Raw genomic sequence first — 230,686 nt, forward strand, 5'->3', positions numbered from 1 at the left:
CAGCCTGGTGATGGAGGTCGAATCCAACACGGTCGGGCCCATGGTCTCGGTCATGACGCTGCACGCCGCGAAAGGTCTGGAATTTGAGACCGTCTTCCTGCCGGGATGGGAAGAAGGCCTGTTCCCCCATCAACGCGCCATGGATGAAAGCGGCCTGGCCGGGCTGGAAGAAGAACGCCGCCTGGCCTATGTCGGGATCACCCGGGCCAAGCGCCGCTGTGAAATCAGCTTCGCCGCCAATCGCCGCATTCACGGCTCCTGGAATGCCGCCCTGCCGTCGCGCTTCATCGATGAATTGCCCCAGGACCATACCCTGATCGAGGCCGACCGCGGAGTCTATGGCGGCATTGGTGGCGGCCGCGCCGAAGACCGCGCCGCCTTCACCCAGGTTGGCTATGGCCGCAGCAGCAGCTTCGGGGGCGGCACGACTGGCGGCGGATTTGGTGGTGCGAAAGCCTCAGACTTCGATTCTGGTTCCACTTACTCGGCCCCCACCTATTCTTCTCCGGGCGGCGGCCCCGGCTGGCAACGCCTGAAACAGCGCGGCCTCAGCCAAACCCGCGCGCCGGTGATCGATGCCAGCTACAGCAGCAGCACCGACCACGATTTCGGCACCGGCGAGCGCGTCTTCCACCAAAAATTCGGCCCCGGCACCATCACCGCCATAGACGGCGACCGCTTGTCCATCGAATTTGATAAGGCAGGCAAGAAGACGGTAGTGGCGAGCTTTGTGGAGCGGGGGTGAAGGGCTAAGGGTATTTACACAAAGGACTGCATTGAAAGCATCGCTATACTTATTTAAGAGTAAATAAAATCAGCACGTTAGATAAATCTAATCTATTAAAAATTATCAATCTAAGAAAATTAAATACACTTAGTTACCTCCAAAGAGTAACTTCTGTTACTTAAAACAGATTGATAGAACTGCACATCTAAATGTCCAATTTTACAGTATTCTTTTATTTTTTGCTTTTCTTCTCCTGGCATGAGCGCACCAAAAATTACACCCTTTAATAATCGAGCCGGAAATACCTGTATCCCTGGTCCTTTTTCAAAATCTAACAAACGCCACTCTTTTTCATAAGACCAATTTTTTGCTTTAGTTAAAACAGTTTTTTCTAATCTTTCTGTTTCTTTATCTCTTAATGGATTCACTACAGGAAGCTCTTTCCGGTAGATAACTTTTTGGGCGCGAGATACAAAGAAATGTGTGTTATCATCGATAAATTCTAAACAATATCCTTTGTGAGAATCTGAATAATGAGACCACATGAGTATATCATCATTGACCTCTGAAAGACTAAATATACCAATCTTATTCATTGAATTGAAAATACCTCGTTCAACTTTCTCTTTGAAGTAAGGGTCTGTTCGAGCTTTCAATCTCAACTTACTCGCCTCGTTCCGTATCTTTGTTGGGCTCCAATTAATCGCTCGTGCTGCAACTACATTTCTAAAATAAGAATCTTGCTCTGCAGGAGTACCCTCAAACTCAAAACTTGAGCGGCAATCAAAGGGGTCATTAAACTGGTTTCGTGATGCAAAATACAATTCTCTTTTGGCAAAAATGTTTTTTGTCCAATCAATTGGAACATCATTGATTTTACGGTATTTATATAAATGTTGAATTTTGTATTGCTCCAACGATTTTACTCACCGCCAAATGTTCAATTAGAAATTTTGCATTAAAACATATTAAGACCGACAACATCATAGAATATGGCCATCAAATATTTAAGGATGAATTTTGAGCGCTCGTCCTCATGTTAGGGGTAACCTTAACAACAACGGGAGCCCTAAATGGCTGATCCTAAGAAAGTTGCTATCATTGTTACCTCGCATGCCAGTATGGGCGATACGGGGGAGAAGACCGGCGTTTGGCTGGAGGAATTTACGACGCCTTATTACCATCTGCGGGATGCAGGTCTGACGGTGGATGTGTTCTCCGTTGCGGGCGGCGACATTCCAATTGATCCGCGCAGCGTGGAAGGCGATGCCCAAAAAGAGGAAAGCGTCGCGCGCTATCTGAAGGATGAGAGACTGCAAACGACGGTGAAGACAACCCCCTCTGTCGATCAGATTGATCTGGACGGCTATGATGCGGTGTTCTTTCCAGGCGGTCACGGAACCATGTGGGATTACCCACCCAACGGCGCCATTGCGGAAGTTGTATCGCAAGGGCTGGATGCCGGGAAAATCATCGCCACAGTCTGTCATGGTCCCGCCTGTCTGGTGAATGCAAAGACCAAGGCGGGGGCCCCTGTCGTCAAAGGTCGCCGCGTGACCGGTTTTAGCAACAGCGAAGAAAAGGCCGCCGGTTTGACCGATGTCGTGCCGTTCCTGTTGGAAACGAAATTGCGGGAACTGGGGGCGATGTACGAAAGTGTCGACGACTTCCAGCCCTTCGCCATTCGCGATGGGGACCTGATCACCGGTCAGAATCCGGCCTCGGCCAAGAAGGTCGCCGACTCGCTGATTGAGGCTTTGACGCATTCAGCAAAACGCCGCGAAGTCGCGTAACTGCGCATATCGGAGTCTGATCGCGTCTCACCCGCGATTGGACTCCCTTAGCGCCGATACATCAGCAGCATTGTGCATCCGCCCTTGGACCCGGCCTCATGCATTGCGCCGATGGCGCGCTGACAGTAATGACCGGGGCCATAGCTATGCTCTGCGTCATAGAAATCGCCATCCAGGACATAGATTTCTTCCAACTGGTCATGGGCGTGATCCGGGGTATAGGCACCGGGATCGATTTTCATCAGCGCCGTGGACACGCCGGTCTGGCTGTCCTTAAAGATCGGTTTCATCCAGAAGCCGGGCGAGCCGGTTTCCTGCCAATCGTTTAAAGTCGTATCGATGCGGTGAGAGCCAGAGTGCTGGCGGTCAATGGCGGTCATCATGTTGCTCCTCTATTGGCGCTCGAGCATCATGCGTTCGCATGAGCTCACACAGGACACTCTAACCATTTGTTTCTTTAGCAAATGCGTCGTCGCAAACAATTCCGTTTGCTCGGGATTTGCGCTAGTGTAGGAAAAACGGTGGTCTGTGGGAAGAGGTCTGCAGGACACAGGATTTTGTCTTTCTCGGCTCAACATGGATACAGCACGATGACCCATTTCACATTGGTACACGGTGCCTGGCACGGCGCGTGGTGCTGGGATGCCCTGTCCAAGATCCTGATGGCACGGGGCCACACTGTGTCCTGTATTACCCAGACCGGATTGGGGGAGCGCGCGGGGGAGTTGTCGCCGGATATCACCCTGCAAACCTTTGTCGATGATGTGGTGGCGCATATTCAGACCCGGGACATTCGCGACACGGTGCTGGTCGGGCACAGCTTCGGCGGTATTGCCATTACCGGGGCTTCGGCCGCCTTACCGGACCGGATATCGGAACTGGTCTATCTAGATGCGATGGTGCCCCTGTCTGGCGTCGCGCCCCGGGAGACGGTTGCCCCGGATGTCTGGGCCGCCCGCAAGGCCGGTGCGATCATGGTGGGCGAAACCCTGTGCCTGCCCCCACCCAAGGCGATTGCCATGGGCCTGACGGACCCGACTGAGGCGGCCTATATTGAGACCCGCATGACCCCGCATCCGATCCGTACCTATGAAACGGCGATCACATTCAACGGCCTGCCGAACAATGGCGTGCCTGTCCGCTATATCCGCGTCACCGATCCGATCTACCCGCCGCTGGAATCCCATCGCCAGCGCGCTGTGGAGATGGGCTGGCCCATGCAAGACATCGCCAGCGGCCACGACTGCATGGTCAACGCGCCACAGGCCCTGGCGGATTTACTGCAGAAATAAACCCATTTTCAGAGCCCCCTGGCACAAACGCTCCAATCGCACGTGCTGCTCTGGACCCCGGATCAAGTCCGGGGTGACAAAACGGAGTGGTCGTCATACCGCCTGCGCTAATCCTGTGCTGGGGATTTTAGAAGAAGGAAACCGCAAAGGACGCTGAGGACCGCAGAGAGCGCAAAGACGACTACACCGCCGTCTTACCCGCGCAGGCTGGTATCGAGAATCGAACACACCAATTGCACCCGCTGCTCTGGAGCCCGGATCACGTCCGGGACGACCGCAACAAATGTCATGCCCCCAGCGCCCTTTGCGCCTTCTCCGCGCCCTTTGCGGTAAATCTTCAACAAACCCCGTCTCTCCCGCGCAGGCGAGTGTCCAGGGCCACACGCACCAATCGCGCTTGCCGCCCTAGGCACCGGATCAAGGTCCGGGGTGACGATGGTGCAGACAAAAGCACCCTCACCCTGAGGAGCGTAGCGTCTCGAAGGGGGGCCCTGCTGCACGCACCATCCTTACAGCACCGCCTCAGGATGAGATTGGGACGTTTTGTGGACGTGTCAGTTTCACAGGGCTAGGCAAGTCCTGCGGCGTCTTCCAGGAAGGTGACAATTTCCGGCACGCCCTTATTGTCTTTCAGATTGGTGAACAGGAAGGGACGGTCGCCGCGCATCTTTTTCGCGTCCCGATCCATTACCGACAGGTCCGCACCGACCAGCGGGGCCAGATCGATCTTGTTAATCACCAACAAGTCCGACCGAATAATCCCCGGCCCACCCTTACGCGGAATTTTATCACCGGCCGAAACATCTATTACATAAATTGTGATATCAGCAAGATCCGGCGAAAATGTCGCGGCAAGATTATCCCCCCCGGATTCGATCAGCAGCACTTCCAGTTTAGGAAATTTCGCAACCAGATCGTCCACGGCGGCTAGATTGAGGGACGCATCTTCGCGAATGGCGGTATGGGGACAACCACCGGTCTCAACACCAACAATCCGATCCGGCGACAGCGCGCCGCTGCGGGTCAGGAACTCAGCATCTTCCCGTGTGTAGATGTCGTTGGTGATGGCGGCAATGTCATAGCTGTCGCGCATCGCCTTGCACAGCCGATCCATCAGCGCCGTCTTGCCAGAGCCGACCGGACCGCCAATGCCAATGCGGACCGGGCCTGTATGGGAAACGGGTTTCGTCATGATCTAAACAACCTCGTATACTGGGTTTCGTGAAACATTGCGGCCAGATCGACCGCCACACTGGCGCTGGAAATCCTGTCGAATGGTGTTTCCATCGCCTTTTGCGCAAATTTGGTAATACATGGCTTAAGGGCCATCAAAGCCGCCACCCCATCCCGCTGACCCAAGGGAATAAGGCGCTGGCCCGCAGACACCAGATTGGCAACCGCACCATGCATCCAGGATTCAACAGCGGTTTCCAGCGGAATGCCCGCATCTGCACAGGCTGCACCAAAAGCAACGGCATGAGGAATTCCGACATCAGGCATCGTATTTTGCAATGCCGACAAGCGGGGATAGTGTGTCCCTTCCAACTGCAGCGCCTTGATAAAGGCACGGCCCTGGTTGACGGACTCGGCTGCCAGTTCCGACGCCCCCCTTAAACTAACCGCTTCCTCCAACACCAAGGCCAAGTCCATGTCATTGCCGCGATGAGCGGCACAGAGGAAGGCCGCGTCGGCCTGCAGATCACCAAATTCCAAAAGAGCCCGTATGAAGGATTCCAGGCTGGTGCGGTCGGTCACCTGGCCTGTCTCCACCAGCCATTCCAACCCATGGGAATAACTGAACGCCCCCACCGGAAAGGCGGGCGAGGTCCACAGCATAACCGTCTGCAACCAGTCCGGCGCGCGTGTCACGATCCAACCCTTACAGATTGGTGATCATGATTGTGGGGATGGCCGTGTCCGTGGTCGTGCCCGTGATCATGATGATGTCCATGCCCGGTGCTGGCGGCATCATAGGCCCCGGCCTCTGGTGTGAAGGGGGCTTCGTGACGCTTTACCGTTGCCCCAAGCCCTTCCACCATTGCCTCTATCACCGCATCGGCGCGAAAACGGATCGTGCCATCGTCCAGGATTTGTACCGGGAGATGCCGGTTGCCCAAATGCCAGGCCAGACGGGCGGTTGCCGCTGGACTGACCCCCAGAGCATCGGCCACCGGTTCCGACGCCTCCACGATTCGAATCATGCCGCCATCCTGCAGGGTCAGCCCATCGCCCTGTCGCAATGTTACGGCCTTAGGCAGATCCAGTAAGAAGGCTTCCCCCTGATCATCCTGCAGCTTGATGCGCCGCCGGTTGCGTTGATCCAGGTCCAGCGTGGCACTGACAGCATTGCCATCATCCACCCAGCTGCCTGCCATATGTCGTTGCGTTGCGCGCCGCATCACATCCTCAGAACAGGAAATAGCGTTGTGCCAGGGGCAATTCCGCCGCTGGCTCACAGGTCAACAGCTCACCATCGGCCCGAACCTCGTAGGTTTCCGGATCGACCGTGATTTCCGGCAAGGCATCGTTCAGTGCCATATCCGCCTTGGTCACGGTCCGACACCCTTTAACCGCCAAAACCTGTTTGGACAGGTTCAGGGAATGCTTAAGACCTGCATCAACCCCGGCTTGAGACATGAAAGTGACGCCCGTTGCCCCCAAGGCACCGCCCAAACTGCCAAACATCGGGCGATAATGCACCGGCTGTGGTGTTGGGATAGAGGCATTCGGGTCGCCCATAGCCGCAGCGGCAATCATACCAGAGCGCAAAACCAGATCCGGCTTAACGCCAAAAAACATCGGCTTCCAGAGCACCAGATCCGCCAGCTTTCCAACTTCGATAGACCCGACATGCTGGGACAATCCATGGGCTCTGGCGGGGTTTATGGTGTATTTGGCGATATAACGACGGGCGCGCAGGTTATCATTGTCACCCGTTTCCCCGTCCAGACTGCCGCGCTGCATCTTCATCTTATGGGCTGTTTGCCAGGTTCGTGTAATAACTTCGCCAACACGGCCCATTGCCTGACTGTCCGACGCGATGATGGAAAACGCGCCAATGTCATGCAGGATATCTTCAGCCGCGATGGTTTCCTTGCGAATCCGGCTTTCCGCGAAGGCGACATCTTCTGGAATGCGGGGGTCCAGGTGATGACAGACCATCAGCATATCCAAATGCTCATCAACTGTATTGCGAGTATAGGGCCGCGTTGGATTGGTTGAGGAGGGGATCACATTGGCCAGACCACAGACCTTGATGATATCTGGCGCATGACCACCGCCCGCCCCTTCCGTGTGGAAGGCATGGATGGTGCGTCCCTTGAACGCGGCAATCGTGTTCTCGACAAAGCCGCTTTCGTTCAGCGTGTCTGTGTGGATTGCGACCTGAACATCGGTTTCTTCCGCAACACTGAGGCAGCAATCAATCGCCGATGGGGTGGTGCCCCAATCCTCGTGCAGTTTCAATCCGATGGCTCCGGCAGCAACCATTTCGATCAGGGCATCCGGGCGGGACGCATTACCCTTGCCAAACAGTCCGACATTGACCGCCATGCCATCTGCCGCCTCCAGCATTCGGGCCATATGCCAGGGGCCGGGTGTTGCGGTTGTGGCATTGGTGCCCTCCGCCGGTCCAGTGCCGCCGCCCAGCATGGTGGTCACGCCGGACATTAGCGCGTCTTCCGCCTGCTGCGGACAGATCCAGTGAATATGGGCATCAATCCCACCGGCGGTAACAATGCGCCCCTCGCCCGCGATGATTTCTGTTCCAGGGCCGCAGATTATATCGACGGCTGGTTGCACATCGGGATTGCCCGCCTTACCGATGGCGGCGATCTTGCCGCCCTTCAATCCGATATCAGCCTTATAGACGCCGGTGTAATCCAGGATCAGGGCATTGGTGATGACGGTATCCATCGCGCCTTCTGCGCGGGTGGCTTGCGATTGGCCCATGCCGTCACGGATCACCTTTCCACCACCGAATTTGACTTCCTCGCCATAGATCGTGCGGTCACTTTCGACCTCGATGATCAAATTCGTATCGGCCAGGCGCACCTTATCGCCTGTGGTGGGGCCATACATGTCGGCATAGGCCTGTCTGTCGATTGAATATGCCATGACTTATTTCCCCCCATCCAGCGGGCCCTGAACCGCACCATTAAATCCGGTCACGATCCTCTTGCCCGCATAGGCGACCAGAGTGACGTCTCGACTTTGCCCTGGCTCGAAGCGCACGGCAGTTCCGGCTGGAATATCCAACCGAAAGCCCCGCGCTGCCGCCCGGTCGAATTTCAAGGCCGGGTTGGTTTCAGCGAAATGATAATGACTGCCAACCTGAACCGGGCGGTCCCCGCCATTTGCGACAGTCAGCGTCAAGGTTTCACGCCCATCATTCAGGGTGATTTCACCGGCGGCACAAAGGATTTCTCCTGGAATCATGATATCTCTCCTTTGCCTCAGCGGATTGGGGTGTGAACGGTGACCAGCTTGGTCCCATCGGGGAAGGTTGCCTCAACCTGGACCTCATGGATCATCTCTGCGATGCCATCCATGACTTGATCCCGGGTGATGACCGTGGCCCCATCGCGCATCAAATCGGCCACAGCGCGGCCATCGCGGGCGCCCTCAACGACATAGTCACTGATCAGGGCAATCGCCTCTGGATAGTTCAGCTTCACGCCCCGCGCCAATCGCTTGCGTGCCACTTCGGCCGCCATAGCGACCAGCAGCTTGTCTTTCTCTCTGGGTGATAAGTTCATTTGCCCCGTCTCCTCCCATCAACAATGAATCAAGGCTGGCAGCCGTGCGGGGCGGCCAAAAGCCTGGTGCCGCAAGACAGACCATACCTGCATATAGCGCGCCCGCATCGCGGCTGGATCCTTGCCTAGGAACCGCAGCAGCAGAAGCGGCCCCATCACGGTCGCCCCCGCAATCCCCCCTGGCAGGTCCATCAATAAGGGTCGAACCCTATCGCGCAATGTTTCTGGCTGTGGCGCGGCACAGATCAGGGTGGCCATCGCCGTTGCCCCGTTCAAGCCGAAGGGGCTGATCGCAACAGCCGGGTTCAGGACAAAGGCATCACGCCAAATCGTCCTGCCTGCCAATGTCAGCCTCCAGTTTTCCTGAAACTGGCACTGGCGCACGGTTTCACCCATGGCGCCGCGTCCGAAAATCACCATCTCTCCGGCCATGACATGGGCGGTTTCTGTTGCAAGATCGATCCTGGTGGACCGGACCAGACGCGCCCCTTCGAATAGAATCGTCTCCTGCGGCAGATATTCCAGGCAGCCATTCGCACCAGCCTTCAAAGTCAGCGTGACTCTGGCCGGCTCCGCATCCTGGGCTCGATATACCTTCTCTGCAGCCTGGGCCAAGCTCAATACCTGCGCATTTTCTTCGGCATTGATAGAGACGTCGATCTGATCGCCCCCGACAAGGCCGCCAGAGACCGTGGTGATCGCCGCTGTAATCACATCATTCCGTGCGGGCCTTGGAAACAGCACGCGCATGGGATGGCTGTGATACAGATCGCTCAGCCCCGTCTGATCGCGCTTTGCATCATGACGAAAGCCCAAAATGACCGCGCCCCGCGCCCGTTGCGCGGCGGGTTTTGTGGTGAGTGTTAAGGCGATATCTCCATCCATCACAACACGCTACCCCTAGAATATGTCTCAGCGCAATATGTTGCAGCGCAAAACCGTCATCCTGGGGCGTTGGGATCTGCTATAGAAGTTGAAGAGGCGGCAAACGCATGGCACTGTCCCTTCCATCATGAGGACCGTTCTACATCACACACATGCACCCAACGTTTATGCGTCCGGCCCCTTGGATAGGGCGGATCGTCTTCGTGGCGATCAAGAGGCGTTGACGCTTGCCATCAGCAGCGAGACTGCGCGCCTGTTCCCTGTATGGCGCGGTAACAATCTGGTGCAGATGGGGGACACAATACGGGGCTGGACCGTGCAGGCAACGCGCACGGATCTGATGCAGCACGCCAAGTTGTCCGTTTTTCTGGGTTTGGATTCCACCGGCGCCCCCCATTTCGCCATTGATTTGTCTGATTTTGAGGAACCGCCCGAATTTGAACCCGGTACCGCCTTCGAAGACCTTCGGAAAGTTGGTCCGATGCTGGGGGATGATGATGGGGCCATATTGGCTTATGCTCGTGGCCTGGTGCATTGGCACCGCCGTCATCTCTTCTGTGGTGTCTGCGGCCGCCCGACAGACTCCCGCAAGGGGGGGCATGAAAGACGCTGCACAAATCCAGACTGTGGCGCGCCCCATTTTCCCCGCACGGATCCCGCCGTCATCATGCTGGTGCATGATGGCGCTGACCGGATCGTGCTGGGCCGCCAGAAGGACTGGCCACCGGGCCGATGTTCTGTCCTGGCAGGCTTTGTTGAACCGGGTGAAAGCCTGGAAGACGCAGTCGCCCGTGAAGTCATGGAAGAAGTCGGCTTACCAACCACCGATATCCGCTATAATTCCAGCCAGCCCTGGCCCTTCCCATCTTCCATTATGTTGGGCTTTAGCGCCCGCGCGACAGCAGAAGAAATGACCATTGCGACCGATGAAATCGAAGAGGCCCGTTGGGTTTCCCGCGCCGAAATCGCCGCCAGCCCGGAAGACGAAACCTTCGCCCTGCCCCGCCGCGATTCCATCGCCTACCGCCTGATCCAGGACTGGATGGCCCAGGGCAACTAAGCCCCTTTCATCAGATTTCAAATGCCCGCCCTGTTCTGCCAGCCGCCCTGGACCCCGGATCACGTCCGGGATGACAATGTTGCAGACAAACACACTCTCACCCTGAGGAGCGTAGCGTCTCGAAGGGTGACCTTTCTGTAAGCACCGGACTTGCAGCGCATCCTTCGAGACGGCGCTATCGCGCCTCCTCAGGATGAGAATGGAGTAAAGGGTGAGACCGGGCCATTCGCGCAGGCGGGTATCCAGGGCCGACCGCACCAATTGCGCTCGCCGCTCTGGATCCCGAATCAAGGCCGGGATGACGACAGTGGGGAACGCAGAGGGCGCGGAGAAACGCAGAGGGCGCAAAGGCAAATTCAGGCTCGTCTCTCCCGCGAAGGCGGGAGTCCAGGGCCACAAGCACCAATCGCGCCCGCCGCCCTGGATCCCGGATCAAGTCCGGGATGACGTAAAAGTGTATGGGTCGGCCGCTCTGCGTCCTCTGCGCCTTCTCAGCGTCCTTCGCGATAAATCTTCAAAGGTGGCAAAGCTCACACACTCTTCCTCACTCCTCCGCGCGATAATCGGCCTGGCGATAAGTGCCCAGCAGTTTGATCTTGGTGGTGAAGAATTGAAGTTCCTCCATCGCCTGATCGACTGATTTATCTGCAGGATGTCCCTCAATTTCTGCATAGAATCGTGCGCGGCTGTCGTCGCCGACGCTGATATAGCTTTCCAGCTTGATCATATTCACCCCATTGGTGGCAAAGCCGCCCAGGGATTTGTACAGCGAGGCAGGCACGCTGCGCACCGTGAAGACGAAGCTGGTCAGACAGGGACCGGACCTTGGGTCTGGTTCAATGCGGGTCCGCGACATCACAATGAAGCGAGTTACATTGCCGATCCGATCTTCAATCCGGGGACGCAGGATATCCAGCCCGTAGGTTTCCGCTGCTAGAGTGGAAGCAATGGCTGCAATGGAAGGGTCATTCAGCTTCGCCACATCCTGCGCGGCCCCGGCTGTATCGGCGGCGATGACCGGCTTGATTTTGAGTTCCCGCAACGTGTTGCGGCACTGCGCCAAGGCCTGTTCGTGACTGCGCGCTTCTTTCACGGTCTCAAAGCTGCCGCCTTTCGGAACCAGAAGGCAATGATGCACCGGTTGGAAATATTCCCCGATGATGAACAGGTTCGACTCGGGCAACAGATGATGAATGTCCGCCACACGCCCGCCCAGGGAGTTTTCAATCGGGATCATCGCCAGGCCGGCACGCCCTTCCTCGACAGCGGCAAAGGCATCCTGAAATGTTGGACAGGGCAAGGGTTCCATCGCCGGAAATGCCCCGCGTGCCGCAAGATGGGAATAGGCCCCCAACACCCCCTGAAAAGCGATGACAGGATTATCCTGTGCCGGATTGACAATCGCGGTGGGAGAGGGAGTCGACATCGTTCTATGGCCTTCCTGAAAATACGAAACGGAACCCAGGGCCCCGGTAAATGCACCAGTGCCATGCTCTAAATCCAACACTGTCACCCGCAGGGCTGCGGCCAGCTTTGGCATCATGCTGCGCTTTGGCGCGGTCTTACCTGTCTCCCACAAGGCGATGGTCGACTGGGTGACGCCCAGTCGTTTCGCCAGGTCGCTCTGGCTTAACCCCGCCGCAAGACGGGCCCCTTTCACTGCCGAAGACAAGCTCATGGCGAGGCATTAAGCGTCAAAATACCTTAAGTCAATATTTTTATTAATCATAAATATGAGAAATACTAATTTTTATCATAGGCTCGCATGAAACTCATGGCCTGATTCAATAAGGCCATGCGGGCCGTATCACCGGTATCACTGTCTGGATGGTGAATGGTCGCCAACTGGCGGTACCGGGCTTTGATTTCCGCAGCTCCAGGACGGGAATTTGGCGGGAAGCCCAGGACGAAATGGGCTTCATCCTTGGTGCGCACCGCATTGGGCAGACGGTCCCCAGCCAGAACCTGAACCGCCGCGCGCAACCGATGCAGTTCAGCCTTCAATTGGGCGTGCTCGACCTCGCGGGTCGGGTGATGGCTGGGCTCCAGCACCATACGCAGGGCACCGCTGTCCAGCGCCAGGGCCAATCCCAATGCCTTACGCAACAGGACCGGATCATATCCATCCGGCAGTCGGACCTGCAGGCGGGGCTTTCGCCGCCAGGGCTTGCCCTTATCCGGGCCAGACTTCAGGGTCACCGTTTCGCGATCAGAGGCTTTTGGATCACCCGGATCTACCGCCGCCGCAATCATCGATTCAGGCAGCATCAGAATGACCGACCGCGCCAGGTCCGCCGCGTTGACGCCACGCGCTTCTGCAAGGGCAAGGATCTGATTTCGAAACCGTGTGCTGCAGGGAATGGTATAAGAGCGTTTGTGGCCTGAATTTTCATCGGGCGGGACTATATCGGTTTTGGAAACAGTCTCTTGGCTCATCACCCCTTGTCCCTAGCCTGAAACGCGCCAAATTGGCAATGATTTGCAGCGTCTCTCGACAAAGAGGCGGTTTCCTGCATGATGAACCATATCCTGAGGCCTTTTACATCAAGGTCCGAAATTTGAGAGAAGGAGGGCCAAATGGCCGTCGTTGAGATTTACACCCGCCCCATGTGCGGATTCTGCTATCGCGCCAAGAAGCTGCTGGACAGCAAAGGCGTCAGCTATTCCGAATATGACATTTGGGGCGAAGGCAATCACAAGGAAGTCATGGCCAAGCGCGCGCCGGGTGCCCAGACCGTACCCCAGGTTTTTATCGATGACGTTCTAATCGGCGGCTGTGATGATTTGATGGAAGCCGATGCCAACGGTAAACTGGACAAACTGTTAGGCACTGCGGCCTAATCATGCGCTGATGGATCTAAGCAAGGGAGACTGAGATGAAAGAGACATTGACCGTGGGTCTGGTCCAAATGACCTCGACCACATCGATTGACCAGAACATCAAGATTTCCAGTGATTTGATCCGACAGGCGGCGGCGCAAGGGTCAGAACTTGTCGCCCTGCCTGAAGTTGTGAACCTGATGCAGCGGGATCGATCACAATCGTCGAAGGTTGCAGCCCTGGACTCTGAAGATGCCTCTCTGGCGGCCTATAAGGCATTGGCGCAGGAACTTGGCATCTGGATTCATGCTGGGTCGCTGGTCATTCGCCTGGCCGATGATGATCGCTTCGCCAATCGCGGTTTTCTGATCGATCCCACCGGACTGATACAGGCGCAATACGACAAAATCCATATGTTCGATGTCGATCTGGCGAATGGTGAAAGCTATCGGGAAAGCAACGGCTTTCGCCCCGGCACCCATGCGACCCTGGCCCAGACGCCCTGGGGCGGCTATGGCATGGCGGTGTGTTATGATCTGCGCTTTCCCCATCTGTTTCGTGATCTGGCGAAGGCCGGCGCGCGCATTCTGGCGGTGCCCGCTGCCTTCACCCGCACAACAGGACAGGCCCATTGGCATACCCTGTTGCGCGCCCGGGCGATCGAGAATGGCTGTTTCGTCGTGGCACCGGCGCAATGTGGCGACCATGAGGATGGCCGCAAGACCTATGGTCATGCCCTGATCATTGATCCCTGGGGAGAGGTTCTTGCCGATGGCGGGGAAGCACCCGGTGTCGTCACGGCAACACTGAACCTGAACCGCGTTTCCGAGGTTCGGGGAATGGTGCCGTCGCTGAATAATGATCTGCCTTACGATAAACCCCAGGAAGTCGCGCTAAACGCCGCCGCGGAGTAACTATTCGCGGGGCTCTCCACAGAAGCCACGGACGGCATCGCCAATGCGGCGGATGTCAGTGCTGTCACGTGTTGCTGGATCCGCAGGGGCCCCATCTGCAATGCGAAACCCCGTAATGCTATAGGGCATGAAGGATACAACAGACCCACCCCGGCCCTGAGCGGATGGGATATTCTGTATGCAGTCCCCGGCCATTTTGATCGGTGTTCGCCAGAAACCCAACGCATAGCGACCGGCACCGTTTGGATAAGAAACCCCTGTTGGCAGGCCTTTATCTCCCTGTGTATCCAAGGCATCGGTAACCATATCGCGCGACAGGCCTGTCAGGGTTTTGCCCCCCGTACTGTGTCGCAGAACCAGGATCAAGCGCACCAATTCACCCGTCGTAGGGTATAAACCGTTCCCCAAATCGGGAACCCGATGTTCGGCCGTATCCCCAACAGTCATCTGCATTTGCAGCCGCGCAATCCCGATTGCCTTGAACAATCGATCCTGCAATATCCAGCGCAAGGAGGCCCCCGCCCCATCCTTTAACTTGACCAGTCGATCCAGCGCCAAAGACAGGACAAAACTGTCCGATGTCCGAAACCGGAATACTGTGCCCGGTGCCCAGGGGTAATATGGGAATTGCTTCGCCACCGCCAGTTTCTCATCAACCGTTCGTGCCGCGCGGATTGCCTGGGCAGAGGGATCAGAATCCGCCGCAACGAAATTCACTGTCCGTTCCGGAGCAATTTCGCCAAGCCCACTGGCCATATTGATCATATCCAGTATTCGAGTACGCCGCCATTGCGGGTGATTGGCTAATTCAGGCACCAAATCCCCGATCGTCATCACCAGAATATCATGGCCTATACGATGGGCCAGATGGGATACCGCCACAAACGCCAGAAAACTGGGCGTCATGCTGGATATGCCGTGACGCATTTGACGGCAGAAGGGATACAATCCATGCCGCGTATTACAGCCAGACAGATAAACTGTTTCATCCACGATCAATCCGCTGACCGAAACCGCACCTTTCGATCCCAACGGGCCGTTGAAACCGGAAACAGCATCAACCCCAAAGCGTGCCGCCAGATCTGCCCAATCCTTATATTGGGGCGCACTGGACATCCGATCCTCATAGGCGGCGATTCTACTTTGCGCGCCCTCCACTTTGCCTGGGATAAATTCCGTCGACAGGGTCCCCCATATATCCGCTTCACGCTCCGCAGCGGTTTCCTGAGAAAATTGCAGAACCATATTGGAAACAGGCTTTCCATTGCCATACAGAAAACTGGCCAACCCATTGCGCACAGCGCCAAATTTGCTGTCGACAATACTGACTGGCAACAATGCCCTGGACTGACCGCGATCCCCCGGCTCAGTCCATATTCTCCCAACACCAAATAACAGCGTAAACCGCCGCCGCTGATCGATGACAACAGTTTCGGGCGCGGGAACGGGAACGATGCGATCTCCATGGGTGATGAGACCCAGCGTCTTTTCCGGCAGCGTCAGCTGCGACTCTCCCAATGCGCCGATGACATTAATCAGAAGGGCGCTTTGCCGCAGGGTCAACTGACCCTGAAGCGCTTCTCCTTTCCCTATTGATCGACTCCCAGGGAGAAAATTTCTCAAGGTCATAGGGGATTTGAGCGCTTCAGGTAAAAAGAACACGTCCGGTCCCAAGGCGCGACGCGTGTCATCCCAAGAAAATTTTGACAATTTAGCATCAGAATCGAGGTCCCTGGCCGGGGAACCATAATGTTTCTGGATGCCGGTCTCTTCCGCCATGCTGCAGCGCATGAAAAATGGTAAAAAAACCGTGCTAATCAGCAGGGACGACAAAGTCAGTGAGCAAAATTTAAGCATTACAAAAATCCTCTACCACTGTGATTTTCCGCCGCAGCCTGCACATTCGCAACAAAGGATTTTTGATTAAATCGCCAGAAATCGGGAGAAATCAGAGAGAATTTCCGACCAGGCTATTTTTAGGGCGGAAAATTGCCTAATATTTGTGCGTTGCAACACGATAAGAACGCTTGATTTCGAATGTGTTATCTGTCAATTATTGCACTGCAACATGATCCGCCTAATCATGTTGTGACGTGAACACTGCAGTTTGTGCTTTAGCACTGTAAACCTGCGCTGTTACGTCCGTATTGGGCGTTTCCTCCCTAAACTTGGGCCGCGTTTCGACGCGGTCCTTTTTTTTGCAGGCATAACGCATCGCATGAGCAGCAATTTCTGAGGGAGGGGGAGCTATACCGCCCAGACCATCACCCGGTTGTGGCGTAAACCACCCAATGGCCCGCTTCTGTCAGACATGCTGTTTCACGACCGGAAACCGTATTACCGTCGACATTCACCTGTGCATCATATTCGCGACATATACGACCCTGCGCATTCAGGAAGGTACGCATGGGGGTGATGCTGCCATGGGTGCCGGTGGATTTGTTCTGCCACGTCGCCGTTTCCCCGGCGGGAGCCTGTGTCAGGCTTTGATATGCCGTCTGCTGCATGGAGGTCCTGTCATACCGGGTCAGGTTATCCGACAGCAGTTTCCCGCCATAGGCACCCGCAGCCCCTAATCCCAGTGCCCATAACAGCCGGGTATCATCATTGCCAAAATACTCATACCCGATCAAACCGCCCACAACCGCGCCGGCAACAGCACCGATTGCCAGTTTATCGTCCCGGGATAATTCTTCCTGTCCGGTCGTACACGCGACCTGAGAAAATAGAAGACTGCCAGACAGCACCAAGGCGCACAGCCGTTTCGCTATCGGTCGCTTACTGGGATGTGGCGTTAGAGTGGATGCAAAAGCCGGGACAATTGCCCCGCAGGTCGGATGGTTCTTCATTCCGTTTCTCCTGGCAAAAAGGCGGAAAATCCTTCTGGGCCGCCCCTGTTCACCATCTGACCTACCAGAATTTGCAACGAAATGCCACTGTAATTAAGATTTTAAGACTTCCCGTAGACTGGCTGCTCTACCACGGGGGGCGCAATGGCGGTAGACGTTGGCACCAGAACACGGGAAAGATCGGGTACCAGAATGCGCAACGGACGACTGCCCAGTGCAATTTCCATTGGCGCCTGACCGATCAGATCACCATCAGACTGAATGGGTTCCCCAACCGGGCCATCAATACGCACCCGCCGCGCCCGCAACAGCGTCGCATCCGGCAGTTTAGCGACACGATTGGTCAACAGGGCAAATCCATATCGAACCAACGCCCATCGACTGGTACCCTTCAACAGCACGACACTGATGCTGTCATCACCCAGCCTGGTATCAGGGGATATCACGAATGGCCCCGCATAGTGACTGGCATGGGTCACAATCGCCAGTCCCGCCTGATGGGTGTGGCCGTCAACGGTAACCGTGATCGTGGTTTCGGCGTTACGTACAATTTCCCGAACCGCCGCCATCACATAAGCCATTTTGCCAATAATGCGTTTCAGCTTGCTGTTTACTTCCGCGACCACGCGCGCGTCGGGACCTGCGCTGACCATCAACAGGAAGCCACGCGCGCCCGCCAGAGCTGGATAAATCTCAGCAACGCGCCCCTGTGACGGCATTTCTGCGGCGCGCTTCAACTTCAATCCCAGGCCTAGTTCAAAGGCAAAGACATTTGCAGTTCCCAGAGGAGCAATGGCCATCGGGATCGGGCGCCCGATCAAACCATTGGCGACCTCATTAATTGTGCCATCCCCGCCTGCGGCCACGACAACATCAACTGTGGCAACATCAAGTTCCGCTGCAATATTCGTCGCATGACCGGGCCCTTCGGTACGGCGCAAGACGACATCATGACCGCGCGCGCGCAAATGCTTCAAGAAACCACGAAGACGACCGCGCTGACGAAACCCTGCAACAGGATTATAAATAACCGCCACCCGCCTGCGAATCGGGTCCGCAACTTCCTTTTTATTTACCACTGATAAGGTTCTCCATTACGACGAAACAAGGGAAATAGAGTGTCTTAGATGTAATTTCTATTTCTTTTTTGTTAAACTTAGGTGAAAGAAAATAAGAATTACCATAATTACTTATTTTCTTCACACTACACCCGTATTCCCTGCGGATCGAAAGATTTAAAGGCGGATACGGATATGCACGGGTTTCGCGGCGTCAGTCGTTATCGCACAGTATGGATCTCTGACACCCATTTGGGAACCAGGGGATGCAAGGCGGAATTCCTTCTGGATTTTCTGCAACATACGGAGTGTGAAACACTTTACCTGGTTGGCGACATTATCGATGGATGGCGCCTGAAGAAATCCTGGTATTGGACCGCAACACAAAATGACGTTGTACAAGAAGTTCTGAGGAAAGCCCGCAAGGGCTGTCAGGTAATCTATGTTCCTGGCAATCATGATGAAGTGCTGCGCGACTACACCAACCTGTTTTTTGGGGGCGTGTTGGTCAAGGATGAAGCAATCCACAAAGGTGCCGATGGACGCAGCTATCTGATCATCCATGGGGACAAGTTCGATTCCGTTGTGAAATACGCCAAGTGGTTGGCCTATCTGGGGGATTGGGCCTATACGATCCTGCTGTCGACCAATCATTACTTCAACCAGGTGCGACGTTGGTTAAACCTGCCCTATTGGTCGCTGTCTGCATTCTTGAAGCAAAAGGTCAAGAACGCCGTCGAATTCATCAGTAAATTCGAAGAAGCCGTCGCGCATGAGGCCAAACAACGCGGCGTGGATGGTGTGATCTGTGGTCACATCCATCATGCCGAAATGCGCGAAATCAATGGAATATTGTACTGCAATGATGGCGATTGGGTCGAAAGCTGTACTGCCCTGGTGGAACATGCCAATGGCCGCATGGAAATCATCCAATGGACGGACAACACAGCACATGTCCCGGTCCTGCAGGACCATAGAATGACTGCGAAGGCACCTGTATGAACGCCGTGACATCAAAGAATATCAGCGTGACAACGGCGCAACCCGATATCTCCGCCGTGCCGGGCCAGCGGCTGGTTATTGTCAGCGATGCCTGGTTGCCACAAATCAATGGCGTGGTGCGCACATTGGATCGCACCCGACAGGAAATGGAAAAGCTGGGGCTTGAAGTGCATGTCATCGGCCCGGATCGTTTTCGGACCATCCCATGCCCGACCTATCCAGAAATCCGGCTGGCGATGAATGCCTTATGGGCCCTGCCGAAAATGCTGAAGGACCTGATGCCGGCTGCCATCCACATCGCAACCGAAGGTCCGCTGGGATCTGCGGCAAGACGCTTTTGCAAAAAGCACAAGCATCCCTTTTCCACCAGCTTTCATACCCGCTTTCCAGAATATATTCATGCCCGATGCGGCCTGCCGGTTTCCATCACCTATGCCTGGATGCGGAAATTTCATGGCGACGCATCGGTGACCATGGTCACCACGCCGACCATGCGCACCGACCTGGACAGTCGGAATTTCAAAAACCTGGAAATCTGGTCCCGGGGCGTTGATCTGGAGCTGTTCCGTCCGCGCCCGAAAGACATTCTGGATTTCCCCCGCCCAATTTTCATGAATATCGGCCGGGTTGCGGTGGAGAAGAATATTGGGGCCTTTCTGGAATTGGGTCTGCCCGGCACCAAGGTCGTCGTTGGTGGCGGCCCCCAACTGGAAGAACTGAAGGCCGCGTATCCTGACGTTAAGTTTCTGGGGCCCAAGACGGGCGAAGACCTAGCGCGCCACTATGCCGCCGCCGATGTTTTCGTCTTTCCCAGCCGAACGGATACATTTGGGTTGGTTCTGCTGGAAGCCCTGGCGTCCGGGGTGCCGGTCGCGGCCCTGCCAGTGCCAGGCCCCATCGATGTGATTGGTGACAACAGTTGTGGTGTTCTGGATGAAGACCTGCAACGCGCCGCCATGCGGGCCCTGGAAATTGATCCTGCCCTGTGCCGTCGTCATGCGGAAAAGTTCAGCTGGGAAGCATGCTCCCTGCAATTTTTGCAAAACCTAACGGCAAATCAAAAGCCAAAACCTGACCAATCATCCTAAGCCATTTTGCTTATTTGGTCGCCAGCAACTGAATCCCGGATTTACCAAAAGACCAGGTTCGCTTGTGCATCACATCCGAAAAGCCAACGCGCTTTAAGAAGGGAACAATATTTTCCCGCGTGAAGTACAGTTTATGATCGGGTGCACCCAAAAACCGGGTCACAGCACCATCAGGCGTCAGATATTCTTCCAAATCCGGCGTTGTTAGATACAGTACCCCGCCCTTGCGCAACAATTGAAACAGGCGTGCAGCAAAATCGAACGGGTCGATCGTGTGCTCGATGACTTCAGAACAATAAATTGCATCGAACTCCCCGGGCCCTGAATACGCCTCCAGTGATGTGCAATGGAACGGAATTTCTGGAAACAGTTCAGCGGATTGACGGGCAAGATTCTTGCTGATTTCAATGCCTTCCGGCAGAAGCCCGATTTCTTTCGCCATGGCACAGAACAGACCGACATTGCTGCCGACGTCCAGTACCCGACTTCCACCCGTCATGTGGCGTTTCAACCATTTAGCACGGGATTTGGATCGGCGGGCTTTGCTTTTCCACTTCGGCGTCATAACACGCATATAGTCGCCGCCAATTTCGTCCTGGATGTCATCAATTTCATCCACGGACGGCATATGCTGCAGGCAGACAAAACCGCTGTCGGGGAACCGTATCCAAGTCACTGTGCCCCCATCCGGATCAGATTGGACACAAAACTCCTCGATACGATCCGATCCGGAAATCGGACAGGTAAGCGTCACTGTTTGAGAGGTCATGGGCGATCAACTATGTAGACAAAAAGAATAACGATGGCGCAAATATTCGCGCCGATTATAAAAAGACCATCCAGCGATCCCGCCTTAATCGGCACCCAAAAAACCGCCACCAGGATCGGCAAAAGGCAAACGCTGATCGCCAGGAGTATTTTAGGAATGTTCATTCCGACTTAAGCCTGTTCCAGCATAAAATTCGACCCTATCCATTGGGTAGCACCGCATCCGCAACACCCGGCATAAACCCAGCACCAAAGCATTCCTGATGCATTGCCTTGCGTATACCGCACTATCCCCAGCCTGTCCACGTCCGCCTGATGATTTGCCACCGCTTCATTAGGATGGGTTACCGGCGTGACGCCCCGTGCGACCCATGCTATAGGGCGGATATCGTGAAAACCTTAAACCAGCGAACCGGGATCAACGGTGGCACAGAACGACTCCCAGACACAAAAAACAGGTAGATTTCGGTTTGATCCGGTCACCAAGAAACTGACCTGGCGCCTTTGGCGTGACTATATGTCCGAACATCTGCGCATGATCATCCTGGCGACCTTCTGGATGTTGTTGGTGGCTGTGGCCAGTGCCGCCCTGGCAAAGCTGATTGAACCCGCCTTGAACGAGGCCTTTATCAATCAAAGCGAAGTCTGGATCTGGTATTCTGCGCTTGGCTTTTTTATCGCATCCTTCTTCCGCGGACTGGCAAATTTTATGCAATCCGTGCTGATGCAAATGGTGGGTTTGCGGATCATTGAAAAAATGCAGAACCAGATGTTCCGATCTCTTCTGCATATCGAGATTCGATATCTTGAGCAGGAGGGAACGGCGCGCCAGTTATCGCGCTTCACGTCCGATTGCTATGTTCTGCGCGATGCCGTAACGAAGGTTTTTACCGGTTTTGGACGCGATTCAATGACGCTGGCGGCAATGATCGGGTTGATGGTTTATCAGAACTGGCAATTGTCGTTGTTTGCCCTGTTCTTCTTTCCAATCAGCATTTTCCCCATCGCCCGGATCGGTCGGCGCCTGCGCAAAGTATCCGAAGCCACCCAGGTGGAATTCGGGCAGATGACATCTGTCCTAGACGACAGTTTGAAGAATGCCCGCCAGGTCCGGGCCTATTCCATGCAGGAATACGAAGCCAAACGGGGATCCGGCGCATTCCTGACCACCTATAAGCTGCTCTTAAAGGCGGTGCGCACTCGCTCGCTCAGCTATCCCATCATGGATACGCTGGCGGGATTCACCTTGTTTAGCATCATTGCCCTGGGGGGATATCAGATCCTGGCGGGGGAACAGACCGTCGGGTCATTCATGTCCTTCTTTGTCGCGGTCTTTGTCGCCTATCAACCCTTGCGCAGCCTGGCCAGCCTGAACAATTCCCTTCAGGAAGGTCTGGGGGCGGCAAAGCGCAATTTCGACCTGATTGATCATGTGCCCGCCATTCAGGACGCGCCCGATGCGGTGGAAATGACCCCCGGCCCGGGTCGGGTTACCCTGAAGGATGTGCATTTCGCGTATGATGCGGATGCACCGGTTCTGGATGGCATAACGCTGGACATCACGGCGGGTGAAACGGTCGCATTGGTTGGGCCGTCGGGTGCTGGAAAATCTACGATCCTGAACCTGATCCCACGGTTTTACGATGTGACCGCCGGACACGTCCTGATCGATGGTCAGGACATTCGACAGGCGACCCTGACGTCTGTCATGGGACATATCGCCTTGGTCAGCCAGGAACCGGCATTATTCAACGACACGATCCGCGCCAACATTGCCTATGGCCGTTTTGGTGCCAGTGAAGACGACATCATTCAGGCGGCCAGGGACGCTGCCGCCCATGACTTCATTCTGGACCTGCCAGATGGCTATGACACGATGGTTGGCGAGCAGGGATTGCGCCTGAGTGGGGGCCAACGCCAACGTATCGCAATCGCCCGGGCGATGCTGAAGAACGCCCCGATCCTGCTGCTGGACGAAGCAACATCGGCCCTGGACGCGGAATCCGAACAAAAGGTACAGGAAGCCCTGTCCCGCCTGATGATTGGGCGCACCACGATTGTCATTGCCCACCGCCTGGCTACCATCCGGCGCGCTGATCGCATTTATGTCCTGGATAAAGGAAAAGTTGTCGAAACCGGCAGCCATGCAGAATTGATCTCACAGGACGGCCTGTATGCCCGCCTGTCGAAGATTCAGTTCCAAGACCAACCCAAAGAACAGAGTGAAGACCAGCCATCCGCCCCCAGCGTTGCCGTGGCTCAGGATTAGGGCAACCATGTCACTGATCAAGGCTCTTTCCAAACAGGCATGGGTACACAGATTGATCTGCAGTCTGCTGGCGGCCTATATCCGCTTTGTGCGACTGACGACCCAATGGACCGTGGAAGGAACCGAGGCGCGGGACCGTCTGTTTGCCGAGGGGAAGCCCTATATCATTGCATTATGGCATAATCGTATCTGCATGATGCCCTATGCCTATGCGGAAAAAGCCGATCAGTTATGTGTGGTCACGTCTGGTCATCGCGATGGTCGGCTGGTCCTGGATACGATGGAGCGTTTTGGTTTTGATGGTATTCCCATTGACAGTAAGGACGGTGCCAAAGCCACCCGCGTGATAATCAAGCGATTGAAAGCGGGGGGCCATGTCGGCATTACGCCCGATGGCCCGCGCGGTCCCGCCTTGGAGGTGAAGGAAGGCATTATCTTCATTGCCGCGATGGCGGGCGTTCCAATCGTCCCGGTCAGTTACGCTGTTAAGAAACGCCGCATGCTGAATACATGGGACCGTTTCCAGGTCCCCTTGCCGTTTAATCGGGGAATCTGCCGATGGGGAGAGGCCATCATCTTGCCTGCCAAGCCGGATGCAGAAACCCGGGAACGGTATCGCCAAATGCTTCACACAACCCTGCAGGATCTGACTGCGTCTTGCGACCGGGATATGGGGCATGTGCCATGATCGCCCGCAGCCTGTATCGCATCAGCACAGTCCTGGCGGCCCCATTTATCGCGCGTTACATGAAACAGCGCCTGGCCGAAGGAAAAGAAGACCCCCATCGCTTTTGCGAACGCCAGGGAAAGGCGACGCTGCCCCGCCCTAAAGGACCGTTGATCTGGATTCATGCCGCCAGCAATGGGGAGGCCATGTCAGCCCTGCCCTTAATCGATCTGTTATTGGAACGAGATCCCAACGGGCATGTTCTGTTGACCACCGGCACCGTGACCAGTGCCCGTCTGATGGCCGACAAACTGCCGGCCCGGGCGATGCATCAATTCGTGCCGGTCGATCGATCCGCCTGGGTCGCGTCCTTTCTGAGCCATTGGAAACCTGATGCCGGGATTTGGGTGGAATCCGAATTCTGGCCTGCCCTGATCTGGGAAATGCGGGCCGCTGGCAAGCCTGTCGCCCTGGTCAATGGTCGGGTTTCCAAACGCAGTCTGGCCCGATGGCGACGCATACCTGGCATTGCCGCCGATTTGCTGGCCGGATTTTCCCCCTGCCTGGCACAATCCCCGGCCGATGCGGATCACCTAAAGGATCTGGGCGCATATCAGGCGGAATGTGTTGGAAATCTGAAATTATCCGTTGCGGCACTGCCTGCTGATGCGGATGCCTTATCGGCTGAACAGGCTGTGCTGGATGGTCGACCTGTCTGGCTGGCAGCCAGCACCCATCCCGGGGAGGAAGACATCGTTGCGGAAGCCCACGAGAAACTGCGTGAAACCGTCCCATCCGTGGTCACAATCCTGGTTCCCCGCCATCCAAAACGGGGCGGTGAGATATCTGAGCGCCTGACCCGGCGCGGCCTTAAGGTGGCCCAGCGCAGCATGGGTCAAACGATATCGGGCGAAACCGATATTCTGGTTGCCGACACGCTGGGCGAATTGGGCCTGTTTTTCCGACTGGCGCGGGTTGCCTTTATCGGGGGCAGCCTGCAGGGCAATCATGGGGGTCACAATCCCATCGAGGCCGCCCGGCTGGGCTGTGCGCCCCTATACGGGCCAGACATGGCTAATTTCAGCACGGTTGCCGCAGATCTGGATGCCGCAAAGGGCGCCGTCACCGTAGCGAATGCAAAAGACCTGGCAGATCACGTTGCCCGACTGCTGACCGATGATCAGGCCCGCAATCAACTGGTCATTGCCGCACAACGGGTTGCACAGGAGGGGGAAGGGACCGCCCTTCGTGTGCTGGCCAGACTGGAGCCGGTTTTACCCCCCGTCACACCCCGCCCGAAAGGGGATGGGTGATGCATGCGCCGGATTTCTGGTCTCAATCTGATCCCGGCATTCTGTCACGGCTGCTGTGGCCGACATCCCTGATCTGGAGCGGCGTTAGCGCCCTGCGCCATCGATACATTTCCCCCGTCAGAATGGACATACCCGTCTATTGTATCGGAAATGTGACTCTGGGGGGCGCTGGCAAGACACCCGTTTCCCTGGATCTGGCACAGCGGTTGATCAAGCAGGGCGCGCAACCGCATTTTCTGTCCCGCGGCTATGGCGGCAGTGCTTCAGGCCCGCTGCGGGTGGATCCGGCCCATCACAGCGCTGCACAAGTCGGGGATGAACCACTGTTGCTGGCCCGGATCGCGCCCACCTGGATCGGGGCAGACCGCGTCGCATCCGCACGCATGGCCCAGAAGGCTGGTGCAACGCATTTAATCATGGACGATGGATTCCAGAATCCAGGCCTGCACAAAACGGCATCCCTGCTGGTGGTCGATGGCGCGGTTGGGTTTGGTAATGGCTGTGTCTTTCCAGCCGGCCCCTTGCGTGAACCGGTTGCGTCCGCGCTGGCCCGGACAAACGCAGTGCTTATTCTTGGGGATCAGGCCGCGCCGCATCTGAAAAGGGATCTGAGCGGATTTCCTGGTCCGATCCTGTCGGTTCATGTGGTGGCGGATCGACCTGATGCGCTGCCGATTGGGGCAAAATGCATCGCTTTTGCTGGAATTGGGCGGCCGGAGAAATTCTTTGCAACCCTTCGGGGGCTTGATCTGGACCTGCTTCTGACGCAAGAGTTCCCGGACCATCATGATTTTAGTTCACAGGATATTGAGGCACTTGAGAAACAGGCCCAAACGCTGGGGGGAACCCTGGTGACGACAGAGAAAGACGCAGTACGGCTTCCAGCAGCGTTTCGCAGCCAGGTGGTTTCGGTCCCAATCACTTTGGACTGGCCGCCCAGTGTTGATCCTTTGTCTCTTCTGACACAGGGGCGCGCGCATGCTGTTTAAGCAAGCGCAACAGCGCCGGGGCACCTTTCGCGCCGTCACCTATTACATCGAATACTGTATGGCACGTGCCGTACTGGCGCTTTTGGCGGCGCTGCCAAGAACCGTTGCCTCCGCAATAGGGGGGCGATTGTTTCGTCTGGTCGGCCCCTTTCTGAAAGCAGACAAGATCGCCCGCCGCAATCTGGCGCAGGCTTTTCCAGATTGGGATAAGGCCAAGATTGATGCGACCGTTCGGGATGTTTGGGACAATCTGGGGCGGGGGGCCGGGGAGTTTCCACACGCAAACAATCTGAATGTCCTGGATCCCGACGGCCCTATTGAAACAATTGGTCTGGAACATCTGTGGGAAGCAAAGCGCAAGGGCGCTTTTATGATGGTTTCCGCCCATATGGCGAATTGGGAGTTGGCAACAACCGTTGCAAGCCAGCATGGATGTCCTATGACCGCCATCTATCGCCCGGCGGATAATCCCTGGATGGATCGATACTTTCGCGCTATCCGCAGCGGCTTTACCGGAAAACTGCTGCCAAAAGGGCGCAGTGGCATGCGCGATGCTGTTATGACGCTGAAGGAAGGGCGACCCCTGGCCCTGTTGCTGGATCAAAAGCTGAATGAAGGGATGGCGGTCCCTTTCTTCGGGCGCGAGGCTATGACGGCAAGTGCGCCCATTGAAATGGCCCTGCGTCAGGGCGCGCCAATTCTGCCGGTACGGATTGAACGCATTGAGGATACCCGGTTTCGAGTCACCATTCACCCGCCCCTTGTTGCGCCTGATACAGACGATAGACACGCCAAAGTGCGCGCCATTCTGGTACAATATAATACGCTGCTGGAAGCTTGGATCCGCGAACGGCCCGGTCAATGGTTCTGGCTGCATAAACGCTGGCCAAATTAAGCCCCGCACCGGAGTCCTGGAATGACACAGAGCCCTTTCAAGGATCACTTTTCCAGCACGGCAATAGATTATTCCAAGTTCCGCCCCGACTATCCGCCCGCTTTATTCAATGATTTAGCGGCCCGCGCACCGCAACGTCGGCTGGCCTGGGATTGTGGATGCGGGGGTGGTCAGGCGACCAGACATCTGGCGCGCCTGTTCGACAGGGTTGTCGCAACCGATCCCAGTGCGGCACAGTTGTCGACTGCACCACAATTTCCCAATGTCACGTATGGCACAGCCCCTGCAGAGCATGCGCCCATTCTGCAGGATCACAGCGTCGATTTGATCGTTGCCGCACAAGCCGCGCATTGGTTTGACCTGCCTCGTTTTTACGGGGAAGTCCGCCGTGTCGCAGTCCCTGGTGCGGTGCTGGCGCTGATCACCTATCGTCCGACACAAATTGTCGACCCAGCCGCAAATAGGGCGCTGCAGGATTTTTACACCACAACCGTTGGCCCCTATTGGCCCGCAGACCGCCGACATGTCGAAACCGGCTATCAATCACTTGATTTTCCCTTCCCGGAAGAGCCCGGACCAGAGATGAAAATTGAGGTTCGGTGGGACCTTGAGCAATTGGTTGGCTATGCTGGAACATGGTCAGCGGTAAAAGAATATCGCGGCCAGTGTGGCGAAGACCCGCTGCCGTTCTTGCGGCAAAGCCTCGCTTCGGTATGGGGCGCGCCGGGTGACAAGAAGACGATCTTCTGGCCGCTTTCCTATCGCATCACCCGCCTGCCCTGAGATGCGCTAGAAATCTTTCGGCATCGGCCCCACGAACAGGGTTGCGTCCAGCCGATTATCAAACCAATTGATACGCCAATCCAAATGCGGCCCGGTGGCGCGGCCCGTCGCGCCGACAGTGCCTATTTCATCACCCTTTTTGACCTGTTGCCCAAGCGCGACTGAAATGCTTTTCAAATGCAGGAAGGTGGACGCCAGCCCCCGCCCATGGTCAATCATCAGTGTCCCGCCTGAGAAATACAGATCCGGTTCCACCAGGGTCACAACCCCATCCGCAGGCGCGACAACGGGACTGCCCTCCGGGGCTGCGACATCAACGCCATAATGCGGCTGTCTTGGTTCACCATTCAGTATTCTTTGGCTGCCATACACACCGGTAATTGGTCCCCGCGCCGGCCAGATCCAGCCACTGTCATACCAGGTTTCCTGGCTGTTCTGCGCCCGTGCAGCCCGAACTTTTGCCGCTTCAGCAGCGATCCGGTCCAGCACGTCCTGGGGGGGTGTTACTTTCTCTTCCGGCAATCCATCCAACCGCTGAACATCATACTCACGGGACTGGATATTCATTGGATAACGCTGTTCGGTGCCATCGGGCAGGACCACGGTCAAGACGGTATCGGCGGGTTCATCACGGTGAAAACCAATCAGAAAACGACCATCCGGCCCGACGATCACATCATGATCGTCATAGCGCACCTGACTGCCCGGCGGGACTGTCCCTTTGGCAAAGCCACCCTGGATCAGGGTACCATCCAGCGAAAGTGTTTGTTGCGCATATCCCGTTATTGGCAGGAAGAGAGCGAAAACAAAAAGAATCCGGCGAGCGAATGGAGATATCATTTAAACAACTCCGGTTGGACAGAGGTCGGGATCGGCGTTTTTGCCGGTTTCCTGGATTTTTCACCCTTGCCAGCAGGGGCGACACTTGCCCCGTCTGTGACCAGGGCAGAGACACGCGTATCTTCCTGAAACTCAATCTCAACAGCCATGCCGCTGCGCACCGCATCCCCTTTGGTGATCAATCCGCCATCAGCGCCCCGCACAATGGCATAGCCTCGTGCCAGCGTGCCCTTATAGCTGAGTGCCTCAACAGCCGATCCCGCGCGCGCCACACGGTCCTGCCAGCCAGTAAACCGACGATCCATCGCTGCCTGTATTCTGTCGCCTGCACGCATTTCCAGCGCCTTACGATCCGCCCTGGCGAAAATCGCCTGTGTCGTGCCGTAAAGACGCTGTCCCTGGTCAGAAACCTGTGCCATCGCACGGGACACCAGTTCTGCAGGGGACCGCAACCGCGCAACGCGGGTCTGCAACCGCTCTTCTGCCGCCCGCACCAAACGAGGGGTGGATTGATCCAGCCGTTCTGTCAGATCATCCAGTCGCTGCATGGCCGGTTCCATCAATCGACGGGGCTGGGGCAATCCCCGCGCCAAGCTTTCCACAAACCGAGTCCGGTTTTCGATATTCCGGGTACCGGATTGAATCATCCGATGCGTGAACCCTGCTAGATCCGCCATTAATTCCGACCGAACCGGCACAGCGATTTCCGCAGCGGCGGTTGGCGTTGGTGCACGTTTGTCGCTGGCATAATCGATTAATGTTGTATCCGTCTCATGCCCGACAGCGGAAATCAGCGGGATGTCACTGGCAGCGGCCGCGCGCACAACTATTTCCTCATTGAAGCTCCACAAATCCTCCAAAGAGCCGCCGCCCCGCGCAACGATCAGGACATCCGGGCGGGGGATTGCACCGCCAGGGGTAATGGCATTGAACCCTTCGATCGCAGCCGCCACCTGCGCTGCTGCACCGTCCCCCTGAACCAATACCGGCCACAACAAGACATGGCGCGGAAACCGGTCGGCCAACCGGTGCAGTATATCGCGGATCACCGCCCCGGTCGGCGATGTGATCACACCAATCACCTCGGGCAGGAACGGCAAGGCCCGTTTGCGGCTTGCATCGAACAGTCCTTCTTCGGCCAGGCGACGCTTGCGTTCTTCTAATAATTTCAGCAGCGCGCCCTCGCCCGCCAGTTCTATATGATCAATGACGATCTGATATTTCGACCGCCCGGGATAGGTCGTCAGGCGGCCCGTCGCGATGACTTCCATGCCGTCTTCCGGTCGAATATCCAGCTTGCCCGCACTGCCCCGCCAACAGACAGCATCGATCACTGCGTCCTGATCCTTCAGCGCCATATACAAATGGCCGGAGGCCGCCCGTTTGAAGCCCGAAATCTCCCCCCGAACCCGGACATGAGAATAGGCGTCTTCCACCGTGCGCTTAAGCGCCTGGGACAGTTCGGACACAGAAAGTTCTTGGACATTGCGCATCATAGCGCCCTTAGAATGACATGCACCGCGCCAAGATTAAATCACTTGTTTGGTGGAAATTTATGCACGCTTAAATGGTCTTTCTTTTGTGTGTTAAATTTTAACATCAATTATACAACTTTTACGTGCTTATATTATTCAATTCTCTTGCATGATATTTCAACATTTTCTAGTAGATACTTATCTTTGCAATCTAAAGGGAGAGGGTAAAATGACACTTCGCGCACAAAAGAGTGGCCTGAAAAAACTAGTTTCAAATAATGGAATTTCGATTTGGAGCTATCATTGTACCAATCATATACTTGATGTGATGATAAAACCGCGATTTTTTGCAAGGCTTTCTGATCCCTTTGAACCAGGCGATATCATCTTGGTCGACTGTCCTGGATACTATGAAATACTGCGGTTCCTGGGATACCCACCGCGTCCGGTTCATCGCCCCGGGGGCGGGGTACTACAGGTTGAAACCAAGCAGGAATCCGGCTTGATGACGTTACGAATTGTCGGGCGCGGGTTAAGACGGTTTGTCAATGCCGGGGAAAATGCTATTCCGGGATTCTTCGGGCCTGATTCCGCCAGCATGTCCCCGCAGGTGCCGGAACCAGACATACCGGCTGAAACGGATCACAGCGGTGCAATGATCGCATGATCCAAGGTCCGAAGACGGCGGTGCCAGATCGGCCCGCCGTCATCGTGTTCCATGCTGGGTCGGCGCGCCTGATCAACGTCGACGTCCAACCGCATTTAGATTGGGAGAAACCATATGCGTTGTCTTGTCATCGGCTCTGGAGGGCGTGAGCACGCATTATGTTGGGCCCTTGCGGCATCGCCTCTGTGTGACGCATTGTTCTGTGCGCCGGGCAATGCAGGTATCGCCCAGGATGCCCAATGCCGCCCGGTCGCCGTCGATGATTTTGACGGAATTGAGGCCCTGATTGCGCAAGAGGCGATTGATTTTGTCGTCGTCGGTCCCGAAGGGCCCTTAGTGGATGGTCTGGCAGATCGCCTGCGCGCGAAAGATATTGCCGTCTTCGGGCCCAGTGCCGCCGCCGCCGCACTGGAAGGATCCAAGGGGTTTAGCAAAGACATCTGTGCAAAATACAACATTCCAACCGCCGCCTATGGTCGGTTTACCGATGCGCAGGCTGCCAAGGACTATATCCGTTCCCAGGGTGCCCCGATTGTTGTAAAGGCCGATGGCCTGGCCGCCGGAAAGGGCGTCACCGTCGCAATGACCGTCCAGGAGGCATTGGATGCGGTGGATGCTGCCATGGTGAACGGCATCTTTGGTACCGCTGGGACGGAAGTGGTCGTCGAGGAATTCATGGAAGGGGAAGAACTGTCCTTCTTTGCGCTGGCGGATGGTGCAACGGCACTGCCCTTGGCATCTGCCCAGGATCATAAGCGTGTAGGCGACGGTGATACCGGGCCCAATACCGGCGGCATGGGTGCCTATTCCCCGGCACCTGTTTGTACGCCAGAGATGGAAGCCCGAATCATCCGGGAGATTCTGACCCCGACAATCGATGCAATGCGAGCAGAAGGCGCCCCCTTCCAGGGCGTGCTTTTCATCGGCTTGATGATCACAAAAACCGGTCCCCGGGTGATTGAGTATAATGTCCGGTTCGGAGATCCGGAATGCCAGGTCCTGATGATGCGCCTGCAATCAGATTTGCTGCCTGCCCTGCTGGCAACGACCAATGGCACATTGCGCAATTTTGATCTGCGTTGGCACGCGCAGTCTGCCATGACCGTTGTGCTGGCCAGTCAGGGTTATCCCGGCACCTATCAAAAAGGCACCGTGATCCGCAATATAGAGGGCGCAGCGGCCGCACCCGACGTCGTCGTGTTTCATGCCGGAACCGCGCGCAATGACGCCGGGGAGCTGATCGCAACCGGGGGCCGTGTGCTGACCGTGACGACGATGGCACCGACAATTACCGAGGCAAGAAACCGCGCCTATGCCGCAGTTGACCTGATTGAATGGCCGGAAGGGTTCTGTCGCCGCGACATCGGTCATCGCGCGCTTAATCGTGAATAAGGGATACAGGCGATGCCGGACGCCATTGCACGCAGCCTGGATAAAGTTTCAATTCTGCTGGGCCTGCCTGTCTGGATAATTCTTCTGACACTGGTCTTTTTGATCGTCATGACGATTGGAATACGACTGTTGGCGCGCAACAGTGATGATTCGGAATCCAAACTGGACTGGCGCCGGGACCCGGACGAAATGGCGGACATCTCCCCCAATCTGCGCCGGGCGCGGATGCAAATGATCGGTGCGGGCCTGGGAATGGTGGCACTGCTTTTCATTGCCCTGCTTAGCCTGCTACAAGACTGACACGCTGATCCACCCAAGTGCACAGCCCAGAAAATAGAAAGACATACCATGACCGTTGAGACCGATCCGCTTGTCCTGATTCAAGACCTTGTTGAGCGCGCCCTGAAAGCAGGCGCCGATTCAGCGGATGCGGTCGCCGGACTGTCGACCAGCATCAGCCACGCTCAGCGGCTTGGTAAAACAGAAAAACTGGAACGTCAGGAATCCCAGGACCTTGGCTTGCGGGTGCTGATTGGTAAACGCCAGGCGATAGTTTCTTCCAATGACTGGAAACCGGACGGATTGGCGCTGTTGGTGGAGCGTGCCATCGCCATGGCTAAAACCGTCCCGGAAGACAGCTTTTGTGGCATCGCAGATCCCGATCAGATCGTTGGCGACAATTATCCGAAGCTGGAAATGTTTGATCCACAGGAACCCAGCGCCGAGACCCTGATCGCCCGGGCGACGGAAACAGAAGATGCGGCCCTGGCCGTCGCCGGGATCACCAATTCTGAAGGGGCAGAGGCCTCCTGGGGCCAATCCCGCATCGCATTGGCCGCCAGCAATGGTTTTGCCGGGCGCTATCAAGGCAGCAATCACAGCATTGCCGTGTCCGTTCTGGCAGGAACCGGTACTGCCATGGAATCAGATTATGACTATTCCAGCGCAATATTCGGATCTGACCTGACCGATCCGGTAGAAATTGGCCGCAGCGCAGCAGACCGCGCCTTAAAGAAACTTGGCGCGCGCAAGCCCCCTTCGGCAAAGGTGCCGGTCGTGTTCGACCCCCGCGTTTCCGGAGGGTTGGTGCGCCACCTGACCAGTGCAATCAACGGGGCTGCGATTGCCAGGGGCACCTCCTTCCTGAAAGACAAAATGGGTCAGGCAGTCATGTCATCGGGAATTACCATTGTCGATGATCCCCACCGTGCGCGCGGCCTGGCGTCCAAACCCTTTGATGCGGAAGGTCTGGCAAACAAGCGCCGCAATCTGGTTGAAAATGGCATTCTGCAAACCTGGATTCTGGATTTGCGCGCGGCCCGGCAATTGGGGTTAACATCGACGGGGCACGCCAGTCGCGGCACCAGCAGTCCCCCATCACCATCGACCACCAATCTGCATCTGGAGACTAGCACCGTTTCCCCAACAGACTTAATATCCGATATCAAAAGCGGGTTCTATATCACCTCAGTGATGGGTATGGGCGTGAATATGGTGACCGGTGACTATAGCCGCGGGGCTTCCGGCTTCTGGATCGAAAACGGACAGATCGCCTATCCGGTGAACGAAGTCACCATTGCTGGCAATCTAATGGACATGTTCCTGGCAATGACGCCAGCGGATGATCTGGATTTCAAATACGCCACCAACGCGCCGACCATTCGCATAGACGGCATGATGGTCGCAGGAACTTGATTGATTACAGTGAGCGCCGTTCCAGATCCGTCCCCTGAACGGAGGCGATGTCATTCAGTCGTGCTGGAACCTTAAGATCAGGTTCGACCTGTATCTTGGATTCCGCTTCCGACGCCCTTTTTAACCATCGATGCGCCGCCGTCAGATCACCATGTTCAGCCTCTTCAAGCCGCGCCCATAGCCGACACAGAACTGGCGGAACAGGATCCCCCAGGATATCCGTCGCCTTCGCCAAATGGGTGCGGGCCTCCCCCCACAGGGAGGCATCCAGGGCCGCATCGGCTAAAGCGATATGACTTTCCGCCGCATCCGGTGACAGCGACAGCAAAGTCTCAAACCGTTTCACCTTTGCAATCGGGGTGGCATCACTTGCCGCCAAATTGCGGTATGCCTGTGCCAGAACCGGCGTGGGCTGTTGTTTCCAGGCGGACTCGATCAGTTTTTCCGCCTTTCGGGTATCGTTGCCCTGCTGCATCAAATCGGCAGCCAAAGCAACGGCAGCGTCATTGGACGGGTCTGCCTTCATCGCCTTTTTGACAATTTTCAGCGCGTCCCCATTCTGACCGGACTCCTTAAGGCGCGCGGCCTGACGCAGGGACAAGCGTGCCCGCAATGGTTTTGCTTCCTCGGTAGATAATGCCCCGGTTTTTTCCGCATCTTCCAGCGTCGCCAGAGCGCGATTCCAGAAACCGGCTTCCATTTGCAGGTCCAACAATTCCAACAGCACCCATTTCGCCGATGGCCGCAGCTTGCGCGCATCTTCCGCCAAAGCCAGCGCGCGTTCGGAATCTCCGTCGCGCAAGGCCTGTGTCATCAATCCCCGAATGCCCAGGAAGGACACTTCCGGATTGCCACGCATATCTTCGAAATACTTTGTCGCTGCCTGATTATCGCCGTTCAACTGGGCGGATTGGGCCTGCAACAATTTCGTCAGCGGCGCCTGGGTCAATAGATCCGTGGACCGTCGGGATTGACGCTTTGCCTCAACAGCGTCGCCGGCTGCAACAGCAACCATGCCCAGCGTCAGGGCGCGATACCCTTTCATTTCCCGAATGGCTTTGCGATGGGCGCGCCATCGACCGGGGAAGCGAAACACAGTCTGGCGAATCCGCTCTGCATAGACCAACAGCAAAACAAACAACAGCACGATCAGGGCGAAAACCCCGACTGGCATATCAACCGCCCAGCCCTGCCAGTCAAAGGATACACGTCCTGGATTCGTCGCAAAGAACACCGCCAAGGCACCAAGGACACCAATCTTGATCAGAAAGAAAAATACGCGCCACGTCATGACGGATCTCCCGATTTGGCAGGTTCGGGTTCAGGTGATGTCGCAGGGGCCGGGGCAGGGGCAGGGGCAATCGCCAGTCCCGCAGCAACGGCATCGCGCAAATCCGTCAATGCAGCCTCAGCCGCCAATCGCGCCTCAGCCTCATTCAGCCAGGCCGCGATGGTTTCAGACGTTTCCCGTCCCTGGGACAGGGCGGCGACAGCGCTGGCCAGATCCCCCCTGTTCAATGCGGCTTCTGCGCGGCTGACTGGCGGGGCATCTGCAGCTTCCCCTTTCTTCCGGATGGAAACCAGGGACCGCGCCCCCTCCATCAAAACATCCAGGACATCGCCATCGGTGCGGTTGACCTCGGACTGCATCGCGGGTGCATTCTGCTGAAAAGCAGACATCAACGCCGCACGGGTTACCACACCCCGGGTGGCATAGGGCTGCAATTCGGCAACGGCACTCTTGATAGCCGCATCACCCCTGGCCAAACCAGTCAACCGATCCAGGGCATGAGTAAACGGACGGCCCGCAGATAAAGCGGATTCTACATCGCCAACGGCCAAAGCAAGACCGGCCTGGGCTGCGCCTTCCAGAGCGGGGCGGGCTTTCAGAGCTGCGATATCTTCTGCATTCTGTGCCGCTTTCGCATCCACGCCGGCCAGACCAGCCGTGGCACGCTCTGCCTCTTTGCTGACCTGTTCCAGCATGCTTTCAATAACGCCCATACGCTCCAACAGGCGGGCGCGGGTTGTCTCATCCCGTTCGACCGATGCGGCAAGGGCATTGCGCGTTTCCGTCAGGGCATTAGCCGTTTCTTCACGGATCGCCTGCAAGGATTCTGCCGCATCACTTAATGCCTCAACATCATTTTCCAGACTGTCCAATCGGCTGGAAATGTCCCCTGGGACGACCGCGCCATCCCCCGTCGCGACCGGGCGTGACTCTACCTGTGACAATCGATCAGAAATCGAGGAGAGCGTCGCCTCTATATCAGAGGGGATATCCCCGGAAACTGCCACCGCGGGCGGCTCCACATACTGCGCCAGATGTGTATCGACATAGGGGCCCCAGACGGGCCGTGCAACAACCGCGACGAGCGCCACACCGGCGACCAACAAAGCGAGCTTTCCTGAACTGTTGGGGCCAGACTCACCTGCGCCAGAGGCGGCCGTCGGTGTTGATTGCGATGGAGCATCTGATTGTTGTTCAGCATCGGGACGATCTTCATCATCCAGTGCTTCATCAGGCGTCGCCTCTGCAGCCTGCCCCCCCGCGTCTTCAGTCCAGGGAGACATCACTGGTTCAGACACCGCCGGTTCAGACGCCTCCGGATCAGATGCGGTTGGGCGCTTTTCCGCAGGCATGGCGACACTGAGGTCAATCTGATGGGCCGAGGCGGCGGTTATGATATCGCGCCACCGGTTTTCCGGGATATGGCCCCGGTTCTTCCATCCCTGTACCGTACTGACCGCGACATCCAGCTTGTTTGCCATGGGGCGAATACCCCCAAAAGCATCAATTACGGCATCGGTATCAAAATCACTGACCGCTTCTGCGACGTCAATAGATGCATCATCCTCATTCGAATCGGTTTCAGGGGTACTGATTTCGGGGGCATTCTTTTCATCAACACCCTCGTCGCTTTTCTTGTCGTCAGCCATTGTCATCATCCTACCCAGTTGATTTCCGACCCCAAACAAGGCCTTGATCTCTGCGATCAGGGCGGGCGTATCGGGTGTTGCCGCACGCTTGATCCCCAACCATTCTATTCGCGCCGCAGCCTGCGCAACAGCGTCACTTAAGCAAACCGCCGAAACCGTACGCGCACAGGGTGCACGTCCTTCGCCTTGAAGTACAGTAACAAACGACTCCGCCGTTCGGGGAGAAAAAAATGTCACCGCAGCAATGCGCCCCGTATCCAATGCCGAGCGACAGGCTTCGCTGAACGCCTGTGTTTTTACGGATCGATATAGGGCAACACGCTTGACCGTGTAGCCCAGCGATTCCAAATCACCCTTTAAATCACCCGCCGTAACAGAGCCCGCCGCATGAAACAGGGCGCCGCCTTGAACCGGAAAGCGCGCGCGCACGGTCTCTATCAAGGCCTCCACATCGCCGCCGGATGCCTCAATATCCTCAAACCCTGCCTCGGTTGCGGCCTGGGCACTGCTGGCACCAACCGTCACGACTGGTAGGTTGCGCACCGAACTGATCCTGGCGAAGGCCCGAACGCCATTCGCGGATGTAAACAGAATCACGCGGCAATCCGTCAGATCAACCACGACATCGGAGACAGGCTCAATCCGCAGCATCGGTTCGACCAGCGCATCAAATCCCTCTGCCCGCAAGGCATCGACCAATCCAGTCGCATCCTCTACCGGTCTGGTAATCAGGATCAGGGGGCGGTCCACCTGCGCGACATCCAGATCAGTCGAAGAAACCATCACCCATCTCTTTCAACAGGGCATGCCCGGCGTCCTGCGCCAGGGTGACAGCCTGATCCACGGGCCCTGACCGTTCCACCGTCAACAGGCGCGCGCCATCTTCCCGGGCAACCAGGCCCCGAAACCGAACCGTCGACCCACTGATTTCAGCAAGACCGGCAATGGGCGTGTGGCAACTGCCATCCAGGACATCCAGAAAGGCCCGTTCCGCATGAACCCGAAGCTGGCTTTCACCATGATTCAACGGGGCGAACAATTGGGCCAAATCAGATCGCGCGCTGGCAATCGTGACCCCCACCGCACCCTGGGCACAGGCTGGCAACAGGGTTTCGACCGCCAGCGGGGCCGTTGCCAGATGCGCCATGCTCAAACGATTCAGCCCTGCCATTGCCAGCAAAGTCGCATCGGCGACGCCTTCTTCCAGCTTGCGCAGACGGGTTTGCACATTGCCCCGGAACAAGACGACTTCTAAATCCGGGCGCTTTGCCAGAATCTGAGCTTTCCGACGCAGAGAGGATGTTCCAACTTTGGATCCGGGCGGCAAGGCCTCCAGACTATCGGCCTTATGGCTTAAAAAGGCATCGCGGACATCCTCCCGCTTCAAAACACATGTCAGCGATATTCCCTCGGACAGCCAGGTTTCAACATCCTTCATCGAATGGACCGCCGCATCACACCGGCCATCCATAATGGCGCGATCCAGTTCTTTGGTGAACAACCCCTTACCCCCAACCTCCGCCAAGGCCCGATCTTGAATCTGGTCGCCAACCACCGTGATTTCAGCGATTTCGACCGTCAAACCGGGATTTGCCGCAATCAATCGATCGCGAACATCATAGGTCTGCAACAACGCCAGGGGTGAGCCCCGCGTGCCAAGGGTGACGGAAGTCGGTACAGTCTTGCTCATAAAACAAACCTCACACAGTAAACCAGGACATGGATTATCATGCCCAAATGAGACAAATGCCAAGAGAACCTGTAGCGCATCCGGACGTCATAGGCTACATCCTGACGGTGATGAAATCAGTTGCGTTCGAATTATCTGTGTGAGGAACCAAGAATGTCAGGCCATGTCGCAATTTTAGGGGGCGGTGCCTGGGGCTCTGCCCTGGCCTGTGTTGCACGCCGGGCGGGTCATCCGGTCCATGTCTGGGTCCGCGACGCCGAAACAGCGGCTTGTATTCAAGACGGGTCAAACCCCATCCGCCTGCCAGGTATCCCCCTGGCGCGCGGCATTACCGCCGGAACAGACTTGGCCTTTGCCGTGTCGGGTGCAGACTGTATCCTAATCGCGGTCCCCGCCCAGGCCCTGCGATCCGTCGCCCGGGCAGTCGCCGCCCATGTGCCTTCAGGCATGCCCATTGCGATTTGTGCAAAAGGTGTGGAACGCAAAAGCCTGAAGCGTATGTCGGAAGTCCTGGCGGAAGAAATTCCTGCTGCGCGGGCCTGTATTTTCTCTGGACCGACCTTCGCCGGAGAGGTCGCAAAGGGATTGCCCACGGCGATAACACTGGCGGCACAGGATCTTAAAGCCGCTGAAATTATCCAGACCGCCGTTGGATCCGGCAGCCTGCGCGCCTATCTGTCGGACGACCCGATAGGCGCGGAAATCGGTGGTGCCGTGAAGAACGTCGTCGCCGTTGCAGCGGGGATCGCGACCGGGCGCGGCCTGGGGGAAAATGCCCGCGCTGCCCTGGTCAGTCGGGGCCTGGCGGAAATGATGCGCCTGGCCGTGGCCGAAGGAGGACGGGCGGAAACCGTCATGGGCCTGTCCGGCGCCGGGGACTTAATCTTAACCGCGATGAGTGCAACATCCCGGAACACTTCTTTTGGCATCGCGCTGGGGGAAGGCCGGTCCGCGCAATCAACCCTGTCCCAGCGCAGCGCCGTGACCGAAGGATACTGGACAGCCCAGGCCGTTGTTGCCCTGGCAGCGCGTGCGGGCATTGAAATGCCCATCGCCCAGGCCGTCAATTCAATCCTTGGGGGCGATGTCGACATTGACGAAGCGATTGGAAAATTACTGGAACGCCCCGTCACTGTTGAATTCTGATGTTACAGCATCATGCACTCGTATGAGTTCACACATAATGGTTCTACCAAAAGCCCTATTCAGCCGGGACGCCAGGTTTATCCCCAGATACCACGTCTTCCCTGTTTTCAGGTGTTTGGGTGCGTTTGGACCGGCGGCTTAAATTGTCGCGCATTTGCAGCCAGCAGGGTGTGACAACCAGGGTCAACAATGTCGCAAAGGCGAGACCAAATACAATCGCCGTAGACAATTGCACCCACCACTGTGTTGACGGTGCCCCATGCGACACATGACGGGTTACAAAGTCAATATTGACCTGCATTGTCATAGGCAACAGTCCCAGGATCGTCGTCACCGTTGTCAGCATCACTGGCCTTAGGCGCTGTGCCCCGGTCCGCAGTATCGCATCCCGCACCGTGGCGGACGATTTCTTCAATTGATCAAATGTATCAATCAACACGATGTTGTTATTCACGACAATCCCAGCCAGGGCGATGACGCCAATTCCACTCATAACGATGCCAAAGGGCTGGGAAATAACCATCAGGCCGATCAGAACCCCAGCAGTCGACATGATGACTGCAAACAGGATCAGGAAGGCTGAAAAGAAGCTGTTGAACTGGGTCACAAGAATGATCGCCATCAGGAACAGCGCGACGGCAAAGGCCTTGACCAGGAAGTCCTGAGCCTCCTGCTGTTCTTTGTCCTCACCCTTGAATTCCACAAAGACCCCATCTTTCAGGGGGCGTGATTCAAACCACTCCCGCAAATCCTTCACAATTGTATCGGGCAACAGTCCTTCCGCCACATCTGCACGGACGAACCCAATGCGGGATCCATCAACACGGCGCAGAATACCGGTATTGGGCTGGGCCGTGCGCGTAACAAAATTCCCAGCAGGAATGCGCCCGGACTCCGTCGTCACACGCAACCGGTCCAACTGATCTATGGACCGGAACTGCTCCGGGAACCGGGCGACAATATCGACCTCTTCATCGCTGTCATCAGGGCGATAATCAGAAATCTTCAGGCCATTTGTCACCAGTTCAATAAAGCTTCCCAGAACACCGATACTGGCGCCAAACTTCGATGCCTGCGCCCGATCAACCTTGTATTCCCATTGGATACCCGGAATGGGCCTTGAATCTTCGATATCGGTCAGCCCGTCGATACTGTCCAGTTTTTCGCGAACCTGTATGACAGCTTCATCCAACAGGTCAATATTCCGGGCCGTTAATTGAATCTGGATTGGTTTCCCGACCGGAGGACCGGATTCCTCTTCACGGACCTCAACAATAATTCCAGCCAGATCGGCGGTGCGCTCGCGAATATCTGCCTTGATATCCGCCGCCGGGCGCCGCAACTCCCAGTCCTTAAATTCAATCGATATCTTACCGATGACGTCTTCTGCTTCGTCATCCCGAACCGGAAAATTGCCGCTGGATACATAAACAGATTTAAACTCGCCCGTTTCGGCTCCCAAGGCCAGAACCCGATTCTCAACCTGGCGGGTCAAGGCATCTTTCTCGTCAACAGCAAGATTGCCCCGGGCATGTACATTCACAATCATCAGTTTCGGTTCAATTTCCGGGAAGAACTCAACGCCATGGCCTTTGACCTGATAGAGTGCAACCGTCCCCACCAGCGTGCCTGCCGCTAACAACAGCACCAGCCAGGGTGCCCGCAGACAGAGGGACAGGACAGAAACGTAAACACCCGTCAAACCGCCGACCTTGCTGGGATCCATGGTCTGGTCAACATCGCTGTCGTCAAAATTTGAAGGGCCGGCCAGCGCCTGAGCCTTTTCCGGGTCCCCTTCGACACGTTCCAGCAGTCGCCCGACAACACCGCCTAACCAATACCCCAGAACAACCCCCAGCACAGCACCAACCAAACCCAGAACGGGCGCGATTGGGGTATTTGGTCCCATTATTTCAATGGCTATGTCAGAGACGATCCCAAATCCCACCACAGCCAGCGCGAGGGTCATCACCACACGCACCACCACGGCCAGATTGGCCCCAAGGACGGGTACGAAAATTAATGCCATCGCCAGCGACGCCGTTAATGTTGCAATCAACGTAATGGGCAGGAACTTCATGAACTCGCCGACTACACCGGGCCAGAACAACAGGGGAAGAAAGGCCGCCAAGGTAGTCGCCGTGGACGAGATAATGGGCCAGGCCATCCGTTTTGCCGCCATGCCGTAAGCGGTCTGCTTGGGGACGCCTTCCGTTAGTTTCCGATCCGCAAATTCTGTGACCACAATCGCGCCATCAACCAGCATCCCGACGGCGAGGATCAGCGCGAACAATACGACCACATTGACCGTCAGCCCCATAATGGAAAGGGCCATGACCCCGGCCAGAAATGATCCCGGAATAGCCAATCCAACCAACAGGCCACCACGCACACCCAGCGCGCCGACAACCACAATCATCACCAGCAAGATCGCAGATAAAACATTGTTCTGCAGATCCGTCAGCATGGTTCGGATGTCTTCGGATTTGTCATTGGAATAGCCAACGGTCAGACCGTGCGGCCAATACGGGCGTTCCTGCTCAACAATTTCCTGCACGGCGGCAATCGTCTCAATGATGTTTTCCCCCGTGCGCTTCACGACTTCCAGGCCCAGGGCCGGATTGCCATTGACCCGCGCAAAGGTGGTGGGATCCTTGAAACTGCGGCGAACCTGCGCAACATCGCGGACCCGAACGATGGCGTCCCCACTGTTCACGATAGGCAGGTCCAGAATGTCATCGGCAGATTCAAACAGACCCGGCACCTTAATGGCAAAGCGCCCGCTGCCGGTATCCAGCGCACCCGCGGCAACCAGACGATTTGACGCCCCGACCCGGGCCAAAAGATCTTCAGGTTCCAGGCCATAGCTTTCCACCAGTACAGGGTCTATCAGAACCTCGACAACCTCTTCACGCTCTCCCGTGATGTTGACTTCCAGAACGGTTTCCAGGCCTTCAAGCCGATCCTGCATGTCCCGTGCAATCCGCAACAACATGCGTTCCGGCAAATCACCCGATAAGGTGACGACCAGCACGGGAAACAGACTTAAGTTAACTTCATTGACGGTGGGATCATCTGTATCTTCCGGCAGATCGGGACGCACCAGATCCACCTTATCGCGCACATCGCTAAGCGCCGTATCAGAATCAAATCCTGCTTCGAATTCCAAAAGAACGTTGGCCCCACCTTCATATGCGGTGGAGCGCATTTCCTTTGATCCCTCAATCCCGCGCAATTCCTGTTCCATGGGGCGCACCAGCAGGCGTTCTGCATCTTCCGGCGAAATCCCCTCGTGATGCATGGAGACATAGATGATCGGGATATTGACGTCTGGATCAGATTCTTTCGGGATGGTGATATAGGATATTGCGCCGGCAACCAGAATGAATGCCAGAAGCCCCAGAACGGTCCGGGAATGTGACAGGGCGGCGCCGATAATGCTCACGAACGATCTCCCGTCGTGTCGCCGACACTGACCGCCGGGGCGGGATTGGCCGGTGAGCTGGGATCTGTTGAAAGATCATCCGCCTCTACCGCCTTCACCTTAACACCGGGCGCGACAAATGCCTGTCCAACAGTGATCAGTGTCACCTGTTGCGGCAGTCCATCGATCCACATGCCATCGGCCGTATCCTCAACAATGTCGATTGGATAGAAAATGACCCGGCTTTCCGCATCAATGGCCTTAACGCCTACCGTACCCTGATCATCCAATGTCAGCAGCGCTGGGGAGATCAGATGTGCCATAACCTGCTGCGCGGGTAACCTGACTTTTGCCGTCACACCGTCCCGCAGGACAGCATTTTCATTCTCAACTTCCAATTCCACTTCGAATGTCCGGGTAGCATTATCCGCCGTTGTCGCGATCCGGCTGACGATTCCGGTCAGGCTTTCATGTGACACCAGGTCAATCGGCGCAACGACCCCCATTTCAATGCGACTGATTTCTCGCTCGGACACCTGAATGGTTACAACGATGGGGTCAAAATCAACAATCCGCGCGATTTCATCGCCCCGCTGAACATAGTCCCCAACCTCAACTGCCCGGGATTCAATGATCCCATCGAACGGGGCTTCCAGCGTGGTGCGCGCCAAGTCCACCCGGATTTCCTCCAGTGCTGCCTTCGCAGAAGACAAGTTGGCCTCAGCTTCCGACCGGGCCGATTCTGTTTGGAACCCTTTGCCTGCCAATTTCTTTGCCGCGTCATATTCAATCGTGCGCTGGCGCACCAGGGCCTCTGCCTTGTTCAACTGGGCATACCGATCACTGGGCGCCAGTTTCACCACCAAAGCACCCTTATCCAGGCGGCTGCTGACTTCCGCCCCAATTTCTATGACACGGCCTTCTGTTTCCGCACGCAATACAGCGCGCCGATCCACTTCAGTCCGACCGGTATAGGTCAGGATCGCCCGATGCGGCACAGCTGATGAATCCTTGATACGAACCGACGGCAGCTCCTTTGGAGCAGAGTCTGCCGGAGCGTCCGCCGCGGCATTCTGCGCCTCGGTCGTGCCCTGGGCGCTGGCGAATGGGTCATTTTCCATCTGCCCTGAATAAATCCAAGCCACCGACAGGACCGCCAAAGCCACTGCTATGATCAAAGAGGGTTTCAATCGCACCTTCATCGGTCTTCCTTTGTCAGGTCCAGGAACCACAGCCAAACGCTATGGTTCCCAATTCAGGGTCACTGTTATTCCGCCGCAGATGACAGGGGAGATTTTGCGTATCCCGCCACTGCTATGAACGCCTCTCTATTGGCAACCAGATAGTCCAAGGAAGCCTGATATACGGCCATCCCAAATCCCAACACCAGACTGCGCCCCATCGTCTTTTCAAACTGCGTGCCACATTCCGCCATATGATCCAGTTTTTCCCGGTAATAGGCGATGCGGGCATCAATCACGCGGGCAATCCAGTCTGGGCTCTGCCAGTCTGCAAAAAACAATACGAAAAGCAGGTCAGATTTGATCTTATCCTCGCTGGGAATCTTTTCGCGCATCGCCGCTTCCAAATGGGACCACCCGGCATCCGTGATGTGATACACCTTCTTGGCCGGTCGCTTTTCCTGCTGATGGGCCGTGCAGGTCACAAGGCCTTCCTTGGTTAATTTCGTCAACGCGGGATAGATCGAGCCGAAACCCCCTTCTGCAAAGTGACTGAAGGGTCCCTCTTCAAAAGATTTCCGGATTTCATATCCGCTGGCATCCCCCAACATCAGGACGCCTAGACAGGTGGTTTTAATATCCATCATTCCCCGTGTGCTGAGCGCACGATTCTTTCCCAAACGCAGTATCGCCTTCGGGCAGAAGGGAAATATCCCATCTCAATTTCTATATCAAGTAAAAATATATCAAATTGATATATAGCGGATTAGGGTGTGCCTTCAGTTCTCTTTGGCTTCTTCAATCCAGGGAATTGCTGCTATGGGCACGCCCTCCTCAACCAGCTCTTGGGCTTCTTCACCGGTCGTTTCGCCATAGATCCCGCGTTGTTCGGTTTCGCCATAGTGAATTTTCCGGGCTTCTTCGGCAAAGCGGGTCCCCACATTTTCGTGGGTGCTTTCAATTTTTTCCCGGAATTCGCGTAACGTTTCCCGGGTTTTGCGCATGACTTCCGCCTGAGCCGACGATTGCGTTTTGCCTGAAGAAATATTCGGGCGGCTCAACGCCTTTTCAATCTTATGGCTGCCACAGACCGGGCATTCGATATCCTTGGCGGCATTCTGTGACTCGAAAGCGCCAGAATCCTTGAACCAGCCTTCAAATTCATGATCTTTCTGACACCGTAGCGTAAAACAAATCATCGTTTCGACCATTTCTCTATCAACGCCTCTTTGGGCAACGCCTCTTTGGGCATAAGATATGATTTGGCCCCGAACGCCACCGCTTGCAAGAAAAATTCCAACTATGGGAGCCCCCATGTCAGACCATTTAGTAACGAAACATGCCGGATTTCAGGACCCAAGCCCCTGGATTATGCGCTGGGCGGATTTGGCCCCGACGGGCATGTCCGTTCTTGACCTGGCCTGTGGGGGCGGACGTCATGGCAGGCTGTTCTTGGACCGTGGATTTCCTGTGACCTTTCTGGATCGAGATATCAGTGCGGTTTCCGATCTAACCGATCAGGCCGGGGCGACATGCCTTCAGGTTGACCTGGAAACAGGCGCGCCCTTCCCCTTAAGGGCACACAGTTTCGGGACCGTGGTTGTGACCTGCTATCTGCATCGCCCTATTCTGCCCGATATCTTAGACACGGTCGCAGCCGGTGGCATTTTGTTGTACGAAACTTTCGCCCAGGGCAACCAGGCCTATGGCCACCCGGCGCGCGAATCCTATTTGCTAGCGGAGGGTGAATTGCTGGATGCCGTGCGACAGAAATTCACGGTGCGCGCCTACGAACATGGTTATGACGCCATACCAAAGCCTGGCATTCGCCAACGCATCTGTGCAATCCGGAAATCTTAAGGTTTCAGCTTGTATCCGGTGGCCAGCAGGCGGGCCGCGATTGAATAGAGAACCAGGAACAGCCCGGCCGTCACTGCGGCGCTGAGCCAGGGATCTGATTCCAAGCGTCCGGTTGCGGACCAGCGAAAGCCATCCACCAGATAGTAAATCGGATTAATCTGAAAAACGGATCGCCAGGGTCCTTCCGGCACAGCGCTGAGCGGGAAGAACGTGCCGCTGAGAAAAATCAACGGCAGAACGACGAAGGTTTCCTTGCCAGAGAATGAATCCCATTTCTTGGAGAAGACAGCGCCAATCAGGCCCAGCATGGAAAAAATACCGCCTGCGATGCACAGAAAATACACCGCTGCCAATGGATGGACAGGCAGGCGCAGCCCGAACAAGGACATAACCAGCCAAATGAAAAGGCCTATGGAGACCGAAACCGCAATTGCTGTCGCCAGATAGGCGGTCAAAATCTCCATCGGTGTCAGGGGGGCCCCCAGGATATCCTGCAGCCCGCCGCTTTCCAATTTGTCGAACATGATGGAATAGCCTGTGGTTTCCAGCGCCCGCTGCATAACGGCAGAAATCACCAATCCGGCCCCCAGAAATTCCAGGAAATTCCATCCATCCACCGCCATACCCTGTTCCCCGGCGGCCAGGGAAAAGACCGTAGCGAACAATGCGGCCTGAATAGCGGGCCCCACCAGTGCCATACCAAACCAGCGCAATTCGCGAATTGCCTCGCGTCGCATCAGGCCAAGCAAGCCCACCCAATTGACCCGCCCGAAATGACGCGGCCGGGGAATGGCCCCAAAAATGGACGCAACACGCGCCACTGGGTCGGATGAAGGTGCAGACATGCCCGCGTTGCTTTCGTTAATTTTTCAGCTTGTAGCCGGTTGCAACCATCCGCCAGGCAATCAGCGCCAGGACCAAATTTATGCTGAACATAACCAGCATGCCCAACCATGTCGGTGCATCCGCCACGCCAATCATGCCGCTGCGAAACCCGTCGATCATATAGAAGAACGGATTGAAATACGCGATGGTGTGAAATGGCTCGGGCAGTCGCTCAATCGAATAAAAGGTGCCGCTTAAGAATGCGAATGGGGTGATGACGAAATTGGTGATCGCCGCCATATGATCGAACTTATCCGCCCAAATCCCACCGATGATCCCGATCAGGCTGAGCATCAGGGACGCGGAAACCGCGTGATAGGCGACCAGTCCCCAATTGGCGACATGAAAGGGCACGAAAATCCACATGAACAACCCGGTCGTCATCCCAACAAGCAGGCCCCGGGAAACCCCGGCCAGCGCATAGGCTGACACCATCTCTATGGAATTGATCGGCGGCATCAAGACATCGACAATGTTCCCTTGAACCTTGGATATGACCAAAGAGGAAGATGTATTGGCGAAAGAATTCTGAACCATCGCCATGACAATCAGACCGGGTGCCAGAAACACGGGGAACAGGACGCCCCGAACCATCTCAACAGCATGCCCCAGCGCCAGGGAGAAAATTGCCAGAAACAGCAAAGTCGTCACGACCGGCGCGGCAATCGTCTGGGTCGCGACATTCAGAAAACGCCGCACTTCCTTCATATACAGACTTTGCCAGCCAATCCAATTGACGCGCCCAAAGCTGCGGGGTCCCAGATGTCGGCCAGCCTTTGATGTACCGCCCTGGGATACGCCAGACTGTTCCGGCGTATTCGACGCAGCATTCGGGGTTATCTCGCGAGTCAAACTCATGGACAGGCCATCCTGTATCGGTTTCTAGGAAGTGTGCTAGAACCTAATACCCCACCCCTGAAACACAAGCCCCCTGTTGGCACAACCCCCTGAAGAGCGGGATCTAAACCGCTACAACGCCGCTTTCGTCGGCCAACAGATCGAAGGATGCGGCCATCAGGGCCTTGGTATAGGCGTCCTTGGGCTGATCAAAGATTTGTGCGGATGGGCCGGATTCTACGACCTTTCCATCGCGCATCACAATGACCGTATCGGCCATCGCACGCACGACTTTCAAATCATGGCTGATGAACAGATAGGCCAGCTTGTGTTTGCGTTGAAGGTCACGCAACAGATCGACGATCTGTGCCTGAACCGACATATCCAGGGCCGATGTCGGTTCGTCCAGAACCATGAAACGGGGCCGCAGAATCAAGGCCCGGGCGATGGCGATGCGCTGGCGCTGGCCACCGGAAAATTCATGGGGATAGCGATGGCGGCTTTCAGGGTCCAACCCGACCTCTTTCAGCACATCAACGACCATCGCATCGCGGTTTTGGGCATTTTCACCGATTTTATGAACTTCCAACCCTTCGGCGATGATTTCACCCACCGACATGCGGGGGCTTAGACTGCCATAGGGATCCTGGAACACCACCTGCATGCGGCGGCGCAGGCCCCGCAGGGCGCGGCCATCCACAGCCTCAATAGGCACCCCCTCAAAGGCAATCCCGCCTTGAGACGAAATCAGGCGCAACAGCGCCATTGCCAGGGTTGTCTTGCCCGACCCGCTTTCCCCCACAACGCCAACCGTTTGACCTTCATGGACTGTGACATCGATGCCATCTACGGCCTTGATATGGGACACGGTGCGCCGCATCAGCCCTTTCTTGATCGGGAACCAGACCTTGACCCCATCGCCTTTCAGGATCAGCGGCGCGCCTGGCGCAACGGGTTCTTTCTTCCCCGTTGGTTGGGCTGCCAACAGCGCCTGTGTGTAAGCATGCTGCGGGGACTGGAACAGGGCGGTGGTATTGCCGGTCTCCACAATCTCCCCCTGTTGCATGACGCAAACCCGGTCGGCGATGCTTCGCACGATCCCCAGATCGTGGGTGATGAACAGCATCGCCATGCCGGTTTCCTGTTGCAGGTCCTTCAACAGTTTCAGGATCTGCGCCTGGATTGTGACATCCAGCGCGGTCGTCGGTTCATCGGCGATTAACAGGTCTGGCTCATTCGCAAGCGCCATGGCGATCATCACCCGCTGGCGCTGCCCGCCTGATAATTCATGAGGATAGGCACTCAGCCGGCTTTCAGCATCGCGTATCCCAACCTTTTCCAGCAGTTCAAGCACCCGCGGGCGAGCCTTCGCCCGGTTATAGCCCTTGTGAATGATCAGTGCTTCGGAAACTTGCTTTTCCACGGTATGCAACGGATTCAGGCTGGTCATCGGTTCTTGGAAGATCATTGCGATGGCATTGCCCCGGACCTTGCGCAATTCGGGTTCCGCCGCGCCCAGCAGGTCCTTGCCCTTAAACAGAATGCGACCATTGGGATGGCTGGCGGCTGGATAGGACAGCAATTGCAGGATCGACAGCGCGGTTACAGATTTCCCGGACCCGCTTTCCCCCACCAAAGCCAGCGTTTCCCCCTTGTGAATGGAAAACCCAACATGACGCACAGCCTCTATCGTGCCACCTGGGACCTGAAACGCGACAGAAAGGTCTTCGACTGTCAAAAGCGGCTGAGCCTGAGTGTCGTCGGTAGGGGTCATGGCTGTGCCTGTTTCTATTTAGCTGTTTTAGTATCAGTTTTCCGGGGATCGAAGGCGTCGCGCACACCCTCCCCGATGAATACCAGCAAGGTCAACATGATCCCGATGGTAAAGAAGCCCGTCAAGGCCAACCAGGGCGCCTGCAGGTTTTCCTTACCCTGCTTCATAAGCTCCCCCAGGGATGCCGATCCCGGCGGCAGGCCAAATCCCAGAAAATCCAAGGCCGTCAGGGTCGTCACCGACCCCGTCGTGATGAAGGGCAAAAAGGTGATGGTCGCCACCATGGCATTGGGCAAAATATGGCGCAGCATGATGGTTCGATTGCCAACGCCCAACGCCTTTGACGCACGCACATAGTCAAGATTGCGCGCTCGCAGCGTTTCCGCCCGCACCAAGCCGACCAGCGCCGGCCAGGAAAACAGCATCATCAGCAATAACAGCCACCAGAAATTCGGCTCCACAATAGAGGCCAGGATGATCAACAGATACAGGGTCGGCAGGCTGCTCCAAATCTCAATCCCGCGCTGGCCCAACAGATCAATCAATCCACCGAAATAGCCCTGGATCAGGCCTATCGCGATCCCGATCACGGAACTGACCGCCGTCAAGGCCAGACCAAACAGAACTGAAATGCGAAAACCATAGATCAGGCGAGCAACAACATCGCGGGCTTCGTCATCGGTACCCAGCCAATGATTGGAATCCGGTGCCGTCGGCGCAGGGCCGGTCAGATCATAGGCCGGCGTATTGTTGCCATAGGGAATCAAGGGCATCAGATACCATCCCTTTTCCCGGATCAGGTCCTGCACTGCGGGATCGGTATAGACCGCCTCGGACTCAAAAAAACCGCCATAGGTGGTCTCTGGCACCTGCTGCACAATGGGGACGTAAAAGCTGCCATCATAATAGACCAGAATGGGTTTATTGTTGGCGATCACATCCGCAAATAATGAAAAGACAAAAAGCACGAGAAACAGGATCATCGACCAAAAGGCCCGCCTGTTATTCTTGAAATGATCGATACGCCTGCGGGTGATGGGCGACACCCGCATACCCAGAAAACTATAGCGGGGGATGGTGTCTGCTTGCGGGGAACCAGTGGCCTGTGACACAGATCAACCCTCCCGCTTTTCAAAGTCTATGCGGGGGTCCACCGCGACATACATCAAGTCACCGACCAGCCCCATGATCAGGCCCAGCAGGGTAAACATATACAATGTGGCGAACATGACCGGATAATCCCGGTTGATCGCCGCTTCAAAACCAAGGGCCCCCAACCCATCCAGGGAGAAAATAACCTCAATCAGCAAAGAGGAGGTAAACAGGATGGAAATGAAGGCTGCGGGAAATCCCGCAATAACGATCAGCATCGCGTTGCGGAAGACATGACCGTACAGAATGCGTCCTTCGTCCAGACCCTTCTGGCGCGCGGTGATGACATATTGCTTGTTTATTTCTTCCAGAAAAGAATTCTTGGTCAGCATTGCCAGCGTGGTGAAGGCCCCGACAATCATGGCCGTCAATGGCAGGGCCAGATGCCAGAAATAATCAACAATTTTGCCCCACAGAGTCAGGTCGTCAAAATTCTCTGAAACAAGACCCCGCAGCGGGAACCAATCAAAATACTGCCCCCCCGCGAACAGGATGATCAACAAGACGGCGAACAGGAAATTGGGGATGGCATATCCAGCGAACAGAACCGCGGATGTCCATGCATCAAACTGGCTGCCTTCCCGGATGGCCTTGCGGATCCCTAACGGAATCGCAACCAGATAGGTGATGATCGTGGTCCACAGCCCCAATGAAATTGAAACCGGCATTTTGTCCAGAATCAGATCGATCACCGTGCGATCGGTAAAGTAACTGGTGCCGAAATCAAACTGCAGATAATTCACAATCATCGTGAAAAAGCGCTCGTACCAGGGCTTGTCAAAGCCGAACTGAGCCTCCAATTGCGCCAGGAATTCCGGCGGCAAGCCCCTGGATGCGCGGGTTTGATTGTCCCCGCTGGTGGCTGCACTGTTTTCAGATCCGCCTGCCAGATCCCCAGCCCCACCAGAGACACGCTGTAGGGCACCGGGAGCATTCCCCTTCAGTTGAGAGATGATCTGATCGATCGGGCCGCCGGGTGCTGCCTGAATAACGGCAAAATTCAACAGCATGATCACGAACAGGGTCGGGATGACCAAAAGCAATCGGCGCAGGATGTACGCGTACATATGGGTTAATCCCTAATCAACGTGATCACGACCAAGCAGATCATCGCGGTTCACTTACGCCCGTTGCGTTCAAGGGCCGCATCCAGGTCCGCATCAACCCACCAGAAATTAGGGGATGTTCCCTGCATTGGCGTTTTCTCCGGAAAGCCGAACCGGTTCCAATAGGCAATTCGGTCGACCTTGCTGTGAAACATGGGAATAACATAAAAATTCCACAACAAAACACGATCCAACGCATGCGTCCGCGCCACCAGCACATCCCGGCTGGGGGATGCGATCAGCTCTTCAATCAAGGTGTCAATTGCGGGGTTCTTGATCCCGGCTGTGTTGCGACTGCCTTGTCGATCCGCCGCTGCGCTGCTCCAGAATTCACGCTGTTCATTGCCGGGTGAATGAGACTGCCCCCAGCTGCCGATGATCATATCAAAATCGAAACTATCCACCCGCGACTGATACTGGGCTGCATCGACGACACGAATGGAAACCTTGCCGCCCAGTCGTTCGACACCGCGTACCAATGACTGGGTATGGGGGGTGAACAGGTCCTGATTCAACAGTACTTCGAATTCAAATGGCGCGCCTGTAGACGTTTGCGTCAGGACACCATCCTTGATGTCCCATCCTGCTTCTTTCAGCAGTTCAAGGGCTGTGCGCAATTGCTGGCGGCTGTTCCCGGACCCATCAGTGACGGGCGGCTGATAATCTTCCGTAAACACACGTGGCGGCAACTGATCGCGCAACGGCTCCAGGACCTTCAATTCTTCCGGTCCAGGCAATCCCGTCGCTTCCAGATCAGAATTCTCAAAATAGCTGTCGGTACGGGTATACGCGCCATACATGATGGTCTTATTGACCCATTCGAAATCCCACAGATAGGTCAGTGCCTCACGTACTTTGACATCAGAGAAAATAGACTTGCGGGTATTCATGACAAAGCCCTGCATGCCGGTCCCGCGTTCATGGGTAAATTCACGCTTGATCAGGCGACCATCTTTTACCGCAGGCACATCATAGGCAGTCGCCCAGAACTTCGATGAATTCTCTGACCGCCAATCTATAGTGCCTGACTTCAGCGCCTCCAGCATAACCGTTCGGTCGCGAAAATACTCGTATCGGATGGTATCAAAATTGTTCTGCCCAACATTCACCGGCAGATCCTTGCCCCAATAATCCGGCACACGCTCTATCGCAATGGATTGACCGGGGCGCACCGCGCTAATTTTATACGGACCGGACCCCAAAGGCGGCTCCAAGGTGGTTTTATCAAACTCTCTATCTTTCCAGTAATGTTCGGGCAGAACAGGCAACTGGCCCAGGATCACCGGCATTTCCACATTCTCGCCAGGCACCATGTGAAACTGTACAGTCAAGTCATCCAGGGCTGTGACTTCTTCAACATTGGCATAGTAATAGCGATACAGCGGGCTGCCCTTCTCCCGCAGTGTATTGAATGTCCATATTACATCGCTGGCGCGAACCGGAACCCCATCATGGAACCGCGCGGCATCGCGCAATTTGAACCGGACATCGGTGATCACACCTTGTGCATCACTCTCCACCTCAATCCACTCTGCCAGCAGGCCATATTCACTGTTGGGTTCGTCCATGCTGGTCGTCATCAGGGTATCGTATATGGCGGAACTGCCCGCCCCAGGATTGCCCTTAATGATGAAGGGGTTCAGGGAATCAAATGTGTCTGGCACACCAAACACCACCGTCCCGCCCTTGGCCGCATCCGGATTTACATAGTCAAAATGCTTAAAATCTCCGGGATACTTAATCTGGCTGTGAATTGCCCAACCATGGGAACGGACGACCTCTTGTGCATGTCCGACCGACGGTCCAAAAGCATATCCAATTAGAAAAAAGGCGAAACAAGCATGTTTCAGGGTACACAGCATATATCCAAAGTCTCCCGGTGCTGCCGTTATTCAATCCGACTTAGGACATTAATGTGGCGCAGATCATCAAAAGCGCAAGCGTTGCGGCGCGAATACCTTAGAATTGCCTTGCAGTGGACACTATCAGGGCAAAAACGCCCGCAAGGCCGCGTCCCGCAACTGTGTGCCAGATGCCGCGATGACGCTGCCGTCTGAATCAATGGTTAGTGGCTGTCCGTTCCAATCTGTCATCGTCCCCCCCGCGCCGACAATCACCGGCACAAGGGCGCAGTAATCATAGGGTTTCAACCCGGTTTCAATGACCAGATCTATCGATCCAGACGCGATCAGCGCGAACGCATAGCAATCAGCACTGAATCGGGTCAAAGCCACCGCATCTTTCACTGCCAAGAAACCGTCCTCATTAGGGCCGTTCAGAAAGAAGTCGGCATCTGTCGTATAGAATATGGCCTTATCAAGATCAGATTTCTTGGATGTTTGAACAGCCGCGCCATTATAGGTCGTGGGATAGCCCAGGGCCCCGATCCAGCGTTCTTCCTGAATTGGCTGATCAATAACGCCCAATATAGGCACACCATCGACGCAACAGGCGATCAGAGTGCCAAACAACGGCATGCCGGAAATGAAGGCTTTGGTACCATCAATTGGATCCAGAACCCACACGGCAGGCCCATCCAACCGGGTGGAGCCATATTCCTCCCCCAGAATTCCGTGGTCTGGAAAGGTTCTTTCGATTTCTGCGCGCATCGCCGCTTCAATTGAGCGATCCGCGATCGTGACGGGACTGTCATCCGCCTTGGAAACAATATCCAATGGCGTGCGAAAATACTGCTGTGCAATCGGCCGGGCGATATCTGCCAATCGATGTGCAAGGGCAATCCATTCTTCAGGGCAGCGTTCCATGTTTTCGATACCAGTCACGGTTTTCCCTCATCAAAGCCGATAGCAGTCGGGTAAAAAAACGGGCGGCGAAGGATGCCTCGCCGCCCGTATGATTCTCAGCAACACCGACCGCTTACGGCAGGGGGGCTGGATTTGTACTCAAAGTCCGCAGATAGGCGATCAGATTTGCGCGATCTTCGTCTTTCCGAACACCACGGAAGCTCATCTTCGTGCCCGGCGCATAATCCGTCGGGGCATAAAGGAAATGGTTCAGCGCATCATAATCCCACTCCCCATCGAGTGCCTGGAAAGCAGCGGAGTAACTAAAATCGACGCTGGCTTTCTTGCGCATCACAACATCATAAAGATCCGGGCCGACCTTGCTGCCGGCGCCTTCTTCAAAATTGTGACAGGCGACGCATTTCTTTGCGACTTTTTCACCATCAGCAATATCGGCAGATGCCAACATTGGCAAAATGTCGCCAGGTCCTGCAGGCTCAGCCGGTTCTGCGGCCGCCGCCACCTCCGTGCCCGTTGTCGGCTCCGCGATCACAAAGGCCTGGCCTTCGACGCCTTCCGGCAATTCCACATGATACAATGACTCCGCTAAAATCCCGGAAACCATGGCCAACAGGCCAGCCGTCAGGACTGCTGCGGAAATCTTGTTGATGAAAAGCGCATCTTGTTTCATTGATGATCCCCGATAATTGCCGACATTCGCCGACCTGTATCTGCGTTTATCGTCTAACCCCACACACTTTAACCACAGTGCCCGTACAGTCTAGCCCAAACCAGTCTCGTGATGAGATTGCCAAGTCTGGGGAGCGATATATCCTGTCCGAACCCGATAATCAACGGTACCAATAAGCGGCGCGTCGTCGCAGTATTCAAATCACCCAGTTTTTGTGTTCCAGGAACCTGATTCCATGTCAAATAATCCAATTGTTCTGATCCCCGCGCGCCTGGCGTCGACCCGTCTGCCAAACAAGCCCTTGGCCGATATCGGCGGAAAGCCAATGATTGTGCAGTGCATAGAACGTGCGCTGGAAGCTGATTTGGGGCCAGTCGCCGTCGCTGCGGGTGACCCGGAAATATATGATGCGGTACAGGCGGCCGGCTATACCGCCATCCTGACCGATCCCGCCCATCCTTCAGGGTCTGACCGGATATATGAGGCGGTTTGCCGCCTTGATCCGGATGGGCAGCATGATGTTATCATAAATGTACAGGGTGACCTGCCAACATTGGATCCGGTATCGATTCGCGCCGCAATGGCTCCGATTCAGCAATCGGATGGGGTGGATATCGCGACCATCGCAGCCGTCATCGACCGGGAGGAAGAGCGATCCAATCCTAATGTTGTGAAAGTCATTGCCGGTTTCCCAGAGGTTTCAGATCTGGATTTTACAATCGCCCGGGCACTGAGCTTCACCCGTGCGACGGCCCCGTGGGGGGATGGTCCGCTGTATCACCATATTGGCTTATACGCATTTCGCCGCCCGGCCCTGGCCAGATTCGTGGGATTACCACCCGGTATTCTGGAGCAACGGGAGCGTTTGGAGCAATTGCGTGCCCTGGAGGCCGGGATGCGAATTGATGTCGCCCTGGTGAGGACGGTGCCTCTGGGCGTGGACACACCAGAGGATCTGGAACGCGCGCGGGCCATTCTGATGAAAAACAACCTGGCCCCCTGACAAAACACGTTGCTGTAACTGCCCGAATCACGGTCCTGTTGCGTCAGTTATTCCAACAAACAGATACTATGAGTTCACTGAACCGGCGGAGAGTGATGAAAAAGACGGATAAGTCACAATCCATGTTGTCTCGTAGCAGAATACCGCTAAGGGTCGCATTCGCAGGTGTCTGCCTTTCCGGGCTAGTGGGATGCGTCGGCGGGAATATGGGTATTTCCAGCGACCGGGGGCCAACCGCGGGTGTCCAAGCGGTATCGCCCAGCGACCGTACCGCCGTGGCACCAGAGGGGGAGTTGCCCCCCAACGTGTTGACAATCCCCGATCTTCCGGTCCCGCCCGGCTCTCAAGTTGTACTGACGGATACGGTTATTGTTGGCGATGATCTGTCCTGGACTGGGCAGGTTGTTTTGGTCGGCGATGCCAGCCAACCAGTCCAGATTGTCGAGTTCATGCGCCAGAACATGCCGCAATACGGCTGGGTCGAAACTGCGATCGTACGATCACGCCGCACTTCGATCACCTATGTTAAGGGGGATCGATTCGCCACTGTTCGCATTTTGCCGCTGACCAGTGGGGTTGAAGTGGATGTGGTCGTGGCCCCGGCTGGACGCACCGCGGAAAAAACAACGACCGGATCACAGGGCTTTATCTCCCAGCCCCAACCACCATCACCACAACAGCGCACAACACCCGGCCCGGTTATCCTGACCCAATAGCCACCATCGCATTGCCGCAATACAGGTTGCGCCACTGGCCCGGAGACAGGCCGTTGGTAGCGCGGAATTGTCTGGTAAAATGGCTTTGATCGGCGAATCCCGCAGCCGCAGCGACATGCGCCAATGGCAGAGCATCCCGCATCAGGTCCTTGGCAACCTCCAGGCGGCGCTGAATGAGGAACCGATACGGACTGGTGCCAAAGCGCCGCTTAAACATCCGCGCCAGGGTGAAACGGTCTAAACCACTGTCTCTTTCGACCTGTGCCATGCGGTGGGACTGTGTCGGCGCGTCACTCAGCCGGTCATGCAGCCGCTGAACAATCACCGCTTCTATTTGTGATGACTTGGAAGCACGAAACCGCCGCATATTATCGCTGTTTTGAAATAAGGCGCCCGCCAGCGCCACCATGGCATCCACCGCCGCGAAATCCTTCGCCGCCCGATCCGGAGTATCGGCAAGGGCTAACATCTCCAGCACCGCCAACCGTAGAGCGGGATCTTGCGTCACAGCCTGTTTGTTGAATGGTAACCAGTCTACACCATGCGCTGCGGCGATATCCTGAGGGGACACGACAAATGACCGGTACCCGAACGCCGTATTGTCGCCGGAACGTCCGTCATGCAATTCATCTGGATGTATGACGAAGATATCCCCTGGCATCGCGTGCCACGTTTCACGACGGTATTCGAAACTCTGGACACCAATTTCCGTGCATCCAATCGTATACGTATCATGGCGATGCGGGGAGAATGCAACGTCCTGGAAATAGGCATGCGTCCATTGTAGGCTGCCATATGCAAATCCCGTCTTAATCCAACTTTTCTCCGCTCGCGCCACGTCGCACCCGCTGCACAATTGTTCAAGACGCCCTTTCCGAAATAGGCCATGAATACTGTGCACTGCAATGGGAAATGACAAATGTTATCAGATCTGATCAGCCTGTGGCTGGCCGCCATACCGTTAATGCTCAGTCCGGGACCGGCTGTTTTGGGGGTGTCTGCCATGGCATCGGCTTATGGATTGCGGGCGGCAGTCCCCTATTGGGTGGGTATTGTTATTGGCACAGTGTCGGTTCTTCTGATCGTCGTGCTGGGCATCACCAGCGTTTTCTTCGCCATACCAGGCGTCAAACCAGCTTTGGTAGGGCTTGCCGCGATTTACATTCTCTACCTGGCCTATCGGATTGCCACAGCACCGGTTGCCAGTCTGAAACGTGACACAGAAAGTCGCCCCAAATTCACAGCCGGATTTATCATCGCTGTCGCCAACCCCAAAGCCTTCGCCGTGTTTGGGGCGTTATGCGCCAGTCACACCATCGTGCCGACACAGCCGGTACTGGATGGGGGGCTGAAATTTATCGCCTTATTGATCATGGCGGCAATCGCCAGTGGTTCCTGGCTGTTATTCGGATCCCTGCTGGCAAGATATCTGCAAAATCCAACCCTCAGCCGGGTCGTAAATATTTTCTTTGCCCTGTTATTGGTCCTGTCTGTGCTGAAAGCATTAAGCAGTTTTATCTGACTGCCCACGATGGGCGCGCCGTAGCCCCAGGCCTGCGGCAACGGCCAGGATGGCAGAGGTGGCAAAGAAATACAGGCCCGGCGCGACTTCGACTTCTGCCACCCAACTGGATTTCAGTGTCACAACGACGACAGCCAGGACCAGCACATCCAACATCGTCCATTTCCCAATCGCATCCAGAAACGCAATGCCCCGGCGTGCGGCAATGCCGGATCCTTCGGTGAACCGCCACAGGCCATAACCGATGATCAGTTTTGCCGGGGGCAGGACCAGCGTGAAAATCAAGACCAGAACGCCAATTGCCGTTTCATCCTGCTGAAACAACCCGCTGACGATCCCGATCAGGGACACATCATTCTGGAACATGAACAATTCCGTGACATGCAGGACGGGCAGCGTCACTCCAGCACCCCATAATCCCAGCGCCAGAATGAACCCAAGCCCCGTCAACCGATCCATACCTGATGCATGTTTATGTAATGGCACCGCCGTCTCCCAGCCTCATTTCGCAATTCGAAATGGAGTTCTGTTTACGGTTAGAATGCGCCTGCGACAAGAAGGGGTTTGTGAGCCTGCGGCGAGTGCGATAGAAGCGCGACATTCAAGTCGTGATTTATGAAGGATATGCCGCTATGTCGATACTGGAACCATTGCCTTTGGACATCGCCGAATCGAAAATCCTGCTGCTGGAGGGTATTTCCGAACGCGCAGTTGATCATTTCACTGGCTTTGGGTTTCGCAAGGTTGAACGGTTGACCAAGGCATTGACCGGCGATGCGCTGTCAGAGGCGCTGGCCGATGATGTACGGATTCTGGGTATTCGGTCCCGCAGTCAGGTGACGGAAGAAATCCTCAGCAAGGCGGAAAAGCTTCGGGTTGTCGGCTGTTTTTCTGTCGGGACCAATCAAATTGACCTGGATGCGGCGCAGCGGCGCGGCATCCCGGTATTCAACGCGCCGTTTTCAAACACCCGCAGCGTGGCTGAACTGACCCTGGCGGAAAGCGTCATGCTGTTGCGCCGGACCTTTCCACGCTCCACCGCCGCTCACGCCGGAACCTGGGATAAGTCCGCGACGGGCAGTATGGAATTGCGCGGCAAGACATTGGGCATCGTCGGATATGGCAATATCGGGACACAGTTGGCGGTTCTGGCCGAAGCCATGGCGATGCAGGTGATCTATTACGATCACACCGACAAGTTAAGTCACGGTAACGCCCATCCGATGGAAAGCCTGGATGCCCTGTTGGAAAAGGCCGATATCGTTTCATTGCATGTCCCGGAAACGCCCCAGACCAAGGATATGATCGGGGCGGCGCAGTTTGCGAAGATGAAGCCAGGCAGTTATTTCATCAACAATGCGCGCGGCACGGTCGTGGATCTGAATGCCCTGGCCGACGCCCTGAAATCCGGCCATCTGGCAGGCGCAGCGGTTGACGTATTTCCGGTCGAACCCCCTTCCAATGCAGAACCCTTCACCTCCCCCCTGCAGGGCCTGGATAATGTTATCCTGACCCCGCATGTTGGCGGGTCCACACTGGAAGCGCAGGAGCGGATCGGAGAGGAAGTTTCCCGGAAACTGTCAGAATATGCGAATAATGGCTCAACCGTCGGGGCGGTTAACTTCCCACAGGTTCAATTGCCGCCGCGCAAGGACGTTACCCGCTTCATTCAGGTTCAGCGCAATCTGCCGGGTGAACTGCGCCGTCTGAACGATGTTTTCGCCAATCGGAATGTGAACATCGCCGCCCAGCATTATCAGACCGAAGGGGAAATCGGTTATGTCGTGCTGGATGCGGAAGGACGGGTCGCCGATGCAATGGACATTGTTGCGGAAATCAAAACCCTGCCAGGAACCTTGCGCGCACGGGTGCTGCGGTAAAGCGCCTGCTATCCAAGTTTTTTAGAGCCGGGAAAGCTTTGCGTGAACAACCATGCCCGGAATTCGTCCGCCGGCATCGGCTTTGCGATCGCATAGCCCTGGACAAAATCGCAACCAAGGTCGCGCAGAAGCGTGACGACCTTTTCGTCTTCCGCCCCTTCTGCCACCGTCTGGATGTTGCGCGACCGACACATGGCAATTGAGGCCGATACGATTCCCTGGGATTCCTCTGATTCCAATAGATCCGTGATAAAGCACTGATCGATCTTGATCGTATTGACGTCGATCCGCTTGAACTGTTGCAGCGACGAATATCCCGTTCCAAAATCATCAATCGCTATTTTATAGCCAATTGCTCTGAGATCTTCCAGGGCACGGCTTGTCGCCTCGAAATCCTTGACCAAACCTGTTTCCGTCAGCTCAAGTTCCAACCCGTTGAACGCGCTGCCAAGGCGCTTTGGCAATGAATGGAGAATATCCAGGATCTCTTCATCCACCAGATCATCGGCGGCAAGGTTCACCGACATATCAATCGGTATCCCCACCTTTCGCCAGTGCTCCAGTTCCTGAACGGTCTGACTGAGCACCCATTTGGTGACGCCACTGATCAGGCCTGACTTTTCAGCCAAAGGAATGAACCGGTCCGGCGGCACATAGCCATGCTTGGGACTGTTCCAGCGGATCAGCGCCTCGGCGCTGTAGATCATGTTATCCTGAAGGGACTGTTTAGGCTGATAATGCATCGACAGGCATCCACCCTGATCAAGATCCTTATACAGATCATCCATCAGGGAAAGATTACTTTGGCGTTGTAATAAATCAGCCGCATCAAACGTGGCAACCCCATGAATTTCAGTTGCCGCCTTTTCACAGGCAAAAAGCGCCTTATCAAAAGGGGCCTGTTGATTCAGGTCATTGCTCTCAACCTCTGCTACCCCGATTGCCGGACGCACCGGAAGCCGCACATTGTTGATCCGGATATAGCGCGGAATGGCCTTGGCAAGAGCCGACAAGAAATCAGCGCCTTCCAGCAATGATCCGGGACGAACAACGCCAATCGCCGTGGAACTGATATGTAAGACCGTTGCCGTATCATCGAGCAATCGTTCCTGAAAATTTGTAAATACCTGAATCGCCGACGCCTTGGCCGTCATAAACCCAAAGACTGCCTGGATGTCAGAGTAATTGCGGATGCTGATGACACAGACAATATATTTTTCAGGCACTTTTTTGTAAGGTGCCGCATGGATACTGAATTTGCTGGCATATTGCAGGCCGGTCGACTCATCAATCTCTGCCAGGCCTTTGACGCGTTTGTTCTCGGCGTTCAATAGCGCCGCTACGATGCCAACAAATGTGCCAATCGAAACATAGAAGGCGCACCGTATGATCCAATTCTCGGTCGTTTGCGGCAGGCCCCGTGCCACATCCAATGGCATATACGGCCCCAGAAGTAGAGCCGCAATCAATCCCACCAGAATACCGCCTGGCATATTGAAAATCATACCCGCCAGGGCAATTGGCATCATCATCAGATAGGGCCACACAAATTGCGTTCCCCCACCGATGAAAACGACATGGGTGGAAATCCCCAAAGCCAATATGATGGATAGAATTGCGATAATCTGTCCACCAGGCCCGACATTCGGATGCATTTGAAGTCTAGCCATTGTGGAAAATGACCGTGGATGTCGAATCGTCATCTGCGTCTTTCATGAAGAAATAATCGATGTGAAAATGCAGGGTTCGATCATTCGATTTTTACTATATCAGAAATAAAAAATATTAATATTTTAATATTCATTTTACATGATCTAAAAATAACTTAAATTGCTTATGTGTTGATATTGTTCATCTTTATTTTTTACATTAACCTTTTTTTGCTAATGTTTTTATACCGAAAGCCACATATTACGGCGCTGAACATTGATAAAGTAATGTCAATGTTCAGCGCCGGTGAGAATAATCCTGTGGCCTGTATTGGCCGTTCTTCACTTTGTTGCGGAAAGGCAGCCGCGTAATCCGTCCGCTATATCCTGCATCAGGGTAAAATACAGATCTGTACCGGGCGTAAGCGCCGCCCCCAATGGGTCGAGTACTCCCGACGCGATACCGCTGTCATTTGTCACTATTGAAACCAGTTTCGATGGAAATTGAGGCTCCGAGAAAATGCACCTGGCACCGCTGGTGCTGAGTGTTTCCTGCAATGCCTGAACCCGTTCTGCACTGGGATTTGATTCCGGGTTAAGCGTCAGCATGCCAACGGCATGAAGGCCATAGTGATCCTCGAAATAATGATAGGCGTCATGAAACACAGCAAAGGGCTGGTCCGCGATGGGTGCCAGTGCAACAGACAGGGTCTTATCCAGGACCACAATCCGCGATTCCAGGCTCTTCGCATTCGCCTGGTACTGCACGGCATGGGCGGGGTCCCTTTCAGCAAGGGTTGCTGCGATGGCCTGCACCAGTGCGATGGCATTCTGCGGATCCAGCCAGATATGAGGATCTACGCCACCATGGTCATGCCCTTCTTCATGGTTATGTTCTTCCTCATGATCATGCCCTTTCTTATGATCATCATCATGGCCTGCATCATGGTTTTCGTCATGATGTGCCTCCCCAAAGTCGTGCTTGTCCCGGGGTGGCAGGACCGTAACACCGGGCGACTGCAACAGGGCGACGGAGACCGCGTTAAGACCCAATGTCTCAACAGGTTTTTTCAGGAAGGTTTCCAAACCGGGCCCCACCCAGAATATAACGTCTGCCTGCTGCAGGGCTTCCGCTTGGGATGGTTTCAAGGAATATGTATGCGGCGATCCTGCCCCCGTCACCAGCAAGCTTGGCGTTCCAACACCCTGCATAACACCAGCGACAAGGGAATGGATCGGTTTTATCGACACCACAACCGATGGCGATGTGTCTGCAACAGACACGGATGCAAGACCGCTCATCATCAGCCCAAGTAAAGCCGCTAATCCACTGATCTTGTTACCCACCCTTCGAAGCATCATAACCGCGACTCCCAGTGAAATGTTACATCATTACATGAATTGCGTTACGGTATAACGTATGATAAATAGTCAATCAAGTGGGAATACCCTGTGCCAGCGCACGAAGTGATCCAATGCCCGCTTTTGACCATCATCTGCCCTGATATGCGGAAAGAACCACATTATGCCAGGAAACAGCCATGCAATAGATGGCTTGCCAAAGCAGTCTACACCCCCTGTTTCCTCACTGTATTCCAAGGGTCAGAAAATGGCCGATATATTGGTACAGGCACAGCAGATTGGCGTTCAGCGAAATGGCCGGTGGCTGATCCGGGGCATTGATCTGACGGTGCGGAAGGGGGAAATCATCACTCTGATCGGCCCCAACGGATCGGGGAAATCCACAACGGTGAAGACGGTTCTGGGGGTGATCAAGCCCGACGAGGGATCGATCACCCGTGCGGCCAATCTGCGCATTGGCTATGTCCCCCAGCGACTGGCGATAGATTGGACCCTACCCCTGACCGTTGATCGGTTGATGTCTCTGACTGGTCGGATTTCCAGGGCCGACCGGCGGGCGGCGTTAGAAGAGGTTGGGATCGGGCATCTGGCCCAGTCAGAAGTCGGTGCCTTGTCGGGTGGTGAATTCCAACGGGCGCTGCTGGCCCGCGCCCTGGCCCGCAAACCCGATCTGTTGGTGCTGGACGAACCTGTCCAGGGTGTCGATGTCGCGGGGGAGGCAGCCTTATACACCCTGATCGATGAAATTCGCCACAAGATCGGCTGTGGCATCCTATTGATATCGCATGACCTGCACGTGGTGATGGCGGCGACCGATACCGTCCTGTGCCTGAACGGCCATATGTGTTGCAGCGGCACCCCGCAATCTGTTGCGGAAGATCCGGCATATTTGCAGCTGTTCGGGCCGCGCGCGGCGTCTATTGCTGTCTATGCCCACCATCATGATCACACCCACCTGCCAGACGGGCGCGTCCGGCAACAGGATGGCCGCATTACCGAAACCTGCCATGAACCGCACGATCATTCCCATGAAACACCGAAAAGCGGGGGGAATGGCCATGTTGGATGATTTCTTCACCCGCGCAATAATCGCAGGCATTGGCATTGCGCTTGTTGCTGGACCGTTAGGCTGTTTCGTGGTCTGGCGGCGTATGGCTTATTTTGGCGATACGCTGGCGCATTCGTCGCTTTTGGGTCTGGCGCTGTCTTACATATTATCCATCAATTCGACCCTGTCTGTCTTTCTGGTTTCTGCGCTGATCGCCCTGTCATTGTTATACCTGCAACGCCGGGCCAGCCTGTCCTCTGATTCGATCCTAGGGCTGCTGTCCCATTCGGCCCTGGCGCTGGGGCTGGTTTGCATCGCCTTTCTGACCTGGGTCAGGCTGGACCTGCAAGGCGTGCTGTTTGGGGATATTCTGGCCGTGTCGAAGACCGATATAGCGGTTATTTATGCGGGTGGAGCGGCTGTTCTGATCGCCTTGATCGTGATCTGGCGTCCCTTATTCGCGACCACGGTGAACCGTGAACTTGCAGAAGCGGAAGGGGTTGGACCGGACCGAATCAACGCCTTTTTCGTTATCCTGCTGGCCCTGACGATCGCAATCGCAATCAAGGTGATTGGCGTCTTACTGATCACCGCGCTGCTGATCATTCCAGCTGCTGCGGCCAGGCGGTTCGCCACCGGCCCAGAACAGATGGCCGTGCTGGCCGCCGGGATCGGGGCCTTGTCTGTTGTGGGTGGATTATTCGGATCGCTGGAATGGGACACACCTTCTGGCCCATCGATTGTCGTTGCGACCTTTATTGCCTTTCTGGTTAGTTTAGCACTACCCTCTGTCGCTCTTCGACAGCGCCTGCGTCGCCTCTGAAAGAAAGTCATGCTATGAACCATTCCCATCAGGACACCTCACCGCCCCGTGCGCTGACGAAAAATGAGGCATTGGTCTATGGCATCCTGAATGCAACGGATCAGCCGCTCAGCGCCTATGCCATTCTGGATCAACTGCGCGATGATGGGCTGCGCGCGCCGGTTCAGGTTTATCGTGCGCTGGACCGATTGCTGGAATTCGGCCTGGCCCATCGGCTGGAAAGCCTGAATGCCTTCGTTGCCTGCAATCACGATCACCCAGAAGAGGCAGCCCAGACTGCGTTTGCAATCTGTGAATCCTGCGGCAAGGTAACGGAATTTACCGATCCTTCCCTGGACGAGTATCTGGCACATTGGGCAAAGTCAGAAAATTTCACCCCGACTAGAACGACCCTGGAACTACGGGGCCTGTGCGCGGCCTGCCGATAGAAGTCAGTTTTAGCCAAAAAGCCGGGAGGTTGTTAGCCAGTCCGTCATGGCCTCTATCCGGTCAAGGCCCCGCATATCTTTGTGTCGCATCAGCCAGACATCGCGCGTCATTGTTTCCATGGCGGTTGGCCCCTCAACCCTGATTAGGCGCTTATCTGAACCAGCAATAATATCTGGTAAAATTGCACATACGGGCATTTCTGTGACTGTCGCAAATGCCGTTTCCAAATCATGCATCAAGATGCCGGCGGGCCGACCCTTGTATGATTTAGCGACTGTTTCAGTCCATTTGGCCTGCGGCAAATGACCCACCACCGGATCATAAGTCAACCATGGTCGATCCCCTAAAGGTAAATCGGGAAAGGCCCGTGTCGTATAAGCAGAGAAGGACATGCGCCCAATTCTTTGGGCCAATACGGCGTGCCCTCCCTCCCTTGGCTCACCAAACCGGATTGCCAGATCAATTTCTCGACGGGTCAGGCTAAGATTTTTGTTTTCCGGCATAAGACTGATTTGAATATTGGGATAGGCTTCGATGAAGCGACCGATATTCGGCACAATGATCCTGGTCAGGATGAACGGAACGGCGGTCAGTCGAATTGTTCCCCCCAGGATCGACTCCTGCCCCAGCAGCTTATCAGCCTCCTTTGCGAACCGTTCCATCCCCTCTGCTTGTTCCACCAACGCGGTCGCTGTTTCCGTCAGTCTCAATATTCCATTTCGATCCCGCAGGCATAGGGGCGTGCCTGACTTTTCTTCCAGCCCCTTCAATCTGCGGGAAATTGTTGTGGCATTGACCCCCAACAGAGAAGCCGCCGCCGAAACGGACTGCCCCCGCGCAATGGCCAGGAGGATGCGATAATCATTCCAATTTTGATCCTGCATAATTGCAGATGATAGATGCAAATTAACGCATTGAAAATGCAATTTCGCAGATTGAAGTTTAGACCTCATCAACAGGAGGATATCATGCTTCACACGATACTGTTTCAAGACAACCCAAACGCTGACCCAGACATTCGTACACGCCACATGGCCAATCACCTGGATTTTCTGATGCAGAATAAGGGCATCATTCAAGCGGCAGGCCCATTGAAGGACAAGGATGGGTCAATCACAGGTGGGCTGTGGCTTGTGGACGTCAATTCCACTGAAGATGCATGGCACCTGATTAAGTCCGACCCGTTCTGGCCGACCGGCCTGCGCGATACGATTGAGGTGAAGCAATGGGTGCAAGTCTTTGCTGAGGGCCGAAAGCTACTGTGACCCATACCATCTGCTGCCCCCTAGAATACGCGCCTTTCATCAGCTGATCACTTTATTTAAATAAGCGCTCAAAAAAAAGAATGGACGCTGATTGCCATCCTCTGTTATCCTTTAGATTGGATAATAAGAGGCGGTGTGCGTGCCGCGCGGATGGGTTATGGCAAATCAGTATGATGCGATTGTTGTAGGCGCAGGCCATAATGGCCTGACGGCGGGCTGTTATCTGGCGCGGGCTGGCCTGAAAACCCTGATCGTTGAGAAGAACGATTGGATCGGTGGCGCGGCGGTCAGCCGCGAATTGCATCCCGGCTGGACCTATTCCAACTGTTCCTATGTCTGCAGCCTGCTGCGCCCCGAAGTGGCACGCGACCTGGATCTGGGTCGCCATGGCCTGCAGGTGACCCCCTATGAGGGCGGCCTGTCCTTTATGGAGAATGGCGACTATTTCGGTTATTATGCGGACCACGATGCGCTGCGCCGGGAGATTAAGCGCCATTCGCCCCGCGATGCGGATGCCTATGACCGGTTTTCCCGCTTTGTGCTGCAGCAATGCCGCTTCATTCGCCCCCTTTTATTGCGCAGCCCGCCAGACCCTGTGCGGATGCGCCCGCGCGATATTCAGGAATTACTGTATTTGCTGAAGCGGTTCCATGATATGGGCCCGCGCCAGATGGCCGATACGCTGAGATTCTACACAGCCTCCGTCGCAGATTTCCTGGATGAGTTCTTTGAATGCGAAATCCTGAAGGCCCATCTGGCTGGCAGTGGCATTATCGGCACAGGCCTTGGCGTTTATTCGCCGGGAACGGCCTATGTCCTGCTGCATCACTATATGGGGGAAGTCGATGGCAGCATCGGTGCCTGGGGCTTCAGCCGGGGCGGCATGGGCGGCGTCAGCCAATCCCTGGCCTCTGCCTTCAAGGAAGCAGGCGGCGAAATCCGCGCGGGCAACGGCATTGAGAAATTCCTATGCCGAGAGGGCGAGGTGATCGGGGTCGCGCTGGACAATGGCGATGAGATTACGGCGAAAACCGTGGTCTCCAACATGGATGTCCGCCGCACCTTCCTAAATCATGTGGAAGACGGTACATTGAGCGATGATTTCGTCAAGGCCGTGAAGCGGTTCAAAATCCGCGGTTCTTCAGCCAAGTTGAACATCGCCCTGGATGGCATGCCGGACTTCCCGTCCCTGCCGAAGGGAACAATTCTGACCCAGGGCGACATGCATGCCAGCCAATCGCTGGACGAATTGGAACAGGCCTATGACGAATGGAAGGCAGGGCGCTGGTCCAAGGACCCCTATTTCGACATGCTGATCCCCTCCCTGATCGATCCGACGCTGGCCGCGCCGGGCAAGCATATGATGACGGTCTTTGTGCAATATGCCCCCTATGAGCTGGCGAATGGCGAAAGCTGGGATGGGCCGAACCGGGACGCCATGGCCGAATCCGTGATTTCCAAGATTGCGAAATACAGCCCCAATTTCCGGGACCTGATCGTCCATAAGGAAGTGCGCAGCCCCTGGGATATCGAACGGGAAGTCGGCCTGACAGAAGGCAATATCTTCCAGGGCGAACTGACCTTCGACCAATTGCTGTTTAACAGACCGGTGCCGGGCTATGCGCAATATCGGTCCCCGATCAAAGGACTGTATATGTGCGGATCTTCCACCCATCCCGGCGGTGGCGTTATGGCGGCCCCCGGTGCAAATGCGGCACGGGAAATCTTAAGCGACCTGGGTCGCGGGCAGCGTGCGGCATGAGCAACTATGACACCATCATCATTGGGGCAGGACATAATGGCCTGGCGGCCGCAACGCGACTGGCCCAGTCCGGACAAAAGGTTCTGGTTCTGGAGCAAGCAGCAACACCAGGTGGCGCCATTGCCCAGAGTGAATTGGAACCCGGTGTTTTCGCACCCCGCTTTGCCCATTTGCTGATGGGACTGGGCACACCGGAAATCAAGGCTTTGGGCCTGCAGGATCATGGGTGCACACCCGCTGTAAGTGACATGCCAACCATTGCCTTGTGCCCGACAGGTCGACACGTCGTGTTGCAGGGTGGCACAGTCCATTATGCCGATGGCACCCCCCATCCAGACGCCGCCCAATATCAGGCCTTAACCAAACGACTGACAAAATTTGCAGCGGGCATCGCGCAGATTTCAAGACAGGCCCCGCCAGCCCTGACCGGGGGCGGATGGCGTCAAGCGCTTGATCTGGGAAAAATCGGCCTGAACATGCGGTTGCAGGGCAAGGATGACCTGCGTGAATTCATGCGGGTCGCGTTGTCGAATGTCTATGACGCCGTTCTGGATGAAATCACGGACGGACCTTTGGCCGGTGTTCTTGGGTTTGATGCCATCCTTGGCGGTCACATGGGTCCGCGCGCGCCGGGTACGATGTTGAGCCTTCTGACCCGCATGCGGGAAGGGGCGCGGCGCAGCCTGCCAAAAGGGGGCATGGGCGCGCTGGCGGCCAGTTTCACCAATGCCGCCATCGCGGCGGGCGTTGAAATTCGCTGTAACAGCAAAGTCTTTGAAATCAGCGTGGCCAATGATCAAGTGACCGGCATTGTGCTTCAGGATGGCAGCAGGCTGGCCTGTGATCAGGTCCTGTCCAGCCTGGATCCGAAAACCACGATGCACCTGTCCCATATTCTCCATTATGATGCGGAAATGGTGCGTCGTGTCCGGCATATTCGCACCAAGGGTGCTGTCGCGAAGGTCAATCTGGCCCTTTCCAACGCCCCGAAAATTACGGGTCTGGATGAAAGCCTTGCCGCAGCACGCTGGGTGATGGCCCCGTCCATGGATGCCTTGGAACTGGGGTATAACGGCGCGAAATATGGCCGTCTACCAGACGATGTAATTTTCGAAGCCGTGGTGCCCAGCCTCAGCGATCCTTCCATCACGACTGGCGGCCATCATGTCCTGTCCGCTATCGTCCAATATGTACCCTACGAGTTGAAACAGGGCTGGGATACCAACAGCAATACCGATCTGGGCAATCGCGTTATCGCCGCCCTGGATAAGGTCGCCCCCGGACTGGCCGATAGTGTCACCGCGCGGGAAGTGATCAGCCCCCAGGATATCGAGATCGAAACCGGCGCACCGGGCGGTCATTGGCACCATGGCGAATTAATTGCCGATCAGATGCTGATGATGCGCCCCGCCCCTGGCATGGAACGCTATGCCCTGCCGGTATCGGGCCTGTTTCTGTGCGGCGCATCGGCCCATCCCGGTGGTGACGTTACGGCGCTGCCGGGCCTGAATGCCGCCGATGCGGTGCTGGCCGGTTTGAAACGGAAGGCTGCGTGATGAACAAGGTTCTTAAGAATTCAACCATGCGACAGACCCCCGTCCAGGTGCCACGCGGTTTGGTGCCAACCCCTTTCCACGCGCGTCTGGAACCTGCGAATATCACCCAGGATTGGATGGGCTGGTCCGGGTTCCTGTCTGCCCGCAAGTTTCAATCGGTGGAAAGCGAATATTTCGCGATCCGCAATCAGTCGACCCTATTTGATCTATCGCCCATGCATAAATACAGAATTGAAGGGCCCGACGCCTTAACCGTGGTCAATCGTCTGCTGACCCGGGATGTGCGCAAGCTGAAGGACAATCGTGTCGGCTATGCCGTCTGGTGTGACGAAGATGGCAGTACCATTGATGATGGAACCATCTTCCGCTTCACCGACACCCATTTCCGCCTGTGCTGTCAGGAACCGCAATATACCTGGCTGTGTGATGTCGCCTGGGGTTTTGATGTCACCCTGACCGATGAAAGCGAGACCGTGGTTGGCCTGTCGATGCAGGGGCCAACCAGCTATTCCGTTCTGAAAGCCGCCGGTTTTGAGGGCACAGAGGGCATGAAGCCTTTTGATATTCAGCATTTCGATGGTGACATCATGATTTCCCGAACCGGGTTTACAGGTGATCTGGGATACGAACTGTGGGCTGACGCAGAAAATGCGCTGCCCCTGTATGATCGACTGATGAGCGCCGGTCGGAATTTAGGGTTACGCCCGATTGGCTATGACGCACTGAATATGGCCCGCATTGAAGCCGGGTTTATGGTGACTGGTGTTGAGTTCCAATCCATTCATCATGCACTGCGCCCGACCCGGGGGCGCACCCCGTTTGATTTGGGCCTGGATTGGCTGGTGCATTTCGATAAGGGGCATTTCAATGGCCGCCGCGCCTTGCTGAAGGCTAAGGAAACTGGGCCACGTTATGCTCTGGTCGCCCTGGAAATCGATGGGAACAAGCCAGCCCATCAGGCCTTGGTCTATCACAAGGGGAAGACGGAGGCCGGCCTGATCACGTCGGCCCTATGGTCGCCGATCTGCAAACGCAATCTGGCGCTGGCCATGCTGAAGGCCCCCTTTGGCATCGATATCACGACGGATCTCAAGGTTGAGATCTATCATGACAAGGAAGGGAAGTATGACCGCGCCATGGTTCCGGCGAAAATTGCGGACCGTCCCTTCTTTAACAACCCGCGCCGCGCGGCGACACCGCCTGCCCTGTGCTAACCAGCCTTGTATTAAGTTCAATATTTTGGAGACACCCGTTATGAAGTCGCTTAGCAATTCAGCCGCAACCATCCGCGATTATGACAACACCCATTTCATGCACCCCTGGGAAGGAATGGCGGAGTTTGGCAGCGCGGATCGCACCATCTCTGCCTCTGCGGAAGGCATCTATGTCTATGACCAGAACGGGCGGAAACTGATCGACGGGCCCGGCGGCATGTGGTGTTCCCAGATCGGATATGCCAGGCAGGATATGGCCGATGCGATTGCAGATCAGGTCATGAAGCTGTCCTATAATTCGCCATGGAACACGGCCAGCGCGCCACCGGCCTTGCTGGCCAAAAAGCTGGCGGATCTGGCACCGGGCGACCTGAACACCGTGTTCTTCACCACCGGGGGTTCAACAGCCGTCGATACCGCCATCCGCTTTATGCATTTCTATAACAATCGCCTGGGTCGTCGCGACAAGAAGATCGTCCTGTCGCGGGTACGCGCCTATCATGGATCGACCTATTTGTCGGCTTCCGTCACCGGGCGCGATCAGGGCAGCAACAACCTGGATATCGAAAAAGACCGCGTGCGCCTGTTATCCGACGTGAATCCCAATCTGCGCCCCAAGGGCACATCCCTGGACGATTGGTGCGATGCCAAACTGGCGGAGATGGAAGCGCTTATCCTGGAAACCGGTCCAGACAAGATCGGTGCCTTCATTGCCGAACCGATCCTGGCATCCGGTGGCGTGATCATTCCCCCGCCCGGCTATCACAAGCGGACGCTGGAACTGTGCCATAAATACGATATTCTCTATATCTCTGACGAGGTTGTGACGGCCTTTGGGCGCTTGGGGCATTGGTTCGCGTCGAAAGATGTGTTTGATATTCAACCGGATATGATCACCTGCGCCAAAGGCATCACGTCAGGCTACCTGCCGCTTGGTGCCTGCCTGATATCCGACCGGTTGCTGGAACCGATCAGCGGTGAAGGTCATGAGAACACATTCTTCAACAACGGCTATACCTATTCAGGGCATCCCGTTTCCTGCGCCGCTGCCCTGAAGAATATCGAAATAATCGAGAACGAGAAAATTCTGGAACATGTGCGGGCGATTTCCCCCCGGTTCATGGAAAAGCTGAATGCCCTGCGCGATCTGCCCAATATCGGGGATACACGGGGAATGGGTCTTGTTGGCTGTGTCGAAGCCGCCGTAGACCCAAGTGACGATCAAACCCGCGCTGAGCGTTTGCAGGCATTTGGCAACAAGGTCGATCAGAAATGTGAAGAACTGGGCCTGATCGTGCGTCCCTTGGGCCATATGTGCGTTTTCTCGCCCCCTTTGGTTATTACTGAGGGACAAATAGACGATATGTTCGCTATCCTGTCGGAGGCGATACGTCTGGTCGCGACCGAGTTTTAAGCGCGACCACCGGTTCCTGTCGGCATTCGGTCGAAGGGAATCAATTTAGGGAATGACAAGAACAGGGAGACTAAAAATGCGATTTACCACCATCAAAGTGGCGTTGGCCGCCGCGACTGCCGCATGGATTCTAGGGGGATCTGCGCAGGCAGCTGATCCGGAACTGGTCGTGTTCGACTGGTCCGGTTATGAAGACCCGGAATTCTATAAGGGTTTCACAGAAGCAAATGGAGCAGCCCCGACTTTTGCCTTTTTTGGCGATGAGGAAGAAGCCTTCCAGAAACTGCGCGCTGGTTTCCAGGCTGATTTGGCCCATCCGTGCTCTCAAAGCGTATCGCGCTGGAAAGATGCCGGTTTGATCAAGCCAATGGATGCCAAGCGTATCGATAATTTCGCGGACCTGAATCCTGGTCTGCGCGACATGCCCGGCTTTGTCGAAGGCGATAAAGTTTGGATGCTGCCGATCGATTGGGGGAACACCGCGCTGACCTATCGCACCGACCTGATCAAAGAATCCGAAGTTCAATCCCTGAAGGCCTTCGCCAATCCGAAGTTTCAGGGCAAGGTCTCTATCGGTGACAATGTGGATGACGCCTATGCGCTGGCCTTTCTTGCGACCGGCGTGACGGATTGGACCAAGGCCACTGACGAGCAGTTTAAAGCCGCCTCTGACTTCCTGCGCGAAGTGCACAAAAATGTCCGCTTCTATTGGCAGGATGGTGCAACCCTGGCGCAAGCCATGGCTTCGGGTGAGGTTTCCCTGGCCTGGGCGTGGAATGAAACGCCGGTTCGTCTGCAGGCTGAAGGGCATCCGGCTGCGATGAAACGGGATACGGATGAAGGACTTTCCACCTGGGTCTGCGGGTATTCCATGATGGAGAATGGCGGCGGCAGTGAGGACAAGGCCTATGCATTCCTGAATGCTTGGCTGTCTTCACAGACTGCAGATTATCTGGTCAATGCCTGGGGCTATGGTCATTCCAACCAAACGGCTATGAATGCAATGGATCAGGCAACATTGGCCAGCATGGGCTATGACAATGTCGATTCCTTCCGGGATAAGACCTTGTGGCAAGCCCCGGTTCCGGCCGAATTGCGCGAAAAGATGATTGCTGAATTTGAACAGATCAAGGCTGGGTTCTAATCCATTCCTGGTTTGTGTGGTTAAATTGAAATTGCTGTGGGCGCGAAGGGATCATACCCTTTGCGCCCATAGTCTTTTGGGAGAGGACAATGCTGGATGACGATTTAAACTATGATGATCGCCACATCGCCTTTCTGGAGGCTTTGTGGGGTGAGGGATTCCTGAGCCCTGGCGGACCGGAAGAAGTGGCGCGCATTCTGGCCGGGCTGGATCTTACCGGTAAGACCATTGTGGATGTCGGCAGCGGCGCAGGCGGCATTACAATTGCCCTGGCCGGGCAATATCAGGCGGGCAAAGTCATCGGGCTGGATGTGGAAGAACCCGTCTGTGCCCATGCCAGACGTCGTGTTGCCGATGCGGGATTGACGGAGCGCGTCGAAATCCGCCAGGTCACACCGGGCCCTTTTCCCCTGCCCGATGCCTCTGTTGATATCGTTTTCAGCAAGGATTCCATCGTCCACATTCCCGACAAGCACGCCTTAGCACAGGATGCCTTTCGCGTGCTGCGCTCTGGCGGCTGGTTCGCCGCCTCGGACTGGTTGATATCCCATGACGGCGACCCCAGCCCGGAAATGGCCGCCTATATCGCACAGGAAGATTTGGGGTTCGGCATGGCCTCTCCCTCCCGCTATCGGGACGCCCTGGCTGCGGCTGGATTCGTCGACATTCAATTGACCAATCGGAATCCCTGGTATCGGGATGTCGCCAAAGAGGAACTGGCGCGTCTGGTCGGTCCCGAACGCCAAAAGTTTGAGGCGACCCTTGGCGCAGAGGACCTACAGGGTATGATCAATACCTGGGAGGCGATGCTGGTTGTTTTGGACTCTGGCGAACATTGCCCGCATCATTTCCGGGCGCGGAAACCACACTAAAGCTTGCTGACAGCCTCTACGGCGATCCACAGGCCTAGCGCTGCTGTCGCTGTTCCGGTGACCGATTGCAGGCCCCGATGTGTCCAGGTCATCGCGCGGGCCGACCAGGCCAGAGGCACGGCCATAAGGGAGGACAGCAAGGCCATTCCCACAAGAGAGCCAACGCCAAACAAAGCAATATAGGCGAAGCTAAGCGCACTGGATTGCATCCCAGCCGCGGTCACGACCAACAGAGCCGCAGATCCCGCCATGCCATGGGTCATGCCGATCAACAAGGTGCGCCAGGGCAATCCCGCCGGGTGGCCGTGATCATGTTTCGGGGCATGTACTTCCTGGGGATGTGTGTCCTGAACCGGAAGGGCATCCTTCGCATGGGAATGGGCGTGTAGGTGAACGGTGCCGTCCTGGTGACGGTGGCGATGAAAATGCAGCCGATCGCGCGCAAGCCGATAAATCACCTGCCCCCCCAACATAACCAGCATTCCCCCGACCAGAACCTCCAAAAGGGTGGAAAACCGGTCTGGCAGGGCCGCGCCGAACAGGATCGCACCGCCTGCGATGACGATCAGGGTCAGACAGTGACCAAAGCCCCAGATAACCCCGTGTCGCACGATGCGCCCAACGGAACGCTCCCGCGTGGCGATACAGGACACCGCAGCGACGTGATCGGCCTCAAGCGCGTGCTGCATGCCGATCAACAGCCCGACTGAAAGAATTCCTAACATGGATGAATGCTCCGATGGCCCCTGGTGACTGAATTCGTCAGGGGCTATGACCTTTCCCCGGAACAAGGCTTCGGGTCAAGTGCGAAGCAGTGGGATGTGAAAGTTTATGCGGGCAGAACCGCCGTTGCTTCAATTTCGACCTTTGCCCGGTCTTCAACCAAGGCAACAACCTGGACCATGGTCATGGCTGGGAAATTTTTCCCTAAAGTCTCACGATAGGCCTCGCCCACTTCTTTCAAACGGGCAAGATATTCGCGTTTGTCCGTCACAAACCATGTCAGACGCACCAGATGTTCCGGTCCCGCGCCGGCTTCCGCCAGGATCGCAACGATGTTCTTCAAGGTCTGGCGGACCTGTTCAATGAAATCATCACTTTCAAAGACCTGATCGCCGGTCCAACCGATCTGACCGCCCAGGAACAGGGTACGCCCTGCTGGTGCTTCGATGCCATTGGCATAACCAGAGGCTTTCTTCCAGGTGCTGGGATGTAATTTCTGATGCATGATCGGTTTCCTTACCCTAATTGCTGACGTCTATTCTGGTGCGTTCCAGGCCTGCGCGTAAATCATCCGGAAATGGGGTTGGCTTCATCACATTGATGTCGACATGCACCAGGACCTGTTGTCCCGACAGGCGCAACCCATCGGGTCCATGAATTTCAAACCGCGCCGTCAGGCTGGACCCACCCAGTTTTTCAATGCCATATCGAAAGGTCACAACATCGCCCAGGCGGCTGGGTTTCTTGAAGTCCGCCTGCAGGGAAACTGTTGGAATGCCGCTGTGGCGCTCCCCATGCAATTGGGCGAAAGAAACCCCCAGGAAATCCTCGAACCATTCCTCAACAACATTGTTCAACATTTCAAAATAGCGGGGATAAAAAACAATGCCCGCCGGGTCGCAATGTTCAAACAGAATTTTGCGCGTTGTCTCAAAAGCTGGCATCGGTATCCTCTTTTCTGTTGCGCAGAGTGTCGGGCTTGAGAGAAAATATTTCAAGCTTAAAATGTTTTTGCAAAGGAGTTTCAGAATGCAGTTTTTAACCGTGAATGGGTGCACCCATCATTATCGCCTGACTGTGCCGGAAACGGCCGGGGAGGATGCTCCGGTTGTCGCCTTTGCAAACTCATTGGGAACGGATTTCAGGATCTGGGACGGTGTCACTGACCGCCTGCCCCAGACCGTGCGGACCTTGTGCTATGACATGCGCGGTCACGGTTTGACGGCCCTGTCGGATGGTCCGGTCAGCATTGAGGCACTGGCAGATGATTTCATTGCCCTGTTGGATGCGCTGGACATTTCGACCGTCCATATGGTTGGTCTTTCCGTCGGGGGCATGGTCGCCCAAAGCGTTGCTGCGAAGGCCCCGAACCGCATAGCAAATCTTGTCCTGTGTGATACGGCCCATAAGATCGGCAGCCCGGATGTCTGGAATCCCCGCATCGCCGCTGTCCAGAAGGATGGCATGTCTGCCATTGCTGAAGCTGTGCTGCTGCGATGGTTTGACCCCAATTTCAAGGCGGCAAGCCCGGAGATCTATGACGGCGCCTGGGCGATGCTGACCCGTATCCCGGCACGGGGCTATATGGACCTGTGCGCCGCCATTCGCGATGCGGACCTGACGGAATCAACTGCACAGATAGAGGCGAAAACCCTATGCCTGTGCGGCAGTGCCGATCTGGCAACCCCACCGGAACTGGTCAACGCCCTGGCGGACCTGATGCCCAATGCCCGCTATGAAGTAATTAATCAGGCAGGCCATCTCCCCTGTCTGGAAAAACCCGACATGGTGGCACAGAAGATTATAGATTTTCTGAAAATCTAGGGACCCTGAACGACCTGCCCAACAGACATAGTCAATTCCTCCTCTCCCCTTTGAGGTGGGGGGAGCCGCATATTTTTCTCCTCCTCCCTTGAGGGGGGAGCCCCATATTTTACCCCTCCCCCCTTGAGGGGGGGAGCCCCATATTTTACCCCTCCCCCCTTGAGGGGGGGAGGTTGGGAGGGGGGTGCTCTCTCCTCCGCAATCCAGTCTGATGCAGGCGAAGGCCTTGCGGCCTTGTCACCCCCACCCCAACCCTCCCCCCTAAAGGGGGAGGGAGCAAACAAAGGCGTCCTCTCCCCTCAAGGGGGACTGCGAAACAGACATTACAAATTTAGATCAATCCAACCCCAGGACATCCCGCATGGAATACAAACCATAGGGCTGGCTGTGGGCCCAGCGGGCGGCGCGCAGGGCACCGGCGGCGAAGACCTGACGGCTGGAGGCTTTGTGGCCGATCTCGATACGCTCACCCTCTCCAGCAAACATCACTGTATGGTCACCGACAACATCGCCACCGCGCAAGGTGGCATAGCCAATCGTCCCTTCTTTGCGCGCGCCGGTATGACCCTGGCGGGCATAAATGGCGGCGGCATCATGATCCACGCCACGCCCTTTGGCAGCGGCCTTCCCCAGGCCCAGCGCGGTCCCGGAGGGCGCATCCACCTTGTGGCGATGGTGCATTTCCAGAACCTCGATATCATAATCGGGGCCCAGAACAGCGGCGACCTTTTCCGTCAATGCCATCAGCAAGGTCACCCCAACAGACATATTGGGGGCATAGACCACCGCAGAATGGCGCGACGCCAATTCCAAAGCCGCTTCATCTTCCTTTGAAAGCCCGGTCGTGCCGACAATATGGGCGGCATTGGCCTGGGCGCAGAGGCGGGTATGCTCTACCGTCGCAGCGGGCGTCGTGAAATCAATCACGGCATGGGCGCGGGCGATCACCGGGGCAGGATCATCCTCGATCACAACGCCCAAGGCCTTGATCCCGGCAAGACTGCCAGCGTCTTCACCGATATGGGGGGAGCCTTCACGGTCCGTCGCCCCAATGACATGACAGCCCTCGGTCGCGGTCACTTCGCGCACCAGCATCTGCCCCATGCGACCCCCGGCCCCCATGATCGCAATGTTCAGAATCCCGTCAGACATTCCAGAACCTCCCATTCCCAATAAAACCGGCTCCCTTTAGACGGAAATCCAGCCGATTGGTCAAGGGCGCACGCAGTTGGTATTACTCCGTCAGATCATCCCAGAATTCTTTGACCTTGGTGAAGAATCCGTCGGTTTCAGGGCTGGTGTTTTTGCCTTTGCCCTCGTCGCGGAATTCTTTCAGCAGTTCTTTCTGCCGTCGGGTCAGGTTCATCGGGGTTTCGACCGCCAGTTCGATATACATATCGCCGCGATTCTGGGTGTGCAGGACCGGCATGCCCTTGCCGCGCAGGCGGAAGCGCTGGGCGGTTTGTGTGCCTTCCGGCACCTTCACCTTGGCGCGGCCCCCTTCGATGGTGGGGACTTCAATTTCCCCGCCCAGGGCAGCGTCGGCCATGCTGATCGGCACACGGCAGAACAGGTTCTCACCTTCCCGCTGAAACAATTTATGGGGTTTGATTGACAGGAAGATGTACAAATCCCCCGGTGGCGCGCCGCGCAGGCCCGCCTCCCCTTCGCCGGTCAGGCGAATGCGGGTGCCTTCCTCAACCCCTTTCGGGATGTTGACGCTAAGCGACTTGTCCTTGTGCATGCGCCCGGAGCCGGAGCATTTCTTGCAGGGCTTATCAATAACCTGGCCTTGCCCCTGACAGGTCGGGCAGGTGCGTTCGATGGTAAAGAAGCCCTGGCTGGCGCGCACCTTGCCATCGCCGCCACAGGTACCACACGTGACAGGCTTGGCCCCATCTTCTGCGCCATTTCCGTCGCAGACATCACAGGTGACAGCCGTTGGAACCTTGATTTCAACCGTGCGGCCCTTGAAGGCATCTTCCAGAGCAATTTCCAGGTTAAAGCGCTGATCCGCACCGCGCGACGCGCGCTGGCCGCCACGACCGCGACCACCGCCACCGCCCATGAAATCGCCAAACATTTCTTCGAATATGTCGGTAAAACCGCCAAAGCCAGCCCCAGCCTGACCACCGCGACCGCCCATTCCGCCCTGTTCAAAGGCTTCATGGCCAAAGCGATCATAGGCCGCGCGCTTTTGTTCGTCTTTGAGGACCTCATAGGCCTCTCCGACTTCCTTGAACTTCGCTTCCGCTGCTGCATCACCGGGATTGCGATCCGGGTGATACTGCATGGCGAGCTTGCGATAGGCCTTTTTCAGCTCGTCCGCGGACGCGCCTTTCTGGACCCCAAGCGTTTGATAAAAATCAGCCTTAGACATAACCCTCTCCCCGTATAGGGTGAGGCCCCGCCGCGATCAAGCGACGGGGCCTTTTCCCGTGTGATGGTTAGGATTTGTCTTTCTTGTCGTCGTCGACTTCTTCGAAGTCGGCGTCAACGACAGTTTCTTCCTGGCTACCGGCAGAAGGCCCATCAGAGCCCATATCCCCGTCGCCGCCTTCAGCCTGGGCCGCCTTATACATGGCTTCGCCCAGCTTCATGGATGCCTGTGCAACGGCGTCAGTCTTGGCCTTGATGTCTTCGACATCATCGCCGTCCTTGGCTTCCTTCAAGGCCGCAATCGCATCTTCGATCGCCTGCTTTTCATCCCCGGACAGGGCGTCGCCATGATCGGCCAGAGCCTTTTCCGTGGTGTGAATTGCGCTGTCTGCGGCATTGCGCACTTCAACCAGGGCGCGGCGTTGCTTGTCACTGTCAGCGTTGGTTTCGGCATCCTTCACCATCTGCTCGATCTCATCATCTGAGAGACCGCCAGAGGCCTGGATGCGGATCTGCTGTTCCTTGCCCGTGCCCTTGTCTTTCGCAGACACGTTGACGATGCCGTTGGCGTCGATATCAAACGTGACTTCAATCTGGGGCATGCCACGCGGTGAGGGCGGAATACCGACCAGGTCGAACTGACCCAACAGCTTGTTATCCGCCGCCATTTCCCGTTCACCCTGGAAGACGCGGATCGTCACGGCAGACTGATTGTCTTCCGCCGTGGAGAAGACCTGCGATTTCTTGGTCGGGATCGTCGTGTTGCGGTCGATCAAACGGGTAAACACACCGCCCAGGGTTTCGATACCCAGCGACAGCGGGGTCACGTCCAGCAACAGCACGTCTTTCACGTCGCCCTGCAGAACGCCTGCCTGAATGGCCGCGCCGATGGCAACCACTTCATCGGGGTTCACGCCGCGATGCGGGTCTTTGCCGAAGATTTCCTTAACCGTTTCGATCACCTTGGGCATGCGGGTCATACCGCCAACCAGGATGACTTCATCGATCTCAGAGGCTTTCAGCCCGGCATCTTTCAACGCGGCCTTACATGGGCCAACGGTGCGCTTGACCAGGTCGCCAACCAGGCTTTCCAGCTTGGAGCGGCTGATCTTGATGTTCAGGTGCTTCGGACCAGAAGCGTCCGCCGTGATAAAGGGCAGGTTCACATCGGTCTGTGTGGACGAAGACAATTCAATCTTCGCTTTTTCAGCGGCTTCCTTCAAACGCTGCAGCGCCAGCTTGTCGGTGCGCAGGTCGATGCCTTGCTCTTTTTTGAACTCATCCGCCAGATAGTCGATGATGGATTGGTCAAAGTCTTCCCCGCCCAGGAACGTATCCCCGTTGGTGGATTTCACTTCGAACACGCCATCGCCGATTTCCAGAACCGACACGTCAAACGTCCCACCGCCCAAGTCATAGACAGCGATCGTGCCAGAACCCTTCTTTTCCAGGCCATAGGCCAGGGCAGCGGCAGTCGGCTCGTTGATGATGCGCAGCACGTCAAGGCCTGCGATCTTACCCGCATCCTTGGTCGCCTGGCGCTGGCTGTCATTAAAGTAAGCCGGGACGGTAATCACCGCCTGATCAACGGTTTCGCCCAAATAGCTTTCGGCGGTTTCCTTCATTTTCTGCAAAATCATCGCAGAGATTTGGGACGGAGCGTATTTTTCGCCACGCACTTCAACCCAGGCATCGCCGCCATCGGCTTTGATGATCTTGAAGGGGGCGTTCTTGATGTCTTTTTTGACTTCTGCATCGCTGAAGCGGCGCCCGATCAGACGTTTGATCGCATACAGCGTGCTTTCCGGGTTGGTCACAGCCTGGCGCTTAGCAGCCGGGCCGACCAGACGTTCGCCGTCTTCGGTGAACGCGACCATAGACGGCGTCGTGCGCGCGCCTTCGGCATTTTCAATAACCTTTGCATTGGACCCTTCCATCACTGCGACGCAGGAATTTGTGGTGCCCAAGTCAATACCAATTACTTTACCCATTGTTTACCTCCAGTGTTAAGCGGACATCACCAAGCCTGATTCCAGCGCTTCCTAGATGCCCCTTCAGAAATGTGATCGGATCGCCTTTAATTGTGACGCCGTGGTTAAGACTTCAAGGGGGTATATAGGGACACCGACCCGGTGCTGCAACCGCCAGAAATTGCAGATACGCCCCCCTGAAATAGATTTCGGGGGCTAATCCGGCTTTGCAACGGCACCAAAGGACTCTGCCCCATCCCATTCCCAGGGCGGCGGATCGCCATAGCTTTCCGCCATGTGATCGACAAAGGCCCGGACTTTTGGCGACAGATTCCGCCGATCCGAGTAAACCGCCAGAATATCAGATCCTTCATCGGCGTGATCCGGTAACACCCGCACCAGCCGTCCAGCGCGCAGATCCGGTCCGATCAGATAGGTTGAAAGACGCGAAATGCCAATCCCGGCCAGGGTCGCGTGATAGACGGCATCGGCGCTGTTTGCTTCGAAATTTCCCTTCACCCGATAGATCTTCGGGCCCGTAGGTGTGGTGAACTGCCAGTCATTCCATCGCGCGACCGTCGACAGGGTCAGACAATTATGCGCGGCCAGATCATCGGGAGTTTCAGGAATGCCATGCGCGGCGATATAGTCTGGCGCAGCACAGAAAACCCGGCGATTGGGGGCCAGCTTGCGCACCACCAGCGTGTCATCGTCAATCTGTTCCGTAAATCGAATGGCAACGTCGACCTGCTCTGCGACAAAATCAATCGGGCGGTCAGACAGTTCCAGCGCCACCCGCACATCCGGGTTTTTTTCCAGAAAGAGCGGCAGCAAAGGGAGTAGCTGCATTTTGCCGAATGCCACCGTGGATGCGACCCGTAATGTCCCCTGCGGATGGCTGCCCAGGGACACGATAGCCGCTTCTGCATCGGCAACTTTGGTCGATATCTCGACACAGCGGTCGTAAAAGACTTTTCCTTCTTCAGTCAAAGACATGCGCCGCGTGGATCGGTTCAGCAGGCGCACCCCCAGGCGGTCTTCCAACTGGCTGATCTGTTTGCTGATGGCAGAGGGGGTCAGGCCCTGACGACGTGCGGTCGCAGAAAACCCGCCATCTTCGACGACTTTAGCGAATAACAACATCTGCGGGGCGATATCCATCTATTTGTTCCTACAATGCACAAGGGATTTGAGGCATACCCAACTTCACAAGGTGCTTTCTTTGTACCATCTTATTGTGCAGTGCAATATGAAAATTGTGCATTGCAATACAAACCGCAACTCTCTGAGGAGCACCAAATTATGAGCACGCCAAACCCTGACTTAGACTACGAACCGATTGATTATGACGAAGTAATGCGCATGGCCCACGAAGGCCGCCGACTGCAAAGCATCGCCCTTCGGGACATGATCGTACGGGGCTTTAAAAGCCTGATGCATGTTCTGCACATTGACAATGCCCTGTCCGCCAAAGCCAGTCGTTAAAGGTTGGAGCTTGGGCTTACCGGCCCAGCAATAAGGCGGACCAGCCGTCCCGCCGCTGTTTGGCGCGCAGGCTGAAGCCTTGCATACGATACGCGCCCAGGACCATCGCTTCCTGCTGAACCAGCAGGCCTGACAGAATGATCAGTCCACCCGGTGCTGTCGCGCGGATGATGTCGCGCGACAGCAACATCAGGGGGCGCGCCAGAATATTGGCGACAATCAGGTCATAGGGGCCGCCCTGGCGGATGACCGGATGCCCTAGACCATTGGCCGTGGTCAGGCGCAAATGGGGCGGCAGGATACCATTGATCTGACCGTTTTCCCGCGCCACACGCACCGCTTCTGGATCAATGTCACTGCCGACGACGCGGGCCTGATGAAGCGTTTTACACAACGCCATCGCCAGAATCGCCGTTCCACAGCCCAAATCCAGGGCGCGACCGGGGCGGATTCCCATGCGCAGCAGGTAATCAATCATCACCAGACAGCCCCATGTTGTGGCATGGGTTCCTGTGCCAAAGGCGGTCCCGGCATTCACGACCAGGGGAACCGACCCGGCAGGAATGGGGTCTTCATGAAATTCCTGATGCACAAAAAACCGCCCGGCACGGATCGGCTGGAAGCTTTTTTGATTTTCGGCAACCCAATCGATATCGGGTAAGGGCGCAACAATGGGATCTGGATTTGTAATACCAGCCTGTTGCGCTGCCGAAATCAGTCGGGGCTCCAAATCTGCCATGGGCGGCAGGCCATCGGTATAGAATTCCAGCGACCACTTGGGGCCGCCTTCCCATTCAAAGGCGGCGGTTCCCAAGGCATAGTCTTCCACCGCTTCCTGAAAGGGGAAAACCGAAGCCTCATCGGGCAGGATCAAAATCGTTTTGTATATTGGCATAGCGTCTCCATAGCCCCGCAACAGCCTATCGGCAAGTGCTCTGGCGTGTCCGACGCTCCAATTTCAAAACATCCCGCCATTGTCCGGCCATTGGTCCATAAGGCATGATACCTGCCCCTCTTTGGCGCCCCATACACCGAAACCCATGGGCGGCATGCAGGATCAGGCTTGCCTTGTTTTCCGGGAAAATACCAGCGGTCAGACTCCACAGCCCCGCCGCGTCGCTGGCAGACACCAGGGCCGCCATCAGCGCATGACCAACCCCCTGCCCACGGGCCTTTTCCGCGATATAGATCGATACTTCGCAAATGCCCCGATAAATCGGCCGGACAGAGGTGGGGGAAAGCACGGCAAACCCCTGAATGTCACCATCGCCAGACTGCGCCACCAGCCGAGGATGCGGCAGTTTCCCAGCAGAGAACCCCGCCCAATCCCCAGGATGGTCCTGAAATGTCGCGTGGCCTGTCGCGATGCCCTGGGCGTATAAATCCAGCACCTTTGCTCCATCTGCGTCTTCCATTGGGCGAATTTTCCCGGCAAAGGGGCGATGGGGCAAGGGCCCCGCCAGGTCCTTCAAATCACAGACATTGCCGAACAAATCACCCTCGCTGGCGATCAGATCCAGGGCGCGATCATGATCGTCCATTTCCAGCGCCGCACAGCAATCCGCGACGGTCAGGCATTCATACCCCAAATCCACTGCCGCCCGCAGGGTCGATTGCACGCAACAGGACGTGGTAACGCCACACAGTATCAGATGGGTGATCCCCTGACTGTTCAGATAGGCGTGCAGATCGGTGCTATAAAAGGCGCTGAATCCCGGCTTATCGATGACGGTTTCTGTCGGTTCAGGCTGAAGATCGGCAATGAAATCATGACCCGGCTGACCCCGGATCAGAAACCGCCCCAGTGGTCCATCTGAAATTGCCCCCGGGCTCTTCATCCCATACCGGACGCGTTTCGCCGGGTGCATATCAGACAGGTCGGGCGCATAGCCTTCCCGTGTATGTATCAGGCACAGGCCTTGTGCCCTGGCCCAGTCACTCAGCCTGCGGATACGCGGTACGATGGCGCGCAACAACGCCGGATCATCGCCTAACGCCGCACACATACCGTCCGGATCGATAAAATCCCGCTGCATATCGATCACCAGAAGCGCGGTACGACCGGCTGGCAGGCTGAATTCTTGATTGCCGCGGCACGAAATTCGCAGATCTGGGGTCAGTTTTGGGGCTCCTCAACGCTGGTATCCAGCTCATCCTCAAGCTGCTGTGGTGTTTCCGCCCCTATGACATGGCGCGCAATATCATATCCAAAGCCCTGACGCCCCAAGGCGGCAAGATCTTTTTCGCGGGCTTCTTCCCGGCCATCCCGCCGCCAGGGTCCAAGCCGGCGCCGTCTGGCATATTGAACCGCCGCGCGCAGATCCAGATCAGGACCGACCTCTTCCCGCAAGGCCTCCAGGGCGACCCCAACGGTATCCCCGTCCACGCCTTTTACCGACAGGGTCTGTTGGATTGCCCTGGTGGATTTACCCTGCCGATGCAAACTGGCGGATCGTCCCAGGGCATAAGCCGTATCATCCAGCAGACCGGACGATTGATAGCGCTGGATCAAATCATCCACCGAATCCGCCAAGGCCTGACTGTCAGTGCCATGCAATTGCGCAGATCGAAGAACACGGCGCATCAGCACCCGACGAAGATTCTCCGCACTGGACGCATAGCGTTCCAGATAATGTAAGGCGATTTTTCCCAGGCGTTCCGGCGTAACCGGTTTTGGGCCGGATTGTTTTCCACCCGCGCTTTTTCGATCTTTTGCGGCTGTGTTGCGCGCTATACTGTTTTTCTCATCCATAGCGAAAGCCTATCAGAGAATCTGCAAGATCCCCAAGGATCAGATAATCAAAGATCGGTAGCCTATTATAGCAAAACCCCCGAACAACCCTATCAGGCTCATCCGGGGGTCAAACTGAAGACCAAATCTGTTACAGATGATTACGCCGCGTGGCTGGTGGCCGATGGTTCTGTTAACAGTCCATACAGCGCATCGGACCGGTCCGAACCCCGCAGTTTTTCACAAATGTCCCGATCCCGCAGCAAACGCGACACCCGGGCCAGCGCCTTCAGGTGATCCGCACCCGCTTCAATCGGGGCCAGCAGGGCAAAGATGATATCAACCGGCTGGTCATCAATTGCATCGAAATCAATGGATTTCGCCAGGCGCGCAAAGATCCCGACCGGATGTTCGATCCCCTGCAACTTGCCGTGCGGGATGGCAATTCCATGCCCTACGCCTGTCGTGCCCAAACGCTCCCGCTCCAGGAGGGTGTCAAAAATCGCCCGCTCATCCAGGCCCGTTATGGAAGCCGCCCGGCGCGCAATTTCTTGTAAGGCTTGTTTCTTTGACGTGACGTTCAGTTTTTCAATCACTGCATCGGCAGACAAAAGATCACACAATTCCATGACAGTTCGCTCTGTTTCGTTTGTTTGACCACACGACCAACTGCACAAAATAGCGCACCCGCCATGTGGGTCCATGATTGCCAGGGGTTTTAAGCACCCAACTTGCCAATTAAAAGCCCTTTTACGTCAGAACCTGTTCAATTTGCCACCCAACCGGCGCCAGACAGCAGGATTCACGTACCCAAAACAAGCACCAGACTGATTACACACCAAACTGACTACACGCCAAGCGGGTTATTCTCCAGACAAACTTGTCACCAGCCTTGCCATGCACCAGCCTGGCCATGCGCCGGACTGGCTACGCACCCGACTGGGGATCGACCCAGCCAATATTCCCATCCGGCCGGACATAGACCATATTGATCCGCCCATTCTTCGTATTTCGAAACATATACGCTGAATGGCTGGCCAAATCCATCCGCATTGTTGCTTCCCCAACGGTCATACTTTCGACCTCTGTTGGCATTTCCGCAACGATGATTGGTTCATCCTGCTCGTTCGATTCATCCTCTTTCGGCTCTGGTTCTGCCTGCAACACATATTGCAGCGCGGGCAAGGCATCTGCCGTGCTGAGGCGCCCTTTGTGATCGCGCAAACGACGTTTGTACCGGCGCAATCGTTTGGTTACGTGTTCGGTTGCTTCTTCCAATGCCCCATATGCGTCATTTCCGGCACCATGGGCATGCACCAAAACGCGCTTGGACACATGGACCTGGATATCGGCGGCAAACCGTCCGCCATCCTTGGAAATGGTGACGGTCGCATCCGTCGTGTTGTCAAAATACTTCCCAATCGCATCGGGCAGCGTGGTGTCGATATGCGTGCGCAGCGCATCGCCAATATCAACCTGTTTACCTTTGATGGAGAGTTGCATAGTGGGTCCGTTACCCTTTCACGGTTCTGATCGCGCCGTATAACCGGCGACTGATTTTGACGGCCCGCGTATCGAAGAGACCCGATACTGACTGGGCCATCCTTTGATTGAGAATGCTACTGCGAAATCACATCGCCCTGCATCTTATTTTTTTCATATTATGCATTTGGTTTGGCAGGTGCCGCTTTACAACGGGCATCCAATAACGAGAAATCAGAAAATTGAATTTTTATGTTAAGGCCCCTATTGCGGAGCCAAAAACAGATCAATCTATTGATTTAATTCAATAAATTTTAACTTACAAACTGGCACGCTTCTGTCGTCTACGTTGTACTGAAGATGCAATTTTCATCGCCTCACGGTATTTTGCTACCGTTCTTCGGGCAATATCAATTCCATCAGCATTCAGCAGTTCCACCAGCCGATCATCTGATAAAACGGCGTTTGGTAGCTCTGCATCGATCAAAGTCCGTATCCGGTGCCGCACGGTTTCCGCAGAATGCGTATCACCTGTCGTGCCCGCAATCGCGGTGGTAAAGAAATATTTCAGCTCAAACAAGCCACGTGGGGTCGACATATACTTGTTGGAGGTAACCCGACTGACCGTTGATTCGTGCATCTCAATGGCTTCTGCAATATCGCGCAGAATCAGGGGCTTCAAATGGCCCACGCCATGATGCAGAAAGGCGGATTGCTGACGGACTATTTCCGTTGAAACTTTAAGGATCGTGGTGGCGCGCTGTTGCAGGCTTTTTACCAACCAATTGGCCGTGTGGAATCGCTCGGCAACAAAATCACGGGCTTCCTTGTCGCGGGTCCCCTTCGCGACACGGGCATAATAACGCTCGTTGACCAGGACTTTCGGCAGGGAATCCTGGTTAAGCTCTATCGTCCAATCCCCATCGGGCGCGACCTTGACGATGACATCAGGGATCACCGTCTGCGATGGCTCAAAACCATATTCTGCCGCCGGTCGCGGGTTCAGGGACCGAATTTCCGCAACCATATCGGTCAGATCTTCTGAATCGACGCCACAGATTTTCAACAGTTTCGATACTTCCTGCCGTGCCAGAAGGTCCAGATTGTCCAACAGCGCCGCCATGGCAGGATCATAGCGGTTCTGATCTTCCAATTGCAGCCGCAGACATTCCTTTAGATCCCGCGCGAAAATGCCGGGCGGATCAAAGCGCTGCATTTGCAGCAGAACCGCTTCGACTTCTGTGGCATCACATCCCAGGCGCTGGGCGACATCTTCCAAATCATCTGTGAATCGCCCATTTTCATCCAGTGAATCAACAAGATATCGCCCGATCAGGCGTTCCCGTGGGGATCCAAGATCAACCTGGATCTGCTCTTCCAAATGCTCCGTCAGGGTACGACCGCGGCTGAGCGTCGCTTCCAGGTCAGGCAGGTCTTCATCTGCCCCCCGTCTGGAAAAATCAGTGCCGCCACTGGATGCGGTATAGGCCCCGCCTGGCTCAACACCAGGCCCCGCGATCTCGCCATCATAATTGTTGGAATAATCTGTATCCAGCGGGCTTTCAGCCCCAGCGCCAGGCATCGCGTCGGGGGATAGCAGATCGGCGCTATCCGTGCGCGACACATCGCCCTGCGCGACATCCTCCTGCGGCCCGCCTTCTTCACGCCCGGCGGAAAGCCCTTCGTCGCGCTCCAGCATCGGGTTTTGTTCCAACTCGGTCTCGACATAGGCAGCCAGATCCATGCTGGAAAGCTGCAACAGCTTGATCGCCTGTTGCAATTGCGGCGTCATCACCAGACTTTGGCTCTGCCGCAGGTCCAAACGTTGGGTTATCGACATTCCCCGCCCCCACAGCCCCGCTACAAGGAGAAGCGGTCCCCGAGGTAAACCCGCCGCACCTCCTGATTTGCGACGATTTCATCGGGGGTCCCCTCCATCAAGACACTGCCATCGTGCAGAATGTATGCGCGGTCCACGATATCCAGCGTTTCACGGACATTGTGATCGGTGATCAGAACCCCGATCCCCCGATCCTTCAAATGACTGACCAATTGTCGGATGTCGCGCACGGCAATCGGATCAATCCCGGCCAGCGGTTCATCCAACAGAACGAAATTCGGCTGACTGGCCAGCGCGCGGGCGATTTCCAACCGGCGGCGCTCCCCCCCGGACAAGGCAATCGCCGGTGTCCGCCGCAAGTGGCTGATCGAAAATTCCGCCATCAGCGCATCCAATGTCGCATCGCGTTTTTCGCGATTCTTTTCGATCAGTTCCAATACCGCCATGATATTCTGTTCCACCGTCAATCCGCGAAAAATCGAAGATTCCTGTGGCAGATACCCGATTCCCAATCGTGACCGGCGATACATCGGCAATTCAGTGATATCCGCGCCATCCAGCATGATCTGCCCATAATCAGCGGCGATCAGCCCAGTGACGATGTAAAAGCACGTTGTCTTCCCCGCGCCATTGGGTCCCAACAGACCGACCGCCTCCCCCCGCTGCACCCGCAGGGAGACATCCCGCAAAACCGGGCGTTTCTTGAACTGTTTGCCCAAGGATGTGACGACCAGCCCTTCATTCTTCGTGATCAGTACCGGTTTCGTGGGCCGGGGCCGGGCGGCCTCACGCTCCAGCGACACTACGGCAGATTTAGGGGCGTCCCCATCCACCCGAGCCTGAACCGGGGGAACAGTATCGCGCCGGTCCGTATCCAGGCGACGCTCTGCTGGTTTAGGCGTTTCCGTGCGTCCTGCTGCCGGATCCTCCCTAAGACGGGGGCGGGGCGGCTCCGGCAGGTCGCTGAAATCGATCGGCTTGCGGCCTTCTGTCTTCGAATCCGGCCTGATAGATGCGTCCGGCTTTGAGGAAGCCGATGCGTCGACCTGCTTTTGCTGAACGGGCGGAACGGATGTCTCTTTCCCTTCCGCAGGCGATGTCCTTTGCGGCGGCACAGAGGTATCTGAGGAAACCGGGCGGCGCAAAACAGGGGTTGCCTGAACCCGAATAACCGGGGGCTCCGGTGATTTGAGTGAGATCGCCTGGGGTCTTACCTCCTGGGGTCTTACCTCCTGGGGTCTTACCTCCTGGGGTCTTGCAGAATCCGAGGGAGCCTGTTCCCGAGCCGGCGTCTGTGCCGGGGGGGCTTTTGCATCCGGGGTCTTTGCGGGCGCGGAGCTCAGCACGCGGTGCGGCACATCTTCCCGTGACGGCAAAGGAGGCGGCTCAGTCGGGCGCAGAGGCGGCACAGATGTCGGGCGGCGAAGCGGCGGTGGCTGGCGACCAAAATTTGCGCCAACGCCAGGACGCGTGGCCGACAGATCCGATCCGTCTGCTGGACCCAAACGCGGCTGACGCAATTGCGGTTCCGGGCGATGCTCGCCAGGGTCCCGCACCTGACTGGAACTCACATGCGGCGCAAATCTGGGAAACCGGTCTTTACGATCACCCTCGCGCTGCGTTGAGCCTTCACCCTCGCCGGCTGTGTTTTCATCATCTTCGCGATCGGCCATACGGAAATCCCGCGCCTTTCTGTTCCGCCCTATTTCGCGCATTCTGAGCGCTATTGAAGGAGTCTAAACGCATTCTTGCGATTCGCCAAGTCATGACAACGAATTTGGCACTGGAATTGCATAATTACTGCCATGAAGCGATTGGCACAGACCGTTTAATGGGTGCGGATACGCCCTATTGAGTCTGCAAAATCAATCCTTTAACCTTATCTCCTGCAGATTTACCCTGCAATGTGCTGCGCCCGGTCAGCATGTTTACCACCGCGCATTCGCCATTCAATTGGTTCGATCCACGGGTTATTTTGACTTTTCCACAAATTGTCGCCTTTTCCTCTGGCACATTATACACGCCTTCCTTCCCGGTCACGATATCGGTCGGGGTAGAGATATGAACGCCACTGGTGGCGTCAATTCGGGTCACGCGGGAGGACTGCCCCTCCTCCCCCGGTTCGATAAAGGCGGTCAACACACCGGCCTTCAAGCGCCGCTCGTTCTGGATAGCCAAAGCATTGCCGCGGGCCACGATAATCCGCTTTTCCTCCCAATATTCCATGCTTTCCTCCGCGGTGATCGTGCCGCGATCGGTGACGACCTGCAGATCCTTGCCGACCAGAACCGCAACCTTTTTATCCAGGTGATAAACCGCCTTATCGCCGAATGCTTCTGATCCATCCGACTTGATAATCACATTCCCTTCCGCATCCAGACGGAAAATAACCTGGCGACCGTCCTCTTCCCGATAATAGGCAACCAGCGTGTCGGCAATGACGGTAACCGTGCCCCGCTTTGCCGTCGCATTGCCATAGGCCCGATATTGTTGAAGATCGCGCAGCCATTCGATGCCGTTATCCGCCTCGATCTCAATCGCGCCGTCCTGACTGCCCGAAATCAGCCCCTCTTGCGCCCAACCAAAGCCCGGTGAAAAAAGCAGAATGCCTGCCGCCAGCAACAGGGCGTAAAAAATTGGGGTTGTGCGGATTGCCATCAGGTCGCCTGTCTTCGTCGGGTTCATCGTATATTAATCGGTATCATAGATTATCACGCGGGCCTTGCCGGTCAGTTGAACCTGTTCGCCACGGTTCATCAACTGAAAGCCTTCCGCTTCCAGATATCCGAAAGGGCCTTGTCCCTGAACAGGATCAAAACCAAACGCATTGCCCTGCAGCAGATCAAAGGTGGCACTCTCAGAATGAAACTCGTATCCCAGATCATGAAACAAATTGACCTTGCTGAATAATTCCAGCACCTGCGTCTCACGGTTCAGCGTCCCGGTTTCTGCCGTCACCAGGGCCCAACTGCCATCGCTCAGATTGATGTCGGCGCGCGGCTCTGTGAAATCAACCATGATGGCGTCCACATTGGCCTGTTGTACCGATTTCGCCGTCACCGTATAGCGCTGTCCATCCTCACTGATCCCGGCATAGCGGGCCTGACTAACTTCCATATGCTCGGTAATCAACTGACCGGCACCAGTCAGGGAATCGGTGATGCGATGGCCTTCCTGCTTCAGATAGGGCCAGGCGACAACCAGGGCAATCAAGGCCACCGCCACCGTTGGCAGCAACACTTTCAGCCAGCCAACCATACGGCCATAAGACTGGTTCAGCGTGCGGCGACCAATCGAAACAGGAATACTGGCCCCGCGAACCGGCGGCGTACTGGGCGGTGGGGTTGTCCCGGCATTGCTGTCAGCGCTCGCCATAGCGCTCGCATCCTTTTCCAATTCGATCAGTCCTGCAGGGTCGGGGTCAGGCGACACCGGCGCGCAAAAAGTCGTGAATATGCACGATCCCAACCGGCTTTTGCGCCTCGTCCACCACGAACATCGCGGTGATTTTGCGATCATTCATGATATTCAGCGCCTCAGCGGCGATCATCGTTGATGTGATCATGATTGGCCCCGCCGTCATCACCTTCGTCACCAACTGCTCTGCCAGATTGTTCGACATGTGGCGGCGCAAATCGCCATCGGTCACGATGCCGATCAACCCCCCTGCATCGTCCACAACACCGGTGCAGCCAAAATGTTTTGACGTGATGGTCAGGACGACCTCATCCATGCGGGCCTGTTGTTGGACCAGGGGAATATTCTCGCCGCGATGCATAAGGTCTGCGACCTTCAGCAATTGCCGGCCCAATTTGCCACCGGGGTGCAATACGCGAAAATCATTGGCGGTAAAGCCCTTGCGCGCCATCAAGGATACCGCCAGGGCATCGCCCATCGCCAGGGTCATCGTGGTCGATGTGGTCGGGGCCAGCCCGATCTCTCCTGCTTCGGGATGCTGGGGCAGAATCAGGGCGACATTTGCTGCCTCCGCAAGTGTGGAACCAGCGCGACCGGTGATGCCGATCATGGGGATCTGGAATCGTTTCACATGGCCGATCAGATCGCTCAACTCGTGGGTTTCGCCGGAATTGCTGATGGCGATAACCGCATCCCGCTCTGTGATCATGCCCAAATCGCCATGGCTGGCCTCGCCCGGATGCACGAACTGCGCTGGCGTTCCGGTCGACGCGAAGGTAGCGGCAATCTTGCGCCCGATATGGCCACTTTTTCCCATGCCGCTGACAATGATGCGCCCGGCGCGGTCGCCAACAGCGGTCACCCCCATCAATATATCCAGCGCCGAAATAAAGGCGCCGTTCAACTCCTCGGCCATATCGCTCAAGGCGGCGGCTTCGGCACGCAAGACCGCGCGACCCGTCGCCAGATCAGAGGCCGCCTGATCCGGGCTCGCCTGGGCATCCGACCTTAGGGCCTGTATAGCGTTTTGCATCGGGGTTACACCGGCTGTCATGATTACACGTCACTCTTCCTATGCTGACCCTTAGTAGGCCTCATTGCCTCAAGCCAGCCATAATTTGGGCTCGCGCGGTCAGGAATGCGCGAAAATATCTGTTTCGGCCCAACCCATCAGGTCTAATTTGGCCCGCACGGGCAGAAAATCAAAGCAGGCCTGCGCCAGTTCACTGCGCCCTTCACGAACGATCATGCCATCCAGCACCTCTTTGATCTGGTGCAGATACAGCACATCCGATGCGGCATAGGCCAATTGTGCATCACTGAGATCCGGCGCAGCCCAGTCCGAACTTTGCTGCTGCTTGGACATATCGATACCCAACAGCTCTTTCGCAAGGGTGGAGAGGGAATGACGGTCCGTATAAGTCCGCACCAGTTTCGACGCAATCTTGGTGCAATAGATCGGCCCCATCGTGACACCCAGCCATTGCTGACAGATTGCCACATCGAATCGGGCGAAATGAAGAATCTTCAGGACCGACCGGTCGGCCAGCAAGCGCTTCAAATTAGGGGCATCATACGCGCCGGGTGCGAATTGCACCAGATGGCTGACCCCATCGCCGCCCGAAAGCTGGGCGACACAGAGCCGGTCCCGCAACGGATTTAACCCCTGAGTTTCCGTATCAATCGCCACAGAGGACCCAAAATCAAGATCCGCGGGCAAATCCCCTTGATGCAAATGAATGCTCACCCGATACACTCCTTAAATCATTGCCCCGGGCCAATGTCTTGGGCCTCTAAAGCGGCACCCCCAAAAGATCAAGTCCCGACTGGCCATCGAAAAACCACGCCCAATCAGGATCAATCTGCGCAAAACGCCGGATTCTAACAAGAATCGCAGTGTTACGTACAGCGTTTTGGCATGTTGGGACCAAATGACCCAAGGTTCATACCGATAGGGCAAAAATAGAGACCGCCCAGATCACAAAATGATCCGGCCAATATCTCTATTTTTAAGAAATGGTGCCCAGGAGAAGACTCGAACTTCCACGTCCTTTCGGACACAGGTACCTGAAACCTGCGCGTCTACCAATTCCGCCACCTGGGCATTTCCGATGGTGCGGGGCCGGAACATGTCCATTTGCGTGAGGCTTGTCAAGCGGATGATTTTCGGGGGTAAATTTATCTCTACAATCCGCGGAAAACATGGGTTTCCAGGGATCAGGGGTTGTCCTTCGCCAAGCGGCGGATTGCAAAAATATGACTTGGCCTGAATTTGTGTGCGACACGGGGTCCCGACACAGCGCTTTCGGAGCGCTTGGAACTGGCGCAGGCATTCGCTATAACACTGCTGACTCTGGTTTGGTGATTTCGTAAGGGGAGTATCTTCGCATGGTGGCCAAGGTTGTGACGGTTTTCGGCGGTTCCGGCTTTGTCGGGCGACAGGTGGTGCGCGAACTGGCGCGGATTGGCTGTCGCGTTCGCGTTGCTGTGCGCTTTCCAGACACCGCCAGTGACTTGAAACCCATGGGGGATGTCGGGCAAATCATCCCCATCGCCTGCAATATCCGTCAGGAGTCATCGGTGGCCAGGGCGCTGGATGGCGCGGATAGCGTTATCAATCTGGTGGGTATCTTGTACGAAAGCGGCACCCAGACCTTTGATGCCGTCCATCATCAAGGCGCCGCCCGCATTGCAAGGGTCGCCAAGGCGGCAGGGATTTCCAATTTCATTCAGATGTCTGCCCTGGGCGTGGCACCGGATTCGCCTGCGCAGTATGCGCGCAGCAAGGCGGCGGGAGAAGCGGCTGTCAGGGCAGAGATTCCGGAGGCCATCGTCGTGCGCCCCAGCGTCATTTTCGGCCCGGAAGATTCCTTCTTTAACCGATTTGCATCGATCATGCGCATCACACCCTTGCTGCCCTTAATCGGTGGGGGTGAACAGAAATTCCAGCCGGTTTATGTTGGGGATGTCGCCGACGCCATCGTCAAGGCCCTGACCGACAGCAGTGCGGCGGGGCGGACCTATGAACTGTGCGGGCCGACGGTCTATAGCTTCAAGGAATTGATGGAACTGGTCATGTCTGAAACGGGACGCCATGTCGGCCTGGTCCCGGTACCGTTTGAACTGGCCAGGATCAAGGCGTTTTTCCTGGAATTGCTGCCCGTGCCGCCGCTGACCCGCGATCAGGTGGAACTGCTGCGCAGCGACAATATCGCAACGGGCAACCTGCCGGGTCTCAAGGATTTGGGCATCGCCCCAACAGCGGCAGAGGTGATCCTGCCATCTTATCTGGACATTTATCGCAAGGGCGGGCGCTATAATCCCGCACAACCGGTCTGAACCGGATTACGCCGCGCCGCTGTAGACCCAATACAACAAACCAACGCCCATGATGATGCGGTAGATCACGAAGGGCGCAAAGCCTGACCGGCGCAGCCACGCCATCATTGCGTAAATCGATAGCAGTGCGGTGATGAAGGAGAATACGACGGCAATCACAATATCGCCGGTGAGCGCAAAACTGCCCGATTCATAGACATCCAGACCTGCAAGCAGCCCGGCCCCAAGGATAGTTGGGATGGAAATCAACATTGAAAAGCGGGCGGCGTCTTCCCGCTCCACACCCAGAAAACGGGCCGTGGTCATGGTGATACCCGACCGGCTGGTTCCCGGCAACAAAGCCAGAATCTGCGACAGGCCGATCACCAGGGACGTGACCCAGGATAAATGCTCCACCCGGCGAATCGTCATGCCGACCCGATCTGCAATGAACAATAAAATGCCAAAACCCAGTGTCGTCCACCCGATGAGCTCTACGGAGCGGAACACTGTTTCCACGTAGTCCTTCAGCAGAAATCCTGCGATAATGATGGGTATCGTCGCGACAATGACATTCAGTACCAATTTCGCAGGCGCCCCCCCGCGACCTGTTGCCACCCGCCCGACACCGACAAACATCTGCCAGACATCACGCCAGAAATACAGACACACAGCCGCCAGACTGCCAATATGCACCGCGACATCTATTTCCAACCCCTGATCCGGCCATCCCAGCACATGGCCCGTCAGAATAAGATGTCCTGAGGAACTGATTGGCAGGAATTCGGTAATTCCCTGAACAGCGGCGAGAACCAAAATATGGTGAAGAAGCACGGGAAACCCCCACAGGATTGATTAAAATGCTTATATCATTGGTCGCATTCGCTTGCATCCTTAACCTATCGCAAAATTAATACCGAAATGGTACTAAATTTTTAATGCCTCGTTACTCATCACCCTGATTTGGATGTTTTCAGACGATCAAAATTTAAAATAGGTCAATTTTATTGACTAATTTTTGAAAAACTTCTGGTCTTTCCACGCAACAAGCGATATAGATTAGAGGCATATGAGGGTCAGGCCTGTCAGACTTTAATCCGCGACCCCGTCGCGACGACAGGGAACAAGGCCAAAATGCCGGGCCCGAATTTCGAAATTTTAACCATTAGCATCTGAGTTGACCCCGTATCGGTTAGTACGTCAGCGAAAGGTGTTGCGAGAGTGTGAGGACATACCCATGACCACCGGCCGGATGCTTCAATTTGTGGATCGCGCTCAGGCCAATCCCGACAAACGCGCGATTGACCAGCGCCGTGTAGATTTTGATGAGATTTATCAAGGATATAGCGATGATGCGGCGGCCGACCAATCCGGGCGCTGCAGCCAATGCGGCGTGCCCTTTTGTCAGATCCACTGCCCATTGCATAACAACATTCCCGACTGGTTGATGCTGACCGCGGAAGGCCGCCTGCAGGAAGCCTATGAAGTTTCCAGCGCGACAAATACCTTCCCGGAAGTCTGTGGCCGCATTTGCCCGCAAGACCGCCTGTGCGAGGGCAATTGTGTGATTGAACAATCCGGCCATGGCACGGTGACCATCGGGTCCATTGAGAAATACATCACTGATACTGCCTGGGAAAAAGGCTGGGTGACGCCTATTTCCCCCCGACAGGAACGCACGGAAAGTGTTGGGATCATCGGGTCCGGTCCTGGCGGGCTGGCGGCGGCGGAACAATTGCGGCGGCGCGGATATCAGGTCACGATCTATGACCGTTATGATCGGGTTGGTGGCCTGATGATTTATGGCATTCCGAATTTCAAGCTGGAAAAGGACATTGTACAGCGCCGCACGAAATGGCTGGAAGAGTCCGGCGTCCGCTTTACCCTGAATGTTGAGATTGGCCGCGACATCAGCTTCGCCGATTTACGGGCAAAGCATGATGCCGTCCTGGTCGCGACCGGCGTTTACAAGGCGCGCGATCTTAAGGCACCGGGCGTGGGCCAGAAGAACATTATTCCGGCAATGGATTTCCTGACCGCGTCAAACCGCAATGGCCTGGGCGATACTGTCGCTGAATTCGAGGATGGCACACTGAACGCGGCGGGCAAGAATATCGTTGTTATTGGGGGGGGCGATACCGCCATGGACTGTGTCCGTACCGCCATTCGCCAGGGCGCGAAATCCGTGAAATGCCTGTATCGCCGCGACCGCGCCAATATGCCGGGCTCTCAGCGGGAAGTAGCGAATGCGGAAGAAGAAGGGGTTGAATTCGTCTGGCTGTCCCAGCCAGAAGCCTTTACCGGCGACGATGCCGTGACCGGCGTTCGGGCACAGCAGATGCGCCTGGGTCAGCCCGATGCAACCGGTCGCCGCGCACCACAAGCGATTGAAGGGGCGGTCATGACCCATGACGCCGATATCGCAATCCTGGCGCTGGGCTTTGATCCGGAAGACCTGCCGACCCTGTGGGGGGAATCCGACCTGCCCGTTACCCGTTGGGGCACCGTGAAGATCGATCACAAGACAAAGATGACCGCGCTGGAGGGTGTTTTTGCCGCCGGCGACATCGTGCGCGGTGCCAGCCTGGTCGTCTGGGCCATTCGCGATGGCCGCGATGCCGCAGCCTCCATCCACGACTATATCCAAGCCCGCGCCGTCGCGCCGGTCGCTGCAGAATAAGGAAGAATCGTCATGACCAACACGACGGATATGAATGACTGGGTTTCGCAGTATCGCGCGAACGCCGATCATCTGGCGCAGAACGGCATGTATCTGCCGGAGACGGAGACCGCCAATTGCGGCGTTGGCATGGTGGCTGCGATTGATGGCAAGCCCCGGCGCGATGTTGTGCTGCGCGCAATTGAAGCCCTGAAGGTGCTGTGGCATCGCGGGGCGGTGGATGCCGATGGCAAGACCGGCGATGGGGCGGGCATTCATGTGCAGATCCCGCAGGATTTCTTCAAAGAACATGTTCAGCGCACCGGACACAATCTGGGCAAGGGGCGACTGGCCGTTGGCATGGTGTTTCTGCCGCGCACAGATTTGAACCGCCAGGAGCGCGTACGTCAAATCGTGGAGAGTGAAATCCTGCGCATGGGGCATCGCATCTATGGCTGGCGCCAGGTGCCAGTGGATATTTCCATTATCGGGGAAAAGGCGAATGCCACCCGCCCCGAGATCGAACAGATCATGGTGGAAAATGCGCGCGATGTGAAAGTGTCACAGTTTGAAGCGGACCTGTATGTCATCCGCCGCCGGATTGAAAAGCTGTTCCTGCTGGAAAACCTGACAGAGGCTTACATCTGCTCCCTAAGCTGTCGTTCGGTGATCTATAAGGGGCTGTTCCTGGCTGAGCAGTTGACCTCCTTTTATCCGGATTTGAATGACGAGCGATTCACGTCGAATTTTGCGATCTACCACCAGCGCTATTCGACCAATACCTTCCCCAGTTGGTCCTTGGCCCAGCCGTTCCGTGTTCTGGCCCATAACGGCGAGATCAATACGATCAACGGCAACATTAACTGGATGAAAAGCCACGAAACCAAGCTGGATGACCCGCAATTGGGGCCCTATGTCGATGACATCAAACCCATCGTTCAGCCCGGCAGTTCGGATTCCGCGTCCCTGGACGGGGTATTTGAAGTGTTGGTGCGCACCCATCGCGAACTTCCGGAAGTCAAATCCCTGTTGATCCCGGAAGCCTGGGAAAAATCCAAAACCCTGAAACAGGCTCACCGTGATTTTTACGAATACGCAAATGGTGTAATGGAGCCCTGGGACGGCCCGGCGGCGATTTGTGCCTATGGCGGACGCTGGGCTTTGGCCGGGATGGATCGCAATGGTCTGCGCCCGCTGCGCTATGTTGTGACCGGCGATGGCCTGTTGGTCGTTGGGTCAGAAACCGGCATGGTCAAAGTTCAGGAAACCACTGTCCTGGAGAAAGGTCGCCTGGGTCCGGGTCAGATGATCGCGGTTGACCTGAACGAAGGACGCTTGTGCCATGACATGGAATTGAAAGACCATGTTGCGGGGCTGAGCCCATTTGGGGAATGGGTTAAGAGCATTACCAAATTATCGGAATTGGGTGGACAGGGCGCAGGAAAATGCGGCGACATGTCCAAGGAAGAGTTACGCCGCCGCATGATTACCTGTGGCTGGTCGATGGAGGATCTGGAACTGATCCTGCAGCCCATGGCAGAAACCGGCAAGGAAGCCACCGGCTCGATGGGGGATGACACGCCTATTGCGGTGCTATCAGACAGCTATCGCGGCATGCACCATTATTTCCGACAGAATTTCAGCCAGGTGACCAATCCGCCCATCGACAGCCTGCGGGAACGCAATGTGATGTCCTTGGCAACGCGGCTGGGCAATCTGGGCAATATTCTGGAAGAAGATGCCCGGCAATTGCAGATCGTCCAGTTACCCTCGCCCATCCTGTTGGATGGTGACTATCGCGCGCTGAGAACCTATCTGGGCGAAGCCGCCGTCGAAATTGATTGCACCTTCCCGATTGACAGCAATTCAAATGCCCTGGCCGATGCCGTGCATCAGGTTCAGGCACAGGCCGAAGATGCGGTGCGCGGAGGGGCGCAACATTTGATTCTGGACGATTCCGGGATTTCCGAAACACGCGCTGCGATCCCGATGATCCTGGCGGTTGGTGCCGTCCACACCCATCTGGTTCGGGCCAGCTTGCGGACATTTTCCAGCCTGATCGCCCGCACCTCCGAAGCGATAGACACCCATTCCTTCGCCGTCATGATCGGGGTCGGCACAACCGCCATCGTGCCCTATCTGGCGCAGGAGGCGATTGCAGACCGGTATCGGCGCAAGCTGTTGGGGGATCTGACGCTGGACACGGCGTTGCAGAACTTCAAGAAATCCATCGAAGACGGTCTTTTGAAGATCATGTCGAAAATGGGAATCTCCATCGTCAGTTCGTATCGGGGCGGCTATAACTTTGAAGCCATTGGTCTTAGCCGGTCCCTGGTTGCAGAATTCTTCCCCGGCCTGCCCAGCCGCATTTCCGGCGTTGGTTTGACGGGTCTGCACGCCAATGTCAGACAGCGCCATGAAACCGCCTTTGACGAGACGGTGATTGCCCTGCCCGTCGGGGGATTCTATCGCTATCGCCGGGGGGGCGAGGCTCATGCCTGGGAAGGGAACCTGATCCATACGCTGCAAACAGCCGTAGCATCGGATTCCTATGCCGTCTATCGACGCTATACCGAACAGGTCGCTAAGCTGCCCCCCATCAACCTGCGCGATTTGATGGATTTCAAATATGATGGTCCTGCCGCGCCGATTGACGAGGTGGAATCCATCACGGAAATCCGCAAGCGTCTGGTCGCCCCTGGCATTTCCCTGGGGGCCCTGTCGCCCATCGCCCATGAAACCCTGTCGATTGCCATGAACCGGATTGGCGCAAAATCCGACAGCGGAGAGGGGGGCGAAGATCCTGCGCGCTATAAGCCCAAGGAAAATGGCGACAATGCCTCTTCCGCGATCAAACAGGTGGCCTCTGGCCGGTTTGGCGTCACGGCGGAATATTTGAACAATTGCCGCGAGATCGAAATCAAGATGGCCCAGGGCGCAAAGCCTGGCGAAGGGGGCCAGTTGCCGGGATTCAAGGTCTCAGGCATCATCGCACGGCTGCGCCATTCGACCGAGGGCGTAACCCTGATCAGCCCGCCGCCACATCATGATATCTATTCCATCGAGGATTTGGCGCAGCTGATCTATGACTTAAAGCAGATCAATCCTGAAGCACGGGTCTGCGTGAAATTGGTCGCAAAGGCCGGGATCGGCACGGTTGCCGCAGGGGTCGCCAAGGCCCATGCCGATACGATCCTGATTTCCGGTCATTCCGGCGGAACCGGTGCCTCGCCCCAGACCTCCATCAAATATGCGGGCCTGCCGTGGGAAATGGGTCTGGCAGAGGCACATCAAGTGCTGACGCTGAACGGATTGCGCCACCGCGTGCGGCTGCGCACCGATGGCGGCATTCGCACCGGTCGCGATGTGGTCATCGCCGCCATTCTAGGCGCAGAAGAGTATGGTATCGGGACCGCCAGCCTTGTCGCCATGGGCTGTATCATGGTGCGGCAATGCCATTCCAATACCTGCCCGGTTGGGGTCTGTACCCAGGATGAACGCCTGATTGATAAATTCAGTGGATCGCCGGAAAAGGTCATGAACCTGTTCAGTTTCGTTGCAGAAGAGGTTCGCGAGATTCTGTCCCGCCTGGGCGCGCGATCGCTCAGCGACATTATCGGGCGCACGGAATTGCTGGCCCAGGTCAGCCGGGGCGCGGATCATCTGGATGATCTGGACCTGAACCCCCTCCTGACCCAACCGGGCATGGTGCGCGGTGTCTTCCCGACAGAGGCGGAAGGCCGCAATTCAGTGCCAGAAACATTGGATGCGCTGATGATCCAGGATGCGGAAAACCTGTTCCGCGACCGGGAGAAAATGCAGCTTCAATACAATATCCGAAACACCTATCGGGCAATCGGTACCAAGATCTCCTCCAAGATCACCCGTCAGTTCGGCATGAAAGCCCTGCGCCCGGGTCATCTGACCGTACGCATGCGCGGATCGGCCGGGCAATCCCTGGGGGCATTTGCCGTGCAGGGATTGAAGCTGGAAGTTCTGGGTGATGCCAATGACTATGTCGGCAAGGGATTAAGCGGCGGTGAAATTGTTATCCGCCCAATCACCACCAGCCCGCTGGAAAGCAACAAGAACGCGATTATCGGCAATACCTGTTTGTATGGGGCAACCGATGGTCGCCTGTTTGCGGCCGGCATGGCGGGGGATCGGTTCGCGGTACGAAATTCCGGTGCTTATACCGTTGTGGAAGGCGTCGGGTCGAATGGCTGTGAATACATGACCGGAGGCTATGTCTGTATTCTGGGCGAAGTCGGCGACAATTTCGCAGCCGGCATGACCGGTGGGATGGCCTTCATCTATGACCCGGATGACCGCCTGTCCCTGTATCTGAACCCTGAATCGGTCGATGTCTATTCGCTGGAGACAGACTATTGGGCGGATGTTTGCCGCACCATGATCCAGGACCATGTCGTCAACACCCATTCAAAATGGGCAGACGCCCTGTTGCACGACTGGGACATCACACGCCATAACATCAAACATGTCGTCCCACGGGAGATATTGAAGGCCCTGAAACACCCGTTGTTCGAAGATCAGGCCACCGCCCAACCTGCAGAATAGACAGCGGGCCTCCCATAAGGCCGGGCCTTGATCTGATAGAAGAGTCAGGGCGATATACCAGATCATAGTGCGAAGTCCCGACTTCCCCCTTTCGGGGCAGTCGGGGCGTCATCGCCGCATCCAAAGCCAGACCATTTACCATCAGGCATCATTTTCCATCGATTTTTTGGCCCAAGTCTCCTACATAGAGGTGGGGTAAAGGAATATTGAGTACAAATCTAGAGGTCCGGGGGACAACCAATGCCAATGGATTGGGACAGACTGCGCATATTTCATGCGGTGGCTGAGGCGGGAAGCTTTACCCATGCTGGCGAAAAGCTGAATCTCAGCCAATCCGCGATCTCGCGTCAGATTTCGGCGCTGGAAGAAAGCGTGCGCGTGCCCCTGTTCCACCGCCATGCCCGTGGCTTGCTGCTGACCGAGCAGGGAGAAATGCTGTATCGCACGGTGAAGGATGTCTTTCACAAGCTCAGCATGGCCGAAGCCCGGCTGGGGGAAACCAAGGACCGCCCATCCGGCCCTTTAAAAATCACCACGACCATGGCTTTCGGCTCAACCTGGTTGACGCCCCATATCCGTGAATTCATCGACCTGTTCCCAGAAGTCGAAGTGACCCTGTTGCTGTCGGACGAAGAGCTGGATCTGGGGATGCGTCAGGCCGATGTGGCGATCCGCATGTCCCCGCCCCGCCAGCCCGATCTGATCCAGCGACCGCTGATGAGCGTGCGGCACCTGATCTATGGCAGTCCTGAATATTTTGAACGGCGGGAACGACCAAAGACGCCGGTGGATCTGGATCATCATGACCTGATCGTGTTTGGGGAGGAAGCGCCTCAGCCATCGAAATCCATCAACTGGTTGCTGGATATCGGTGCCAGGCCGGAAACGCCGCGCCGACCGATCCTGCGGGTGAACAACGTGTATGGCATCTATCGCGCGGTTCAATCTGGTTTGGGGCTGGCCGCCTTACCGGAATTCATGCAGCCTGAACAGTTGAAGCTGGAGCCGGTCCTGCCTGAAATCGAAGGGCCGGTGACACAGGCCTATTTCGTCTATCCGGAAGAATTGCGCCATTCCAAACGCATCACCGTGTTTCGGGACTTCCTGCTGCGGAAAGTCGCGGAACACAATTTCTGATCTTTAATATTCCGGTAACGCATCATGACAGCGGATATTTCCTTTGGTGTCGATTTCGGCACGACCAACACTGTTGTCATCCGGGCGCACCGTGACGGGACCGTTTCCACCGTGCCGCTGGAGAAATCTGGCGAGACGGCAACAGATGTCCACCCATCCGTTCTGGCCTTTGAGCCGGTTGAAGTGGATGGACGCGCACAGATTGACTATGAGACGGGTCATAAGGCAATTGAGCTGGCAGCGGAATATCCCGACGACGTGCGTTATATCCAATCGTTCAAAAGCCATGTCGCCAGCGCGGCGTTCAAACACACCAATATTTTCACCAAGCGGTTCAGTTTTTCCGACCTGATGGTCAGCTTCTTCCAGAACACGACTCTATTGAAAGCAATTGCAGCAGCTGAGGGAGAAAAGGAAATCGTCCTGGGGCGCCCAGTGACCTTTTACGGGCCGTTTCCAGATGAAGCCCTGGCCCTGACGCGATATCGGGAAGCATTTGATCGACTGGGGCTTAGCAAGGTCCGTATCGCCCTGGAGCCCGTTGGAGGCGCTTTTTCTTACTTCCGGGAGCTTCAGCAATCTGTCACGGTTTTGATTGCAGATTTCGGTGGCGGGACGTCGGATTTCCTGATCACACGATTTGAACATACGACGGACGCCATTCAGGCCGATCCGATTGCCCATGCCGGGATCGGGATTGCAGGGGACAGTTTTGACTATCGCATTATCCAGAATGTCCTGTTGAAGCATCTGGGCAGCGAGTCACAGTGCCTTGTGAATGGCAAAACGCTGCCTGTGCCGCGCAAATATTACACGTCCTTTTCCAAATGGCATTTATTGACCAGTTTACGAACGCCCGTCTCGTTACGGGAATTGGATGATATAAAACGCAGCTCTACAGCCCCGGATCAGATCCAGAACTTGATCGATGTGATTGAAATGAACCGCGGGCTTGCCTGTTTCCAGGCCGTGTCCAAAGCGAAGGCGACATTGTCCAGCCAGGACACCGCCGACCTGTCGATTGATCTGGGGAATGTTGAGGTGACCGAAACGCTGGATCGCTCCGCTTTTGAAGACTGGATCGCCCCGGACCTGGCCCAGATTTCACAAACCGTGGAATCGTTACTGCAACAGGCCGACATGACCCCCGCCCAAATTGACCGTGTCTTCATGACCGGGGGCAGTTCGCTGATCCCGGCGGTGCGGAAAATCTTTACTGACAAATTTGGCACAGATCAGGTCGTCAGCGGCGATGAATTCGGCTCCGTCGCCCAGGGTCTGGCCCTGCTGGGGCTGGATCCGGATATTGACCGTTGGACTGATTAACTGTCGCCACCGGCCCCGATAGCCGTCGTCGCGCCACGTTCAGCCAATGCCGCAATCTCCCCCTCATCACAGCCCAGAACATCGCGCAGTATTTCATCCGTATGCTGACCCAGCGTCGGCGGCGCCATGCGATACTGTATCGGCGTTTCCGAGAATTTAACCGGGTTGGCGATCAGCGGGACTGTGCCGGATTGCGCCTGGGGGTGCGGCACGTCGATTTTCATGTTTCGCGCGACGACCTGCTCATCCTCAAACACCTGGGCGATGTTTTTCACTGGCCCACAGGGCACGCCCCGCGCGGCCAGCCCTTCAATCCATACATCCGTGGACTTCTGCCTGGTATAGGCAGGCATTGCGGCATACAGGGCGACCCTGTTGGCAACCCGCAGTGAATTCGTCGTAAAGCGTGGATCCTCTGCCAGATCCTGTGCACCAGCAAAGTCACACCATTTCTGGAACTGACTGTCATTCCCCACCGCCAGAATAAAATGACCATCGGACGATTCCATAACCGCATAGGGCACGATATTGGGATGTTCATTGCCTTGTCGCATGGGAACCTGACCCGACAGCAGATAATTCACCCCTTCATTCACCAGCCAGGCGACCTGTGTGTCCAGCAGGGCGCAATCGATCTGTTGACCCTGGCCGGTGCGATCCCGGTGCCTTAACGCTGCCAAAATAGCGGTCGTCGCATACATACCGCACATGACATCGGCAATCCCGACACCGACCTTCATCGGTTCCCCCTCCCGGGGGCCGGTGATGGACATCAGCCCACCCAAGCCTTGCGCCAGAAAGTCATAGCCGGCGCGTTTCGCATAGGGGCCGGTCTGGCCAAACCCAGTGATCGAGCAGAAGACAAGCCCGGGAAATTCACCCTTCAGATCCTCGTAAGACAGGCCATATTTCTTTAACCCGCCCACCTTATAGTTTTCGACCAGAACATCGCATTTTGCCACCAGACGGCGGATCAGTTTCTGCCCTTCCGGGCTGGCCAGATTAACAGTGATGGACCGCTTGTTGCGGTTAGAGCTCAGATAATACGCGCTCTCGCGGGTGGGTTTCCCATCTGCCCCTGTTACATAAGGGGGGCCCCATTTGCGCGTGTCATCTCCTGCATCCGGCCTTTCAACCTTTATCACATCTGCGCCCAGATCGCCCAGATATTGCGTCGCTGTCGGCCCCGCCAGAATGCGGCTGAGATCCAGAATCCGAACACCGTCCAGCGGCATCATCGGGGTATCACCAGTCATGGTTTCACGCTCTCTTTCCACAATCGCATGCTTTGATATCCAGGCATTTCATAGCGTAAGGTTTGAACCGCGACTGTCTTGCGATCCGCCCGGCTTGGCAAGACCCAGGAAACCTTCACCTGATTCCGATTCACGACCGGCGTTTGGCCGCCTGTACTGTGGTTTCCAATCGATTGAGAAATTGAGAACGATCCGCTTTGTTAAACGGACGCGGTCCTCCCGTAATCGCACCGGTTTCTCTGAGGCCCTGCATAAGCTCTCGCTGTGCCAGGGCCATTCCTATGCCATCCTGCGTGAAGACATCCCCATTGGGCTTCAGCGCAAAGGCCTGCTGTGCCAGGCAGCGTGCTGCCAATGGAATATCATTGGTCACACAAATATCTGCTGGCTGAATGTTTTCGGCGATCCAATCATCGGCGGCATCTGCCCCGCTGGCGACGATGACATCCTGTACCATCGGATCACGAGAGGGGCGCAAGCCGCCATCACTGACCATATAGGTCTTCAGGCCATGCCTGGTGGCGACTTTCAATGCCTCATCTTTCACAGGACAGGCATCCGCATCAATAAAAAGCGCAACCATCCAAGCCTCTCTTATCCTTTGAGCATGTATCCGACGCAAGAATAGAGGGGCGGCGTAACAAGGCCAAGGGCCCAGCGATGGATCGCATGGAACACCCGGAAATGGTGGAGCTAGTTTTCAATAAAAGATACCATCACAGACATGTCTGTCTGTTCAATCTTCCATGTCTGTCTGTTCAATCTTCACGCCAATCTTATGCCCGCGACATGGTCCGGACCAATTGTTTAACCGCCATGCGCATATTTTCATTTTCAATGCGTTGAATGTCGCGGGCGATGCGCATCGCTTCCGGATCCACCAGTGTTTTTTGCGCTGCATCCACGGTTGATTCCACCCCATCGAAAACATCCGCAATTGAAACTTTCAAGGCATCGCAAATCTGTATCAAGCGACTGGCCCCCATGCGATTCACACCTTTTTCGTATTTCTGTACCTGTTGAAAGCTGACGCCCAACTTTTCCCCCAAATCAGTCTGAGACAGTCCCGCACGCGTCCTTAACTCCCGAACCCGATTGCCAACTGCTACGTCAACTGGATGTGCCATCTAGTAATTCCTTTACCGACCAAATTATCGGCAACACAATTAGCGAATCCCTCACGTTATTCAACTTGATTGATTTTCAAAAGTTCTAGTAAAACGCGATTTTTGTGGTATCGAGGTAATTTTAAAATGACAGATATACAACTATAGTAGCATTATAGTGAACATTGCTTTATCAACAATTCAACACCCCAAGTAAGTGCCGGAATGAAACTTTCATACGTCTTTAACGATCATGCAGAAAGATTATATAAAAATTGACTGATATACGCTTTATTTCCGATCTAAATGCTATCGTCTTAGTTCATAACGGTAAATCCACCGTCCAATCGAAAGAAGGGTCGAACGAAAACCAGGATAGCGCTCAGGGTAACACTGTCCCACAGGTTGCACCGCTTCGCCTTTCGGTCGAACGCAATCGGGAAACCACGGCGGAAGATCTGGAACACTGGGGCCTTGCTGGAATGCTCGCGCCTGAGGATTTAGCAACGATTGGGGCGCGTTGCTTAAATGCAGCACTGTCGATAGATTCTGAAGATATCAGCACCGCATCGCAGGCTTTAGAGATTCTGGTGGCCCAACAATTGGCCCGGGTTGATGCCGATGACCCCGTCAAACTGGTAGAAGAAGCGATCCGATATGTCCTGCGCCAAGAGCGCTGGCAGTTTGGTATCGACCTTACGCCAAAGGAAGACGGCACCCGTTTGTCGTTGACCAATCCCAACGGCACCCCCGTGCCGCTGGCGGTGCATGTTTCTAATCGCGGCAAGACGCCCAGCTTCTGGGTCATGCAAGACAATCGCCTGGTTCAGGGCGGCCATGCCTATAAAATCCCCATCCAGGCCGCCACCGCCCTGAAACAGGCCGTCGCGGATTACATCACCCAACACGATATCGGCACGATCCGACCGTTTGGGTGATAACTGATCATTAGATACTTAGCTGGACGAGATACAGGCAGAGAAGTGACATAGATCATAAGGCCACCATAGATCAATAAGGCGGTCCGTCAGTCAGCATGTCTTGATATAGTTTACCAAGAGATTGGAGCCAATGAATGTATCCTCAGAGTTGATAAGGAAAAACCACGCCAGAGGTTCATAAAGGTTTCGTTGCAAAAAACAGTGAATACCTCATGACAATTCTACTTTTGTGTGTTTTAAGAAAATTGAATGGTTTAGGTTGATACTTGACGCAATGAGGCATCGCGATGAGTGGGACTAACAAACCGAAACTGCGAGTATCCGCGCGCTACCTAGGGCCTGTTTTTTCATTGGATCAAGAGCTTTCCGATCGTGAACAGAATCTAATATTTGCACGCAATGGGACAGGTAAATCTTTTCTCTCCCGCGCTTTGCGTTATCTCGATCAAAACGGACAACTTGAGAATATTGAGAACGCTTCAAAGAACTTGGTGTCCGACGAGTCTACAGATGGAAAAGGAAAGTTCACAATTTCCCATGGGGGTATAGCGCTTGGTGAGTTAAGTCTCGATCAGCACTCTAATACTGTAACCGCGAGTGCTTCCGACACAGTCTTCCATGTCTTCTCCGAGGATTTCGTTCACGAAGAACTACGTCAGAAGGGCTATGCGCCCAGCGGAGAAATCGATAACACTATTGCCCTGGATAGTGAGATTATAAAGACGAAGGATGCTGAAGAAGCCTTAAAAAAGGCCGTCAGCGACGAAGCTGAAGCGGCAAAAAAGCTGAACGATGCGTTCAACAGTTCCAAAGATACGGAGTTGGTAGACAAGACAGGAATCAATCGCAGGCTAGGCGAATTTAAGTCCCTCGATGTAGCGCTTTACCTGCCAGACAGCGTGGCAAAGCCGGACACTCCAAACCCCACACTTTCTGAGATCATCCAGGGACTTGACGCAATCAAGTCCCTGCCAGCCGAGCCGTTGTATCCAGAAGTGATGAGTCTTCTAAAGGCGGATGACATAGACTTCCCCGCTATGACCGAGTCACTTGAAAAGGAGACATCACCCTCAAGTGTTTCGGAAGCGGTAAAATCCCGAATCGACGCTCATCGCGAGTTCTTTGAAAAGGGAGTTAAGTTTCTTGAGCAATCAGGAGACGAGAAATGCCCGTTCTGTAAGCAAGGCGTTTCATCAGGTGATCCGAAGGCGGTGATCGATACCTATATCCAGTATTTTGAGGCCGAGGAGCAAAAGCACAAAGCGGAACTTCGAGGATACTGGAAAGCGCTGCATGAGACGGAAAGCGAAGTTCAGCAAATTTCACCGAAGTTCGCAGCACAGAAGACCCGTTATGATACTCTCAAGCGCCTTTTGCCCTCGAAAAAAGACACAGACCTTGCCCTTGGCGAACAAGAAATAAAGAACGCCTGCGCAGCCATATCGGATTGGAAGGAGACTGTTGAGTGCAAGGCGAAAGCTCTTTCGGAGAATACAGCGGCCCCAGCCTCAGACATCAAGAAGAGCTTGGAAGACCTCAACCGCGTGATCGAGCAGAACAACGCTTTGATCAGCGACCTCTCAACAGCGATACGACGCTCGGACGATGAGCGAAAGAAGCTGCAACGCGATGCTTGCGGTGCGTTCTCAATAGGTTTTGCACGGGACAACTGGGCGGATATTGAGGCTTTGCGAGGCCGTCGCAAGACGGTACGGGAGCGCCAAGCAGCATTGGACGAACTGGCAAAGGATGCGCCAAAGACGGACGGGCGCGAACGTGTTGCCGATACTTTCGAAATGCTGCTCAAGGTCTTCTTCGGCGATAGGTACCTTTTTGACAAAGTCAATTTCGTTCTACGTCGAGGTGATCACGAAATGGTCCGTGGCCCAAACCGCACACTCAGTGATGGAGAAAAGACAGCCATAGCGTTTTGCTATTTCATTGCATGTGTCCACAAGAAGGTGAAATCAGTCTCAGAGTACCAGAAGCTATTCTTGGTATTTGATGATCCGGTAACATCTATGTCTTACGACTATATCTACACAATAGCGCAAACGCTGAAGAATCTTAGCATCTCGAAATCTGGAGAAATTTCCGTGAATGCCGGAAAAATTGATGGGAATACGCGTTCCAGACCAAGACTATTAATTCTAACGCATAGCAGTTATTTCTTTAACATCTGCTTTTCAAACAGAATCATAAAATCGGAAGCGGCGTTTTCGTTGCAGAGACACGAAGCCACACACCAGCTAAAGAGCTTCAAGCGATATGTTGCCCCCTTCCAAGACCAGTTAAGAGATATCATCTCGGTTTCAGAAGGGAGAGACGCTGATCACACTACCGCTAATGCAATTCGCTCAGTCCTTGAGGCTGTCGGACGATTCTGTCGGCCCGATAAGCCAGAGCTGACAGACTTCATCTCATTTGTTGCCGCGGAAGATGGCATTGAGCTAAAGAGCACTTTAATAAACAGCTTTAGCCACGGTACTTTTTACGATGAAGTACCGTCCCATGAAGATATTCTCCAAGCATGCAAAGACACATTAGCTGTGGTGGAGCGGTATGCGTTTGGACAAATCGAGATTATTCGCAGGGCTGCGTGATCCGCCAATTAACCAAGCATAAACTAAGATAAAATTAGTGACTGATTTGTGAGATAGACGAACAAAACACTCTTATTGACCTTCAACGGCATCAAACAACAAATTCCGGCCTTTATCCAACAATTCTCAGTAAGTGCATCGAGGTCCGTCCCGTCAAATCCATACTGGGCCAGTCTTATTGTTCGAATAACCGATTCGGTTCTCACATTTGTGGGCAAACAGTTATGTTATTCGATTTGATTGTCTAAGATCTGTCCATAAAAATCCCACGCAAAAAACCAGGGTTTTCCAAATCTTAGAAAAAGCTTACTTTTCGGTAAGAAAAGATGGTGCGCCGGTTCGAACTTAGTTCGAACCTACCATCTAAACAAAGGGCATCATTTTTGAAAAAAATGGTGCCGCCTGCGTGACTCGAACACGCGACCCCCGCATTACGAATGCGATGCTCTACCAACTGAGCTAAGGCGGCTTGTCTGGGCGGGTGAACCGTCAGACACGGGGGCCTTGTATCCGTAGTCTGTGCGTTTTGCAAGTCTGCGGTGAGCCTAGCGCATCAAATCCTGAATGGTTTTGGGCAGCGCAAAGGACGCCGCATGGAGTTCGGGCGTCACATAGCGTGTTTCGATCCGGGAAGCCTGATATCGGCGGGTCAGTTCCGACACGGAAACCTGGCGCAATTGCGCATTGTCGCTGGCCCAGCCAAAGGCCATATCGCCGCCCTGATAGGTGGGAACAGCGGCCCGATAGAAATGCACATCGGCAAAGCTTTTACCCAGGCGCTGAAAGGAATTAGTGATTTCTTCCGGCTGCACGAATGGCACCCCATTCTGGGTCACCACAACACCACCGGGCGTCAGGCATCGTTTGCAATCGGCATAGAATTCCGCCGTGAACAGGACGGCACCGGGACCGATCGGATCCGTGGAATCGACAATTATGACATCAAACCGCCGCTCCGTTTCCTTCACGAATTGTGCGCCATCGGCGATGATCAGATCCAGGCGGGGATTATCAAAAGCCCCTGCAGAATGGTTGGGCAGATGGTCCTTACAAAAATCCACGACGGCCCCATCAATTTCGACCATCGTGACCAACATGTTGGAATGCTTCAGGACCTCACGCGCCATACCGCCATCGCCGCCGCCAATGATCAAAACCGTCCTAGCCGCGCCATGGGCCAGAATCGGGACATGGGCCATCATTTCGTGATAGACGAATTCGTCGCCTTCCGTTGTTTGCACCACGCCATCCAGGCACATCACCCGACCAAAGCGTGCATTGTCGAAGATCACCAGATCCTGCAGATCCGACGTGTCCCGGTACAGGACGCGATCCATGGACAGGCCCTGGCGAAATTCCGGATGAAGCGTCTCGTCAAACCAATCGGTCATTGAGCTTCCCTTGTAAATAGATGCACCAACGCGGACCCGCCAAGGCCCGCGTTTGGATGCAGTGTAGAAGATGGCGCAGGCTTAAGAAACCCGACCGCGATGCAGATCCTGAACCGTGACATTCTGCGTAGCAAAGCCCCGTTTGAGCACGGCGATGGCTTCATGAGGACGGCTGTCGCCGCACATAAAGACATCCAGCGCCGCATAGCCCATTTCCGGCCATGTATGGATCGAGATATGGCTTTCCGCCAGAACCAGAACACCAGACACGCCTTCAGGATTGAAGCGATGCAGATGGCAATGCAGCAGGGTCGCCCCGGCCACGGTCACGCATTCTTTTAAAGTGGCTTCGATATGATCGATATCATCCAGATTAGCGGCGTCCCAGACGTCGATAATCAGATGGGTTCCCGCGAAGCACATACCATCGCGTTGGATAAAATGATCCAGTCTTCCTTCCTGAGAGGGAAAAGGGATTACGGTTGCATTCGTCTGTACGCTCTTGTCCTCGTGGGATTCGCTTTGGAACACGTCCGCGGCCGTCCCCAGTCGGGAAAGAGCGATGTCGTCACGCGGCATCGGCGTCTCTCCTACCAGTAGATGTTCCGCCCCGACCCGTTCCAGGGAACGACCCTCTTGCGACTGCGTCATGCAGCCGTCGTGATCGGGATTGGTGCCTGTATGCCCGTTATACAGGTCGCTGCATAGAGTAAATCAAACGGTGTGACATGAGCAGAGAAGAACTCAGCTATGCAGAAAATGCATTCCTAACGAAAGCGCATAAATAATTGAGATATTATAGGAATTTTATCCTGAGGTAGGGAGGTTCCATGCGACCCCTCAATACATCCGCCCGCCATTTGGAACAGGCTTGCCGGGTTGCAACAAGACGACTTCCCCCGCCTCGTCCGGCGCCCCTAGAATAAGGGCTTCGGACATAAATTTACCGATTTGCTTGGGTGGAAAATTCACAACGCCCAGAACCTGTCGGCCTGGCAAACTGTCCACATCATAATGCCTGGTGATTTGTGCAGAGCTCTTTCGCTCCCCAATATCTGGTCCAAAATCCACCCACAGCTTGATTGCGGGACGGCGGGCCTCCGGATAGGGTTCAGCCCGAAGAATGGTGCCGACCCGGATATCGACCTTCAGAAAATCTTCAAAACTCAATTCGGTGTCCGTCACGTCCGTTTTCCTCTTTTCGGCTTCAAGGCGGTATTCGGGAGTAGGATACGGACACCCTTATAAAAAATAAAGCCATGACGAAAGAACGCCCCGACCCTTACGGATCGAGGCGTTCAAAACCAGCAACCTGCAAACAGGCGCAGAACTTACTTAGAAATCTTGGACATCGTAGCTTTCAGCTCGTCCATGCTTTCAACAAACCGTTTGTTGACGATGTCGAAAGCTTCAGCCTGCGACTTGGCCATCATTTCTGACAGTTCGCGCATATTTGTGATGCTATTTTCAATCGTATTCTTGACCTGATCGATTGACGCAGCCGTGTCCGGCGTGCTGACGCCTTTGCTCTGCAGTTCCTGCAGGGCCGCATTGGCTTCATCCATGGTGTTTTTCATGATTTCGCTTTGACGCTTGATCACGGCCTGTACACCTTCCGCTGCCGTCTTGTTGGCAACGGTCAAGGCTTCCATGTTCTTGCGCTGACTGTCGGTGATACCGCTCATATTCGGCGCTTCAAAACCCTGGAACATCTTGGCGAAATCGCCCTTCAGGAAAGGGTTCTTCTCAGGATCCAGAAAAGGATTGGTTTTCGGGTCCATGAAGGGGTTGTTCATTGGATCAAAACCGGACTTTGGAGACTTGGACATGGGTGTTCCTCCTAATGTGCTCGACAAACTTTGGCGGGTCGCCAAACTTGAACAGAGCAGTGGGTCAGCCCAGTGCTCTCACTGAAATATCGTCTTGCTGCACCGCAACAATTGCATGACAAATGAGGGTTCGGGCCGCAAAGGTCAAGAGAAAATTGTGCAGTGCAACATAAAATATCGGGCGTATGGAAGAAACATCTTCTACTTCAAAGGCATATCCCCTTGCGTCCTAATGTCTCAGTCGGATACGGCATCCAGTAAAACATAGGTTCGAATGGCGCTGGACAGGTTGCCGGTGCGCTGTCGATCAATTTCCGTCACCAGTTGATTGACCGACTGTCCATGCGACGACGCAATATCGCGCAATGATTCCCAGAATACATTCTCCAATGAAATGCTGGTTCGATGACCAGATATCACAACAGAGCGCTTCTTTATTTCGGCTGGATCCTCAGTGCCCTGCACCAGTGTCCTTCTGGCCAATGCCCTATGAGTATTCATCATCATTTTACAGTCACCTCGATTAATCCCGAAAGTAGCGCATATACGGTGCAAAGAGTCTTGAACGCCCCTTTAAGCTAGTCAGCACTTCTTAAGGAATGATTACCGAATGCCAGTTTTGATAGGTTACATTCTGAATACATTAATTAACAAATATCAAATATGTCACAGGAATACAGGACCACGCCTGCACTACTAGAGGTCTTTGAGGCGGAGAGTCTAAAGCCCGCTGAAAAAATCTGAGATGGAATTTGCAAGCTCTGTAAGTGCTTGCATATGCGTTCGACCTGACATTTTGCGCGGTTTCAAATCATGATCGCCGTCTTCCACCCAATGCAGAATGGCGCGCGCCGGCAGGCGATAGGAGGGAACTTCCGATGCACCGCCAAAGGGGTCCCTCGTTCCCTGGACCATTAAAATTGGAACCGCGTCCAATGCCGGAAAATGATCAACCCGCAATCTGTCAGGCTTGCCGGGCGGATGAAATGGATACCCTAACGTGACGATTGCCCCAATCTGCAATGGCGCATCCGGTTCCGCCGCCAACAGGGTGGCCATCCGGCCCCCCATGGATTTCCCACCGATGGCAAGCCGCTGAGCTGGATGGTTCGCGGCAACAGCAGTCAAGGCGTCTCGCCAGGCCGCAATCAGTTTCGGCGCACGATCCGGCGGTCGACGTCCCCCTTCAAGGCGGCGGGTCCGCATATAGGGAAATTCAAATCGACTGACCGCAATGCCCTGTTGCGCCACAGCCTGGGCAATCGCTGTCATCACGGGGCTGTCCATCGGGGCCCCGGCCCCATGAGCCAATATTAATCGCCAGGGAGCATCCGCAGGGCCGTCTTCCAGAAAAAGGGGCGGTTCGATGGGCGGCATAGGACATCTCAAGCCGGTCAATCCGGCATCATATCCTTGAAGAAATCATTGCCCTTGTCGTCAATGACGATAAAGGCCGGGAAATTTTCGACCTCAATGCGCCAGATCGCCTCCATGCCCAGCTCTTCATATTCAACAACTTCCACTTTGCGAATACAATCCTGGGCCAGGCGGGCGGCTGGCCCGCCAATGGACCCCAGATAAAACCCGCCATGGGCGGCACAGGCCTTGCGCACGATTGGGGACCGGTTGCCCTTTGCCAGCATGATCATGGATCCGCCTGCGGCCTGGAACTGATCGACAAAACTGTCCATCCGCCCGGCCGTGGTCGGCCCAAAGGAACCAGACGCATAGCCCGTGGGTGTTTTCGCCGGTCCGGCATAGTAAATCGGGTGATTCTTGAAATAGTCCGGCAACGCCTCACCCGCATCCAGCCTGGCGCGCAGCTTGCTGTGGGCGGCATCCCGCGCCACGATGATGGTTCCTGTCAGGGACAGGCGCGTTTTGATTGGATATTGTGACAGCTTGGCCAGCATGTCCGGCATTGGCATCGATAAATCGATTTCAACAACATCCCCGGAGAAACTGTCATCCGAAATTTCCGGCAGGAACCGCGCGGGATCCCGCTCTAACGCTTCCAGAAACACACCATCCTTGGTTATCTTACCCAGTGCCTGACGGTCTGCGGAACAGGATACACCAATGCCAATGGGCAGGCTGGCACCATGACGCGGCAAGCGGATCACACGGACATCATGACAGAAATACTTACCCCCGAACTGCGCCCCGATCCCCATATTGCGGCTTAATTCGTGCACAACCGCTTCCATTTCCAGGTCGCGGAAGCCATGCCCTTCTTCGCCGCCCTGTGTGGGCAGTCCATCAAGATAACGGCAACTGGCCAGCTTCACAGTCTTCAGGTTAAATTCCGCCGATGTCCCACCAATCACAACCGCCAAGTGATAGGGCGGACAGGCAGCCGTTCCCAAGGTGCGGATCTTTTCATCCAGGAATTTGATCAGACGCTCGCGTTCCAACAGCGACGGCGTGCCCTGGAACAGGAATGTCTTGTTCGCAGACCCCCCACCCTTGGCGACGAACAGGAACTTATAGGCGTCCTCAGTCCCTTCCGCATAGAGCTCAATCTGGCCCGGCAGATTGTTGCGCGTGTTCTTTTCCTCGAACATTGAGATCGGGGAAACCTGACTGTACCGAAGATTGTTATGGTTGTAGGCGTCCAGAACCCCTTTTGAGAGCGCGTATTTATCCTCTCCATTGGTCCAGATGCGCCGCCCCTTCTTGCCCATCACGATGGCAGTGCCGGTATCCTGACACATCGGCAGCACACCGCCTGCCGCAATATTGGCATTCTTCAGAAGATCATAGGCGACGAAACGATCATTATCCGATGCTTCAGGGTCATCCAGAATTTTTGCCAATTGCGCCAGATGGCCCGGACGCAATAAATGATTAATGTCGCGAAACGCCTCTTCCGACAACAGGCGCAACCCTTCAGGATCAACCGTGATGATCTCTTCGCCCTGAAACTGTGTTGTTGATACGAAATCGCTGCTCAATTTGCGATAGCTCGTCGTGTCTGGCCCCAGCGGCAGCATATCAAGAAAGGCGGGATCGACCATCGAATGGTTCCTCTTACAACTGGTTTAGCAAGGCAGGTCGTTTATTTTTTTCGAGTGAAATCCAGGGTCACGACGTTATCAGTGCGGGACTCGTCATCCTCCGCCCCGTCATGATCGGCGACGTCGTCCCCCATATTGGCATTGGAGTTCATTTCTTCGCGGCTGGGCCCCTTTTCATCAGAAGCGGCCTCGGGATGCTCCACGGTCACATTATCTTCGTCCACTTCCACATGGAACTGCAGCCCGAAATTGACGGACGGATCGGCGAAGGTGACAAGCGCCGCATAAGGTATGCGCAAATGTTCGTGCTGACGGTTGAAGCTGAGTTCCACATCAAAACCTTCATCATCCGGCTGCAAGCCCCAGAACTGGTGCTGCAGGACAATGGTCATTTCTTCCGGATACTGCGCCTTCAGGCGGTTCGGGATCATCACGTCTGGATGTTCCGTGCGAAAGGTGATGTAGAAATGATGATTGCCGGGCAATCCCCCCTTGGCAGCGCGATCCAGCGCCTTGCGCACAACGGAGCGCATGGCCTGTTCCACCATTTCATTATAGCCAAGCAGATCCTCGTTCATAAAACTTCCACTGGATAGTTCCGCAGGGTCAAGTTTGAGCCCTGTTACACGATCCAAGCCTAGCGAGAAATCCAGACAGGTCAAAGCTGAATTAAGGCTTCAATGCGAATTCGACACTATCGGTCTCGCAGGATGGGCCAATCGCCCGGTGTGAAACCGCCCGCAGTCAGGCGATCCGTCCTGGGACGCTGTACATCCTGTTCCAGTCGTGCCGCGGTTATCCACTGCTGCACCAGGGGGTGATCCAACAGCGCATTAACATAGTCCATGCATTGAGGCGACAGCGACAGGTTAAATCCGTAAACCCGAATTGCCACAGGGGCGAAAAATGCATCCACCGCCCCGAATGCACCAAACAAGTATGGCCCGGCACTGCGGTTCAAGCATTCTGTCCAGGCTGCCTGCAGAACCGCAAGATCTGCCAGGACGCCATCATCCGGTTTGAAATCCAGAAACCGGTTGGACAAATTCATCGGACAGTCCCGGCGCAGATTGGTGAAGCCGGAATGCATGCGCGCGGTCAGGGACCGGGCCAGGGCGCGATCCATGGCATCCTTGGGCCATAATCCAGCATCTGGGGCTTTTTCCGCAGCATATTCAGCAATTGCCAGACTGTCGGCGATGCAAATATCCCCGATGCGCAAGGCAGGAACCGTTCCAACGCCCCCGGTTGCGGCCCGCATAGCAGATTTATGATCAGGCATATCAAGCCAGATCATCTCTTCGTCAAACGACAGGCCTGCCTGGGCCATAACCAGCCACCCCCGCAGGGACCAACTGGAATAAGTACGATTGCCAATGACCAGGACGGGACGTGCCACCATGACGCATGGATCCTATGTTCAGGCCCGTCACACCCACTGGACGAGCGGCGAAGTGTTGCCTTAGATAAGCTGGCTTTCAAGCGCAATCATCGGATCAGAAATGCGAAACCGCCCTCTTTTGGAGGGCGGTCGCACAAACTATTTGAACACTCTATATATGAGAGTGAGATTACGCCGCGATGGACGGTTCGTTCCAGGCGCTGGTCTGCTTGCAGTTAGAGCATACGCGCTCTCCCGGCCAGGCGCTCTTGAAATCAGAACGGCACATCAGGCATTTCCGAGTCTTGGTTTCGTACTTACGGTCAGACTCGGGTTTTTTGTTCTTGCTCGAATCGCTCATTTTTCCATCCATATGATTATGATCGATCATTCATCGAGGCCTTATATAGCCCAGCCAATTTTGAAAAACCACTGTCACATTCACAAATCTGACAGAAAAATAACGCATGGCTGGAAGGGAAAGCTGTGCGTCTTACGCAAAGCCCTGGAATCTAAGCCGGAATCAAAACGAGTCCAAATGTCGTTTTTTCAGCAGTGCGACAATGTTTACCACATGAAATTTACCAATACCGCATCGCATCTGTGAAAATCTTCCGAAGTTCAGACTCCGCAATCGCCAATGGCGCATTGTCCAGCAATCGCCTTTGCGGTGCTGCTTTCGACACCAGATTGTCCAAATCGTCCATTGAATAACCAACACCTGTCAGGCCATTTGGAATACCTGTCGCCCGCATCATCTCTTCGATTCTGTTGGCCAGGGCATCTCCGGGTGCCTGGTCTGCCAGTTCTTCGGCAGACGCCCCCATCGCCTGCGCGCCCAATCGATGACGATCCGGACAGGCCGGACCTGTGAACCGGAAAACCGCTGGGGCGTTCACAATGACAGAAATTCCATGGGGCACCATTGCATGGTTGGATGGCCAGCCGGGTGGTTGATAGTCCCGCACCAGCCCCGCCACCGCATAGGACATGGCATGGGGAATGTGACAGCCCGCATTGCCAAATCCGATCCCTGCCAGCATGCCCGCGAACATCAGGGCTTCATAATCATCCTCCGTCGGGTCATTCACTGCCGATACCAGATGATCGCCAATCAGGCGGATCGATTCGCGGCAGGCCAGATCCGAATAGGGGTTGGCCCCCTGACTCAACGGCCGCGCAGAGGAGGTAGCAGGCTTTGCACGATGGGTGAAGGGACGCGCGGTGAGGCTCTCAAACGCATGGGAGAAGACATCAAAACCATTGGCCCCCAGGACCAGGGGGGGAAGGCTGGCAAGGTTGGTTGGATCTAATATTCCGAGGCTGGGCCGCAAACGAGCATTTGCAATTCCCGTTTTAGCCTCCATCTCCAGAAAATCAAAGATGGCGATCCCCGTGCATTCCGACGCCGTGCCAAAAGTCGTGGGACAGGCTATGTGAGGTTTCAGCGGGCCAGGCACCGGTTTTGCCTGCCCGACAGGGGCATTTACATAGGCCAGGAAGTCGTCTGGATAGGTCGCATACAGATTGGCCGCCTTGGCCGTATCCATGACCGATCCACCCCCGACGGAGATATAGCCGTCAAATTTTCCCTGACGCGCAAACTCGGCCGCGGCCTTGAAAGACCGATCCGTCGGTTCGACTTCCGTTTCAGTATAGACCTCGAAATTCAATCCCGCTCCTTGCAGGGCCTCTGTCACCGTGGCCAGCGCAGGCAGGTCTTTCACCACCCGGTCGGTGAATACGGCGATCCGTGTCATGCAAAGGGCCGCGGCATCCTGACCGATCTCCGCCAGAGCCCCGGCACCAAACTTGATTTTAGGTGCCTCAACGGTAAAGGCATTGTCGCCCGCATCGGTCGGCATGAAATAGGGGGACAGAGCCATTCGCGTTCCTCCAGCTTTTATCGTTCAGGGTCTATCTTTATTTTTAGTGATTTTATAGCGTCTGTGAAAGAAGCTAAAAGTATGCGGTGACGGTACCACACAATCCATGAACGCTGAAACTTGCCAATCCGATGAGACACGCAGATCGAACTGTCGATACGCAAAGCCAGAGAGAGTTTGTAAGCACGCTTCGCCGGCTTGCCGAAGTCGATTCTCGCGCCCTGCTTGAAGATAACAACAATCCAATTCTGTCAGCCTTCGTCACCAGACGTCAGGAGCACATTCGTGAATTGGTCACACCGACAGCAGGGCTTGTCATCGTCATCGAGGGACGCAAAGAGGTGTATGATGGCAGCGAACATCGCCTCTACACGGCCGGAAACGCTTTTGTCCTGACACCAGGGACCCGCTTGGATGTTGTGAACGAACCAGATGCACAATCAGGCTTTTACCGCGCTCTTTTTGTGCAGTTCTCTCGTGAGTTGATCATAAAGGCGGCCCGTCTTTGGCCCCAATTCGTTGGGCGCGGCGGCCAAATCAAATCGGTGCGGGTAAGCGCCGCTCTATGTTCCGCCATACTGCATGGTGCGCAGGTTCTATCGCACACCCTGTCGGCGTCCCCGCGCGTCATCGAGCATCGAATTCTTGAAGTCCTTCTTATCCTAGCCGAACAGGGCGTCCTGCCCCTGGTGCCAAAATATGTTGATGGATCGGTCATCGAGGCGTTTCGTTTGCTTATCCGCCACCGCCTGCATCTGCCCTGGACTGCGGCAAAAGTCGCAAAAGAACTCTCCCTATCGGAAGCGACCTTGCGACGGCGACTGCGGGCGGAGGGCCAGACACTGCGCGAGGTGTTGCGCGTTGAACGAATGAAGGCTGCCTATATGATTCTCCATGACCGAAATGCCGATGTGGCAGACGCCCTTGCCGCAACGGGCTATCGGTCGCGTTCTCATTTTTCCAGACATTTTCAGCAGCGTTACGGATTCACCCCTTCAACCATACGCCGTCAGAAATATGCGCGCGTGAACGACTGATCGGTTTAGGCGCAATTCTGATCGGAACCGGTCCATAAGGGATTGCATCCCCCTCTATACTCTGCAGCATTCAACTCAAGAGGATAGAAGAGATGATGAGGCATCTGAGAATATTAACTGCTGTGACCATCCTGAATGGAATGATCTGCGGCGCATCAGTCCATGCGGACACTGGCCACTTACATGTCAAAATCGGGGGGTTGGCGCCTGATGGACGTCTGCCGGACCAGGCCGCGTTTTGTCCACCCCCCTCCAGCACTGTCAAAAATATCAGTCCCGCCATTGAATGGTCTGCTGGTCCCGATGGCACACAGTCCTATGCGCTGTTGATGATCGATATCGATGTTCCAAAGGATTTCAGCCAGATCAATAAGGCTGGCACGATAATCACTGAGGAATCACCACGCATCACGGTGCATCACTGGGTGCTGGTTGATATTCCAGCTGCCATCACCTCCCTGGCATCGGGTGTCGAAAGTGACGGATTGGTGCCGCATGGAAAACCGATTGGCGAAACAGATCACGGCCGTCGGGGTTTCAATGTTTTTACGTCCTTCCTATCCACACATCCGGATATGGCCGGAACGTACGGCGGCTATGATGGACCGTGCCCGCCGGTCAATGATGAACAGCCGCATCGCTATATCGTGCGCATATTCGCCCTTGATGTTCCCACTTTGGGTTTGCATGGGGCATTTGATGGACCCACTGCCGAAAACGCGATGCAGGGTCATATTCTGGCCCAAAGTGACGCCCTTGCAACCTATACCCTGAACCCCAGGCTTATGCCGAAAGCAACACAATGACACAGCACAGCACCGATTTGCCGAGGGTCAGACGATGACCAAAGACGAAGTGGTGGCCTCAATTCTGTTCAGTCGCGACGCCGGCACATACGATAATCTGCGCCGACGCCTGGTTCCATGCTTCGATGATTTTTACGGAACAGCCCTTAAATTGATTCAGGAATGGCAAACCACACCAGAAATCCATGTTCTGGACATCGGGGCGGGAACAGGCCTGTTCTCTGCGATGGTTTTGGCACAAAGCCCCGCTGCCAGACTCTGCCTTTTGGATGGTTCTTTCGCCATGCTGGATCAGGCACGCAATCGGTTTTCGGGGATCGATCAGGTCGAGTATCATGTTGCCGATATGGCCAATGTTGATTTGACAGGGGCTGACCTTGGCGGCAACTGGGATTTGATCATCTCAGCATTGGCGATTCACCATCTGACTGATGATCATAAACGGGACCTGTATCGACGGATCCACGGTGCCTTAAAACCGGGTGGCCTGTTCGTAAATGCAGAACAGGTCGCCGGCCCGACAGCCATTTCAGACGCACGCTATTCAAAAATATGGCATGAGCAAATTCGGCAACTTGGTGCTTCTGAAGAAGAAATCGAAACGGCTCTGGAACGCATGTCCCATGACAAATGCGCTGCTTTAGACGATCAACTCCAATGGCTGACACAAGTTGGATTTTCCAATGTGGATTGCAGTTTTAAGGCATGGCGTTTTGCCGTGTTCAGCGGCCAAGCACCAAATTGAGGCGGTAGGCGCATGGAATTTTTATTTTGCAATGTCGCCACGGGTAATTTTAGGTATAGAACGATACTTCTTTAAAAAATTTCAATAAACTCGGGGGCAACGGCGTATGGCGAAAACACCGGAGACGGAAACGACACCAAAGACGCACAAAGCCGCCCCCGCCAAGGCGGCTCCGACCGTTGCGTCGGTTCTGGGTGAGATTTGCTGGCTATTCTCCATGACACCATCGCATCGCTATTTCTTTATGGCGGATCTGGAATGGTTGGTCATGACGCCGGTTATGAAACAACAGTTCCGCATCTATCGCGACGAAAATGGCCGCCCGATGGGGTTGGTTCTGTGGGCCAAGCTGAATGCGGATGCCGAAGAGAGATTGATTCAGGGATCGACCAGGATACGACCGCAGGATTGGACATCCGGTGATCGCCATTGGATCATTGATGTCGTCGATCTGACCGGGGGCCAGCGCGCGCAACAGATGATCGATGAAATGAAATCTGCTGTCTTCAAAGAGACTCCCTTCAAATATCATCGCACCGACAGCTCTGGAAATCGCGTAATCGTTGATACCAGCAAGGCCTGATTTTCCAAAATCATCAAAATTGTTTTAAGCTTAAATATTTTTAGCTTGAAATAAATTTCTGCCTGCGTCACGCTCAGTCCCTACCAATTGTGAGTATGGGAGAGAACGTGATGCGTGTAGCTTGTCTTGGGGGCGGTCCGGCCGGTCTCTACTTCGCGATCTCAATGAAGGTGCGCAATCCCGATCACGAAATTGTCGTGATTGAGCGCAACCGACCCTATGACACATTTGGCTGGGGGGTCGTCCTGTCGGACGAAACACTGGATAATCTTGCGCGCAATGATGCAGAGAGCGCGGCGGATATCCGCGCCAATTTCTCCTATTGGGATGATGTCGCGGTACATTATCGCGACACGGTGATCCGATCCGGCGGGCATGGCTTCTGTGGTATTGGACGGCGCAAACTTCTGAACATCCTGCAGGACCGTGCAGCAGACCTGGGCATTGAGGTTCAGTTCGAAACCGAAATCGACAGTGTTGAGCCTTATCGCGATTACGACCTGGTTATTGCGTGCGACGGCATCAATTCAAAAACCCGCAAAACTTTTGAGGATGTCTTCAAGCCCGATATCGATACCCGGGCCTGCAAGTTCATCTGGCTGGGCACCAAACAGAAATTTAACGGTGCGTTTACCTTCATCTTTGAAGAAACGGAGCATGGCTGGATCTGGGTCCATGCCTATCAGTTCGATTCAGAAACCGCGACCTTCATTGTGGAATGTTCAGAGCAGACCTGGAAGAATTTCGGCTTCGATACGATGACCACCGACGAGACCATCGCAACCTGCGAGAAGGTCTTTGAGAAATACCTGGATGGTCACAGTTTGATGAGCAACGCGCGACATCTGCGCGGCTCTGCCTGGCTGAACTTCAATCGGGTCCTGTGCGAAACCTGGTCTCATGAGAATATCGTCCTGATGGGCGATGCGGCAGCCACCGCGCATTTCTCCATCGGATCCGGCACCAAGCTGGCACTGGAAAGCGCCATTGCCCTGGCAGATATGGTGCATTCCGAACCCAGTCTGAAAGACGCCTTCGCCCGCTACGAGGCTGACCGTCGCTTGGAAGTGCTGCGCCTGCAATCCGCCGCGCGCAATTCCACGGAATGGTTTGAGGAGGTGGAGCGCTATCTGCATCTGGACCCGACGCAATTTGCCTATTCCTTATTGACCAGATCACAGCGGATCAGTCATGAAAATCTGCGCGCCCGGGATGCCAAATGGCTGGCAGAAGCCGAAAAATGGTTTGAAAAATCCGCCACTGGAAAGGCTCCCGAAGCGGCCCGCCCGCCCATGTTTGTCCCCTTCAGGCTGCGCGGCATGGAATTGATGAACCGCGTTGTTGTCTCCCCCATGGCACAATACAAGGCCGTCGACGGGGTGCCGACCGATTGGCATTTCACCCATTACACCAGTCGCGCCCTGGGCGGGGCCGGTCTGGTCTATACCGAAATGACCTGCGTGTCGCCTGAAGGGCGCATCACGCCTGGCTGTCCCGGCCTTTATTCCGACGATCAGGAAGCCGCCTGGAAGCGGATTGTTGATTTCGTGCATCAGGAAAGCCCCGCCAAAATTGCCCTGCAATTGGGTCATTCCGGCCCTAAAGGGTCGACCCAGGTTGGTTGGGAAGAAATGGATGCCCCGCTGAAAGATGGGAATTGGGAAATTCTTTCCCCCACAGCCCAGCCCTGGTCCTCAAAGAACCAAACGCCCAAGGCAATGACCCGCGTCGATATGGATATGGTCCGTGACCAATTCGTGGCTGCCGCCGAACGGGGCAACCGTGCGGGCTTTGATTTGCTGGAACTGCATTTCGCCCACGGATATCTGCTGTCGGCCTTCATCACCCCGCTGACCAACCAGCGCGAGGATGACTATGGCGGCACCCTGGAAAACCGCATGCGTTTCCCGCTGGAAATATTCCATGCGGTGCGCAAGGTCTGGCCGGATGACAAGCCAATGTCAGTCCGGATTTCCGCCAATGACTGGGTTGAAGGCGAAGGGATCGGCCCGGATGATGCGGTTGAAATCGCCGGCATGCTGAAAGAGGCAGGCGTTGACATCATAGATGTTTCCGCCGGACAGACATCCAAGCGGGCGCAGCCGGTTTATGGACGGATGTTCCAAACACCGTTTTCAGACCGCATCCGCAACGAGGCGGGGATCGCCACCATGGCGGTTGGCAATATCTATGAGCCAGACCACCTGAATTCCATACTGATGGCGGGGCGCGCAGACCTGTGCTGTCTGGCCAGACCGCATTTGGCGGATCCTTACTGGACCCTGCATGCAGCCGCCGATCTGGGCTATGACATGCAGGACTGGCCTGCCCCCTATCAGCCCGGTCGGGATCAATTGACACGCCTTGCCGCACGACAGGATGTCATGACCGGCAAAGTTTAGCGATAGAGGATACAATGGCAGACCTCAACGGACAGCATGCACTCATCACCGGCGGCGGAACGGGCGTCGGGGCGGCAATTGCTCGCTGTCTGTCAGAGGCCGGCGCAGCAATAACGATCGCCGGGCGACGCCTTGCGCCCTTGCAGGACCTGGCCAAACAATTGCCAAAGGCACAGGCGATACAATGTGACGTTACTGACGAGGAGTCTGTTGCCGCCCTCTTTGCGGCCGCTGCGGAGACCTTTGGGCCTGTAACAATCGCCGTCGCCAATGCTGGGGCAGCGAAAAGTGCCCCTATCGGCAAAACCGATATGGCGCTGTGGGAATCCAGCCTGGCCGTTAATCTGACCGGGGCCTTTCTGACCGCCAGGGAAGCGCTGGCTTCCATGCGTCAATCCAAACAGGGCCGCATCATTTTCGTTGCCAGTACAGCGGGCTTGAAAGGCTATGCCTATGTCTCGCCCTATTGCGCCGCCAAGCATGGCGTCATCGGCTTAACCAAAGCATTGGCCCTGGAAGTTGCCAAGGAAGGCATCACTGTCAACGCGATCTGCCCCGGCTTCACCGAAACCCCTTTGCTGCAAGATTCCATCACAAATATCATGGAAAAGACCGGGCGCGACGAAGAAGCGGCCCGGGCAAGCCTGTTGAAAACCAACCCGCAGGGCCGTTTCATTCAGCCGGAAGAAATTGCCGAAACGGCCTTGTGGCTGTGTTCAAGCCAGGCCAGCAGCATTACAGGCCAAGCCATCTCTGTTTCCGGGGGAGAAACATGACCATACAAGACCCCGCAACCGCTGCGCATATAAAAAGCTCAAAACCTGCCCGATTGGACGAAGCAGAATTGCTGCGCAAGATGCGGCTGCGCCTGTGGATCAATATGCTGCGCACCACGCGGCATATCGAAAACACATTACGGGAACGATTTAAGTCGGAATTCGAAGCCACCCTGCCCCGGTTCGATGTAATGGCCGCGCTGTTCCGAAATCCTGACGGCATGACGATGACCCGGCTTTCGGAAAGCCTGATGGTGTCCAATGGCAATGTGACCGGCATTGTAGAACGGCTGGTAGAAGAGGGATTGGTCAATCGATCCGCCCATGACACAGACCGGCGCACGGCGATTGTGATGTTGACCCCGGATGGTCAATCCACATTTTCTGATATGGCAGATGAGCATCATGCCTGGATCAACGCGCTTTTGGAACCGATCCCGCAGGACGAAATTGAACATCTGACGGAACTGCTGCAAGGCCTGCGCGACGCGCAGACGGCGGAACAGCAAAAGACCCGCCAGGCCAAGCGTAAGAAAAAGGACCAATGACAATGACCGCCATGAAGAATCTGAAACCAAAACACTTCCTGTGGGAAATGCAGGGGGATGTCGCCGTCATCCGCCTGAACCGACCAGAGCGCAAAAACCCGCTGACCTTTGAAAGCTATGCAGAATTGCGCGACACATTTCGCGACCTTGCCTATTGCGATGATGTGAAGGCGGTGGTTTTCGCCTCCAATGGCGGTAACTTTTCCTCTGGCGGGGATGTTCATGATATTATCGGTCCGCTGCTGGATCGCGACATGAAGGGATTGCTGGAATTCACCCGAATGACCGGCGATCTGGTCAAGGCGATGAAGGCCTGTCCCCAGCCTGTGATCGCCGCTATTGATGGTATCTGTGTCGGGGCTGGTGCGATGGTCGCCTTGTTTTCTGATCTGCGCCTGGGTACCGATGCATCAAAGACGGCATTTCTTTTCACACGCGTTGGATTGGCGGGATGTGATATGGGCGCCTGTGCCATGTTGCCCCGTGTCATTGGACAGGGCCGCGCAGCGGAATTGCTGTACACTGGTCGTTCCATGTCGGGGGAAGAAGGTCTGGCCTGGGGATTCTTTAATCGACTTGTGGACGCTGATGCGCTGGAATCTGATGCCATTGCCCTGGCACAGTCCATCGCGACTGGGCCAAATTTTGGTCATATGATGACCAAGACCATGCTGAACCAGGAATGGTCCATGACCCTGGATCAGGCCATCGAAGCAGAAGCGCAGGCGCAGGCGATCTGTATGCAGACCCGCGACTTCCGCCGCGCCTATGATGCTTTTGTCGCGAAACAACGCCCCGATTTTAAAGGGGATTAAGCGATGATGCGGACCCATCATCTTCATGAAGAAAACAGGGGCTGGCACGGTCAAAATCCCGTGCTTGCCCCGCCTCTCTTGAGGGGGGGAGCCCCATCTTTTACTCCTCCCCCCTTGAGGGGGGGAGGTTGGGAGGGGGGTGCTCTCTCCTCCGCATTCAAGCCAACTGTAGGCAAAGGCCTTACGGCCTATCACCCCCACCCCAACCCTCCCCCCTCTAGGGGGAGGGAGTACAAGAACGATTTTCTTCTGTTACAAGGTGCCAATTATGCCTGATACAACTTTTCTGGATTGGCCGTTTTTCGAAGAGAAACACCGCAGACTTGCCGCGGATCTAGACGCCTGGGCACAGGCGGAATTGAGCCATGTCGATCATGGGGATGTTGATGCGGCCTGTCGAGATCTGGTTGCACGATTGGGTAAGGCGGGATGGTTGACCCACAGCGCGCCTGATCCGGATGCACTCACGCCGCTGGATGTGCGCAGCCTTTGCCTGATCAGGGAAACCCTGGCACGGCATGATGGATTGGCGGATTTTGCCTTTGCCATGCAGGGACTGGGCACCGGCGCACTGTCCCTGTTCGGCAGTCGGGAACAGCAACGCGAATGGTTGCCGCGCACGCGCGCCGGAACCGCGATTGCCGCCTTCGCCCTCAGCGAGCCAAAATCAGGATCTGACGTTGCCAATATTGAATTGTCCGCAGAGGAAACAGCAGATGGTTACGTTCTGACCGGGGAGAAGACCTGGATTTCGAATGGTGGCATCGCAGATTTCTATGTCACCTTTGCCCGCACTGGGGAAGGCCCCGGCGCAAAGGGTCTCAGCGCCTTCCTGGTGCCAGCCGATACGCCCGACCTGAAAATTGCCGAACGTCTGGACGTCATCGCGCCCCATCCCCTGGCCCGATTGCATTTTGATGGCACCACGATTCCTAAATCTGCACTGATCGGGGAGCGGGGCAAGGGCTTCCGCATTGCGATGAGTGTCTTGGACATTTTCCGTTCCACCGTCGGCGCAGCGGCTTTAGGTTTTGCCCGCCGTGCCCTGGATGAAGGCCTATCCCGCGCGGCCACTCGCGAATTGTTCGGGGCCCCACTGGCGGATTTACAGATGGTTCAGGGGCACTTGGCCGATATGGCATTGGATGTGGATACATCAGCCCTGCTGATTTACCGCGCCGCCTGGACAAAGGATTCGGGTGCCGCCCGGATCAGCCGAGAGGCCTCCATGGCGAAGCTGTATGCAACAGAGGCCGCCCAACGAGTCATCGATGCCGCCGTGCAACTGCATGGCGGGGACGGCGTGCGCAGCGGCACCATAGTCGAGCGGCTGTATCGCGAAATTCGCGCATTGCGCATTTACGAGGGGGCGAGTGATGTCCAAAAGGTGGTCATCGCCCGTCATTTGCTTTCTGAGAAAGACTGACTTTTAGATCCGGCACGACGAAATGAGGGCACAGACCATGTTGGGACCATCCGCACACACCGATACCTTTACCAGAGACAATCTGCCGCCAAAGGATCAATGGCCGGACCTGATCCTGGACCGCCCCGAATTTCAATATCCCGATTACATCAATGTCGGTGTCGAATTGACGGATCGTATAGTTGAGCGTGGCTTTGGGGATAATACGGCGCTGATCGGCAATGGCCGCAAACGCACCTACAAGGAATTGACCGACTGGACCAATCGGCTGGCCCATGCGCTGGTAGAAGATTACGGGTTGGAGCCTGGCAATCGCGTGCTGATCCGGTCTGGAAACAATCCGGCCATGGTTGCGATCTGGCTGGCAGTGACCAAGGCCGGCGGGGTTGCGGTCAACACAATGCCGATGCTGCGCGCCGTAGAACTGGCCAAGATTGTGGATAAGGCGGAAATCAAACTGGCCCTGACGGACAGCCGCATGGCCGACGAATTGGTCGCCTGTGCCAAGGACAATAAATTCCTGCAGCAAGTCATCAACTTTGATGGCACCGCGAACCATGACAGCGAATTGGACCGCATCGCACTGAACAAATCCGTGAAGTTCCAGGCCGTGAAAACCGGGCGAGATGATGTCGCACTGCTGGGCTTTACGTCCGGCACGACCGGTTCGCCAAAAGCGACGATGCATTTTCACCGCGACATACTGGCGATCGCCGACGGCTATGCGGCAAATATTCTAAAGGTCACGCCGGATGATGTATTCGTTGGATCCCCACCCCTGGCCTTCACTTTTGGCCTGGGCGGCTTGGCGGTGTTTCCCCTTCGTTTCGGGGCCACGGCGACCCTGCTGGAAACAGCGACCCCGCCTAACCTGATCGAGATCATCGAAACTCATAAAGCGACGATCTGTTTTACGGCCCCCACTGCCTATCGTGCGATGATGGCTGCCATGGACAAGGGGGCGGATTTATCCAGCCTGCGTATTGCGGTATCTGCTGGGGAAACCCTGCCCGCTGCAACGTTCACCGCCTGGACAGAAAAAACCGGCGTTCCGATACTGGATGGGATTGGTGCGACGGAGATGCTGCATATCTTTATCAGCAACGCGATAGGCACTGCGACCGGGGGATCGACCGGCACTGCGATTGCTGGCTATGAAGCCAAGGTGGTTGATAACGACATGGTGGAAGTTCCCCGTGGCACGGTTGGCAAGCTGGCGGTGCGGGGGCCAACAGGCTGTCGGTATCTGGCTGATGACAGGCAAAAGGAATATGTCCGGGATGGCTGGAACCTGACGGGCGATGCCTTCTATCAATCCGAAGACGGGAATTTCCATTTTGCCGCCCGGGCGGATGATATGATCGTGTCATCAGGCTACAACATTGCCGGACCGGAGGTGGAGGACGCCTTGTTGCGGCATGAAGCCGTCGCGGAATGCGGTGTGGTGGGTGTGCCCGATGAAGACCGTGGTCAAATCGTCAAGGCCTTCATCGTGCTGAAGCCTGGATATGAGGGCGGTGCCCTGATGGTCAAAACCCTGCAGGATTTTGTGAAGGCGACCATTGCCCCTTACAAGTATCCCCGCGCGATCAGTTTCCTGGAGGCACTGCCCAAAACGCAGACCGGGAAGCTGCAACGCTTCCGGCTGCGCGATCAGGCTTAGGCTAGTGTCTTTAGGCCTACCGATGGCTCCCAGAAATCATGGCTCTGGGAGAATTCGGTAACCTTTGCCAGGACCGTATCGAAGCCGATGCGTTCAGCCCAGAACATCGGCCCGCCCAATTGGCGCGGGAAACCATAACCATTGCAGAACACGACATCCACATCACTGGCCCGCTGAGCAATGCCCTCGTGCAGTAAGGCACAGGATTCATTGACCAAGGCGTACAGGCAGCGTTCAACGATTTCCTGATCTGTGATCTCACGCCGGGTGATGCCGGATTCCTTCGCCGTATCTTCCGCAAGGGCCTCCACATTCGGGTCCGGGACTGGTTTGCGATTGCCTGGCTCATACAGGTAAAAGCCCCGCCCGGTTTTCTGACCAAAGCGCCCCATTTCACATAAGCGATCCGGCAGGGTGCAGTACCGTTTGTTCGGGTCGCGCAAATGCGCCGTCGCCTTGCGCTGTGCCCAGGCGATATCCAGCCCGGCCAGATCCATTACCGCGAAAGGTCCCAAGGCCATGCCGAAATTGGTCAGGGCGTGGTCGACCTGTGTCGGACTGGCGCCTTCCTCCATCAAGAAGATCGCTTCCCGTCGATAGACATTGTAAATGCGGTTGCCAATGAACCCATCACAAACTCCGGCCACGACTGGCGTTTTACCAAGCTTCTTGCCCACTGCAAGCGCGGTGGTCAGGGCTTCTGGCGACGCTTTATCCGCGCGCACGATTTCCAGCAGTTTCATGATATTCGCCGGGCTGAAGAAATGCATGCCCAACACATCAGAAACACGATCCCCCGCAGCGGTCGCAATCTCATTCACGTCGATGTAAGACGTGTTGGTTGCCAGGATCGTCCCAGGTTTGGTTACCCGAGCCAAAGTGGCGAAGATTTCCCGCTTCACGGACAGGTCTTCAAAAACCGCCTCAATCACCAGATCCGCCGCAGCCAATTCTTCAATATCCGTCACCGGTTTCAGGGCGGCCAGACGCGCATCCTTTTGGACATCTTTCAGGCGGCCTTTGGCGACTTGATCCTGATAATTCTTTTCAATCCGCGCACAGCCTGCATCCAGGGCTTGCTGCGCCCGTTCCAGCAACATGACCTGATAGCCAGCATCCAGCAGCGCGATTGCAATGCCGCCCCCCATCGTGCCCGCACCAATCACTGCGACAGTCTTAATCGTCCGCGATGGTGTTTTTGAATCGATGTCGGCAATCTTGGTCGCGGCGCGTTCTGCAAAGAACATATGGCGCAATGCGGCCGCTTCTTCAGATGCAACACAGGCTTCAAAAATTTCCCGTTCTTTCTTGGACCCTTCCGCGAAGGGCAATAGAGAAGCCTCAACGCATTCCAGACAGGCCAGCGGGGCACGCATGCCTTTCGCACGTTTGGCGGTCTGTTCCCGCAAGGTTACGAAAAATTCTGGCGCGGGTGCCTCAACGGCGCGGGCTGAAACCGCAACGGGTTCTCCAGCCTCTGCCATTTCCTCCGCGAAGGACAGGGCTGCAGGCAGAATGTCCCCGGACACGACACGATCCACAATGCCCAACTCCAGGGCCTTTTTCGCACCAACCGGCTTACCGGAAATGATCATATCCGCAGCGGCCGCAATCCCTGCTAAGCGCGGCAAGCGTTGTGTGCCGCCTGCCCCTGGGGGAATGCCCAAATTGACCTCCGGCTGTCCGACCATACCGCCCTCGACCAGAATGCGGTAATGACAGGACATGGCAATTTCAAGCCCGCCGCCCAGCGTATGGGCCTGCAAGGCGGCGATGGTTGGCTTTGGACAGGCATCCAGGGCGGCAATCAGAGTATGCAAGCTGGGCTCCCCCTCCGGCCAGGGCTTGCCAAACATGGCGATATCCGCGCCACCAATCAGACCGCGACCCCCCCCCATCAGCACAATGGCTTTCACTTGTGGATCCGTCTCTGCCGCACGCAGATGAGCAATCAGACCGCCGGGAACACCGGGGCTCATGGCATTGACGGGTGGGTTTTCGATAATGATCACGGCAATAGGACCGTGCTGTTCCAGACGGGTCAGGTCAGACATGAACTCTCTTTCTTTATGATAAATTTTCAGGCGCCACCCTAGCGACCCAGACCACTAAATTCAAACAGCCTCAATCGGTGTTCGGGTGATTTTGTCGGTATTGCGCCCCTCAATCCTCAGCAAGCGGGTCGGCCCCCTGCGCAACGGTGCATGAACCGCCCCTGTGGGATAAATATGGGCGTCGCCCGGCACCATATTATAACGACGGACCAGTTCAACCTTGGCCGGGCTGTCATCTGTTGCGGGGCGCAGAATACGCCAATCAGTCATCTCGGTTTCACCCTCTGCCTGACCATAAATCGCCCAGGTCGGCCCGTGGTCATGGGGATCGCCGGATTTCTCCCCCTCATACACATGGGCGCAAATACAGAATCCCAGATCAGAATCTTCGTACAAGACCTGCCGCTCTGGATCCTTCGGACGGTTCAGGATCGTCTGTTCCAGGAAGGTGGGGTCCGCCAGAGCCCGCTTCACATGGTCGCACACAGAAATTAGGGTCTTTTCCGATTCACCCTCCTTTAGTGTCATGCGGCAATCTTCAATCAGGGCGTCTAAAGTATAAGTCATTTTTCAATTCTCCCATATCAGGAAGCACTCTCAAGAAACCCAAGTTTTTTGGGGTTTTGGAGGCAACTTCCATGATTTTTCAAATTATTTCCGCCAAAGATTAGCGCGTTCGGACCCCATGAACCAGCGTTGGATATGTCGCATCTGCGATTTTAGAAGAGCGTCAAATTTCTGCCCTATTCCGCACGCTACACTGTATCTGTAATCTGATATTTACACTGGACGCTATGGGGTGTCGGATTATATGACGAAGCGTCAACAATCATACGTGTCCAGTTTTACAGGGCACAAAATCTAGGTGGGAGTGATACGGTATGAGCACGATCCGCAAGATCGGTTTCGCATTTGGAGCCTCCGTCCTGCTTCTCAGCAGCCAGGCACTGGCCGAAGGGGATGCCGCCAAAGGTGAAAAAGTATTCAAGAAATGCATGGCCTGCCATTCGGTTGAGGAAGGCACAAACAAGGTTGGACCTTCCCTGTACGGAATCGTTGGGCGGCCCGCCAGCCAAATTGAAGATTACCGTTATTCCAAGATCAACCACGCCGCAGAAGAAGCCGGGCTGGTCTGGACGGAAGAAAACATCTTCAACTATCTGGAAGACCCGCAGGGTTTCCTGGAAGGCTATCTGAAGGACCAGGGCAAAGATGCGCCTGGCCGCACCAAGATGGCCTTTAAGCTGAAGAAAGAAGATGAACGGCTGGATGTGATTGCCTATCTGAAATCCGTTGCACAATAAGACATCTTGATGGTGCCACACAGTGCAGAATTATGAACCGATTGGGCCATGCCCGGTCGGTTCATTTCTTTTGTGCTGGCTGGGAAAGCTGCTTTAAAACAAAATGTGTCAATTTTAGTTTACGTAAATCTTACTTTACATTTTAACAACAACACCGTTTAATGTTTGAACCATGGCGGTGTCTGAAAGTCTGACATAACGACTGCAACCCCGCCTCAAAGGCCCGGAACTGTTAGATAATGGTCCATTGCGACCACATCGATGGGATCACGGAGCTATAAAATTCCGGTACGACCGGACAGGCAATGCGGGGATGGACAAAACAATGAACATGCAGCGCGGAAAGCCAGGACGAACAGCGGCGCAAAGTGGTCAGATTGGTCCCCCTGTCGGATTGAAATCAACGCTTCTGGACGGTATTGCAACCCCCCATGATCTGCGTCTGCATGACCGAAAACACCTGTCAGAAATCTGTGACGCATTGCGTACTGAAGTAATTGATATTGTTTCAGAAACAGGGGGGCACCTGGGGGCGGGCCTGGGCGTAGTGGAATTGACCGTCGCGCTGCATTTCACCCTAAACACACCCCAGGACAAGGTCATCTGGGATGTCAGCCATCAATGCTATCCCCACAAAGTTCTGACGGGTCGGCGCGACGCCATGCGCACGATACGCAAGGGGGGTGGCCTGTCTGGATTCACAAATCGCAAGGAAAGCGTATTTGACCCATTTGGTGCGGCGCACAGCTCAACCGCGATATCCGCTGGTCTGGGTTTCGCAGCCGGGCGCGATTTCAAAGGACAGAACAATCACATTGTGGCTGTTGTGGGGGATGGCGCGATCACTGGCGGCATGGCCTATGAGGGGCTGAATAATGCCGGCGCCCAGGGGTGGCGCCTGATTATCATCCTGAACGACAACAATATGTCGATTGCCCCACCGGCTGGCGCGTTGCAGCATTTTCTGACGGATCTGCGCGACCATATGCCAGACAAGGGGGCACGCCATGCCGCCCTGAAGGTCACTCAACTGCCCTCCTTTGCGCCATCTGCAACATTGTTTGATGATCTGGGCGTTCACTATGCCGGGCCTTTTGATGGTCATGATGTGGACGAAATGGTCCAGGTTCTGGAACAGGCAAAGGCGTGGACCAATGGTCCTGTGCTGTTGCATGTGATCACGGAGAAAGGCAAAGGCTATGGCCCTGCAATGGAGTCGGGCTGTAAATATCATGGGGTATCAAAATTCGACATCGTCAGCGGGGCGCAGGAAAAAGCACAACCAAAAGCACCAAGCTATACCAATGTCTTTGCCAAGGCCCTGATTGAGGAAGCCAAGGCTGATGATCGGATCTGCGCCATCTCAGCGGCCATGCCGTCGGGCACGGGCCTGGATAAATTCGGCAAGGTCTTCCCGGATCGCACCTTTGATGCCGGAATCGCAGAACAGCATGCCGTTACATTCTGTGGCGGACTGGCCTGTGAGGGCATGAAGCCGTTTGCTGCGATTTACTCGACATTTCTACAGCGCGGCTATGACCAGATCGTGCACGACATCGCCATCCAACGGCTGCCCGTGCGGTTTGCAATTGATCGCGCCGGCATGGTCGGGGCCGATGGTGTCACGCATCAGGGGTCTTACGATATAACCTATCTGGGGTGTTTGCCGGGATTTGTTCTGATGGCACCATCGGACGAGGTGGAGCTGATGCACATGGTCGCCACCGCCGCGCAGATTGATGATCGCCCCTCTGCGTTCCGCTATCCGCGTGGCGACGGGGTTGGCCTGGACCTGCCGGATCGGGGAGATGTCCTGCCCATCGGGCGCGGTCGGATCCTGACAGAAGGCAGCGCGATTGCCCTGCTGTCCTATGGCACCCGTCTGCAAGATGCGCTGCTGGCCGCAGAAATGCTTAATGGCCTGGGCTTTCCCACCACAGTCGCGGATGCACGATTTGCAAAGCCCGTTGATGATGACCTTGTCGCGCGGCTGTTTGCCAATCATGGCACTGTCGTTACCATCGAAGAAGGATCATCCGGTGGCTTCGCCAGCCTGGTAATGGACAGCATTGCCCGTCAGAGATTGTCCGTGAATATGCGCAATTTCGCGCCCCTGTATATGCCGGACTTTTTTGTCGACCATGACAGTCAGACAAACCAGATTGCCCGGGCCCAACTGGATGCGAAAAGCATTGTTACCCGTGCCATTGAGGCCCTGCGCCCGGTGGATCGTCGGGCACGGCTTGCCCGCGTTGAGGCCCTTGATTGATCGAAAGCGTCGCGACAGATTACCGCCCTTTAGGGACAAAAAAGGACCGGGAATTGCATCACGGTCCTTTTTGGTGTCCACAAAGTGACGCTTCAGCCTGACGTTTCAGCTCGCCATGCGAATTTCTGAAGCCACATCAATCAGACGGATAATTTCGCGGCGCATTGCATCATCAGGAATTTGATGCAGTTTCGTTGCCGTCGCGATGGCCTTACGGGACAGCTTGGCATTGCTGGGCGCATCATCAGCATGGGTTTCATCAACGCCATCGAAGAAATATTCAACCGGAACGGTCAATGCCTGAGCAGTTTGCAGCAGACGGCTGGCCCCAACGCGATTGGTGCCCTTCTCATATTTCTGAACCTGCTGAAAGCTGACACCCAACCGGTCGCCCAAATCTGTTTGGGACATCCCTTTGGCAACACGGGCTTCACGTACACGACGGCCAACAAAAACATCCGTAGGATGTGGCATGGTAATCTCCTGATTTATTGATGAGAATTGCCACTGATCACAACTGTGTTCATGCATGGCAATACCCATACAGCAACACACAGGATCGAATATCGATCGGTTATAAGTGGCGATGTTGAAGCCGATACATGTTCGGCGCTGCCAGAAAGTATTAGGGCATTTTGCCAGTTGATCATTTCATCACAAGGATATGAAAACGAACAACCGATTTCCTTATACACGGCAGAAGTGCATTCAACATACCGTTATTCGGGAAATCTGCAATAAAAATCGCACCACTTATTCAAAAAAAATCAATCCACCTATGATTGACCCGCCAAAGGCAGAAAATGGCCCCCGTTTCGCCCTGTTTTGGGTCAAATCACACACCCATTTTAATTTGATCATTGTTCCCCTACACTGCAATGCAGTATAACCCGCACGCATAGACAATTTGCCGGGGGGACGCCTGGGCCATTTTCCGACCCAAAAGGGTTGAAAAAGCGTGATTGCCCGCCTCCCACCCGTTTCTTTCTTTAAAGGGAGAGTTCATCACCATGACAATGACCGGCCACGACAGCCTGAAAACGCGCCGCAGCCTTACTGTCGGCAAGAAAAAATATGATTATTACGCGCTGGACGCGGCTAAGGATCAAATCGGAGATGTCAGCACGCTGCCTTTTTCACTGAAGGTTCTGCTGGAAAACCTGCTTCGATTCGAAGATGCGCGCAGCGTAACCGTGGATGACATCAAGGCGATGGCTGCATGGTTGAAAACGAAATCGTCCGACCGTGAAATCGCCTATCGCCCCGCGCGCGTGCTGATGCAGGATTTCACCGGCGTGCCAGCGGTTGTTGATTTGGCTGCGATGCGGGACGCCATGGTAAAAATGGGGGGCGATCCCCAGAAAATTAACCCGCTATCGCCCTGTGATCTGGTAATCGACCATTCCGTCATGGTGGATTATTTCGGCGGTCCGGATGCATTCAAGAAAAATGTGGATCTTGAATTTGAGCGCAATGGGGAACGCTATGAATTCCTGCGCTGGGGCCAGACCGCATTTGATAACTTCCGCGTTGTGCCCCCTGGCACAGGCATTTGCCACCAGGTGAACGTGGAATACCTGGCCCGCGGTGTCTGGTCTTCCACAGAGAAAACCGGCAGCGCCGAAATTGCCTATCCCGATACATTGGTTGGCACCGACAGCCATACGACCATGGTCAATGGCCTGGGCGTGCTGGGCTGGGGTGTTGGCGGGATTGAAGCAGAAGCCGCCATGCTGGGACAGCCCGTTACGATGCTGATCCCGGAAGTAATCGGCTTCAAGCTGACCGGCCGCCTGAAAGAAGGCATGACCGCCACCGATCTGGTTCTGACCGTCACCCAGATGCTGCGCAAAAAGGGCGTGGTTGGGAAATTCGTCGAATTCTATGGCGACGGGCTGGACAGCCTGACCCTGGCCGACCGTGCGACCATCGCCAATATGGCCCCGGAATATGGGGCAACCTGCGGGATTTTCCCGATCGACGCCGAAACCATCCGCTATCTGACGTTCTCTGGTCGCGACGCCGATGAAATCGCCCTGACCGAAGCCTATGCACGCGCTCAGGGCATGTGGCGGGAAGCAGGCTCTGTTGAGCCGGTCTTCACCGACACGCTGTCTCTGGACCTGGATCTTGTTGAACCCTCATTGGCTGGCCCCAAACGCCCACAGGATCGTGTCGCCCTGTCCAAGATGCCGGAAAATATCGAAGATGTCTTTAAAGAGCGCGGTCATTCCGACAATGCCACCGCCGTTGCCGGCGAAGAGTATAAGCTGCAGGACGGGTCCGTCGTGATTGCAGCGATCACATCCTGCACCAATACCTCCAACCCCGCCGTGCTGGTCGCAGCCGGTCTGGTCGCCCGCAAGGCGCGTCAAAAGGGCCTGTCGGTTAAGCCATGGGTCAAAACCTCCCTGGCGCCCGGGTCCCAGGTTGTGACCGATTACCTGGAAAAGGCCGGATTGCAAGCCGATTTGGACGCGCTGGGCTTTGATCTGGTGGGCTATGGCTGCACCACCTGTATCGGGAATTCCGGTCCGCTGCCTGAAGCCATTTCAGATGCAATTGATGAAGGCGATCTGGTCACAGCCGCCGTTCTGTCCGGCAACCGGAACTTCGAAGGCCGTGTCAGCCCGCAAACCCGTGCGAACTATCTGGCCTCCCCGCCCCTGGTTGTTGCCTATGCGCTGGCCGGAAATGTGAAAATCAATGTCGCCAGCGATCCCCTGGGAGAAGACAGCGACGGCAACTCGGTCTATCTGAAAGATATCTGGCCGACCAATCACGAAATCCTGGAAACCGTTCAGCAATGCCTGACCCCGGCCATGTTCCAAAGCCGCTATGGCAATGTCTTCCAAGGCACGCCGCAATGGCAGGCAATCGACGTCACAGGCGGCGAAACCTATGAATGGAATGATGGGTCAACCTATGTTCAGCACCCGCCCTATTTTGTCGATATGGCCCCTGAACCGTCAGACCCGGTTGAGATCAAGGGCGCGCGTCCGCTGTTAATCCTGGGCGACTCCGTCACCACGGACCACATCTCACCAGCAGGCTCTTTCAAACCCGATACGCCCGCAGGCCAGTATCTGACGGAACGTCAGGTCCGCCCGAAAGACTTCAATTCCTATGGCTCTCGCCGGGGCAATCACGAAGTGATGATGCGCGGCACCTTCGCCAATATCCGCATTCGCAATGCCATGGTCGATGGCGTCGAAGGCGGCTTCACCCGTTTCATGCCGTCTGGCGAGCAAATGTCGGTTTATGATGCGGCGATGAAATACAAGGAAGACGGCACCCCACTGGTTATTTTCGGGGGCAAGGAATACGGCACCGGATCATCACGCGACTGGGCCGCGAAAGGCACCAATCTGCTGGGTGTGAAGGCGGTGATCGTTGAGAGCTTCGAGCGTATCCACCGTTCTAACCTGGTCGGCATGGGCGTCTTGCCGTTGCAATTCAAAGATGGCGCAAGCTGGCAATCTCTGAAGCTGGACGGATCGGAAACCTTCGACCTGGTTGATATCGATGCCGATCTGAAACCCCGTCAGGACGTTACCCTGGTCATCCATCGCAAGGATGGCAGCAGCGAGAAGGTTGCCCTGACCTGCCGCATCGATACGGCGGGCGAGATCGACTATTATCGCCATGGCGGTGTGCTGCAATATGTGCTGCGCAACCTGCTTGCCGAGGGCAATGCTGCTTAAGGACAGAATTCAGTATGATCGTAAAGCGGGGGCGCGCCGGTTGGCGCGCCCCTCACTATTGTGGCAATCCCGCGCCGAACGCCTGGCCAATCCAGTTTTACTGAACGATAAGCCAGTCAAAATAGCCTTCTTCACCCATCGCAACACAGACTTCCACAACATCTGGATCAAGAAGACGGCCTTTTTCCTCCTTGATGATATCAAGGGCGGTTCTAAGGCCACGACCGGGTCGATAGGGACGGTGGGACGTGATGGATTCCAGGCTATCGGCAACTGCCACAATGCGCGATTCCAATGAGATTTCTGTCCCCACCAGACCATCCGGATACCCACTTCCATCCCATCTTTCGTGATGGTGCAGAATGATATCCTGAATAACTGGCGGGAGAATTTCGCCAGCAACGATATCGCAGCCCATGGCGCTGTGGGTTTTGATCAGGTCGTATTCCTGGGGCGTCAACGCACCCGGCTTGCTGAGAATGTCGGAGGGGATATCCAATTTTCCAATGTCATGGATACGCGCGCCCAATTCCAAATTTTTTAGCTGGGGACCCTGCATACCCATCTGGCGACCGATTGATACGGCCAGGGTGGCGACGCGGTTTTGATGTTCCGATGTATACGGATCCCGGTGCGATTGCGCCTTGCTCAAGACATTCACGATCTCAAATTCTGCGCGACGCAGATGCGCCTGCATCTGCGCTTCCCTATCGACGATGTCATCTTGAGGGGATACTTTCTGCACTGACCCGACGATGCAGTCGACGCTGCCGTCTTCCATCAGTTCCGGCGTTAACGAGATATCGCCGGTAACATACGATCCGTCGGCACAGACGAATCTGGCTAATGCCTGGCAGGGTTCAATTGGACCATCGTAGAAGATACAGTACAGCGGATCATCGGGCTCACGGCTCTGGGGCGACAGCACGGATTGTAAAGACTGCGTGGCCATATTTTCCGCCGAATAGCCAAGCATTTGGGCAAAACTGGAATTCACCCTCAGAAAATTCCCTTTTGTGTCCAGATAGAATAATCCGATTGTCGCCGCCTCAAAGCTGGAACTCAACCGGTTTGCAGCAATATGCAGTGCATCCCCCTCATGACGCAGGGAACAATTTCTGCCGATCCGTTTGGTTATTTCTGACAACAATTTCTGCTCTGCGGGGATAAAGCTGGGATGTGTCTTGTTTGGTGAGGATTCCGCGTAAAAAACGTCCATCCGTCCGATAAGTCTGTCCTTACAATGAATAACGGACGATATCATCCAGGGTGACGGTTTGAAATTGGGGGATAGATAGGTGACGTCGCAACAATCAATGCGTATGCTGGCTTTCTTGGGATGCCGTAAGCCTTTTGGAATCATCGTAACGATTTCGGTCATAATCTCAGAAAATGGCCGTTCACAATCATTCAAGGCTTCAGACACTTCATAAAGACAATTAAGAATCTTTGCATGTTTCAATATAGCTTTTATGGCTGGAGTGTTTTGTTTACCGTCCGTATGAAGGGCAATATCGATCATTCTGACCAAACTGGGATCGATTTTTTGGGGGGATTTTACAACCTGCGTCATCATGGTACCCGTTTAAAAACATGCTTAACTATTCCAAATGGACGTTTGAAGTCTGTCACATAGAAGTTAATAAGACGCTAACACTTTTTCTTCCTCGCAGTGCGGTTGAATTCCTTTATAAACCTGGGAAATATCATGCAAATTTTGACCGTCCATCACCTGACCAGTTATCGATATGACCGACCGGTGCGATTTGGCGAACACGCCCTGATCATGCGCCCCCGCGACAGCCACGACCTGCGCATGATAGAGGCGTCTTTGTCCGTCTATCCGGCATCAGAGTTTCGCTGGACCCATGATGTGTTTGGCAATTCCATCGCGCGTGTTAATTTCCTGGAGGAGGCGGATCATCTGGATATCGAAAGCACAATTAAAATAGAACATTACGGACTGTCCTATCCTGATTTTTCCACTCTTGATTCCTTCGCAACGACACTGCCCTTCCCGTATAAAACGGACGAAATCGCAGATTTGGGGCGCTGCACGGAACGTCATTATCCAGACCCGGATCACAAGCTGACCGAATGGGCGCGGCAATTTCTGGTAAACAGCACGGACCCAACCAGCGCGCCCAATACGGCAGAGACGCTGTTGGCCATGAATCAGGCAATCAGCAATACCTTTACCTATGAAACCCGCGACGCCCATGGCACCCAGACGCCCATGGAGACGATGGAACGGGGCACCGGCACATGTCGCGATTTCGCCCTCTTCTTTATGGAGGCGGTGCGGTCTTTTGGCCTGGGGGCGCGTTTCGTATCGGGATATCTGTACGACCCTGCCATGGATGCCGCCTTTAAGGATCCGAATCTACCGGAAGGGGCCCATCTGCGCGGTGCCGGTGCGACCCATGCCTGGGTTCAGGTTTATCTGCCTGGCGCCGGATGGGTTGAATATGATCCGACCAATGGCATCGCCGGGGGTGCAAACCTGATCCGTGTGGCAGTGACCCGCGATCCGTCTCAGGCCTTGCCCGTTACAGGGTCGTTCTATGGCCCTGCGGAGGCATTTCAGTCTCTGTCAATTTCCGTCCAGGTTACATCAGGCTGATCCGGTCCGATGCGCGCCATCAACCAGCAGTCACCCAGATGTGATTCGAGCGGATTGCCGTTCCGGCCTATCGTCCTGCCATGACACATGATCGACGCCATTTTCTGAAACGCAGCCTGATTGCCCTGTCCCTTATCACGGCAGGCACTATGGCAGGGTTCAGCAATTCCACTGATGCAGCAGATGCGACACCCTTGGTCGTGGTTGAGTTGTTTACCAGTCAGGGCTGCAGTTCCTGCCCCCCAGCAGAAGCCTTTCTGAAAGACCTGACCAAACGGGATGACGTTCTGGCCCTGGAGTTTCATGTCGATTATTGGGATTATATCGGCTGGAAGGATCCGTTTGCGGACCCGGCCTTTACCGCGCGTCAGCGGCACTACAACACCCTGCTGGGATCGGCCTATAACTACACACCGCAAATGGTGATCGATGGGACGGCCCATGAAGTCGGATCGCGCCGCAGCGCCGTAGAAGCCAGAATTGAATCGGCTGCCATGAAGCGGCAGATGCGGGAAATGGGGTCAAACCCGCCGCAGATGACCGTAACCCCCACAACCGGGGGCGGCGCACAGATAACGCTGGATGGGATGCCACAAGACGCGGAATCCTATCAAGTATTGTTGATTGGATTTGATGCCCCGCATGAAACCGAAGTGCTGCGAGGAGAAAATTCCGGCAAAAACCTGGTCAATGCCCGCGTGGTTCGGTCCATTGAAACCCTGTCATCCAACTGGCAGGGAGGCCCGGCAAACCTGACCTTGACACCGGATCAGATGAAGGGGACGGGCGGATGTGCGATCCTTGTACAAAGCGCCAAGACAGGCGCCATCGCGGCGGCAACCACACTTGATTACTGATCGGAATGCCCCGGCCCTTTTGGGCGAACCCCATCCCCGGTCGGGATTTCTTCCGTCCCCAATGCATCGGCCAGGCGCGTGGTCGCACTGCCAGGCGACAGGGGCTTGGGCTGTGACGCGGCGGGGCGCCAACCATGCAGGAAAATCACATCAAACCGCGCCGTGATGCGCCCGTCCGGTCCCCCAAACCGTGCCGCATAAAGCTCTGCCGCGCGCATGAAGACACTGCGCCGTGTGCTATGCTTCAGACGCTCCAGAACCGCATTCGCCTCTCCCATCGCGCGCAGATCCGCCATCAGTTGGAAAGGATCGGCATAGCTGACATCAATCCGGTCCATATCCGCAACCGGCAGGGCAAAGCCGGCCCGTTGCAAGAGACCCGCCGCATCCCGCAGATCCACCATAGGGGATATACGCGGCGAGACGCCGCCCATTTCCGCAAGCTCCGCCTCCATCAGGCATTGACGCAGTTCCGTTAAGGTTTCCCCCCCGAAAATCACCCCCTGAAACAATCCATCCGGCTTTAGCGCCCTATTGATCTGAACCAGGGAACCGGGAAGATCATTCACCCAATGCAGCGCCAGACAGGATGTGATCAGATCAAAAGTCTCATCCTGCAGGGGCAGAAGATCCTCATCGGCCACAAGACTGGGATAGCCCCGCCCGGCCCCCTGTGCGGCATAGACCGGGGAGCGATCACACAGCATGATCCGACCGACCCTGCCACTGGTACGCAGCGTGTCGGCAAGCACCCCATCGCGCGACCCCAGGTCCAGGGCAAACTCAAAGGTCCGCGCAACATCCTCCAACCGCTCAACCAATCGATCGGCGATTTCCCGGAACAGAAAATCATGATCCCCTGCCCGCAGTGCCGCACGGTCCCGTCGATGACGCAAAACCGCGCGATCAAAAACTATCTGAGTGTCACCGGACACAATGGCTCACTTTCTCATTCCACAATTGGATCAAAGTCTTTCCCTACCCCGTCGCATGCTTTTACAGTAGGAAAACAGCATTCAAGATAAAGGGTTCCCGGTGTCAGTCAAAACCATCAATGTACACAGTCTTCACGCCGCCTTGTGCCGCGGGCAGGAAATTGCCCTGATCGATCCCAGAGAGCAAGGCAGCTTTGGCGCCCGCCATATCCTGCGTGCGGTCAATATGCCCCGCAGCCGGTTTGAACTTCTCTACCGCCGCATGATCCCCCGCCAGTCCGTACCGATCGTTCTGTGCGATGCAGGCGAAGGATTGGTCACAGGTGTCGCAGACATACTCGCCTTTGCGGGATGGACTGATATTTCCATTCTGGACGGCGGTGTTGATGCGTGGGAAGCGGTAGGATTTCCCCTGTTTTCAGGCGTGAACGTTCCGTCAAAAGCATTCGGAGAATATATCGAGGCGAAATTTGGGACGCCGCATGTTTCCGCTGAAACCCTGGACCAGATGCAGCGATCCGGGGATGATCTGGTCATTCTGGACAGCCGACCTTTCACCGAATTCAATTCCTTATCCATACCGGGGGGGATTGATATGCCGGGCGCGGAACTGGTTCATCGTGTCAAAACCGTCGCGCCCAATCCAACAACGACCATTGTTGTAAATTGCGCCGGGCGAACTCGCTCTATCATTGGCGCACAATCCCTCATCAATGCAGGGATCCCCAATCCTGTTGTGGCGCTGGAGAATGGCACAATGGGATGGATGCTGGCCGGGCTGGAATGCGCCCGTGGCAACACGAACCTGGCCCCTGAACCAGATGCGGCAGCGAATGATTGGGCACGGTCCGCCGCGCACAAAGTAGGGGCACATTTCGGTGTAGAAAGGCTGGATTGGGATGCGATCAACGCATGGCGCACAGAAGTCGATCGTACAACCTATCTGTTGGATGTACGCACGATAGAGGAATATGAGGCAGGGCATATACCCGGTTCCCATCATGCGCCGGGCGGGCAACTGGTCCAGGCAACGGATGAATATGTCGGCATTCTGAACAGCCGCCTTGTGCTGATTGACGACACCGAAACCCGCGCCCTTATGACGGCCGCCTGGCTGCGCCAGATGGGCTGGCAGGATGTCACCGTTTTGAAAGGAGGGATTGGGTCTCGTGGCACGGAAACAGGGTCCATTGAGGAATCTGTATTCGAATTGGGCCTGATGCCGGTTTCCGAGATCGCCGCTCAGGATGCGATGAAACTGACGGATGCCGTTATGATTGATTTTTCGTCCAGTCTGAGCCATCGCAAGGGGCATCCGCAGGGGGCCCGATTTGCCATTCGGGCCAGGGCGACAGAGGATTTGAAGTCGGTATTATGCAGCCGGTTGCTGGTATTCACCGCCCGAGACCCCCGCATCGCAACTTTGGCCGCACAGGATATGATGCGCGCCGGCGTCCATCGGGTCCGTGTTCTGACCGGGGGCACAATTGCCTGGGAACAAGCGGGCGGCCCGATGGGTTCGGGCATTGAGGATGCTTTTTCAGCAGAAGATGATGTCTTACATAAACCCTATGAAATCACCGTGGATAAGACAGCCATGCAACGCTACATCGATTGGGAACTCGCCCTGGTCCCTCAAGTACGGCGGGAAGGCACTTTGACATTCCCCGATTTCCCAATCCCTTCCGGCGCAATCGCCACAGGCCAAAATGCGGATTGAAACCTTCCCCGGTGTCGCAACCGCCCTGCCTGCGCAAATACTGCATGCCGCATTGAATTTCGTATTGCCGCCCCGTTGCACAAGCTGTGGCGTGCAAACCGGTTCGACCGGCGGGTTGTGCACGGAATGTTGGACTCAGGCGCGCTTTATCGCCGCGCCGCAATGCTGCCAATGCGGCTATCCATTTGAACTGGATTTCGGCGATGGCGTTCGCTGTGGTGCGTGCCTGTCCCGCGCCCCCTATTTTGACCGGGCCCGCGCTGCTGTCGCCTATGACGACCGGATCGCCCAGATCGTTATTGCCTTCAAACATGGGGATCGAACCGATCTTGCCCCAGGATTGGCCGCATGGATGCGTCGGGCGGGTGGCGAATTGTTGCAGGAGGCAGATATAATCGCCCCGGTACCATTGCACCGCCGTCGGCTTTTTTCGCGGCGCTATAATCAATCCAGCCTTCTGGGACAGCCCTTGGCCCATGCGGCTGGCATTCCGTTTATTGGCGATCTGGTCATTCGCCAGCGGGAAACGGACTCTCAAGGTCATCTGTCCCCGTCCGCCCGTCGCCGCAATGTCGAAGGTGCTTTTCGTGTTGCCGCCCAACATAAAGACATGCTGAAAGATAAACGTGTCCTGTTGATCGATGATGTTCTGACCACCGGGGCCACCGTGAATGCAATCGCCAGACGGTTGAAACGGGAGGGGGCACGCACCGTGGATGTCCTGACCTTAACGCGGGTCGTACGGGAAACAAGCGTTTCGTAACTGTACGCGTACGGAATATTCGCTCCGTTGATTTAACGATTCTTCTCTGCGTGGCGGGCGTTCTGGAATGCCGTCATGTGAAATTCCGCCTGGCCGGGCGCATACAACGCCTCACTCGCAATGGGACAGGCCCGCCGGGCCCGACACCCTTTTTCCAGACAATCCGTCCCTTCTGGCGTATCAATATGCGCTGCACAACGCGCAACATCATAGCCGCTGGTCGAAAATGCCCTGACGGGACATGTCGTCAGGCAGGGCTGATCACGGCAGGTATCGCAGGGATTGCCCGCCACCATGCGTGCCGGGACGGGTATCGCATCATGCAGACAGATTGCGGCACGATAGGCATGCCACAATCCATAATGCGGATGAATCAGCATGCCAATCGGGGAGGGGAAAACACTGTCAGCCTTTTGTGCCCATTTCTGAAAGGGAAAATAGGGGGGGCCGTCCGATGGATAAACCGCCCAACCGGACGCAGAGGCTGCGATGCGGTTTACCTCCCGCCGGGTCCAGGCATCCAGTGGATTGGGTTCTGCGCGACGCCCGGTCTGAAAATGCGCCCAGAATTCCGGACCCGCATTACCAACAAGGATAACTGTTCGGCAAGTCGGTGGCGCGTCATCTTCTGTTTGGGGATGAAACCCGCCCCGGGCCAGCAACCCAACCTTCAACAGGCGCTCCGCCAGCAGGGCATAGGTCACGATTCACCCTTTCCAGACGAGCCTGGACGCCAGTCAGGCGGGGCCATTTCAAAGCTTTCAAACTGAAAGGCCGGGGCAACGGTGCATCCGACCAATGTCCAATGTCCCAGACTTTCCGCAGTTTGCCAGTGATTGGCGGGCACAACAACCTGCGGACGCTGTCCCACCAACAAATCCGGTCCCAGTCGATGCGCAATGACATCTTGAGCATTTGGTGAAATCGTCAGGGCGAGCGGCCCACCTGCATACCAATGCCAGACCTCATCCGCATCGGTGACGCGGTGCCAGGCGGAACAGTCTCCGGCTTCCAGCAGGTAATAGATTGCGGTGGAATACCCCCTCTCGCCGTCCGCGGTGGCATGGCGATAGGTTTCACTATACCAACCGCCTTCCGGGTGACGGGATAATCCCAGTTTCGCAATGATATCCTGCGCCGTCAGTTCCGCCATGACCGCCCTGTCAGCCTTTCGGGATGGTTGATTGCATGGAGGGGCGCTGCATCAGCGTATCGTACCAGCCGACCAATGCCGGACCATGATGCCGCCAGGCCGCTTCAGGGATCCGCAAATCAAGATAGCCAAGCGCTGTGCCGACCGAAATCATCCCCAGGTTCAAATCCCCCTGCAGGGTATCGATTTCCTTATCCAACAGAACACAGCTCTTCTGGATCGCTGCCCATTGGCGATCAATATACCAATCCTTGGGCAGGGGCGTATCCAGCTTGCCATCGCGCATAACCTGGCTGCGCAGGTTCAACGCTGCATCGGTCATGCCCTGACCAATGGCATGCAGGCGCAGAACCTGATCGCGCATTTTCCCGGTTTCGGGAATAAGGCGCGGTCCGGTCCCGATCCGGTCCAGGTGATCACAGATTACGAAACTGTCGAACAGACCCGTTCCATCCTCCAGCACCAGACAGGGGATCTTGTTTAGGGGATTGATCTCACGGAATTCCATCTCATAGACATTGATCCGGTCAATCTCAATCTGATCCCCAAGACCCTTTTCCTGTGCAACAACTGCACATTTCCGGGCATAAGGGGAGGCATCACTGTAAAATAACTTCATGTAAGCATCCTTTAGATAGGTCCTGTCAGGGACACTGTGTTGCAAAACCTAGAAATGATCCTTTCGGGACCGCACCTCTGCGAAAACCTCTTCGGCGGATGCGCCCCCCAGACCAAGATTGCGGGCCAGGACCGGATCATCGGCCCGAAGGAAGGGGTTGGTGTGCTTTTCGATCCCAAGGATAGAGGGAACCGTCGGCTTGCCCCGGGCCCGGGTCGCGTCAATTTCCTCTGCCCGGGCAACCAATGCGGCATTGTCACCATCCACAGACAAGGCGAACTTCGCATTAGCCTGAGTATATTCATGGGCGCAATAAACCCGCGTTTCATCAGGCAGAGCCTTCAGCTTGCCAAGGCTTTTCCACATCTGGGCGGGCGTGCCTTCAAACAGGCGCCCACAGCCCAGCGCAAACAACGTGTCCCCACAAAACAGCGCATCATCCGCTGCAAACCAATAGGCGATATGACCCCGTGTATGGCCCGGCACGTCGAAGACCGTCGCCTCGTCCTGTCCAAAGGTACAGCGGTCCCCATCCCCGACTTGGGTCTGAATACCAGGGATGCGATCCTTGTCTGCTCGCGGACCGACGATATGACAGCCGGTCGCCGCCTGAATTTCCATATTGCCGCCGACATGATCCCCATGGTGATGGGTGTTTAGAATATGTGTGATGGTCCACCCCAGACGCTGTGCCTCAACCAGCACGGGCGCCGCAACAGCGGGGTCGACAACAGCGGTCGCACCGGATTCGGTTTCCCGAACCAGATAGACGTAATTATCATTCAAAACCGGTATTTGACGGATATCCAGCATGCATCCTCTCTTCCTGATCCTCTTCTGTCAGATAGAGTTTCACGGCCCCAATGGGAAGGCAAGAGGCGGCGACATTTCACATATTTTTGTTGGCTGCTCCAAGCTTAACAAACTGATATAGTCACGACCATGTGGAGCGACGTCGTTGATTTCAACCAATTCTATCGCAGCCGCCTGGGCAAGGCGGCGCGTGGCATCGTGCAAGCTGAAATCCGGGCGCACTGGCCCGATGTAAAGGGGATGAGCGTTGTTGGACTGGGCTATGCCACCCCGTATTTGAAACAATTTGACGGCGAAGCATCCCGCCTGTTGGCTATTATGCCCGCCCATCAGGGTGTCACCCATTGGCCACGCGGCAAACCCAATCGCGTCGCCCTGGCGGAAGAGACCTCCCTGCCCTTCGATGATATGTCGATAGATCGATTGCTGCTGGTACATGCTGTTGAAAACAGTGAGCATCTGCGCGCAATGATGCGGGAATGCTGGCGCGTTCTGTCTGGACAAGGCCATTTATTGGCCGTTGTCCCGTCGCGTCGCGGAATATGGTCCCGCACAGAGCGCACCCCGTTTGGTCATGGAAAACCCTATAGCAAGGCACAGATGGAACGCTTGCTGGCCGATACTTTGTTTGAACCGATTTCAATCACCCGGGCCCTGTATATGCCGCCCAGCGATTGGAACCCGATCCTGAAGGCCGGTCCTAGCTTTGAGAAGGTCGGGCGTCGCTGGGCACCAAGGCTGGGCGGGGCTCTTTTTGTAGAGGCGCATAAGCAGGTCTATGCCGCAACGCCCGCCCACCGGGTTCCCTTCCGGCGTCGATTAATGCCCGTGCCGGCCATTGCTGCCCCCTCAGCCTCCCGCCAGGAAGGTTAGAACAATATTATTCCGAAACTGCGGCCGGTTTTGTCGCCTGCCAGTTTGACAGAACGCCACGCGCGTCCTGCTTGCCCTTGGACAGGATGGCGCCAGCCTGTTGCGTTGGCGCGGTCAGTTCAATGACATAGCCATTGGGATCGCGAAAATAGATGGATTCTATGAAACCATGATCCGCGATGCCGCGCGTCTCCCGCCCCTGGGCCTTTCCCAATTCGAACATCTTAAGCAATGTCTGACGATCAACCAGCAAGGCGATATGCAGGTCGAAGTCATGCTGATCCTTGAAATCAAAGGGGGAGGAAGGAACCTCGAAAAACGCCAGGCACGACCCGTCCTGCATTTGATAGAAACTGTGCAGAACCCTTGTTTCCCGTCCGGTTTTCGTCTGAACAATTTCAAACGCATGAACCAATGGCAGCCCCAGAAAGCCTTCATAGAACATGCGCGTCTCTTCTGAATCGCGACATCGATATGCGTTGTGATGCAGCCCGTGTATCATCGCCTTCTCCCCTTTCCGATGCGTGCTTGCCCACATCGTGTGACCGGTATCCTACCTTTTCACCGGTCGCATCGCACGCAAATCATCCGGATTGAAATGCATCACGGATCCATAAACCTCCAGGGCCAGGCATTGAAAGACCTCTTTATTGGGGACCTGAAGCGGAAACATTCCAAATTCTTCCTGCACAAGGATTTCACTGCCATCTGCAATGGGAATACCCGTTTGCCCATAAACTGGCGACCCGGTCTCTATCATCAGGGCATAGGCCTGTTCCCACACCCCGGGCTCCTGAGAGGCCGGGCTCATTTCGTGCAGCCAACGCCCCGTGAAATCAAACCGGGACATTTCGACAACTTTTGTGCCGACCAATCGATAATAGACCTGATGCGTTTTGCGATTGATTTCGCTGATCACGATGTTGGGCAGATAGCGCGTGAGCTCCCAGGGTACGATAGAGTCCCGCAATGGCCAGTCTGTGCCCTGTTTTCGTGCAGTCCAATAGTGCAAAACTGCATGAATCTTCTCAGATGCAACGAAACTGGGATCATTGGACAATGACAAGAGTACACTCCTGATCGTAGTCTATTCAGCACGCCTTTCCGACAGGAAGTACGGCACGGGCACATTTACCTGAAACTGGTTTATTCTTCATTAACACGCCAATTGGCAAAGATCGTTAAGTTTTCATATTCCAGGAATGTCCCTGGCTTGACTTGTCCCAGGGAATAATAACGACCATCCGTAAAGAGTGACAGATAGGTCGATGCAACATTGTTGAAAATCAATTCAGTGATAGGACCGGGATTTGCCCCCAGGGGATAGCCGTCTTTAGACAGGGTTTCCGTCATGCGTCTTTCATCCAGAATCTCGGAGGGAAAGAATTCGATTTTCGTTTGAAATTGGACAAGATTTTGATCCGGCCAATAGTACGGCATCTCAACAGGGCTCGATTGCCGCGACCCATCCTTCTTTTCCACAACGGCGCGAAAGCAACCGCCCCGTCGAATAGCCTCGACCAGAACAGCAACATCATCGCCACGCTTAAAGTCCCAGATTTCGTGCATATCAGCGCAAAACTTAAAGTCATAGACAGTATAGTCCGTCGCACTGGAGATATTGCCATGCAAGGATTCGACGCCGGCCAGTGCCGTGTTTAGATCATAACTGCTCAATACCCCATAGATGCCATAGGAGGTATAAAAGAACCCTGCCTGTTGCACCAATCCACCCCCATGGGTGTGGGTCACATGCTGCTTCTGGGTGATCCCAACCAGTGTCTGGTCGCGCTGAAAAACATGGGGAAGCTGAAAGTTTTCCTCATAGACCCTGTCTTCAGTCAGGGTTTCGTTGGACGAATCCGGGACCAGATACAGCGCGACGCTCTCACCATTGGAGATATCAAATTCAGGGGGGTGATGCGTCATTATCCCTACTTTCGTTGAACATTCTTAAATGTATCGTGATTCCGGCAACTCACACAATCCGAGGCCTATTTGCTAAATTTCATGCTGTACAAATATGACAGTATACATAATTCTCATTTTTGGAATAATTTCTCTTTTATGGAAAATCAGTGACAACACCTCTTTCGAACCGATTAGCGGATCATTTAAAGAAACTGCGCCTGGATCGGGAATGGTCCCTGGATCAATTAGCGACACGTTGCGGCGTCAGCCGGGCCACCTTGTCGCGGGTTGAAAATGCTGAGGTCAGCCCGACCGCAGAGGTACTTGGCAAGCTGTGTACTGCCTTTGCCTTACCCCTATCGCGCCTTCTTGCCCAGGTTGAGGAGGCTTTCACGCCTCTGTGCCGCCGGGGGGATCAACCCGTCTGGACGGAGGGAATGATCGGCTATGAACGGCGCGTGATCTCCCCTGCCGCACCACCGCTTAGGGCCGAAATCGTGGAATGCACACTGCGCGCCGATACGGAAATCGCCTATGCCGCCCCGCCTGTGCCAGGGCTGGAACACCATCTTTTGCTGCAAAAAGGCGTTTTGGATATCTGGATCGACGACGATCCGTATCACCTGACCCCCGGGGATTGCCTGCGTTATCACCTATTTGGTGCCAGCCGCTTCAAAACACCCAGAAACACCGGTGCAACTTACTTGCTCGTCCTATTGTGAGGATACGATGACCCCCATCACCATTGCCACAGTCAGTAACGAGGATCTGGACGACAGCCTGGACGGTCTGGCTGAGGTGCTGCATGCAACCGTCCTGGCAGGGGGCAGCGTTAATTTCATCCTGCCCTTCTCCATGACAGATAGCCGTCAGTTCTGGCAGCATAAAATGTTTCCCATTATTCGGTCTGGGGGGCGGCTGTTGCTGATTGCCACAGTGCAGGGGCGGATTGTCGGCACGGGGCAATTGCTGTTGGACATGCCCCCGAACCAGGTCCATCGCTGCGAAATCTCAAAGCTTCTGGTCCATCCGGAATTCCGGAAACGCGGTATCGCGCGCCGCCTGATGACCGATCTGGAAGGCCACGCCACCCGATTGGGACGCAGCTTGATTACCCTGGACACCCGCACCGGGGATGCCGCAGAACCGCTATATCTCAGCCTGGGCTACAAAATCGCTGGCACCATCCCCAATTTCTGCCGCGCCACAGACTGCGACCGAATGGATGCCACGACCTATATGTATAAGGATATCTGATAGAAATTCGACCTGCATAGCGGCTTTGGTTTTTTCAAAGAAGAATGTGTTTCTGCCAAGGGTCTTTTCACCACGATCACGGCGCAATACGAACCGATTATATCTGGCTACTGGAAAAAATCCGTGTTCGGCTCCGCAAGCCTATCAGCAACGCATTCTGGAATTCTGTCGGATGCTGAATTTCACTTGTGACACTGCCAAGCGTCCGGACGAATGTGCGATCTCTGAGCGGGATTGCGACAATACCGGGAAGGGTGCAGGCCTGTGCGGCACCCTCAGGCACGACTGCCACGCCCAGATTCTGCCGTATCATCTGAAACCCGGTCACCAATTGCCGCACTTCAGCAATTGTGTTGGGCTCCACACCACTTCGATGTGCAAGGACCGTAAGCCAGTCATGCGACGTGGTGCCAGAGGGAAAGCGGATCATCGGTTGCGCCAGTATTTCTTCATCGGTCAAATCGGTATTGGTCGCCAGCGGGTTTTCTGCCGACATGACGACACAGGCGGAATCCTGATGCAGTGCCTCAAACTTTAAACCCGGCGAAGCAATGAAAACGCTGGTGATCGCAAAGTCGATATCGCCCTGTCGCACCAGGTCCAGGCTCTCCTCATTATCGATTTCAGAAATGTCCAGGATGTGCTTGGGGAACCTGACCCGCATCGCCTGAAATGTCGGTGCAATGAATAGTGCCGCAAAGGACGCGGGGCTGGCAATACGCAGGATTTGTTCTGTCCCCTGACCCAGGGAGGCCAACTGGTCCAGTATCGCCCCATTGCTTGATAACAATCGTCGAAAGGCGGGCAGCAACGCCGCCCCGCCAGATGAAAGCCGCAGCCCTTGCGTGTCGCGCACCATCAATGTCGTTTCAAGCTGCGCTTCCAATTGTTGGACATGTTGCGAAATGGCCGGTTGGGTCAGGCCAAGCACCTTCGCAGCCACCGAGAAAGAGCGGAATTCTGCCACGGCCAACAGGCTGCGCACCCGCCGTACAGAAATTTCTTCGCGCCTTGACCCATCTATAAGCATTCTTCGCCTGCCATAACAAAACGTTATTTTTCGATAATTATATAATGGATTAATAAGAAACCCCGCAAGAACGAAAGGAACCAAGAATGCCGTCCCATGACCCCGCCCTTAATAAAATCTATGCCCGCAGGAACCACAGCTGTTATGGCATGGGGCTGGGGATTATTATTCTGGATGATGTCTATCCTGGATTTCCAGGCGATGTCCGCAATGCCAGCGCCCATGGCTATCCAATCCAATATGAAATCGCCGAAGGGGTCGATATCAAGAAGCTGGTCCGGGGTGAGCACAAGGGCGACCTGTTAGCGCCGGTCCTGGCCGCCGCGCGAAAGCTGGAACGCATGGGCTGTCGCGCCATCGCGGCTGAATGCGGATATTTCGCCTGGTTTCAGCAAGAAATTGCCAATGCGGTATCCGTGCCGGTCTTTGCATCCAGCCTGTTACAGGTGCCCCTGGCCCAGACATTGATTGGCGCAAACAAGGTGGTCGGACTTCTGGTTGCCGAAGGGGACCATTTACAGGATCGGCACTTAACGTCGGTCGGAATTCGCCTGCAGTCGAATTATGTCGTTCATGGCGCAAAGGATGATGGCAAATGCCCACAATTCGACAGCCTGTGGACGAAAGACCTGCGGCCGGAAACACCGACAGCTGAATATCAGAAGGCCGAACTGGACATTGTTGCCGTCGCAAAGAACTTCGCCACCAGCCATCCCGCCATGGGGGCAATGGTTCTGGAATGTACAGGCTTTCAACCCTTTGCCCGCGCGATTCAAAGAGAGATCAACATGCCGGTATTCAGTTGGTCAACATTGCTGGACTATGCCTATTCCATTGCCGTCCATCGTGATTTCTATGGGCATGTGTAATGGTCGCTAAAAAGGGCGGCACCGATCTGGGCCGCCCTTTCAGTTTCGCCACATGTGCGGCGCATCCAAATGTGCTTACTTCCGGTTCTGGCGATTGTCGATCAGGCTGTCGACGACGCCGGGATCGGCCAGGGTGGAGGTGTCGCCCACGAAGCCCTATTTTTGCTCAGTATAAGCGTAGTGGCTTGGAAGGTGATGTTTAAAAAAAGACAGCCCCATAAAGTTTCTGACGCAGGCTATTCCGTCTTGACCGGACGGGACGGAGGCGACGATCAGCAAATCAGGTCACCCAAGAATAAGGCAATCAAACCGTTCTTCGGCGCATTCGCTGGCCAAACCGCATGGGCATGGATTGGCGCGATACGCCAATCGGTCAAAATCTCCGCCACATCCCCCTTCTCAACGTCGTCGTCAGCAAGGAATCTCGGGATGCTGCCGACGCCTGCGCCTGCCCGGATCAGCCGGTAAAGAGCCTGCGCGTCACTGCAGTGAATCTGAGGATCCGGTTTGATTGTGATTGGCTGGCACCCCGGACAAGAAAACATCAAGGGCACGGAACGCGCCGGTGTCAGGCTCAACCAATCGAATTGCAGCAGATCCTTCGGCGACCTTGGAGGCGTCCGCCCGGCGAGATACTCGGTTGAGCCGACGATCACCCGGGGTGCCTCGAAAAGCAGCTGCGTGGTGGGGCTCTTTGTGGGTTTGGGGCCGATACGGATCGCGACATCGAAGCCTGCAGCGATCAAGTCGCGACGCGCATCCGAATAATCCAGAGTGAGCCTGACGAGAGGGAAGCGCCGCGCAAACCGCGCGATCCTTGCGGTAACCTCGGAGGCCGATAGCACCGATGCAATCATCACACGGAGTTCCCCGCTCGGGCTCGGTGCCAAGGACGACATGGCGGCCAACTCATTTTCCACGGCCTCGAGCAACTTTTGCGTCGCGGCGAGCAAACGCTCACCATCACGCGTTAGCGATAGCTGACGTGTCGAGCGGTAGAGCAAAGCCACCCCAAGGCTCGCTTCAAGCTGTGAGACATGATGACTGACAACGGAAGGGGAGAGGCGCAGATGCTGGGCGGCTCCCCGGAAGGATCCGTGATCGACCGTCTTAGCAAAGATAGCGAGCTGTCGAAGCCGGTCGATCATTATTAAAGAATCCAGAACAATGAAAAAGGTTTTAACTATCTTATGCGTTTCTATCGCAATGTCTATCTTGTTGCTCGGATGATGCATTGACGGTCTGCGCCTCGGCAAAGTGACGGTTCGATTGTTTCCGCATCGCCAATACCGGTTCATACTCACAGAGGAGATTAATTATGTGGAGAATTCGAAACTTGATCGCCGCCGCCTCGTTATGCGTCATTGGGTTCGCCCAGGCAGCCCAGGCGGACGACCTTGCAAGCGTGCAGACCTTCTATGACCTTCTGAGTAATCCTGGGTCCGAAGTCCACGTCACGGCGTTCAGAGACGTCACATCGGACGCCTGGGAAAGTGTCGGCGACTATTCGGGCAAGAACAAGCCGCGCGCAGCCTTCCTTGGCCAGATGGGTCATTTCGCCAAGCTTATCCCTGATCTCGATTGGGCTGTGCAGGCCATGCACCAGGATGGCGCCTTCGTCATCGTGCGTAGCCGTGCGACCGGAACCCCAACTGGACCGCTATTTGGTGTGGACGGCCAGGGGAGGAGCTTCGACATCATGACCATCGACATTCATGAAGTGCAGGACGACAAGATCATCCGCACTTATCATATCGAGGATTGGGCTAGTGCGCTCAGACAGCTAGCGGGCAAGTGAGCGATCGCAAAAGACGCCCAACACGGCTTTCTCGCCCCGCAATGTCTGAACACTACACCTGATAAACAAGCGCAACCAAGTGTCAACAGCCTGCGCCACGTTGCAGGCATTGGTGCACTTCGCAATAACCTTCCCGGCGCATAATCGAAAAGGCGGTGCCCATCAGCACCGCCTTTTCAAATTCCTAACACAGGACACACCCTAAACCGCTTACTTCCGGTTCTGGCGATTGTCGATCAGGCTATCCACAACGCCGGGATCGGCCAGGGTGGAGGTGTCGCCCAGATTGGAGAAATCGTCTTCGGCGATTTTGCGCAGGATGCGGCGCATGATCTTGCCGGATCGGGTTTTGGCAGACCGTGCGACCATTGCAGCCAATCGGGGCTGGCAATCGGGCCGATATCTTTGCGGACCCATGCGACCAGCTCTTTCTGCAACTCATCGCTTGGCTCTTCTCCGCTGTTCAGCGTGACATAGGCATACATGCCTCCTTAAAGGAATTTCATTTGCAATACTCAATAAAAGATGTAAATTTTTAATTACGCTATCATAAAGTGATCTTTTTGGAACACCCCTTTTTTGCTGGACAGCCAATGAAAGATGCTCCCCAAAATGAAGAAACCTCGCGCTGGCTAAGTCTGATCAGGTCAGCAAGTATTTCTGTCGTCGATGCGCAGGGCATGGTCGACACCTTACGCACGAAGCGCGTAAAGAGGTTCCCCAACGAAGATGATCTCACGGCGCAATCACACGTCGCTGATGCCATTATAGAGCACTATTGCCAACTGGCTGCTTTAACTGGGGCTGGGACAGCGTTTCCGGGTATGTTACCAGGGCCCGGCACCGCTGTCGCTATCGGGGCAGGATCAATTGATCTTTTAAGCTGCATGAAATTTCAAGTCGATATGTGTCGCTGTCTTGCGATCAACTACGGCCAAGATTTAACTAGTGCCGACGCAGAGAAACTCGCCTTGCTGGTAGCGTTCTCAGCCACTATCGAGAAGACTGCTGGCCCTGCCGTATCCAAAGGAGCGTCCAAGGCTGCTGTGACGGTATTGCAGAAATACCTTAAAGGTGCCGTGCTAACTACTTTAAAACAAATGCTTAAAAAAATTGGCATCAATTTCACCAGGAAGTCACTGGAGAAGGCCATTCCTTTCGGAGTTGGCATTGTCGTAAGCTATCAACTCAACAAGGTTCTGACACGCTATGTGGGACGGCAGGCAAAGGTAATTTTCCAGACATGGGATACCGTTGAACCTGAACCACCTTCACAACAGGTAGACATATGAAATGGCCTCGCTCGAGATCATAAATGCAGGACTTGTAAATTTGTGATGCGATAACGGTTTCAGTGCAGAGATTGAACCTTGTTTTTATTCACGTCCGGCTCTGATTACATAAAAACTGACACTGTTCGCTATTTGGGATAGTCCATCACCCCGACACAAAAAGGGCGGCACCCATCGGCACCGCCCTTTCAGTTTCGCCACATGTGCGGCGCATCCAAATGTGCTTACTTCCGGTTCTGGCGATTGTCGATCAGGCTGTCGACGACACCGGGATCGGCCAGGGTGGAGGTGTCGCCCAGATTGGAGAAATCATCTTCGGCGATTTTGCGCAGGATGCGGCGCATGATTTTGCCGGATCGGGTTTTTGGCAGGCCCGGCGCCCATTGCAGCCAATCGGGGCTGGCGATCGGGCCGATATCCTTGCGGACCCAGGCGACCAGTTCCTTCTTCAACTCATCACTGGGTTCTTCCCCACTGTTCAGGGTGACATAGGCATAGATGCCCTGACCCTTCACATCGTGGGGCGCACCGACAACGGCGGCCTCTGCGACCTTGGAATGGGCGACCAGAGAGCTTTCGACCTCTGCCGTGCCCATGCGGTGGCCTGAAACGTTGATCACATCATCGACGCGACCGGTGATCCAGTAATAGCCATCCTCGTCCCGGCGACAGCCATCGCCGGTGAAATATTTCCCCTTATAGGTGGAGAAATAGGTCTGCATGAAGCGTTCATGATCGCCATAGACGGTGCGCATCTGGCCGGGCCAGCTTTGCGTGATGCACAGGTTGCCGGACGTCGCGCCCGATTGCGGATTGCCCTCATTATCGACGATTTCCGGTTCCACCCCAAAGAAGGGATTGGTCGCCGAACCCGGTTTCAGGTCGGTAGCGCCGGGCAAAGGCGTGATTAGGATGCCACCGGTTTCCGTCTGCCACCAGGTATCGACAATCGGGCAGCGACCCTTGCCAACAACCTCGTGATACCACAGCCAGGCTTCGGGATTGATCGGTTCCCCGACCGAGCCCAACAGGCGCAGCGAGTCCAGTTTGCATTTCTCCACCGGGCCTTTGCCTTCCCGCATCAAGGCGCGGATCGCCGTCGGTGCGGTATAGAAGGTATTGACCTGGTGCTTGTCACAGACCTGCCAGAAGCGCGAGGCGTCTGGATAATTTGGCACGCCTTCAAACATCAGCGTGATCGCCCCATTGGCCAGCGGGCCATAGACGATATAGCTGTGACCCGTGACCCAGCCGACATCCGCCGTGCACCAATAGACATCGCCTTCATGATAGTCGAAGACATATTCGTGGGTCATGGAGGCATAGACCATATAACCGCCGGTCGTGTGCAGCACGCCTTTGGGCTGGCCGGTGGAGCCGGATGTATAGAGGATAAACAGCGGGTCTTCTGCAGACATTTCTGCGGGTTCACACTGATCCGACACATCCTTGACCACGTCGTGGTACCAGACATCGCGCCCGTCGACCCAATCGATCTTACCGCCCGTGCGCTCCACTACGATGCAGGATTTCACCGATTTGCATTTTTCCAGCGCCTTGTCGGTATTGGCCTTCAACGGGATTTTCTTTGCCCCGCGCAGGCCTTCATCCGCCGTGATGACCATGACGCATTCGCTGTCATTGATGCGCCCCGCCAGCGCATCGGGTGAGAATCCGCCAAAGACGATGGAATGCACCGCACCGATACGCGCACAGGCCAGCATGGCATAGGCGGCTTCGGGGATCATGGGCATATAGATACAGACGCGGTCGCCTTTCTTGACGCCCTGGTCCTTCATGGCATTGGCCAGACGGCAGACATGGCCGTGCAATTGGCGATAGGTGATCGTCGCATCATCCTTCGGGTCGTCGCCTTCCCAGAGGATTGCGGTCTGATCACCCCGGCTTTCCAGATGCCGGTCAATGCAATTGTAGGACGCATTCAACGTCCCGTCCTCATACCATTTGATGGAGACATCCGGCACCATGAAGTTCACATTCTTCACCGTGCTATAGGGCTTGATCCAATCGATGCGTTTGCCATGTTCACCCCAGAAAGCCTCTGGGTCTTTAATTGATTTGGCATACATCTCTTCATACTGCGCGCGGTTGATCAGCGCATTGTTGGCAATGTCATCGGCGACTGGAAAAACATCGGTGCTCATCTGGGCATTCTCCCTTTGAATCATTGGCCCCTCTGATCGGGGGCTTGTTGGTTCAAGTCCGGTCCATCAGGCCGAGACTGCAGATTTCCCCCTAACTTTGCCGGTTTAGACGCGGGTCTGCAACCGTGACTGCTGTATCAATTCATACAATGGTGCGAAAGCCGCCCCGTTGCTTCGTTTGACGCAGTTTCAGGACTCAGCGGGGTTGCATGCGCAAAGCACTGTCCAGGCGCACACATTCGCCATTCATGACAGTATTTTCCACCATATGAAGTACCAGAGATGCATATTCCTGTGGTTTCCCAAATCGTTGCGGGAATGGCAAGGTAGCCGTCAGGCTGTCTTGAACCTCTTGCGGCATGCCCAGCAGCATGGGTGTGCCAAACAGGCCAGGCGCGATCGCATTGACCCGAATACCACTGCGGGCAAATTCCCGCGCGGCGGGAAGGGTCAAACCAACCACCCCAGCCTTGGATGCGGCATAGGCGGCCTGACCAATCTGGCCTTCATAGGCCGCGATGGAGGCGGTATTGATGATGATGCCGCGCTCCCCATCCTCATTGGGCTCCCGTTGGGCCATATCCGCGGCAGCAAGGCGCAGAATATTGAAGGTCCCGATCAGATTGATGTCGATCACCTTGCGAAACACATCCAGATCCATTGGTCCCTCGCGACCAACGATTTTTGCTGCAGGCGCTACACCGGCACAACTGACGGCGACGGCACACAGACCATGCTTGTCGCGGGCTGTCGCAAAAGCGGCAGCCACTTCCTCTGCGCTGGTGACATCGCAGACTATCGCCAATCCATCAATGTCTTTCGCGACGGCGGACAGTTTATCCGCGTCGCGATCCAGCAAGGCCACTTTTGCGCCGTTTGCTGCCAGTGCGCGGGCAGTCGCCTCGCCCAAGCCAGAGGCCGCCCCTGTTACCAAGGCGGCTAAGCCGTCGATTTGCATCGGTCTGCTCCTCTCTCAAAATATCAGAAGTCGAGATCTGCATAATGCTTTGGAGGGGGCGCACCAGGAATGTGATCCCCCAGGATCGGGCGGAAGGCCGGGCGTGATTTAATGCGCGCATACCAGTCTTTTGCTTCTGGATGATCGTTCCAGGGCACATCACCGATATAATCGACACAGGATAAATGTGCCGCAGCGGTCAGGTCGGCCAGGGTCAGTTCCTCCCCCGCCAGCCAGGTCCGTCGCTCTGCCAGCCAACCAATATAACCCAGATGGGTGTGAATGTTCCGACCCCCGGCACGCACTGCGGAAGAACTGGGTTCCCCCATCCCAAGAAAGCGCTTCATGATCTTTTCTTCGACCAGATTGATGCCGACTTCCTGGTGGAATTTGATATCGAACCAGTCGATCAGTCGCCGGACCTCAGCCCGCATCACAGCGCCGGTGCCGATCAATGGCTGGTCACCATACATTTCGTCCAGATATTCGCAGATCGGCTGGGAACCGCAGACCCGGTTCCCGTCTTCATCAACCAGTACAGGGACTTCCCCCGTTGGATTGATGGCCAGAAACGCCTCGTCCCGGTCCCAGGTTTTCTGAATCCGGGTTTCAAACGGCAATTGCTTTTCCCCCAGCATCAGCCGGACTTTACGACAATGGGGCGAGAGCCAGAGGTGATAGAGAAGCATCATGACCCTTCGCATATAGCGCCGGATAAGCGGTGCCGCAATGCGCTTTCGTATTAAAGCCTGTAAACGCGTGCCGCCGTATCATGAAAAAGCGCACGACGCTCCGCTTTTGACCAGTCTTGCGTCAACAATTTGAAACTGTTCCAGATCGTATTATAGCCGCAACTGACGCTATCAACAGGGAAATTCGATTCGAACATGCACCGGTCGACACCAAACAATTCTATTGTTGTTTCATAGTAACGACGGGTTGCCTGCATCAGGGTCAGGCTGGTGGGTGGGCGGGGCTGCTTGTGCCAATCAAAGCCGTTTTCCGGCATGGCGATACCCCCCAGCTTCGCCATTACATTGGGGCAGGACGCCAATTCGGTGATATCGGCTTTCCATTGGGTGAAAACCTGATCCCCACGCCCTGCATAGGCCCCGACCCCCAATGGAACCCCGAAATGATCCAGAATGATGGTCAGGTCCGGAAACTGGCGGGCCAGATCCGTCACTTCACAGATTTGTGGATGGAAGCACCAGATATCCAGGCTCAAGCCCCGGGCCGCGATTTCTGCGACACCGGCGCGATACCGCGCATCCATCAACAATTCCGGGCCGGGTTTGGTGCGCACATCGGGCAGGGCCGGATCTGAATCCCAGGCAACACCATGGCGGATACCCTTGAACCGCCCGCCCGCCACGGCGATATGGGCATCCAGCGCTGGCGCGACTGCACCCCCCAGGGTCAGGTCCACGGCCCCAACGATCCCGGCTGCAATCCGACACGGACCATAGTCACCAGATGCCGCCATGGCGGCGATACCATTGACGAATTCTGTTTCGCCAACCGGGCGCATGACCGCTGGCCCATCAGCCCGATACATCGTTGCGGCTTCGATAAAAACCGTGCTGGTGATAGTGTGCCCGGCGCTGACATCCCGGTGAATCTCGTCAAAGCCATAGCGCGGGCTGATCCGATGGGGCTGGTTCAACCACAGGTGATGATGGGGATCACAAATCTCCATTTCCGGTTCCAGCGCGTCTTCCGCACCGGAAGCCAGCCATGCATCATTCTTGGCCATATGAATTCCCCCTCAATTCATCCTATTGAGCGCCCGCACCGCGAAGGCCGCGATTGGTGATCATCATCGTGATTGAGGAAATGACCCCCAGACTGGCAAACCCGATAACCAACGGCAGAACAGTCCCGTCGAAGGCTTGTCCAACCACAATTCCGAAGACCAATGAAATCAGGGTGGTCAACGCCCCGACCACGGCAGAGCCTGTCCCGGCGATATGCCCCAATGGTTCCATCGCCAGGGCATTCAGGTTCCCGAACAACAATCCAATACAGAAAAAGCTGGTCATGCCCCACAGCATGAATGCCCAAAGCGGCGGATGTCCCGCCAGCACGATGTCGACAATGAGGAAACCGAGCGACAGACCTGTCAGGGTGAAAACCGCCGCAAATGACAGAAACCGCATCCCAAACCGCATCACAATGCGGGCGTTCACGACCGACGATGCCCCAATCGAAAGGGCCAGAATTCCAAAGAACAGCGGAAACAAATCCCCAAGGTTAAAAACATCCTGAAATATCTGCTGGGCACTGTTCAGATAGCCGACAAAGGCACCAAAAATGAAGCCTGCGGAGATCGTGTAGCCCAAGGCATGTCGGTTGCAGACTGTTTCTTTTACCGCCGAACCAATGCGTGCCAGGGACAGGGGCATCCGGTCACTATCGGCCAGGGTTTCTGGCAGTCGGAACATCATCCAGACGGCACAGATAAGACCTAACGCCATCAACAACAGAAAAATCGCGCGCCAATCGGCAACGAACAGCACCGCCTGCCCAATCGCGGGTGCCAAGGCGGGCACGATGATAAACACTGCCATCACAAAGGACATGATCCGCGCCATGCCGCGCCCGGCATACCGATCCCGAACCACCGCGATCGTCACCGTGCGTGGTCCCGCAGCACCCAACCCCTGCAATACGCGACCCAACAGCATGGTTTCATAATTCCAGGATACCAGAGACAGAATGCAGCCCACACCAAATATGGCAATCCCTGCCAGGATCATCGACTTTCGACCCAGCGAGTCAGACAGCGGGCCATAGAAAAACTGACCCACGGCAAAGCCCAGAAAGAACAGCGAGATGACCAATTGTGTATCATTGGCTTCCACCACGCCCAATTCCTGACCAATGGCGGGTAAGGCGGGCAACATTGCATCGATGGTCAGGGCGACCATTGAAATCTGCAGAGCGATCAGGGCAATAAACTCAGGAAGGGATTGATCCCGGCCTTTTTTCCAGAAATTCATCCAACTTTCCTTCGCTTAACGTCTTTTAAAATTTCCTGTGCGGCATTGCGCCCCGGAATACCGCTGACGCCGCCGCCGGGATGGGCACCGGACCCACACAGGTAGACACCGGGAATCGGCATGCGGTGGTCGGCATGGCCGGGTGCCGGACGCAGGGCAAAAATCTGATCCAGATGCAGGGTTCCGTGGAAAATATCGCCCCCGACCATATTCAATTTACGCTCAATATCCAGTGGGCTGTTGATCTGACGCCCGACAATGGCTTGGCGGAAATTGGGACTGTGCGCCGCGACCGTATCGATGATGTGATCGGCGACCTCTTCACGGACATCATCCCAACTGCGCCCATCTGGCAGATGACGCCGGAAATGCTGACAGAACAGGCTCATCACATGTCCCCCCGGCGGGGCCAGGCTGTCATCCATCAGGGTCGGAATGCACATTGATACGACGGGGGCCTTGGACCAGCCCTGCATGCGGGCATCATCATAGGCGGCGCGGATATAATCCAAAGACGGGGCGATATCGATGGTATTCTTCATCGCGGTCAACCCGTTTTCATCATGATCGACCGTATCGAATTTCGGCAATTCGCTCAGCGCAACATTCATGCGGAAGGTCGCACTCTCACTGCGCCAGCCCGCCACACGCTTGGCAAACCGGTCCGGTGTCAGGGCCGGATCAATCAACTGACCAAACAGGATCTGCGGATGACAATTGGCCGCGACGACCGGGGCATGAAGTGCGGTTCCATCCTCCAGAACAACGCCTTTCGCGACCCCCTTATCCAGGATCACCTCTGAAACGGCCGCATTGGTCCGGATATCAACACCCTGACTGCGGCAATAGCGCGCCATCGCCTGGGTGATCGCCCCCATGCCGCCCTTGGCATAGGCCCAGGCGCCGGTGCGCCCATCCACCTGACCAAAGATATGGTGCAACAGGACATAGGCCGATCCCTGGGCATAGGGATCAACAAAATTCCCGATGATGCCTTCAAACCCATACAGGCCCTTGATCGGATCACTTTCAAACCAGCGGTCCAGAAAATCGCCAATCGACATGGTCATCAGTTCCGCAAGGTCGGCCTGACGGTCTGCGGGCAATTTGCGCAGAACATTCGCCTGCCCCAATACTTTCCATAGATCCGACAACCCGCCACCAAAATTGGGGGGCACCTGAGTGGCGATCACGCGAATGGCGTCGCCCAAAGATTCCAGCAAATCTTCAAATTCGGGATAGGCCGCAGCATCTGCCGCGGAAAACCGCGCCAGAGCCTGCTGGGCCGATGCGGGATCCCGGGGCAGGTACAGATGATCGCCAGGCAGGATAGACAAACTGCCCCCCGGACGCTGCAGCAATTCCAGGCCATGCTGAAACAGGTCCAGGTCCCGGATCACCTGCTGATCCAGCAAGCTTACCAGATAAGAAAAGACAGAATTGCGGAAGCCGGGATGAAATTCCTCCGTCAGGGCCGCGCCACCGATCACGTCGCGCCGCTCCAGCACCGTCACCTTCAACCCGCCCCGCGCCAGATACCCTGCGCAAGACAGGCCATTATGCCCCGCCCCAATAACAATCGCATCGGTCCTGTTCTCAGATGTGCTCATAATCATCACCTCACGTCTTACACGGTGTTGCATTAAGCACGGCTAAAGCATCAACAGTTGCCTGGAGGATAGCCCTATTCATGAAAATTCTCTCAAACCTGCGAGCCAAATTTGGACCTGTGCTATATGCAAGCCATAGGAAATAGCTGACGGGGTGCCGATTGGCGAGGTCGAAATTTGCTAACGACAAAACTATCAAAAGCCTGATAACAATGTTGATGGAATAATACGAAGGCGATATCTTTTGAGAGAATTTTACCATTTTCGCCAAATACTTGTTATATCAAAAAATATTTCACGAAATAATATTAAAAGATGACACACTTAGAAAATTCTCATGAAAAAAACTATCGAACAGACATTGAAGGTCTACGCGGCTTATCCGTTTTATTCGTGATTTTATTTCATTATGATATTGGGTTTTTTAGTGGTGGTTTTGTTGGTGTTGATATTTTCTTTGGGGGAATATCCCCTTGACATACGGTGGGGCAATCACCATCTCCTAGTTATAGGAGAAAGCCATGAAGCCCACGACGATACGCCAGTTCTTTCAAATGTTCCCCGACGACGACACGTGCCTTAAGCACCTGTTCGACGTTAGGTTCGGACAAGGCCACACCTGCCCTAAGTGCGAGCGTGAAGCCAAGTGGTACCCTATCAAAGCAGAACGGGCCTTCTCCTGCCAATGGTGCGGGCATCATATCCACCCGACCGTTGGAACCCTCTTTGAGCAATCCCGTACTCCGCTTCAACTTTGGTTCTATGCGATATTCCTGTTCACTACGACCCGTCACGGCGTCTCTGGTAAGGAATTAGAGCGCCAATTAGGCGTGACTTACAAAACCGCGTGGCGCATGGGCCAGATGATCCGCCAGCATATGGCAGAGATTGACGGCGAGAACCCGCTTGGTGGGCGCGGCGAACACGTCGAAATAGATGAAACCGTTGTCGGTGGATACAAACGCGGCGGCAAACGTGGTCGCTCGGGCGAAAACAAAACCATCTTGATGGGCATGCTTCAACGCGACGGCGACGTAATGGTTAAGGTTGTTCCTAATGTTAAGCGGGCAACGCTGCTACCTATCATCCAACAGCACGTGAAGCCCGAAACCAGCGTCCATACAGACGAATTAAAGTCCTATGAGGGACTTGAGAACCACGACTATTACCCAAAGAGCGTGAACCACTCAGAAGGCGAATACGTCGGCTTTGACGGTGCCTCAGTGAATGGTATCGAAAACTTCTGGCGTCACCTTAAGAACGGTATCCGTGGTACTCACGTTCACGTCTCTGCCAAATACCTTGAGCGGTACGCGAAAGAGTTTGAATACCGCTTTAATCGTCGGAACCGTGCCGAGACGATGCTTTCGGAACTTCTTTCGTCTTTTGAGAAGCCGGTTTCCTAAGGGCAGCGTTCAGCTTATCAGCATCACCCGGAGAATCTTTCTCATGTTCCTGGATAAAGGCCTCTAGGTTGCCGTCCTTTATAGCCTTCTTAAGTGTCGTCATTTTCTCCGCCATTCACCTTTTCCACCCGAACCACAGTAGCCTTAACAATTCTTTCGCCAACAACCCATGCATTTATAAGGACGGACACGTTCTCTTTACTTTCCGCCGCCTGAAACAGAAGGTGGATATCTTCTTGTGGCAAATCAATTCTGGTTGCTTGGGCATCTATTTCTACGGATGAGTCGGTTGCCTTAAGGCGAAACAAGTGACCATCATCGACTTCGGTATTGATCCGAGCGACTTCAAACCGACCGTCTATTCGCCTTCCTACACCTTGCTCGCGGTCTGACGATAGAATAATTCTGGCCTCTTCAGCGGTTAAATCCGCGCCCAAAACCCGACTTCGCGGGTATGCGCGGGCAGCAGAAATTAAACTACGTCGCGCATCGTCGGAATAATCCTGCATTGGTGCAAGATTCGGATGTTCTCTTAGTGCGTTAGCTAAAATTTCAGCGCGGCGCGTCTCTTGCTCGCTCAACTGTACGCGCTCCCCCGCTGATCGATCATGTCTCTTCTGCTCATAGACGCTGTTAACCCAGTGCCGAGCAAAACTCTGGCTGAAATACAAAACCAGAAAAAGAACGATTGTGATTGTTATCTGCGCGCCGGTCATTTTCTCAGTCAACCCCGATAAAATTGCCTCAAGAACGTAATCCTCTAAATCTAGACCGCTACTTCCATCCGTTACCACGAACCGAATATCTAGAAGCTTTTTATCATCTATCCGCAACAATCCAGCGTTATTGGTGCCATATGCAAGAAAAGCGTAAGAACGTGAAAGGCTCTTGTGCAGGTCAGTGACCGCTTTTGCTGCTGCTGGCGAAATTGTGTGCCCTGTCGGCTCATCAGGGAAGTACAGTATCTCAGGGCTCCACCCATCCAGATAGACGCGAGCCCGACCACTTACTGAGCCGTCCATAAGGGATTCGAGTAGATCCCACAGATCATCCTCCGACGCTATCGCCGAAACATCGCGCTCTGCCATTCACCCCTCCCGTTTTGAGAGAGGTTAGTTGTGCTTTACCGCTTTAGTCAATGACATCAATTCAAATGATGTGTTAATCTCCGACTTTACAACTCAAAATAGGAGGTTACGCCGTGACTAAGGTTTCTCCATGGCATTCAATCAAACAAACCGTTCACCACAACAACACGAAGTGCACAGAAGGCAATAACATCGAAACAGTGAACAAGAAGGCAGGCACAGGCGGCAAGCCACTCTGCAGCCATTGCGCCAGACTAAGCTAAGGGCACCTCACCGGCCTTTGTAGCACCAATTGCCACCAAGGGCCGGTGACTTCCCCCTCGATAATAGGCCACACCCTTTGAAGCGACTGCACCTTTAGGCCAGCATCCGCAGCAATAGCGAACGCTTTGTATCCCTCTGAGCGGGAACCGTGAAAACGAACCGTTGGTTCTGCAAACGGGTGATCGCCGCCCCCCTCGCAAGACTCGAACGTCTCAACACCAGCAGAGCGCAACACAAGAACAGCATCACGGATTCCCTCATCAAGAGGCATTTCTGATGTCGGCTCTATTTCCATTAGATTACCCTAGTTACGTATGCGAAGGGGATAGGCCCCTTTCTTTGTAATCAGTGGATTTCTAATAACGGGAATTATAACTAAAAATGTTCATAATAAGTCATTTAACATTGTTGAATTTTATCTGCGCCGAGCCCGACGTTTGCTGCCAAGTTATTTGATTGTATTATTTGGAAGTTTTCTGCTTGCAGCCATCTATTTTTCACCTCTGCATTTTGAACGCTTCAGTGAAGCGTCTTTGTATGCATTGGTTTTTGCATCAAATATCTTTTATATTGGAGAGGTTGGGTATTTTGATTTAGGTGCCCAACTAAAACCACTTCTACATACGTGGTCTCTTGGGGTGGAGTGGCAGTTCTACTTGATTTGGCCAATAACATTATTTTTCTTCTTTAAGTTTAAGAAGTTTATTGGCCCTCTTTTTTTAGTTCTCATATTCTTATCGAGTATTCTTGGGGCTGTGGCGTTTGATACAAGTCTGTCCAGCTACTATGTCCCAGTTTTCCGGTTCTATGAATTTATGATTGGCGCCTTAGCTTACGCCGTAAGTCGGAAAACAATAGAAGACACTCTGATAAACACAACATTATTGGTCTTTGGCTTGGGACTAATTCTAGTAAGTGTTTTCTTTTTTAAAACTACTATGCCATTTCCGTCAGGCTATGGATTATTACCAAGTGTCGGCGCTGCTCTGGTAATTCATAGTTGCCCAAAATGTCCGCCCATCGTCAGAAAAATGTTTGAGAACAAGGTAATCGTGAGTATCGGAACAATCAGCTATCCGCTTTATCTGGTGCATTGGCCGGTTCTGGTGTTTTTTCAATATGCAACATTCAGCCCTGTTTCACCTTTAGAAAAAACCGTTCTTATCAGTGCCAGCTTTGTAATGGCTTTTATACTATCGAAGTTTGTTGATATACCGATAAGAAACCAAATTAAAGTTGTCGGGTCGCGCCTGCAATTCAATCAATTTCGCCTAAAACTAATAACAATCTTGGGTTCATTTGTTTTCTTTGCTGTGTTTCCCGCTCTCGCATATAGCGCTTCTTATACAAATGGTTGGGGGTGGCGCTTCTCATCAACGTATTCGGATAGAATAAAGCGCCAGCTTGAGGATGGAGCCTTAGCGAATGAGGCGTTTTTTGAAACCCACAACAAACTTCCTGTTGATGCAGAATCAAGTAACAAGAAAAGCGTTCTGATTGTTGGTGATAGTCACAGTAAAGACCTATTTAACGCACTTTCACAAAACAGAGACCTATTTCAGAATGATTACGTCTTTTACACATTTAATCTAAGTATCCATTGCCATATGCCTGAATCTGTTCGCCAATCCCTAGCCTCTCGTTTGGTTCATGGAATAACGACAAGCACGATATCTGAGAGCTGCAAGGCACAAAAGGTGGAACTGCTGAACTTAAAATACGCACAGGAAGCAGATATAATCATCGTGGCCTCCCGTTGGCATTCTTCGAATCTTGAATATCTCGATCCAACGGTTAAGTTTTTTAAGGCCTTCCCGAACGCAGATATCATCTTATGGGGAGCACTGGAACTCCCTATTGACCCCGTGACGCTTCTGACGACCAAAGGCCCAACACAAAAAGTTGCAAGAATGTTGTATAATCTTGGTCAAGAAGAGCGCATCCGACTGAATGAGACTTTAAGTAACGCAGCGCGTCGCTGGGACATACGATATTATGATGTCCTATCAACAATATGCCGAGATACAGTTAAGGAATGTATGGTTTTTGACTCATCGGGAACCGCCCTATTTATGGACGATAACCATTGGACCTTCGAAGGACAAAAGTACTTCGGCTCCACCCTCTCTCCACTGCTTGAAAATGTAAATTAAGGGTACGTTTAAAGTGAAATCCTGACTCTGCCTGCAGGCACCTCGCTGAAATAGTTCTAATTAGAACTTGTTTGCCTTCCCCTTGAAAGCTGAATGGCGCGCGCCAAACTTCCCTTAAGACACTTTGCGATCAAGGACCCAAAATGCCCGACGGCGAGTACAGTTTGCTGATAGAGGTTTGTGCGTCCTTAAAGGAAGTCGACAAGGCTGCCTGGGATGCCTGCGCCGGGGCGGAAAACCCCTTTGTTTCCTATGACTTCCTTTCCAGCCTGGAAGAAAGCGGATCGGTCCGGGCGGAAACCGGTTGGTTGCCCCAGCACCTTCTGCTGCGCGATTCCGCAGGGTGCTTGCTGGCAGCTATGCCGCTGTATCTAAAGGGTCATTCACAGGGGGAATATATATTCGATCATTCCTGGGCGCATGCCTATGAAAGCGCAGGCGGTCAGTATTACCCCAAGCTACTGTCCGCTGTGCCCTTTACCCCCGTGCCAGGGCCGCGCCTGTTGACAGCCGCCGCGCCAGATCCGGCTGCTGCGACCCAATATCTGATCAGTGCCATGGCACAATTGGTAGAGCGGCACAGCGTCTCCAGCCTGCATGTGAATTTCGTCACCGAGCCGCAAGCAGAAGCCCTGGAAGATACCGGTTTCCTGATCCGCCACGGTCACCAGTTCCATTGGCACAATGACGACTATACATCCTTTGAGCACTTTCTGGAGGCGTTTTCGTCCCGTAAACGCAAGGCTGTGCGCAAGGAACGCCGCGCCCTTACCGAAGCAGGCCTGACCGCCAAAGCCCTGACGGGGGATTCGATCACCCCTGAACTATGGGATGCATTTTATGAGTTCTATACCGATACCTATGACCGGAAATGGGGGGGCGCCTATCTGACGCGGGATTTCTTTGATCTGCTGCATGCGCGCATGCGCGACCGCGTGGTCCTGATGCTGGCATTTGATGCCGACGATATCCCGATTGCAGGGGCCCTGAACCTGCTGGGCAGTGATGCGATTTTCGGGCGCAATTGGGGCTGTCTGGAAACCTATAAATTCCTGCATTTCGAGCTGTGTTATTACATGGCCATTGATTATGCGATCACCCATGGGCTGAGGCGCGTCGAAGCAGGCACCCAAGGAGAGCATAAAGTCCAGCGTGGCTATCTGCCCGTCACCACCTATTCCGCTCATCTGCTGCCCAATGAGGGCTTCCGCAGCGCGGTTAATCAATTCCTGAATAAAGAACGCCTGTATGAGGCGCGGTTGCGGGCAGAACTGGCGGAAGGCAGCCCATATAAGAAGGAGGGTTGAGGCCCAACCCATCCCTTTTAACCTTCTGCTGACCGTCGCCTGAAGTGCCATTCTGCAAAAAAGCAAAAAAATAAATTTTTTTCGCAGGCTGTGACACCCATCACAGCCAGACGGGCCCGGACGGCCTATTGTAAGGGTGTAAGGCGGCGGGTCCAAAAGGCGATGCCGCTTCGGAAGTTCCGGAGAACCGAGGCCAAAATCCTGCCCCTCCCATCCGGTTTCGGTTCAACGGTTACGGCGGCGACGAGACTATCTCGTCGCCGTTTCGTATTTCAGGCCTGTTTATCACCAAGCAAACAATCACCAGGAGATAGGCGCAGTCCCCGCAAGAAATCCCCCCCAGAAACCGGGCTTCGGCCCGGCCGTTGAAGATGCAGCAATTTCAGCGCACCTGTACCACAGGCAACAACCGCGTCGGGGTCAAGGATGGTTCCAGCCGGGGCTTGCCTATCCGGAAAAGCCGGTAGCGCTTGCAGCAACTTGATGCGCTCCCCGCCATAGTCGAAGAAACAGCCCGGCCAGGGTGTCAGGGCGCGGACCCGGCGGTCCAGATCCGCTGCATTCTGGGTCCAATCGATAAACCCTTCCGATTTTTGGAGCTTATCAGCATAGGTCACACCGGCATCAGGCTGTGGCTTGGGCGTGATCTGACCACTGGCGCGACTGTCCAGGGCCTCAACGATCAAACGAGCCCCCAGTGCCGCCAGATCATCATGCAAATTCTGGGCAGTGCTGCGATGATAAATCGGCATTGGTTCTTCCAGCAGGACCGGACCGGTATCCAGCCCCTCGTCCATCTGCATGATGGAAATACCGGTTTCGTCGTCTCCGGCCAGGATTGCCCGCTGGATCGGCGCGGCCCCCCGCCAGCGCGGCAGCAAAGAAGCGTGAATGTTCAAACAGCCCAATCGAGGCGCATCCAGAATTGTCTTAGGCAGAATTAACCCATACGCAACGACAATTGCCGCATCCAGGGCAAGATCCTTGAACGCCGCCTGGGCCTCTTGCGTTTTCAAACTGCTGGGATGGCGCACCGGAATGCCCATTTTCAAGGCCGCCTGATGCACAGGGCTGGGCGTTTCCTTCTTCCCCCGATGGGCGGGGCGGGGCGGCTGGGTATACACAGCCTCAATCTCATGTCCGGCCCGTTTTATGGCATCCAGGGCGGGTACAGCGAATCCCGGTGTCCCCATAAAGGCAACGCGCAGCTTCGTCATCTTTGGTTCCTGACAGGGTTCTGGCCTTAATGCGGCGCAGCGCTGGATGGGGCGGAACTACTCCGCCGCGACGTCCGGGCGGGGCTTCCCACGCATCAGTTTTTGCAGCTTGCGCATGATCATGCCCCGTTTCAACGAGGATATATGATCCACAAAGACCACACCATCCAAATGGTCGATTTCATGCTGAATACAGGTCGCCAGCAGGCCGTCTGCGTCAAGCGTCTGTTCCGCGCCCGTTTCATCCAGATATTTTACCGTCACCCGGGCTGGGCGCTTCACATCGGCATATTGTTCCGGAAAACTGAGGCAGCCTTCCTCATAGCTGGCCAAGTCGTCGGATGCCGCAATGATTTCCGGATTGATGATTTTCATCGGCTGCGGCGTTTCCCCACGCCCGGCACAATCCACCACCAGCATCCGTTTGGCTAAACCAATCTGGGGCGCAGCCAGACCAATACCCGGCGCGTCATACATGGTCTCCAGCATATCATCCAGCACACGCCGGATATGCCCGTCCACCGCCTCAACCGGGGTGCACTTTTTCTTCAGCACAGGATGCGGTGCCACCAAGATCGGCAGGATCGCCATGTCTCATTCTTCCATTACATTTCAGCACAAATCTAGAACTTTAGGTAATCTGCAAACCTGCCGGGGTCAAGGGGGTGCCGGGTGGACTGTCTTGGCATTACCCCGCCAGATCAAGGATAACCGGCACATGGTCTGACGGTTTTTCCCAGTCGCGGGCGTCGCTTAGGACCTGCATAGCGGTGACCTGATCGGCCAGCGGGGGTGTGGCCCAGGCGTGGTCCAGGCGGCGGCCTTTATTGGCAGCGCGCCAGTCCTTGGACCGGTAACTCCACCAAGTATATAACTTTTCCTCATCCGGCACGAATTTGCGCATGCAATCGATCCAGCCGAAGGCGGTCTGGGCCGCATTGAATTTTTCGACCTCAATCGGCGTGTGGCTGACGATTTTCAGCAATTGCTTATGGGACCAGACATCATGTTCCAGGGGCGCGATGTTCAGATCGCCCATCACCATGATCTTGTCGGTTGCCTTCCGGTTCTGACCGAACCAAACGGCCATTTCGTCAACAAAATCCAGCTTATGGCCGAATTTATCATTGATCGCCCGATCCGGCTCGTCCCCGCCAGCGGGGACATAGAGGGAATGTACCTCAACCCCGTTGGGCAGGGTCGCATAGATATGGCGACCATCCGCCTTACCGGTCCAGGTGTGGGATCCAATATCCTTCAAGGGGTGTTTGGAGAGGATGCAGACCCCGTTATAGCCCTTGATCCCATTGATCGCGATATGGGGATAGCCCAGTGCCTGAACATCCTTGAACGGGAACTGGTCGTCATGAACCTTGGTTTCCTGCAAGCAGATGACGTCGGGCGAAACCTGTTGGGCCAGCTTTTCCACGATGGGCATGCGCAGGCGGACAGAGTTGATATTCCAGGTCACAATACGCATCGGGTCTCTCTTTCAAACTGTAAGGATATCGGGTGAATTTTATCGGGATTGGGCGCGCTGACGGGCAGCATCGCCAAAGGCCCGGAACATGGCCTTGCTCAACGGCCATTTCAGGGCGGTCGGATGTTCCGGATGCCACTGAACCGCCAACAGGAACCCTTTGGAGCCTGGCAGGCTGACCGATTCAATGATGCCATCATCGCTGACCGCTTCTACAAACAGGCCATCGGCAAGCCGGTCGATCGCCTGAGCATGCAGCGAATTGACCATCACCTGCCCGGTCGCGCCATTCAGCCCCGCCAGCATGCCGCCGGGCTGAACATCAATCGGGTGGGCCACGTCATACTGGTCCTGGACAGGCAGGTCCTTGCGCGCACGATGATCCCGCTTGCCGGGCAATTCATGGACATGCTGGTGCAGGGTTCCCCCCAGGGCGACATTCAATTCCTGCTGACCCCGGCAGACCGCAAACAACGGCAGCCCAGCCTCTATCGCCTTGCGTATCAGCGGCAGGGTCACGCCATCCCGATTGGGGTCGCGCTTGGTGTCGGCCCGAAAGGCCGGGCCTCCATAGTTCTGAGGTTCGACATTCGATGGACTGCCCGACAGGAACAGACCGTCCAGGCGCGCCACCAGAACGTCCAGGTCCAAGGCCCCCGGCAGGGCTGGAATAGCCAGAGGGATCGCCTGTGACGCCGATGCCACCGCATCGAAATATTTATGGCCGACATGATGATACACGCTGCCTGCCTCGTTTTGTGACATACAGGCGGAAACACCAATCAAGGGTACAGACATCAAGAATCCTCATATACAAGAGGGGATGGTACGTTATAGGCGGTAACGCAGGTGTGACTGCGCCGCCATTGGCGTGTCTTGCCCCGGCGGCGTGTTCGACACAGATTATGGCTTATGGAAACCGTGACCGAAACCCTGTTGGCATATAAATCCGTCATTGTGGTAGGGTGGGTTATTCTGTTCTTCATCATGGAACGGCTAAGCCCGGCCGCGATCGTGCCCCTGGATGCGAAGGGAAAGGCCGGGCGGCTGTTCAGCAATGGCGGCCTGTTTGGCACCAATGTTATCCTATCGATATTCATTGTCGTTCCAATCAGCGTCTGGGCGACGACAACAGGACCCGACTGGCGCAGTGCCTACGCCCCCTGGTGGGACGGGATTGGCGGCCTGCTGGCAGATTTGCTGATTCTGGATATGTTGATTTACTTCTGGCACCGCGCGAATCACGAATTCCCGCTGTTGTGGCGCTTTCATGAGGTGCATCACCTGGATGCGACCCTGGACAGCACAACCGCCTTTCGCTTTCATTGGGGTGAAGTGCTGCTGTCGGCCTTAGCCAGGGCCGTGATCGTCATCAGCCTGGATATTCCGCTGGAGAGCGTTCTGGTATTTGAAACTCAGGTTCTACTGGCAGCGATTTTCGCCCATTCCAATGTCAAACTGTCGCCCAGGCTGGAGAAGGCTTTGGGTTGGATTGTGATTACCCCTGCTATTCACTGGATTCATCATCATGCGATCCGACGGGACACGGATTCCAATTATGGCAATCTGTTCAGTTTCTGGGACAGGCTGTTTCGCACCTTTAACAAAACACCCCGCAGTCCGACAATGTCTATTGGCGTCGAGCGGGAGCCGGAAAAACCCTTCCTGCGATTGTTCATGCGCCCCTTTGAATCCAGATCGTAAAACAGCGATCCCAGCATTGAACCAGCGCCGATTCTGGCGCATGATTCAGGTCCCCAATCGCAATCTGTAAGTCTCTGGATTTGACTGATAACACCCCTCAAGATGATGATCCGGCCGGTCCATTATTCAAATATCGGGCCCTGGTTCGGGATGAACAGCTAAAAGCTGATTCCTGCCAGGCCTTGGCGGCGGAAAAACTGCAAGGCCTGTTCAAAGCGCTGACCGACTATCGACCTTCGGACAATGCCGGGGGATGGAAGGCAAAGCTGGGTCTGGCGCGGCGACGGGAAGACCCGCCCCAGGGCTTGTATCTGTATGGCGGGGTCGGGCGCGGCAAATCCATGCTGATGGACCTGTTCTATAAAGAGGCAACGGTCCAGCGCAAACGTCGGGTCCATTTCCATGAATTTATGATTGAGGTCCATGGTGCCATCCATAATTGGCGCGAGGCGCAGAAGACACGCGACACGAAAGAGGATGATCCGCTGCCCAGAATTGCCGCACGCATTGCCGATGAGACCTGGCTGCTATGTTTTGATGAATTCCATGTGACCGACATTGCCGACGCGATGATTTTGGGACGATTGTTTGAATCGCTGTTCCAGCGGGGTGTGGTCGTGGTGGCGACATCCAACTGGCCGCCAGACGAGTTGTATAAAGACGGACTGCAACGCGAACAGTTCATCCCCTTTATCAAGCTGATGCACAAGAAACTGGATATCCTGCATCTGGAATCGCCAACCGATTACCGCTTGATCCGTCTGAAATCCCTGAAAACCTATCATGCCCCGCTGGGTGCCCCCGCGACGAAGGCGTTAAATCAGGCGTTCGACGAATTGACCGAGGGGGCGGCGGCAGAGGCCGATAGCTTTAAGGTCAAAGGCCGCACAATCGCTGTGCCGAAAGCGGCGCGCGGCGTTGCCATGGTGGTGTTTGATGACCTATGCGGAAAACCGCTGGGGGCGGAAGATTATCTGACACTGGCACGAAAGTACCACACGCTGATCCTGAACGGCGTCCCGCGCCTGACAGAGGATCGCCGCAATGAGGCTAAGCGCTTCATGACGCTGATCGATGCGCTGTACGAACATCACGTCAATCTGATCATGGCCGCAGATGCCGCCCCGAACGACTTATATCGGGAAGGCACCCATGCATTTGAATTTGAACGCGCCGTGTCCCGGCTGATGGAAATGCAATCGGGCGACTATCGCGAAATGCCACATCGGTCTGGAAACGGCGATCAGGAGTGAGGGATTTCCCGCCTGCCCTTAACAGGCGAGACGGCAGAACAGAGGCTCAGCCGCAAGATAAGGCACCGGATGAAAGATCGCGTCATTCCCGCGCAAGCGGGAATCCAGGGCGTAACGCTGTGATCTCACTATGCGGCCCTGGACCCCGGATCACGTCCGGGGTGACCGGTTTGTAAGAGGTTGATGGTATGAGCACACCACTGCGCTCATACTAGTGTGGTGCGCGCGCATGAGCTCACACAGGATACTCTAACCACTTGTTTTCTAATCAAATACGTCATCACAAACGATTTCGTCTGTTTGGGATTTGCTCTAAGGAGAAACAGAACACTGTCCAAGAATGGGGATCAACGCACCGTCCTCAGCCGCCGCAGGTAGGACAGTCAGGGTCTTTAGGCACCTTGATTTTACGAAACGTCTGGTCCAACGCGTCAAACAGCAGCAATTGGCCCGACATGCTGGTGCCCAATCCTAACAATTCCTTCAGGACCTCGGTTGCCTGCAGGCTGCCCATGACTCCCGCGACAGCACCGAAGATACCAACGGTATCGCACCGGGGCACCATGTCAGGGTCCGGCGGTTCCGGGAAAAGGCAGCGATAGCAGGGCCCGCCGTCATAGGCTTTGAAGGTCGATAATTGACCTTCGAACCGCACCAGGGCGGCGCTGACCAAGGGTTTCTTTAAGGAATAACAGGTATCGTTGCACAGATACCGGGCAGCGAAGTTATCGCTGCCATCGACGATTAAATCATAGTCTGCAAACAGCTCCGCCGCATTGTTGGCGGTCAACCGGGTGCGGTGTTCGATGATCGTAATATCGGGGTTAATCGTTTCCAGGCGTTCCGCCGCAGAGCGCGTTTTCGGGCGGCCAATATCATCAACGGAATGGATGATCTGGCGCTGCAGATTGGACAGATCGACCACATCATGATCAACAATGCCCAATGTGCCGATACCAGCCGCAGCTAGATACATCAGGACAGGGGCGCCAAGCCCGCCTGCCCCGACGACCAGAACCTTGGAGTCCAGCAGCTTGATCTGGCCTTCCTCACCGACCTCTTCCAGAATGACGTGGCGGGCATAACGCTCTAATTCATCATCTGTCAGATCATCACGCATGGGGATGGATCAGTCCTTTGAAGACCCGCCGGCAGCAACCCTTGACTGTCTGGTTGGGGAGTCATTTTGCTCTTCATTGGTGTCTTCATCATCCTGAGACACCAAATCACGGCGAACCTCTGGACGGCGCAACAACTCATTGATCCGTCCCGCCTCGGCAAAGGTTTCGTCGGCCATGAAGCGCAGGCCGGGCGTATATTTCAACTGAACTTCCCGCGCGACCTGACCCCGCAGGAACGCGCCTGCGCGTTTCAGGGCCGATAGGACTTCATCAATGTTTTGGCCGCCCAAGGGCATGATATAGACAGTGGCCAGCTTCAGATCCGCCGCACAGCGCACTTCCGACACGGTGATCGGAATGCTGGTCAAGACCGGATCCCGAAGCTCACCCCGTGACAGAATACGCGACAGGGCATGACGAATCTGTTCGCCAACCCGCAATTGCCGCTGAGAGGGCTCTCGGTCGCTCATGCTATCGCCTCCTCTCCACTGTCTGCACCCAAATGGACTGGGTTAGAGTTTCCGCTTGATCGACTGAATATCAAAACATTCTACGATATCACCGACCTGCATGCCTTCGAAGTTTTCAAAGGCCATACCGCATTCGTACCCGCTCTTGACCTCTTTAACATCATCCTTGAAGCGTTTGAGCTGTTTCAGCGCGCCTTCATAGATCACGGTATCATCGCGCAACAAGCGCACTTTCGCGCCGCGACGGACTTCACCATCTGTGATCATGCACCCGGCGATCTTACCGGCCTTGGTGATGTTGAAGACTTCGCGGATCTCCGCATAGCCCAGGAATTCTTCGCGTTCTTCCGGTGCCAACATGCCCGACAGAACGGATTTCATATCATCAATCGCATCATAAATGATTGAATAATACCGAATATCAACGCCGTCCCGTTTGGCCAGATCCCGTGCCTGTGGGTTTGCCCGGACATTAAAGCCCAGGATCACACCCCCGGTAGACGCCGCCAACGTAACATCCGATTCCGTGATGCCACCAACGGCACCATGCAGAACGCGGACCTTAACCTCATCGGTTGCAAGACCTTCCAAGGCGGAAACCAAGGCTTCCAGGGACCCCTGCACGTCGGTCTTGACCACGATTGGCAGCTGTTCCGCCTCGCCGGCCTGAACCCGTTCGAACATCTGTTCCAACGTGCCCCGGCCACTGATGGTAAACTGCTGCTCCCGCGCCTTGCGCTGGCGATAGCTGGCAATTTCACGCGCCTTGGACTCATCGGCCAGAACGATAAATTCATCGCCAGCCTGCGGCGTGCCTTGCAGCCCCAGAACCTCAACGGGAACCGATGGACCGGCTTCGGTCAACGCGCGTCCTTTGTCATCCAGCAGGGCGCGCACCCGGCCCCATTCCTGGCCCGCGACAAAGATATCACCAACCCGCAGGGTACCGTTCTGAACAAGAACCGTTGCAACGGAGCCACGACCGATTTCCAATTTGGCCTCGACCACCGCGCCGCGGGCTTCCGCTGCCGGATCGGCAGTCAATTCCATCACTTCGGCTTGCAGAAGAATGGTTTCTTCCAGCACATCCAGATTCAAGCGCTTGGTCGCCGAAACTTCGACGCAGATTACATCCCCGCCCATGTCTTCGGGCACAAGGCTGTGTTCCAAAAGCTGCTGTTTCGCCTTGTTTGGATTCGCGCCTTCTTTGTCGATCTTGTTAATCGCCACGATAATCGGCACTTCCGCCGCTTTCGCGTGATTGATCGCCTCAATCGTCTGGGGGCGAATGCCATCATCGGCTGCGATCACCAGGACCACGATATCCGTCACCTGTGCGCCGCGTTGACGCATGGAGGTGAAGGCGGCGTGGCCAGGCGTATCCAGGAAGGTGATGCTGGCACCAGTCGTCATGGTTACCTGATAGGCCCCGATATGCTGGGTAATCCCACCGGCTTCCCCGGCGGCAACATCGGTTGCGCGCAAGGCATCCAACAGAGATGTTTTACCGTGATCCACATGCCCCATGATCGTGACGACCGGCGCACGCGGCAGGCCTGCTGCATCGCTTTTCTTGGGTTGGATCAGGATGTCTTCGACATCGGATTCCGACACACGCTTGGCGCGGTGCCCGAATTCGGACACGACCAGTTCTGCGGTATCGGCATCCAGAACTTCGTTAACCGTCGCCATAACGCCCATTTTCATAAGCGTCTTGATAACATCTGCTGCGCGCTCTGCCATACGGTTGGCCAGGTCACCAACAGAGATTGCTTCTGGAATGGTGACTTCGCGCAGAACCTTTTCACCCCGTGACAGGCGCTCCCGGTTTTGTTGCTTTTCACGCTCCCGGGCACGGCGCAGGGCCGCCATGGACCGACCGCGATTTTCGCCATCGTCTTCCAGGGCCTGCGTAACGGTCATCTTGCCACTGCGGCGGCGTTGTTCGCCGCTGCGCAGGCGCATTGTGCCCTTATTCTTCTTATCCTTGTCATCCGCAGGGGCTTGCGGTTCCAGTTTAGCGCGCGCACGGGCGGCTGCGTCCGGTTTTTCGGATGGCGGAATAGGCAGATCAACCGCTGGCTCGACCGCAGTGTCTTCCGTTACAGAAGCCGGTGCCGGTTCGTCCGCGCTTTCAGCAGACTTGGCTTCAGCAGCCGCAGCATCGGTCTTTTCTTCTTCCGCCGCTGCAGCTTCTTCCTGCTTCAGGCGCTCTTCTTCCTCGCGGCGGGCGCGGGCTTCCGCTGCCTTACGCTCAATCTCCTCAATTTCCTGCTTACGGCGTTCTTCATCACGCGCAGCGCCTTCCAGCGCCCGAATCCGGGCCTGCCGTTCGGCTTCTGACAAGCCGTCCAGCGGATTTTCCGAGACCAGCTTGTTCTTTTCCTGCGGGACACGCGGTGCCGCAGCGCCCCCCTTCACGACCTTCATGTCGCCGGTGTCATTGCGCTCAAAGGACCGACGGCTCTTGGTTTCGACGATCACAGTCTTGGATCGGCCATGGCTAAAGCTCTGGCGTACCTGACCGCTTTCAACCGTCTTAGAGAGGCTCAGCTTTCCTGGTTTCCCAAGAGAGAGCTTGCCACCGCCTTTAGAAGTCCCATCACTCATTCATCGTCCTTTCCGGCAAGCCGACCCGTGTCGGGTGCCGTTTCTCTGAAACCTTTTAACCGCCCTGCCTCCATTTGGAAGCGACGGCTTAATCCGCCCCCGGATCCACCCTTAAGCAGCGCCGCATGAACAGCCGCGTCGCGCCCGAAGGCTTCTCCCATTTCCACCGCATCAAGCACGGCAAAAACCGGCACATATGCCCGGGCTTCCGTTTCCCGAGCCAGGCCCGCTAATTTAGCGCGCCCATCCGCGGCCCCATCTCGGGCCTGTAACAACGCCGCGCAACGACCTGAATTCAGGGCTGCGCGGGTCTTTTCAAACCCACAGACCGCTTCACCAGCCCGACGCGCAAGAGACAATGTCTCAACACAACGCCGCGCCAACAAGGCCTCTATTTGCACGACCAAATCGACCGATGCAACGACCGGTGCCCGGGCCGCACGGGCAAACAGCTTACGATCCAGTGCTGTCTTAATGCTTTGCGCATCCGCGCTCAACCACAATCCACGTCCTGGCAGTTTCGCCGCCAGGTCCGGAACGACTGTACCGTCCGGACCCAACACGAATCGAATCAGCGCTTCCTTTGGATGCCGTTCACCCGAAACCAAACAGCGCCGGACCGGTTCTTTCCCCGCCCTGACAGATCCATCATCCACCGAAAGGTCCGGTATATCAGGCGCCAGCGCAGCGTTTGCCTGGGCAGATAGGTCTTTCTGGTCCGTCACCATCGGCGCCGTCCTCCGGACCGTCCTTAAGCCTCTTCCTCCGCAGCTTCAGCCGCAGCCTGTTCGGCCAGCATCTGGTCCAGTTCTTCCTGTGTCAGCCAGCCAACCTTCACACGCGCATTCATCACCATGACATTGGCTTCTGCCTCTGTCAGATCATCGCCGCGCAACAGACCATCGACCGGATCGGTCAACTCATCCGCTGCAAGTCCAGCAAAATCTTCAATCGTGCAGATTTTGTCTTCACCCAGCTTGATCAACTGTTTGTTGGTGAAGCCCGTGTAAGCAGCCAGATCATCGGTCACGCCCAGATTGCGACGATTTTCTTCCAGCAGACGATTCTGTTCATCCAGATAGGCGCTGGCACGATCTGACAGGGCTTCTGCGACTTCCTCGTCAAAGCCTTCAATGGTCGCCATTTCGTCAACCGGCACATAGGCTACTTCTTCAACCGAAGTAAAGCCTTCCGTGACCAGTAATTGGGCAATCATGTCATCAACGTCCAGGGCTTCCATGAACAATTCAGAGCGTTCGACGAATTCGCGCTGGCGCTTCTCCGATTCCTGCTCTTCGGTCATGATGTCGATATTCCAGCCCGTCAGCATGGACGCCAGGCGCACATTCTGACCCCGTCTGCCAATTGCCAGCGACAACTGCTCATCAGGCACCACGACTTCAATCGTGTTGGTGTCAGGGTCCATAACAACCTTGGTGACTTCCGCCGGGGCCAGGGCGTTCACGACAAAGGTCGGGTCTTCATCATTCCAGGGAATGATATCGATCTTTTCACCTTGCAATTCCGCTACAACGGCCTGAACGCGACTGCCGCGCATCCCGACACAGGCACCGACCGGGTCGATGGAGCCGTCATTGGACAGAACGGCGATTTTCGCACGACTGCCTGGATCGCGGGCGACCTTCTTGATTTCGATAATGCCGTCATAGATTTCCGGCACTTCCTGGGCAAACAACATCGCCATGAATTCAGGACGGGTCCGCGACAGGAAAATCTGCGGGCCCTTCTGTTCCTTGCGCACATCAAAGATATAGGCCCGCACCCGGTCCCCGCGTTTGAAATGTTCCCGCGGGATGATCTCATCCCGGCGCAGAACACCTTCAGCGCGACCCAGATCGATGGTCACATTGCCATATTCAACACGCTTGACCAGACCATTGACGATTTCGCCATTGCGGTCCTTGTATTCTTCGTACTGGCGATCACGCTCTGCTTCGCGAACCTTCTGCACGATCACCTGTTTGGCGGTCTGTGCGGCGATGCGCCCGAAATCAATCGGGGGCAGGCGATCAATGATGAAATCACCAACAACGGCATCGGGCTTCTTGCGGCGCGCCCGATCAACGGTGGTTTGTTTCACCTCGTCTTCCACGGCATCGGGCTCTACGACCTCGATATAACGGGCCAGCACGATTTCGCCGGTCTTGCGATCAATCGTCGCCCGGATATCGTGTTCCATCCCGTATTTAGAGCGCCCGGCCTTCTGAATTGCCTGTTCCATGGCTTCCAGAACCAGGTCGCGCTCAATCCCTTTTTCCCGGGCAACGGCGTCGGCTACGGCCAACATATCGGTGCGCGTGATCGTGATGCCTTCCATCGTATTCGATCCTCTAAACTTTTGGTCAGTCGTTTAGGATGCGCAGGGGCCCTTACAGGGCGGATCCCTCCGCGGTTCCGGTTGTTCCAGCAGCCGCAGCGCGGCTCGCCTCAATCAGCGCGTCGGTCAGTACTAACTTCGACTCGCGAATTTCTTCAAATGGCACTTCGAACGCGCCTGTGTCCGTCTCAATCTTAACCATCGTGCCGTTCAAGCCCCCCAGGATGCCGCGAAATCGGCGACGCCCATCAATCAGGGACTGTAACTCGACCTTTGCTTCAAACCCGGCATAGCGCTCAAAATCCTTGAGGCGGGTGAGCGGGCGGTCGATACCCGGAGAACTCACTTCCAGACTGTACGCCTGTTCAATGGGATCGTCCACATCCAGCAGCGCAGAAACCGCACGGCTGATATCCGCACAATCATCAACCGTGATCGCGGCCTCGTCCACACGGTCGGCCATGATCTGCAGCGTGATCTGTTTCGTTCCCAAAACGCGCACGCGCACCAGCCCGTATCCCATATCGGTCAGGGCTGGTTCGATCATCGCTGCGATACGGTCTTCGATCACCATTAACAGGTGCCTGTCTCTTCTCCGGCCGATGCCGGTTTTCCAACAAAAAAGGGCGGGCCGCAGCCCACCCCCATCCATCACTCTTGCAGTACAAGGCGATATAATGAAAGTTCAGTCGCAGGGTAATACGCCAATTGGGCCTGTCTATCAAGTCCGCAGTCACCAACCGGCCAGACCGGATCGTATCCTAATCCCGACGCTGAAATTGCAGGTAATGGGGACGTCCGGCCAGTGCCTTGGTTTCATATCGCGTTGGCGGTTGATCCTGGGGGCGATTTAACCAATCGCCGGGCCTTTGCGCGGTCCATATGAAATCCGAACATGCACCAATATGCAGCAGCATCCATTCCAGGTAATCGGGATGATCCGTGGCGCATCGCAGATACCCGCCTGGCCGGATCACACGGGCCAATCGAGGCAGGTTGTCCGGTCCAATAAAGCGGCGCATCCGATGACGCGCCTTGGGCCAGGGGTCCGGGAACAGAACAAACACCTGATCCAGGCACCCATCCGGCAAAACATCCAACACATGACGGGCATCATCCGGGTAGACGCGAACAGTATTGACCTTGGCCTTATCCAGATCGCGAACCAGTTTCACAACACCATTGATGAAAGGTTCACACCCGATATAGCCAACCGTTGGATTGGCCTGGGCCTGGGCCACCAGATGCTCACCAGAGCCAAACCCGATTTCCATCTGCACAGAGTCAACCGAAGGGATGAAAAGCTCTCTTGGATTCTTAGGCATTGCCTCAGGATCCAGCGCATAGACGGGCAGCCGCTGGTCCAGTATCCCCTGTTGCGAAGGTTTCAGGCTGCGCCCCTTTCGGCGGCCGAAAAACTTAAGCCTGGCTTCGTCCGATCGGGGGTCCATCACGTCAGTATCGCGTCACGATGCCTTAGGTCAGCGCCGATGTCAGCGCATCCACGAGGTCCGTGCGTTCCCAGCTGAAATGGCCTTGTTCCGTCGGGATGCGCCCGAAATGCCCATAGGCAGCGCTGGGGGCATAGATCGGATTGGCAAGTTTCAGATGTTCCCGAATACCGCGCGGGGACAGGTTCATCACTTCACTGACGGCCTTGACCAAACGATCTTCCGCAACGGTTCCGGTGCCATGGGTATCGACCAGCAGCGACAGCGGCTTTGAGACGCCAATCGCATAAGCGACCTGGATCGTGCATTTATCTGCCAGGCCAGCGGCAACAATGTTTTTGGCAACATAGCGCGCCGCATAGGCAGCCGAGCGGTCGACCTTCGTCGGGTCCTTGCCGGAAAAGGCCCCGCCGCCATGGGGGGCCGCACCGCCATAGGTATCGACGATGATCTTACGTCCCGTCAGACCGGCATCCCCATCCGGACCGCCAATGACGAAAATTCCCGTGGGATTGACATAGAATTCCGCTTCCGACGGGAACCATCCGGCGGGCAGGACTTTCTCAACATGCTCACGCACCAATTCACGGATCGCATGCTGTTCCATATCAGGGGTATGCTGAGTCGACACAACGACAGAGGAGACACCAACAGGTTTTCCATCTTCGTACTGAAGCGTCACCTGGCTCTTAGAATCGGGACCCAGGCCGCTATTGGGATCACTGTGTCGGAATTCTGCCAGACTTTTCAGAATGTCGTGGGAATATTGGATGGCGGCAGGCATCAGCACATCGGTTTCGCGGCGCGCATGCCCGAACATCAATCCCTGATCGCCGGCACCCTCGTCCTTGTTGCCGGCTGCGTCAACGCCAACAGCGATATCCTTGGACTGACCATGCAGGTAAATCTGCACCTCTGCATGGGCATGGTGAAAGCCCTCCTGCTCATAGCCAATATCCTTTACGGCGGCACGGGCGACTTGCTCAATCTTTTCCTTATTCACCAGACCATCAGGGGAAACGACGCTTTCCGGCCCACGAACTTCGCCTGCGATCACAATCCGGTTGGTGGTCGTTAGGGTTTCACAGGCGACGCGCGCACCGGGATCAGCGGCAAGAAACAAATCCACCACTTCATCAGAAATCCGGTCACAGACCTTATCTGGGTGCCCTTCGGAAACTGATTCGCTGGTGAACAAGAACGAATTGGCCATGCTGAAATCCCCTTCGAATACTCGGCTGTCGTGAGGCGGCGCATCAGAAGACGGTGCGCGGTTCATGATCGTATGTGTCAACCCACAGGCGGCGCATACATTTTCACCGCCTAAACGCGCGGTTTGTTACGAGGGTTTTAAGATAAGGTCAAGAGGGTGCTTGGTCGCTGCCTTGGGCGGAACGGGAAACCTTCAGGATTCTTCGGTCGCATGGGCCATGGCGCGGCACAGATCAAATATCTTTTGGCGGATTTCAGGATCTTTGATTTTGTAATAGGCCCGAATGAGTTCCAGGGTTTCCCGACGCTTCATTGGATCTTCATCGATATAGGGCTCTGATGGCGCTTCCTCCAGACCGGCACGCAGACGGGGGGACTGGCCCGCCGTTTCTGTCGTCATGTCATCATAGAAGAACTGTATCGGCACATTCAAAACCCGCGACAGATCATAAAGTCGGCTGGCCCCAATGCGGTTCGTACCGCGTTCATATTTCTGTACCTGCTGAAAGGTCAGGCCAATCATCTCCCCCAGTCGTTCCTGACTGAGCCCAAGGAGCGTGCGCCGAAGACGGACCCGCCTGCCAACATGAATATCAACCGGATTGGGAACACCGGGACGCCCTGCTGGAATATTACCCATTGAGGATTTCCCCGAAGGCAGATCATCTATTGGAGTCTTCGCCATAAACCAAATTCCTATTCTGATCGGGCTTTCCAGAGACAGCATGCGTTGCGCGACGACTGCCCTGAAACCTATTCTGCCACATATCAACAATCACGATAACGTCGTGCATTCCAAGTCATACACGATCAAGTCGCAGAATTTCTAGGATAAATCAACGTCGGATAGCCATCATTCCAGCAATAGCAGAAATTGTGATCAAGAATAGCGCTATTATATTCCCATATGAAGCAAACAGCGTTTCAGCCAGGGGTGGCGGCAATCGGAAGTCCCGCACGCCGCTTGAATCAAGCCCGATTCGGGCCAGTTCCCGACCATATCCATCATAAGCAACGGACACCCCGGTGCTGGCCGATCGAACCAGTGGCAGACCTTCTTCGATGGCACGCAACCTTGTGTGTTGGACATGCTGATAAGGACCAGTGGAATGGCCATACCAGGCATCATTGGTGATGTTTAAAATCCATTCGGGGCGGTGGTTGCTGTCAATCACTTGGCCCGGGAAAATTATCTCGTAACAAATCAGGGGTGAGAAGGGTGGAAGGCCCGGCAGGGTGAGCGTCCGAGGCCCCGGGCCAGGAGAATAATCTACAGCCCCAATCGTGACTTTTCCAAAGGGAAGGTAGTCGCCCAATGGAACATATTCCCCAAACGGCACCAGATGCGCCTTATCGTATCGCGCCTTGATATCCCCCTGATCGTTCAGGGCCAACAAAGCGTTATATAGGGTCAGCGGATCCTGCACCCGGCGCGGTGCGCCCGTTATCAGATACCCCCCGGTCGGCGCCGCGAAAGCGCCCGCAGCGGTTCTGAGATCCGGTGTTTCCTCAATAAAAAAGGCGGCCGAAGTTTCCGGCCAGATCACGGTGCTTACCCAGTCGGGTCGATCAGCACTGCTGAGCCGCAGAAATGTCTGAAAATTGCGCAGGCGAAAATCCCGGCCCCATTTTTCCGTTTGGGGAATGTTGGCCTGAACCATGCGAAGACCCGGTAGGGCCGGGTCCGCCTGCTGTTGGGTTAAATCGGGCGCAAGGGACAGTCGGATTGTGCCGCCTGCGAAAACCAGGGCCGGAAGTGCGACGACAATGACCAGGCTGAAACGTCGCCTCGCGCGGCCCTGGGCATGCGCATTGTCTGTTCCTTCCGTCGCGATCATTGAAATCAGAAAACCTGACAGCAACACCAAAACACCCATGCCATAGACGCCAATCAGGGAAGCGGCCTGGCTGAGGGCCGGAACGCCGGACCACAGATACCCAAAAGTGTTCCAGGGAAAGCCGGTAAACAGAACACCGCGCAGCATGTCCATGCCTGCGAACCCGACCACCAGTAACAGGCACCGCCCCAGGCGTTGACCCGTGGCGCGACCCGCGACTGAATCAACGATCAGCGTCGCCAGTCCATAGTACACTGCCATCACAAGCGGCAAACCGACCAGGGCGAAGGGAATCATCCACCATAGGTCTGTGGAAAAAACTAAAAGCGCGTTGGATATCCAATACCATCCGGCACAAAAATACCCAAATGCGAACCACCACCCAATACCAAAGGCCTGCCGTCGTCGCGTCACACCTTCCAGCATCCAAACTATGAATGGCAGCGTTAAAAAGGCGACGGGCCAGATATTAAAGGGCGGCAATGCCAGCGTCGTGATTGCCCCCGCCAGAAACAAAATTCCACGGCGACGCCAACCACCCCATGCATTCAACTGGCCCGGAAGAGACGCCAATCCACCCCATGTCATATCATGTTTCCCTAGATTGAATATGGGGGAACATTGGCCGATTCTGCTGTGATCAGCATCCTTATTTGCATATATGTTTTCACACAAAACTCCAGGGGCAACGCATCAGTCAGCGCGCCTTACGCCGTAGGCACGGTTCCGCCATCTATAACATACTCGGTCCCTGTAATTGCTGCCGCTTTCGATGACACCAGAAAGGCGATCAAATCAGCCACTTCATTTGGTTGAGTTGGACGACCAAGGGGAATTCCTCCCAAAGAGTCCATAATAATCTTCTTTCCTCCCTCATAATCCGTGCCGGCTTGCTCCGCCAGCCTTTCAGTCAGCCGAGCCGCAGCCTCGGTCTCAATCCAACCTGGTGATACCCGAACGACACGGATGCCCTTGGGCGTCACTTCTTTTGAAAGGCTCTTGCTGTAGGTTGAAAGCGCGGCTTTAGCCGCAGCATAGGCCGTGGTTGATTCCGGCAATGGCAATTCACGCTGAATCGATGTGACGTGGATGATGACGCCTGATCCCTGTTCGATCATCGATGGCAGCAAGGCGCGATCAAGCCGCACCGCAGACATCAGGTTCTGATTAAGCGCATTCTCCCATTCAATATCAGTCAGGGCTGCGAATCCTCCGCCGGGCGCACTAGACCCCCCGACGACATTTACTATGATGTCGACACCCCCTAATTGCTTAAGCGCCGCATCTGCCGCAGCCTGGCATCCTTCAGCGGTCGCCATATCCGCCGCGACATAAAATACATCATCCTGGGGAAGCTGCGGAAGCGCCCGTGCTGTTGTGACAATTTGCACGCCGGCATGGCGCAATGCTTGGACAACAGCGGCACCGACCCCTTTAGTTCCCCCGCTAACAAGCGCACGACGACCGCTAAGCCCTAGATCGAAACTCATAATGTGATCTCCAGTGATGCGATTTTTTCATCCCGAAGAACGAAGAAATATCGCAGATCCACGGGACTGCCTGGAAAATTACCCACAACATGCGCTGTCACGATGGTCATGCCGTCGGTTTCTTCAATTGAGAACGGTTCCACTGTATAGTTAAACTTGCGGGATGCCCCTGTTTTCCATTCCTGAATCGCTTGGCGACCGGTATAGGTTTTCGCTTCGTCAACGACGACACTGTCTTCGGTGAAGCACTCTGCGAAAGCAGGATTGTTATCCAGGTCAGATTGGTAATATCGGGAAATTGGGTGCGGTAGGTCTATTGGCATGTGCTTTTTCCTTTGTCCGTTTGCATCAACGGCAAAATAAGAATACGTTTTAAAGATGACAAGTACGGACAAAAAAGTTGGGTACTTACCGGAAGGTAAGGTACAATATACGCCAACCTCTGCGGCTGAAGGCGCGGAACAGGCCCTTAAGATGCTGGAAGGGCGCTGGAAACTGGTAATTCTCTTCCATCTTTTCGGCGGAAAGATCATGCGTTTTTCTGATCTTGAGCGTGCCATTCCTGCGATATCGCAAAAAATGTTGATCCAACAACTTCGGCAGATGGAGGCTGATGGCATCGTCCGCCGTATTGTCCACCATCAGGTGCCGCCGAAAGTTGAATATTGTCTAACCGATTGGGGACAATCCTTGTGCCCGGCCCTGGATGCCTTGCTGAAATGGGCAGAGCAACGGCACGGTTAGACAAAAGCAGGCCAAGTATTTATTCACGCAATGAAAGTCGCAAACAGCATGGTCCCGGATTTCATATCAGGGGATCATGTCGAATGCTCCTGTCTTGAATATCCATAGAGTTTTCTAAAGGCCCGCCCCCCATGATCGTTCGCAAGAATCCTACATTCCTGACCCTGTTCCTGATTACAAAAGGGTCAATTGTTCCGAAAATAGCCCCTAAAATCGGGTTCTTCATGGCCCTGTCCGTCATCATCCTGGTGCTGGACCACACCGGGGTTCCGATCATCCATATCAACTTTCAAGCCGCCAGTATTTTCGGCCTGGCGCTGTCCCTGTTTCTGGGGTTTCGCAACAATGCCGCCTATGAGCGTTGGTGGGAGGCACGCATGTTATGGGGCCAGTTAATCGCAGATATCAGAAGCCTGGGGCGGGAAACGATGACTTTTATGGGCGAAACTCAGGATCGCGCGGAACTGTTGAAGCTTGCCTGCGTTTTCCTGCATCTGCACCGCACCAATCTGCGCCGAACAGATCCCCCCGCGCAAGTGCAGGAATTTGCCGATCCGGCATTGATCCAATCCTTTAAAGATATGCGCAACCCGGCCTGCGGTCCTTTGAATGAAATGGCGAAACGGCTGCACCGTATTCATGCAAATGGAGGGATCAGCGACTTCGGCCTTCGCGTTCTGAGCCAACGACTGGGGGCCATTTCATTGGCCCAGGCGGGATGCGAGCGGATTGCTGGCACTCCCATGCCCTATGTCTATGTCCTGCTGATCTACCGCACGATCTTTCTGTATTGTATCCTGGTGCCGTTTGGATTGATTGAATCCGTGGGCTGGATGGCCCCGGTTTTTGCCGGGATTATCGCCTATGTCTTTTATGGGCTGGCTGCGGTGACAGACGAGTTGAAGCATCCCTTCACAAATTCCGTGAACGGTATCCCGCTGGACGCCATGTGCCGCACCGTCGAAATTTCCGTTGCAGAGGCCCTGAACACCCCGCCACCAATGCCCCTGGAGCCCAAGGATCATATCCTGACATGACTGTAAGGGGCTGCGCGAGTTACTCAGCCGCCTTAGCGGTCGTGTCAGCGGCGCGCTTTGCGTCGACACCGGGCGCTACGGCAGCGGGCCGATAGCGCAGGCGAACCCGTTTGATACGACGGGGGTCAGCTTCCAATACTTCGAATTCCAGCCCGGATTCCTCATGCGGGATCAATTCCCCCCGGATCGGTACGCGCCCTGCCAGCGTGAAAACCAACCCGCCCACGGTGTCGATATCTTCCTGACGCTCTTCATCTGTCAGGATCGGGCCCAACCGCTTTTCCAAATCCTCAATATCCAGACGGGCATCGGCGATCCAGGTGCCATCGGGCTTGTGTTCAATCTTGGGACCGCGATCAATATCGTGTTCGTCTTCAATTTCTCCGACGATTTCCTCGACCAGATCCTCAATCGTCACCAATCCGTCGATGCCGCCATATTCATCCACCACCAGGGCCATATGCAGCCGGTTCATGCGCATTTGCAGCAACAGATCCAGCACCCGCATCGATGGCGCGACAAACAGGACCTTGCGCATCACAGCACGGACGGAAAAGTTTTCCTTCGGCTCTGTCGTGGCCGCCAAGACATCCTTGATATGGACCATGCCCAGCACGTCATCCAGACTGTCGCGATGCACCGGATAACGGGAATGGGGCTGGCGCGACATGATCGCGACCAGTTCATCCAGCGACGTGTCCGCTGGGACAGAGACGATATCCGCCCGTGGAATCATCACGTCATAGGCGGTTTCTTCTCCGACATTTAGAATATTGTCGATCAGCGCCCGTTCATCCGAATCTATCGGGGTGGCGCGATCATCGTGCTGTTCCAACAGTTCTTCAAAACTGTCGCGAAGTTGCGATTCTCCGTTTCGGCCGAGAAGCGTGCGCAGAAAACCGCGCAGGCCACTCGGCTTTCTAGAACTGGGTTCGCCAGGGCCCTGATCACCGGTACTGGATGTGCCGGAGGATGAATGGTCTGCCATGATCTTTACCTTTTACGCCCTTACTTTGTTTCTGCGCCTTCGAGATAGGGATTTGCGATGCCAATGTCAGCCAAAATCTTTATCTCAAGCGATTCCATCTCTTCGGCCTCTTCCTCATTCTCATGATCAAAGCCCAATAAATGCAGAACGCCATGAATTGTCAGATGGCTCAGGTGATGGGCGAATTGCTTCCCCTCTTCCCCCGCCTCCCGTGCACAAGTTTCCCGTGCCAGGACAACATCACCCAACATCAGGGGTTCACCTGGAATATCGGCATCGTCCCCAGACTCAAAAGACAGCACATTGGTCGGCTTGTCCTGACCACGATAGTCCCGGTTCAACTTCTGGACCGTTTCATCATCAGCCAGGGCAAGGGACAATTCCAGATCCCGGGTCGGGTTCATGGCGGCAAGCGCCGCCCGTGCGGCCGCCTGGGCTATGGATTCATCGGCTGGCGTCCAATCCCCTGCTAATATGGTGCATTGAATGTCCCAATTGGTAGACGTGGTCACGCCGGGTTGCCTCCTGCCTTGGCCGCATCACGGGCGTCATAGGCCTGAACGATCTTCGAGACCAGGGGATGGCGCACGACATCCGCAGAGGTGAACCGCGTCATGCCGATCCCCTTGATGCCGCTAAGGGTCTGCACCGCTTCGGCCAGTCCGGAAATCTGACCAGGGGGCAAATCAATCTGTGACAAGTCCCCGGTCACCACCATGCGGCTGTTTTCCCCCAGCCGCGTCAGGAACATCTTCATCTGCATCGCGGTGGTATTCTGCGCCTCATCCAACAAGACGAAGGCGTTTTTCAGCGTTCGCCCGCGCATGAAGGCCAAAGGCGCGACCTCAATCTCTCCATTCTCCAATTTCCGCGATACCTGATCGGCTGGCAGCGTATCATACAGCGCGTCATAGATCGGGCGCAGATAGGGATCGACCTTTTCCTTCATATCGCCCGGTAGAAAGCCCAGACGTTCCCCAGCCTCCACAGCAGGGCGCGACAGGATCATCTTTTCGACCTGCCCGGACAGCATCATGGAAACCGCCATACAGACCGCCAGATAAGTCTTCCCGGTTCCCGCAGGGCCAATCCCAAAAACCAGATCATTGCCCCGGATCAGATCGACATATTCTGCCTGCAAGGGCGTGCGCGGTGAAATCTGGCGACGGCGGGTGCGGATGATGGGTTCCTGTTGCCCAAACAGATCCGTCGGCTGGCCCACCATGCGTAAGGCGGCATCAATATCTGCGTCCTCCAGCGATTCGCCGCTGCGCAATCGGCTATAAAGGCGATTTAGGCCTTCTTCCGCCAATGTAACCCCGTCTTTAGAGCCGGTCACCGCCACCTGATTACCGCGATTGATCAGCGTTATTCCCAACTGTGCTTCTATCCGAACCAAATTCTTATCATGCTCTCCAAACAATTCGGGTAGAAGGCGGTTGTCTTCGAATTCAATGACATGGGTGATGGTGCCCATATCTTCTGTCAGGATGGAGTTCAAGCGCAGACCCTTTCTTTGGGATCAATGGGCGGGGATTGCCCAACTTCAGCGGCTCCCGATTGAGATACAAACGAGTGGGATGGCAACATGGCGGGGTCGCCAGAAACCAACGACCCAAACAAACTATAAGCCTTAAGGTCCTGAATGTCGCAGTTTACAATATGACCGATTAGTGACGCGCCCCCAAAGATATGCACGGGTTGCAGATACGGTGATCGCCCGACCAGTTGCCCAGGGTCGCGGGCTGATTTTTCCATCAGCACAGGCATCGTCTTGCCGATACAGCCCCGGTTGAACGCTTCCTGCTGGGCGTCCAGCAATTGCTGTAACGCCGTCAGCCGATCGGTCATGACCGGGTCAGGGACCACATTTCCCATATCCGCCGCCGGCGTTCCGGGACGGGGTGAATATTTAAACGAAAAGTTCGCCGCGAAACCAACATCCGTCACCAGCTTCAGCGTGTCTGCAAAATCCGCATCGCTTTCACCGGGAAAGCCGACAATGAAATCGGAACTGAAGGCCATATCCGGGCGCACATCCCGCAGGCGATCCACAACCGTGCGGAATACATCCACTTTATGCTTGCGGTTCATGGCCGCCAGAATGCGATCCGACCCGCTTTGTACCGGCAGATGCAGGAAGGGCATCAGGGCGGGCACATCCCCATGCGCCGCGATCAGGTCATCATCCATATCCCGGGGGTGGCTGGTAGTATAGCGAATCCGGGCCAGGCCATCGATTTCCGCCAGGGCGCGGATCAATCGGGCCAAACCCCATTCACGCCCATCCGGTCCATCCCCGTGATAGGCATTCACATTCTGGCCCAGCAGCGTGATTTCCCGCACCCCTTTGGCCACCATCTGTTTGGCTTCGTTCAGAATGGCGATCGCAGACCGGGACTGTTCCGACCCACGGGTATAGGGAACAACGCAGAAGGTGCAGAACTTGTCACACCCTTCCTGAATGGTCAGAAAGGCAGAAATACCAGCCGGAATGCGTTCTTCGGGCAGGACATCATATTTATCTTCAATCGGGAAATCCGTATCGACCTGACCCTTGCCCAGATTCTTGTCGGCTTCTGCCAGCATGGCTGGCAGGCGGTGATAGGTCTGGGGCCCGAAAACCATATCGACCTGGGGCGCGCGCCGCAGAATTTCTGCACCTTCGGCCTGTGCGACACAGCCTGCAACCGCCAGCATCATGCGCCCGCCGGTTTCTGCCATTCGGGCCTGTGCTTCGCGCAGGCGGCCCAGTTCCGAATAGACCTTTTCCGATGCCTTTTCGCGAATGTGACAGGTGTTCAGAATGACCAGATCAGCCCCTTCAACATCAGGGCTGACTTCAAATCCCATTGGCGCAAGTGTCTCCAGCATGCGTTCGCTGTCATACACGTTCATCTGACAGCCATAGGTCTTGATGTGGACCTTCCGCAATCGATCTTGCGACTGGCGTTCCGGGGTCTTCATTGAATTAGTGGCACCATGGGTCATCAACACGCTCGCTTCACAGTATGCGGGAAAATACAACAATCCCGCGCCTGATAGGACAGACAATGGGGTGCCGTCAATGCGGCATCACATACGCCAGACGCTGAAAACTGTGCGGTGATTCGGTACCAGGGGGCAGGATTGTTATTGCGGTGGACCGTCATATGCGCCCATCCAACGCCGCGTGCAATCGCGTGTGGAATGCCTGAACCGGAGAGGGCGGACAATTGCTAAGGACCATACTGCGAAATGCTTGCCAATTTCCTAACGTGTCACGGGATGCCTGATGCTCTTGCAGCCTACTGCAAGATTGTTTCAACTTCAAGGATCACGACGCAGCCTGGAAGATTGGGCTGCTGGGCTGTGGCGCATTATGCAGCGCGGTTTGCAGCCCTTGCGTACAGGCCCGTTGCGTCGCCTGCGCCAATTCTTTGCGCCCCCCGACATCGGCCATGCGCAGGGGTTCATGAAACACGACATCCACGCCAACCGTGCCCAGACCCAGCCATCCCATCAGATGGGGCACCAGTTCCATATCGCCAAACCAGGTATATAGCGGGCGCAAGGCGCGCCCCATGGGCATGCCATCCAACCGGTTATACGCGATGGAGACCGTCTGCACCTCGATCTGCCCGGTTTTCGGGAATTCGATGCTGGCGGATTGGAACAGCGCGCTCTTGAAGGGCAAAACACGACTGCCATCCGAACTTGTCCCCTCTGGAAACAGCACCAGACATCCGCCATCTTCGATGCGCTGTTTCATTTCGCTCAGATGCCTGTCCGCCTTACGCGGATCGCGTTCGATGAAAACCGTGCGCTGTTGAACCGCCAGCCAGCCAAATATCGGCCAGTCGCGGACCTCTGACTTCGACACGAAGGAACAGGGCAGCAAGGCACCCAGCACGACGATATCCAGATAGGATGCATGATTAGCAACGAACAGAACGGGGCGGTCCCGAATCGGTGTGCCGGTCACGCGCACGTCAATCGCGGCGATCCGCTGAGTCATCTTGTGCCATTGCATGGTAACAGCGGGTGTAACGCCCCGTTTCGCCAGAATACTGCGCAGGTTCAAAACTGCCAGCCACAGGGTCCACAATGCGATCCCTGTTGCGCGCAACCCCGCCAGAAAACGAGATGTCTTAAAAACACCGGGTTGGGGAATGGCGCGCGGTCGCCGATAGCGGCTGGGATCTGGCTTTTCAGGTCTCGCTTGAACTGCGCTCATCACTGCCACTTTCGCCTGTCTTGCGGACATAGTGTTTGTAGTATCGATCGGTCACCAGATCGGTTTCAACCACGATGCAGACATCAATCGTATCAAATTGTGGATCAATCACGGCACCGTCGCCGATAAAGCCCCCCAGACGCAGATAGCCCTTGATCAGCGGTGGAACAGCGGCCAGGCCCTTGCGCTTTTCATAACTGTCTGCGGGCAGGCGATTCATTTCAACATACCGTTCCGGCAGGGCGACCGGGCGTTTTTCTATCGGGGCCAGATGGTTCTGATACAGATAGCTCAATGGCAGGGCAATGGCGTCCGGATCCACGCCGGAAAAACTGGCACAGCCAAACATCAGCGTAATGTCATAATGGAAGACATAGGCGGCAATGCCCCGCCACAACAGGTCCATGACATGGCGGGTGCGATAATTGATATCAACACAGGATCGGCCCAGTTCCAGAATTTCACCCGGCTGGTTTACAATCGCGCTGATATCATATTCATCAACGCTGTAGAACTGCCCATGGCGCGCCGCTGCCTCTCGCCGGACCAACCGATAGGTGCCAACAACAGATTCCGGACCGTCCCCAAGACTACGATCAACCACCAGCAGATGATCGGCGACGTCATCAAATGTATCCACATCCCGCTTGCTGCGCGCCGTCTCCGGACTGGGATGGGCCGTCATTTCTTCATAGAAGACCCGGTATCGAAGCGCTTGGGAGGCATCAACAAAACCAGGATCCCCATTGGCGAGCCGAATTCCAAGATTGTTGCTCGTCAACTGCGCTAACGACTCATTCAGTGAACTGGTACTTGTCACGATGGGCTCTTCTTCCCTGATCGGCCCAGGCGCACACCAAATAATTCAAGCCGATGATCAACCAGTTGATACCCCAATTCCTTGGCGACGGCTTCTTGCAAACGCTCAATCGCTTCATTGTGGAATTCGATCACTTTTCCCGTCTCAATATCAATCAAATGGTCGTGATGTTCATCGGGAACTTCTTCATAGCGTGCACGACCGTCCCCAAAGTCATGACGGGTCAGGATATCCGCCTCTTCCAAAAGGCGAACGGTGCGATACACGGTTGCGATGCTGATTTTTGAGTCAACTTCGGTTGCGCGTTGATGCAATTGTTCCACATCGGGGTGATCATTGCTTTCAGAAAGCACGCGGGCGATGACCCGGCGTTGCTCCGTCATCTTCAAGCCTTTTTCTGCGCAAAGATTTTCAATGCGAAGAGGGTCCGTCCCATCCATTACAGCGTTCCCTTCTATTCTGACAGTTGGCCGTACCAATTGCTGTTAAACAAACCCTACCTGTGCAGCCCCCAAGGATCAATTCTATATGATGCCAATTCCAGAATGAAACCCACAGCACAGCCCAATCAGCGTGATGATAGTGCATAACCAATCATGCAAAAAGAAACCCGCCCATCATCATTGTGATGATGCAGCGGGAATCGAAAACAGGCCGTTCTGCAAACTTATTTTTTACTGTTGCTGCGGGTTTGCCGTCCAAGGCCGATTTCCTTGGCCAGTTTGGAACGCTGTTTGGCATAGTTCGGGGCGACCATCGGATAATCTGCCGGCAGGCCCCAGCGTTCCCGGTATTCTTCCGGTGACATATCATAGGAGGTTTTCAGATGGCGTTTCAGCATCTTTAATTTTTTGCCATCTTCCAGGCAGACCAGATAATCTGGATGAATTGATTTCTTAACCGAAATTGCCGGAATTGGTTTATCCGCTTCGGGCTCTGGCCCTTTACCGACCTGCTCCAGCGTTCGATAGACCTGCTCAATCAATCCGGAAAGCTCAGAGGAGGGAACAGAGTTATTGGATACATGCGCCGCGACAATATCGGACGTCAATTGTAACAATTCAGAGGACCCAATATCTGTTTCAGAAGTTTCCGCCATGACTTTACCTTTCTTTTAGCAGCCTGATCACCCTGTATCGATCAAACTAATACCGAATCTCAAGTGACATTTACTAATCACACAACCAGCTTCATGCATTGATTATAGAATTATCATTCATCAAGCATGATTTTGGACTTAGCAAAAAAATATTGATTTTTGCAAGAGAAGAATCAAGTGCTTTAACTTTTAATTTATTTGCATGCCAGTATCTGAACCAGAAAAACTAAAACCCCTTTATCTTTATAGCCTTTTTTGCATAACAAGCGCATCGATAAATGTGCCATCACTTCTTCGATAGTATTTTTTCCGCAAGCCAACTTGCTTGAACGCCATATGAGAATACAACGCCAGGGCGGCAGGGTTATCTTTCCCGACCTCCAGAAACACCTGTTTTGCCCCATTCTCTTGCGCCCGGATCAAAGCGATGCTCAGTAACGCCTTACCAATTCCTGCCTTGCGCCATTGCGGTGGCACCCCAATGGATAGTATTTCAGCTTCGTCCATGACAATTCTGGCCAGGATAAAGCCAACAGGATCGTCAGGATGATCCACTTTCGGCGGGACAGATTGCAGCGCGATCAGCCCCCAAGTCCCCGGAACGGACAACAATTCGCGTACAGAGGGTTCAGGCCAGGGATCATCAAAGGCTAGAGCATAAAGCGCCGCGATCACCCTGAAACCCTCTACCCCAATTGGCGTAATCCGAATGCCTTTTCTGGGCATGTCAGGGGGCTGACGGGTCATGGATAACACCTTTGGATGGAACAGAAACAGAAAATGACCCAGGTTCAGGTGAATGGCAAGTCGGCACTTGGCAGGCTTTCCCTGACAGGACCGGTGGGATTTTAGCGGCATTGTCGGTGTGGCACTTTTTAAGATTGTGGCAATCGTGGTGCCATGCTTAGAACATATCGGGGGGCCATGCTGAAAATCAAAGCGGATTGATAACCGCATTTGGCAAGTAAATAGCTGGAGACACGTATGGTCGTTTGGAATTTCATTTGGGGTCGCATCCCCCAGGCTTTGTGCCGATTGATCGGTCTGGTTTTACTTGTAATCCTGGCGGCTTCCGGCCCTGGCATGGTCGGGACCGCATCGGCGCAAGAGACTGTGACTTCTGCTGTTGTCCTGATGTATCACCGGTTTGGTGAGGATGATTATGCCAGCACCAGCGTCACGATGGAACAATTCGAAGCCCATGTCAGGGAACTGACGTCCGGAAAATATACTGTGATGCCGCTCTCTAAGATTGTTGCGGCCCTGAAGGCCGGAACCACGCTGCCCGACCGTGCAATCGCCCTGACAATCGATGATGCCTATGCCTCAGTCTATGACAGGGCCTGGCCAATTCTGAAGCGCGAAGGAATACCCTTTACCCTGTTTGTCGCAACCGAACCCTTAGACCAGGGGTCATCGGATTTCATGACCTGGGACCAACTTGTGGAATTTCAGGAATCCGGCCTTGTCGAAATTGGCAGCCAGGCGGTGACCCACCCCCATATGCCCTTGAAATCCAATGCCAGGAACCGAGAAGAACTGACGCAATCTGCGAACCGCCTGCAGGAAAAAACCGGTGTGCGCCCGACCTTATTCGCCTATCCCTATGGAGAGGCCAGCCGTGATGTTATGACCCTGACACAGGAACAGGGATATAGCGCAGCCTTTGGGCAACATTCCGGGGTCGCCAATAGCACCAGCGATATGTTTTATCTGCCCCGTTTTCCGATCAATGTGAACTATGGCGGGGTTGAGCGTTTTACGCGGTTGGTGAACGCCTTGCCCCTGCCGGTATCCGGTCTGACGCCCAGCAACCCTACCCTGCCCACAGAAGGTTCGGGCAATCCGCCAGCCTTTGGCTTTACGGTGGAAGGCGTCTCAGAGAATTTGACGGACCTGAAATGCTATCACTCTGATGCCAGCCAGATTTCAGACTTCCAGCAATTGGGAAACCGGTTTGAAGTACGATTCGATGGCGCCTTTGCCCCGGGTCGCACCCGCATCAATTGCACCATGCTGGGACATTCCGGACGATGGCGGTGGTTCGGGATGCAGTACTACGTTCCGCCCGAATAAAGCCCGAATATATTAAGCCTGCGGGTTTCTCAGCTTTGCCTTATCCAGCGGGCGCAATTCATTCGCGGAAATGATCCCACGGATCAGTTCAATATATTCATGGCCCTTTTCGGAATAGGATTCCAGACCAGCCGCCAGGGCAACGCCATTCAAAGTGCTTCCCTCACGGCGCATTTTGGCGCGAATGTCGCGTAAACTGCGATAGGCCCGATGCGTATTCAGATTCTTGATATAGGCCGCGACCGCTTCCAGCGGGGTGTCGAAAACCTTAATCTTATGGGTCAGTCCATCCTTGCGCTGTTCCGGCACCAGTCCTTCAGCGCCCTCGCCCCACACCCATTGTCCGAACAAAGCATTGCCTTCACGGGCAAAGCGGGACGTTCCCCAGCCACTTTCCACAGCCGCCTGGGCCAGCGCCAGAGAGGGCGGAACCTCGTCCACGCGACGCAACAGCAAATCCCATTGACCGGCCTCAACCCGATACGACTCAAACTGTGCCGCCATCCATGCCGCATCATCTGCAGCGATGGATTTTCCTGTCATCTCCCGCTCCCGCAACGCCTGCAGGCGCTTGCGATCAACTGCAAGGCGTTCATTGGTGATCAACACCAACGGCAACAGCATTTTGAAGAAAACGGCCTTGCGACGGTCAATTTCCTGAATCTCTTCCAGATCGCCCGGAACAGAGACCGCAATGACCCGGGGCACAGTCATTGTCTGGGCGCGAATATCATCCAGGCGATAATTAAGCGCCGTGAATTCCGATTCCAAGTCGGCGACCGTCATCGCATCCCCAGAAGGCGACAGGCGGCGGTTCGTTGCACGCGGCTGGGTCGTCGCGTCGTCTGTTTGATCCGTTGCGGTATCCAGGGGGGCATTCAAGTCTGTCGGCAACAAAGACAGCGAGACCCGCGCCGTGGGCCGTTCATCCCCTGACAGGCGGTCGCTGCGCAGATATCCCGTCAAAGACCCCTGATCGCTGAGGGTCGACATGGCCAGGATGACGCCAATACCCGCGGCGAATCCCATTGCGAAAAGCGCCGCCCGGTTGTCGGACCTGTTGGATCGCCCGCCCGTATTAGTGTCTATTGTTGTATCCACCATCTCGCATCCTCTGTTTTGCGTTTCCCGCACAACTGCGGACCACAAAAAGCACAAGCCCGATCATAAGCGATACATATCGCCCTTAATCAGGGTGCCAAGGTGTCATCATTGAGACAGTTTCAGGGCAATCCGAAAGGAACCCCGATGCCGTCAGCCAATCCCATCCAAACAGTCGGCGAAACCAATAATCAGGCGGTTGCGCGCACTTCTGTTACTTCGGGGATATAGTGCCGGAGCATATTTTCGATCCCCATCTTCAGGGTTGCGGTCGAGCTGGGGCAGCCCGCACATGCACCCCGCATGGTCAGAAAGACCACGCCCTGCTTAAAGCCGTGGAAGACAATGTCCCCCCCGTCTTGTGCAACGGCAGGACGCACCCGGGTTTCCAGAAGCTCGCGGATTTGACCGACAACGGCCTCATCTTCTGGATCATAGGTGGCTTCAGCCGTTGAGGACGCTGTAGCGGCATCAGCGGGTCCGGCACCTGCTGATAAAACATCCCGCCCAGCGGTAAAGTGTTGCATGATAACGCCCAAGACTGAGGGCTTCATCACGTACCATTCCCGGTCTTCCGTCTTGCTGACCGAAATGAAGTCATTGCCCAAAAAGACCGCCGCGACGCCCTCGATTTCAAACAAAGCGCTGGCCAGAGGGGAAACCCCTTCCGCCGCATCCTTATTGGGAAAGTCCAACGGATCGGCCTTGTCCAGGACCGCACGTCCCGGCAGAAACTTCAGCGTAGCCGGGTTTGGGGTCTGTTCCGTTTGAATAAACATCGCGTCTTTTGCCTCTCTCCGACTGTTGTTTCCAGATTGGAAATCACGCCGGCTAATTCTATCCATCCAGTGCACAGCATAGATGGCTTTTATTGACCTGACGTCAAGCCCTGGAGATCGCACCCCTGATCACGTCAGTTTTGCCACTTCCTCATCAGACAGCGATCCAGGCACGATGGTCAGGGGCACGCGCATGCTGGTTGCGCCCTGTTTCATCATATAATTTATGATCGGGCCAGGCCCTTCCGTATCGGTGCTGGCGGCCAGCACGACAATGGATATTGAGCGATCCTCGTCCAGCAATTTCAGCAATTCTTCACCCCGTTTGCCCTCACGCACGATCAGAATGGGCATGGTGCCGGAAATTTCCTGCGCGCGGCTGGACAGGTCACTCAAGCGGGCTTCTGCCTCTTCACGACGCTCATGCTGAATCAATTCCCCGACACCCAGCCAATGGTGGAACTCAGCGGGTTCCTGAACATAGAGCAGCGCCACGCGACCCCCCGTGTTTTTTGCCCGCAAGCAGGCAAACCGCATGGCGACCTGCATTTCTTCGCTGTCATCGACAACAACCAGAAAGACCCGATGCCGATCATCCGGGAGGTCCTCAGGCGGCCTGGCACTGTCCGTGCTTTCCGTCATTTCATCCCCACTAGCCGTATTAATGCTGTTTCTTATGGCCAAAGCTTATCATTAGATTTGGGGAAGCCCTAAGAATTTTCCACCAGAAGGCGTCCCGCCAGATACAGCGACCCACAGATCAACAGATGGGCCCCTTGCTGGTGTTTTGCCAATCTTTCCGCCGCCTCCAAGGCGCTTCCGGCGGTGGACGGGTCGGGCAATCCCGCTTCTTTTGCCATTGCGCATAGTTCTGTGGCGGAAAAACTGTTTTCCTCCCCCGGGATGGTGACCGCCTGAAAACTGGCAATCAGAGGTGCAAAGGGCCGCAGGAAGTCGACCGCCGCCTTGCTGTTCATCATACCGCAAATCACATGAACCGGGATGGATCGATCCCAACGGGCGATTTCATCGGCCAACGCAAGACCAGCAGCGGCATTGTGGCCGCCATCCAGCGTTACGGTCCAGTCGGGCAAGGCGCGCTTCAACGGGCCCTTTGTCAAGGTTTGCAGCCGGGCGGGCCATTCGATCTGGCGCAATCCCTCGCGAATCGCCTGATCCGGAAGATCGAACCCCTGATCCCGCAGGACCAGGGCGGCGGCGACGGCGGTGGCTGTATTGGCCTGTTGATGGGCACCAGGCAGGTTCGGGCGCGGCAACTGGCCAGACCAGGCCGCGCTGTCAAACCGATAGCCGCCATCCGGGCCTTCGGCGACGGACCATTCCAGCCCATGCCGCAGCAAGGGGGCCCCCACCCGTTGTGCATAATCAGTCAGAACCTGCTGCGCGACCGGGTCCTGGGGACCAATGACCGATGGGGTTCCAGATTTCTGTATCGCCGCCTTTTCCCCCGCAATGGCTGCCAGGCTGTCGCCCAGAAACTGGATATGATCCATAGAGATCGGGGTGATTATTGTGGCGGCCGGGTGGTCGACGACATTGGTAGAATCCAGCCTTCCCCCCAGGCCCGTTTCCAGCAACAACAGATCCCCCGGTGTTTCCGAAAATGCCTTAAAGGCGGCACAGGTCGTGATCTCAAAAAAAGTGATCGGGCGGCCTTCATTGACGGTTTCACAGTCGCTCAGCAAGGCCTGCAATGCCTCTTCATCAATCAATCGCCCTGCAAGGCGTATCCGCTCATGAAACCGCGACAGATGGGGGGATGTATAGACATGCACGCGGTAGCCTGCGGCCTGTGCAATGGCACGCAAGGTCGCGATGGTCGATCCCTTGCCATTGGTGCCCGCCACATGCACGACGGGTGGCAGTCGGTCCTGGGGGCGCCCCAACCGATCCAGTAGGTCCTGGGTACGCCCCAAGGACAAATCAATCACCTTGGGGTGCAACTGCATCAGGCGCGACAATATCTCGTCGCTGCCCTGCGCGCCGACATCAGACAGAGAGGTTTGTTCAGGGGCGATCATGGAGAACGCAACGCCTTTTCAAATGAACGGGTGCGAAACCTGTCAGGTCTTGGCGACAGTCTTTCCAGCCGGGTTTGCTGTTTGATCGGTTGGCTGAGACGCGTCAGGCGTTGGAATATCCAAATCCTGGCCCGTGCCCGACGTCGCTTTATCCGCAGCTTTTCCATTGCCTGTGTCAATGGTGCGCCCCGCCATCAGCAACGTGATCAGCCCATGCAGGGTTTCACGCTGTTTCGACCGCGGCACGACCAGATCGACCATGCCATGATCCAGCAAATATTCCGCCGTTTGGAAGCCTTCGGGCAGGGTTTCCCGCACCGTCTGTTCGATCACGCGCCGCCCTGCGAACCCGATGCGCGCGCCCGGTTCCGCCATGTGGATATCGCCCAGCATCGCGAAACTGGCAGACACGCCGCCCGTCGTCGGGTCGGTCAACATGACGATATAGGGCAATCCCGCCTCTTTCACTTCTTCCACCGCAATGGTCGTGCGGGGAAGCTGCATCAAGGACAGGAACCCTTCCTGCATCCGCGCCCCACCAGAGGAAGGAATCGCAATCAACGGGGCCTTTTGCATCACAGCCAGACGGGCCGCAGCCAGCATGCCCTCACCCACCGCCATGCCCATGGACCCGCCCATGAAATCAAAATTGAACGCGGCAACGACGACCTTCTGACCCAGCAGTTTCCCGTGGGCAACAACGATGGCATCCCCGCCATCGGTTTTCGCCTGGGCATCCTTCAAACGGTCTGTATAGCGCTTTTTATCGCGGAATTTCAGCGGGTCGATCTTCACCCGAGGCAGTTGGATGCGGGTATAGTCCGCATCATCAAACAGATGATCCAGCCGCTTGGTCAGGGGCAAGCGCAGGTGATAGCCGCAATGCTGACAGACATGCAGATGGCTTTCCAAATCCCGATGAAAGATCATCTGTCCGCAGCTTGGACATTTATGCCATAGATTATCTGGCACATCGGATTCACCCACCAGTGCCTTGATCTTCGGTTTCACCCAATTGGTAAGCCAGTTCATGAACCGGTTAGCCCCTCTGATCCTGATTGTGTTGGTCTAACGTTAGCTTCGCACGCCATCGGCCAGTGCGGCAACATAGTCTAGCACGGCCTGGGCGCACCCTGGCAAGGGAGCCCCTTGATCATCCAGATTCGCCTTAACCTGTTCGATAATCGCAGACCCGATGACCGCCGCATCGGCTGCCCGCGAAATTTCACGGGCCTGCTCTGGGCTGCGAATGCCAAAGCCCACGACAATCGGCAGATCCGTGTGCCGTCTGATCCGCGCGACGGCCCCCCGCACCGGATCGGCCTGTATTTCTTTCGTCCCGGTGATCCCCAGGATCGACACGTAATAGACAAAACCAGATGTGTTCTGCAGCACCTTTGGCAGGCGTTTGTCATCGGTCGTGGGCGTCGCCAGTCGGATGAAATTCACCCCGGCCTGCAGGGCTGGAATGCACAATTCAACATCTTCTTCCGGTGGCAGATCGACCACGATCAAACCATCAATCCCCGCAGCGATGGCATCCTGTAGGAACCGATCCACGCCATAGGAATAGATCGGGTTGTAATAGCCCATCAGCACCAGCGGTGTTTCAGGATGTCTGGCCCGGAATGCGGTCGCCATCGCCAGGGTCTTCTTCATCGTCTGACCATTATGCAGGGCGCGCAGGCCCGCTGCCTGAATTGCCGGTCCGTCGGCCATGGGATCAGTGAAGGGCATACCGATTTCAACGATATCCGCCCCTGCATCCGGCAGGCCCAGCAGAATTTCCAACCCGGTTTCGTAATTCGGATCGCCTGCGGTGATATAAGTAACCAGTCCGCCGCGCCCTTCCGCCTTCAGCGCCGCAAATCGCGCCGCAATGCGCCCTGAATCCGGCGCAATCGCCACTGCCGCCTCAGTCACTGCCGCCTCACTCACAGCTTCACCCCTAACAGATTGGCGATGGTGGTGACGTCCTTGTCCCCCCGACCGCATAAATTCATCACGATGATATGATCTTTTGGCAGGTCAGGCGCGATCCGCATGACATGGGCCAGGGCGTGGGACGGCTCCAGCGCGGGGATGATCCCCTCCATCTTGCAACAGAACTGAAACGCCTCAACCGCGTCCATATCAGTCGCCGACGCATAGATCACACGGCCTGTATCCTTCAACCAGGAATGTTCCGGCCCGATGCCTGGATAATCCAGCCCGGCAGAAATCGAATAAGGTTCGACCACCTGACCATCCTCATCCTGGATCAGATACATGCGGTTGCCATGCAGGACGCCTGGGCGCCCGCCGGTCAAAGAGGCAGCATGCTCTCCTGTCTCTATTCCCTTACCGGCGGCTTCAACACCGATGATATTGACGGATTTGTCGTCCAGGAACGGATGGAACAGGCCCATCGCATTCGACCCGCCGCCGATACAGGCGACCAAAGTGTCGGGTAGACGGCCTTCCGCTTCCATCATCTGTTCTTTGGTTTCATTGCCAATCACGGATTGGAAGTCGCGCACCATGGCGGGATAAGGATGGGGTCCGGCCACCGTCCCGATGATGTAGAACGTATCTTCGACATTCGCGACCCAATCGCGCATCGCTTCGTTCAAGGCATCCTTCAAGGTCTTCGATCCGCTTTCCACCGCCTCGACCTCGGCACCCAGCAGCTTCATGCGAAAGACATTGGGGGATTGGCGGGCCACATCAACAGACCCCATATAAACCTTGCAGGGCATATCAAACAGCGCACAGGCCGTTGCGGTCGCAACACCGTGCTGACCCGCGCCGGTTTCGGCAATGATGCGGGTCTTACCCATGCGGCGCGCCAGCAGGATCTGGCCCATGACATTGTTAATCTTGTGGCTGCCGGTATGGTTCAGCTCATCGCGCTTGAAATAGATTTTCGCGCCGCCCAGATGCTCGGTCATGCGCTTGGCAAAATACAGCGGGCTGGGCCGACCGACATAATGCTTTGCATAATAGTCGATTTCCGCCTGAAAGCTTGGATCCGCCTTGGCATCTTCATAGGCTTGCTGGACCTGAAGGATCAGCGGCATCAAGGTCTCCGCGACGAAGCGCCCGCCATAAAGACCAAAACGCCCGCTTTCATCCGGACCGGTGCGATAGGAATTTAACTGTTGCATGGGTATCAGACCTTAACTGTTCCGTGACCCCCCACGGCCCGCAATCGGGTATTTTGTGCGAGGTCGGTTCTAAACCAGCAGCGGGGGCCTGTCCATACAGTGGATTTCAAGTGAAAGATTTCGATGTTTTCTTAACCCGCCAGCCGTCCATTCTGAAAGTCTTCCACGGCTTGGATCAGTTCATCGCGGGTGTTCATGACAAACGGGCCATAGCGGGCGACGGGTTCGTTGATCGGCGTGCCTTCGCCATAGAACAGGGCGGCACCGTCGGGGCCTGCGGTGACATCCACAGTGCCGCTGCCGCCCAGTTGCGCCAGGGACGGTGCGATGACAGCACTGTCCTTGCCCTGATCAGACGGGCCGGTGACTTGGCCTTCATAGACACAGAAGAAAGCATTCCGGCCCGGTGGCGTGTCAATTGACATCTTTGCGCCCGGTTGAGCATTAATGCGCAACAGGCGGATCGCGGTTGCTGTTTTGGCCGGGCCGGTTACATCTCGATACGTGCCCGCAATGACATGTACGGACAAATCGTCACCTTCCACCGTTGGAATCTTGTCCGCGGTCAGATCCTGATAGCCTGCCGGTGTCATCTTATCGGCAGCAGGCAGATTGACCCATAGTTGAAAGCCGCGCATCCGGCCTTCGATCTGTTCAGGCATTTCTGAATGGATGATACCACGCCCGGCAGTCATCCATTGCACATCGCCCGGGCCGATGATTCCCGCACCGCCTGTTGAATCCTGATGGCGTAAGCGGCCATCCAGCATAACGGTCACAGTTTCGAAGCCACGATGGGGATGATCCGGGAACCCGCCGACATAGGCGTTGGGATCATTATTGTCGAAGCGGTCCAGCATCAAAAAAGGATCGATCATGTCGCATTGCTGTGTCCCGATCATACGGGTCAGGCGCACGCCGTCACCATCGGATGTTTCCAGTCCTTTTAGCACCTTCCCGATATACATCGCGCCACTCCATCGTCGTTGTTTCGTTATCTCTATATAATACTGCGCGACACAGGGTTAATCGGCCTCCTGGGAAACAGTCTGATCGTAATTTTCACCAATGGACAGGGCCAGAATGCGCGACATTTGCACGCCACTGAGGCCGGATTGCTTGCGCCAGATGTTAAATTGCGCCTGAATTTTTGCCAAATCGCCTTTGGATGTCGGCATATCGGCAACATCAATACCCGCCTCCCGGATCGCCGCCACAACATCGCGAGATAACACAAAAGCGTCCCAACCGACCATGCGCAAGAGGTACTGTCCAGTGGCACCCCCCAGGCGGGATCCCCGCTTTGACAGGAACGCCATCAGACCAACCTGATCCTCCTGAGGCCAGGCCGCCAGGAATGCGCCAAAACTGCCATGTTCCGCAGCAATGTCCTGTACAAACAGGGCGTTGGCATGAACCGCCCTGATCTTTTGCGCGTGGCGCACGATGCGGGTGTCACTGGCCAGATCATGCCAGAATTCATCGGGCTGAAAGCATAGAGGACCCGGCTGAAACTCCAAAAACGCCGCTTCAAATCCCGGCCATTTATGATCGATAATCCGCCAGACAAAGCCCGACCGAAAGATACATTTCGCCATCGCGGCCAGGATGCGGTCATCACCCAGCATTTTCAATTCAGACGGATCCGGGGCGCGGGAAACCAAGCGGGCCAGAGCTTCCTCTCCTCCCTTCCGTTCGGCTGCGCGTTTATGAATTTTTGCGAAAGATTTTATCGCCATGGCCCATCATCCGATTTGAGAACAGAGAATACATCCAAAAAGCAAACCCCGAAAAGCACTTGCGGCATGCCCCTTGCTGCATCGCGAAACCGTCATACGCCGGTCACCAGAAGTCCATGGTTTCGTCATGCAACGGAAACAGCACCTTCACCAGATCGTCAAGCATTGCGGGTATGCCAGTTCGCATCGGTCAACCATGCCGGTACGACCGCTCTTTACACATTTCAAAAATGACCGAAAGAAGGAATGACTCTATGTCCGTGACTCGCCGTTCCCTGCTGAAAAGCTCTGCCGCCGCGACCGCCGTGGCGATTGCTGCGCCTGCCATCCTGCGCGCCCATGACGCCCTGGCCTCCTCCGGGCAGGTCGATGTCTATGCCTGGGGTGACTATATCAAAGAAAACATGATCCAGAAATTCGAAGGCGACACCGGTATCAAAGTGAACCTGTCGACCTATGGCTCCAACGACGAAGCCGAAAACAAGCTGCGCGCCGCCGGTGGCAAAGGGTTTGACGTGATCTTCCCGTCCATCACCAACGGCCCGAACTATTATCCAGACAGCCTGTTGGCTCCGCTGGATGAAAGCAAGGTCAAGATGGACAACATCATCCCGTCGATGGTCCGTGACTCCTTCAATCTGGGTGCCACCTATCGCGGCAAGCGCTATCTGCTGCCCTTCGACTGGGGCACGGAAGCCATTACCTTCAATTCCGAAAAGATGCCGATGAGCGATGCCGAAGTTTCCTTCGGCTCCCTGTGGGTTCCTGAAGCAAAAGGTGCATCCGCCTTCCGTCAGAAATCCGTGATCATGGGCGTTGCGATCTATTTGGACGCAACCGGTGAAGTCCCGTCCAACCGCGCCATGGACATCTATAAATCTGAAGAAGATGCCCGCCGCGTTTGGGATGCCTGCACCAAATTCATCCTGGCGCATAAGGAAAACATCGCCGCGTTCTGGAACAATGCCACCGAAGCAACCTCTGCCTTCACCGATTCCGGCGCCTTGATCGGTCAGACCTGGGATACGACCGGCCTGTTGCTGAACCGTGAAGATGCAAAATGGAAATACCGCATGCCGAAAGAAGGCGGCATCACCTGGATGGATTCCATGGGCGTGACCTCCGGCGCAGCCAATACGGACCAGGCCTATGCCTTCATCAACGCCATGCTGGAGCCGGAAATGGCCGGCATGTTCGCCATGAACACCGGGTATAATTCTGCTGTGAAAAGTGCTGCGGACTTTGCCGGTGATGAATACCAGAAGCAATTCAACGAAGTTTACACAGATGCCGCCCTGGCAAATCTGTGGTGGTGGCAGGCTGACACCCCATACTTCGCATCCCTGCGTCAGGAATATGTAGAGAAGATCACCAACTCCTAACGCGTCCTATTCGGGGTCCGGGCGATATTTTAACGCCTGGACCCCACTTTCTTTCGTTACTTTTTCAGAATTGGGGGCTTTTATGCGCGGGAAAGATGTTCGTCTGGAAGATGTTGTGATGCGTTTTGGAAGCTTCACAGCCGTCCAGCAAACCAATTTAACAATCGAAGCCGGTGAGTTTTTTTCTATTCTAGGGCCATCAGGATGTGGGAAGACCACGATCCTGCGCATGGTTTCGGGGTTCATTGATCCCAGCGAAGGCCGGGTGTTGATCGGCGGGGAACAGATGAATGGCCTGGGGCCTGCGAAACGCCCCACAGCCCTGATTTTCCAGAATCTTGCCCTGTTTCCCCTGATGACCAATTGGGAGAATGTTGCCTTTGGTTTGGAAGCCCGGGGTGTTGCAAAGGCCAAGCGTCGCGACCGCGCCTATGAACTGATGGCGCTGGTTGGTCTGCAGGGGCATGAAGAAAAAACCCCCAACGAATTATCTGGCGGCCAGAAGCAACGCGTCGCCATCGCCCGCGCCCTGGCCGTGGAACCCGCCGTTCTGTTGCTGGACGAGCCATTGTCAGCGCTGGATTTGAAACTGCGCCAGTATATGCGCGCCGAATTGAAGGAAATTCAGCGCAAAACCGGCGTTACCTTCATCTTCATTACCCATGATCAAGGCGAAGCCCTAACCATGTCCGACCGGATTGCGGTGATGAAGGCCGGAGTGGTGGAACAGGTTGATACCGTCGATAATCTCTACGCCCATCCCCGGACGCCCTTCGTGGCGACCTTCGTTGGCGAAAACAACGTCCTTGAGGGCAAGATTTCGGACCTCCAAGACGGATATGCCGTCGTTGAAACCCAGCAGGGTGCAATTCGCGGTATCAATCAGGACAAGGCAACTGTTGGCGACAAGGCCATGGTATTCGTCAGGCCAGAGCGCACAAAACTGCTGAACGGAGCGGCCCTGGACAATACCTTCGACGTGGATTTTGAGCGCCGCGATCTGGAAGGTGCCTTCGTCAATCTGTTTTTTAAGACCAACACAGGCTCCATCATCGTCCATGAAGCCAATCTGGGTCAGCACAAAGAGCTGGAAGGCCGCGCGAAGATCGGGTTCAACGCATCGGACGCCATCGTCATGCGATCGGGGGAATTGAGCGATGAATAGCCTGATCCGCAGCTACGGGAAGGGTCTGACCGGCATTTTCATAACCCTAACGGCGTTCTGGCTGTTGCTGCTGATTATCCTGCCGCAGGCCTTCATGCTGGACCAATCGCTGTGGTCGATCGACAAAGACGACCAGTTGGGTATGAAGATCGACCGCGCCTATTCTGATCTGGGTCTGCTGGAATATGATGTCCAACAGGCCACCGGCGATACCAAACCCGCCGTCCAGGCGAAGATTGACGCCCTGAAAGAAGAAATCTCAACGCTGGAGTCTCAGGAAACCGATCCGCCCAGAGAGTATGGGTTGCAAAATTATACCCGCATGTCCTCCCTGCATTTCTCAATCTTCGTGAAAAGCATTGTCTATGCCCTGGCAGTCACAGTTCTGGCCTTTGCGGTCTGTTATCCAGTTGCCTTTACCATCGCCAAGCTGGCGACCCCCCAGCGCGCCGCGCTGTTGATGCTGGGGCTGATTATTCCCTATGCGATCAACGAATTGCTGCGGGTTTATGCCTGGCTGATGATCCTGGATTATCAGGGGGTGATCAACAGCCTGCTGGCCTGGATGGGGGTTGTCAGTTTTGCCGACAAGACCTGGGTCCCATTCCTGGAATATCCAGGCTCTGTCTTTGTCGCCCTGATTTATGCCTATGTCCTGTTTATGATTTTCCCGATCTACAACACCGTCGATACGTTGGATAAAAACCAGTTAGAGGCGGCGCAGGATCTGGGCGGGTCGGTGTTCCTGACCCATTGGCGGGTGGTTCTGCCCCATGCCAAGCCCGGTATCGCCGTAGGGTGCATCATGACCTTCATGCTGTCTGTTGGCTCCTATTCCGTGCCGCAGATCATGACGCGGGGGAAATCGGGCGACTGGTTCTCGCAATTGATCTATCGACAATTCTTCGAAACCCAGAACTGGAATGTGGGCGCAGCCTATGCGTTCAGTCTGGTTCTTGTCTGCCTCGCCTTCATCCTGATCATGATGAAGGTGTTCAAGGTCGGCATTCGCGACATTTCGAAATAGGGGACGATGGGATGAGCACGCAATCCAATGGACCCGGACTGTCGGGCCTGATTTTGAAAATTTATATCGGGGTGTTCTTTGTCTATCTCTTTGCCCCGCTTTTGGTGATGTCACTGGCCGCCTTTAATTCCTATGAATATCCGTCTGTGACGCAATGGCGCGGCTGGACCCTGCACTGGTTCGGAGAATTGGCGCAGGATGATCGCATTCTGCAAGGGATCGTGAATTCTGTGCTGGTCGCCGTGGGCGTTGTGGGGCTGTCCCTGCCGCTGGGCCTGTCAGGGGCGCTGATCCTGACACGCCTGCAAAGCCGCTATACCAATGTGCTGTATGCGGTGTTGGTCTCTCCGCTGCTGATTCCCGGCATTATTCTGGGGATTTCCACCCTGATCTTCTGGGGGCGGGTCGATGTGCCAGGCGGATTGTTCCTGACGGTCCTGGCGCAGACCAGCTTTATCGCCTCCTATTCCATGCTGCTGTTCATGGCCCGGCTGCAACGCCAGGATCGGGTTCTGGAGGAAGCAGCCCTGGATCTGGGCGCATCCAGCTTTTTCATGTTCCGTCGGATCACCGTCCCTTTTCTGGCCCCCACCCTGATTACCGGGGCTGTTATTGGCTTTCTGCAATCGATTGAAAACTATAACACGACCATATTCGCCATTGGCGGAGACTGGACATTGGTAACAGAGATAGGCTCGCGCTTTCGTTTTGGCCTGTCACCGGTTATCAATGTGATCGGGGTTCTTTTCGTGGTCCTGACCGTCATCGCCGCGACGCTCTATACGATCCAGAAAGAACGGGAAAAACAACGCCGCGCCGCCTTGGGATAAACAGACCCGCTGTGAGCATCGACATCACCTTCCGTTGCCCGCCTGAATGGCAGGACGTGCTGCCCCGACCCATTTCAGGGCGGCAGGGGTTGCCCGACTGGCTGAAAACCATGCCATCTGAGGCCCACAGCGCGCTGCTGGGTCAGGACGTGCGGACGGTGAAGCAATGCCCGCCCTTTCTGGATGCGATGGGCGGTGGCTGGATGATGCCCCTGCTGTGTGATGTCACGGTGCAGGACGGGCTCACCTTTTCCTGGGATTGGGACCTGCCGGTCAGCCGCCTGGATCGATTGACCCGTGCGCCGCTCTCCTGGCATCCCTCCGCCCAGTTGGATGGGGTACCCTTTGCTGAGCCGGGGATGGCCGCTCTGAAATTCAACTCTGCCTGGACGGTTGAGGTACCAAAAGGCTGGTCGGTGCTGTTTACGCATCCGGTCAATCGACTGGACCTGCCCTTCCAGACCTTAACCGGATTGGTCGATTGCGACGCCTTCAATACTGGCTTCGTGCATTTCCCGGCCCTGTGGCAGGATCGGGATTGGACCGGGACCCTACCAAAAGGCACCCCTGTCGCCCAGCTTTGGCCCGTGCCCCGCGCTATGACCGCGCATTTCGAAACGCTGGAAGGGCCATATGCCGATCAGGTTGAAGAAACCCTGGATCTGATCGGCCAGGCGCGCGGCGGGTATCGAAAGAACCACCGCGCATCGGACCACTGATCCTAGATAAGACCAAAAAGCATCACACCAGTGCAGAAGATTCGATAAGGCTAAACCGCCCTTTTGAGCGGCGGGTGAGGGCTTTGGATACGTCCGCTCTTAACTCTGCCCGCTCTGCCTTCAGGGCAGCCCCTGCCGCCTCTGCTTCGTCCAGACGCCCCAGTTCTGTCAATGCTCGGATCAGAAGCAAACGATCCTCTGCGCTGGCCTGAACAGCCAGTCCCTGGACCGCCTCTGCAGCCTTCTCCCAATATCCAAGCTTGAACATGGCAACAGAAACGCCGCGCAAGGCATCTGGATCGTCCGGAAAGGCCTGAAGACAATCGCCTGCTTGTTGCAATTGCCCTAGATCGATCAGAGCCAGACCCCGCTCAATTTGCGCATTACGATGATCCGGTGCGGACCTAAGACATCGGTCCAGCCAATAGAGCGCGTCCTTTCCACGCCCTTCTCGGCGCAGGAAAACCGCAAAATTATAGGCTGTTTGGGGCGGTGCGGACGGTGCACTTGCCGCTTTCTTAAACAGCGTTTCCGCGCGCTCCAGATCACCGGCCTGATAGGCCGCAAGGGCATCCTGGGTCAGTGCGGCAATTTTGGTCGCCGCCCCACCCATCAGGCCTTACCGTGGCATTGTTTGTATTTCTTGCCTGATTGACAGGGACAAGGCGCATTGCGCGGAATCTTACCCCATGTGCTGGGATCGCCCGGATGCACATAGCGCCCGGTCGCTTCATGCAGGACATAGCCTTTCGGCGCCGTTTCTGCAGTCAATGGCTTGTCAGACTGGGACGGGCCAGGGTTTGACAGGCTGCGGCTCTTCAACTGCGCAATGTCTTCATCTGCGGCTGGTTTTATGGCCTGCTGGGACTCTGTTTCCCGCTGCTTTTCCATCGCCTCTTCGACATTGGTGCGCAGTTCAACATGCGACAGCACCTGGGTCACCTGGCTGCGCAAACCAACCAAGAGCGATTCAAACAGGGCAAAGGCTTCGCTTTTATATTCATTCAGCGGGTCCCGCTGCGCAAAGGCGCGTAGACCGATCCCCTGGCGCAGATGATCCAACTGCAGCAGATGGTCCTTCCAGGCATTGTCCAACAGTTGCAGCAACAGGCTGCGTTCCGCAATGCGCATCACGTCGGGGCCATATTTTGAGGCCTTTTCGGCCATTTTGCGTTCCACGGCGGATGTGATCCGGTCCCGGAATTCTGTATGACCGACGCCTTCTTCTTTCGCCCATTCCGCAATTGGCAGATCCAGGGCAAACAGGCGGCGGCATTCTTCATGCAGGGATTCCAGTGCCCATTCTTCCGGCAATACCTTTTCCGGCACGCAGCGATTGACAACATCGTCAATGGTTTCGGCCCGCATGTCGCGGATCGTTTCATTGACGTCCTCGTCCCGCATCAGGTCTTTGCGTTGTTCGAAGATCACCTTGCGCTGATCGTTCATCACATCATCGTATTTCAGCAATTGCTTGCGGATTTCAAAGTTGCGCGCCTCAACCTTGGACTGGGCCTTTTCCAGCGCCTTGTTGACCCAGGGATGGACAATCGCCTCTCCCTCTTCCAGACCCAGTTTGCGCAGAACACCATCCATCCGTTCCGACCCGAAGATCCGCATCAGGTCGTCTTCCAGACTGACGAAGAATTTCGATTCCCCTGGATCCCCCTGGCGTCCGGCGCGACCACGCAACTGATTGTCGATGCGGCGGCTTTCATGACGCTCTGTTCCCAGAACGAAAAGACCGCCTGCTGCCAGGACTTCCTTATTCTTGGTCGCGATATCGTCGAGGATTTCCTGTTTCTTCTGGGCGATCAGCGCCTCGTCCTCAATGCCGTCCAATTCGCGCTGGACCCGCAATTCCATATTGCCGCCCAATTGAATATCCGTTCCACGACCGGCCATATTGGTGGCGATGGTCACCGCACCCGGCACACCGGCCTCACCGATAATAAAGGCTTCGCTTTCATGATGACGGGCATTCAGGATCTGATGTTTGATCCCGCGTTTCTTCAACTGACGGGAAAGGTCTTCTGATTTCTCGATTGAAACCGTGCCGACCAGAACCGGCTGCTTTTTCTTATTGCACGCAACGATCTGTTCGATCACCGCCGTGTCGCGCTCCGCAGAGGTGCGATACACCTCGTCATCATTGTCCTTGCGCGCCATGGGCTTATTGGTCGGTACATCCACCACATCCAAGCTGTAAATCTCGGAAAATTCACCCGCTTCTGTCAGGGCTGTCCCGGTCATGCCTGCCAGTTTGGGATACATGCGGAAGTAATTCTGGAATGTGATAGACGCCAGGGTCTGGTTTTCCATCTGGATTGCCACATTTTCCTTGGCCTCCAAGGCCTGGTGCAGCCCTTCGGAATAGCGCCGCCCTTCCATCATCCGACCGGTGAATTCATCAATGATGATCACCTTATTGTCCTTGACGATGTAATCGATATCCTTGGTAAACAGTTTATGGGCGCGCAGGGCCTGATTCACATGATGGACGACGGTGACGTTCTGCACGTCATACAGACCGCCTTCCCCCAACAGGTCCGTCTTTTCCCGCAACAGCGCTTCGATATGTTCCGTCCCCTGATCGGTCAGGGTCACGGCGCGCTGTTTTTCATCCTTTTCGTAATCATCCTGGGTCAGATGCGGGATCAAGGCATCGACCGTCATATACATGGTCGATGAATCATCGGTCGGGCCCGAAATGATCAAGGGGGTGCGGGCCTCATCGATCAGGATCGAGTCGACCTCATCAATGATCGCGAAATTGGGTTCGCGCTGGGCCATCTGCTCCAATCGGAATTTCAGATTGTCGCGCAGATAATCAAAGCCAAGCTCATTATTGGTCGCATGGGTGATGTCACAGCGATAGGCATGCTGGCGCGCGTGTTCGTCGATACCCGGCACCACTACCCCGACTGTCAGGCCCAGAAATTCGTAAATCTTACCCATCCAGACAGAGTCACGACGGGCCAGATAATCATTCACCGTGACGACATGCACACCCTTGCCTGACAGGGCGTTCAGATATACCGGCAGCGTCGCGACCAGGGTCTTGCCTTCACCGGTTTTCATTTCCGCAATCTTGCCCTGGTGCAGGACCATCCCGCCGATCAGCTGCACGTCAAAATGCCGCATGCCCAGAACGCGTCTGGCGGCCTCGCGAACCGTTGCGAAGGCTTCATTCAGAATGTCGTCTTCGGTTTCACCCTCTGCCAGGCGCTTGCGAAACTCTGCCGTTTTGGCCTGCAGGGCAGCATCATCCAGCGCCTTGAACCCCTCTTCCAGGGCCCCGATCGCCTCAGCGCGTTTGCGCAAAATCCGAACAGTCCGGTCATTCGCAGACCCAAATACGCTTTTAAGCAAGCCGCCGAGCATGAAAGACGTCACTTTCAAGTTTTTGCCAGAAGAACCCTGGGCGTGAAGACACAAAGACAATCGGGTTTTCAGGCCCGATGACACTGCGATTGGAGATAAGGGTCCAACGCCGCTCTGTCAACGTACCCTTGCCGCAAGTGTCCGTCAGTTCTGCTTGTGATCCCCGGCTATCCATGGTTTCGTGCGCCCGAAATCAGGTCGCAAAGCCGTCCTGAAACATTGCCCTGCGACACTTTAGATGAGGATACCATGCCGTTTTCTATTAACGCCCTTCGTTCGACACTTTCCATTGCTGTACTGATCGGCGGCCTTACCTGTGCGGCGTCCGCGCCCACATTGGCGCAATCCGATGATAAGACCGTCGCCATCGTGAATGGCACCGAAATCAAGCAATCGGAATTGGTCAATTTCTTTCAGGATTTGCCCAAGGAAGTGCAAGGGGCTGGCATGCAGGGGATCTATCCGTTGCTGCTGGAAGAAGTGATCGGCCGACACGTCATTGCCGACAAGGCCCGTGCCGCCGGGGTGCAGGACGACCCGGAACTTCAGGCGCGCCTGAAGCAGGTCGAAAACGAATTGCTGTATAATTACTATGTCATCAAGGAAGCGGAAAAGCAGGTCGATGATGCCGAAGTTCGCGCCCGCTATGACGCGCTGGTCGCACAACAGGCGCCGGGCCAGGAAGTTGATGTCAGTCACATTCTGGTTGAAACAGAAGACGAAGCGAAAGAGATCATCAAGGAGATCACAGATGGTAAGGATTTCGCTGAACTGGCCAAAGAACGGTCCCAGGATCCTGGCTCTGCCAGCAATGGCGGCAGCTATGGCTGGAGTCGTAAGGGACAGTATGTGAAACCCTTTGAAGATGCAGCCTTTTCGCTGGAACCCAACACATTCACGGCAGAACCGGTAAAGACCCAGTTCGGCTGGCACGTCATCCTGGTCAAAGGCAAACGCGATATCCAACCGCCCAGTTTTGAAGAAGTCGCACCCCGCATTCGGGAACAATTGGCGGAATCCAAAGTTCGGGGTATCATTCAGGAGGCCATTAAAGGGGCCACTGTTGAGCGCTTTGATATGGACGGCAATCCGATGCCGGCCGCCCAATAAAAAACTGACTTCAACCAGCAGAAGGCACCGCCATGGCAACGACCAAATCCCCGTTCGCTCCCAAGAGTTTCACGACCCTTCCGGAAGTAGCGGGGGTTCGCCTGGGGGGCATTGCCGCCGGGGTGAAATACAAAGGTCGCCCGGATTTGTTCATGGCGGAACTGGATCCGGGCACCACAGTAGCAGGGGTGTTGACCACCTCGCTGACCCGGTCTTCTGCGGTTGATTGGTGTGCCCAGGTCCTGAAGAAGGGTGCTGCCCGAGCCATGCTGGTGAATGCTGGCAACGCCAATGCCTTCACCGGCAAGGCGGGCATGGAAGGGACCGAGGCAATGGCGGAAGTCGCCGCCGCCGCCGTCGGGTGCAAAAAGAAAGAGGTCTTGGTTGCCTCAACCGGCGTGATTGGCCAGAAACTGCCCACCGACCGGATTTCAAAGGCTGTACCCAGGCTGCATGCCAATCTGAAACCCACTGGCTGGCCGACTGCTGCGCGCGCCATTATGACGACGGACACATTTCCGAAAGGCGCATCGGCGACCTGTGAGATTGGTGGCGTTGAGGTCACTATTGCAGGCTTTGCCAAAGGGTCCGGCATGATCGCACCGGACATGGCGACCATGCTGGCTTTCGTCTTTACCGATGCAAACATCCCCCACGCCGTACTGCAAAAGCTGTTGCGCAAGGCAACCGACAAGACCTTCAATTGCATCACCGTTGATGGCGATACCTCGACCAGCGATACGCTGTTATTGGCCGCTACTGGTAAAGCTGGAAACACAGCGCCCAAAAAGGCATCGGACAAAGCGCTGAAAGGCTTCCGGGCGGCCTTGCTGGATGTGCTGACACAATTGGCCCATCACGTTGTGAAGGATGGTGAGGGTGCATCGAAATTTGTCACCATCGATGTGACAGGGGCGGCTTCTGACGCGGCAGCCCGAAAGATCGGCCTGTCGATTGCCAATTCTCCGCTGGTAAAGACCGCGATTGCGGGCGAAGACGCCAATTGGGGCCGCATCGTCATGGCCGTTGGCAAGGCAGGAGAGCGCGCCGACCGTGACCGCCTGACGGTCGCCATGGGCGGCACCGTCATTGCGGAACAGGGGGAAGGCGTGCAGGGCTATGATGAAGCCCCCGTCACCGCCCATCTGAAGGGCCGGGAGATTGATATCGAAGTCGATGTTGGTGTCGGACGCGGCAAGGCCCGAGTCTGGACCTGTGACCTGACCCATGGCTATATCGACATCAATGCCGATTACCGAAGCTAGCCAATTCTGATGAGTGGATGTTGGGATGCCAGTGGGGGGCTTGCAGAGGCACAGCGGGATGTGAAAACCCTGCTGGTGGTCGCAGTTGCCCTGCTGGACAAGGACGGTCGCATTCTGCTGTCCAAACGGCCGGAGGGTAAAAAGCTGGCGGGCCTTTGGGAATTTCCGGGTGGCAAGGTTGATCCTGGAGAAACGCCTGAGCGTGCCTTAATCCGGGAATTGCAGGAAGAATTAGGCATTGATACACGGGCTAGCTGCCTGGCCCCAATCGGCTTTGCCAGTCACGCCTATGAAGACTTCCATTTACTGATGCCACTCTATGTCTGTCGCGTCTGGCAGGGCACACCCCAAGGCCGCGAAGGCCAGGAACTGGCATGGGTTCGTCCGCAGCGCCTGGGCGATTATCCCATGCCGCCTGCCGACATCCCCCTGATCGCCCAATTGCGCGATTGGGTTTAGGAACGCGCAGCCGCATAAAAATCGTCACCCCGGACCTGATCCGGGGTCCAGGGCGGCAGGCAGCGATTTAGATGTTCCACCCTTAACAGCCAACACCATTCTCATCCTGAGGAGCGGCAACGCCGCGTCTCGAAGGAGGGGATGTAAGGGCGGTGCTTTCAGCGGGCACACCCTTCGAGACGCTGCGCTCCTCAGGGTGAGGCGCTGGTTTATTGATCCGGAGTCCAGGGCGGCAGGCGCGATTGGTACGTGTGGCCCTGGATACCCGCCTGCGCGGGTATGACGAGGGTGGTGTGAAGTCCCCTCTTTTTGAAGTTAACCGCAAAGGGCGCAAAGAAGGGGTAAGGACGCTGAGGGGCCGATACTCGCATTTTTCGTCACCCCGGACCCTGATCCGGGGTCCAGGGCGGCAGGCAGCGATTTAGATGTTCCACCCTTAGCAGCCAACACCATTCTCATCCTGAGGAGCCGCAACGCCGCGTCTCGAAGGAGGGGATGCAAGGGCGGTGCTTTCAGCGGGCACACCCTTCGAGACGCTGCGCTCCTCAGGGTAAGGCGCTGGTTTATTGATCCGGGGTCCAGGGCGGCAAGCTCTAACGCTGCTGCGTCTTGGCGACCTTTCCGCTTCGTGCTATCCCCAATTTCAGAGAAATCCAAGAATAGAGGGAGTTGCCAGGAATGACTGAGCCACTGTGGACACCCACCCCCAAGGCGATCGCTGACAGCAACATGACCAAATTCCGCGAGGCCTGTGCGGCGCGTTGGTCTGTTGATCTGCCGGATTACGATGCGCTGTGGCAATGGTCAGTGACAGAGGTTGAGAAATTCTGGGACAGTTTCTGGGATTTCGCAGGCGTGAAGGCGGAAACCAAGGGCAGCCGCATTCTGGTCGATGGCGACAAGATGCCGGGCGCGAAATTCTTCCCCGATGCAAAGATTAACTTCGCAGAAAACCTGCTGTCCCGCCGCGATGATAGCGACGCGCTGGTATTCCGGGCTGAGGACAAGGTACAGCGCCGCATGAGCTGGCGCGAATTGTATGATCTGGTCTCAAAGCTGCGTCAGGCGCTTGCCGCACAAGGCGTCAGTCAGGGGGACCGCGTCGCAGGCTTTGTGCCCAATATGCCAGAGACGATTGCGGCCATGCTGGCAACCACCTCACTGGGGGCGATCTGGACCAGTTGCTCCCCGGATTTTGGATTGCAGGGCGTGCTGGACCGGTTTGGACAATCTGAGCCAAAGGTTCTGTTTACCGCCGATGGTTATTTCTACAATGGCAAAGGCCATGAAAGCCTGCCCCGGGTTCGGGAATTCCTGACCGACCTGCCCAGTGTTAAAAAGGTCGTGGTACTGCCCTTGCTGCACGACACACCTGATTGCGAAATGATCCTGGATGCGCAGTCTTTGGCGGATTTCATCGCTGATTTCCCGGCAGAAGAAATCAACTTCCCCCGCTTCGACTTCAACATCCCGCTGTATATCATGTATTCCAGCGGCACGACCGGGAAGCCGAAATGCATCACCCATGGGGCGGGTGGCACGCTGTTGAACCAATGGAAAGAACATCTGCTGCATTGTGATGCAGGCCCTAAGGACCGCACTTTCTATTTCACCACCTGCGGCTGGATGATGTGGAACTGGCTTGTCGCCGGTCTGGCCTGTGGCTCGACATTAGAGCTCTATGATGGCTCCCCCTTCTATCCCAGCGGCAATGTTCTGTTCGATTTTGCCGCTGAGGAAAAGTGGACGATCTTCGGCACCTCTGCAAAATGGATCGATGCCTGCGCCAAGGCAGAATTGAAGCCCCGCGAGACGCACGATCTGTCTTCCATGCGGGTGATGTGCTCCACCGGGTCACCGCTGGTGCCGGAAAGCTTTGACTATGTCTATCGGGATGTGAAGGCGGATGTTCAGTTGAGTTCCATCTCCGGCGGGACCGATATCGTCAGCTGCTTTATGCTGGGCAATCCGGTGAAGCCCGTCTGGCGCGGTGAAATCCAGTCCCCGGGCCTGGGTATGGCCGTGCAAGTCTATGATGATGAGGGCAAACCTGCCGCGACGGGTGAGCAGGGCGAATTGGTCTGTGTGAAGCCCTTCCCCTGCATGCCCGTCGGATTCTGGGGCGATGACACTGGCGAGCGGTATCACGCCGCCTATTTTGAGAAATATCCGAACATCTGGACCCATGGCGATTTCATTGCGCAATCGGAACATCACGGTTTTACCGTCTATGGTCGGTCCGATGCGACGCTCAATCCCGGTGGCGTGCGGATCGGCACGGCAGAAATCTATCGCCAGGTCGAATCCTTCCCGGACGTGCTGGAATCCATCGTGATCGGACAGAGTTGGGACAATGATACCCGCGTTGTCCTGTTCGTGCGCATGAAGGACGGTCAAAACCTGACCGATGATCTGATCACCGCGATCAAGAAGCGCATCCGCACCAATTGCACCCCGCGCCATGTCCCGGCAAAGGTCATCGCGGTCACGGATATTCCCCGCACAAGGTCCGGCAAGATCACCGAGCTGGCCGTCCGCGATGTCGTCCATGGCCGCGCCATCAAGAATCAGGAGGCCCTGGCAAACCCAGAAGCCCTGGATCAATACAAGGATTTGCCGGAGCTTCAGGATTAGGACAATCACCTTCTTTGGAGTGTAACGCCCAATAAATTGGCCCCTAAGGATGATTGGAACAGATCGTTTAATCTTTATAAGTGTTTGGATTTATTCTGTGTTTTGGTCTAAATAAAATGTCCCCTAAGTCAAAGGAGACATCATATGGCTTTTTATTATGTGAATAAAAACGCACAAAATAATGGTGATCACGAAGTTCACACTACTGGCTGCAGTTTTATGCCAGATCCAGCGAATAGATTGTCATTAGGCGAACACAGCAATTGCTCGACCGCTGTTGCAAAAGCCAAACAAACATATCGACAATCTAATGGGTGTTACTATTGCTGTAACTCGTGCCACACTCAGTAACCTGCCTTTAGCTTTGTAGTTTGGCGCTGTTTGCAGTTATAGAAATCAGTACCGAGATAGATGTTATCTATTTCAACACTCTTCTCCTATCGGCGAGTCTGTTCTAACACTAGGAAACAACCTTGTGTGAGACCTGTCTGAGCGATGACTGACTCCGCCTTGACCAATTCGGCGCTGCTGAAATTGTTTTCTTCTGCCACGACGTCTTCGGATCGGCGGCGTTTGGAGGATTCTGTTGTCGCGTTCCGGGCTGTTTTGTTGGCGCAACCGGATTATCGCCCCGCCCTGCATCAATTGGGCGTGACCTTGCGCCGCCTGGGACGGGTGGCGGAGGCAGAAGCGGTTTTGCGCACGGCGTTGGAACGCCATCCCGACGCGCCGGAGATCATGATCGCCCTGGCAGAGACCCTGGCAGATTGGAATCGGATCGACGAAGCGATTGAAATCACAGAGAACGCCATTGCCTTGATGCCCGGCGATGCCGTGCCGCTGACCCTGTTGGCGACATTGCAGGCCCGCCAAGGGGAGAAGATGCTGGCCAGGGCCGCATTGGAGGCTGCTGCTGCCGCGCGCACGCCCTTCGCGCCGGCGCTGACGCTGTTGGGCCAGATCCAACGCCAGGAAGGCGATACCGCCGGATCATTGCGCAGCTTGGACCGGGCGATTGACTGTGCCTTATCCAGACCGGAAGTGGCCCAGGCTCATGTTCAGCATGCCATTACCCTACTGTGTGACGGAAAAATCGCCAAAGGTTTTCGAGAATATGATTGGCGCTGGAAAACCGGTGCATTGCCAAATCTTAACCCCGGATTGCCCCCCTGGACCGGCGATCCTCTGGCGGGGCGCAAATTGCTGGTACGCTGTGAACAGGGGATGAGTGAATGCCTGCAATTCTTTCGATTGGCCGGATTGATCACCGGCGGTCGTGTGATTGTAGAGGCCCCGCCGGCACTGGTTCCCATTCTGCGGGCCAGCCATCGGGTATCGGACGTCATAGCCCAGGGCGATCCCCTGCCTCAGGCGGATTGCTGGGCACCGCTGCTGTCCCTGCCCAGATTGATGAAAATCGATGCCGATTCAATCCCCGATGAGGTCCCCTATCTGCGTCCGGATCCCAGCCTGTTCGCCGCCTGGCGGGAGCGTCTGGGACCGGGACCAAAGATTGGCATTGCCTGGCATGGCGGGGAACCCTTGTTTGACACCCAGCGCCGCAGCATTCCCCTGGCGGATTTCGCCCCCCTGGCGCAGGTTCCCGGCATTCGATTGATCAGCCTGCAAAAGGGCGAAGGTCGGCGGGAAATCGATGCCGTCCCCTTCCCGATCTATGATCCCAGCGAAGAAATGGATGAGGGCGACGGGGCTTTTATCGATACAGCCGTTGTGATGCAGGAATGCGCCCTGATCATCACCGCCAATACTGCCATTGCGCATCTGGCCGGCGCCCTGGCACGCCCCTGCTGGGTGGTGCTGCCGGAAGGCGGGGATTGGCGGTTTGGATGGCACCCGACCCATAGTGCCTGGTATCCCACCCTGGAATGCCTGCGAAAGCCAAAGGGGGGAACCTATCTGGATGTATTCGAATTCATGTCCCGTCGCCTGACGGCCATCCGCGACGGCCAGGGGGACCTGGCCCTGGACACCGATACACCTGATTCATAACGGCAAATTGATTGAGATATTAGACGAATTGTTTGAAATCTGATCGCCCTACCACATGTGAGCGTATAGTCTGTGGGCGGGACGGACCGGTGGATGATGTCATCCACCGATAGGTGAATTAGGAGATTCTTAATGCGACATTTCTTGGCAATCGCGCTGATCGCGCTTTTTCTGCCAGTATCTGCCCTGGCCATGGGCTTTGGCAATTCCTCCTCGAACGACGGTGAAATGACCTATGATATGGGCTATAAGAAGGCCATGGATGGTCAGTACAGCGAGGCGATCGAGGTTCTGAAAAAGGTTGTCGCCGATGACCCCAAGAATGCCGATGCCTGGAACATGCTGGGCTTTAGCTATCGGAACATTGGTGACAGCGGTAATGCCTGGGATGCCTATGAACGCGCCCTGACCATCAATCCCAACCACAAAGGCGCCCATGAATATCTGGGAGAATGGTATCTGATGCAGGGCGATATGCCCTCTGCCAAGGCACAGTTGGACAAATTGAAAATGCTGTGTCCGGCCGGCTGCACAGAATCCGAGACTTTAGAAGCTTCCATCCAGAAAGCCGCCAGCCAGTCCTGATTGACACCCCTACAAGACCATCGCTGGGTAAATCTATCCGGCGATGGTTCTGGCGCGGATCATTTCGGCAAGACAGGTTCGTCTGGCCAGATTATCCAGGCTGGCGCCGCGCAATTCAACATGCTTGACCGCCATTGTGCCATTCTGAGGGTACAAAAACAGATCCAAGGTGCAGGCCCCGCCCTGAAACTGGCGAACCTCTGCCGGGCCATCGCGACGCACCAAATCCGGATGCCCCAATTGACCATCCAGCAAATCACCATTCAGCCCCATGAACTGCATGGGATCATCATTGACCCGCTCAACGGCTGCGACAGGGGCCACAGCGATGCTGCCACCGGTATCCCCCGTTGCTGCCGGTGGTACGGCAGGAATCGCGATCTGGGCGGTCGGCGAAGCCGGGGCGTTCGCCGTGGTGATGGAATTTTCAAACACCTGACAGCCAGGGCTTAAGGCCAGGGCCGACACGGCCAGCAAGGCGGCAACGGCAATGGGAAGGCGGGTAATCATTTACGGTATTCCTTTACGACCGTGCGGAGTATTTCTTATGCATCACCGGACATGGCTTCAAACTCTGCCTTTCTGGGCAGGGATTCATACAGATGGACTGCAGCAGCGGCGACCAGGACCGGCGCAATCAAATTAACAATCGGGATAGACATCAACAGGACCGACAGGATGCCGAAAACAATGAATTTCGTAGCATAAGCCTTGCGCAATCGCTGAGCCGGTCCGACGGGCATACGCCGGGCGGCCACCAGTTCAAAAAACTCGCGCCCCACCAGATATCCGTTCACGAACAGAAACAGAAACGCCCCCGATCCAAAGACGACCAATAAGATCAGATAGACCGGCAAGGCGATCAGGTTCAAAAGAACCGTGATACCCAGAAACTTTAGCGCGCCATAGACTGCTTCCAGGATCGGCTGGCTGCGCGCATTGGTGCGTTGCGGGTAATGTTTGGCCTCCACTGCTTCGCACACGCTGTCCAGAAAAATACTGATCACGGAAACCGCCGTGACCGGAAACAACAGCCAGGTCAGCCCCCCCGCGCCCAACGCAAAAGAAATCCAGCCAATTTCATCCGCAGCATTGCCCAATGATTCAATCGCGCCCCCGATCAGCCAAAGCTGGGTCCAATTGACCTGTTGCAAGGCCCAGCCTACAGCGGACCACAACAGGATCATCGTCAAGATTGCCCCGACAATTCCCATCACAACCACCCGCAAAAAACGAGGGTCGGGCAATTGCTCCATGGCTTTGCCAAACGCGCTAAACATCAGATCGATCAACCTTACTTGCGGGGGAACGGGACGCACAGCGTCCAAGCCGCTTCGTCGAACGGCATGCCCCTCTTTCATCAGCGGAATATCTATTGAGATTCTGCCGGAATTACAAGATGCCGTCGCATTTCCCTTCCGACCGCAGTGCAGCATCGAATTTTGTTGCATGCATTTCATTCTGTATACAGAATACAGTAATTCAAAAGAATACCCTGGTAAGGAAATCATTGTGTCTGGAATGGAACCGGTGGCGGAACGGATGAGTTTGGTGGATCAGGTGCATGCGCGCCTGGTTGAGGCCGTTTGCTCTGGCGATCTGGCACCCGGCACCCCGTTGCGCCAGGAATGGTTGGCGGAAGAACTGAACGTGTCCCGGCAGCCGATCATTCAGGCCTTGTCGATGTTGAAACGCGATGGGCTGATCGAACCGGCTGGGAAACGCGGCTTTCAGGTGACCGCCGTCGATGCGCAAACCACCCGCCATGTCTATGACCTGCGCGCCGCCTTTGATGGACTGGCGGCACGGCTAGCGGCGGGACAGTCGGACACCGTGCGCCGCCATGCCCTGATCGAGGAAATGAAGGCGGGCTATCTGGCCCTGAAAGCGGAAGACACGACCGCCCTGGTTCAGGCCGATATCGCCTTTCATCAAGCGATCTATGAATTATCTGGAAATCCCATGCTGCCAGAGGCTTCTGCTGCTGTGTGGCGTCAAATTCGCCGCGTCATGCGCGCAGTCCTGGAACATCGCACCGCCCGGGCTTCGGTCTGGGAAGAACATGCCGGCATTGCCGACGCCATTCGACAGGGGGATGCCGCATTGGCGGAAACCCGTGCCGTAAACCATGCCCGAGACGCCGCAGATCAGCTGATCGGGTGGATGATTGAAAGAAACTGA

Annotated in this window: 214 protein-coding genes, 2 tRNA genes and 2 pseudogenes (1 of these 218 only partly in view); 86 read left to right on the top strand and 132 right to left on the bottom strand. The window is 55.5% G+C overall.

Translation table 11 applies throughout. The annotated features are described in order from the left end of the window. A protein-coding gene (locus tag ACOSDR_RS08175; RefSeq protein WP_420730923.1) for an ATP-dependent helicase crosses the window boundary here: on the top strand, window positions 1-745 show its 3' portion. It extends 1,691 nt beyond the left edge of the window; only the last 745 of its 2,436 coding nucleotides appear in the window; the start codon falls outside the window, past its left edge; the stop codon is at window positions 743-745. Between the two features lie 119 nt (window positions 746-864). Here ACOSDR_RS08175 and ACOSDR_RS08180 read toward each other — a convergent pair whose 3' ends face one another. Next, window positions 865-1,644, bottom strand: coding sequence for a DUF2971 domain-containing protein (locus tag ACOSDR_RS08180; protein ID WP_420730924.1), 780 nt, complete (start codon window positions 1,642-1,644; stop codon window positions 865-867). A gap of 156 nt (window positions 1,645-1,800) precedes the next feature. Between ACOSDR_RS08180 and ACOSDR_RS08185 the strand changes: the two genes are divergently transcribed. Next, window positions 1,801-2,520 carry a type 1 glutamine amidotransferase domain-containing protein gene (locus ACOSDR_RS08185; RefSeq protein ID WP_420730925.1) on the top strand — a complete coding sequence of 240 codons (720 nt, stop codon included), beginning with the start codon at window positions 1,801-1,803 and terminating at the stop codon, window positions 2,518-2,520. A gap of 47 nt (window positions 2,521-2,567) precedes the next feature. On the opposite strand, the gene ACOSDR_RS08190 is transcribed toward ACOSDR_RS08185, so the two are convergent. Next, complete coding sequence (locus ACOSDR_RS08190) at window positions 2,568-2,903, bottom strand: cupin domain-containing protein (RefSeq protein ID WP_420725637.1); 336 nt, start codon at window positions 2,901-2,903, stop codon at window positions 2,568-2,570. Window positions 2,904-3,110: 207 nt separating this feature from the next. Between ACOSDR_RS08190 and ACOSDR_RS08195 the strand changes: the two genes are divergently transcribed. Then, entirely contained in the window at window positions 3,111-3,812 is a 702-nt protein-coding gene (locus tag ACOSDR_RS08195) for an alpha/beta fold hydrolase (RefSeq protein ID WP_420730926.1), read from the top strand. A 568-nt stretch (window positions 3,813-4,380) separates the two neighbouring features. Here the strand turns inward: ACOSDR_RS08195 and ureG are convergent. From ureG to ACOSDR_RS08230, 7 genes are read right to left on the bottom strand one after another with little or no spacing between them, the layout of a single operon-like run. Beyond that, a complete protein-coding gene (gene ureG, locus ACOSDR_RS08200) occupies window positions 4,381-5,004 on the bottom strand; it encodes an urease accessory protein UreG (RefSeq protein ID WP_420725635.1) in 624 nt (207 codons plus the stop codon). After that, window positions 5,001-5,681 carry an urease accessory protein UreF gene (locus tag ACOSDR_RS08205; RefSeq protein ID WP_420730927.1) on the bottom strand — a complete coding sequence of 227 codons (681 nt, stop codon included), beginning with the start codon at window positions 5,679-5,681 and terminating at the stop codon, window positions 5,001-5,003. The genes ureG and ACOSDR_RS08205 overlap by 4 nt, the downstream gene beginning before the upstream one ends. Then, window positions 5,678-6,211: an urease accessory protein UreE gene (locus tag ACOSDR_RS08210; RefSeq protein WP_420730928.1), complete on the bottom strand. Its 534-nt coding sequence runs from the start codon at window positions 6,209-6,211 to the stop codon at window positions 5,678-5,680. Before ACOSDR_RS08210 ends, ACOSDR_RS08205 begins: the two co-directional genes overlap by 4 nt. 7 nt (window positions 6,212-6,218) lie before the next feature. Then, window positions 6,219-7,928: an urease subunit alpha gene (gene ureC, locus ACOSDR_RS08215; protein WP_420725632.1), complete on the bottom strand. Its 1,710-nt coding sequence runs from the start codon at window positions 7,926-7,928 to the stop codon at window positions 6,219-6,221. A gap of 3 nt (window positions 7,929-7,931) precedes the next feature. Next, on the bottom strand, window positions 7,932-8,249 hold the full coding sequence (locus ACOSDR_RS08220; protein WP_420725631.1) for an urease subunit beta: 318 nt from the start codon (window positions 8,247-8,249) through the stop codon (window positions 7,932-7,934). Between the two features lie 17 nt (window positions 8,250-8,266). Further along, window positions 8,267-8,569, bottom strand: coding sequence for an urease subunit gamma (locus tag ACOSDR_RS08225; RefSeq protein WP_420725630.1), 303 nt, complete (start codon window positions 8,567-8,569; stop codon window positions 8,267-8,269). An 18-nt stretch (window positions 8,570-8,587) separates the two neighbouring features. After that, window positions 8,588-9,454 (bottom strand): urease accessory protein UreD, encoded by an 867-nt coding sequence (locus ACOSDR_RS08230; protein ID WP_420730929.1) that lies wholly within the window; start codon window positions 9,452-9,454, stop codon window positions 8,588-8,590. A 127-nt stretch (window positions 9,455-9,581) separates the two neighbouring features. Between ACOSDR_RS08230 and nudC the strand changes: the two genes are divergently transcribed. Further along, window positions 9,582-10,514, top strand: coding sequence for an NAD(+) diphosphatase (gene nudC / locus ACOSDR_RS08235; protein ID WP_420725629.1), 933 nt, complete (start codon window positions 9,582-9,584; stop codon window positions 10,512-10,514). Between the two features lie 544 nt (window positions 10,515-11,058). On the opposite strand, the gene ACOSDR_RS08240 is transcribed toward nudC, so the two are convergent. Together ACOSDR_RS08240 and ACOSDR_RS08245 are read right to left on the bottom strand one after the other, a co-directional pair. Beyond that, on the bottom strand, window positions 11,059-12,192 hold the full coding sequence (locus ACOSDR_RS08240; RefSeq protein WP_420725628.1) for a prephenate dehydratase: 1,134 nt from the start codon (window positions 12,190-12,192) through the stop codon (window positions 11,059-11,061). A 65-nt stretch (window positions 12,193-12,257) separates the two neighbouring features. Further along, on the bottom strand, window positions 12,258-12,950 hold the full coding sequence (locus ACOSDR_RS08245) for a J domain-containing protein (RefSeq protein ID WP_420725627.1): 693 nt from the start codon (window positions 12,948-12,950) through the stop codon (window positions 12,258-12,260). A 141-nt stretch (window positions 12,951-13,091) separates the two neighbouring features. Between ACOSDR_RS08245 and grxC the strand changes: the two genes are divergently transcribed. Together grxC and ACOSDR_RS08255 are read left to right on the top strand one after the other, a co-directional pair. Further along, window positions 13,092-13,355 carry a glutaredoxin 3 gene (grxC, locus tag ACOSDR_RS08250; protein WP_420725626.1) on the top strand — a complete coding sequence of 88 codons (264 nt, stop codon included), beginning with the start codon at window positions 13,092-13,094 and terminating at the stop codon, window positions 13,353-13,355. A gap of 35 nt (window positions 13,356-13,390) precedes the next feature. Continuing rightward, window positions 13,391-14,248, top strand: coding sequence for a carbon-nitrogen hydrolase family protein (locus ACOSDR_RS08255; RefSeq protein WP_420725625.1), 858 nt, complete (start codon window positions 13,391-13,393; stop codon window positions 14,246-14,248). On the opposite strand, the gene ACOSDR_RS08260 is transcribed toward ACOSDR_RS08255, so the two are convergent. The 3 genes from ACOSDR_RS08260 to ACOSDR_RS08270 all read right to left on the bottom strand — a co-directional run bounded on the left by ACOSDR_RS08260 (window position 14,249) and on the right by ACOSDR_RS08270 (window position 18,176). Beyond that, on the bottom strand, window positions 14,249-15,811 hold the full coding sequence (locus ACOSDR_RS08260; protein WP_420730930.1) for a hypothetical protein: 1,563 nt from the start codon (window positions 15,809-15,811) through the stop codon (window positions 14,249-14,251). A gap of 701 nt (window positions 15,812-16,512) precedes the next feature. Continuing rightward, window positions 16,513-17,097, bottom strand: a complete 585-nt coding sequence (locus ACOSDR_RS08265; protein WP_420725623.1) for an RT0821/Lpp0805 family surface protein — start codon at window positions 17,095-17,097, stop codon at window positions 16,513-16,515. Between the two features lie 101 nt (window positions 17,098-17,198). Then, window positions 17,199-18,176 (bottom strand): diacylglycerol/lipid kinase family protein, encoded by a 978-nt coding sequence (locus tag ACOSDR_RS08270; RefSeq protein WP_420730931.1) that lies wholly within the window; start codon window positions 18,174-18,176, stop codon window positions 17,199-17,201. Window positions 18,177-18,350: 174 nt separating this feature from the next. Between ACOSDR_RS08270 and ACOSDR_RS08275 the strand changes: the two genes are divergently transcribed. Together ACOSDR_RS08275 and ACOSDR_RS08280 are read left to right on the top strand one after the other, a co-directional pair. Next, window positions 18,351-19,157 (top strand): UDP-2,3-diacylglucosamine diphosphatase, encoded by an 807-nt coding sequence (locus ACOSDR_RS08275; protein WP_420726195.1) that lies wholly within the window; start codon window positions 18,351-18,353, stop codon window positions 19,155-19,157. After that, window positions 19,154-20,245 carry a glycosyltransferase family 4 protein gene (locus tag ACOSDR_RS08280; RefSeq protein ID WP_420730932.1) on the top strand — a complete coding sequence of 364 codons (1,092 nt, stop codon included), beginning with the start codon at window positions 19,154-19,156 and terminating at the stop codon, window positions 20,243-20,245. Before ACOSDR_RS08275 ends, ACOSDR_RS08280 begins: the two co-directional genes overlap by 4 nt. Before the next feature lie 10 nt (window positions 20,246-20,255). Here ACOSDR_RS08280 and ACOSDR_RS08285 read toward each other — a convergent pair whose 3' ends face one another. Next, on the bottom strand, window positions 20,256-21,014 hold the full coding sequence (locus ACOSDR_RS08285; RefSeq protein ID WP_420726193.1) for a class I SAM-dependent methyltransferase: 759 nt from the start codon (window positions 21,012-21,014) through the stop codon (window positions 20,256-20,258). A 423-nt stretch (window positions 21,015-21,437) separates the two neighbouring features. Here ACOSDR_RS08285 and ACOSDR_RS08290 point away from each other — a divergent pair, with 423 nt between their 5' ends. Genes ACOSDR_RS08290 through ACOSDR_RS08315 form a run of 6 tightly spaced genes read left to right on the top strand, consistent with a single transcriptional unit; the run spans window position 21,438 to window position 27,929 of the window. After that, window positions 21,438-23,282 carry an ABC transporter ATP-binding protein gene (locus tag ACOSDR_RS08290; RefSeq protein WP_420730933.1) on the top strand — a complete coding sequence of 615 codons (1,845 nt, stop codon included), beginning with the start codon at window positions 21,438-21,440 and terminating at the stop codon, window positions 23,280-23,282. A gap of 7 nt (window positions 23,283-23,289) precedes the next feature. Continuing rightward, window positions 23,290-23,970, top strand: a complete 681-nt coding sequence (locus ACOSDR_RS08295) for a lysophospholipid acyltransferase family protein (protein ID WP_420726191.1) — start codon at window positions 23,290-23,292, stop codon at window positions 23,968-23,970. Continuing rightward, complete coding sequence (locus ACOSDR_RS08300; RefSeq protein WP_420730934.1) at window positions 23,967-25,262, top strand: 3-deoxy-D-manno-octulosonic acid transferase; 1,296 nt, start codon at window positions 23,967-23,969, stop codon at window positions 25,260-25,262. The genes ACOSDR_RS08295 and ACOSDR_RS08300 overlap by 4 nt, the downstream gene beginning before the upstream one ends. Next, entirely contained in the window at window positions 25,262-26,251 is a 990-nt protein-coding gene (gene lpxK / locus ACOSDR_RS08305) for a tetraacyldisaccharide 4'-kinase (protein WP_420730935.1), read from the top strand. The genes ACOSDR_RS08300 and lpxK overlap by 1 nt, the downstream gene beginning before the upstream one ends. Further along, complete coding sequence (locus tag ACOSDR_RS08310) at window positions 26,241-27,146, top strand: lysophospholipid acyltransferase family protein (RefSeq protein ID WP_420730936.1); 906 nt, start codon at window positions 26,241-26,243, stop codon at window positions 27,144-27,146. The genes lpxK and ACOSDR_RS08310 overlap by 11 nt, the downstream gene beginning before the upstream one ends. A gap of 21 nt (window positions 27,147-27,167) precedes the next feature. After that, window positions 27,168-27,929, top strand: a complete 762-nt coding sequence (locus tag ACOSDR_RS08315; RefSeq protein WP_420730937.1) for a class I SAM-dependent methyltransferase — start codon at window positions 27,168-27,170, stop codon at window positions 27,927-27,929. A gap of 6 nt (window positions 27,930-27,935) precedes the next feature. Here ACOSDR_RS08315 and ACOSDR_RS08320 read toward each other — a convergent pair whose 3' ends face one another. Both ACOSDR_RS08320 and xseA read right to left on the bottom strand, forming a co-directional pair. Next, on the bottom strand, window positions 27,936-28,769 hold the full coding sequence (locus tag ACOSDR_RS08320; protein ID WP_420730938.1) for a M23 family metallopeptidase: 834 nt from the start codon (window positions 28,767-28,769) through the stop codon (window positions 27,936-27,938). Then, entirely contained in the window at window positions 28,766-30,238 is a 1,473-nt protein-coding gene (xseA, locus tag ACOSDR_RS08325; RefSeq protein WP_420730940.1) for an exodeoxyribonuclease VII large subunit, read from the bottom strand. Before xseA ends, ACOSDR_RS08320 begins: the two co-directional genes overlap by 4 nt. Before the next feature lie 511 nt (window positions 30,239-30,749). On the opposite strand from xseA, the gene ACOSDR_RS08330 reads away from it, so the two are divergent. The 4 genes from ACOSDR_RS08330 (at window position 30,750) to ACOSDR_RS08345 (ending at window position 33,998) form a co-directional block, all read left to right on the top strand. Continuing rightward, complete coding sequence (locus ACOSDR_RS08330) at window positions 30,750-30,911, top strand: hypothetical protein (protein ID WP_420730941.1); 162 nt, start codon at window positions 30,750-30,752, stop codon at window positions 30,909-30,911. 114 nt (window positions 30,912-31,025) lie between these two features. Beyond that, window positions 31,026-32,303, top strand: a complete 1,278-nt coding sequence (gene purD, locus ACOSDR_RS08335) for a phosphoribosylamine--glycine ligase (RefSeq protein ID WP_420730943.1) — start codon at window positions 31,026-31,028, stop codon at window positions 32,301-32,303. 12 nt (window positions 32,304-32,315) lie between these two features. Next, window positions 32,316-32,603, top strand: a complete 288-nt coding sequence (locus tag ACOSDR_RS08340; protein ID WP_420730944.1) for a hypothetical protein — start codon at window positions 32,316-32,318, stop codon at window positions 32,601-32,603. Between the two features lie 48 nt (window positions 32,604-32,651). Then, the gene (locus ACOSDR_RS08345; protein ID WP_420730945.1) at window positions 32,652-33,998 is read left to right on the top strand and encodes a TldD/PmbA family protein; all 1,347 of its coding nucleotides are present in this window, start codon (window positions 32,652-32,654) and stop codon (window positions 33,996-33,998) included. A gap of 4 nt (window positions 33,999-34,002) precedes the next feature. Here the strand turns inward: ACOSDR_RS08345 and ACOSDR_RS08350 are convergent, their stop codons facing one another. From ACOSDR_RS08350 to hemC, 3 genes are read right to left on the bottom strand one after another with little or no spacing between them, the layout of a single operon-like run. Next, a complete protein-coding gene (locus tag ACOSDR_RS08350) occupies window positions 34,003-35,289 on the bottom strand; it encodes a heme biosynthesis protein HemY (protein WP_420726180.1) in 1,287 nt (428 codons plus the stop codon). Then, a complete protein-coding gene (locus ACOSDR_RS08355; protein ID WP_420730946.1) occupies window positions 35,286-37,721 on the bottom strand; it encodes a uroporphyrinogen-III synthase in 2,436 nt (811 codons plus the stop codon). The genes ACOSDR_RS08350 and ACOSDR_RS08355 overlap by 4 nt, the downstream gene beginning before the upstream one ends. Then, window positions 37,705-38,628 (bottom strand): hydroxymethylbilane synthase, encoded by a 924-nt coding sequence (gene hemC / locus ACOSDR_RS08360; RefSeq protein ID WP_420726178.1) that lies wholly within the window; start codon window positions 38,626-38,628, stop codon window positions 37,705-37,707. Before hemC ends, ACOSDR_RS08355 begins: the two co-directional genes overlap by 17 nt. A gap of 153 nt (window positions 38,629-38,781) precedes the next feature. Between hemC and ACOSDR_RS08365 the strand changes: the two genes are divergently transcribed. Then, entirely contained in the window at window positions 38,782-39,774 is a 993-nt protein-coding gene (locus tag ACOSDR_RS08365; RefSeq protein WP_420726177.1) for an NAD(P)H-dependent glycerol-3-phosphate dehydrogenase, read from the top strand. Window positions 39,775-39,829: 55 nt separating this feature from the next. Here the strand turns inward: ACOSDR_RS08365 and ACOSDR_RS08370 are convergent, their stop codons facing one another. From ACOSDR_RS08370 to ACOSDR_RS08385, 4 genes are all read right to left on the bottom strand, one after another. Beyond that, window positions 39,830-43,219, bottom strand: a complete 3,390-nt coding sequence (locus ACOSDR_RS08370) for an efflux RND transporter permease subunit (RefSeq protein ID WP_420726176.1) — start codon at window positions 43,217-43,219, stop codon at window positions 39,830-39,832. Continuing rightward, window positions 43,216-44,400, bottom strand: coding sequence for an efflux RND transporter periplasmic adaptor subunit (locus ACOSDR_RS08375; RefSeq protein ID WP_420726175.1), 1,185 nt, complete (start codon window positions 44,398-44,400; stop codon window positions 43,216-43,218). The genes ACOSDR_RS08370 and ACOSDR_RS08375 overlap by 4 nt, the downstream gene beginning before the upstream one ends. 65 nt (window positions 44,401-44,465) lie before the next feature. Further along, on the bottom strand, window positions 44,466-45,059 hold the full coding sequence (locus tag ACOSDR_RS08380; RefSeq protein ID WP_420730947.1) for a PadR family transcriptional regulator: 594 nt from the start codon (window positions 45,057-45,059) through the stop codon (window positions 44,466-44,468). Between the two features lie 99 nt (window positions 45,060-45,158). Continuing rightward, window positions 45,159-45,590, bottom strand: coding sequence for a DUF1178 family protein (locus ACOSDR_RS08385; RefSeq protein WP_420726173.1), 432 nt, complete (start codon window positions 45,588-45,590; stop codon window positions 45,159-45,161). Window positions 45,591-45,693: 103 nt separating this feature from the next. Between ACOSDR_RS08385 and ACOSDR_RS08390 the strand changes: the two genes are divergently transcribed. Next, window positions 45,694-46,239 (top strand): class I SAM-dependent methyltransferase, encoded by a 546-nt coding sequence (locus ACOSDR_RS08390; protein WP_420726172.1) that lies wholly within the window; start codon window positions 45,694-45,696, stop codon window positions 46,237-46,239. Here ACOSDR_RS08390 and ACOSDR_RS08395 read toward each other — a convergent pair. From ACOSDR_RS08395 to ACOSDR_RS08430, 8 genes are all read right to left on the bottom strand, one after another. Continuing rightward, on the bottom strand, window positions 46,236-47,084 hold the full coding sequence (locus ACOSDR_RS08395; RefSeq protein ID WP_420726171.1) for an ABC transporter permease: 849 nt from the start codon (window positions 47,082-47,084) through the stop codon (window positions 46,236-46,238). The two genes, ACOSDR_RS08390 and ACOSDR_RS08395, sit on opposite strands and share 4 nt — an antisense overlap. A gap of 16 nt (window positions 47,085-47,100) precedes the next feature. Beyond that, entirely contained in the window at window positions 47,101-47,982 is an 882-nt protein-coding gene (locus tag ACOSDR_RS08400; protein ID WP_420726170.1) for an ABC transporter permease, read from the bottom strand. A 103-nt stretch (window positions 47,983-48,085) separates the two neighbouring features. Beyond that, window positions 48,086-49,735 (bottom strand): ABC transporter ATP-binding protein, encoded by a 1,650-nt coding sequence (locus ACOSDR_RS08405; protein WP_420726169.1) that lies wholly within the window; start codon window positions 49,733-49,735, stop codon window positions 48,086-48,088. A gap of 14 nt (window positions 49,736-49,749) precedes the next feature. Then, the gene (locus ACOSDR_RS08410) at window positions 49,750-50,787 is read right to left on the bottom strand and encodes an ABC transporter permease (protein ID WP_420726197.1); all 1,038 of its coding nucleotides are present in this window, start codon (window positions 50,785-50,787) and stop codon (window positions 49,750-49,752) included. A 63-nt stretch (window positions 50,788-50,850) separates the two neighbouring features. Next, window positions 50,851-51,954 (bottom strand): microcin C ABC transporter permease YejB, encoded by a 1,104-nt coding sequence (locus ACOSDR_RS08415; protein ID WP_420726168.1) that lies wholly within the window; start codon window positions 51,952-51,954, stop codon window positions 50,851-50,853. A gap of 50 nt (window positions 51,955-52,004) precedes the next feature. Further along, window positions 52,005-53,855, bottom strand: a complete 1,851-nt coding sequence (locus ACOSDR_RS08420; RefSeq protein WP_420726167.1) for an extracellular solute-binding protein — start codon at window positions 53,853-53,855, stop codon at window positions 52,005-52,007. Window positions 53,856-53,978: 123 nt separating this feature from the next. Beyond that, the gene (gene hisN, locus ACOSDR_RS08425; RefSeq protein ID WP_420726166.1) at window positions 53,979-54,776 is read right to left on the bottom strand and encodes a histidinol-phosphatase; all 798 of its coding nucleotides are present in this window, start codon (window positions 54,774-54,776) and stop codon (window positions 53,979-53,981) included. A 94-nt stretch (window positions 54,777-54,870) separates the two neighbouring features. Next, window positions 54,871-55,428, bottom strand: coding sequence for a c-type cytochrome (locus ACOSDR_RS08430; RefSeq protein ID WP_420726165.1), 558 nt, complete (start codon window positions 55,426-55,428; stop codon window positions 54,871-54,873). 235 nt (window positions 55,429-55,663) lie between these two features. On the opposite strand from ACOSDR_RS08430, the gene ACOSDR_RS08435 reads away from it, so the two are divergent. Together ACOSDR_RS08435 and ACOSDR_RS08440 are read left to right on the top strand one after the other, a co-directional pair. After that, a complete protein-coding gene (locus ACOSDR_RS08435) occupies window positions 55,664-56,431 on the top strand; it encodes a 3-deoxy-manno-octulosonate cytidylyltransferase (protein WP_420730948.1) in 768 nt (255 codons plus the stop codon). A gap of 206 nt (window positions 56,432-56,637) precedes the next feature. Then, window positions 56,638-57,147, top strand: a complete 510-nt coding sequence (locus tag ACOSDR_RS08440; protein ID WP_420726163.1) for a hypothetical protein — start codon at window positions 56,638-56,640, stop codon at window positions 57,145-57,147. On the opposite strand, the gene ACOSDR_RS08445 is transcribed toward ACOSDR_RS08440, so the two are convergent. Then, on the bottom strand, window positions 57,131-57,985 hold the full coding sequence (locus tag ACOSDR_RS08445; protein WP_420730949.1) for an AraC family transcriptional regulator: 855 nt from the start codon (window positions 57,983-57,985) through the stop codon (window positions 57,131-57,133). The genes ACOSDR_RS08440 and ACOSDR_RS08445 overlap by 17 nt on opposite strands. 81 nt (window positions 57,986-58,066) lie before the next feature. Here ACOSDR_RS08445 and ACOSDR_RS08450 point away from each other — a divergent pair, with 81 nt between their 5' ends. Further along, a complete protein-coding gene (locus ACOSDR_RS08450) occupies window positions 58,067-58,669 on the top strand; it encodes a LysE family translocator (protein WP_420726161.1) in 603 nt (200 codons plus the stop codon). Here the strand turns inward: ACOSDR_RS08450 and ACOSDR_RS08455 are convergent. Next, the gene (locus ACOSDR_RS08455) at window positions 58,652-59,155 is read right to left on the bottom strand and encodes a paraquat-inducible protein A (RefSeq protein ID WP_420730950.1); all 504 of its coding nucleotides are present in this window, start codon (window positions 59,153-59,155) and stop codon (window positions 58,652-58,654) included. The two genes, ACOSDR_RS08450 and ACOSDR_RS08455, sit on opposite strands and share 18 nt — an antisense overlap. 146 nt (window positions 59,156-59,301) lie before the next feature. Between ACOSDR_RS08455 and serA the strand changes: the two genes are divergently transcribed. Beyond that, the gene (gene serA, locus ACOSDR_RS08460) at window positions 59,302-60,549 is read left to right on the top strand and encodes a phosphoglycerate dehydrogenase (protein ID WP_420726159.1); all 1,248 of its coding nucleotides are present in this window, start codon (window positions 59,302-59,304) and stop codon (window positions 60,547-60,549) included. Between the two features lie 8 nt (window positions 60,550-60,557). Here serA and ACOSDR_RS08465 read toward each other — a convergent pair whose 3' ends face one another. Further along, entirely contained in the window at window positions 60,558-62,219 is a 1,662-nt protein-coding gene (locus ACOSDR_RS08465; RefSeq protein ID WP_420730951.1) for an EAL domain-containing protein, read from the bottom strand. Between the two features lie 321 nt (window positions 62,220-62,540). After that, a complete protein-coding gene (locus ACOSDR_RS08470) occupies window positions 62,541-63,560 on the bottom strand; it encodes a zinc ABC transporter substrate-binding protein (protein WP_420730952.1) in 1,020 nt (339 codons plus the stop codon). A gap of 247 nt (window positions 63,561-63,807) precedes the next feature. On the opposite strand from ACOSDR_RS08470, the gene ACOSDR_RS08475 reads away from it, so the two are divergent. From ACOSDR_RS08475 to ACOSDR_RS08485, 3 genes are read left to right on the top strand one after another with little or no spacing between them, the layout of a single operon-like run. After that, on the top strand, window positions 63,808-64,629 hold the full coding sequence (locus ACOSDR_RS08475) for an ATP-binding cassette domain-containing protein (RefSeq protein WP_420730953.1): 822 nt from the start codon (window positions 63,808-63,810) through the stop codon (window positions 64,627-64,629). Beyond that, complete coding sequence (locus ACOSDR_RS08480) at window positions 64,589-65,431, top strand: metal ABC transporter permease (protein ID WP_420730954.1); 843 nt, start codon at window positions 64,589-64,591, stop codon at window positions 65,429-65,431. Before ACOSDR_RS08475 ends, ACOSDR_RS08480 begins: the two co-directional genes overlap by 41 nt. A 14-nt stretch (window positions 65,432-65,445) precedes the next feature. Then, window positions 65,446-65,859: a Fur family transcriptional regulator gene (locus tag ACOSDR_RS08485; RefSeq protein ID WP_420730955.1), complete on the top strand. Its 414-nt coding sequence runs from the start codon at window positions 65,446-65,448 to the stop codon at window positions 65,857-65,859. A 9-nt stretch (window positions 65,860-65,868) separates the two neighbouring features. On the opposite strand, the gene ACOSDR_RS08490 is transcribed toward ACOSDR_RS08485, so the two are convergent. Beyond that, entirely contained in the window at window positions 65,869-66,744 is an 876-nt protein-coding gene (locus ACOSDR_RS08490) for a LysR family transcriptional regulator (protein ID WP_420730956.1), read from the bottom strand. An 84-nt stretch (window positions 66,745-66,828) separates the two neighbouring features. Between ACOSDR_RS08490 and ACOSDR_RS08495 the strand changes: the two genes are divergently transcribed. The 7 genes from ACOSDR_RS08495 to ACOSDR_RS08525 all read left to right on the top strand — a co-directional run bounded on the left by ACOSDR_RS08495 (window position 66,829) and on the right by ACOSDR_RS08525 (window position 75,087). Next, a complete protein-coding gene (locus tag ACOSDR_RS08495) occupies window positions 66,829-67,125 on the top strand; it encodes a YciI family protein (protein WP_420726152.1) in 297 nt (98 codons plus the stop codon). Window positions 67,126-67,282: 157 nt separating this feature from the next. Then, entirely contained in the window at window positions 67,283-68,887 is a 1,605-nt protein-coding gene (locus ACOSDR_RS08500) for a phytoene desaturase family protein (RefSeq protein WP_420730957.1), read from the top strand. Further along, the gene (locus ACOSDR_RS08505; protein ID WP_420730958.1) at window positions 68,884-70,443 is read left to right on the top strand and encodes a phytoene desaturase family protein; all 1,560 of its coding nucleotides are present in this window, start codon (window positions 68,884-68,886) and stop codon (window positions 70,441-70,443) included. Before ACOSDR_RS08500 ends, ACOSDR_RS08505 begins: the two co-directional genes overlap by 4 nt. A gap of 26 nt (window positions 70,444-70,469) precedes the next feature. Then, window positions 70,470-71,657 carry an aminomethyltransferase family protein gene (locus ACOSDR_RS08510; protein ID WP_420730959.1) on the top strand — a complete coding sequence of 396 codons (1,188 nt, stop codon included), beginning with the start codon at window positions 70,470-70,472 and terminating at the stop codon, window positions 71,655-71,657. Window positions 71,658-71,697: 40 nt separating this feature from the next. After that, a complete protein-coding gene (locus ACOSDR_RS08515; RefSeq protein ID WP_420730960.1) occupies window positions 71,698-73,071 on the top strand; it encodes an aminotransferase in 1,374 nt (457 codons plus the stop codon). A gap of 76 nt (window positions 73,072-73,147) precedes the next feature. After that, window positions 73,148-74,215 (top strand): ABC transporter substrate-binding protein, encoded by a 1,068-nt coding sequence (locus ACOSDR_RS08520; RefSeq protein WP_420730961.1) that lies wholly within the window; start codon window positions 73,148-73,150, stop codon window positions 74,213-74,215. 89 nt (window positions 74,216-74,304) lie between these two features. Then, complete coding sequence (locus tag ACOSDR_RS08525; RefSeq protein ID WP_420730962.1) at window positions 74,305-75,087, top strand: methyltransferase domain-containing protein; 783 nt, start codon at window positions 74,305-74,307, stop codon at window positions 75,085-75,087. Here ACOSDR_RS08525 and ACOSDR_RS08530 read toward each other — a convergent pair. From ACOSDR_RS08530 to ACOSDR_RS08540, 3 genes are all read right to left on the bottom strand, one after another. Further along, on the bottom strand, window positions 75,084-75,812 hold the full coding sequence (locus ACOSDR_RS08530; protein WP_420730963.1) for a hypothetical protein: 729 nt from the start codon (window positions 75,810-75,812) through the stop codon (window positions 75,084-75,086). The two genes, ACOSDR_RS08525 and ACOSDR_RS08530, sit on opposite strands and share 4 nt — an antisense overlap. 104 nt (window positions 75,813-75,916) lie before the next feature. Beyond that, entirely contained in the window at window positions 75,917-76,315 is a 399-nt protein-coding gene (locus tag ACOSDR_RS08535; RefSeq protein ID WP_420726144.1) for a RidA family protein, read from the bottom strand. A gap of 16 nt (window positions 76,316-76,331) precedes the next feature. Beyond that, window positions 76,332-76,754 (bottom strand): acyl-CoA thioesterase, encoded by a 423-nt coding sequence (locus ACOSDR_RS08540; protein WP_420726143.1) that lies wholly within the window; start codon window positions 76,752-76,754, stop codon window positions 76,332-76,334. An 85-nt stretch (window positions 76,755-76,839) separates the two neighbouring features. Between ACOSDR_RS08540 and pcaD the strand changes: the two genes are divergently transcribed. Further along, complete coding sequence (pcaD, locus tag ACOSDR_RS08545; protein ID WP_420730964.1) at window positions 76,840-77,634, top strand: 3-oxoadipate enol-lactonase; 795 nt, start codon at window positions 76,840-76,842, stop codon at window positions 77,632-77,634. Between the two features lie 336 nt (window positions 77,635-77,970). Here the strand turns inward: pcaD and dapB are convergent, their stop codons facing one another. The 4 genes from dapB to ACOSDR_RS08565 form a co-directional block, all read right to left on the bottom strand. After that, window positions 77,971-78,771: a 4-hydroxy-tetrahydrodipicolinate reductase gene (gene dapB / locus ACOSDR_RS08550; RefSeq protein WP_420731063.1), complete on the bottom strand. Its 801-nt coding sequence runs from the start codon at window positions 78,769-78,771 to the stop codon at window positions 77,971-77,973. Between the two features lie 97 nt (window positions 78,772-78,868). Next, on the bottom strand, window positions 78,869-80,014 hold the full coding sequence (dnaJ, locus tag ACOSDR_RS08555; RefSeq protein WP_420730965.1) for a molecular chaperone DnaJ: 1,146 nt from the start codon (window positions 80,012-80,014) through the stop codon (window positions 78,869-78,871). Between the two features lie 67 nt (window positions 80,015-80,081). Continuing rightward, window positions 80,082-82,004, bottom strand: coding sequence for a molecular chaperone DnaK (gene dnaK / locus ACOSDR_RS08560; protein WP_420723631.1), 1,923 nt, complete (start codon window positions 82,002-82,004; stop codon window positions 80,082-80,084). Window positions 82,005-82,199: 195 nt separating this feature from the next. After that, complete coding sequence (locus tag ACOSDR_RS08565; RefSeq protein ID WP_420723630.1) at window positions 82,200-83,144, bottom strand: LysR family transcriptional regulator; 945 nt, start codon at window positions 83,142-83,144, stop codon at window positions 82,200-82,202. A 141-nt stretch (window positions 83,145-83,285) separates the two neighbouring features. On the opposite strand from ACOSDR_RS08565, the gene ACOSDR_RS08570 reads away from it, so the two are divergent. Continuing rightward, window positions 83,286-83,468 (top strand): hypothetical protein, encoded by a 183-nt coding sequence (locus tag ACOSDR_RS08570; RefSeq protein WP_420723629.1) that lies wholly within the window; start codon window positions 83,286-83,288, stop codon window positions 83,466-83,468. Window positions 83,469-83,484: 16 nt separating this feature from the next. Here ACOSDR_RS08570 and ACOSDR_RS08575 read toward each other — a convergent pair whose 3' ends face one another. The 12 genes from ACOSDR_RS08575 to ACOSDR_RS08630 form a co-directional block, all read right to left on the bottom strand. Next, window positions 83,485-84,363 (bottom strand): 50S ribosomal protein L11 methyltransferase, encoded by an 879-nt coding sequence (locus tag ACOSDR_RS08575; RefSeq protein WP_420723628.1) that lies wholly within the window; start codon window positions 84,361-84,363, stop codon window positions 83,485-83,487. A gap of 25 nt (window positions 84,364-84,388) precedes the next feature. Then, complete coding sequence (locus tag ACOSDR_RS08580; RefSeq protein WP_420730966.1) at window positions 84,389-85,513, bottom strand: isochorismatase family protein; 1,125 nt, start codon at window positions 85,511-85,513, stop codon at window positions 84,389-84,391. Between the two features lie 71 nt (window positions 85,514-85,584). Next, window positions 85,585-86,220 (bottom strand): regulatory protein RecX, encoded by a 636-nt coding sequence (locus ACOSDR_RS08585; RefSeq protein ID WP_420723626.1) that lies wholly within the window; start codon window positions 86,218-86,220, stop codon window positions 85,585-85,587. A 140-nt stretch (window positions 86,221-86,360) separates the two neighbouring features. Then, window positions 86,361-86,828, bottom strand: coding sequence for a PTS IIA-like nitrogen regulatory protein PtsN (ptsN, locus tag ACOSDR_RS08590; RefSeq protein ID WP_420723625.1), 468 nt, complete (start codon window positions 86,826-86,828; stop codon window positions 86,361-86,363). A 298-nt stretch (window positions 86,829-87,126) separates the two neighbouring features. Further along, window positions 87,127-87,702 carry a ribosome hibernation-promoting factor, HPF/YfiA family gene (hpf, locus tag ACOSDR_RS08595; protein ID WP_420723624.1) on the bottom strand — a complete coding sequence of 192 codons (576 nt, stop codon included), beginning with the start codon at window positions 87,700-87,702 and terminating at the stop codon, window positions 87,127-87,129. Between the two features lie 298 nt (window positions 87,703-88,000). After that, on the bottom strand, window positions 88,001-89,521 hold the full coding sequence (rpoN, locus tag ACOSDR_RS08600) for an RNA polymerase factor sigma-54 (RefSeq protein ID WP_420723623.1): 1,521 nt from the start codon (window positions 89,519-89,521) through the stop codon (window positions 88,001-88,003). Window positions 89,522-89,541: 20 nt separating this feature from the next. Continuing rightward, window positions 89,542-90,324 (bottom strand): LPS export ABC transporter ATP-binding protein, encoded by a 783-nt coding sequence (lptB, locus tag ACOSDR_RS08605; RefSeq protein ID WP_420723643.1) that lies wholly within the window; start codon window positions 90,322-90,324, stop codon window positions 89,542-89,544. Between the two features lie 1,045 nt (window positions 90,325-91,369). After that, window positions 91,370-92,206 carry an LptA/OstA family protein gene (locus tag ACOSDR_RS08610; protein WP_420730967.1) on the bottom strand — a complete coding sequence of 279 codons (837 nt, stop codon included), beginning with the start codon at window positions 92,204-92,206 and terminating at the stop codon, window positions 91,370-91,372. 6 nt (window positions 92,207-92,212) lie between these two features. Continuing rightward, window positions 92,213-92,896 (bottom strand): LPS export ABC transporter periplasmic protein LptC, encoded by a 684-nt coding sequence (lptC, locus tag ACOSDR_RS08615; RefSeq protein WP_420730968.1) that lies wholly within the window; start codon window positions 92,894-92,896, stop codon window positions 92,213-92,215. A gap of 46 nt (window positions 92,897-92,942) precedes the next feature. Then, complete coding sequence (locus tag ACOSDR_RS08620; protein ID WP_420730969.1) at window positions 92,943-93,992, bottom strand: KpsF/GutQ family sugar-phosphate isomerase; 1,050 nt, start codon at window positions 93,990-93,992, stop codon at window positions 92,943-92,945. A 78-nt stretch (window positions 93,993-94,070) separates the two neighbouring features. Continuing rightward, window positions 94,071-94,685, bottom strand: coding sequence for a ribonuclease D (locus tag ACOSDR_RS08625; RefSeq protein ID WP_420723619.1), 615 nt, complete (start codon window positions 94,683-94,685; stop codon window positions 94,071-94,073). Between the two features lie 270 nt (window positions 94,686-94,955). After that, window positions 94,956-95,042: transfer RNA gene (locus ACOSDR_RS08630), tRNA-Leu, on the bottom strand. Between the two features lie 284 nt (window positions 95,043-95,326). Here ACOSDR_RS08630 and ACOSDR_RS08635 point away from each other — a divergent pair. After that, window positions 95,327-96,277: a complex I NDUFA9 subunit family protein gene (locus ACOSDR_RS08635; RefSeq protein WP_420723618.1), complete on the top strand. Its 951-nt coding sequence runs from the start codon at window positions 95,327-95,329 to the stop codon at window positions 96,275-96,277. 6 nt (window positions 96,278-96,283) lie between these two features. On the opposite strand, the gene ACOSDR_RS08640 is transcribed toward ACOSDR_RS08635, so the two are convergent. Further along, window positions 96,284-97,090 (bottom strand): undecaprenyl-diphosphate phosphatase, encoded by an 807-nt coding sequence (locus ACOSDR_RS08640; protein ID WP_420723617.1) that lies wholly within the window; start codon window positions 97,088-97,090, stop codon window positions 96,284-96,286. 403 nt (window positions 97,091-97,493) lie between these two features. Between ACOSDR_RS08640 and ACOSDR_RS08645 the strand changes: the two genes are divergently transcribed. The 4 genes from ACOSDR_RS08645 (at window position 97,494) to ACOSDR_RS08660 (ending at window position 105,956) form a co-directional block, all read left to right on the top strand. Then, on the top strand, window positions 97,494-98,936 hold the full coding sequence (locus ACOSDR_RS08645; protein ID WP_420723616.1) for an NAD(P)-dependent oxidoreductase: 1,443 nt from the start codon (window positions 97,494-97,496) through the stop codon (window positions 98,934-98,936). Between the two features lie 12 nt (window positions 98,937-98,948). Continuing rightward, window positions 98,949-103,493, top strand: coding sequence for a glutamate synthase large subunit (gltB, locus tag ACOSDR_RS08650; protein WP_420723615.1), 4,545 nt, complete (start codon window positions 98,949-98,951; stop codon window positions 103,491-103,493). Window positions 103,494-103,739: 246 nt separating this feature from the next. Beyond that, a complete protein-coding gene (locus tag ACOSDR_RS08655; protein WP_420723614.1) occupies window positions 103,740-104,630 on the top strand; it encodes a LysR family transcriptional regulator in 891 nt (296 codons plus the stop codon). A 24-nt stretch (window positions 104,631-104,654) separates the two neighbouring features. Further along, window positions 104,655-105,956: an Hsp70 family protein gene (locus ACOSDR_RS08660; protein WP_420730970.1), complete on the top strand. Its 1,302-nt coding sequence runs from the start codon at window positions 104,655-104,657 to the stop codon at window positions 105,954-105,956. Here the strand turns inward: ACOSDR_RS08660 and ACOSDR_RS08665 are convergent. The 3 genes from ACOSDR_RS08665 to ACOSDR_RS08675 all read right to left on the bottom strand — a co-directional run bounded on the left by ACOSDR_RS08665 (window position 105,953) and on the right by ACOSDR_RS08675 (window position 108,339). Continuing rightward, the gene (locus ACOSDR_RS08665; protein WP_420730971.1) at window positions 105,953-107,212 is read right to left on the bottom strand and encodes a CaiB/BaiF CoA transferase family protein; all 1,260 of its coding nucleotides are present in this window, start codon (window positions 107,210-107,212) and stop codon (window positions 105,953-105,955) included. The genes ACOSDR_RS08660 and ACOSDR_RS08665 overlap by 4 nt on opposite strands. 130 nt (window positions 107,213-107,342) lie before the next feature. Next, on the bottom strand, window positions 107,343-107,795 hold the full coding sequence (locus ACOSDR_RS08670) for a YaiI/YqxD family protein (protein ID WP_420730972.1): 453 nt from the start codon (window positions 107,793-107,795) through the stop codon (window positions 107,343-107,345). A 193-nt stretch (window positions 107,796-107,988) separates the two neighbouring features. Continuing rightward, on the bottom strand, window positions 107,989-108,339 hold the full coding sequence (locus ACOSDR_RS08675; RefSeq protein ID WP_420723610.1) for a helix-turn-helix domain-containing protein: 351 nt from the start codon (window positions 108,337-108,339) through the stop codon (window positions 107,989-107,991). A gap of 254 nt (window positions 108,340-108,593) precedes the next feature. Here ACOSDR_RS08675 and ACOSDR_RS08680 point away from each other — a divergent pair, with 254 nt between their 5' ends. Further along, on the top strand, window positions 108,594-109,256 hold the full coding sequence (locus ACOSDR_RS08680) for a hypothetical protein (protein ID WP_420723609.1): 663 nt from the start codon (window positions 108,594-108,596) through the stop codon (window positions 109,254-109,256). A 290-nt stretch (window positions 109,257-109,546) separates the two neighbouring features. After that, entirely contained in the window at window positions 109,547-111,862 is a 2,316-nt protein-coding gene (locus ACOSDR_RS08685) for an AAA family ATPase (RefSeq protein WP_420730974.1), read from the top strand. Between the two features lie 393 nt (window positions 111,863-112,255). Here the strand turns inward: ACOSDR_RS08685 and ACOSDR_RS08690 are convergent. From ACOSDR_RS08690 to ACOSDR_RS08745, 12 genes are all read right to left on the bottom strand, one after another. Then, window positions 112,256-112,331: transfer RNA gene (locus tag ACOSDR_RS08690), tRNA-Thr, on the bottom strand. Between the two features lie 76 nt (window positions 112,332-112,407). Then, window positions 112,408-113,253, bottom strand: coding sequence for a polyamine aminopropyltransferase (speE, locus tag ACOSDR_RS08695; RefSeq protein ID WP_420723607.1), 846 nt, complete (start codon window positions 113,251-113,253; stop codon window positions 112,408-112,410). A gap of 81 nt (window positions 113,254-113,334) precedes the next feature. Continuing rightward, window positions 113,335-113,904 (bottom strand): adenosylmethionine decarboxylase, encoded by a 570-nt coding sequence (speD, locus tag ACOSDR_RS08700; RefSeq protein ID WP_420730975.1) that lies wholly within the window; start codon window positions 113,902-113,904, stop codon window positions 113,335-113,337. Between the two features lie 189 nt (window positions 113,905-114,093). After that, window positions 114,094-114,438: a tRNA-binding protein gene (locus ACOSDR_RS08705; RefSeq protein ID WP_420723605.1), complete on the bottom strand. Its 345-nt coding sequence runs from the start codon at window positions 114,436-114,438 to the stop codon at window positions 114,094-114,096. 146 nt (window positions 114,439-114,584) lie between these two features. Beyond that, window positions 114,585-115,082 (bottom strand): phasin family protein, encoded by a 498-nt coding sequence (locus tag ACOSDR_RS08710; protein ID WP_420723604.1) that lies wholly within the window; start codon window positions 115,080-115,082, stop codon window positions 114,585-114,587. A 237-nt stretch (window positions 115,083-115,319) separates the two neighbouring features. Next, the gene (locus tag ACOSDR_RS08715; RefSeq protein WP_420723603.1) at window positions 115,320-115,589 is read right to left on the bottom strand and encodes a ribbon-helix-helix domain-containing protein; all 270 of its coding nucleotides are present in this window, start codon (window positions 115,587-115,589) and stop codon (window positions 115,320-115,322) included. A 213-nt stretch (window positions 115,590-115,802) separates the two neighbouring features. Next, the gene (locus ACOSDR_RS08720; RefSeq protein WP_420730976.1) at window positions 115,803-116,459 is read right to left on the bottom strand and encodes an alpha/beta family hydrolase; all 657 of its coding nucleotides are present in this window, start codon (window positions 116,457-116,459) and stop codon (window positions 115,803-115,805) included. 17 nt (window positions 116,460-116,476) lie between these two features. Continuing rightward, window positions 116,477-118,099, bottom strand: coding sequence for a fumarate hydratase (locus ACOSDR_RS08725; protein WP_420723601.1), 1,623 nt, complete (start codon window positions 118,097-118,099; stop codon window positions 116,477-116,479). 41 nt (window positions 118,100-118,140) lie between these two features. Then, window positions 118,141-118,677, bottom strand: a complete 537-nt coding sequence (locus tag ACOSDR_RS08730; RefSeq protein ID WP_420723600.1) for an SspB family protein — start codon at window positions 118,675-118,677, stop codon at window positions 118,141-118,143. A gap of 116 nt (window positions 118,678-118,793) precedes the next feature. Continuing rightward, window positions 118,794-119,501: a glutathione S-transferase gene (locus tag ACOSDR_RS08735; RefSeq protein WP_420730977.1), complete on the bottom strand. Its 708-nt coding sequence runs from the start codon at window positions 119,499-119,501 to the stop codon at window positions 118,794-118,796. Between the two features lie 169 nt (window positions 119,502-119,670). Further along, window positions 119,671-119,841 (bottom strand): hypothetical protein, encoded by a 171-nt coding sequence (locus ACOSDR_RS08740; protein ID WP_420723598.1) that lies wholly within the window; start codon window positions 119,839-119,841, stop codon window positions 119,671-119,673. Between the two features lie 220 nt (window positions 119,842-120,061). Further along, complete coding sequence (locus tag ACOSDR_RS08745; protein ID WP_420730978.1) at window positions 120,062-121,366, bottom strand: hydroxyacid-oxoacid transhydrogenase; 1,305 nt, start codon at window positions 121,364-121,366, stop codon at window positions 120,062-120,064. 131 nt (window positions 121,367-121,497) lie between these two features. Between ACOSDR_RS08745 and ACOSDR_RS08750 the strand changes: the two genes are divergently transcribed. From ACOSDR_RS08750 to ACOSDR_RS08795, 10 genes are all read left to right on the top strand, one after another. Continuing rightward, window positions 121,498-122,403 carry a helix-turn-helix transcriptional regulator gene (locus ACOSDR_RS08750; protein ID WP_420730979.1) on the top strand — a complete coding sequence of 302 codons (906 nt, stop codon included), beginning with the start codon at window positions 121,498-121,500 and terminating at the stop codon, window positions 122,401-122,403. Window positions 122,404-122,495: 92 nt separating this feature from the next. Further along, entirely contained in the window at window positions 122,496-123,209 is a 714-nt protein-coding gene (locus ACOSDR_RS08755) for a YbhB/YbcL family Raf kinase inhibitor-like protein (RefSeq protein WP_420723595.1), read from the top strand. A gap of 34 nt (window positions 123,210-123,243) precedes the next feature. Beyond that, window positions 123,244-123,954, top strand: a complete 711-nt coding sequence (locus ACOSDR_RS08760; protein ID WP_420730981.1) for a class I SAM-dependent methyltransferase — start codon at window positions 123,244-123,246, stop codon at window positions 123,952-123,954. A gap of 106 nt (window positions 123,955-124,060) precedes the next feature. After that, a complete protein-coding gene (locus tag ACOSDR_RS08765; protein ID WP_420723593.1) occupies window positions 124,061-124,537 on the top strand; it encodes a toxin-activating lysine-acyltransferase in 477 nt (158 codons plus the stop codon). Between the two features lie 110 nt (window positions 124,538-124,647). Then, a complete protein-coding gene (locus ACOSDR_RS08770) occupies window positions 124,648-126,939 on the top strand; it encodes a bifunctional salicylyl-CoA 5-hydroxylase/oxidoreductase (RefSeq protein ID WP_420730982.1) in 2,292 nt (763 codons plus the stop codon). Window positions 126,940-126,953: 14 nt separating this feature from the next. Further along, window positions 126,954-127,715: an SDR family NAD(P)-dependent oxidoreductase gene (locus tag ACOSDR_RS08775; protein WP_420723591.1), complete on the top strand. Its 762-nt coding sequence runs from the start codon at window positions 126,954-126,956 to the stop codon at window positions 127,713-127,715. Beyond that, entirely contained in the window at window positions 127,712-128,263 is a 552-nt protein-coding gene (locus tag ACOSDR_RS08780; protein WP_420723590.1) for a MarR family winged helix-turn-helix transcriptional regulator, read from the top strand. Before ACOSDR_RS08775 ends, ACOSDR_RS08780 begins: the two co-directional genes overlap by 4 nt. A gap of 2 nt (window positions 128,264-128,265) precedes the next feature. Further along, window positions 128,266-129,078 carry an enoyl-CoA hydratase family protein gene (locus tag ACOSDR_RS08785; protein ID WP_420730984.1) on the top strand — a complete coding sequence of 271 codons (813 nt, stop codon included), beginning with the start codon at window positions 128,266-128,268 and terminating at the stop codon, window positions 129,076-129,078. Window positions 129,079-129,346: 268 nt separating this feature from the next. Continuing rightward, window positions 129,347-130,504: an acyl-CoA dehydrogenase family protein gene (locus ACOSDR_RS08790; RefSeq protein ID WP_420730985.1), complete on the top strand. Its 1,158-nt coding sequence runs from the start codon at window positions 129,347-129,349 to the stop codon at window positions 130,502-130,504. A gap of 37 nt (window positions 130,505-130,541) precedes the next feature. After that, on the top strand, window positions 130,542-132,167 hold the full coding sequence (locus ACOSDR_RS08795) for an AMP-binding protein (RefSeq protein ID WP_420730986.1): 1,626 nt from the start codon (window positions 130,542-130,544) through the stop codon (window positions 132,165-132,167). Here the strand turns inward: ACOSDR_RS08795 and ACOSDR_RS08800 are convergent. Beyond that, entirely contained in the window at window positions 132,164-134,221 is a 2,058-nt protein-coding gene (locus tag ACOSDR_RS08800) for a 3-hydroxyacyl-CoA dehydrogenase NAD-binding domain-containing protein (protein ID WP_420730987.1), read from the bottom strand. The two genes, ACOSDR_RS08795 and ACOSDR_RS08800, sit on opposite strands and share 4 nt — an antisense overlap. 60 nt (window positions 134,222-134,281) lie before the next feature. After that, entirely contained in the window at window positions 134,282-134,788 is a 507-nt protein-coding gene (locus tag ACOSDR_RS08805) for a hypothetical protein (protein ID WP_420723585.1), read from the bottom strand. Between the two features lie 314 nt (window positions 134,789-135,102). Here ACOSDR_RS08805 and ACOSDR_RS08810 point away from each other — a divergent pair, with 314 nt between their 5' ends. Both ACOSDR_RS08810 and dxs read left to right on the top strand, forming a co-directional pair. Continuing rightward, window positions 135,103-135,525 (top strand): c-type cytochrome, encoded by a 423-nt coding sequence (locus ACOSDR_RS08810; protein ID WP_420723584.1) that lies wholly within the window; start codon window positions 135,103-135,105, stop codon window positions 135,523-135,525. A 325-nt stretch (window positions 135,526-135,850) separates the two neighbouring features. Next, window positions 135,851-137,794, top strand: coding sequence for a 1-deoxy-D-xylulose-5-phosphate synthase (gene dxs / locus ACOSDR_RS08815; protein ID WP_420723583.1), 1,944 nt, complete (start codon window positions 135,851-135,853; stop codon window positions 137,792-137,794). A 105-nt stretch (window positions 137,795-137,899) separates the two neighbouring features. On the opposite strand, the gene ACOSDR_RS08820 is transcribed toward dxs, so the two are convergent. After that, the gene (locus tag ACOSDR_RS08820; RefSeq protein WP_420723582.1) at window positions 137,900-138,268 is read right to left on the bottom strand and encodes a helix-turn-helix domain-containing protein; all 369 of its coding nucleotides are present in this window, start codon (window positions 138,266-138,268) and stop codon (window positions 137,900-137,902) included. A 536-nt stretch (window positions 138,269-138,804) separates the two neighbouring features. Between ACOSDR_RS08820 and acnA the strand changes: the two genes are divergently transcribed. Further along, window positions 138,805-141,498, top strand: a complete 2,694-nt coding sequence (gene acnA, locus ACOSDR_RS08825; protein ID WP_420730988.1) for an aconitate hydratase AcnA — start codon at window positions 138,805-138,807, stop codon at window positions 141,496-141,498. 97 nt (window positions 141,499-141,595) lie between these two features. On the opposite strand, the gene ACOSDR_RS08830 is transcribed toward acnA, so the two are convergent. After that, complete coding sequence (locus tag ACOSDR_RS08830) at window positions 141,596-142,879, bottom strand: HD domain-containing phosphohydrolase (protein WP_420730989.1); 1,284 nt, start codon at window positions 142,877-142,879, stop codon at window positions 141,596-141,598. 327 nt (window positions 142,880-143,206) lie between these two features. Between ACOSDR_RS08830 and ACOSDR_RS08835 the strand changes: the two genes are divergently transcribed. Together ACOSDR_RS08835 and ACOSDR_RS08840 are read left to right on the top strand one after the other, a co-directional pair. Then, on the top strand, window positions 143,207-144,121 hold the full coding sequence (locus tag ACOSDR_RS08835) for a transglutaminase family protein (RefSeq protein ID WP_420723579.1): 915 nt from the start codon (window positions 143,207-143,209) through the stop codon (window positions 144,119-144,121). 80 nt (window positions 144,122-144,201) lie between these two features. Continuing rightward, window positions 144,202-144,978 (top strand): DUF1223 domain-containing protein, encoded by a 777-nt coding sequence (locus tag ACOSDR_RS08840; RefSeq protein ID WP_420730991.1) that lies wholly within the window; start codon window positions 144,202-144,204, stop codon window positions 144,976-144,978. On the opposite strand, the gene ACOSDR_RS08845 is transcribed toward ACOSDR_RS08840, so the two are convergent. Further along, window positions 144,972-145,913, bottom strand: a complete 942-nt coding sequence (locus ACOSDR_RS08845; RefSeq protein WP_420730992.1) for a methyltransferase domain-containing protein — start codon at window positions 145,911-145,913, stop codon at window positions 144,972-144,974. The genes ACOSDR_RS08840 and ACOSDR_RS08845 overlap by 7 nt on opposite strands. 100 nt (window positions 145,914-146,013) lie before the next feature. Here ACOSDR_RS08845 and ACOSDR_RS08850 point away from each other — a divergent pair, with 100 nt between their 5' ends. Beyond that, entirely contained in the window at window positions 146,014-147,633 is a 1,620-nt protein-coding gene (locus ACOSDR_RS08850; protein ID WP_420730993.1) for a rhodanese-like domain-containing protein, read from the top strand. Further along, window positions 147,623-148,396, top strand: coding sequence for a double zinc ribbon domain-containing protein (locus ACOSDR_RS08855; RefSeq protein WP_420730994.1), 774 nt, complete (start codon window positions 147,623-147,625; stop codon window positions 148,394-148,396). The genes ACOSDR_RS08850 and ACOSDR_RS08855 overlap by 11 nt, the downstream gene beginning before the upstream one ends. Before the next feature lie 32 nt (window positions 148,397-148,428). On the opposite strand, the gene ACOSDR_RS08860 is transcribed toward ACOSDR_RS08855, so the two are convergent. The 4 genes from ACOSDR_RS08860 to gloB are packed head-to-tail and all read right to left on the bottom strand — an operon-like array spanning window position 148,429 to window position 150,981. Beyond that, window positions 148,429-149,100 carry a ferredoxin gene (locus ACOSDR_RS08860; RefSeq protein ID WP_420730995.1) on the bottom strand — a complete coding sequence of 224 codons (672 nt, stop codon included), beginning with the start codon at window positions 149,098-149,100 and terminating at the stop codon, window positions 148,429-148,431. After that, window positions 149,097-149,549 carry a cupin domain-containing protein gene (locus tag ACOSDR_RS08865; RefSeq protein ID WP_420730996.1) on the bottom strand — a complete coding sequence of 151 codons (453 nt, stop codon included), beginning with the start codon at window positions 149,547-149,549 and terminating at the stop codon, window positions 149,097-149,099. Before ACOSDR_RS08865 ends, ACOSDR_RS08860 begins: the two co-directional genes overlap by 4 nt. 10 nt (window positions 149,550-149,559) lie before the next feature. Continuing rightward, a complete protein-coding gene (locus ACOSDR_RS08870) occupies window positions 149,560-150,168 on the bottom strand; it encodes a glutathione S-transferase family protein (RefSeq protein ID WP_420730997.1) in 609 nt (202 codons plus the stop codon). Between the two features lie 48 nt (window positions 150,169-150,216). Then, window positions 150,217-150,981 (bottom strand): hydroxyacylglutathione hydrolase, encoded by a 765-nt coding sequence (gloB, locus tag ACOSDR_RS08875; protein WP_420730998.1) that lies wholly within the window; start codon window positions 150,979-150,981, stop codon window positions 150,217-150,219. A 129-nt stretch (window positions 150,982-151,110) separates the two neighbouring features. On the opposite strand from gloB, the gene ACOSDR_RS08880 reads away from it, so the two are divergent. After that, window positions 151,111-151,854 (top strand): methyltransferase domain-containing protein, encoded by a 744-nt coding sequence (locus tag ACOSDR_RS08880; protein WP_420723570.1) that lies wholly within the window; start codon window positions 151,111-151,113, stop codon window positions 151,852-151,854. A gap of 7 nt (window positions 151,855-151,861) precedes the next feature. Here ACOSDR_RS08880 and ACOSDR_RS08885 read toward each other — a convergent pair whose 3' ends face one another. The 3 genes from ACOSDR_RS08885 to ACOSDR_RS08895 all read right to left on the bottom strand — a co-directional run bounded on the left by ACOSDR_RS08885 (window position 151,862) and on the right by ACOSDR_RS08895 (window position 153,783). Then, complete coding sequence (locus ACOSDR_RS08885; protein WP_420730999.1) at window positions 151,862-152,356, bottom strand: VOC family protein; 495 nt, start codon at window positions 152,354-152,356, stop codon at window positions 151,862-151,864. A gap of 51 nt (window positions 152,357-152,407) precedes the next feature. Next, a complete protein-coding gene (locus ACOSDR_RS08890; RefSeq protein ID WP_420731000.1) occupies window positions 152,408-152,920 on the bottom strand; it encodes a PAS domain-containing protein in 513 nt (170 codons plus the stop codon). An 80-nt stretch (window positions 152,921-153,000) separates the two neighbouring features. Next, on the bottom strand, window positions 153,001-153,783 hold the full coding sequence (locus ACOSDR_RS08895; protein ID WP_420723567.1) for a hypothetical protein: 783 nt from the start codon (window positions 153,781-153,783) through the stop codon (window positions 153,001-153,003). Between the two features lie 149 nt (window positions 153,784-153,932). On the opposite strand from ACOSDR_RS08895, the gene ACOSDR_RS08900 reads away from it, so the two are divergent. Beyond that, entirely contained in the window at window positions 153,933-154,487 is a 555-nt protein-coding gene (locus ACOSDR_RS08900; RefSeq protein ID WP_420731001.1) for a helix-turn-helix domain-containing protein, read from the top strand. Between the two features lie 7 nt (window positions 154,488-154,494). Then, complete coding sequence (locus tag ACOSDR_RS08905) at window positions 154,495-155,022, top strand: GNAT family N-acetyltransferase (protein ID WP_420731002.1); 528 nt, start codon at window positions 154,495-154,497, stop codon at window positions 155,020-155,022. 97 nt (window positions 155,023-155,119) lie between these two features. Here the strand turns inward: ACOSDR_RS08905 and ACOSDR_RS08910 are convergent, their stop codons facing one another. Continuing rightward, on the bottom strand, window positions 155,120-156,052 hold the full coding sequence (locus ACOSDR_RS08910) for a LysR family transcriptional regulator (RefSeq protein ID WP_420731003.1): 933 nt from the start codon (window positions 156,050-156,052) through the stop codon (window positions 155,120-155,122). A gap of 86 nt (window positions 156,053-156,138) precedes the next feature. Here ACOSDR_RS08910 and ACOSDR_RS08915 point away from each other — a divergent pair, with 86 nt between their 5' ends. After that, window positions 156,139-156,921 (top strand): aspartate/glutamate racemase family protein, encoded by a 783-nt coding sequence (locus tag ACOSDR_RS08915; RefSeq protein ID WP_420731004.1) that lies wholly within the window; start codon window positions 156,139-156,141, stop codon window positions 156,919-156,921. A 272-nt stretch (window positions 156,922-157,193) separates the two neighbouring features. Here ACOSDR_RS08915 and ACOSDR_RS08920 read toward each other — a convergent pair whose 3' ends face one another. Beyond that, the gene (locus tag ACOSDR_RS08920) at window positions 157,194-158,156 is read right to left on the bottom strand and encodes a LysR family transcriptional regulator (RefSeq protein ID WP_420723550.1); all 963 of its coding nucleotides are present in this window, start codon (window positions 158,154-158,156) and stop codon (window positions 157,194-157,196) included. Between the two features lie 101 nt (window positions 158,157-158,257). On the opposite strand from ACOSDR_RS08920, the gene ACOSDR_RS08925 reads away from it, so the two are divergent. Then, entirely contained in the window at window positions 158,258-158,719 is a 462-nt protein-coding gene (locus ACOSDR_RS08925) for an ester cyclase (protein WP_420723549.1), read from the top strand. A 210-nt stretch (window positions 158,720-158,929) separates the two neighbouring features. Here the strand turns inward: ACOSDR_RS08925 and ACOSDR_RS08930 are convergent. Further along, window positions 158,930-159,207, bottom strand: a pseudogene (locus tag ACOSDR_RS08930) (AMP-binding enzyme); the annotation flags it as partial. A 105-nt stretch (window positions 159,208-159,312) separates the two neighbouring features. On the opposite strand from ACOSDR_RS08930, the gene ACOSDR_RS08935 reads away from it, so the two are divergent. Further along, a complete protein-coding gene (locus ACOSDR_RS08935; protein WP_420731005.1) occupies window positions 159,313-160,011 on the top strand; it encodes a hypothetical protein in 699 nt (232 codons plus the stop codon). 224 nt (window positions 160,012-160,235) lie between these two features. On the opposite strand, the gene acs is transcribed toward ACOSDR_RS08935, so the two are convergent. The 6 genes from acs to ACOSDR_RS08965 form a co-directional block, all read right to left on the bottom strand. Then, window positions 160,236-162,176: an acetate--CoA ligase gene (gene acs, locus ACOSDR_RS08940; RefSeq protein WP_420731006.1), complete on the bottom strand. Its 1,941-nt coding sequence runs from the start codon at window positions 162,174-162,176 to the stop codon at window positions 160,236-160,238. Between the two features lie 196 nt (window positions 162,177-162,372). Further along, window positions 162,373-163,134 carry an SDR family NAD(P)-dependent oxidoreductase gene (locus tag ACOSDR_RS08945; protein ID WP_420731007.1) on the bottom strand — a complete coding sequence of 254 codons (762 nt, stop codon included), beginning with the start codon at window positions 163,132-163,134 and terminating at the stop codon, window positions 162,373-162,375. 23 nt (window positions 163,135-163,157) lie between these two features. After that, window positions 163,158-163,826 (bottom strand): glutathione S-transferase family protein, encoded by a 669-nt coding sequence (locus tag ACOSDR_RS08950; RefSeq protein WP_420723546.1) that lies wholly within the window; start codon window positions 163,824-163,826, stop codon window positions 163,158-163,160. Between the two features lie 50 nt (window positions 163,827-163,876). Next, window positions 163,877-164,890, bottom strand: coding sequence for an amidohydrolase family protein (locus tag ACOSDR_RS08955; protein ID WP_420731008.1), 1,014 nt, complete (start codon window positions 164,888-164,890; stop codon window positions 163,877-163,879). A gap of 22 nt (window positions 164,891-164,912) precedes the next feature. Then, window positions 164,913-166,136 carry a multidrug effflux MFS transporter gene (locus tag ACOSDR_RS08960; protein ID WP_420723544.1) on the bottom strand — a complete coding sequence of 408 codons (1,224 nt, stop codon included), beginning with the start codon at window positions 166,134-166,136 and terminating at the stop codon, window positions 164,913-164,915. Next, entirely contained in the window at window positions 166,133-167,746 is a 1,614-nt protein-coding gene (locus ACOSDR_RS08965) for a phytoene desaturase family protein (protein ID WP_420731009.1), read from the bottom strand. The genes ACOSDR_RS08960 and ACOSDR_RS08965 overlap by 4 nt, the downstream gene beginning before the upstream one ends. A gap of 521 nt (window positions 167,747-168,267) precedes the next feature. Between ACOSDR_RS08965 and ACOSDR_RS08970 the strand changes: the two are divergent. Then, window positions 168,268-169,086: pseudogene (locus ACOSDR_RS08970) on the top strand (IS1595 family transposase); the annotation flags it as partial. A 155-nt stretch (window positions 169,087-169,241) separates the two neighbouring features. Here the strand turns inward: ACOSDR_RS08970 and ACOSDR_RS08975 are convergent. Continuing rightward, window positions 169,242-170,240 carry a hypothetical protein gene (locus ACOSDR_RS08975; protein WP_420731010.1) on the bottom strand — a complete coding sequence of 333 codons (999 nt, stop codon included), beginning with the start codon at window positions 170,238-170,240 and terminating at the stop codon, window positions 169,242-169,244. 608 nt (window positions 170,241-170,848) lie between these two features. Here ACOSDR_RS08975 and ACOSDR_RS08980 point away from each other — a divergent pair. Continuing rightward, window positions 170,849-172,657 (top strand): acyltransferase family protein, encoded by a 1,809-nt coding sequence (locus tag ACOSDR_RS08980; RefSeq protein ID WP_420731064.1) that lies wholly within the window; start codon window positions 170,849-170,851, stop codon window positions 172,655-172,657. Window positions 172,658-172,800: 143 nt separating this feature from the next. After that, complete coding sequence (locus tag ACOSDR_RS08985) at window positions 172,801-173,964, top strand: GNAT family N-acetyltransferase (protein WP_420731011.1); 1,164 nt, start codon at window positions 172,801-172,803, stop codon at window positions 173,962-173,964. 272 nt (window positions 173,965-174,236) lie between these two features. Here the strand turns inward: ACOSDR_RS08985 and fmt are convergent, their stop codons facing one another. The 4 genes from fmt to ACOSDR_RS09005 all read right to left on the bottom strand — a co-directional run bounded on the left by fmt (window position 174,237) and on the right by ACOSDR_RS09005 (window position 177,459). Next, window positions 174,237-175,181 carry a methionyl-tRNA formyltransferase gene (fmt, locus tag ACOSDR_RS08990; RefSeq protein ID WP_420731012.1) on the bottom strand — a complete coding sequence of 315 codons (945 nt, stop codon included), beginning with the start codon at window positions 175,179-175,181 and terminating at the stop codon, window positions 174,237-174,239. A 57-nt stretch (window positions 175,182-175,238) separates the two neighbouring features. Continuing rightward, the gene (gene def, locus ACOSDR_RS08995) at window positions 175,239-175,772 is read right to left on the bottom strand and encodes a peptide deformylase (protein WP_420723539.1); all 534 of its coding nucleotides are present in this window, start codon (window positions 175,770-175,772) and stop codon (window positions 175,239-175,241) included. A gap of 97 nt (window positions 175,773-175,869) precedes the next feature. Next, window positions 175,870-176,661, bottom strand: a complete 792-nt coding sequence (gene xth, locus ACOSDR_RS09000; protein WP_420723538.1) for an exodeoxyribonuclease III — start codon at window positions 176,659-176,661, stop codon at window positions 175,870-175,872. 39 nt (window positions 176,662-176,700) lie between these two features. Next, window positions 176,701-177,459 carry a gamma-glutamyl-gamma-aminobutyrate hydrolase family protein gene (locus tag ACOSDR_RS09005; protein ID WP_420731013.1) on the bottom strand — a complete coding sequence of 253 codons (759 nt, stop codon included), beginning with the start codon at window positions 177,457-177,459 and terminating at the stop codon, window positions 176,701-176,703. A gap of 114 nt (window positions 177,460-177,573) precedes the next feature. Here ACOSDR_RS09005 and ACOSDR_RS09010 point away from each other — a divergent pair, with 114 nt between their 5' ends. Together ACOSDR_RS09010 and zapE are read left to right on the top strand one after the other, a co-directional pair. Further along, window positions 177,574-178,365, top strand: a complete 792-nt coding sequence (locus tag ACOSDR_RS09010; protein ID WP_420731014.1) for a sterol desaturase family protein — start codon at window positions 177,574-177,576, stop codon at window positions 178,363-178,365. An 80-nt stretch (window positions 178,366-178,445) separates the two neighbouring features. Continuing rightward, window positions 178,446-179,618 (top strand): cell division protein ZapE, encoded by a 1,173-nt coding sequence (zapE, locus tag ACOSDR_RS09015; RefSeq protein ID WP_420723535.1) that lies wholly within the window; start codon window positions 178,446-178,448, stop codon window positions 179,616-179,618. Between the two features lie 361 nt (window positions 179,619-179,979). On the opposite strand, the gene ACOSDR_RS09020 is transcribed toward zapE, so the two are convergent. From ACOSDR_RS09020 to ACOSDR_RS09075, 12 genes are all read right to left on the bottom strand, one after another. Further along, window positions 179,980-180,738: a HesA/MoeB/ThiF family protein gene (locus ACOSDR_RS09020; protein WP_420723534.1), complete on the bottom strand. Its 759-nt coding sequence runs from the start codon at window positions 180,736-180,738 to the stop codon at window positions 179,980-179,982. Window positions 180,739-180,747: 9 nt separating this feature from the next. Continuing rightward, window positions 180,748-181,209 carry a 30S ribosome-binding factor RbfA gene (rbfA, locus tag ACOSDR_RS09025; RefSeq protein ID WP_420723533.1) on the bottom strand — a complete coding sequence of 154 codons (462 nt, stop codon included), beginning with the start codon at window positions 181,207-181,209 and terminating at the stop codon, window positions 180,748-180,750. A 42-nt stretch (window positions 181,210-181,251) separates the two neighbouring features. Next, a complete protein-coding gene (infB, locus tag ACOSDR_RS09030; protein ID WP_420731015.1) occupies window positions 181,252-183,819 on the bottom strand; it encodes a translation initiation factor IF-2 in 2,568 nt (855 codons plus the stop codon). Further along, window positions 183,816-184,547 (bottom strand): RNA-binding protein, encoded by a 732-nt coding sequence (locus ACOSDR_RS09035; RefSeq protein ID WP_420731016.1) that lies wholly within the window; start codon window positions 184,545-184,547, stop codon window positions 183,816-183,818. The genes infB and ACOSDR_RS09035 overlap by 4 nt, the downstream gene beginning before the upstream one ends. A gap of 23 nt (window positions 184,548-184,570) precedes the next feature. Continuing rightward, the gene (gene nusA, locus ACOSDR_RS09040) at window positions 184,571-186,157 is read right to left on the bottom strand and encodes a transcription termination factor NusA (RefSeq protein WP_420723530.1); all 1,587 of its coding nucleotides are present in this window, start codon (window positions 186,155-186,157) and stop codon (window positions 184,571-184,573) included. 52 nt (window positions 186,158-186,209) lie between these two features. After that, the gene (gene rimP / locus ACOSDR_RS09045) at window positions 186,210-186,731 is read right to left on the bottom strand and encodes a ribosome maturation factor RimP (protein ID WP_420731017.1); all 522 of its coding nucleotides are present in this window, start codon (window positions 186,729-186,731) and stop codon (window positions 186,210-186,212) included. 187 nt (window positions 186,732-186,918) lie between these two features. Further along, a complete protein-coding gene (gene trmB / locus ACOSDR_RS09050; RefSeq protein ID WP_420731018.1) occupies window positions 186,919-187,608 on the bottom strand; it encodes a tRNA (guanine(46)-N(7))-methyltransferase TrmB in 690 nt (229 codons plus the stop codon). 25 nt (window positions 187,609-187,633) lie between these two features. Continuing rightward, window positions 187,634-188,821, bottom strand: coding sequence for a methionine adenosyltransferase (metK, locus tag ACOSDR_RS09055; protein WP_420723527.1), 1,188 nt, complete (start codon window positions 188,819-188,821; stop codon window positions 187,634-187,636). A gap of 192 nt (window positions 188,822-189,013) precedes the next feature. Continuing rightward, window positions 189,014-189,460 carry a helix-turn-helix domain-containing protein gene (locus ACOSDR_RS09060; RefSeq protein WP_420723642.1) on the bottom strand — a complete coding sequence of 149 codons (447 nt, stop codon included), beginning with the start codon at window positions 189,458-189,460 and terminating at the stop codon, window positions 189,014-189,016. A gap of 196 nt (window positions 189,461-189,656) precedes the next feature. Then, a complete protein-coding gene (gene lnt / locus ACOSDR_RS09065) occupies window positions 189,657-191,246 on the bottom strand; it encodes an apolipoprotein N-acyltransferase (protein ID WP_420731019.1) in 1,590 nt (529 codons plus the stop codon). Window positions 191,247-191,365: 119 nt separating this feature from the next. Then, window positions 191,366-192,148, bottom strand: a complete 783-nt coding sequence (locus tag ACOSDR_RS09070) for an SDR family oxidoreductase (RefSeq protein ID WP_420731020.1) — start codon at window positions 192,146-192,148, stop codon at window positions 191,366-191,368. Continuing rightward, window positions 192,145-192,471: a nuclear transport factor 2 family protein gene (locus tag ACOSDR_RS09075; protein ID WP_420731021.1), complete on the bottom strand. Its 327-nt coding sequence runs from the start codon at window positions 192,469-192,471 to the stop codon at window positions 192,145-192,147. Before ACOSDR_RS09075 ends, ACOSDR_RS09070 begins: the two co-directional genes overlap by 4 nt. 55 nt (window positions 192,472-192,526) lie before the next feature. Here ACOSDR_RS09075 and ACOSDR_RS09080 point away from each other — a divergent pair, with 55 nt between their 5' ends. Together ACOSDR_RS09080 and ACOSDR_RS09085 are read left to right on the top strand one after the other, a co-directional pair. Next, entirely contained in the window at window positions 192,527-192,892 is a 366-nt protein-coding gene (locus tag ACOSDR_RS09080) for a winged helix-turn-helix transcriptional regulator (RefSeq protein ID WP_420731022.1), read from the top strand. 131 nt (window positions 192,893-193,023) lie between these two features. Beyond that, entirely contained in the window at window positions 193,024-193,929 is a 906-nt protein-coding gene (locus ACOSDR_RS09085; RefSeq protein WP_420731023.1) for a bestrophin family protein, read from the top strand. 19 nt (window positions 193,930-193,948) lie between these two features. Here ACOSDR_RS09085 and ACOSDR_RS09090 read toward each other — a convergent pair whose 3' ends face one another. The 9 genes from ACOSDR_RS09090 to rimI form a co-directional block, all read right to left on the bottom strand. Then, on the bottom strand, window positions 193,949-194,917 hold the full coding sequence (locus tag ACOSDR_RS09090; protein ID WP_420723523.1) for a hemolysin family protein: 969 nt from the start codon (window positions 194,915-194,917) through the stop codon (window positions 193,949-193,951). A 20-nt stretch (window positions 194,918-194,937) separates the two neighbouring features. Further along, on the bottom strand, window positions 194,938-195,429 hold the full coding sequence (ybeY, locus tag ACOSDR_RS09095; RefSeq protein ID WP_420731024.1) for an rRNA maturation RNase YbeY: 492 nt from the start codon (window positions 195,427-195,429) through the stop codon (window positions 194,938-194,940). Then, a complete protein-coding gene (locus tag ACOSDR_RS09100; RefSeq protein ID WP_420723521.1) occupies window positions 195,426-196,418 on the bottom strand; it encodes a PhoH family protein in 993 nt (330 codons plus the stop codon). Before ACOSDR_RS09100 ends, ybeY begins: the two co-directional genes overlap by 4 nt. Then, the gene (gene miaB / locus ACOSDR_RS09105; protein WP_420731025.1) at window positions 196,415-197,884 is read right to left on the bottom strand and encodes a tRNA (N6-isopentenyl adenosine(37)-C2)-methylthiotransferase MiaB; all 1,470 of its coding nucleotides are present in this window, start codon (window positions 197,882-197,884) and stop codon (window positions 196,415-196,417) included. Before miaB ends, ACOSDR_RS09100 begins: the two co-directional genes overlap by 4 nt. 349 nt (window positions 197,885-198,233) lie before the next feature. Beyond that, the gene (locus tag ACOSDR_RS09110) at window positions 198,234-199,133 is read right to left on the bottom strand and encodes a lysophospholipid acyltransferase family protein (RefSeq protein WP_420731026.1); all 900 of its coding nucleotides are present in this window, start codon (window positions 199,131-199,133) and stop codon (window positions 198,234-198,236) included. Then, window positions 199,108-199,953 (bottom strand): GNAT family N-acetyltransferase, encoded by an 846-nt coding sequence (locus ACOSDR_RS09115; RefSeq protein WP_420723518.1) that lies wholly within the window; start codon window positions 199,951-199,953, stop codon window positions 199,108-199,110. The genes ACOSDR_RS09110 and ACOSDR_RS09115 overlap by 26 nt, the downstream gene beginning before the upstream one ends. Then, a complete protein-coding gene (locus ACOSDR_RS09120) occupies window positions 199,950-200,393 on the bottom strand; it encodes a Fur family transcriptional regulator (RefSeq protein WP_420723517.1) in 444 nt (147 codons plus the stop codon). Before ACOSDR_RS09120 ends, ACOSDR_RS09115 begins: the two co-directional genes overlap by 4 nt. A 227-nt stretch (window positions 200,394-200,620) precedes the next feature. After that, complete coding sequence (locus tag ACOSDR_RS09125) at window positions 200,621-201,052, bottom strand: MucR family transcriptional regulator (protein ID WP_420723516.1); 432 nt, start codon at window positions 201,050-201,052, stop codon at window positions 200,621-200,623. A gap of 243 nt (window positions 201,053-201,295) precedes the next feature. Next, entirely contained in the window at window positions 201,296-201,799 is a 504-nt protein-coding gene (rimI, locus tag ACOSDR_RS09130) for a ribosomal protein S18-alanine N-acetyltransferase (protein ID WP_420731027.1), read from the bottom strand. Window positions 201,800-202,036: 237 nt separating this feature from the next. Here rimI and ACOSDR_RS09135 point away from each other — a divergent pair, with 237 nt between their 5' ends. After that, a complete protein-coding gene (locus ACOSDR_RS09135; protein WP_420731028.1) occupies window positions 202,037-203,128 on the top strand; it encodes a polysaccharide deacetylase family protein in 1,092 nt (363 codons plus the stop codon). 12 nt (window positions 203,129-203,140) lie between these two features. Here the strand turns inward: ACOSDR_RS09135 and ACOSDR_RS09140 are convergent, their stop codons facing one another. The 9 genes from ACOSDR_RS09140 to ACOSDR_RS09180 form a co-directional block, all read right to left on the bottom strand. After that, entirely contained in the window at window positions 203,141-204,232 is a 1,092-nt protein-coding gene (locus tag ACOSDR_RS09140; RefSeq protein WP_420731029.1) for a glucosaminidase domain-containing protein, read from the bottom strand. A gap of 188 nt (window positions 204,233-204,420) precedes the next feature. After that, window positions 204,421-205,008: a NifU family protein gene (locus tag ACOSDR_RS09145; protein ID WP_420723512.1), complete on the bottom strand. Its 588-nt coding sequence runs from the start codon at window positions 205,006-205,008 to the stop codon at window positions 204,421-204,423. A gap of 129 nt (window positions 205,009-205,137) precedes the next feature. Further along, complete coding sequence (locus ACOSDR_RS09150) at window positions 205,138-205,650, bottom strand: universal stress protein (RefSeq protein ID WP_420723511.1); 513 nt, start codon at window positions 205,648-205,650, stop codon at window positions 205,138-205,140. Between the two features lie 68 nt (window positions 205,651-205,718). Then, on the bottom strand, window positions 205,719-207,050 hold the full coding sequence (locus ACOSDR_RS09155) for a bifunctional folylpolyglutamate synthase/dihydrofolate synthase (protein ID WP_420731030.1): 1,332 nt from the start codon (window positions 207,048-207,050) through the stop codon (window positions 205,719-205,721). 42 nt (window positions 207,051-207,092) lie between these two features. Next, window positions 207,093-208,082, bottom strand: coding sequence for an acetyl-CoA carboxylase, carboxyltransferase subunit beta (accD, locus tag ACOSDR_RS09160; protein ID WP_420731031.1), 990 nt, complete (start codon window positions 208,080-208,082; stop codon window positions 207,093-207,095). Between the two features lie 42 nt (window positions 208,083-208,124). Beyond that, window positions 208,125-208,988, bottom strand: a complete 864-nt coding sequence (gene trpA, locus ACOSDR_RS09165) for a tryptophan synthase subunit alpha (protein WP_420731032.1) — start codon at window positions 208,986-208,988, stop codon at window positions 208,125-208,127. Beyond that, window positions 208,985-210,196: a tryptophan synthase subunit beta gene (trpB, locus tag ACOSDR_RS09170; protein WP_420731033.1), complete on the bottom strand. Its 1,212-nt coding sequence runs from the start codon at window positions 210,194-210,196 to the stop codon at window positions 208,985-208,987. Before trpB ends, trpA begins: the two co-directional genes overlap by 4 nt. A 131-nt stretch (window positions 210,197-210,327) precedes the next feature. Further along, the gene (locus ACOSDR_RS09175; RefSeq protein ID WP_420731034.1) at window positions 210,328-211,164 is read right to left on the bottom strand and encodes a pirin family protein; all 837 of its coding nucleotides are present in this window, start codon (window positions 211,162-211,164) and stop codon (window positions 210,328-210,330) included. 57 nt (window positions 211,165-211,221) lie between these two features. Continuing rightward, on the bottom strand, window positions 211,222-211,935 hold the full coding sequence (locus tag ACOSDR_RS09180; RefSeq protein ID WP_420731035.1) for a DNA-3-methyladenine glycosylase I: 714 nt from the start codon (window positions 211,933-211,935) through the stop codon (window positions 211,222-211,224). A 254-nt stretch (window positions 211,936-212,189) separates the two neighbouring features. Here ACOSDR_RS09180 and ACOSDR_RS09185 point away from each other — a divergent pair, with 254 nt between their 5' ends. The 5 genes from ACOSDR_RS09185 to ACOSDR_RS09205 all read left to right on the top strand — a co-directional run bounded on the left by ACOSDR_RS09185 (window position 212,190) and on the right by ACOSDR_RS09205 (window position 217,058). After that, on the top strand, window positions 212,190-213,317 hold the full coding sequence (locus tag ACOSDR_RS09185; protein ID WP_420723504.1) for an extracellular solute-binding protein: 1,128 nt from the start codon (window positions 212,190-212,192) through the stop codon (window positions 213,315-213,317). 82 nt (window positions 213,318-213,399) lie between these two features. Further along, window positions 213,400-214,482, top strand: coding sequence for an ABC transporter ATP-binding protein (locus tag ACOSDR_RS09190; protein WP_420731036.1), 1,083 nt, complete (start codon window positions 213,400-213,402; stop codon window positions 214,480-214,482). Continuing rightward, window positions 214,475-215,509, top strand: a complete 1,035-nt coding sequence (locus ACOSDR_RS09195; RefSeq protein ID WP_420723502.1) for an ABC transporter permease — start codon at window positions 214,475-214,477, stop codon at window positions 215,507-215,509. Before ACOSDR_RS09190 ends, ACOSDR_RS09195 begins: the two co-directional genes overlap by 8 nt. Window positions 215,510-215,520: 11 nt before the next feature. Then, window positions 215,521-216,339: an ABC transporter permease gene (locus tag ACOSDR_RS09200; RefSeq protein WP_420723501.1), complete on the top strand. Its 819-nt coding sequence runs from the start codon at window positions 215,521-215,523 to the stop codon at window positions 216,337-216,339. 11 nt (window positions 216,340-216,350) lie between these two features. After that, on the top strand, window positions 216,351-217,058 hold the full coding sequence (locus ACOSDR_RS09205) for a hypothetical protein (RefSeq protein ID WP_420731037.1): 708 nt from the start codon (window positions 216,351-216,353) through the stop codon (window positions 217,056-217,058). Window positions 217,059-217,080: 22 nt separating this feature from the next. On the opposite strand, the gene ACOSDR_RS09210 is transcribed toward ACOSDR_RS09205, so the two are convergent. After that, window positions 217,081-217,671, bottom strand: a complete 591-nt coding sequence (locus ACOSDR_RS09210; protein ID WP_420731038.1) for a hypothetical protein — start codon at window positions 217,669-217,671, stop codon at window positions 217,081-217,083. After that, on the bottom strand, window positions 217,671-220,442 hold the full coding sequence (gene secA, locus ACOSDR_RS09215; protein ID WP_420723498.1) for a preprotein translocase subunit SecA: 2,772 nt from the start codon (window positions 220,440-220,442) through the stop codon (window positions 217,671-217,673). The genes ACOSDR_RS09210 and secA overlap by 1 nt, the downstream gene beginning before the upstream one ends. 249 nt (window positions 220,443-220,691) lie before the next feature. On the opposite strand from secA, the gene ACOSDR_RS09220 reads away from it, so the two are divergent. The 6 genes from ACOSDR_RS09220 to ACOSDR_RS09245 all read left to right on the top strand — a co-directional run bounded on the left by ACOSDR_RS09220 (window position 220,692) and on the right by ACOSDR_RS09245 (window position 228,505). Then, window positions 220,692-221,552 (top strand): peptidylprolyl isomerase, encoded by an 861-nt coding sequence (locus ACOSDR_RS09220; RefSeq protein ID WP_420731039.1) that lies wholly within the window; start codon window positions 220,692-220,694, stop codon window positions 221,550-221,552. A 32-nt stretch (window positions 221,553-221,584) separates the two neighbouring features. Beyond that, window positions 221,585-222,817, top strand: a complete 1,233-nt coding sequence (argJ, locus tag ACOSDR_RS09225) for a bifunctional glutamate N-acetyltransferase/amino-acid acetyltransferase ArgJ (protein WP_420723496.1) — start codon at window positions 221,585-221,587, stop codon at window positions 222,815-222,817. Between the two features lie 9 nt (window positions 222,818-222,826). Then, complete coding sequence (gene mutT, locus ACOSDR_RS09230; RefSeq protein ID WP_420731040.1) at window positions 222,827-223,276, top strand: 8-oxo-dGTP diphosphatase MutT; 450 nt, start codon at window positions 222,827-222,829, stop codon at window positions 223,274-223,276. A 678-nt stretch (window positions 223,277-223,954) separates the two neighbouring features. Next, entirely contained in the window at window positions 223,955-225,910 is a 1,956-nt protein-coding gene (locus ACOSDR_RS09235; protein ID WP_420731041.1) for an acetoacetate--CoA ligase, read from the top strand. 495 nt (window positions 225,911-226,405) lie between these two features. Beyond that, window positions 226,406-227,920, top strand: coding sequence for a tetratricopeptide repeat protein (locus ACOSDR_RS09240; RefSeq protein WP_420723493.1), 1,515 nt, complete (start codon window positions 226,406-226,408; stop codon window positions 227,918-227,920). 132 nt (window positions 227,921-228,052) lie between these two features. Next, window positions 228,053-228,505 (top strand): tetratricopeptide repeat protein, encoded by a 453-nt coding sequence (locus tag ACOSDR_RS09245; protein WP_420731042.1) that lies wholly within the window; start codon window positions 228,053-228,055, stop codon window positions 228,503-228,505. A 33-nt stretch (window positions 228,506-228,538) separates the two neighbouring features. On the opposite strand, the gene ACOSDR_RS09250 is transcribed toward ACOSDR_RS09245, so the two are convergent. Continuing rightward, window positions 228,539-229,015, bottom strand: coding sequence for a hypothetical protein (locus ACOSDR_RS09250; RefSeq protein ID WP_420723491.1), 477 nt, complete (start codon window positions 229,013-229,015; stop codon window positions 228,539-228,541). A gap of 35 nt (window positions 229,016-229,050) precedes the next feature. Next, entirely contained in the window at window positions 229,051-229,866 is an 816-nt protein-coding gene (locus ACOSDR_RS09255; protein WP_420731043.1) for an EI24 domain-containing protein, read from the bottom strand. Between the two features lie 160 nt (window positions 229,867-230,026). On the opposite strand from ACOSDR_RS09255, the gene ACOSDR_RS09260 reads away from it, so the two are divergent. Then, window positions 230,027-230,686, top strand: coding sequence for a GntR family transcriptional regulator (locus ACOSDR_RS09260; RefSeq protein ID WP_420731065.1), 660 nt, complete (start codon window positions 230,027-230,029; stop codon window positions 230,684-230,686).

This window comes from Hwanghaeella sp. 1Z406 (assembly GCF_048892425.1).
GTDB lineage: Bacteria > Pseudomonadota > Alphaproteobacteria > UBA8366 > Aestuariispiraceae > Pacificispira.

Excerpts from the sequence above, each read along its gene's own strand:
- def (WP_420723539.1), bottom strand. The coding sequence starts at position 175,772 with ATGGCGATCCTGCCGATCTTGGTGGCACCGCATCCTGTGCTGAAGAAA.
- ACOSDR_RS08745 (WP_420730978.1), bottom strand. The coding sequence starts at position 121,366 with ATGGCTCTGTCCCCCTATTTCATGCCGACCGATGCGGGCGACAATGCC.
- ureG (WP_420725635.1), bottom strand. The coding sequence starts at position 5,004 with ATGACGAAACCCGTTTCCCATACAGGCCCGGTCCGCATTGGCATTGGC.
- ACOSDR_RS08190 (WP_420725637.1), bottom strand. The coding sequence starts at position 2,903 with ATGATGACCGCCATTGACCGCCAGCACTCTGGCTCTCACCGCATCGAT.
- ACOSDR_RS09220 (WP_420731039.1), top strand. The coding sequence starts at position 220,692 with ATGCCGTTTTCTATTAACGCCCTTCGTTCGACACTTTCCATTGCTGTA.
- ACOSDR_RS09020 (WP_420723534.1), bottom strand. The coding sequence starts at position 180,738 with ATGCGTGATGATCTGACAGATGATGAATTAGAGCGTTATGCCCGCCAC.
- ACOSDR_RS09080 (WP_420731022.1), top strand. The coding sequence starts at position 192,527 with ATGACAAGTACGGACAAAAAAGTTGGGTACTTACCGGAAGGTAAGGTA.
- ACOSDR_RS08685 (WP_420730974.1), top strand. The coding sequence starts at position 109,547 with ATGAGTGGGACTAACAAACCGAAACTGCGAGTATCCGCGCGCTACCTA.
- ACOSDR_RS08435 (WP_420730948.1), top strand. The coding sequence starts at position 55,664 with ATGTCAAATAATCCAATTGTTCTGATCCCCGCGCGCCTGGCGTCGACC.
- lpxK (WP_420730935.1), top strand. The coding sequence starts at position 25,262 with ATGCATGCGCCGGATTTCTGGTCTCAATCTGATCCCGGCATTCTGTCA.
- ACOSDR_RS08515 (WP_420730960.1), top strand. The coding sequence starts at position 71,698 with ATGAAGTCGCTTAGCAATTCAGCCGCAACCATCCGCGATTATGACAAC.
- purD (WP_420730943.1), top strand. The coding sequence starts at position 31,026 with ATGCGTTGTCTTGTCATCGGCTCTGGAGGGCGTGAGCACGCATTATGT.
- rimP (WP_420731017.1), bottom strand. The coding sequence starts at position 186,731 with ATGGTGATCGAAGACCGTATCGCAGCGATGATCGAACCAGCCCTGACC.
- ACOSDR_RS08395 (WP_420726171.1), bottom strand. The coding sequence starts at position 47,084 with ATGTCTGCACCTTCATCCGACCCAGTGGCGCGTGTTGCGTCCATTTTT.
- ACOSDR_RS09060 (WP_420723642.1), bottom strand. The coding sequence starts at position 189,460 with ATGGGTAATATTCCAGCAGGGCGTCCCGGTGTTCCCAATCCGGTTGAT.
- ACOSDR_RS09140 (WP_420731029.1), bottom strand. The coding sequence starts at position 204,232 with ATGGTGGATACAACAATAGACACTAATACGGGCGGGCGATCCAACAGG.
- ACOSDR_RS08470 (WP_420730952.1), bottom strand. The coding sequence starts at position 63,560 with ATGATGCTTCGAAGGGTGGGTAACAAGATCAGTGGATTAGCGGCTTTA.
- ACOSDR_RS08495 (WP_420726152.1), top strand. The coding sequence starts at position 66,829 with ATGCTTCACACGATACTGTTTCAAGACAACCCAAACGCTGACCCAGAC.
- ACOSDR_RS08240 (WP_420725628.1), bottom strand. The coding sequence starts at position 12,192 with ATGAGCTTGTCTTCGGCAGTGAAAGGGGCCCGTCTTGCGGCGGGGTTA.
- xth (WP_420723538.1), bottom strand. The coding sequence starts at position 176,661 with ATGCGTATTGTGACCTGGAATATCAACTCTGTCCGCCTGCGCATGCCC.
- ACOSDR_RS08275 (WP_420726195.1), top strand. The coding sequence starts at position 18,351 with ATGCACGGGTTTCGCGGCGTCAGTCGTTATCGCACAGTATGGATCTCT.
- ACOSDR_RS08400 (WP_420726170.1), bottom strand. The coding sequence starts at position 47,982 with ATGAGTTTGACTCGCGAGATAACCCCGAATGCTGCGTCGAATACGCCG.
- ACOSDR_RS08195 (WP_420730926.1), top strand. The coding sequence starts at position 3,111 with ATGACCCATTTCACATTGGTACACGGTGCCTGGCACGGCGCGTGGTGC.
- ACOSDR_RS09005 (WP_420731013.1), bottom strand. The coding sequence starts at position 177,459 with ATGTCTGTACCCTTGATTGGTGTTTCCGCCTGTATGTCACAAAACGAG.
- ACOSDR_RS08935 (WP_420731005.1), top strand. The coding sequence starts at position 159,313 with ATGAAAGATGCTCCCCAAAATGAAGAAACCTCGCGCTGGCTAAGTCTG.
- ACOSDR_RS08785 (WP_420730984.1), top strand. The coding sequence starts at position 128,266 with ATGACCGCCATGAAGAATCTGAAACCAAAACACTTCCTGTGGGAAATG.
- ACOSDR_RS08465 (WP_420730951.1), bottom strand. The coding sequence starts at position 62,219 with ATGGCTAGACTTCAAATGCATCCGAATGTCGGGCCTGGTGGACAGATT.
- ACOSDR_RS08340 (WP_420730944.1), top strand. The coding sequence starts at position 32,316 with ATGCCGGACGCCATTGCACGCAGCCTGGATAAAGTTTCAATTCTGCTG.
- ACOSDR_RS08750 (WP_420730979.1), top strand. The coding sequence starts at position 121,498 with ATGAGACACGCAGATCGAACTGTCGATACGCAAAGCCAGAGAGAGTTT.
- ACOSDR_RS08355 (WP_420730946.1), bottom strand. The coding sequence starts at position 37,721 with ATGGTTTCTTCGACTGATCTGGATGTCGCGCAGGTGGACCGCCCCCTG.
- ACOSDR_RS08265 (WP_420725623.1), bottom strand. The coding sequence starts at position 17,097 with ATGAAGAACCATCCGACCTGCGGGGCAATTGTCCCGGCTTTTGCATCC.
- gloB (WP_420730998.1), bottom strand. The coding sequence starts at position 150,981 with ATGCTGGATATCCGTCAAATACCGGTTTTGAATGATAATTACGTCTAT.
- ACOSDR_RS08365 (WP_420726177.1), top strand. The coding sequence starts at position 38,782 with ATGTCAGGCCATGTCGCAATTTTAGGGGGCGGTGCCTGGGGCTCTGCC.
- ACOSDR_RS08610 (WP_420730967.1), bottom strand. The coding sequence starts at position 92,206 with ATGAACCCGACGAAGACAGGCGACCTGATGGCAATCCGCACAACCCCA.
- ACOSDR_RS08945 (WP_420731007.1), bottom strand. The coding sequence starts at position 163,134 with ATGCAAATCGACGGCTTAGCCGCCTTGGTAACAGGGGCGGCCTCTGGC.
- ACOSDR_RS08645 (WP_420723616.1), top strand. The coding sequence starts at position 97,494 with ATGACCACCGGCCGGATGCTTCAATTTGTGGATCGCGCTCAGGCCAAT.
- ACOSDR_RS08390 (WP_420726172.1), top strand. The coding sequence starts at position 45,694 with ATGTCAGACCATTTAGTAACGAAACATGCCGGATTTCAGGACCCAAGC.
- ACOSDR_RS08415 (WP_420726168.1), bottom strand. The coding sequence starts at position 51,954 with ATGTACGCGTACATCCTGCGCCGATTGCTTTTGGTCATCCCGACCCTG.
- rimI (WP_420731027.1), bottom strand. The coding sequence starts at position 201,799 with ATGACCCGTCAGCCCCCTGACATGCCCAGAAAAGGCATTCGGATTACG.
- ACOSDR_RS09010 (WP_420731014.1), top strand. The coding sequence starts at position 177,574 with ATGGAAACCGTGACCGAAACCCTGTTGGCATATAAATCCGTCATTGTG.
- ACOSDR_RS08800 (WP_420730987.1), bottom strand. The coding sequence starts at position 134,221 with ATGTCTGACCTGACCCGTCTGGAACAGCACGGTCCTATTGCCGTGATC.
- ACOSDR_RS08570 (WP_420723629.1), top strand. The coding sequence starts at position 83,286 with ATGAGCACGCCAAACCCTGACTTAGACTACGAACCGATTGATTATGAC.
- ACOSDR_RS08420 (WP_420726167.1), bottom strand. The coding sequence starts at position 53,855 with ATGCTGTGTACCCTGAAACATGCTTGTTTCGCCTTTTTTCTAATTGGA.
- ACOSDR_RS09070 (WP_420731020.1), bottom strand. The coding sequence starts at position 192,148 with ATGAGTTTCGATCTAGGGCTTAGCGGTCGTCGTGCGCTTGTTAGCGGG.
- ACOSDR_RS09255 (WP_420731043.1), bottom strand. The coding sequence starts at position 229,866 with ATGAAAGAGGGGCATGCCGTTCGACGAAGCGGCTTGGACGCTGTGCGT.
- ACOSDR_RS08375 (WP_420726175.1), bottom strand. The coding sequence starts at position 44,400 with ATGAAGGTGCGATTGAAACCCTCTTTGATCATAGCAGTGGCTTTGGCG.
- ACOSDR_RS08855 (WP_420730994.1), top strand. The coding sequence starts at position 147,623 with ATGCGGATTGAAACCTTCCCCGGTGTCGCAACCGCCCTGCCTGCGCAA.
- ACOSDR_RS08810 (WP_420723584.1), top strand. The coding sequence starts at position 135,103 with ATGAGCACGATCCGCAAGATCGGTTTCGCATTTGGAGCCTCCGTCCTG.
- ACOSDR_RS08725 (WP_420723601.1), bottom strand. The coding sequence starts at position 118,099 with ATGGTCGATCCCGCCTTTCTTGATATGCTGCCGCTGGGGCCAGACACG.
- ACOSDR_RS08920 (WP_420723550.1), bottom strand. The coding sequence starts at position 158,156 with ATGCATCATCCGAGCAACAAGATAGACATTGCGATAGAAACGCATAAG.
- ACOSDR_RS08565 (WP_420723630.1), bottom strand. The coding sequence starts at position 83,144 with ATGGATATCGCCCCGCAGATGTTGTTATTCGCTAAAGTCGTCGAAGAT.
- accD (WP_420731031.1), bottom strand. The coding sequence starts at position 208,082 with ATGAACTGGCTTACCAATTGGGTGAAACCGAAGATCAAGGCACTGGTG.
- ACOSDR_RS08740 (WP_420723598.1), bottom strand. The coding sequence starts at position 119,841 with ATGAGCGATTCGAGCAAGAACAAAAAACCCGAGTCTGACCGTAAGTAC.
- ACOSDR_RS09195 (WP_420723502.1), top strand. The coding sequence starts at position 214,475 with ATGAATAGCCTGATCCGCAGCTACGGGAAGGGTCTGACCGGCATTTTC.
- ACOSDR_RS08735 (WP_420730977.1), bottom strand. The coding sequence starts at position 119,501 with ATGGTGGCACGTCCCGTCCTGGTCATTGGCAATCGTACTTATTCCAGT.
- ACOSDR_RS08905 (WP_420731002.1), top strand. The coding sequence starts at position 154,495 with ATGACCCCCATCACCATTGCCACAGTCAGTAACGAGGATCTGGACGAC.
- ACOSDR_RS08655 (WP_420723614.1), top strand. The coding sequence starts at position 103,740 with ATGGATTGGGACAGACTGCGCATATTTCATGCGGTGGCTGAGGCGGGA.
- hemC (WP_420726178.1), bottom strand. The coding sequence starts at position 38,628 with ATGAGCAAGACTGTACCGACTTCCGTCACCCTTGGCACGCGGGGCTCA.
- ACOSDR_RS08575 (WP_420723628.1), bottom strand. The coding sequence starts at position 84,363 with ATGCCAATATACAAAACGATTTTGATCCTGCCCGATGAGGCTTCGGTT.
- ACOSDR_RS08315 (WP_420730937.1), top strand. The coding sequence starts at position 27,168 with ATGACACAGAGCCCTTTCAAGGATCACTTTTCCAGCACGGCAATAGAT.
- serA (WP_420726159.1), top strand. The coding sequence starts at position 59,302 with ATGTCGATACTGGAACCATTGCCTTTGGACATCGCCGAATCGAAAATC.
- ACOSDR_RS08280 (WP_420730932.1), top strand. The coding sequence starts at position 19,154 with ATGAACGCCGTGACATCAAAGAATATCAGCGTGACAACGGCGCAACCC.
- ACOSDR_RS08500 (WP_420730957.1), top strand. The coding sequence starts at position 67,283 with ATGGCAAATCAGTATGATGCGATTGTTGTAGGCGCAGGCCATAATGGC.
- gltB (WP_420723615.1), top strand. The coding sequence starts at position 98,949 with ATGACCAACACGACGGATATGAATGACTGGGTTTCGCAGTATCGCGCG.
- ureC (WP_420725632.1), bottom strand. The coding sequence starts at position 7,928 with ATGGCATATTCAATCGACAGACAGGCCTATGCCGACATGTATGGCCCC.
- ACOSDR_RS08450 (WP_420726161.1), top strand. The coding sequence starts at position 58,067 with ATGTTATCAGATCTGATCAGCCTGTGGCTGGCCGCCATACCGTTAATG.
- ACOSDR_RS08840 (WP_420730991.1), top strand. The coding sequence starts at position 144,202 with ATGACACATGATCGACGCCATTTTCTGAAACGCAGCCTGATTGCCCTG.
- ACOSDR_RS08520 (WP_420730961.1), top strand. The coding sequence starts at position 73,148 with ATGCGATTTACCACCATCAAAGTGGCGTTGGCCGCCGCGACTGCCGCA.
- ACOSDR_RS09145 (WP_420723512.1), bottom strand. The coding sequence starts at position 205,008 with ATGTTTATTCAAACGGAACAGACCCCAAACCCGGCTACGCTGAAGTTT.
- ACOSDR_RS09250 (WP_420723491.1), bottom strand. The coding sequence starts at position 229,015 with ATGATTACCCGCCTTCCCATTGCCGTTGCCGCCTTGCTGGCCGTGTCG.
- ACOSDR_RS09125 (WP_420723516.1), bottom strand. The coding sequence starts at position 201,052 with ATGGCGGAAACTTCTGAAACAGATATTGGGTCCTCTGAATTGTTACAA.
- ACOSDR_RS09180 (WP_420731035.1), bottom strand. The coding sequence starts at position 211,935 with ATGGCGATAAAATCTTTCGCAAAAATTCATAAACGCGCAGCCGAACGG.
- ACOSDR_RS08955 (WP_420731008.1), bottom strand. The coding sequence starts at position 164,890 with ATGGCCAAGAATGATGCATGGCTGGCTTCCGGTGCGGAAGACGCGCTG.
- ACOSDR_RS08670 (WP_420730972.1), bottom strand. The coding sequence starts at position 107,795 with ATGGTTGCGCTTTTTATTGATGCGGATGCCTGTCCTGTGAAAGATGAG.
- ACOSDR_RS08230 (WP_420730929.1), bottom strand. The coding sequence starts at position 9,454 with ATGGATGGAGATATCGCCTTAACACTCACCACAAAACCCGCCGCGCAA.
- nusA (WP_420723530.1), bottom strand. The coding sequence starts at position 186,157 with ATGGAAGGCATCACGATCACGCGCACCGATATGTTGGCCGTAGCCGAC.
- ACOSDR_RS08185 (WP_420730925.1), top strand. The coding sequence starts at position 1,801 with ATGGCTGATCCTAAGAAAGTTGCTATCATTGTTACCTCGCATGCCAGT.
- dnaK (WP_420723631.1), bottom strand. The coding sequence starts at position 82,004 with ATGGGTAAAGTAATTGGTATTGACTTGGGCACCACAAATTCCTGCGTC.
- ACOSDR_RS09200 (WP_420723501.1), top strand. The coding sequence starts at position 215,521 with ATGAGCACGCAATCCAATGGACCCGGACTGTCGGGCCTGATTTTGAAA.
- acs (WP_420731006.1), bottom strand. The coding sequence starts at position 162,176 with ATGAGCACCGATGTTTTTCCAGTCGCCGATGACATTGCCAACAATGCG.
- ACOSDR_RS08965 (WP_420731009.1), bottom strand. The coding sequence starts at position 167,746 with ATGAGCACATCTGAGAACAGGACCGATGCGATTGTTATTGGGGCGGGG.
- nudC (WP_420725629.1), top strand. The coding sequence starts at position 9,582 with ATGAGGACCGTTCTACATCACACACATGCACCCAACGTTTATGCGTCC.
- trmB (WP_420731018.1), bottom strand. The coding sequence starts at position 187,608 with ATGGACCCCCGATCGGACGAAGCCAGGCTTAAGTTTTTCGGCCGCCGA.
- argJ (WP_420723496.1), top strand. The coding sequence starts at position 221,585 with ATGGCAACGACCAAATCCCCGTTCGCTCCCAAGAGTTTCACGACCCTT.
- rbfA (WP_420723533.1), bottom strand. The coding sequence starts at position 181,209 with ATGAGCGACCGAGAGCCCTCTCAGCGGCAATTGCGGGTTGGCGAACAG.
- ACOSDR_RS09235 (WP_420731041.1), top strand. The coding sequence starts at position 223,955 with ATGACTGAGCCACTGTGGACACCCACCCCCAAGGCGATCGCTGACAGC.
- ACOSDR_RS08330 (WP_420730941.1), top strand. The coding sequence starts at position 30,750 with ATGACGTTACGAATTGTCGGGCGCGGGTTAAGACGGTTTGTCAATGCC.
- pcaD (WP_420730964.1), top strand. The coding sequence starts at position 76,840 with ATGCAGTTTTTAACCGTGAATGGGTGCACCCATCATTATCGCCTGACT.
- ACOSDR_RS08885 (WP_420730999.1), bottom strand. The coding sequence starts at position 152,356 with ATGATACACGGGCTGCATCACAACGCATATCGATGTCGCGATTCAGAA.
- ACOSDR_RS08715 (WP_420723603.1), bottom strand. The coding sequence starts at position 115,589 with ATGATGATGAATACTCATAGGGCATTGGCCAGAAGGACACTGGTGCAG.
- ACOSDR_RS08255 (WP_420725625.1), top strand. The coding sequence starts at position 13,391 with ATGAAAGAGACATTGACCGTGGGTCTGGTCCAAATGACCTCGACCACA.
- ACOSDR_RS08430 (WP_420726165.1), bottom strand. The coding sequence starts at position 55,428 with ATGAAACAAGATGCGCTTTTCATCAACAAGATTTCCGCAGCAGTCCTG.
- ACOSDR_RS08245 (WP_420725627.1), bottom strand. The coding sequence starts at position 12,950 with ATGAGCCAAGAGACTGTTTCCAAAACCGATATAGTCCCGCCCGATGAA.
- acnA (WP_420730988.1), top strand. The coding sequence starts at position 138,805 with ATGACAATGACCGGCCACGACAGCCTGAAAACGCGCCGCAGCCTTACT.
- ACOSDR_RS08795 (WP_420730986.1), top strand. The coding sequence starts at position 130,542 with ATGTTGGGACCATCCGCACACACCGATACCTTTACCAGAGACAATCTG.
- miaB (WP_420731025.1), bottom strand. The coding sequence starts at position 197,884 with ATGAAGACCCCGGAACGCCAGTCGCAAGATCGATTGCGGAAGGTCCAC.
- ACOSDR_RS08525 (WP_420730962.1), top strand. The coding sequence starts at position 74,305 with ATGCTGGATGACGATTTAAACTATGATGATCGCCACATCGCCTTTCTG.
- ACOSDR_RS09190 (WP_420731036.1), top strand. The coding sequence starts at position 213,400 with ATGCGCGGGAAAGATGTTCGTCTGGAAGATGTTGTGATGCGTTTTGGA.
- metK (WP_420723527.1), bottom strand. The coding sequence starts at position 188,821 with ATGGCCAATTCGTTCTTGTTCACCAGCGAATCAGTTTCCGAAGGGCAC.
- ACOSDR_RS08585 (WP_420723626.1), bottom strand. The coding sequence starts at position 86,220 with ATGGATGAGAAAAACAGTATAGCGCGCAACACAGCCGCAAAAGATCGA.
- ACOSDR_RS08870 (WP_420730997.1), bottom strand. The coding sequence starts at position 150,168 with ATGAAGTTATTTTACAGTGATGCCTCCCCTTATGCCCGGAAATGTGCA.
- ACOSDR_RS08310 (WP_420730936.1), top strand. The coding sequence starts at position 26,241 with ATGCTGTTTAAGCAAGCGCAACAGCGCCGGGGCACCTTTCGCGCCGTC.
- ACOSDR_RS08540 (WP_420726143.1), bottom strand. The coding sequence starts at position 76,754 with ATGCCAGCTTTTGAGACAACGCGCAAAATTCTGTTTGAACATTGCGAC.
- ACOSDR_RS08385 (WP_420726173.1), bottom strand. The coding sequence starts at position 45,590 with ATGGTCGAAACGATGATTTGTTTTACGCTACGGTGTCAGAAAGATCAT.
- ACOSDR_RS08620 (WP_420730969.1), bottom strand. The coding sequence starts at position 93,992 with ATGACAGCCGGTGTAACCCCGATGCAAAACGCTATACAGGCCCTAAGG.
- ACOSDR_RS09260 (WP_420731065.1), top strand. The coding sequence starts at position 230,027 with ATGGAACCGGTGGCGGAACGGATGAGTTTGGTGGATCAGGTGCATGCG.
- ACOSDR_RS08210 (WP_420730928.1), bottom strand. The coding sequence starts at position 6,211 with ATGCGGCGCGCAACGCAACGACATATGGCAGGCAGCTGGGTGGATGAT.
- infB (WP_420731015.1), bottom strand. The coding sequence starts at position 183,819 with ATGAGTGATGGGACTTCTAAAGGCGGTGGCAAGCTCTCTCTTGGGAAA.
- lnt (WP_420731019.1), bottom strand. The coding sequence starts at position 191,246 with ATGACATGGGGTGGATTGGCGTCTCTTCCGGGCCAGTTGAATGCATGG.
- ACOSDR_RS09120 (WP_420723517.1), bottom strand. The coding sequence starts at position 200,393 with ATGGATGGGACGGACCCTCTTCGCATTGAAAATCTTTGCGCAGAAAAA.
- ACOSDR_RS08805 (WP_420723585.1), bottom strand. The coding sequence starts at position 134,788 with ATGACTTATACTTTAGACGCCCTGATTGAAGATTGCCGCATGACACTA.
- ACOSDR_RS08350 (WP_420726180.1), bottom strand. The coding sequence starts at position 35,289 with ATGACGTGGCGCGTATTTTTCTTTCTGATCAAGATTGGTGTCCTTGGT.
- ptsN (WP_420723625.1), bottom strand. The coding sequence starts at position 86,828 with ATGGAATTGTGTGATCTTTTGTCTGCCGATGCAGTGATTGAAAAACTG.
- ACOSDR_RS08985 (WP_420731011.1), top strand. The coding sequence starts at position 172,801 with ATGCCCGACGGCGAGTACAGTTTGCTGATAGAGGTTTGTGCGTCCTTA.
- grxC (WP_420725626.1), top strand. The coding sequence starts at position 13,092 with ATGGCCGTCGTTGAGATTTACACCCGCCCCATGTGCGGATTCTGCTAT.
- mutT (WP_420731040.1), top strand. The coding sequence starts at position 222,827 with ATGAGTGGATGTTGGGATGCCAGTGGGGGGCTTGCAGAGGCACAGCGG.
- ACOSDR_RS08405 (WP_420726169.1), bottom strand. The coding sequence starts at position 49,735 with ATGACCCCTACCGACGACACTCAGGCTCAGCCGCTTTTGACAGTCGAA.
- ACOSDR_RS08675 (WP_420723610.1), bottom strand. The coding sequence starts at position 108,339 with ATGGCACATCCAGTTGACGTAGCAGTTGGCAATCGGGTTCGGGAGTTA.
- ACOSDR_RS08490 (WP_420730956.1), bottom strand. The coding sequence starts at position 66,744 with ATGCAGGATCAAAATTGGAATGATTATCGCATCCTCCTGGCCATTGCG.
- ACOSDR_RS08295 (WP_420726191.1), top strand. The coding sequence starts at position 23,290 with ATGTCACTGATCAAGGCTCTTTCCAAACAGGCATGGGTACACAGATTG.
- ACOSDR_RS08535 (WP_420726144.1), bottom strand. The coding sequence starts at position 76,315 with ATGCATCAGAAATTACATCCCAGCACCTGGAAGAAAGCCTCTGGTTAT.
- ACOSDR_RS09240 (WP_420723493.1), top strand. The coding sequence starts at position 226,406 with ATGACTGACTCCGCCTTGACCAATTCGGCGCTGCTGAAATTGTTTTCT.
- speD (WP_420730975.1), bottom strand. The coding sequence starts at position 113,904 with ATGACGCAGTCGCAAGAGGGTCGTTCCCTGGAACGGGTCGGGGCGGAA.
- ACOSDR_RS09175 (WP_420731034.1), bottom strand. The coding sequence starts at position 211,164 with ATGTATATCGGGAAGGTGCTAAAAGGACTGGAAACATCCGATGGTGAC.
- ACOSDR_RS09035 (WP_420731016.1), bottom strand. The coding sequence starts at position 184,547 with ATGGTGACGGACCAGAAAGACCTATCTGCCCAGGCAAACGCTGCGCTG.
- secA (WP_420723498.1), bottom strand. The coding sequence starts at position 220,442 with ATGCTCGGCGGCTTGCTTAAAAGCGTATTTGGGTCTGCGAATGACCGG.
- ACOSDR_RS08895 (WP_420723567.1), bottom strand. The coding sequence starts at position 153,783 with ATGACGCATCACCCCCCTGAATTTGATATCTCCAATGGTGAGAGCGTC.
- ACOSDR_RS08780 (WP_420723590.1), top strand. The coding sequence starts at position 127,712 with ATGACCATACAAGACCCCGCAACCGCTGCGCATATAAAAAGCTCAAAA.
- ACOSDR_RS08225 (WP_420725630.1), bottom strand. The coding sequence starts at position 8,569 with ATGAACTTATCACCCAGAGAGAAAGACAAGCTGCTGGTCGCTATGGCG.
- ACOSDR_RS09085 (WP_420731023.1), top strand. The coding sequence starts at position 193,024 with ATGATCGTTCGCAAGAATCCTACATTCCTGACCCTGTTCCTGATTACA.
- ACOSDR_RS09245 (WP_420731042.1), top strand. The coding sequence starts at position 228,053 with ATGCGACATTTCTTGGCAATCGCGCTGATCGCGCTTTTTCTGCCAGTA.
- rpoN (WP_420723623.1), bottom strand. The coding sequence starts at position 89,521 with ATGTCGATAACCCAACGTTTGGACCTGCGGCAGAGCCAAAGTCTGGTG.
- ACOSDR_RS08775 (WP_420723591.1), top strand. The coding sequence starts at position 126,954 with ATGGCAGACCTCAACGGACAGCATGCACTCATCACCGGCGGCGGAACG.
- ACOSDR_RS08770 (WP_420730982.1), top strand. The coding sequence starts at position 124,648 with ATGCGTGTAGCTTGTCTTGGGGGCGGTCCGGCCGGTCTCTACTTCGCG.
- ACOSDR_RS08755 (WP_420723595.1), top strand. The coding sequence starts at position 122,496 with ATGATGAGGCATCTGAGAATATTAACTGCTGTGACCATCCTGAATGGA.
- dnaJ (WP_420730965.1), bottom strand. The coding sequence starts at position 80,014 with ATGTCTAAGGCTGATTTTTATCAAACGCTTGGGGTCCAGAAAGGCGCG.
- ACOSDR_RS08865 (WP_420730996.1), bottom strand. The coding sequence starts at position 149,549 with ATGGCGGAACTGACGGCGCAGGATATCATTGCGAAACTGGGATTATCC.
- ACOSDR_RS08765 (WP_420723593.1), top strand. The coding sequence starts at position 124,061 with ATGGCGAAAACACCGGAGACGGAAACGACACCAAAGACGCACAAAGCC.
- ACOSDR_RS08285 (WP_420726193.1), bottom strand. The coding sequence starts at position 21,014 with ATGACCTCTCAAACAGTGACGCTTACCTGTCCGATTTCCGGATCGGAT.
- ACOSDR_RS08635 (WP_420723618.1), top strand. The coding sequence starts at position 95,327 with ATGGTGGCCAAGGTTGTGACGGTTTTCGGCGGTTCCGGCTTTGTCGGG.
- trpB (WP_420731033.1), bottom strand. The coding sequence starts at position 210,196 with ATGCAACAGTTAAATTCCTATCGCACCGGTCCGGATGAAAGCGGGCGT.
- ACOSDR_RS08440 (WP_420726163.1), top strand. The coding sequence starts at position 56,638 with ATGGGTATTTCCAGCGACCGGGGGCCAACCGCGGGTGTCCAAGCGGTA.
- ACOSDR_RS08710 (WP_420723604.1), bottom strand. The coding sequence starts at position 115,082 with ATGTCCAAGTCTCCAAAGTCCGGTTTTGATCCAATGAACAACCCCTTC.
- ACOSDR_RS08975 (WP_420731010.1), bottom strand. The coding sequence starts at position 170,240 with ATGGCAGAGCGCGATGTTTCGGCGATAGCGTCGGAGGATGATCTGTGG.
- ACOSDR_RS08220 (WP_420725631.1), bottom strand. The coding sequence starts at position 8,249 with ATGATTCCAGGAGAAATCCTTTGTGCCGCCGGTGAAATCACCCTGAAT.
- ACOSDR_RS08300 (WP_420730934.1), top strand. The coding sequence starts at position 23,967 with ATGATCGCCCGCAGCCTGTATCGCATCAGCACAGTCCTGGCGGCCCCA.
- ACOSDR_RS08960 (WP_420723544.1), bottom strand. The coding sequence starts at position 166,136 with ATGAATTTCTGGAAAAAAGGCCGGGATCAATCCCTTCCTGAGTTTATT.
- ACOSDR_RS08720 (WP_420730976.1), bottom strand. The coding sequence starts at position 116,459 with ATGCCGCCCATCGAACCGCCCCTTTTTCTGGAAGACGGCCCTGCGGAT.
- ACOSDR_RS08915 (WP_420731004.1), top strand. The coding sequence starts at position 156,139 with ATGCCGTCCCATGACCCCGCCCTTAATAAAATCTATGCCCGCAGGAAC.
- fmt (WP_420731012.1), bottom strand. The coding sequence starts at position 175,181 with ATGACGAAGCTGCGCGTTGCCTTTATGGGGACACCGGGATTCGCTGTA.
- ACOSDR_RS08410 (WP_420726197.1), bottom strand. The coding sequence starts at position 50,787 with ATGCGGGTGTCGCCCATCACCCGCAGGCGTATCGATCATTTCAAGAAT.
- hpf (WP_420723624.1), bottom strand. The coding sequence starts at position 87,702 with ATGCAACTCTCCATCAAAGGTAAACAGGTTGATATTGGCGATGCGCTG.
- lptC (WP_420730968.1), bottom strand. The coding sequence starts at position 92,896 with ATGGCGAGCGCTGACAGCAATGCCGGGACAACCCCACCGCCCAGTACG.
- ACOSDR_RS08505 (WP_420730958.1), top strand. The coding sequence starts at position 68,884 with ATGAGCAACTATGACACCATCATCATTGGGGCAGGACATAATGGCCTG.
- ACOSDR_RS08910 (WP_420731003.1), bottom strand. The coding sequence starts at position 156,052 with ATGCTTATAGATGGGTCAAGGCGCGAAGAAATTTCTGTACGGCGGGTG.
- ACOSDR_RS08345 (WP_420730945.1), top strand. The coding sequence starts at position 32,652 with ATGACCGTTGAGACCGATCCGCTTGTCCTGATTCAAGACCTTGTTGAG.
- ACOSDR_RS08830 (WP_420730989.1), bottom strand. The coding sequence starts at position 142,879 with ATGACCGAAATCGTTACGATGATTCCAAAAGGCTTACGGCATCCCAAG.
- ACOSDR_RS09155 (WP_420731030.1), bottom strand. The coding sequence starts at position 207,050 with ATGATCGCCCCTGAACAAACCTCTCTGTCTGATGTCGGCGCGCAGGGC.
- ACOSDR_RS08320 (WP_420730938.1), bottom strand. The coding sequence starts at position 28,769 with ATGATATCTCCATTCGCTCGCCGGATTCTTTTTGTTTTCGCTCTCTTC.
- ACOSDR_RS08485 (WP_420730955.1), top strand. The coding sequence starts at position 65,446 with ATGAACCATTCCCATCAGGACACCTCACCGCCCCGTGCGCTGACGAAA.
- ACOSDR_RS08665 (WP_420730971.1), bottom strand. The coding sequence starts at position 107,212 with ATGACTGGTGATACCCCGATGATGCCGCTGGACGGTGTTCGGATTCTG.
- ACOSDR_RS08820 (WP_420723582.1), bottom strand. The coding sequence starts at position 138,268 with ATGCCACATCCTACGGATGTTTTTGTTGGCCGTCGTGTACGTGAAGCC.
- speE (WP_420723607.1), bottom strand. The coding sequence starts at position 113,253 with ATGACCGATTGGTTTGACGAGACGCTTCATCCGGAATTTCGCCAGGGC.
- ACOSDR_RS08510 (WP_420730959.1), top strand. The coding sequence starts at position 70,470 with ATGCGACAGACCCCCGTCCAGGTGCCACGCGGTTTGGTGCCAACCCCT.
- ACOSDR_RS09135 (WP_420731028.1), top strand. The coding sequence starts at position 202,037 with ATGGTCGTTTGGAATTTCATTTGGGGTCGCATCCCCCAGGCTTTGTGC.
- ACOSDR_RS08760 (WP_420730981.1), top strand. The coding sequence starts at position 123,244 with ATGACCAAAGACGAAGTGGTGGCCTCAATTCTGTTCAGTCGCGACGCC.
- ACOSDR_RS09185 (WP_420723504.1), top strand. The coding sequence starts at position 212,190 with ATGTCCGTGACTCGCCGTTCCCTGCTGAAAAGCTCTGCCGCCGCGACC.
- ACOSDR_RS08730 (WP_420723600.1), bottom strand. The coding sequence starts at position 118,677 with ATGAACGAGGATCTGCTTGGCTATAATGAAATGGTGGAACAGGCCATG.
- ACOSDR_RS09110 (WP_420731026.1), bottom strand. The coding sequence starts at position 199,133 with ATGAGCGCAGTTCAAGCGAGACCTGAAAAGCCAGATCCCAGCCGCTAT.
- ACOSDR_RS08660 (WP_420730970.1), top strand. The coding sequence starts at position 104,655 with ATGACAGCGGATATTTCCTTTGGTGTCGATTTCGGCACGACCAACACT.
- dxs (WP_420723583.1), top strand. The coding sequence starts at position 135,851 with ATGAACATGCAGCGCGGAAAGCCAGGACGAACAGCGGCGCAAAGTGGT.
- ACOSDR_RS09075 (WP_420731021.1), bottom strand. The coding sequence starts at position 192,471 with ATGCCAATAGACCTACCGCACCCAATTTCCCGATATTACCAATCTGAC.
- ACOSDR_RS08790 (WP_420730985.1), top strand. The coding sequence starts at position 129,347 with ATGCCTGATACAACTTTTCTGGATTGGCCGTTTTTCGAAGAGAAACAC.
- ACOSDR_RS08950 (WP_420723546.1), bottom strand. The coding sequence starts at position 163,826 with ATGATGCTTCTCTATCACCTCTGGCTCTCGCCCCATTGTCGTAAAGTC.
- ACOSDR_RS09210 (WP_420731038.1), bottom strand. The coding sequence starts at position 217,671 with ATGGGTGGGGCGGCGACCAAAATTGCCGCACTGACCCAGGATGCCCTT.
- ACOSDR_RS08880 (WP_420723570.1), top strand. The coding sequence starts at position 151,111 with ATGTGGAGCGACGTCGTTGATTTCAACCAATTCTATCGCAGCCGCCTG.
- ACOSDR_RS08480 (WP_420730954.1), top strand. The coding sequence starts at position 64,589 with ATGAAACACCGAAAAGCGGGGGGAATGGCCATGTTGGATGATTTCTTC.
- ACOSDR_RS08835 (WP_420723579.1), top strand. The coding sequence starts at position 143,207 with ATGCAAATTTTGACCGTCCATCACCTGACCAGTTATCGATATGACCGA.
- ACOSDR_RS08475 (WP_420730953.1), top strand. The coding sequence starts at position 63,808 with ATGGCCGATATATTGGTACAGGCACAGCAGATTGGCGTTCAGCGAAAT.
- ACOSDR_RS08530 (WP_420730963.1), bottom strand. The coding sequence starts at position 75,812 with ATGTTAGGAATTCTTTCAGTCGGGCTGTTGATCGGCATGCAGCACGCG.
- ACOSDR_RS09090 (WP_420723523.1), bottom strand. The coding sequence starts at position 194,917 with ATGGCAGACCATTCATCCTCCGGCACATCCAGTACCGGTGATCAGGGC.
- ACOSDR_RS09150 (WP_420723511.1), bottom strand. The coding sequence starts at position 205,650 with ATGACGGAAAGCACGGACAGTGCCAGGCCGCCTGAGGACCTCCCGGAT.